The 230,686-nt window shown below is 60.5% G+C and carries 185 protein-coding genes and 4 pseudogenes (2 of these 189 cut by a window edge); 103 read left to right on the top strand and 86 right to left on the bottom strand.

Annotation, left to right across the window (positions count from 1 at the left end; genetic code table 11):
* From AB4136_RS03735 to AB4136_RS03760, 6 genes are all read right to left on the bottom strand, one after another.
* Window positions 1-322, bottom strand: partial view of an amidase gene (locus AB4136_RS03735; protein WP_024924985.1) — the beginning only. The gene continues 1,130 nt to the left of window position 1, outside the view; the window shows 322 of its 1,452 coding nt (coding positions 1-322); it begins with the start codon at window positions 320-322; the stop codon falls past the left edge of the window.
* 283 nt (window positions 323-605) lie between these two features.
* Complete coding sequence (locus tag AB4136_RS03740; protein WP_024924987.1) at window positions 606-1,916, bottom strand: branched-chain amino acid ABC transporter permease; 1,311 nt, start codon at window positions 1,914-1,916, stop codon at window positions 606-608.
* Window positions 1,913-2,923 carry a branched-chain amino acid ABC transporter permease gene (locus AB4136_RS03745; RefSeq protein WP_024924988.1) on the bottom strand — a complete coding sequence of 337 codons (1,011 nt, stop codon included), beginning with the start codon at window positions 2,921-2,923 and terminating at the stop codon, window positions 1,913-1,915. The genes AB4136_RS03740 and AB4136_RS03745 overlap by 4 nt, the downstream gene beginning before the upstream one ends.
* A gap of 5 nt (window positions 2,924-2,928) precedes the next feature.
* On the bottom strand, window positions 2,929-3,609 hold the full coding sequence (locus AB4136_RS03750; RefSeq protein ID WP_036254119.1) for an ABC transporter ATP-binding protein: 681 nt from the start codon (window positions 3,607-3,609) through the stop codon (window positions 2,929-2,931).
* 223 nt (window positions 3,610-3,832) lie between these two features.
* Entirely contained in the window at window positions 3,833-4,615 is a 783-nt protein-coding gene (locus AB4136_RS03755) for an ABC transporter ATP-binding protein (protein ID WP_024924990.1), read from the bottom strand.
* Window positions 4,616-4,727: 112 nt separating this feature from the next.
* On the bottom strand, window positions 4,728-5,921 hold the full coding sequence (locus AB4136_RS03760) for an ABC transporter substrate-binding protein (protein WP_024924991.1): 1,194 nt from the start codon (window positions 5,919-5,921) through the stop codon (window positions 4,728-4,730).
* A 268-nt stretch (window positions 5,922-6,189) separates the two neighbouring features.
* Between AB4136_RS03760 and AB4136_RS03765 the strand changes: the two genes are divergently transcribed.
* Complete coding sequence (locus AB4136_RS03765; protein ID WP_024924992.1) at window positions 6,190-7,125, top strand: LysR family transcriptional regulator; 936 nt, start codon at window positions 6,190-6,192, stop codon at window positions 7,123-7,125.
* A 174-nt stretch (window positions 7,126-7,299) separates the two neighbouring features.
* On the opposite strand, the gene AB4136_RS03770 is transcribed toward AB4136_RS03765, so the two are convergent.
* Window positions 7,300-10,263 carry an autotransporter domain-containing protein gene (locus AB4136_RS03770; protein ID WP_171020975.1) on the bottom strand — a complete coding sequence of 988 codons (2,964 nt, stop codon included), beginning with the start codon at window positions 10,261-10,263 and terminating at the stop codon, window positions 7,300-7,302.
* 213 nt (window positions 10,264-10,476) lie between these two features.
* Complete coding sequence (locus AB4136_RS03775) at window positions 10,477-10,983, bottom strand: MarR family transcriptional regulator (RefSeq protein ID WP_137901089.1); 507 nt, start codon at window positions 10,981-10,983, stop codon at window positions 10,477-10,479.
* A gap of 199 nt (window positions 10,984-11,182) precedes the next feature.
* Here AB4136_RS03775 and AB4136_RS03780 point away from each other — a divergent pair, with 199 nt between their 5' ends.
* Window positions 11,183-12,181: an AraC family transcriptional regulator gene (locus AB4136_RS03780; RefSeq protein WP_441930300.1), complete on the top strand. Its 999-nt coding sequence runs from the start codon at window positions 11,183-11,185 to the stop codon at window positions 12,179-12,181.
* Here the strand turns inward: AB4136_RS03780 and AB4136_RS03785 are convergent.
* Together AB4136_RS03785 and AB4136_RS03790 are read right to left on the bottom strand one after the other, a co-directional pair.
* On the bottom strand, window positions 12,156-13,109 hold the full coding sequence (locus AB4136_RS03785; RefSeq protein WP_137901090.1) for a hypothetical protein: 954 nt from the start codon (window positions 13,107-13,109) through the stop codon (window positions 12,156-12,158). The two genes, AB4136_RS03780 and AB4136_RS03785, sit on opposite strands and share 26 nt — an antisense overlap.
* Before the next feature lie 745 nt (window positions 13,110-13,854).
* Window positions 13,855-16,695 carry a type VI secretion system ATPase TssH gene (locus tag AB4136_RS03790; RefSeq protein WP_024924998.1) on the bottom strand — a complete coding sequence of 947 codons (2,841 nt, stop codon included), beginning with the start codon at window positions 16,693-16,695 and terminating at the stop codon, window positions 13,855-13,857.
* Between the two features lie 323 nt (window positions 16,696-17,018).
* Here AB4136_RS03790 and tssA point away from each other — a divergent pair, with 323 nt between their 5' ends.
* The 17 genes from tssA (at window position 17,019) to AB4136_RS03875 (ending at window position 37,184) form a co-directional block, all read left to right on the top strand.
* The gene (tssA, locus tag AB4136_RS03795) at window positions 17,019-18,191 is read left to right on the top strand and encodes a type VI secretion system protein TssA (protein ID WP_024924999.1); all 1,173 of its coding nucleotides are present in this window, start codon (window positions 17,019-17,021) and stop codon (window positions 18,189-18,191) included.
* A 5-nt stretch (window positions 18,192-18,196) separates the two neighbouring features.
* The gene (gene tssB / locus AB4136_RS03800; RefSeq protein WP_024925000.1) at window positions 18,197-18,733 is read left to right on the top strand and encodes a type VI secretion system contractile sheath small subunit; all 537 of its coding nucleotides are present in this window, start codon (window positions 18,197-18,199) and stop codon (window positions 18,731-18,733) included.
* A 3-nt stretch (window positions 18,734-18,736) separates the two neighbouring features.
* Window positions 18,737-20,242, top strand: coding sequence for a type VI secretion system contractile sheath large subunit (tssC, locus tag AB4136_RS03805; RefSeq protein ID WP_024925001.1), 1,506 nt, complete (start codon window positions 18,737-18,739; stop codon window positions 20,240-20,242).
* Window positions 20,243-20,319: 77 nt separating this feature from the next.
* Window positions 20,320-20,769, top strand: coding sequence for an Hcp family type VI secretion system effector (locus AB4136_RS03810; RefSeq protein WP_024925002.1), 450 nt, complete (start codon window positions 20,320-20,322; stop codon window positions 20,767-20,769).
* Complete coding sequence (gene tssE / locus AB4136_RS03815) at window positions 20,756-21,508, top strand: type VI secretion system baseplate subunit TssE (RefSeq protein ID WP_024925003.1); 753 nt, start codon at window positions 20,756-20,758, stop codon at window positions 21,506-21,508. Before AB4136_RS03810 ends, tssE begins: the two co-directional genes overlap by 14 nt.
* Window position 21,509: 1 nt before the next feature.
* The gene (tssF, locus tag AB4136_RS03820; RefSeq protein ID WP_024925004.1) at window positions 21,510-23,384 is read left to right on the top strand and encodes a type VI secretion system baseplate subunit TssF; all 1,875 of its coding nucleotides are present in this window, start codon (window positions 21,510-21,512) and stop codon (window positions 23,382-23,384) included.
* Window positions 23,348-24,415, top strand: a complete 1,068-nt coding sequence (gene tssG / locus AB4136_RS03825) for a type VI secretion system baseplate subunit TssG (RefSeq protein ID WP_024925005.1) — start codon at window positions 23,348-23,350, stop codon at window positions 24,413-24,415. The genes tssF and tssG overlap by 37 nt, the downstream gene beginning before the upstream one ends.
* Window positions 24,412-25,872, top strand: coding sequence for a type VI secretion system-associated FHA domain protein TagH (gene tagH / locus AB4136_RS03830; protein WP_024925006.1), 1,461 nt, complete (start codon window positions 24,412-24,414; stop codon window positions 25,870-25,872). Before tssG ends, tagH (AB4136_RS03830) begins: the two co-directional genes overlap by 4 nt.
* 3 nt (window positions 25,873-25,875) lie before the next feature.
* Complete coding sequence (tssJ, locus tag AB4136_RS03835; RefSeq protein WP_024925007.1) at window positions 25,876-26,328, top strand: type VI secretion system lipoprotein TssJ; 453 nt, start codon at window positions 25,876-25,878, stop codon at window positions 26,326-26,328.
* Window positions 26,329-26,367: 39 nt separating this feature from the next.
* Window positions 26,368-27,702 carry a type VI secretion system baseplate subunit TssK gene (gene tssK / locus AB4136_RS03840; protein ID WP_024925008.1) on the top strand — a complete coding sequence of 445 codons (1,335 nt, stop codon included), beginning with the start codon at window positions 26,368-26,370 and terminating at the stop codon, window positions 27,700-27,702.
* A 4-nt stretch (window positions 27,703-27,706) separates the two neighbouring features.
* Window positions 27,707-29,026, top strand: a complete 1,320-nt coding sequence (gene tssL / locus AB4136_RS03845; protein ID WP_024925009.1) for a type VI secretion system protein TssL, long form — start codon at window positions 27,707-27,709, stop codon at window positions 29,024-29,026.
* 1 nt (window position 29,027) lies between these two features.
* Window positions 29,028-32,567 (top strand): type VI secretion system membrane subunit TssM, encoded by a 3,540-nt coding sequence (tssM, locus tag AB4136_RS03850; protein ID WP_024925010.1) that lies wholly within the window; start codon window positions 29,028-29,030, stop codon window positions 32,565-32,567.
* Window positions 32,549-33,091, top strand: coding sequence for a type VI secretion system-associated protein TagF (tagF, locus tag AB4136_RS03855; protein ID WP_024925011.1), 543 nt, complete (start codon window positions 32,549-32,551; stop codon window positions 33,089-33,091). Before tssM (AB4136_RS03850) ends, tagF begins: the two co-directional genes overlap by 19 nt.
* A complete protein-coding gene (locus AB4136_RS03860) occupies window positions 33,091-34,194 on the top strand; it encodes a DUF2169 family type VI secretion system accessory protein (protein ID WP_024925012.1) in 1,104 nt (367 codons plus the stop codon). Before tagF ends, AB4136_RS03860 begins: the two co-directional genes overlap by 1 nt.
* On the top strand, window positions 34,191-35,204 hold the full coding sequence (locus AB4136_RS03865) for a beta-ketoacyl synthase N-terminal-like domain-containing protein (RefSeq protein WP_024925013.1): 1,014 nt from the start codon (window positions 34,191-34,193) through the stop codon (window positions 35,202-35,204). Before AB4136_RS03860 ends, AB4136_RS03865 begins: the two co-directional genes overlap by 4 nt.
* A 3-nt stretch (window positions 35,205-35,207) precedes the next feature.
* Complete coding sequence (locus AB4136_RS03870; protein ID WP_024925014.1) at window positions 35,208-36,161, top strand: DUF4150 domain-containing protein; 954 nt, start codon at window positions 35,208-35,210, stop codon at window positions 36,159-36,161.
* 6 nt (window positions 36,162-36,167) lie between these two features.
* Window positions 36,168-37,184, top strand: a complete 1,017-nt coding sequence (locus tag AB4136_RS03875) for a hypothetical protein (protein WP_024925015.1) — start codon at window positions 36,168-36,170, stop codon at window positions 37,182-37,184.
* Window positions 37,185-37,202: 18 nt separating this feature from the next.
* Here the strand turns inward: AB4136_RS03875 and AB4136_RS03880 are convergent, their stop codons facing one another.
* The 3 genes from AB4136_RS03880 to tssI are packed head-to-tail and all read right to left on the bottom strand — an operon-like array spanning window position 37,203 to window position 40,321.
* Window positions 37,203-37,559, bottom strand: a complete 357-nt coding sequence (locus AB4136_RS03880) for a hypothetical protein (protein WP_024925016.1) — start codon at window positions 37,557-37,559, stop codon at window positions 37,203-37,205.
* The gene (locus AB4136_RS03885; protein ID WP_024925017.1) at window positions 37,556-37,981 is read right to left on the bottom strand and encodes a DUF6484 domain-containing protein; all 426 of its coding nucleotides are present in this window, start codon (window positions 37,979-37,981) and stop codon (window positions 37,556-37,558) included. The genes AB4136_RS03880 and AB4136_RS03885 overlap by 4 nt, the downstream gene beginning before the upstream one ends.
* Before the next feature lie 12 nt (window positions 37,982-37,993).
* On the bottom strand, window positions 37,994-40,321 hold the full coding sequence (gene tssI / locus AB4136_RS03890; RefSeq protein WP_024925018.1) for a type VI secretion system Vgr family protein: 2,328 nt from the start codon (window positions 40,319-40,321) through the stop codon (window positions 37,994-37,996).
* Window positions 40,322-40,567: 246 nt separating this feature from the next.
* On the opposite strand from tssI, the gene tagH (AB4136_RS03895) reads away from it, so the two are divergent.
* The 8 genes from tagH (AB4136_RS03895) to AB4136_RS03930 all read left to right on the top strand — a co-directional run bounded on the left by tagH (AB4136_RS03895) (window position 40,568) and on the right by AB4136_RS03930 (window position 55,033).
* Window positions 40,568-41,647, top strand: a complete 1,080-nt coding sequence (gene tagH / locus AB4136_RS03895; protein ID WP_024925019.1) for a type VI secretion system-associated FHA domain protein TagH — start codon at window positions 40,568-40,570, stop codon at window positions 41,645-41,647.
* A 269-nt stretch (window positions 41,648-41,916) separates the two neighbouring features.
* The gene (gene tssL / locus AB4136_RS03900; protein ID WP_307418931.1) at window positions 41,917-43,473 is read left to right on the top strand and encodes a type VI secretion system protein TssL, long form; all 1,557 of its coding nucleotides are present in this window, start codon (window positions 41,917-41,919) and stop codon (window positions 43,471-43,473) included.
* On the top strand, window positions 43,473-47,003 hold the full coding sequence (gene tssM / locus AB4136_RS03905; RefSeq protein ID WP_171020976.1) for a type VI secretion system membrane subunit TssM: 3,531 nt from the start codon (window positions 43,473-43,475) through the stop codon (window positions 47,001-47,003). The genes tssL (AB4136_RS03900) and tssM (AB4136_RS03905) overlap by 1 nt, the downstream gene beginning before the upstream one ends.
* A 134-nt stretch (window positions 47,004-47,137) precedes the next feature.
* Window positions 47,138-47,914 (top strand): PP2C family protein-serine/threonine phosphatase, encoded by a 777-nt coding sequence (locus AB4136_RS03910; RefSeq protein WP_024925022.1) that lies wholly within the window; start codon window positions 47,138-47,140, stop codon window positions 47,912-47,914.
* Window positions 47,904-50,255 (top strand): serine/threonine-protein kinase, encoded by a 2,352-nt coding sequence (locus AB4136_RS03915; RefSeq protein ID WP_024925023.1) that lies wholly within the window; start codon window positions 47,904-47,906, stop codon window positions 50,253-50,255. Before AB4136_RS03910 ends, AB4136_RS03915 begins: the two co-directional genes overlap by 11 nt.
* Before the next feature lie 12 nt (window positions 50,256-50,267).
* Entirely contained in the window at window positions 50,268-50,765 is a 498-nt protein-coding gene (locus tag AB4136_RS03920; protein WP_024925024.1) for a DUF1036 domain-containing protein, read from the top strand.
* Window positions 50,762-53,185 carry a M23 family metallopeptidase gene (locus tag AB4136_RS03925; protein WP_137901091.1) on the top strand — a complete coding sequence of 808 codons (2,424 nt, stop codon included), beginning with the start codon at window positions 50,762-50,764 and terminating at the stop codon, window positions 53,183-53,185. The genes AB4136_RS03920 and AB4136_RS03925 overlap by 4 nt, the downstream gene beginning before the upstream one ends.
* Before the next feature lie 228 nt (window positions 53,186-53,413).
* Window positions 53,414-55,033 (top strand): caspase family protein, encoded by a 1,620-nt coding sequence (locus AB4136_RS03930; protein WP_024925026.1) that lies wholly within the window; start codon window positions 53,414-53,416, stop codon window positions 55,031-55,033.
* Window positions 55,034-55,122: 89 nt separating this feature from the next.
* Here AB4136_RS03930 and AB4136_RS03935 read toward each other — a convergent pair whose 3' ends face one another.
* The gene (locus AB4136_RS03935) at window positions 55,123-55,659 is read right to left on the bottom strand and encodes an OmpA family protein (protein ID WP_024925027.1); all 537 of its coding nucleotides are present in this window, start codon (window positions 55,657-55,659) and stop codon (window positions 55,123-55,125) included.
* A gap of 175 nt (window positions 55,660-55,834) precedes the next feature.
* On the opposite strand from AB4136_RS03935, the gene AB4136_RS03940 reads away from it, so the two are divergent.
* Window positions 55,835-56,395, top strand: coding sequence for a DUF6931 family protein (locus AB4136_RS03940; RefSeq protein ID WP_210271003.1), 561 nt, complete (start codon window positions 55,835-55,837; stop codon window positions 56,393-56,395).
* 147 nt (window positions 56,396-56,542) lie between these two features.
* Here the strand turns inward: AB4136_RS03940 and AB4136_RS03945 are convergent, their stop codons facing one another.
* The 3 genes from AB4136_RS03945 to AB4136_RS03955 form a co-directional block, all read right to left on the bottom strand.
* Complete coding sequence (locus AB4136_RS03945; RefSeq protein ID WP_024925029.1) at window positions 56,543-57,781, bottom strand: caspase family protein; 1,239 nt, start codon at window positions 57,779-57,781, stop codon at window positions 56,543-56,545.
* A 7-nt stretch (window positions 57,782-57,788) separates the two neighbouring features.
* The gene (locus AB4136_RS03950) at window positions 57,789-58,883 is read right to left on the bottom strand and encodes an OmpA family protein (protein WP_024925030.1); all 1,095 of its coding nucleotides are present in this window, start codon (window positions 58,881-58,883) and stop codon (window positions 57,789-57,791) included.
* Between the two features lie 469 nt (window positions 58,884-59,352).
* Window positions 59,353-60,561 carry an MFS transporter gene (locus AB4136_RS03955; protein WP_024925031.1) on the bottom strand — a complete coding sequence of 403 codons (1,209 nt, stop codon included), beginning with the start codon at window positions 60,559-60,561 and terminating at the stop codon, window positions 59,353-59,355.
* Between the two features lie 105 nt (window positions 60,562-60,666).
* Here AB4136_RS03955 and pdxR point away from each other — a divergent pair, with 105 nt between their 5' ends.
* The 6 genes and pseudogenes from pdxR (at window position 60,667) to AB4136_RS03985 (ending at window position 64,666) form a co-directional block, all read left to right on the top strand.
* Window positions 60,667-62,154: a MocR-like pyridoxine biosynthesis transcription factor PdxR gene (pdxR, locus tag AB4136_RS03960; RefSeq protein ID WP_171020977.1), complete on the top strand. Its 1,488-nt coding sequence runs from the start codon at window positions 60,667-60,669 to the stop codon at window positions 62,152-62,154.
* A 69-nt stretch (window positions 62,155-62,223) separates the two neighbouring features.
* On the top strand, window positions 62,224-62,466 hold the full coding sequence (locus AB4136_RS03965; protein WP_024925033.1) for a type II toxin-antitoxin system Phd/YefM family antitoxin: 243 nt from the start codon (window positions 62,224-62,226) through the stop codon (window positions 62,464-62,466).
* The gene (locus AB4136_RS03970) at window positions 62,466-62,891 is read left to right on the top strand and encodes a type II toxin-antitoxin system VapC family toxin (RefSeq protein ID WP_024925034.1); all 426 of its coding nucleotides are present in this window, start codon (window positions 62,466-62,468) and stop codon (window positions 62,889-62,891) included. Before AB4136_RS03965 ends, AB4136_RS03970 begins: the two co-directional genes overlap by 1 nt.
* Window positions 62,892-62,933: 42 nt before the next feature.
* Window positions 62,934-63,056: a hypothetical protein gene (locus tag AB4136_RS03975; RefSeq protein WP_262368500.1), complete on the top strand. Its 123-nt coding sequence runs from the start codon at window positions 62,934-62,936 to the stop codon at window positions 63,054-63,056.
* Window positions 63,038-63,400 (top strand): annotated as a pseudogene (locus AB4136_RS03980) (efflux RND transporter permease subunit); the annotation flags it as partial. The gene AB4136_RS03975 and the pseudogene AB4136_RS03980, both read left to right, overlap by 19 nt.
* A 271-nt stretch (window positions 63,401-63,671) precedes the next feature.
* A pseudogene (locus tag AB4136_RS03985) lies at window positions 63,672-64,666 on the top strand (IS630 family transposase).
* Between the two features lie 337 nt (window positions 64,667-65,003).
* Here AB4136_RS03985 and AB4136_RS03990 read toward each other — a convergent pair.
* The 7 genes from AB4136_RS03990 to AB4136_RS04020 all read right to left on the bottom strand — a co-directional run bounded on the left by AB4136_RS03990 (window position 65,004) and on the right by AB4136_RS04020 (window position 74,026).
* A complete protein-coding gene (locus AB4136_RS03990) occupies window positions 65,004-66,530 on the bottom strand; it encodes a hypothetical protein (protein WP_024925037.1) in 1,527 nt (508 codons plus the stop codon).
* An 82-nt stretch (window positions 66,531-66,612) separates the two neighbouring features.
* Window positions 66,613-67,674, bottom strand: a complete 1,062-nt coding sequence (locus AB4136_RS03995) for a Gfo/Idh/MocA family protein (RefSeq protein WP_275040864.1) — start codon at window positions 67,672-67,674, stop codon at window positions 66,613-66,615.
* Window positions 67,675-67,710: 36 nt separating this feature from the next.
* Window positions 67,711-69,156, bottom strand: a complete 1,446-nt coding sequence (locus AB4136_RS04000) for a hypothetical protein (RefSeq protein WP_024927301.1) — start codon at window positions 69,154-69,156, stop codon at window positions 67,711-67,713.
* Window positions 69,157-70,434, bottom strand: coding sequence for an oligosaccharide flippase family protein (locus tag AB4136_RS04005; RefSeq protein WP_244431339.1), 1,278 nt, complete (start codon window positions 70,432-70,434; stop codon window positions 69,157-69,159). It lies immediately after the preceding gene.
* A 97-nt stretch (window positions 70,435-70,531) separates the two neighbouring features.
* Window positions 70,532-72,508, bottom strand: a complete 1,977-nt coding sequence (locus AB4136_RS04010) for an acyltransferase family protein (RefSeq protein ID WP_171020978.1) — start codon at window positions 72,506-72,508, stop codon at window positions 70,532-70,534.
* Between the two features lie 4 nt (window positions 72,509-72,512).
* Window positions 72,513-73,595, bottom strand: coding sequence for an N-acetyl sugar amidotransferase (locus AB4136_RS04015; protein ID WP_137901095.1), 1,083 nt, complete (start codon window positions 73,593-73,595; stop codon window positions 72,513-72,515).
* A 272-nt stretch (window positions 73,596-73,867) separates the two neighbouring features.
* Complete coding sequence (locus AB4136_RS04020) at window positions 73,868-74,026, bottom strand: HisA/HisF-related TIM barrel protein (RefSeq protein WP_081766918.1); 159 nt, start codon at window positions 74,024-74,026, stop codon at window positions 73,868-73,870.
* Window positions 74,027-74,146: 120 nt separating this feature from the next.
* Between AB4136_RS04020 and AB4136_RS04025 the strand changes: the two genes are divergently transcribed.
* Window positions 74,147-74,569 (top strand): DUF3883 domain-containing protein, encoded by a 423-nt coding sequence (locus AB4136_RS04025; protein ID WP_024925043.1) that lies wholly within the window; start codon window positions 74,147-74,149, stop codon window positions 74,567-74,569.
* A gap of 99 nt (window positions 74,570-74,668) precedes the next feature.
* Here AB4136_RS04025 and AB4136_RS04030 read toward each other — a convergent pair whose 3' ends face one another.
* Window positions 74,669-75,310, bottom strand: coding sequence for a dihydrofolate reductase family protein (locus AB4136_RS04030; RefSeq protein WP_024925044.1), 642 nt, complete (start codon window positions 75,308-75,310; stop codon window positions 74,669-74,671).
* A gap of 132 nt (window positions 75,311-75,442) precedes the next feature.
* On the opposite strand from AB4136_RS04030, the gene AB4136_RS04035 reads away from it, so the two are divergent.
* From AB4136_RS04035 to AB4136_RS04055, 5 genes are all read left to right on the top strand, one after another.
* A complete protein-coding gene (locus AB4136_RS04035) occupies window positions 75,443-75,775 on the top strand; it encodes an ArsR/SmtB family transcription factor (RefSeq protein WP_024925045.1) in 333 nt (110 codons plus the stop codon).
* Window positions 75,776-76,264 carry an SRPBCC family protein gene (locus AB4136_RS04040; RefSeq protein WP_024925046.1) on the top strand — a complete coding sequence of 163 codons (489 nt, stop codon included), beginning with the start codon at window positions 75,776-75,778 and terminating at the stop codon, window positions 76,262-76,264.
* Between the two features lie 522 nt (window positions 76,265-76,786).
* Entirely contained in the window at window positions 76,787-77,308 is a 522-nt protein-coding gene (locus AB4136_RS04045; protein WP_441930318.1) for a TetR/AcrR family transcriptional regulator, read from the top strand.
* Window positions 77,309-77,338: 30 nt separating this feature from the next.
* Window positions 77,339-78,658, top strand: a complete 1,320-nt coding sequence (locus AB4136_RS04050) for a nucleotide disphospho-sugar-binding domain-containing protein (RefSeq protein WP_137901097.1) — start codon at window positions 77,339-77,341, stop codon at window positions 78,656-78,658.
* A 206-nt stretch (window positions 78,659-78,864) separates the two neighbouring features.
* Window positions 78,865-79,680, top strand: a complete 816-nt coding sequence (locus AB4136_RS04055; protein ID WP_244431153.1) for an arylamine N-acetyltransferase family protein — start codon at window positions 78,865-78,867, stop codon at window positions 79,678-79,680.
* A gap of 780 nt (window positions 79,681-80,460) precedes the next feature.
* Here the strand turns inward: AB4136_RS04055 and AB4136_RS04060 are convergent.
* From AB4136_RS04060 to AB4136_RS04080, 5 genes are read right to left on the bottom strand one after another with little or no spacing between them, the layout of a single operon-like run.
* A complete protein-coding gene (locus AB4136_RS04060) occupies window positions 80,461-80,850 on the bottom strand; it encodes a hypothetical protein (protein WP_287499012.1) in 390 nt (129 codons plus the stop codon).
* 48 nt (window positions 80,851-80,898) lie between these two features.
* Window positions 80,899-82,098: a HEPN domain-containing protein gene (locus AB4136_RS04065; RefSeq protein ID WP_065997435.1), complete on the bottom strand. Its 1,200-nt coding sequence runs from the start codon at window positions 82,096-82,098 to the stop codon at window positions 80,899-80,901.
* Window positions 82,095-82,928, bottom strand: coding sequence for a hypothetical protein (locus AB4136_RS04070; RefSeq protein ID WP_065997437.1), 834 nt, complete (start codon window positions 82,926-82,928; stop codon window positions 82,095-82,097). The genes AB4136_RS04065 and AB4136_RS04070 overlap by 4 nt, the downstream gene beginning before the upstream one ends.
* Window positions 82,925-83,803 (bottom strand): nucleotidyl transferase AbiEii/AbiGii toxin family protein, encoded by an 879-nt coding sequence (locus AB4136_RS04075; RefSeq protein ID WP_065997438.1) that lies wholly within the window; start codon window positions 83,801-83,803, stop codon window positions 82,925-82,927. Before AB4136_RS04075 ends, AB4136_RS04070 begins: the two co-directional genes overlap by 4 nt.
* Window positions 83,796-84,416: a type IV toxin-antitoxin system AbiEi family antitoxin domain-containing protein gene (locus AB4136_RS04080; RefSeq protein ID WP_065997439.1), complete on the bottom strand. Its 621-nt coding sequence runs from the start codon at window positions 84,414-84,416 to the stop codon at window positions 83,796-83,798. The genes AB4136_RS04075 and AB4136_RS04080 overlap by 8 nt, the downstream gene beginning before the upstream one ends.
* A 990-nt stretch (window positions 84,417-85,406) precedes the next feature.
* On the opposite strand from AB4136_RS04080, the gene AB4136_RS04085 reads away from it, so the two are divergent.
* From AB4136_RS04085 to AB4136_RS04105, 5 genes and pseudogenes are all read left to right on the top strand, one after another.
* A complete protein-coding gene (locus AB4136_RS04085) occupies window positions 85,407-93,197 on the top strand; it encodes a SpvB/TcaC N-terminal domain-containing protein (protein ID WP_065997441.1) in 7,791 nt (2,596 codons plus the stop codon).
* A 195-nt stretch (window positions 93,198-93,392) separates the two neighbouring features.
* A complete protein-coding gene (locus tag AB4136_RS04090) occupies window positions 93,393-95,384 on the top strand; it encodes a hypothetical protein (protein WP_441930323.1) in 1,992 nt (663 codons plus the stop codon).
* Window positions 95,381-95,650, top strand: a pseudogene (locus AB4136_RS04095) (hypothetical protein); the annotation flags it as partial. The gene AB4136_RS04090 and the pseudogene AB4136_RS04095, both read left to right, overlap by 4 nt.
* Window positions 95,651-95,671: 21 nt before the next feature.
* The gene (locus AB4136_RS04100) at window positions 95,672-104,074 is read left to right on the top strand and encodes a neuraminidase-like domain-containing protein (RefSeq protein WP_441930409.1); all 8,403 of its coding nucleotides are present in this window, start codon (window positions 95,672-95,674) and stop codon (window positions 104,072-104,074) included.
* Window positions 104,075-104,322: 248 nt separating this feature from the next.
* The gene (locus AB4136_RS04105; protein WP_353844570.1) at window positions 104,323-104,451 is read left to right on the top strand and encodes a dihydrofolate reductase family protein; all 129 of its coding nucleotides are present in this window, start codon (window positions 104,323-104,325) and stop codon (window positions 104,449-104,451) included.
* Window positions 104,452-104,799: 348 nt separating this feature from the next.
* Here the strand turns inward: AB4136_RS04105 and AB4136_RS04110 are convergent, their stop codons facing one another.
* From AB4136_RS04110 to AB4136_RS04155, 10 genes are all read right to left on the bottom strand, one after another.
* Window positions 104,800-105,267 (bottom strand): GNAT family N-acetyltransferase, encoded by a 468-nt coding sequence (locus AB4136_RS04110; RefSeq protein WP_065997447.1) that lies wholly within the window; start codon window positions 105,265-105,267, stop codon window positions 104,800-104,802.
* Between the two features lie 421 nt (window positions 105,268-105,688).
* Complete coding sequence (locus tag AB4136_RS04115) at window positions 105,689-106,756, bottom strand: ABC transporter ATP-binding protein (protein ID WP_065997448.1); 1,068 nt, start codon at window positions 106,754-106,756, stop codon at window positions 105,689-105,691.
* A 67-nt stretch (window positions 106,757-106,823) separates the two neighbouring features.
* The gene (locus AB4136_RS04120) at window positions 106,824-108,137 is read right to left on the bottom strand and encodes a D-tagatose-bisphosphate aldolase, class II, non-catalytic subunit (protein ID WP_137902117.1); all 1,314 of its coding nucleotides are present in this window, start codon (window positions 108,135-108,137) and stop codon (window positions 106,824-106,826) included.
* Window positions 108,134-109,087, bottom strand: a complete 954-nt coding sequence (locus tag AB4136_RS04125) for an SIS domain-containing protein (RefSeq protein ID WP_065997452.1) — start codon at window positions 109,085-109,087, stop codon at window positions 108,134-108,136. The genes AB4136_RS04120 and AB4136_RS04125 overlap by 4 nt, the downstream gene beginning before the upstream one ends.
* Window positions 109,088-109,101: 14 nt before the next feature.
* Window positions 109,102-109,959 carry a carbohydrate ABC transporter permease gene (locus AB4136_RS04130; RefSeq protein ID WP_065997453.1) on the bottom strand — a complete coding sequence of 286 codons (858 nt, stop codon included), beginning with the start codon at window positions 109,957-109,959 and terminating at the stop codon, window positions 109,102-109,104.
* The gene (locus AB4136_RS04135; RefSeq protein ID WP_065997454.1) at window positions 109,959-110,879 is read right to left on the bottom strand and encodes a carbohydrate ABC transporter permease; all 921 of its coding nucleotides are present in this window, start codon (window positions 110,877-110,879) and stop codon (window positions 109,959-109,961) included. Before AB4136_RS04135 ends, AB4136_RS04130 begins: the two co-directional genes overlap by 1 nt.
* Window positions 110,876-112,135: an ABC transporter substrate-binding protein gene (locus AB4136_RS04140; protein ID WP_065997456.1), complete on the bottom strand. Its 1,260-nt coding sequence runs from the start codon at window positions 112,133-112,135 to the stop codon at window positions 110,876-110,878. Before AB4136_RS04140 ends, AB4136_RS04135 begins: the two co-directional genes overlap by 4 nt.
* Entirely contained in the window at window positions 112,128-113,135 is a 1,008-nt protein-coding gene (locus AB4136_RS04145) for an N-acetylglucosamine kinase (RefSeq protein ID WP_065997457.1), read from the bottom strand. Before AB4136_RS04145 ends, AB4136_RS04140 begins: the two co-directional genes overlap by 8 nt.
* The gene (locus AB4136_RS04150; RefSeq protein ID WP_065997458.1) at window positions 113,132-113,926 is read right to left on the bottom strand and encodes a DeoR/GlpR family DNA-binding transcription regulator; all 795 of its coding nucleotides are present in this window, start codon (window positions 113,924-113,926) and stop codon (window positions 113,132-113,134) included. Before AB4136_RS04150 ends, AB4136_RS04145 begins: the two co-directional genes overlap by 4 nt.
* Before the next feature lie 195 nt (window positions 113,927-114,121).
* Window positions 114,122-115,438 carry an alpha-glucosidase/alpha-galactosidase gene (locus AB4136_RS04155; protein WP_065997462.1) on the bottom strand — a complete coding sequence of 439 codons (1,317 nt, stop codon included), beginning with the start codon at window positions 115,436-115,438 and terminating at the stop codon, window positions 114,122-114,124.
* Window positions 115,439-115,554: 116 nt separating this feature from the next.
* Here AB4136_RS04155 and AB4136_RS04160 point away from each other — a divergent pair, with 116 nt between their 5' ends.
* Window positions 115,555-116,439, top strand: coding sequence for a helix-turn-helix domain-containing protein (locus AB4136_RS04160; protein ID WP_065997463.1), 885 nt, complete (start codon window positions 115,555-115,557; stop codon window positions 116,437-116,439).
* A 110-nt stretch (window positions 116,440-116,549) separates the two neighbouring features.
* Here the strand turns inward: AB4136_RS04160 and AB4136_RS04165 are convergent, their stop codons facing one another.
* Window positions 116,550-117,503 carry a hypothetical protein gene (locus AB4136_RS04165; protein ID WP_065997464.1) on the bottom strand — a complete coding sequence of 318 codons (954 nt, stop codon included), beginning with the start codon at window positions 117,501-117,503 and terminating at the stop codon, window positions 116,550-116,552.
* Between the two features lie 34 nt (window positions 117,504-117,537).
* Window positions 117,538-118,638, bottom strand: coding sequence for a glycoside hydrolase family 5 protein (locus AB4136_RS04170; protein WP_137902116.1), 1,101 nt, complete (start codon window positions 118,636-118,638; stop codon window positions 117,538-117,540).
* A 213-nt stretch (window positions 118,639-118,851) separates the two neighbouring features.
* Between AB4136_RS04170 and AB4136_RS04175 the strand changes: the two genes are divergently transcribed.
* Together AB4136_RS04175 and AB4136_RS04180 are read left to right on the top strand one after the other, a co-directional pair.
* Complete coding sequence (locus AB4136_RS04175) at window positions 118,852-119,553, top strand: response regulator (RefSeq protein WP_065997465.1); 702 nt, start codon at window positions 118,852-118,854, stop codon at window positions 119,551-119,553.
* A gap of 37 nt (window positions 119,554-119,590) precedes the next feature.
* On the top strand, window positions 119,591-119,776 hold the full coding sequence (locus AB4136_RS04180; protein ID WP_065997466.1) for a hypothetical protein: 186 nt from the start codon (window positions 119,591-119,593) through the stop codon (window positions 119,774-119,776).
* Window positions 119,777-120,491: 715 nt separating this feature from the next.
* Here AB4136_RS04180 and AB4136_RS04185 read toward each other — a convergent pair.
* The 3 genes from AB4136_RS04185 to AB4136_RS04195 form a co-directional block, all read right to left on the bottom strand.
* On the bottom strand, window positions 120,492-121,577 hold the full coding sequence (locus AB4136_RS04185) for an ATP-binding protein (RefSeq protein ID WP_065997467.1): 1,086 nt from the start codon (window positions 121,575-121,577) through the stop codon (window positions 120,492-120,494).
* 778 nt (window positions 121,578-122,355) lie between these two features.
* On the bottom strand, window positions 122,356-123,495 hold the full coding sequence (locus AB4136_RS04190) for a glycosyltransferase family 4 protein (protein ID WP_137901745.1): 1,140 nt from the start codon (window positions 123,493-123,495) through the stop codon (window positions 122,356-122,358).
* An 18-nt stretch (window positions 123,496-123,513) separates the two neighbouring features.
* A complete protein-coding gene (locus AB4136_RS04195) occupies window positions 123,514-124,224 on the bottom strand; it encodes a polysaccharide deacetylase family protein (protein ID WP_065997469.1) in 711 nt (236 codons plus the stop codon).
* A 319-nt stretch (window positions 124,225-124,543) separates the two neighbouring features.
* Between AB4136_RS04195 and AB4136_RS04200 the strand changes: the two genes are divergently transcribed.
* Window positions 124,544-124,990, top strand: a complete 447-nt coding sequence (locus AB4136_RS04200) for a transposase (RefSeq protein ID WP_083237684.1) — start codon at window positions 124,544-124,546, stop codon at window positions 124,988-124,990.
* Entirely contained in the window at window positions 124,968-125,063 is a 96-nt protein-coding gene (locus AB4136_RS04205; RefSeq protein ID WP_353844568.1) for a hypothetical protein, read from the top strand. Before AB4136_RS04200 ends, AB4136_RS04205 begins: the two co-directional genes overlap by 23 nt.
* On the opposite strand, the gene AB4136_RS04210 is transcribed toward AB4136_RS04205, so the two are convergent.
* The 8 genes from AB4136_RS04210 to AB4136_RS04245 all read right to left on the bottom strand — a co-directional run bounded on the left by AB4136_RS04210 (window position 125,060) and on the right by AB4136_RS04245 (window position 132,828).
* Window positions 125,060-125,185 carry a hypothetical protein gene (locus tag AB4136_RS04210; protein WP_373426389.1) on the bottom strand — a complete coding sequence of 42 codons (126 nt, stop codon included), beginning with the start codon at window positions 125,183-125,185 and terminating at the stop codon, window positions 125,060-125,062. The two genes, AB4136_RS04205 and AB4136_RS04210, sit on opposite strands and share 4 nt — an antisense overlap.
* Before the next feature lie 244 nt (window positions 125,186-125,429).
* A complete protein-coding gene (locus AB4136_RS04215; RefSeq protein WP_065997471.1) occupies window positions 125,430-125,651 on the bottom strand; it encodes a hypothetical protein in 222 nt (73 codons plus the stop codon).
* A gap of 467 nt (window positions 125,652-126,118) precedes the next feature.
* Complete coding sequence (locus tag AB4136_RS04220) at window positions 126,119-127,975, bottom strand: NAD(P)/FAD-dependent oxidoreductase (protein ID WP_065997474.1); 1,857 nt, start codon at window positions 127,973-127,975, stop codon at window positions 126,119-126,121.
* Window positions 127,976-128,009: 34 nt separating this feature from the next.
* Window positions 128,010-128,771: an SDR family NAD(P)-dependent oxidoreductase gene (locus tag AB4136_RS04225; protein WP_065997476.1), complete on the bottom strand. Its 762-nt coding sequence runs from the start codon at window positions 128,769-128,771 to the stop codon at window positions 128,010-128,012.
* A 10-nt stretch (window positions 128,772-128,781) separates the two neighbouring features.
* The gene (locus AB4136_RS04230) at window positions 128,782-129,597 is read right to left on the bottom strand and encodes an ABC transporter permease (protein WP_065997479.1); all 816 of its coding nucleotides are present in this window, start codon (window positions 129,595-129,597) and stop codon (window positions 128,782-128,784) included.
* Window positions 129,597-130,460 carry an ABC transporter permease gene (locus AB4136_RS04235; protein WP_065997481.1) on the bottom strand — a complete coding sequence of 288 codons (864 nt, stop codon included), beginning with the start codon at window positions 130,458-130,460 and terminating at the stop codon, window positions 129,597-129,599. Before AB4136_RS04235 ends, AB4136_RS04230 begins: the two co-directional genes overlap by 1 nt.
* A 69-nt stretch (window positions 130,461-130,529) precedes the next feature.
* Entirely contained in the window at window positions 130,530-131,690 is a 1,161-nt protein-coding gene (locus tag AB4136_RS04240; protein WP_065997482.1) for an ABC transporter substrate-binding protein, read from the bottom strand.
* Window positions 131,656-132,828, bottom strand: coding sequence for an ABC transporter ATP-binding protein (locus AB4136_RS04245; protein WP_065997483.1), 1,173 nt, complete (start codon window positions 132,826-132,828; stop codon window positions 131,656-131,658). The genes AB4136_RS04240 and AB4136_RS04245 overlap by 35 nt, the downstream gene beginning before the upstream one ends.
* A gap of 93 nt (window positions 132,829-132,921) precedes the next feature.
* On the opposite strand from AB4136_RS04245, the gene AB4136_RS04250 reads away from it, so the two are divergent.
* Window positions 132,922-133,743 carry a helix-turn-helix transcriptional regulator gene (locus tag AB4136_RS04250; RefSeq protein ID WP_083237685.1) on the top strand — a complete coding sequence of 274 codons (822 nt, stop codon included), beginning with the start codon at window positions 132,922-132,924 and terminating at the stop codon, window positions 133,741-133,743.
* Window positions 133,744-133,906: 163 nt separating this feature from the next.
* Here AB4136_RS04250 and AB4136_RS04255 read toward each other — a convergent pair whose 3' ends face one another.
* Window positions 133,907-134,602, bottom strand: a complete 696-nt coding sequence (locus AB4136_RS04255) for a response regulator (RefSeq protein WP_137901746.1) — start codon at window positions 134,600-134,602, stop codon at window positions 133,907-133,909.
* 732 nt (window positions 134,603-135,334) lie between these two features.
* Here AB4136_RS04255 and AB4136_RS04260 point away from each other — a divergent pair.
* On the top strand, window positions 135,335-136,393 hold the full coding sequence (locus AB4136_RS04260) for an ATP-binding protein (protein WP_373426388.1): 1,059 nt from the start codon (window positions 135,335-135,337) through the stop codon (window positions 136,391-136,393).
* A gap of 370 nt (window positions 136,394-136,763) precedes the next feature.
* On the opposite strand, the gene AB4136_RS04265 is transcribed toward AB4136_RS04260, so the two are convergent.
* The 12 genes from AB4136_RS04265 to AB4136_RS04320 all read right to left on the bottom strand — a co-directional run bounded on the left by AB4136_RS04265 (window position 136,764) and on the right by AB4136_RS04320 (window position 145,943).
* The gene (locus AB4136_RS04265; RefSeq protein ID WP_441930334.1) at window positions 136,764-137,660 is read right to left on the bottom strand and encodes a D-glutamate cyclase family protein; all 897 of its coding nucleotides are present in this window, start codon (window positions 137,658-137,660) and stop codon (window positions 136,764-136,766) included.
* A 58-nt stretch (window positions 137,661-137,718) separates the two neighbouring features.
* Window positions 137,719-138,534, bottom strand: a complete 816-nt coding sequence (gene sctT / locus AB4136_RS04270; RefSeq protein ID WP_065997492.1) for a type III secretion system export apparatus subunit SctT — start codon at window positions 138,532-138,534, stop codon at window positions 137,719-137,721.
* 9 nt (window positions 138,535-138,543) lie between these two features.
* Window positions 138,544-138,813, bottom strand: coding sequence for a flagellar biosynthetic protein FliQ (locus AB4136_RS04275; RefSeq protein ID WP_137901747.1), 270 nt, complete (start codon window positions 138,811-138,813; stop codon window positions 138,544-138,546).
* A 14-nt stretch (window positions 138,814-138,827) separates the two neighbouring features.
* A complete protein-coding gene (sctR, locus tag AB4136_RS04280; protein ID WP_065997494.1) occupies window positions 138,828-139,481 on the bottom strand; it encodes a type III secretion system export apparatus subunit SctR in 654 nt (217 codons plus the stop codon).
* The gene (gene sctQ, locus AB4136_RS04285; RefSeq protein ID WP_167523842.1) at window positions 139,474-140,565 is read right to left on the bottom strand and encodes a type III secretion system cytoplasmic ring protein SctQ; all 1,092 of its coding nucleotides are present in this window, start codon (window positions 140,563-140,565) and stop codon (window positions 139,474-139,476) included. The genes sctR and sctQ overlap by 8 nt, the downstream gene beginning before the upstream one ends.
* 19 nt (window positions 140,566-140,584) lie before the next feature.
* Window positions 140,585-141,070 (bottom strand): hypothetical protein, encoded by a 486-nt coding sequence (locus tag AB4136_RS04290; protein WP_150978922.1) that lies wholly within the window; start codon window positions 141,068-141,070, stop codon window positions 140,585-140,587.
* The gene (locus AB4136_RS04295) at window positions 141,063-142,361 is read right to left on the bottom strand and encodes a FliI/YscN family ATPase (protein ID WP_065997500.1); all 1,299 of its coding nucleotides are present in this window, start codon (window positions 142,359-142,361) and stop codon (window positions 141,063-141,065) included. The genes AB4136_RS04290 and AB4136_RS04295 overlap by 8 nt, the downstream gene beginning before the upstream one ends.
* Window positions 142,362-142,402: 41 nt before the next feature.
* Window positions 142,403-143,020, bottom strand: coding sequence for a type III secretion system stator protein SctL (sctL, locus tag AB4136_RS04300; protein ID WP_065997502.1), 618 nt, complete (start codon window positions 143,018-143,020; stop codon window positions 142,403-142,405).
* Between the two features lie 6 nt (window positions 143,021-143,026).
* Entirely contained in the window at window positions 143,027-143,650 is a 624-nt protein-coding gene (locus AB4136_RS04305) for a SctK family type III secretion system sorting platform protein (protein ID WP_065997504.1), read from the bottom strand.
* On the bottom strand, window positions 143,647-144,411 hold the full coding sequence (sctJ, locus tag AB4136_RS04310) for a type III secretion system inner membrane ring lipoprotein SctJ (protein WP_065997731.1): 765 nt from the start codon (window positions 144,409-144,411) through the stop codon (window positions 143,647-143,649). Before sctJ ends, AB4136_RS04305 begins: the two co-directional genes overlap by 4 nt.
* 81 nt (window positions 144,412-144,492) lie before the next feature.
* Window positions 144,493-145,113: a hypothetical protein gene (locus AB4136_RS04315; RefSeq protein ID WP_065997506.1), complete on the bottom strand. Its 621-nt coding sequence runs from the start codon at window positions 145,111-145,113 to the stop codon at window positions 144,493-144,495.
* Window positions 145,113-145,943 carry a hypothetical protein gene (locus tag AB4136_RS04320; protein ID WP_245317472.1) on the bottom strand — a complete coding sequence of 277 codons (831 nt, stop codon included), beginning with the start codon at window positions 145,941-145,943 and terminating at the stop codon, window positions 145,113-145,115. Before AB4136_RS04320 ends, AB4136_RS04315 begins: the two co-directional genes overlap by 1 nt.
* Window positions 145,944-146,082: 139 nt before the next feature.
* Between AB4136_RS04320 and AB4136_RS04325 the strand changes: the two genes are divergently transcribed.
* Window positions 146,083-146,709 (top strand): L,D-transpeptidase, encoded by a 627-nt coding sequence (locus AB4136_RS04325; RefSeq protein ID WP_373426387.1) that lies wholly within the window; start codon window positions 146,083-146,085, stop codon window positions 146,707-146,709.
* A gap of 52 nt (window positions 146,710-146,761) precedes the next feature.
* Window positions 146,762-147,685, top strand: a complete 924-nt coding sequence (locus AB4136_RS04330; protein WP_065997508.1) for a LysR family transcriptional regulator — start codon at window positions 146,762-146,764, stop codon at window positions 147,683-147,685.
* 13 nt (window positions 147,686-147,698) lie between these two features.
* Here the strand turns inward: AB4136_RS04330 and AB4136_RS04335 are convergent, their stop codons facing one another.
* Together AB4136_RS04335 and AB4136_RS04340 are read right to left on the bottom strand one after the other, a co-directional pair.
* Window positions 147,699-157,613: a LysM peptidoglycan-binding domain-containing protein gene (locus AB4136_RS04335; protein ID WP_137901748.1), complete on the bottom strand. Its 9,915-nt coding sequence runs from the start codon at window positions 157,611-157,613 to the stop codon at window positions 147,699-147,701.
* A 91-nt stretch (window positions 157,614-157,704) separates the two neighbouring features.
* Entirely contained in the window at window positions 157,705-158,535 is an 831-nt protein-coding gene (locus AB4136_RS04340) for a MurR/RpiR family transcriptional regulator (RefSeq protein WP_307418909.1), read from the bottom strand.
* 229 nt (window positions 158,536-158,764) lie between these two features.
* On the opposite strand from AB4136_RS04340, the gene AB4136_RS04345 reads away from it, so the two are divergent.
* The 9 genes from AB4136_RS04345 to AB4136_RS04385 all read left to right on the top strand — a co-directional run bounded on the left by AB4136_RS04345 (window position 158,765) and on the right by AB4136_RS04385 (window position 166,746).
* Entirely contained in the window at window positions 158,765-158,938 is a 174-nt protein-coding gene (locus AB4136_RS04345; RefSeq protein ID WP_167523843.1) for a hypothetical protein, read from the top strand.
* Between the two features lie 119 nt (window positions 158,939-159,057).
* Window positions 159,058-160,032 (top strand): SctD/MshK family protein, encoded by a 975-nt coding sequence (locus tag AB4136_RS04350; RefSeq protein ID WP_065997513.1) that lies wholly within the window; start codon window positions 159,058-159,060, stop codon window positions 160,030-160,032.
* Window positions 160,029-160,454 (top strand): hypothetical protein, encoded by a 426-nt coding sequence (locus tag AB4136_RS04355; protein ID WP_065997515.1) that lies wholly within the window; start codon window positions 160,029-160,031, stop codon window positions 160,452-160,454. The genes AB4136_RS04350 and AB4136_RS04355 overlap by 4 nt, the downstream gene beginning before the upstream one ends.
* Window positions 160,455-160,543: 89 nt before the next feature.
* Window positions 160,544-160,783 (top strand): hypothetical protein, encoded by a 240-nt coding sequence (locus tag AB4136_RS04360; protein ID WP_245317474.1) that lies wholly within the window; start codon window positions 160,544-160,546, stop codon window positions 160,781-160,783.
* Complete coding sequence (gene sctV / locus AB4136_RS04365) at window positions 160,780-162,933, top strand: type III secretion system export apparatus subunit SctV (RefSeq protein ID WP_137901749.1); 2,154 nt, start codon at window positions 160,780-160,782, stop codon at window positions 162,931-162,933. Before AB4136_RS04360 ends, sctV begins: the two co-directional genes overlap by 4 nt.
* Before the next feature lie 65 nt (window positions 162,934-162,998).
* Window positions 162,999-164,357 carry a type II and III secretion system protein family protein gene (locus tag AB4136_RS04370; protein ID WP_441930343.1) on the top strand — a complete coding sequence of 453 codons (1,359 nt, stop codon included), beginning with the start codon at window positions 162,999-163,001 and terminating at the stop codon, window positions 164,355-164,357.
* Window positions 164,358-164,367: 10 nt separating this feature from the next.
* Window positions 164,368-164,802, top strand: coding sequence for a hypothetical protein (locus AB4136_RS04375; protein WP_065997525.1), 435 nt, complete (start codon window positions 164,368-164,370; stop codon window positions 164,800-164,802).
* A gap of 80 nt (window positions 164,803-164,882) precedes the next feature.
* On the top strand, window positions 164,883-165,680 hold the full coding sequence (locus tag AB4136_RS04380) for a tetratricopeptide repeat protein (RefSeq protein WP_083237690.1): 798 nt from the start codon (window positions 164,883-164,885) through the stop codon (window positions 165,678-165,680).
* Window positions 165,681-165,705: 25 nt separating this feature from the next.
* Window positions 165,706-166,746 carry an EscU/YscU/HrcU family type III secretion system export apparatus switch protein gene (locus AB4136_RS04385; protein WP_065997527.1) on the top strand — a complete coding sequence of 347 codons (1,041 nt, stop codon included), beginning with the start codon at window positions 165,706-165,708 and terminating at the stop codon, window positions 166,744-166,746.
* Window positions 166,747-166,854: 108 nt separating this feature from the next.
* Here AB4136_RS04385 and AB4136_RS04390 read toward each other — a convergent pair whose 3' ends face one another.
* Window positions 166,855-167,556, bottom strand: a complete 702-nt coding sequence (locus AB4136_RS04390) for a GntR family transcriptional regulator (RefSeq protein ID WP_065997531.1) — start codon at window positions 167,554-167,556, stop codon at window positions 166,855-166,857.
* Window positions 167,557-167,781: 225 nt separating this feature from the next.
* Between AB4136_RS04390 and AB4136_RS04395 the strand changes: the two genes are divergently transcribed.
* From AB4136_RS04395 to AB4136_RS04425, 7 genes are all read left to right on the top strand, one after another.
* Window positions 167,782-168,822, top strand: coding sequence for an ABC transporter substrate-binding protein (locus tag AB4136_RS04395; protein WP_065997532.1), 1,041 nt, complete (start codon window positions 167,782-167,784; stop codon window positions 168,820-168,822).
* A gap of 73 nt (window positions 168,823-168,895) precedes the next feature.
* Window positions 168,896-169,978, top strand: coding sequence for an ABC transporter ATP-binding protein (locus AB4136_RS04400; protein ID WP_065997735.1), 1,083 nt, complete (start codon window positions 168,896-168,898; stop codon window positions 169,976-169,978).
* Complete coding sequence (locus tag AB4136_RS04405) at window positions 169,975-170,898, top strand: ABC transporter permease (protein WP_065997534.1); 924 nt, start codon at window positions 169,975-169,977, stop codon at window positions 170,896-170,898. The genes AB4136_RS04400 and AB4136_RS04405 overlap by 4 nt, the downstream gene beginning before the upstream one ends.
* Window positions 170,895-171,695, top strand: coding sequence for an ABC transporter permease (locus AB4136_RS04410; RefSeq protein ID WP_065997535.1), 801 nt, complete (start codon window positions 170,895-170,897; stop codon window positions 171,693-171,695). The genes AB4136_RS04405 and AB4136_RS04410 overlap by 4 nt, the downstream gene beginning before the upstream one ends.
* Window positions 171,696-171,714: 19 nt before the next feature.
* Window positions 171,715-173,301, top strand: a complete 1,587-nt coding sequence (gene ggt / locus AB4136_RS04415; protein ID WP_065997539.1) for a gamma-glutamyltransferase — start codon at window positions 171,715-171,717, stop codon at window positions 173,299-173,301.
* A gap of 42 nt (window positions 173,302-173,343) precedes the next feature.
* Window positions 173,344-174,873 (top strand): acyl--CoA ligase, encoded by a 1,530-nt coding sequence (locus tag AB4136_RS04420; protein ID WP_065997541.1) that lies wholly within the window; start codon window positions 173,344-173,346, stop codon window positions 174,871-174,873.
* A complete protein-coding gene (locus AB4136_RS04425) occupies window positions 174,873-175,853 on the top strand; it encodes a 2-dehydropantoate 2-reductase (RefSeq protein ID WP_065997543.1) in 981 nt (326 codons plus the stop codon). The genes AB4136_RS04420 and AB4136_RS04425 overlap by 1 nt, the downstream gene beginning before the upstream one ends.
* A gap of 479 nt (window positions 175,854-176,332) precedes the next feature.
* Here AB4136_RS04425 and AB4136_RS04430 read toward each other — a convergent pair whose 3' ends face one another.
* Window positions 176,333-177,247: a LysR family transcriptional regulator gene (locus AB4136_RS04430; protein ID WP_065997545.1), complete on the bottom strand. Its 915-nt coding sequence runs from the start codon at window positions 177,245-177,247 to the stop codon at window positions 176,333-176,335.
* A 154-nt stretch (window positions 177,248-177,401) separates the two neighbouring features.
* Here AB4136_RS04430 and AB4136_RS04435 point away from each other — a divergent pair, with 154 nt between their 5' ends.
* The 5 genes from AB4136_RS04435 to AB4136_RS04455 all read left to right on the top strand — a co-directional run bounded on the left by AB4136_RS04435 (window position 177,402) and on the right by AB4136_RS04455 (window position 181,589).
* Window positions 177,402-177,620, top strand: coding sequence for a helix-turn-helix domain-containing protein (locus AB4136_RS04435; RefSeq protein WP_065997547.1), 219 nt, complete (start codon window positions 177,402-177,404; stop codon window positions 177,618-177,620).
* Between the two features lie 336 nt (window positions 177,621-177,956).
* A complete protein-coding gene (locus AB4136_RS04440) occupies window positions 177,957-178,616 on the top strand; it encodes an ABC transporter permease (protein WP_065997548.1) in 660 nt (219 codons plus the stop codon).
* Between the two features lie 12 nt (window positions 178,617-178,628).
* Complete coding sequence (locus AB4136_RS04445) at window positions 178,629-179,372, top strand: ABC transporter permease (protein WP_065997549.1); 744 nt, start codon at window positions 178,629-178,631, stop codon at window positions 179,370-179,372.
* Between the two features lie 44 nt (window positions 179,373-179,416).
* Window positions 179,417-180,265 carry a transporter substrate-binding domain-containing protein gene (locus AB4136_RS04450; RefSeq protein WP_137901750.1) on the top strand — a complete coding sequence of 283 codons (849 nt, stop codon included), beginning with the start codon at window positions 179,417-179,419 and terminating at the stop codon, window positions 180,263-180,265.
* Window positions 180,266-180,344: 79 nt separating this feature from the next.
* Window positions 180,345-181,589: a CapA family protein gene (locus AB4136_RS04455; RefSeq protein ID WP_065997550.1), complete on the top strand. Its 1,245-nt coding sequence runs from the start codon at window positions 180,345-180,347 to the stop codon at window positions 181,587-181,589.
* A gap of 48 nt (window positions 181,590-181,637) precedes the next feature.
* Here AB4136_RS04455 and AB4136_RS04460 read toward each other — a convergent pair whose 3' ends face one another.
* Complete coding sequence (locus AB4136_RS04460) at window positions 181,638-182,120, bottom strand: helix-turn-helix domain-containing protein (RefSeq protein ID WP_245317478.1); 483 nt, start codon at window positions 182,118-182,120, stop codon at window positions 181,638-181,640.
* Window positions 182,121-182,244: 124 nt separating this feature from the next.
* On the opposite strand from AB4136_RS04460, the gene AB4136_RS04465 reads away from it, so the two are divergent.
* A complete protein-coding gene (locus AB4136_RS04465; RefSeq protein ID WP_065997551.1) occupies window positions 182,245-182,481 on the top strand; it encodes a helix-turn-helix domain-containing protein in 237 nt (78 codons plus the stop codon).
* A 22-nt stretch (window positions 182,482-182,503) separates the two neighbouring features.
* On the opposite strand, the gene AB4136_RS04470 is transcribed toward AB4136_RS04465, so the two are convergent.
* Window positions 182,504-183,010, bottom strand: a complete 507-nt coding sequence (locus AB4136_RS04470; protein WP_065997552.1) for a hypothetical protein — start codon at window positions 183,008-183,010, stop codon at window positions 182,504-182,506.
* Between the two features lie 1,091 nt (window positions 183,011-184,101).
* Window positions 184,102-184,995 carry a restriction endonuclease gene (locus AB4136_RS04475; RefSeq protein WP_245317479.1) on the bottom strand — a complete coding sequence of 298 codons (894 nt, stop codon included), beginning with the start codon at window positions 184,993-184,995 and terminating at the stop codon, window positions 184,102-184,104.
* A gap of 68 nt (window positions 184,996-185,063) precedes the next feature.
* On the opposite strand from AB4136_RS04475, the gene AB4136_RS04480 reads away from it, so the two are divergent.
* The 6 genes from AB4136_RS04480 to AB4136_RS04505 all read left to right on the top strand — a co-directional run bounded on the left by AB4136_RS04480 (window position 185,064) and on the right by AB4136_RS04505 (window position 193,840).
* Complete coding sequence (locus AB4136_RS04480) at window positions 185,064-186,014, top strand: Hachiman antiphage defense system protein HamA (RefSeq protein ID WP_441930351.1); 951 nt, start codon at window positions 185,064-185,066, stop codon at window positions 186,012-186,014.
* On the top strand, window positions 185,998-189,516 hold the full coding sequence (locus AB4136_RS04485) for a DEAD/DEAH box helicase (RefSeq protein WP_065997554.1): 3,519 nt from the start codon (window positions 185,998-186,000) through the stop codon (window positions 189,514-189,516). Before AB4136_RS04480 ends, AB4136_RS04485 begins: the two co-directional genes overlap by 17 nt.
* A 496-nt stretch (window positions 189,517-190,012) precedes the next feature.
* Window positions 190,013-190,978, top strand: a complete 966-nt coding sequence (locus AB4136_RS04490) for an ABC transporter substrate-binding protein (RefSeq protein WP_065997556.1) — start codon at window positions 190,013-190,015, stop codon at window positions 190,976-190,978.
* A gap of 19 nt (window positions 190,979-190,997) precedes the next feature.
* Window positions 190,998-192,002, top strand: coding sequence for a FecCD family ABC transporter permease (locus tag AB4136_RS04495; RefSeq protein WP_065997559.1), 1,005 nt, complete (start codon window positions 190,998-191,000; stop codon window positions 192,000-192,002).
* Entirely contained in the window at window positions 191,999-193,033 is a 1,035-nt protein-coding gene (locus AB4136_RS04500; RefSeq protein ID WP_065997561.1) for a FecCD family ABC transporter permease, read from the top strand. Before AB4136_RS04495 ends, AB4136_RS04500 begins: the two co-directional genes overlap by 4 nt.
* A 9-nt stretch (window positions 193,034-193,042) precedes the next feature.
* Window positions 193,043-193,840 (top strand): ABC transporter ATP-binding protein, encoded by a 798-nt coding sequence (locus AB4136_RS04505; RefSeq protein ID WP_065997563.1) that lies wholly within the window; start codon window positions 193,043-193,045, stop codon window positions 193,838-193,840.
* Here AB4136_RS04505 and AB4136_RS04510 read toward each other — a convergent pair.
* Window positions 193,824-194,513 (bottom strand): class I SAM-dependent methyltransferase, encoded by a 690-nt coding sequence (locus tag AB4136_RS04510; protein ID WP_065997565.1) that lies wholly within the window; start codon window positions 194,511-194,513, stop codon window positions 193,824-193,826. The two genes, AB4136_RS04505 and AB4136_RS04510, sit on opposite strands and share 17 nt — an antisense overlap.
* Window positions 194,514-194,911: 398 nt before the next feature.
* On the opposite strand from AB4136_RS04510, the gene AB4136_RS04515 reads away from it, so the two are divergent.
* The 9 genes from AB4136_RS04515 to AB4136_RS04555 all read left to right on the top strand — a co-directional run bounded on the left by AB4136_RS04515 (window position 194,912) and on the right by AB4136_RS04555 (window position 201,259).
* Complete coding sequence (locus tag AB4136_RS04515; protein ID WP_167523844.1) at window positions 194,912-195,961, top strand: methyltransferase; 1,050 nt, start codon at window positions 194,912-194,914, stop codon at window positions 195,959-195,961.
* Between the two features lie 366 nt (window positions 195,962-196,327).
* Window positions 196,328-197,053 carry a GntR family transcriptional regulator gene (locus tag AB4136_RS04520; RefSeq protein WP_083237692.1) on the top strand — a complete coding sequence of 242 codons (726 nt, stop codon included), beginning with the start codon at window positions 196,328-196,330 and terminating at the stop codon, window positions 197,051-197,053.
* An 85-nt stretch (window positions 197,054-197,138) separates the two neighbouring features.
* Complete coding sequence (locus tag AB4136_RS04525; protein ID WP_065997570.1) at window positions 197,139-197,675, top strand: flavin reductase family protein; 537 nt, start codon at window positions 197,139-197,141, stop codon at window positions 197,673-197,675.
* Between the two features lie 31 nt (window positions 197,676-197,706).
* The gene (locus AB4136_RS04530) at window positions 197,707-198,174 is read left to right on the top strand and encodes a 4-hydroxyphenylacetate 3-hydroxylase N-terminal domain-containing protein (RefSeq protein ID WP_065997572.1); all 468 of its coding nucleotides are present in this window, start codon (window positions 197,707-197,709) and stop codon (window positions 198,172-198,174) included.
* Window positions 198,175-198,498: 324 nt separating this feature from the next.
* Entirely contained in the window at window positions 198,499-199,077 is a 579-nt protein-coding gene (locus AB4136_RS04535; protein WP_137901763.1) for a transglutaminase-like cysteine peptidase, read from the top strand.
* A gap of 620 nt (window positions 199,078-199,697) precedes the next feature.
* Window positions 199,698-200,144: a hypothetical protein gene (locus AB4136_RS04540; RefSeq protein ID WP_137901762.1), complete on the top strand. Its 447-nt coding sequence runs from the start codon at window positions 199,698-199,700 to the stop codon at window positions 200,142-200,144.
* Window positions 200,145-200,224: 80 nt separating this feature from the next.
* Window positions 200,225-200,569, top strand: coding sequence for a hypothetical protein (locus AB4136_RS04545; RefSeq protein ID WP_083237693.1), 345 nt, complete (start codon window positions 200,225-200,227; stop codon window positions 200,567-200,569).
* A gap of 38 nt (window positions 200,570-200,607) precedes the next feature.
* Window positions 200,608-200,937, top strand: coding sequence for a metalloregulator ArsR/SmtB family transcription factor (locus AB4136_RS04550; protein ID WP_353844571.1), 330 nt, complete (start codon window positions 200,608-200,610; stop codon window positions 200,935-200,937).
* Window positions 200,930-201,259: a hypothetical protein gene (locus AB4136_RS04555; protein WP_137901761.1), complete on the top strand. Its 330-nt coding sequence runs from the start codon at window positions 200,930-200,932 to the stop codon at window positions 201,257-201,259. Before AB4136_RS04550 ends, AB4136_RS04555 begins: the two co-directional genes overlap by 8 nt.
* 226 nt (window positions 201,260-201,485) lie before the next feature.
* On the opposite strand, the gene AB4136_RS04560 is transcribed toward AB4136_RS04555, so the two are convergent.
* The 5 genes from AB4136_RS04560 to AB4136_RS04580 all read right to left on the bottom strand — a co-directional run bounded on the left by AB4136_RS04560 (window position 201,486) and on the right by AB4136_RS04580 (window position 207,272).
* Window positions 201,486-203,123, bottom strand: coding sequence for an ABC transporter substrate-binding protein (locus tag AB4136_RS04560; RefSeq protein ID WP_065997755.1), 1,638 nt, complete (start codon window positions 203,121-203,123; stop codon window positions 201,486-201,488).
* 179 nt (window positions 203,124-203,302) lie between these two features.
* The gene (locus AB4136_RS04565) at window positions 203,303-204,250 is read right to left on the bottom strand and encodes an alpha/beta hydrolase (RefSeq protein ID WP_065997577.1); all 948 of its coding nucleotides are present in this window, start codon (window positions 204,248-204,250) and stop codon (window positions 203,303-203,305) included.
* Window positions 204,251-204,302: 52 nt separating this feature from the next.
* Window positions 204,303-204,983, bottom strand: a complete 681-nt coding sequence (locus AB4136_RS04570) for an isochorismatase family protein (RefSeq protein WP_065997760.1) — start codon at window positions 204,981-204,983, stop codon at window positions 204,303-204,305.
* Window positions 204,983-206,287, bottom strand: coding sequence for a M24 family metallopeptidase (locus tag AB4136_RS04575; RefSeq protein WP_065997578.1), 1,305 nt, complete (start codon window positions 206,285-206,287; stop codon window positions 204,983-204,985). The genes AB4136_RS04570 and AB4136_RS04575 overlap by 1 nt, the downstream gene beginning before the upstream one ends.
* Window positions 206,288-206,375: 88 nt before the next feature.
* Window positions 206,376-207,272, bottom strand: a complete 897-nt coding sequence (locus AB4136_RS04580; protein WP_245317492.1) for a GlxA family transcriptional regulator — start codon at window positions 207,270-207,272, stop codon at window positions 206,376-206,378.
* A gap of 913 nt (window positions 207,273-208,185) precedes the next feature.
* Here AB4136_RS04580 and AB4136_RS04585 point away from each other — a divergent pair.
* The 5 genes and pseudogenes from AB4136_RS04585 to AB4136_RS04605 all read left to right on the top strand — a co-directional run bounded on the left by AB4136_RS04585 (window position 208,186) and on the right by AB4136_RS04605 (window position 217,674).
* Window positions 208,186-209,811 (top strand): autotransporter outer membrane beta-barrel domain-containing protein, encoded by a 1,626-nt coding sequence (locus tag AB4136_RS04585; RefSeq protein ID WP_065997579.1) that lies wholly within the window; start codon window positions 208,186-208,188, stop codon window positions 209,809-209,811.
* Window positions 209,812-210,266: 455 nt separating this feature from the next.
* Window positions 210,267-210,971, top strand: coding sequence for a LuxR family transcriptional regulator (locus AB4136_RS04590; RefSeq protein WP_083237697.1), 705 nt, complete (start codon window positions 210,267-210,269; stop codon window positions 210,969-210,971).
* Window positions 210,972-211,120: 149 nt separating this feature from the next.
* Window positions 211,121-211,444, top strand: a pseudogene (locus AB4136_RS04595) (hypothetical protein); the annotation flags it as partial.
* A 30-nt stretch (window positions 211,445-211,474) separates the two neighbouring features.
* On the top strand, window positions 211,475-213,220 hold the full coding sequence (locus AB4136_RS04600; RefSeq protein WP_245317482.1) for a hypothetical protein: 1,746 nt from the start codon (window positions 211,475-211,477) through the stop codon (window positions 213,218-213,220).
* 266 nt (window positions 213,221-213,486) lie between these two features.
* Window positions 213,487-217,674, top strand: coding sequence for an autotransporter domain-containing protein (locus AB4136_RS04605; protein ID WP_179654217.1), 4,188 nt, complete (start codon window positions 213,487-213,489; stop codon window positions 217,672-217,674).
* A gap of 294 nt (window positions 217,675-217,968) precedes the next feature.
* Here the strand turns inward: AB4136_RS04605 and AB4136_RS04610 are convergent, their stop codons facing one another.
* Window positions 217,969-218,223, bottom strand: coding sequence for a LysE family transporter (locus tag AB4136_RS04610; protein ID WP_065997585.1), 255 nt, complete (start codon window positions 218,221-218,223; stop codon window positions 217,969-217,971).
* The gene (locus AB4136_RS04615) at window positions 218,112-218,429 is read right to left on the bottom strand and encodes a hypothetical protein (protein ID WP_171021029.1); all 318 of its coding nucleotides are present in this window, start codon (window positions 218,427-218,429) and stop codon (window positions 218,112-218,114) included. Before AB4136_RS04615 ends, AB4136_RS04610 begins: the two co-directional genes overlap by 112 nt.
* A gap of 297 nt (window positions 218,430-218,726) precedes the next feature.
* On the opposite strand from AB4136_RS04615, the gene AB4136_RS04620 reads away from it, so the two are divergent.
* The 7 genes from AB4136_RS04620 (at window position 218,727) to AB4136_RS04650 (ending at window position 226,060) form a co-directional block, all read left to right on the top strand.
* Window positions 218,727-219,515 carry a COG4705 family protein gene (locus AB4136_RS04620; protein ID WP_065997586.1) on the top strand — a complete coding sequence of 263 codons (789 nt, stop codon included), beginning with the start codon at window positions 218,727-218,729 and terminating at the stop codon, window positions 219,513-219,515.
* A 164-nt stretch (window positions 219,516-219,679) separates the two neighbouring features.
* Entirely contained in the window at window positions 219,680-220,423 is a 744-nt protein-coding gene (locus tag AB4136_RS04625; protein WP_065997587.1) for a tyrosine-protein phosphatase, read from the top strand.
* A 49-nt stretch (window positions 220,424-220,472) separates the two neighbouring features.
* Window positions 220,473-220,733 carry a hypothetical protein gene (locus tag AB4136_RS04630; protein ID WP_065997589.1) on the top strand — a complete coding sequence of 87 codons (261 nt, stop codon included), beginning with the start codon at window positions 220,473-220,475 and terminating at the stop codon, window positions 220,731-220,733.
* A 336-nt stretch (window positions 220,734-221,069) separates the two neighbouring features.
* A complete protein-coding gene (locus AB4136_RS04635) occupies window positions 221,070-221,612 on the top strand; it encodes a hypothetical protein (protein ID WP_245317483.1) in 543 nt (180 codons plus the stop codon).
* A 1-nt stretch (window position 221,613) separates the two neighbouring features.
* Complete coding sequence (locus tag AB4136_RS04640) at window positions 221,614-223,017, top strand: ABC transporter ATP-binding protein (RefSeq protein ID WP_137901759.1); 1,404 nt, start codon at window positions 221,614-221,616, stop codon at window positions 223,015-223,017.
* Window positions 223,014-225,662 (top strand): ABC transporter permease, encoded by a 2,649-nt coding sequence (locus AB4136_RS04645; RefSeq protein WP_065997591.1) that lies wholly within the window; start codon window positions 223,014-223,016, stop codon window positions 225,660-225,662. Before AB4136_RS04640 ends, AB4136_RS04645 begins: the two co-directional genes overlap by 4 nt.
* A 191-nt stretch (window positions 225,663-225,853) precedes the next feature.
* Window positions 225,854-226,060, top strand: coding sequence for a LysR substrate-binding domain-containing protein (locus AB4136_RS04650; protein ID WP_083237701.1), 207 nt, complete (start codon window positions 225,854-225,856; stop codon window positions 226,058-226,060).
* Window positions 226,061-226,568: 508 nt separating this feature from the next.
* On the opposite strand, the gene AB4136_RS04655 is transcribed toward AB4136_RS04650, so the two are convergent.
* The 5 genes from AB4136_RS04655 to AB4136_RS04675 form a co-directional block, all read right to left on the bottom strand.
* On the bottom strand, window positions 226,569-227,438 hold the full coding sequence (locus AB4136_RS04655; RefSeq protein ID WP_065997593.1) for an ABC transporter permease: 870 nt from the start codon (window positions 227,436-227,438) through the stop codon (window positions 226,569-226,571).
* 2 nt (window positions 227,439-227,440) lie between these two features.
* On the bottom strand, window positions 227,441-228,310 hold the full coding sequence (locus tag AB4136_RS04660) for an ABC transporter permease (protein WP_065997594.1): 870 nt from the start codon (window positions 228,308-228,310) through the stop codon (window positions 227,441-227,443).
* Between the two features lie 3 nt (window positions 228,311-228,313).
* The gene (locus tag AB4136_RS04665; RefSeq protein WP_065997596.1) at window positions 228,314-229,390 is read right to left on the bottom strand and encodes an ABC transporter ATP-binding protein; all 1,077 of its coding nucleotides are present in this window, start codon (window positions 229,388-229,390) and stop codon (window positions 228,314-228,316) included.
* 70 nt (window positions 229,391-229,460) lie between these two features.
* A complete protein-coding gene (locus AB4136_RS04670) occupies window positions 229,461-230,540 on the bottom strand; it encodes an extracellular solute-binding protein (protein WP_065997597.1) in 1,080 nt (359 codons plus the stop codon).
* 133 nt (window positions 230,541-230,673) lie between these two features.
* On the bottom strand, window positions 230,674-230,686 hold the end of the coding sequence (locus AB4136_RS04675) for an aldehyde dehydrogenase family protein (protein WP_065997599.1). The gene runs 1,466 nt beyond the window's last position; the window shows 13 of its 1,479 coding nt (coding positions 1,467-1,479); its start codon lies beyond the right edge, outside the window; its stop codon occupies window positions 230,674-230,676.

Raw genomic sequence — 230,686 nt, forward strand, 5'->3', positions numbered from 1 at the left:
CTTCAAGGCGATCAACTACGGTCGCCGCGGTTTTGGCCGGGACCTCTTGTGGTATGCGAGATCCATAAGAGGAACGATGCCCCGGATAGTCGAACATGTCTTTGTGAGCGAGAGGCACCCCGCAAAGAGGCTTTGTCGCTTTCTCCTCGCTGGCATTGTCGATCTGCCTGGCGAGCAGGGCCGCGGACTCAGGGTAAGTCGCACGGAAAGCATTCAAACGAGGCTGCCATTTATCAGCGGCGCCGAGTGCACGGCCGACGGCTTCTTCCGAAGAAATCCTGCGTGTCTTGATGGCGTATGAAAGTTCCGCGAGCGTCTTCATTGACCGACCTTGGAAGCGTAAAACGTCATTGCGCGCAGAAAGGACGAAGGTTCGGCATGAGGGGGAAGCGGCGTTCTCGATACTGCTGCCGAGAGCTCCGATGCCTCCCTGCTCATAGCCTCGATCCGGTTCGGTGACAGACGTGACAGGATTTCCCCGTCGACGGCGACACCCGCAATGTTGTTGTCGTGCTGCTCTGACATTTGGCTTTCGCTCGCCTGCTGCTGTTCCAGGACCGGGGTTGTCTAAATGCGGTATCGGATTGTTGATCTGGTTTTGGCGTTTAGCCCTTCGCGGGCACCAGCCCCGCTGGCCGGAATCGCATCACCAGGAGAAGTACCAGGCCCACGATCGGCAATCGCGTCTGCACCGCCGCGTCGAGCAGATGCTGCTTCAGCGGTCCATCATCCAGCAACGCGGTTGCGGTTCTGAATAGTGCGGGACCAAGACTTTCCGCCTCGTCCCAAACGAGCATGACAATCAGTGCTCCCAGCACGGAACCCCAGTTGTTCCCAGAACCGCCCAGGATCACCATGGCCCAGATCAGGAAGGTGTAACGAAGGGGATCGTTGTAGCTCGTGGGGGAAAGCAACCCGTGCAGCGTCACATACAGCGCACCCGCAACGCCGATCACCGCCGAGCCCAGTATGAAAACCTGCAAGTGTCGGCGCTTAACGTCTTTGCCCATCGCCTCAGCCGCGACCTCATTGTCCCGGATCGCCCGCATCATGCGACCCCAGGGCGACTTCAGTGAAAGCTCGGCGAACGTAAGTACGATGATGAGCACAGCCGTGAAAAGTCCCGCGAAACACAGTCCGACAAAGACCGTGGAACCGGCGCGGACATCCATGCCCACCGATTGAGCGAGTGAGGCGAACCACGGCTGTTGTTGCAAAGCGACTTCTTCGGGCACTGGCCATCGGCCAATATTGGTGACGTTCTTCACGCCGCGATCTAGCCAGTCCTCATTCATCATGATCGCGATGACGATCTGGCTGATGCCGAGCGTCACGATGGCGAGATAATCGGAGCGTAGCCCCAATGCGATTTTTCCGACTGCGAAAGCGGCGGCTGCCGCAAGCACTCCTGCAAAGAGCCAGGACATAGGGATCGGAAGACCCATACCGCCGATATTGCCGGTAGATGCAGGCGTGATCGCTTCGACCGAAATTACCGCCGGATCGAAGATGGTGCGAAACGCGACCAAGCCGACAAGCAACACTGCAATCATCGCACCAATGCGCTTAGGGCCTCGGGCCATCCGGCTGCGGATTTGGGTGGCGATGAAGATGCCGACAGCCCCGAGAACCAGCGCAAGCAGAATGGCAGGCGTGCCTGCTGACCAGGCGGCGGCATCAAACGGCTTCGAGACCAGTATGACCGCAAGTCCGCCCAAAGCAAAAAAGCCTGCTACGCCGACGTTGAAGAGGCCAGCATATCCCCACTGCATGTTCACGCCGAGCGCCATGATTGCAACGATCAGACTATCGTTGAGGATGGTTATGGCCAAAGACCAGCTCTGGAAAATACCCGCAAGCAAGTAGAGCGCGGCGACAGCCAGGAAAAAGAGGGTCGAACGAAACGTCGAACTCATAGCGATTTCCCCCTAAATAGCCCCGTCGGTCGAAGCAGAAGCACAATCACCAAGATCGCGAAGGAGACCGCGAACTTGTATTCGGTGGCCAGAAGCTGGACGAGCCCGTGCGGGGCCAGGTCCGCCGGCAGCATGTAGCCGAGTACCTTGCGCCATGCGTAGGTGAGCGTGACTTCGGAGAACGCGACGACGAAACCGCCGGCGATCGCACCAACCGGATTGCCGAGCCCTCCGACGACCGCAGAGGCAAATATCGGCAGTAGAAGCTGGAAGTAGGTAAAGGGCGCAAACGACTTGTCGAGTCCGTAGAGCACGCCGGCAACGGTGGCGAGTGCCGCGACGATCAGCCAGGTAACCATCACCACGCGTTCGGGATTGATGCCTGACAGGAGGGCGAGGTCTTCATTGTCGGAGAACGCACGCATCGACTTGCCGGTACGAGTGCGGTTCAAGAACCAAAACAGGAGCGCGACCACGACGACAGCCGTGACAAAGGTAATCACGCTGGTCGTGCGCAGCGCCAATCCCTCCTTGAGGCCGGTCATCTCGCGGAACTGGATCGTGTCGATGATAAATCGCTGCCCATCGGCGAAATTGCGGTCCTGCACGCCAATAATGAAGCGGGTCACCCCGTTCATAATGAACATGACCCCCATGGACACGATGACCAGCACCACCGGAGCGGTCTTCTTCTCACGGTAGAAACGATAGACAGCGCGGTCGGTGAACAGGAGAAGCGTCGCCGTGATGAGAATTCCAAAGGGAAGTGCCAGCAGTGCCGTCGGCAGTGGGCCTAAGCCAATTCCCTTCGACTGAAGCCACCACGTTATCAGGACTGTAATCGCAGTCCCGAAAGCCATGGTGTCGCCATGCGCGAAATTCGAGAAGCGCAGTATTCCGTAGATCAGCGTCACACCGAGCGCACCCAGAGCCAGTTGCGATCCGTAGGACGTCGCCGGGATGACTACGAAATTTAACAACGCAACCAGAGAGTTGAGGAAATTCATGTCGCTCAGCCCCCCAGGAAGGTCTTGCGGACATCCGGATCGGCGAGCAGCGCTTCTCCGGTGTCGGTGTAGCGATTGGCTCCCTGGACGAGCACATAACCCTTGTCGGCGATGTTGAGCGCTTGGCGCGCGTTTTGCTCTACCATCAGAATAGAAATGCCCGTACGGGACACTTCGATGATGCGATCGAAGAGTTCGTCCATAACGATAGGCGATACGCCCGCCGTCGGCTCATCGAGCATCAACACCTTGGGTTGTGTCATCAACGCGCGGCCAACCGCAACCTGCTGGCGCTGTCCCCCTGAGAGTTCTCCAGCCGGCTGGTGACGCTTGTTCTTGAGTGCCGGGAACAGCTCGTAGATCTGGTCCATCGTCGACTGGATTGCATCGCGACGCAGGAAGGCACCCATTTCAAGGTTCTCTTCGACCGTCATCGACGTAAAAATGTTTGACGTCTGCGGAACAAAAGCCATGCCCTTGGCAACCCGATCCTGTGGCGACAGGCCGGAGATGTCCTCGCCATTGAGCTTCACCTGGCCGGCGCGAAGCTTGAGCATGCCGAAGAGAGCTTTCATGGCGGTCGACTTGCCGGCACCGTTCGGTCCCACGATCACCGCCACCTGGCCCTTATTCACCGAAATGCTGCAGCCTTGGAGAATGTCGACTGTGCCGTAACCGCCTGTCATCGCAGAGCCAACGAGGAATGGCGCACTGGCACCACCTCCACTCTCGGCCGCACCCGTCGGTTGACCGAGACCGGGGGTAGAGTGTTGATCAGCGCGCAACTGCGAAGATCCGCTATCAGATGTCATGGCCTTCGTTCGGTCAGAAATTGACATCAGACGCCAAAACATTCCGGAAACGAGCGAGCGCTGCTTTACCTCGCCGGGCTTCGAAAGGACGGTCGCGTCAAGCATGGGCTTTGACCTTGTTCTTCAGGCCCCGGCCGAGATAAGCCTCAATGACTGCGTCATTCTCCATGATGTGCGCGGCAGATCCTTTGGCGAGCACCTTACCTTCGGCCATGACGATGACGGGGTCGCAGAGCCGGGCGATAAAATCCATGTCGTGCTCGATGATGCAGAATGTGTAACCGCGCTCCTTGTTGAGCCGCACGATCGCATCGGCGATGGTGTTCAGAAGACTGCGATTGACGCCTGCGCCGACCTCGTCGAGAAAGACGACCTTGGCGTCGACCATCATGGTGCGTCCGAGTTCGAGCAGCTTTTTCTGCCCGCCCGAGATGTTCGCGGCCTTTTGATGCGCCAGGTGCGAGATAGTCAGGAAGTCGAGCACCGCATCGGCCTTCTCCGCAAGCGCGCGTTCCTCTTTGGCGATCTCGCGTCGGCGGAACCAGGTGTTCCACAGTGTCTCGCCCTTCTGGTTGCTCGGGACCATCATCAGGTTTTCGCGCACTGTCATCGCGCCGAACTCATGCGCGATCTGAAAGGTCCGCAGCAAACCGCTGTGGAAGAGCTCGTGAGGCGACAACCCGGTGATGTCCTCACCGTCCATGAAGACGCGGCCGGAGGACGGAGGCAGCCTTCCAGCGATAACGTTGAAAAGCGTGGTCTTGCCCGCGCCATTCGGCCCGATCAGACCGGTGATCGAGCCTTTGGCGATCTCCAGCGAGGCCCCACGCACGGCTTGGAACCCGCCAAAGTTTTTGTGCAAGTCTTCGACGATAATCATGCGGACTACTTTCCTTCCGGTCCCTCGCTTCTCGCCGGCAAGGCGGCAAGCGGGGCCAATTGGCAGGTGAACGGCCGACATGCGGCCGTTCAAACGACACCAGGTTAAGCACCTATTGCGCGTAGTAGTCCGTGACTTGCTTGCCGTCTTTGATCGAATAGACGCGGTAGCTTCCCGCGGATTCGCCAGGCTCGACGAGCTTGACGCCCGTCGCGCCTTCGTAGTCGATTGGCTTTCCCTCGGACAGAAGCTTCAGCCCTTTTGCGATTTCACCGGGGTAGATTTTCTCGCCGGGGCCGTTCGCGACCGACATCACCTTGTCCTTGAAGTCGGCAGACTTCGGCGATTTTGCCGCCTGCATGGCAAGAAGAATGAGTGCCATCGCATCATAAGTCTCGCCGGTATATGACGAGGTACCGTCGAAACCCGCAGCCTTGGTCATCTCCAGGAACTTTGCATGACCAGGGCTGTCGATACCCGGCACATCCCCAAAGGAGCCGTTCATCGGCTTGCCGATCGCCTTCAGAAGGCTATCGCCATACATGCCATCGGGCAGATAGAATTTGTCGAAGGCTCCCGCGTCGAGAGCGCCCTGGATCACACCCTTGCCGCCCTTGTCGACATAGCCTGCGACTACCAGCATGTCGCCTCCGGCGGATGCAAGCGTGCCAACCTCGGCCGAATAGTCGGCCTTGCTGTCCTCGTGAGGCACGGTGATCGTTACCTTGCCACCTGCTTTTTCATAAGCAGCCTTGAAGCTGTCGGCGAGACCCTTGCCGTAGTCGTTGTTGGTGTAGGTCAGTGCAACCGACTTGACGCCGCGCTTGAGAATTACGCTGGCCATGACTTCGCCCTGCCGCGCATCGGACGGCGCGGTGCGGAAGAACAAGCCGTCGTCCGGAGCGGTGGTCAGGGCGGGGGAAGTGGCATCGGGCGAGATCATGACGATGCCGTTGGGACGAGCAACCGATTGCAGAACGGCTCCCGTCACCCCCGAGCAGTCCGGGCCAACGATCGCGGCCACGCGCTCCGACGTTATCAGCCGCTGAGCGGCCGCGATTGCCGCGGCGCTATCGATGCAGGTTGAATCGCCAGTGACGATTTTGACAGGTGTCCCGGCGAGAAACGTCTTCGAGTTATTCGCCTCCACAACCGCCATCTGTGCCGATTTCTCCATCGAAGGCACGATCGATTCCAGCGGGCCCGTGAAGCCCAGTTCGACACCAATTTTAACCTCCTCGGCGCTCGCAATCGTAGCTGTTGCGAGCGTGCCGACGGCAACAAGACTGATAAGTGCTTCTTTCATTTAGTCCTCCCACGGTTATTGATTTTGTTCCGCTGGCCTTGCAACCAGCGTCGCTATCGCCCGAACTGAGCGCGCGTTAAGGCTCGACCCCACCAAAACACCCGCATGCGCCTTGGCTCGGGTAAATTCACGTTCTTGTCGTCGTGTTTCGCGATACCTAATATTGATGCATCTACAGACGCAAATAGCGTTTCGCGTAGGCGCCCATCTTGAATCGATATGGCAAATGTGGTTGCTCGGCGCACTGAGTGCTGCTGCGAGGTTAGGGATGGACATTCGCCAGTTGCGGTATTTTGTCGGGGTGGCGGAGGCGGCGAGTTTCTCGCGAGCAGCGCTAAGGATGAATGTGGCCCAGAGCGCGCTCAGCCTTCACATTCGGCGCATCGAGGAGGATCTCGGTGTCGACCTTTTCATTCGAGAACCGAAGGGGGTCAGGCTGACGTCGGCTGGCGTGAAGCTGCTCGATCACGCCAATATCATCCTGCGCCAGCTCGCTTTGGCGCAGGACGAGCTAAAAGCGGACAGGGGAATGCCAGCCGGAACGGTCGCCATCGGCGTTCCCTCGGGCGCAAGCCGCATTCTCGTCAATCCGCTCCTCGAGGCGGTTCACAGCAACCTGCCCCGCGTCACGATTCGTATCGTGGAGGCAATGACGGGCTACCTGCGTGATTGGCTGAGCATGGGCCGGCTGCACATGGCGGTCACCTACGCCAGGTCCGATGCCGAGGGTGCCGAACCGATCCTGGCCCAGGAGGATCTGCATCTTGTTACGCCGACAAACTTCGAGCATCCGGCCGCCACGATCACGCTGGACGAGATCGCGAAACTGCCGCTACTGCTTCCCACTGGCAGTCATAGTCCGGCAAGCATCATAGGCGAAGTGGCGCACAGTCTCGGTGTGACGATCAAGATCGAACTCGAAATCGATTCGCTCTGGAGCATCCTCGACCAGGTCGCAAACGGTCACGGGTTTTCCATTCTTGCACCTTCGGCGTTTCTGCCGGAATGGTCTGCCGGACGCGTACGCGGACTGCCAATTGTCCAGCCGATCATTTCCCGCACGGCAAGACTAACTGTCGCGCACAAATTTGCCGACGACGCGGCGACGCAAGCCGTCGCCCGCCAGATTGCCCAGACGTGTAGTCAACTTGTGCAGTCCGGAGATTGGCCAAGGCGTCTGCCGAACAATGACCGTCGTGGTTAATTTACCTCCTAACAAATCCAGATTGTTTCAATCTAGGAACAATATTTGTAGCGGCGACAAGCCTATGTGGGCCTCATCTCCCAGACCCGTTGAGTGTTGATATCCTGCGTGGCATTCGCAAGAGCGCTTCGATTAAGTAGCCAAACTGAAAGAAGCCCGCCCTCGATCGGCTCGCTAGAAACTGACATTCAAATCGGCTCTGACGCCATGGTCGCGAGCGTTGGCGGCGAGCTGGCCCTGGTATGAGATGCCGAGGGTGGCTGTCGGTGTCAGCGCGACGTCGAGACCTGCCTCCAGTGCGGTGCTGTCACGGGCGATCGGCACGCCGGCGATGGTGAAGGCGCTTGAGCCGGCGAAGGCCTGCGTGATCGTCGGCGTGACATCGCCGAAACCATGGCGCCAGCCGAACATGCCGCGTGCTGTCGTCTTGACGGCGCCGAGGTCGAAGTCGGTCGAGGCGCGAATGCCGAAGGTGGTGAAGGTGACGGCGTTGGAGCCGCCACGGACGGCGAGTGCCGCGGCACCGCCCTTCTCGGTGAAGCCGCTGGTATGGACATTGACATAGGCAAGGTTGGCGAAGGGCTCGAAGGCGACGTTGCCTGCCTTCATGCCATAGCCGAGTTCGCCGAAGATCTGCGTGGTGCCGGCGCGATGGCTGGAGGAGAGGCTGTCGGTGAAACCGGGCAAGGATACCTGGCGGCCGCTGTCGATATTGCTCCACGTATAAGCAAGGCCGGAGCGCAAGGAGAGCGCACCCCATTGCGTGCCGCCGTAGGCGCCGAGATGGTAGTTGTCGCTGGAGGCAGATGACCGTCTGTCATCGACTTTGAACGAAGAATGGCTGTAGCCGGCGAGGAAACCCAGCCGCCAATCGTCGGTGACGAGACCGTCGATGCCGGTGACGAAGCCGCCGGTCGAGCGCGACAGTTTGGCGGCATTGCCGTCGCTGTCGCTCGAACCCCATGAACCGAAGGCCGAACTCCAGGCGCCGTAGCGTTCACCGGAACTAGCAGACGCCGTCGCCGAACCCGCTGGCGCGATCGAAGCCGTTGCCTCCAGCGCGGCATTGCCCTCTGCCGCCTCGCCATAACCCATCAAAGGCAGCGGTGCGGCACCAACCGTCTCGAACGCCGAACGGAGCCGATCGTTGATCGCATCGCGTATCAGGCGGCTGTCTTCGATCAGCCCAGTCACCGTCGAGGCATGCACCTCACCCGACAGGCCATCGAAGGCGGAACGGGCTTCATTGGCCGACAGCGGAAGCAGTTTGTTGTAGAGCGCCAAGGACGGCCCGCTCTGCTCCAGGCTGTCCAGCGCGCCTGCCGCCTGCTTGCGATTGAAGGTGTCGGCCACAGTGCCGAACACCAACTTACCACCTGGATCGCCCCCAGGATTACCACCTGGATCACCGCCAGGGCTGCCGCCCGGGTCGCCACCTGGATTGCCGCCGGGGTCGCCACCTGGATCACCGCCAGGGCTCCCACCTGGGTTGCCATCGGGATTTGAACCCTTGAGGGCGATCTTCAGATCGGCCGTATTCGGCTTTTCCACGACGGTGGCATCGAGGAAGGCTGAATGCGACAAAACCGTCGGATCGAACTTGCCGGTGACACCACCGGCAGCGGTCAGGATCGTATAGGTCTGGCCGTTCTTGTAGCTGGTCTCGGGATCGAGCGCGGTGACTTCGACCTTGGCGCCGTCGACAGAGGCCAGTCCGCTCGTCACGATGCGGTCGCTGGCGCCGTTGCCGGCGATCTCGACCAGATAGGTCGACCCGGGCGCAAGCGAAAGGTCGCCGGCGACGGTGAGTGTGCCGATCGAATTGCCGGGCGAAATTGTCGCCCCGGAATCGAGATAGGTCGAGCTGACGGAACCGGTACCCGCGAGCGTCGCGCCGGCGTTGACCGTGACACGGCTGGACGAGGCGATGGAGCCGTTGACCGATAGTGTGCCGGCGCTGACGACGGTGCTTGCCGTGTAGGCGGCAACGTCGCTGAAGATGAGCTTCCCTGCGCCAGTTTTGTGAATGCCGAACGCACCGCCGTCTTCGACGATCATGCCCGCATGTTCGGCCGATCCCGACGCGACCAGGAATTTCGCGACGCCGGTCAGATTGACGGTGTTGCGCAGTTCGATCCCAGAGGCGAAGTCGAGCGTCGTGGCGTCCGCCATGGTTACTGTGCCGGTGCCCAGCGCATTTGCGTTCTCGATGCGGATGACGCCCCCTCGGAAATCGGTGCCGCCGCTATAGGTGCTGGCGCCCGACAGGGTCAGCGTGCCGACGCCCTGTTTGATCAACTCGACCCGGCCCGCGCTGTCTTCGATATGACCTGTGAAATCTCCACGGCTGCGTACCACCACTTGCGACGTCGTTTCCGCCGCGCTGTTGGTGATTGTTCCGGCCCCATCAAGGACCAGCGCCGTGACGCCATCGTTCCCATTCAGGTCGTAACGCCCGGAGTCATAGAGATACAACCGACCACGCGACGTCGACGTTCCAAAACCGCTGTTGCGTCCAAGCCGGAGCGTCGAGTTGTATATCGCCGTGAGGGAGTTTTCGCCGACGAACGCAGCGGCGTCGATTTCGATGGTACCTCCGCCGCTGAATCTCAACGAGCTGTCGTGACCGGCGCCGACGCGGCCCATGAACCCGCCACTATCGGCAATGAGATGCAATGTCTCGTTCGGCATCACCGAGACGATGGAAGTGCCCGCATTGTCGGCCTGCGTCAGGCTCTGAAGATGAAGTTCGCCGCCCTTGAGGAACAGGATACCTCCTCCATCGGCGAAAGAGAGGCTGCCGGAGCCCAGCGCCTGAGGCGTTGCCAGCTGAAGCTGCCCCCACCCGCGGACGCGCGTCTCCCCGGTATAGGTATTGATGCCCGATAGAAGCAGTTGCCCGAAGCCGATTTTCTCGATTCCGTTCGAACCTGTGATGGGGCCGGACTGGACAGCAATTGTGCTGTTGGAAGCATCGAGCACGACATTGCCCGCATTGGTATCGATGGGGGCCGATCGGACCTCTCCCGACGAATAGGTGATGGTTTCGGCATACGCCTGCAGGCACATGCCCATACTCGCTGCCGCCAGCGCCGTTGAAGCCAGAAGATATCCGGCGATCTTGTTTGGTCCGATCAATGCAATCCCCGCGCTGTGCTTTCCACGAGGCGCAACACGGCTCATCCGCTCGCGCACAAGCGCGAGCAGGGGTCGGGTTGAACCTTGCGGCGGTGAGCCTCTTGAAGAGGTCCGAATTCCCTAGCGAAAACAGGGCGCGGGGTGCAGCCGCGATTAGTTGCAATTTTTCGGTTATCTCGCCTGCACGGTGGCTGGCCGGCTAAACTGCCGGTGTCAGACCTTGGCGGGTGGAGCAAAGACGAAGCCGTGCTGGCGCGCTATGTCCGCGCGGGCCTGCAGGAATGTGCGGCCGATTTCTGCCAGCCGCTCGGTCGGCACCAGCAGCAAGCGGCGGCGGTCGTTCTCGTCGGGCAGCCGGCACAAGGTGCCGGAGGCTTCCATGTCGTCGATATGGCGACTCACCGTTGCCTCCGTGGTGAACAGCTGGAAATGCGTCGCCAGTTCCTTCAGCGTGATGGGGTCGCCTTGCAGCCAGCGAATGGCCACCATGGAGAAGATCATGTCGGCCTCGAACACGCTGCGCCAGGGATGTTTCAGCATGCCTTCCTTGATCATGCGCCGGCGAAACTCGCTGCGCCACGCCAGCCAAGCGACATCGACGGCAAGCGCTGCGCGCTGTTCTTCGGTCAGCACGCGCGAGGGTTCTTCGGTCAGAGCCGCGTCCAGCAGTTGAGCAGCCCCTTCCGACGAAGATTTGGACGCCGTAGCGATCGATGCCATTTGGGACTGGTCTTTGTTGCGGGTGTTCATGAAGACTTACTAACGCTGCAAGGACCCGGTTTCTTTGCCCACAGGGACACGCAATCTTGCGCAGAGTGACATCGGGATGTTTCTTGCCTGAGCGACGTTCCGCGCAAAACCTTCCGGTCAACCGAAGAATGCTCGCATGGTGAAACCTGACGATACCGGGCCGGTTCGGTTGCGCACCGACGACTTGCCGGAGCGGGATCGTTTCGCCACATGGCGCGAGGTCTATGGTCGCGTCATCCATCAGGTGGAGATCGAGCCACTGGGTGGATCGGTGTTCCAGGCAGATCTGACGCTGCGGTCGATGCACGGGGTCGCAGTCGCAAGCGGTGTCTCGTCAGCGGCGCGGTATCAATCGACACCACCCTTGATCGCCCAAAGCACCGACAGCATCGGCCTGCCCATTGTGCTTTCCGGGTCGGGGCTCATCGATCAATTCGGGAAGGAGACGCAAGTCGGCCCGGGCGAAACGGTCGTGAGCTCGACCGTCGATCCGGGATCATGGTCCTTGCCGCAGGGCGGCGCGTTTACGGTGCTGCGCGTCGCCAGGGAGTTGCTGGCGCCCCTGGTGCCCAATTTGGGCTCGGCTCTAGGACGGCGGCTTCCTGCCGATACCGCTGCACTGAGGCTCCTTGTCGACTATGTGAAGATGTTCCGCACATCCGAGCTGATTGACGATCCGGTGCTGCGCCACATCGTGACCACACATATTGTGGACCTGGCGGCCCTGGCGATTGGCGCCGGCCAAGATGCGTCCGAAATTGCCGAGCAGCGCGGTGCAAGAGCCGCAAGATTGCTGACCGTCAAGGCCGATATCGTGGAAAATACCGGACGGTTCGACATGTCGATTGCCGCGCTTGCCGTCCGACACAAGCTCAGCCCACGCCATCTGCACAGGCTCTTTGAGCATGAAGCCGTCAGCTTGTCGGAGTTCGTGACCGACCAACGGCTTTCGCTGACACATCGGATGCTCAGCGACCCACGGTTGGCGCATCTACGCATCAGCGACATCGCCTTCGATGCTGGCTTCGAAGATCTATCCGCCTTCAACAGGCTGTTCAGGAAGCGATTTGACGGCACGCCCTCCGAAGTCAGGAATAGACGTCGGGCAGCGGCAACCTCTTCCGGAACGCCCCCCTTCGAAGTCAATCCTGAACGAATTGCCACGTGACAGCTGCGGAGACAGGCGCAGTCGTCGAACCCGAATTGTGAGAAACGCTTCCGGCATTTGCGATGCGGCCTGCGCCCTGCCACGATTTTTTGCCGGGTTCGATTTTCTGGTCGCGGAGTTCGAGTTCCTTTTGCCCCTCTCGGAACGGAACCGAGGTCTCATTCGTGAAGGCTTGCCCGCTCAATCGTACGGCAACAGGTATGGCTCCGGCGGGGATTCTCAAGCTCGCAAGACCGGACTGACGATCGACGGTCACAATCGCCCTGCAAACCTGTTCCATGATGGCAGCGTCTGCTGGCAACGACAATTTTCCAGCGCGATGGAAGCGATACGGTGCGGCAGGCGAAGGCGGTGCAATGTTAACGCCAGCCCCTTCATCGGAAACTGAAATCGTTCCGGCTGCGCAGTCCTCGCCCTGCTTTGCGGTCCAGTTTGCAAATCGGGTTTCATCGAGTTTCAGGGCACCGAGCGAAGCTGGATCACCCTTCAGTTGAAGGCCGATAGCGAGCATGGCCTTTGCCTGGCAAGCCTCGTCTTCTCCACAGGCCTCCATGGCTTCGGCAATCGTCTGAATGCCTTTCGGCGCGCGGATATGGTTGTTGGACGTGCCCCCGACTTCCACCACCGGGGCCGTGTTGATCGCCGATAGTTCCATGGCGAAGGTCACGTTCAGTTTGCGCTCCACATCCAGCCGAGACCATTCGACCTTGTTCGGAAGAACATGGCGGCCCGAGCCCTTCAACATGAGCGAGATCGTAAGACGACCTGTTCGTGAGAATTCGCGAGCTGATTGTGCATTCGCGTGCGTCATTGGGAAATCTACTCCCAGCAACATCAGGCTCACCACAGCAAGAACCGAAGCCCGAAATCTGCTCGCCCGCAGAAAGCCGAAACGCACGTCTGGTCGAATCCAGGAAATAATATTCATGGGAGCGTCCTCGAATTGATGTTTCGAAGATCTCTTTTGAACATCATCGCATCGATGAGCGAGCCAAATCGATTGCAATTTTGTGGCTGTTTTTGGTTCTGTAGTTGACCCGCTGTTTTTCCTTCGATATCTCGACTCTGCCCCCAACATCGGAGAGCTGAGTTTCGCTTCTACGGCTAGAGTTTCCGTCTGGTCGATATTCGGAGTTGAAACCTCATACCCAGGACAGCCAAAGCGGTCTTGCGGTTTTCTCGGATGGCCGAGTGGGCTCTCGTATAAACGCTAGACTGCTCACTCCAAGCTCGGAGTTAGTCCCAAGCGAGCACATGTCATTTCAACCCACTCAGCGGAGTGGTCGTCGAGAAAGGCAGTGGAATGGCGGCGAAGATCGCCGTCGAAGTCACACTTTTCACCGCCCTCCTCCTACTCCCACCCGATTGCTTTGAATTACACCAACGCATTGAACTTACTAACAAAAATTGCTCTCAAATGCTACTGACCTGACAGCCAACAGACAACCGCACTTTTGATTTTACCAAATAGTTTTTTGCAACGCAGCGAATGACTTTATCGGCTACTATCGCTCGTCGAGATGCACGTCCAAACCTGACAGGGAGGTCGGCAATGCTTTCAAAACTATCGTCGGCGTCCCATCGTCAGCATCCAACCTACGCAGCGGACCAACCGGTGATCGTACTTGGCGGCAGGCCGTTGGCGAGGCCGAGCGGCAAATTCCAGGAGAACTCTATTCGAAAGAGTAGGTAAATCCCTTCGCCGAGGCACCGACGATGACTTTTGTCATCTTCTCGCCCTCGAGCGAGCGATTGAGCACGCCGCGGCTCAACTCCGGCAACAGCGTGTTGGTGAGGATGGCGTCGATCATGCGCCCGCCGGATTCGATCTCGGTGCAACGCGCCTTGATAAGATCCATGACGCCGTCGCCGATCACCAGCTCGGCATCGTTGGTTGCCTTGAGACGGCGCGCGATCTTGCCGAATTGATGCCTGGTGATCGCCTCGATCATCGCATCCGAGAGCGGATAGTAGGGAATGGTCACCACACGGCCGAGGAAGGCGGCGGGAAACACTTTCAGCAGTGGTGGGCGCAAGGCGATGTCCAGGTCGTCGATGCCGGTGCGCACGGCGCCGTTCCTCGTCCGATCCATGATGACCTCCGAGCCGACATTCGAGGTGAGCAGGATCAGCGTGTTCTTGAAATCGATCCGACGGCCTTCGCTGTCGTCCATCATGCCTTTGTCGAAGACCTGGAAAAAGATCTCATGTACGTCTGGATGCGCCTTCTCGACCTCGTCGAGCAGGATCACCGAATAGGGTTTGCGCCGTACGGCCTCCGTCAGAATGCCGCCCTTGCCGTAACCGACATAGCCGGGCGGTGCGCCTTTCAGCGTCGAGACGGTATGCGCCTCCTGGAATTCGGACATGTTGATCGAGATCAGGTTCTGCTCGCCGCCGTAAAGCGTCTCGGCCAACGCCAGCGCGGTCTCGGTCTTACCGACACCCGAAGGCCCGCAAAGCAGGAACACGCCGACCGGCTTCTCCGGCGCGCCCAAGCCGGCGCGACTGGTCTGCACGCGTTTGGCGATCATCTCCATCGCGTGGTCCTGACCGACGACGCGCTCTGACAGCGTGGCGGCGAGTTTCAGCGCCTTCTCGGTCTGGCTGGAGAGCATCCTTCCGGTCGGGATGCCTGTCCAGTCCTGCACCACGGCCGCGACCGCGTTGCGGTCGACCGAGGGCAGGATCAGCGGCGTCTCGCCCTGCGCCTCGGCAAGTTCGGCCATCAATTCGCGCAACCGCGACAAGTCCGCCGCGGAATCTTGCGCCAGCGCGACATCTCCGGTAGCGGCTGCCTCCGCCTTGGCCGCTTTAACCTTCGCGACCTTGGTCTTGGGGACCTTAGTTTCTGCCGTTTTGGCTTCAGGCGCCTTGGTTTCGGGCGTCTTCGTCTCGGACGCTTCGTTACCTGCCGCTACGCCTGTCCCTTCACCGGCAACGGCTTCCTCGCCCTCCACCGCGTCGAGCGGCATGCCCTCGCCACGCAGTTTGGCGCGCAGGTCGAGAATCTCGGTCACAAGCGCCTTTTCCCGATCCCAGCGTGCTTGCGCTGCCGCAAGCGTGGTCTCGGTTTCCGCCAACCCGGCTTCCACGCGGACCTGCCGGTCGGCTACGTCGATGCCGATCGCCGCCTCGCGGCCGATGATGCCTTGCTCGACTTCCAACGCCTGGCGGCGGCGCAATATGTCCTCGACCTCCGCCGGCGTGGCATGTTGCGAAACCGCGACGCGGGCGCAGGCGGTGTCGAGGAGGCTGACTGCCTTGTCCGGCAGTTGCCTGGCCGGGATGTAGCGGTGCGAAAGGGAAACCGCGGCCTCGATCGCTTCGTCCAGTATCTGCACCTTGTGGTGCTGTTCCAGCACGCCGGCGACACCGCGCAGCATCAGCACGGCTACCGCCTCCGACGGCTCGTCGATCTTGACCACCTGGAAACGGCGGGTCAGCGCCGGATCCTTCTCGATGTGCTGCTTGTATTCGGCCCAGGTGGTGGCGGCGATGGTGCGCAGTTCGCCACGCGCCAACGCCGGCTTGAGCAGATTGGCGGCATCGCCAGTGCCCGCCGCACCGCCTGCGCCGATCAGCGTATGCGCCTCGTCGATGAACAGGATGATCGGCACCTCCGAAGCCTGGACCTCGTCGATGACCGCCTTCAGTCGCTTCTCGAACTCGCCCTTGACGCTGGCCCCCGCCTGCATCAACCCGACATCGAGCATGCGCACACTGACGTTCTGGAGCGTCGGCGGCACGTCACCCTGAGCGATGCGCAATGCAAAGCCCTCGACCGCCGCCGTCTTGCCGACACCGGCCTCGCCGGTCAGGATCGGATTGTTCTGCCGGCGCCGCATTAGGATGTCGACGATCTGGCGGATCTCCGGATCGCGACCGACGACCGGATCGATCTTGCCATCGCGGGCGCGCTGGGTGAGGTCGGTGGCGTATCTGGCCAGCGCCGAATCCCCGCCAGGGCCGCGTTTTATCGGTGTCTCGGCGGCAGCCGCGGCGGAGGGCGAGCCTTGCTCGAGCGACCCTTCGGTGACATTGGCGAAGCGGGAAATGACCCCGTCCGCATCGATCTTGTCGAATTCGGCGCTGATCTTCGCAACAAGGCCTTCCAGCACCGGCGTCTTCAGGCAGGCGAGAAGAATATGAGCGCTGCGCACTTCCTCGACACCGAACTCCAAGGTGGCCAGGTTCCAGCCTTCCTGGATGGCGTGGAAGATGTGGTCCGAGAATTCCTCAACTGAAGTGGCGCCGTAGGGCAGCTTGTCGATGGCGCGGGTCATGTCCGCCGTCAGCCGGCTGGCATCGATGCCGGCGTCGGCGAGGATCATCTGCACGTCCGAGCGTTCGGACAGAACCAACTGCTGAATGAAATGGACGAGCTCAACATAGGGGTTGCCGCGCAGCTTGGCGGTGTCGGCAGCGGCCTTGAAGGCGCGCACGCCCGTGGGATTGAGCTTTGCAACGAGTTCCTTACGCTTGAAGCTCTGCGACAACCGGCGCTGTTCCATGCGAACCTGCCCCCGAAATCTGCTGACCGTACCCTGCCACATAAGCGGCTGCCTGACAAAGCCGCATGACGGGAAGGGCCTCCGGACCCCGCTCGAACGACAGCTCGCGGTTACACAAGCCTTGCAAACTCATGCAACAAACCCGGAATGCGGTCCGAACTATGCGAGCCATTTCACATACCCGGTCCGCCAATCGCGCAATGGATTTCGCCAAAAGATAACTGAGGCGTTTAGCTGCTGTTGGTTTTTGAGCATGTGCTCAATTGTCGCGGCATTGGGCCAGTGATAACGTAACGTCACATAGCCGGTTGCTGGGGGTAAGTGTGATTGATCTCGCACTCTGGCAGAATCCTCTGGACGGTGCGAATCCGTCGGGAGAGGATTTGCGCAATGACCCGGCTTTTCACGAGTTGGAGCGGCTGACGGAGGCCCAGCTCAAGGTTATCCACGACGGCGGCAACAAGACTTCGCAATCCACCATTCCTGTCGACTGGCCCGCGGTTTTGGAAAAGGCGGAGGAATTGCGGCTGCGGGGCCGGGACCTGCGGTTGTTGGTCATCGTCACCCGCGCGCTTGCCAATGAAGACGGGCTGGCCGGCCTCACCCAGGGGCTGACGCTGATTGCGCAGACCTTCGAGCAATACTGGGACACCATGCACCCGTCACTGCGGACGGGCGCGCCGCGTGAAGCCGCCTTGCGCCGCATCAATGCGCTGCTCGATCTGCAGAACGGCCAGGAAGGCTTGCTGGCGAACCTCAGGCAGACCGTCTTCTTCTCACCGCGCCCCATCGGGCCGATCAGCGGACGTGACTTGGAACAGGCAGCGCTCGATGAGCGTGTCATGCTCCAGGAAGCGGCCTCCGGCCTCGGCACTGCAGAGAAGGCTGCGCTGACGAGCGCCCACAGCCAGTTGCTAAACCGGGTGCGTGCAGGATGCACCGCGCAGGTCGATCAGGCGGCGGACGCGATGACGACGCTGTTGACGGATGCGCGCACCTCGATTTCAGCGCTGGAGACGTTGGATACCGCGCTCAATGCCCGCATCGACGGCAATGGCGCCGCCGTGCCGGAATTGAAGAAATTCCTGCAGCGCTTGCTGACGACGCTGGAACGGAATTCCAGTGCCGGCGCCGCTGCCAACGATGCGGCAAAGCCTGCCCCGCAGGCGGCGGAACCGGCAGCGACGCCCGTCCGGAACGGTCATGGAGGCGAGACGATGGCAAGTATGGCGAGCCATTCGGAAGCGAGCGACGGCCTGCCTGACCGGATCAACTCGCGCGACGAGGTCGTCAAATGCCTCGATCTGGTGGTCGCCTTCTACGACCGCACCGAACCCTCAAGTCCGATCCCGCATCTGGCACGCCGCGTGCGCCGGATGGTGCACATGGATTTCGTGGAACTGATGGAAGATCTCGCCCCGTCAGGGCTGAAGGAATTCCGGCTGCTTGCCGGGGTCCCCGATCCCAAGAAGCCGGTCCAGAAGGATGAAAGGTAACAAGCATGCCAGCAGAGAGCAAAGCGAAGGTCATCGAAAGAAACCGCGCCCCGCGCGTGCAGATCGCCTATGACGTCGAGACCTATGGCAGCCCGACGACGATCGAACTGCCGTTTGTCATGGCCGTGATGGCCGACCTTTCGGGCGATTCACAGACCAAGGAAGCCTCGAAGTCGGTCCTTGACCGTAACTTCGTTGAAACCGACGCCAACCGCTTCCCCAAATTCATGGAGGCGATGGGGCCACGCGTAAAGGCTCGGGTGAAAAACACGTTGCCGCAAGCCGAGGGCCAGGAGCGGGACGAAGAACTCGCGGTCGATCTCACCTTCTCGAAAATGGGCGATTTCGCGCCGGACAAAGTTGCCGAGCAGGTCCCGCAGCTGGCCGAAATCCTGAAGATGCGCCGCCAGCTCGAGGAGCTGCTGGGCTTCATGGACGGCCGCGTCGATGCCGAAAAGCGCATCGCGCAGCTTCTGAACAACGAGCCGCTGCTGAGCAAGATCGCCGGCCAGGCGATGGATGACGGCAAGGGCGAGGAGTAAGTCATGGCTGAACAGCAAAAGACCGCGCCCGCCCCCGCCGAGGCTCAAGCCATCGATCTCGGTGAATTCAGCGGACTCCTTGAAAAGGATTTCAAGGTCAAGAAGGACGACAGCGAAAAGCTGCAGCAACTGGTGCGCAACCTGGCGCTTGCAGCACAATCTCGCTCCGAGACCACGACAATCTCGTCCAACGCGATCAAGTCGATCAAGTCGCTGATCGCCGGCATCGACAAGATGCTGACGACGCAGGTTAACGAGATCCTGCACGCCCCCGAAGTCCGCGAGATGGAAGGCACCTGGCGCGGCCTGTGGTATCTGATCAACAACACCGAGACGGATACCAAGCTCAAGATCCGGGTGATGAACATCTCCAAGGAGCAGCTGGCCGACACCCTCGAAGACTATGAAGGCCAGATGTGGGACCAGAGCCCGATCTTCAAGAAGGTGTACACGGACGAGTATTCTATGCTGGGCGGCGAGCCGGTCGGCTGCATCGTCGGCGCCTATGAATTCTCGAACCATCCGCGCGACGTCGGCCTGCTGCGCAACATTTCGGGCGTCTGCGCTTCGGCGCACACACCATTCATCGCGGCCGCGTCGCCGCGGCTGTTCCGCATGGATAGCTGGCAGGAACTGCCGAACCCACAAGACCTGCAGATGATCGTGAACAACCCGGCTTATGCCTCGTGGCAGTCGCTGCGCGAAAGCGAGGACGCCCGCTACATCGGGCTTACCATGCCGCGTGTTCTCGCACGCCTGCCATACGGGTCGGAAACCGTTCCGGTGAAGGGCTTCACCTTCGAGGAAGAGGTGGGAGGCGACCACAACAAATATGTCTGGATGAACGCCGCTTTCCCGATGGGCGTGAACATCAACCGCAGCCACAAGCTCTATGGCTGGGGAACCCAGATCCGCGGCGTCGAGAACGGTGGCACGGTGCTTAATCTACCGGTCCATGCCTTCCCGACCGACGACGGGTCGATCGCAATGAAGTGCCCCACCGAGGTCGCCATCGACGATCGGCGCGAGGCGGAGCTGGCCAAGCTCGGCCTGATGCCGATCCTGCATCGCAAGAACACCGACCTGGCGGCCTTCATCGGCGCGCATTCGCTGCAGGATGACGAGACGCGCGCCGGGCGGCTGGTCGATCCCGACGCGCAGGCCAATGAACGGCTCTCGGCGAACCTGCCCTACCTGTTCCCTGTGTCGCGCTTCGCGCATTACCTGAAGGCGATCGCGCGCGACAAGATCGGTTCGTTCAAGGAACGCACTGACATGGAGATCTGGTTGACCGAATGGATCAACCGGTACGTGCTGGCCAATCCGGCCTTTGCCGACGACAAGGCGCGCGCCAAGCGCCCGCTTGCCGCGGCCGAAGTCCARGTCGACAGCGTCGAAGGCCGGCCCGGTTACTACAATGCCCGTTTCTATCTGCGTCCGCATTACCAGCTGGAAGGCATCAACGCCTCGCTTCGGCTGGTGTCGGAATTGCCGTCAGTCAAGGGCTGAAATGAAAAGCAAAGTCATCTTGTTTCGTTTGAAAGCGGTGGAGAAGGACAATGCCAGACAGAACCGATGCGCCTTCGATGAAGATCGACGGCTTCTTGAAAGTTCCGGATATCAAAGGCCCGAGCAAGCGCGACGGCCATGAAGACGAAATCGAGGTGCATGGCGTCGATTACAAGATGATCGCGCCCTACGACCCCAATTCGCTGTCGCGGCGCGGTCGTGTGTCGATGGGAATGATCAAATTTTCCAAGCACTACGACAAGTCGTCGCCCTACCTGAAGAAAGCGTTGTTCGAAAACAAGGCGCTTGACGAAGTGGTGTTTTCGGCACGTCGCACCATTGACGGCGAGACCAGCGACTATCTGGTCGTGACGCTCACCGACGCATCGGTCATGGAATACGATATGCGGCAAGCCGCCGACGAGGCGGACCTGATCCAGGAAGAAGTCAGCTTCGCCTACAAGAAGATCAAGTTCGTCTACAACAAGGACGACGAGATCGAAATGGACGTCTATGTCGGCAAGTGAGGCCAAGCGGCCTGGCGCAAAAGCGCAGCTTGCCGGCAGCTCCCAGGCAAAGCGCGAAGCGGTCCAACCCTCCCTCTGGGACCGCCTCGTCAACGATCTGCCCGGGCTGACGTCGGAGATCGATGGGCTGCGCCGCCTGCTGGAAGAAGAACTCGGCGCCGAGCGCGTCGAGGCACTTCTTGCCGGCAGCGCGCGTGCCATCGATGCCGACGCCGAACTGACGCCCGAGCAGAAACGGCGACTGCACAGGCTGGTCTTCCAGACTGAGCATCGCGCCGAGATCGAAAGCCGTGGCGTGGTCGTGTCGGCGCGGGTGCTGAGGGAAGCCGTCCGGCGCGACATAGAGGCATTGTTCAACACAGAGCGTTTCGAGTCCGTGCCGATGCTCACCGACGCCGAACATGAACAGCCCTTGGACGAGTTGCCGCCGCTCGCCGACTTTCCGGAAGTGCGGCGCAGCGTCGTCAATTATGGCGTGCCGTCCTTTTCGGGCCGCTCGTCGCGGGATTTCGACCGCGATACCTTGGCCCGCGAGATCCGTGCGGTGCTCGCCACCTTCGAGCCGCGCCTCAAGGAAAGCGCCACGACTGTCAATGTCACGCTCGGCGACAAAAACGTCGGCCTCAAAATCGAGATAGACGCCGTACTGATCATGACGCCGACGCCGGAACGCATGCGGCTTCGCACCACGATCAATCTCGACAACGGCCTGGCGCGAACCGAATTGCGGGAGACCTGAGATGGATCGGGTCTTCGTAGAGTATTACGAAGAGGAACTTACCCATATCCGCGCGCTGGCCGCGGAATTCGCCGACATGCATCCGGCGGTCGCCCGCAATCTTTCCCTCGACACGGTCCCTTGCCCCGACCCTTATGTCGAACGGCTGCTCGACGGCGTGGCCTTTCTTGCCGCGCGCACGCGGCTGAAGGTCGACGCGGAGCGCTCGCGCTTTTCGCGCGCCGTGCTGGATGTGCTTTATCCGGATCTGGTGACGCCGGCGCCGGCGACGGCGATGGCTGCGCTGAAACCCGGCCAGCAGGTGCACTCGATGATCGCCGGCCACGCCGTCGCGCGCGGCACGCGACTGGTCTCCGGCCTGCATCCAGGGCTTTCGACGCGCTCCACCTTCACCACGGCGCAGGAGGTGACGTTGTGGCCGATCGCGATCACCTCGGTCAGCTATTTCCAGGATCGCAGCGCGCTGGCCGCCGCCGGAATCGCGCCGATCGGCGGCGTGCGCGGCGAGGCGGCATTCCGCATTGCGTTTGCCCGGACGGGAAAAGGCAAGCTCAACGAATTGTCGCTTGACCGTCTCGACCTCTATTTCGCCGGACGCGCGAAAGCGCCGTTGCTGTTCGATGCGATCTTCGGCGCCAGCTCAGCCGTCGGCGCGCGGGCGGAAGGCAAGACCAATCCGCTTACGACACTACCCGAGCCCGAAATGATCGGCATCCGCGACGACGAGGCGCTGATGCCGCGCACCCGCCCGACCTTCGAGGGATATAGGCTGCTGCGCGAGTATTTCATGATCCCCGAACGCTTCCATTTTGTGCGCGTCGCCGGCCTGCAGCCCGTGGTGCGCAAATGCGATGTCGGCATGGAGATCATCTTCCTGTTCCAGCGTCCGGTACCCGAGCTCGCCGATGTCACCGTTACCGATTTCGAGCTTTTTGTTACACCGGTCATCAATCTGTTCGAACGCGAATGCAACGTCATCGAGATCGATCAGCGCAAAACGCGCCAGGTGCTGCACGCCGATCGCACACGGGCACGGGACTTCGAGATTTTCAGGGTCACCCGGGTCGAGGATGCCGACGTGGAGGGCAACGAGGCCGAAATCCCGGAACTGTTCAGCCTGGGGCAGAACCGTGGCAGCGGGTGGGTCTATTCGACGGAGCGTCGTCCGCGCCGGGCCACCGAGGATGAACGGCGCGACGGCCTGACCCGCACCTCCTATACGGGTGACGATGTCTTTCTTGCAGTCTCACGCCCGGCGGGAAGCCCGGTCGCCCGGCCGCTCAAGCGCCTCGACATCATGGCGCTCTGCACGAACCGAGACCTGCCCATCTTGGACGACACGCCGACGCTGACGCTGGAGACCGCCGATCCGGTCGAAGCGGTGCGTTTGCTCGGGGCGCTGCGGCCGCCGCAGCCAGCGATTCCGGCGTCACTGCCGGCCGGCGCCGAGGGCGAATCCCGTGCCGACAATCTCGCCTGGCGGCTGGTGGCGCAGCTTTCGCTGAATTTCCTCAGCCTGGCCAAGGAAGGCCGCGGCGTCGATCCGCTGCATGCTTTGCTCGACCTCTATGCCGACCGCGGCGACCCGAGCCTTGCCCGCAACGTGCATTCGATCGTGCGCATCGATTCACGCCCGGTGATCGAGCGGCTTCGGATCGACGGGCCAATGTGTTTCGGACGCGGTACCGAGGTGACGCTGCATGTCGACCAGTCCGTTCTGGCGGGTCAAAGCTCGCTGCTGCTTTCGGCCCTGCTTTCGCGGCTGTTCGCCCGCCATGCAGGAATAAACGGATTTGTGCGGACGCGTACGCGATTGCTGCAGAAGCAGGAGGATGTGCCATGGCCGATGACGCCCGGCAATCGCTACCTGATCTAGCAGAGCGCGCAACGGACAAAGCCGAAGCTCTGTGGGAAGGTTTCGACTTTTTCGAGCTGCTGCGGCGCCTGGAGCAGCGCCGTGGATTGTTCGGTCATTCCGGCCAGGCCGACCGTGAGCCGGCAAGGATCGGCCAGCACGTGCGCCTGAGCTTCTCGGCCAGGGACGTGGTCAAATTCCAGGACGCCAAGGACAAGGCTCCGGCGCGGGTGACGGTCGCTAATCTTGGACTGCTCGGACCGGAAGGGCCGATGCCGTTGCATCTGACGCGCTGGGTGCTCGACCGGCTGTCGCAGCGCTGGTTCACTGGCGCCGATGCCGAGCAGACCAGCGACACGACCTTCGTCGATTTCGTCAACATCCTGCAGCATCGCATGATCGCGCTCTATTACCGTGCCTGGGCCGACGCGCATCCGGCGGTGCAGGTCGAACGTTCCGTCGGCGGGCGCGTTCGCGCCATGCTGGAGGCAATGTCCGGGATCGGCCTTCCCGGAACGCAGGATGCGGAACTCGACACGGTGCGGTTGCGCCAGGCTGGATCGCTCGCAAGCCAGGTCGACGGTGCCGAGCGGCTGACGCTGTTTCTCGCCACGGCCTTCAAGGTGCCGGTGCGGCTCAAGGAATTCGTCGCCGCCTGGATTACCATCCCAACGCCGCTGCAAACCCGTATCGGCAAGGCCTATGCGGCGCTCGGCAGCGGGGCAACGATTGGCCCGCGCGTCTTCAGCCGCCAAAGCAGGATCGAACTGCGCGTCGGTCCGCTCAACCTCGACGACTTCAAGTCGTTCCTGCCCGGCGAACGGCGTCTCGCTTTGTTCAAGAAGGCGGTGCGCGACATGATCGGCGAGGCGCTCGATGTCGATTTGCGCGTCGTGCTGGCGCGCGACGCCGTGCCGCCGCCACGGATGGGAGCCATCCAGCTCGGCCGAACCTCGTGGCTCTCACGTCCCGCAGAAAAGGGCGACGCCGACGATCTCAGGTTGCGCACCATCGTCGGCTGGCGGCCGGAAATGGCGGAGGCAGCCGCATGAGCCTGCTTCTGACGCTGGAACAAGGTCCGCGCTCGCAGGTGGTCAGGCAGACCCGGCTGGACGAGGGCGATTTGGTGATCGGCCGCAGCGCGGATGCCGGCTGGCAGATCGACGATCCGGACATGTTCGTCTCACGCGCGCATTGCAAGATCAGCGGCGGCCGGGATGGCTATTTCGTCACCGACACGTCGAGCAGCGGATTGTTCATCGACGATTCCGACAGTCCGCTCGGCCCGGGAAAGTCGGCACGCCTGCAGAGCGGCATGCGTCTTCGACTGGGTGACTATGTGCTCTATGTCGAAGTCCAGCCAAGCGCCGGCCACACCTCGATCGGTCAGGCGCCGATCGCCAACCATTCCGCACCCGCGAGGCCGTCGCCACAACCGCGGACGCCCCCTAGCATCGGCGGTGACGACTTCTTTTCGGCCAAGGTCGAGGAAGAACCGCGGCCCCCGCGCCCATCCGATCTGCCGAACCCGTTCGAGCAACCCATTCCCGGAGCCTATGATCGCGCCTCGGGTCAACGCAGCTCTGCTGCCTTCGATGACCCGTTCAGCCTGGACCCGGTGGCGACGCCGGATTCCAGCAGCGCCGCGGTGCCCCATCGGCCGGACGCATTCGGATTCGGCGAAATGCCATCTCGTGCGGGCTCGGCGGAGACGTCGGCGAAACCATCCAGCTTCGATGACGATTTCGGCTTCGGGCCGGCCGGAGCGCCAGCCTCGACCAACAGCGCCGAGGCAATTGGCCATGCTGCGCGCCCGGCCGAAAAGCCGCAGGCCGCCCGGCCATGGGAAATACCGGTGCAGGCGACCGAGCCCCCTGCACCACCGCCGCGCCCTGTTCCCTCGCCCAAAGCATCGCGTCCGACGCTATCGGCGCCCAGCGACATGGCGCTGCGCGCCGCGTTCCTGCGCGGCATGGGCGTCGAGGAGGCCGATTTTCCCGGCCGCGACGCGATCGGCGAAATGGAAAAATTCGGGCGTGAATACCGGCAGATGCTGGAAGGCCTGATGCAGCTTCTGCGCAAACGCGCTGAAGAAAAGGGAAGCGCGCGCGTCGCCCAGACGATGGTCGGCGCCTCCGAGGTCAACCCGCTCAAATTCCTGCCGACGGTCGAGGATGTCATCGTCACCATCATCGCGGAACGCAGTCCGGGCTTTCTCTCCGGCGAGGCGGCGATCGGCGACGCGGTGAAAGATCTCGCGCAGCATCACGTACGCGCCTGGCGCGGCGTGCAGGCGGCGCTGCGGCGCATGATCGACCGCTTCGATCCGGCCGCGATCGAGGAAGAGCTCAAATCGAATTCCGCGATCGGCAATCTGCTCGCCGGCGGGCGCAACGCCAAATTGTGGGAGCTTTACCAGAAACGCCATCGCGACATCGCCCAGAGCGCGGAATCGAGCTTCCTGGGCGAGATCGGCGCAGACTTCAGAGACGCATATGAAGAGGAGTAGGGCATGATCGACAGACGCGAATTCATCGTTGCCATCGGCGCGACAGGACTGCTTGCGGCTTGCCAGAGTGGCCCGCCGAAACCATCGGTCATCTCGGTCAATGTGACTGGCGGCGCCGGCATGAATCCGGGACCGGGTGGAGGCGACCGGCCGGTGACCGTGCTGGTGATGCGGCTCGCCAGCACCGGCAAATTCAATTCGGCCGACTATTTCGCGCTGCAGGGCGATGCGAGTTCGGCGCTCGGTGCCGACCTCATCGGCTCGGACGCGATCTCGGTCGCACCTGGCAAGACGGCGACCAAGACCATCACCGTCGAGCCGAACGCGACGGCGCTCGGCTTCGTGGCGCTGATCCGCGAGCCTGGCGGGCGCAACTGGCGCACGACCAAGTCGGTTTCGGCGGGTTCGAATTTCACTGTCAACGTCAGCCTCGGCAAAGGTGGCATCTCCGCCTAGCGACCGAGCAGCAGATGGTTCCGTGCAGAGAGTAGTGGCATGAGCGACGCAAACAGGGTGCTGTGGTCGGAGGGCCTGTTTCTCAGGACCCAGCACTTCCAGCAGCAGGATCGGTTCTTCGAGGGTATGGTGCGCGGCGCGTTGCAGGCCGGTCAGCTCCATACCTTCGGCTTCCAGCAGTTGACGCTCGACCAGTCGCTGCTCGATGCCGGCCAAGTCTCGATCGTGTCCGCCCGGGGTATCTTTCCGGACGGCACGCCCTTCTCCATCCCGGAACTGATGGATGCGCCGAAACCCCTGCCGGTCACGGCCGACACCGGCGCCGGGCCGGTGCTGGTCGCGCTGCCGCTCGAGCCGCCCGGTGGCGTCGGGTTCGATCCGGCGCATGGGGCATCGACCGGCGCGCGCTACCATGGCAAGGTCGTTTCAGTGCGCGATGCGGTGCAGAGCAGCGCCGATCCGGAAGAGATCGAAATCGCCCGCCCGCAGGCGGTCCTCCTTGCCCCCGGCAAATCGGTCGGCGGTTATACCGCCTTGCCCGTCGCCGACATCAAGGGTGTACGCGCCGACAACGGCATCTCGCTAGACGAGACGTTCCTGCCGCCGACACTGATCACCGGTGCTGTCCACTGGTACCGGCAATTGCTGCAGGAGGTCGTCACCGGCCTCGACCAGATCGCCGAAGCGCATGGCAAGATGGTGATGGGTGGGGCTGGCCGCAGCGTCGAAGACCTTTTGATGCTGCACCTTGCCAATGCCGCGCGGCCACGGCTCGCCCATATGCTTGCGCAGGATGTCTTTCATCCGGCCGAGCTCTATCTCGAACTTGCCGGTCTCGCCGGCGAGATGGCCACCTATGGCTCGAGCTCGCGGCGGCTTGGCGAATTGCCGGCCTACGACCATATGGCGCCCGGCCCCGCCTATATGGCGCTGGCCGATGCCTTGCGCTCGCTCATCCTCAGCCTCCGCTACATCGAGCCGAAATCGCGCGCGCTGCCGGTCATGCGGCACTCGACCAATGTCTGGAAAGTGCGCATCGACAACCCGAAGCTTTTGGTCGCCAGCCGCATTGTCGTCCGCGTCGGATCGGAACTGTCGGAAGACGCGCTGCGCAAGATCTTCGTCAACCAGGCAACCGTCGGCGCCGCCGACCAGTTCGAAGGGCTTTGGAAGTCGCGCTTGCCAGGCATTCCACTGAAACCGCTTCATTCGCAGCCGCGCGAGATCCCCTATGACGGCGACCGGCTGTGCCTGGAGCTCGACCAGAAGAGCGAGCATTGGGCCTCGCTGCTCGACGCCCCCGGCTTCGTCATTGGCGTTTCCGGTGTGCTGCCGAGCGAGCCGCAGGTCGACTGCTATTCGGTGAACAGGTGAGGCCATGAGCCGAGATGATCCTTTCGGACTGTCGGAGGATCGCGAGCGCACACGCATCAGGCTGACGGGCGCTACGCCCCGACCGCTGGCGCCGGGCGCGCCGGTCAAGAGGGCGCGCGCCCACCCCAATCGGCTCATCAATATCTTCGCACCGCTGCTCGAATTCGCGCCCGAGCTCGAAAGCGCGCTGGCGCCGGAGAACCCGGAGGTGATGCGCACGCGCCTGCTGGACGAGCTGGTGCGGGCACGCGATGCCGAGGTGGCGGCGGGCTCCTCGCTGGAGCGCGCCGACCAGGCAGCCTGGGCGGTGGCAGCGACGCTCGACGACCTCGCCCTCAACACGCCGTGGGGCGGTGCCAGCGCCTGGCCGCGCCAGCCGCTGGTGGTCATGCTGCGCGGCGATGTCGATGCCGGCACGCAGTTCTTCACGCGCCTTGACGAGCTGGAGCGCCATCCGAACCGCGACCGCGAAATGCTGGAGCTGCAGTATTACTGTCTGGCGCTCGGCTTCCGTGGCAAGTATCGGGTGCCCGGCCGCGCGGGCGACCGTTCGCTCAACGCGGTGCGCGTGTCGGCGGCGCGCTTCCTGCGCAATGCGGACGCCGAGGACGCGCCACTGTCGCCGAACTGGAAAGGCGTGATCGCCTCCGACGAACCGCAGCGCTTCATCGTCCCGATCTGGGTGATGGCGCTGGCTGCGGTCGCCGTCGCCGCCGCCGCTTATGTCGGCCTGTCGATGGGGCTGAGCAGCCAGGCCGTCGAACTCTCGGCGCTCGTGCGCACGCTGCCGCCCGCTTCGCGCGGCGAAGTTACCCGCGCAGCGCCGAAGCAAGATGCTCCCGCACCCGAACCGCCGCAGCCGGTCGATTTCGCGCTGCTGCCCGAGTTCAAGGCCGAAGCGCCGGCGAGCCTGAAGAGCGTGCTGAGCGGCAGCGAGAGCGTCTCGCTGGCCAAGCTGATCATCCAGTCCTCCAGCCCCGAGCTGTTCCAGTCTTCACGGGCGACACTAACGCAAGGCTACGAGCCGCTGGTGGAGTCGATCGCCAAGGTGATCCTCGCCAATCAGGAGCTGATCGGAAACATCACGGTCGTCGGCCACACCGACAATGTGCGCCTGCAGAAGTCCAACCCGCTTGCGAGCAACCAGCGCCTTTCGGAAGCGCGCGCCGAGACAATCGCCAAGCTTCTGGTGCAAGCCGGCGTGCCGCAGGAGCGCATCCATTCCGAAGGCCGCGCCGAGACCGATCCGGTGGCCGACAACTCGACCCGGGAAGGCCGCGCGCTCAACCGGCGCGTCGAGGTGCTGGTTGAGAAGAGGCTCTGAGATGTTCATCCTGCGCTTCCTCTGGGCCGTCATCACCTCGCGTTTTCTGTGGACGCTGATCGGCATCGCGCTGCTTTCGCTGTTGATCTGGGTGTTCGGCCCGATCGTCCAAGTCGGCCCTTACGCACCGTTCGAATCCGACAATGTGCGCATCGCCATCATCGCGGGACTGATCATCCTGTGGCTGATCTGGCTGATCATCGCGCAGCGCCGCGCGATCCGCGCCAACCGCATGTTCGTCGCCGAGATCGCGACACCAGTGGCCGAAAAGCAGCTTACCCCCGGCGAGGAGAGCGTCGCCGCGGTCGGCGCCAAGTTCGGCGAGGTGATGGCGGAGCTAAAGCGGCGCAAGCTCGGTGGCCGCAAGTTCCTGCGCGAGATGCCGTGGTATGTCATCGTCGGACCGCCGGCCACCGGCAAGACCACGGCATTGCGCCAGTCGGGTCTCAATTTCCCGATCGACCTCACCGATGACCTGCAGGGCGTCGGCGGCACGCGTAACTGCGATTGGTTCTTCTCCGAGAACGCGGTGCTGATCGACACTGCGGGCCGCTACGTCCAGCAGGAAAGCCAGCCGGATGTCGACGCAGCGGAATGGCTTGGCTTCCTCGACCTCTTGAAGAAGCACCGGGGCCGCCGTGCGCTCAACGGCGTCATCGTCGCACTGTCGATCGACGCGCTCTCCGAGGGCGACGAAGCGATCAAAGCCCATGGCCGCAAGATCCGCCGCCGACTGGCGGAGCTGAACGACCGGCTCGAGATCCGCCTGCCTGTCTACCTCATGCTGACCAAGGCAGACCTGATCAAAGGGTTCGAAGCCTTCTTCGGCGGCTTGTCGACCACGGCGCGCGAGCAGGTGTGGGGAACCACTTTTCCGCTCGATGCCCGCGTCAACGCCGGTACGATCCAGACCGAACTCACCCGGCTTGCCAGCGAGCTGGAGCGGCGGCTGGTGCCGCGCCTAGAAGACGAAGACAAACTCGGCTCGCGTGCCGAGATCTTCCGCTTCCCGGCCCAGCTGGCCAGCCTTTCCGAACCGATCCAGGTGCTGATCGAGGCAATGTTCGGCGAAAGCCGCTACGAGGAGGCCGCCTGGCTGCGCGGTCTCTATCTGACGTCGGCGACGCAGGAAGGCGCGCCCATCGACCGGCTGACGGCGGCGTTGTCGTCCTCCTTCGGGCTGCCGCCACGCCGCGCCATACCGGTGGCGCGTGTCGAGAAGCGCAGCTTCTTCCTCAGGAACCTTCTCACCGAAGTGATCTTCAAGGAGGCCGGCCTCGGCACCTTCGATCCGCTGGCACAGCGGCGCCGCGCCTGGATCTGGCGTGGTGCCGCTGCCGCCTGCGCGCTCGCAGCTTTGCTGGCCGGCGGACTGTTCACCTGGTCCTATCTCGACAACCGCAATGCCATCGCCGAACAGGCCAACCAATTCGAAGCGCTTCAGGCGCCACTCACGACTGTCGCCGCCATGCCGGCCGCGGTCGAGCAGCCGACCATGGATCGTGCGCTGGCGGCGATGGATGCGGTGGCGACCGCGCGCACCGCGCCACCGGATGCCGTCCACAATCTGCTCGGCCCGACGGCTTCGGCGGAACTGGTGCGCGCCCAGACCGACACTTACGACCATGCACTGCGCAATGTGCTGGAGCCGCATATGGTCGCCCTGCTGGAGGCGACGATGTGGCGGCAGATCCGCGATCCGGACTTCATGCTCGGCGCGCTGAAGACCTACCGGATGATGACCGGCCTGTCGCAGATGGACACCGATTTCGTCCAGAACTGGTGGATGAACAGCCTGCCGCAATTCGCGCCGGCGGCGCCCTTCCCGACCGCCGATGCGGAAGCACATCAGCTTGCCGCAATCCGCCGCATGGCGGTCGACGACAGCTACATCGCGCCGGACAAAGAGCTGGTCGCCGAGGCGCTGAAGACGGTGTGTACGATCTCGCTGCCGGAGCGGGCCTACAAGCAGCTTCTGGCCGACCCGGAAGTGGCGGCTGTCAAGGAATGGCTGCCTGCCAATTTCGCCGGGCCGAACGGCGCCAAGGTGTTCGCGCGGCGCTCCGACAAGACGCTGCGCGTCGGCGTGCCCGGCCCTTATACCTATGCCGGCTTCCATGACGCGATCCTCGACCGGCTCGAGGACGTCGCCGGCCAGGCCGCGCTCGACCGCGCCGTGTTCGCCGGCGGCTGCTCGGAAAATTCCGAGACCTCGGTGTCGGCGCTGTCGGAAGACATATTGAAGCTCTACTATGACGACTATATCGCGCAGTGGGACAGTTTCCTGCGCGACATGCGGCTGGCGCCGCTGACCGACCTCAATGTCGCCAGCGAGAACCTGAAAGACCTTTCCAGCGCCGACTCCGCGCTGAAGCGGCTGTTGACGGCGGTGGTGCAGGAAACGGATCTGACCCGTTCCGACGAAGCGCCGGCCGACGACAAGAGCGGCGCTGCCAAGACCGGCTCGCAATTGCTGAGCAAGCTCGGCAAGCTGGGCAAGGTGGTGAAGACGGGCGCAAAGCTTCTGCCACGCGCCGGTTCGGCCGATCAGGTCGACATGACCGGCAGCCTGGTTGCCGATCACTTCAAGCCGCTCAAGGGCACGATCGCCCAGGTCGACGGCCAGCCGCCGGCGCTCGACGCCGCCGTTGTGGCGTTGACGGCGCTGTCCAACGTGCTGCAGACGGTGACCGCAAATCCCGACCCGCAGGACGCGATCAAGAAGCAGGGCGGCCTGGCCGAACTGACAGGCGCGGTCGCCAGGCAGGCGCAGATCCTGCCTTCGCCGATCAACGACTGGCTGGGCGGTATTGCAGGCGACACCAGCGGCCTGTCGCAGAAGGCCGTGACCAACGAGCTCAACGCCATCTGGCGCGCCGACATCCTGCCCTTCTGCCAAGCGGCGCTCAACAACCGCTACCCGTTCAGCCCCGACAGCGCTGTCGACGTCAATGTGCGCGACTTCCAGCGTCTGTTCGGACCGACCGGCCTGATCAACGCCTTCACCAACGACCATCTGATCAACTATGTCGACACTGCCAGCGAACCGTGGAAATGGCGTGCCGATTTCGGCCTTGACCCGGCAGCGCTCGCCGCGTTCGAGCAGGCAAGGCATATCCGCGACGATCTCTTTCCCGGCGGCACCGGCCCGGTGATGAACTTCACGCTGGAACCCAAGGACCTTTCGCCCAACGTGGCGCGAGTGACGCTCAACCTCGATGGCCAGAACCTCGTCTACTACAACAATGCGACCAGGCCGCAGCCGATGACATGGCCGGGCAAGGACGGCACCGGGGTGATTTCGCTCGCCTTCCAGCCGGTCGACGGCTCGCCTGAGGTGATGCTCAACGAGACCGGCAGCTGGGCATGGCTGAGAATGCTGCGCGGCGGCAAGTTTGTCGCGACCAAACTCACCGACGTCTACAGCCTGCGGCTGGGTACGAAGGGCATGTGGGCCGATTTCGAACTCAAGGCCGCCAGCGTCGAGAACCCCTACACACTCGAAATGTTCAAGAAATTCACATGTCCGCCGCAGATCTGAACGTGCCCGGCTTCTACGGCAAAATGCCCGCCACCGGCGATTTCGTGACGCGGCGGCTGCCGGGGGATTTTGTGCGTGTCTGGGACCGGTGGCTCGCGCAGCACATCGTGCCGCTGTTAGGCACGGAAGCTTGGCCGGAGAGCACGGCACTGCGTTTCCTCGCCGGCCCCACTTCCTTCGGCACCTCGGCGGGCATCGTGCTGCAAAGCGCCGACAGGATTGGCCGGCGATTTCCTTTGAGTGTCGTAGCGCGCCTCTCGGAGGCGCGCCTCAAGCTGGCTTATGCGGATGCCTGGTTCGACAACATCGAGAATGCCGCCTTCGCTGCGCAACGGGGCGAACTAGCGCCTGACGACCTGGATGCGGCCTTGACTGCCCTTCCCGTGCCGCCAGTCGAACCGGTTGGCGATACGATCGACGACCTCGTCATGTGGACCGCGCGGACGGATATTTTCGACGTCGATCCGCAGGCGCCGCAACCAATGCTGGAGCAGATCTTCGCCGCGAGTTGGGAGACCAGCTGATGCAGATCTGGAACCAAATGGGCTATCTCCACCAGTTCACCATGGGCATGGACAAGGCTGGCCATGAGTGGATCGTCGTCGTGGTGAAGGGCACATTCGATTTTCCGGAGAAGCCCGGCGGGCTGGCGCAGAAATCGGCAGAGCAGGTGCCGTTTGTCATGGCCGACACACAAACCGGCGCGCCCGGCTATTCGGCGACGTTGTGGGAAACCGACTTCGCCTTCCGCAAGCCGAGCTGCGATATCATCGCCAATGGCTGCGCCTACGCGCCCGGAGGACGCCCGGCTGAGCGCGTACCCGTCGGCATCAAGGTCGGCAACTGGTCGAAACTGTTCGAAGTCGTCGGCCATCGTGAATGGCGCGCCATCGGACCGGTGTTCATAGCGACTGCACCGCGGCCTTTCTTGAAGCTGCCGATCTCCTATGACGTCGCCTGGGGCGGCGTCGACAGGCTCGACCCGGAGGATAAACTTCCCGCTTGCTACAAATACAACCCCGTCGGCACTGGGTGGTCGCGAACGAAGAACCAGCGTCTCATTCCAGGCCTGCGGCTTCCGAACACACAAGCGGTTGGGGAAGAAATCCTCTCGCCATTCGGCGATTACAAGCCGATGAGTTTCGGACCGACGGGCCGCGGTTGGCCCGGCCGCATAGAATTTGGCGGCACCTACGACCAGAACTGGGTCGACAATATTGCGCCCTTCTTGCCGGCTGATTTCGACGAGCGCTATTTCCAGATGGCGCCGCCCGACCAGCAGATCGATCATCCAGGGGGCGGCGAGGATGTGCAGTTGATCAACCTCACGCCGGCCGGAAGGGAAAGCTTCCGTCTGCCGCCAGCGCTGTTACCGCTAACGCTTTTTATCGGCCGCGAAAAAGTATTCGAGAAGAAGGTCGCGCCCGATACGGTGCTATTGGATACCGAAAACAGACGCTTCAGCCTGGTGTGGCGGATCCAGCAGCGCATCCGCCGAACTATACTCGATTTCACTGAGTGCTGGATCGGCCCGCCGACCCAATCCATGCTCAGGGCCCGCGAAACCGGTCGCCGCTATATTCGTGCAAACGGGATAGCTCCTGAAGAAGAGAGCGAGGATGCATGAGTGCCTCGCTCGACATCGTCGCCGTCGGAATGGTGACTGCCGTCGGTCTCGACGCGCCGTCCTCGTGCGCCGCGATGCGGGCGGGGATCGACGGTTTCGGGGAAACGCGCTTCACCATCCCCGGCGGCGGCTGGCTGATCGGGGCGCCGGTTCCACTGCCGCGCGCCTGGGTGGGCGAGAAGCGCATGGCCCATCTCGCGGGTGGAGCGATTTGCGAGGTATTCGATGCGCTGCCCAAGGCGCGCGGTCGGACTGTGCTGATGCTGTGCGTACCGGAGGAAGGGCGGCCGGGCAGACCAATGCGCGACTATGCGTTGTTGTTGCGCCGCATCGCCGAGATCGTTGAAGTCGAGGCCCATTCCCGCTCGCGCGTGATCGCTCATGGCCGGCCATCGGGTATTGTGGCGCTGGATCATGCAAGACGGCTACTCGCGGCAGACGAGGCCGAATACGTCATGCTTGTCGGGGTCGATAGCTACCTGACGCCGCATACGGTAACACACTACCTCAACGAGAGGCGGCTGCTCACGAGCGACAATCCCAATGGCTTCATTGCGGGGGAAGCGGCGGCAGCGGTGCTGTTAGCGAAGCCAAGCCGCGGCGGCTTTGGGCTGCATGGCATCGGCCTCGCCCGGGAGACTGCTTTCATCTACAACCCGCAGGATCTGCCCCTGCGGGGCGAAGGCATGATCTCCGCCTATCGGGCAGCGCTCAAGGAAGCGGGTGCACAGATGCACCAGGTCGGATATCGTATCGCCGACCTGATCGGTGAACACTACTGGTTCAAGCAAAGTACGCTTGCGGTGAGCCGTGTGACACGCACCGTGCGGGAATTTATGGACATCTGGTCGCCGACGGAATCCGTCGGCAATGTCGGTGCGGCAGTCGTGCCGCTGATGCTGGGTATGGCCTATACAGCGGCGCATAAGGGCTATGCCGGCGGAAACAGTGTGCTCATCGAAGCCTCCAGCGATGCCGGCGCCTGCGGCACGGCGATCTTCGGGGGGTAGGCGATGGCAGTCTACGCCAACGGCCTGGAGATCTCCTGCAAAGCCCAATCCGACAAGGTGATCGCTGCCTTCCCCGATGTCTGTTTCACGCCGCCGGAAAATCCGGCGACGCCACCGGGCGTGCCGATCCCCTACCCGACATTTGGCTTCGATTCCGACACGGACAAGGGGACTGGCACGGTCAAGATCGGCGATGAGACCGTCAATCAGAAGAACAAATCCTATTATACCAAGACAACTGGCACCGAGGCCGGCTGCGCTGCGAAGAAGGGCATTATCAACTCCAAGAATACCGGCAAGAAATATTGCCGTGCCTGGTCCTCCAATGTGAAAGCCGACAAGGAGCCGGTTACCCGTTTCTCCGATATCACGACCAACAACCATGCTTCGACCGATCCGCCGAATGCGCCAACACCGCAGCCACAAGTCGGCGGAGTTGGCCCCGGCGGCGAGGCCGACACGAAATGCATCGTCGGGAAATACGACGACATCGTCGAGAAATGCCGCGCGTCGGGCCTCGACAAGCCGGAAAAGCATCATATCGTCCCGGACCGCGTCTATCGTATCGGCGGCGGCGACAGAATTCCCGGAGCGCCGCGCTATGGCGACGGTATCAATATCTGCTTGTCGCGGAGCAACCACCGGGGAAGTCTCGCGGACAATCCGAAATCAGTGCACGGCAACCTCGACAACGCCCTTGAGCAGTTCGGCGCGACAGCGAATCCCGGCAGAACGCCAAACGCTCCCACCGACTGCGAGGCGATCGAGAAAATTCGCTTCGGATGCCTAGCGGCGCTCTTCAAGCTGGTGCCTGACCCCGTTTCGCAGGACTGCTTCGATCTCGCCGTCAAGATGGTGACCGAGCAGACCGATCCTATTAAGGACAAGCTCGGCCGGACCAAGAAGATGCCGATAACCGACACGTCCACGCAGAACGTACTACGAAATCAAGGATGACTGGCCATGGACCTGTTGATGGGGACGACTGCGACGGGCGGGAAACTTTGCCTTCTGCTGAGGCAGCCCGAGGGGGTTGAGGGGCGATCCACCGTCGTCACTTACCTGCCCGACGCACGGCCTCAATGGCTTCAACAGACTTTCGACGGAGAATTTGTTGCCTTGTGCCCAGCTCCCGCGAATTCCCGTGGCGCGGATTTCCTCGCACTGACTGGTGAGGGGCTGGTTTACTTTCTCAGGAGCGGTACAAGTGTGCAAATACCGGGAGCAGGCTTCAACCGGCCGGGATCGCGCAATCTCGGTCGCATGGACAACCTCATGCTCCTCGGCACCGAATTAGTCGCTACCGGTTATGGCGGCCAGGCTTATCGAGCCACCGACGGGGAGAATTGGGCGCCGGCCGCTCCGACATTTCCGATTCCACCCGTTTCCCAGGATACGATTCGGTTCGGCTGGGCAGCTTTGCAGTCGGCGCGATTCCGTTATGTCTTCGGCGGGGAGGTGGTTACCGGCCTGTCAATCCCGACAGACTTCGGCGGCCTGGGTGGCGCAACCAACATCGCTGCCATGATCAGGGCGCAGGCACGTCGCGACTACGGAACACTCTGGCTGCTGCAGGACGGCAGGTGGCAGGATGTCGAACTGCCTACCAACAGCACGCTGGATCAGATCGTCACCGCCGATGGCAAGATCGTCTATCTGCGGTTTCGCCCCGGTGTGGTGTACTCGACCACAGACTTCGCGGATATGACCGAGGTTGCAGTCAACGATGCAGGACTTTCGGCGCTGGGCGTTCACCAGGGCAGTGCGCTGCTGGCCGACGAAGCCTCGCTTTTTACACTAGCGCCAGACGGAACCGCTCCATTCGAACCGCCCTTGCCGCCAATGACGGACCGGATGCTTGAACTGTCCAGTTCCGACGGCATTCTTCATGTCATCCGCGAGTCGAGCGTATGGCGCCTGGTCGCAGGGACCTGGGAAGAGATTGCCATCCCCCCAGACGTAGTCGCGCTGCCGCGATAATGGGCCGGGCCACGATAGCTATGGATTCCCGGCGATCGTCTTGAGCGTCACCTTGATAAAGCGGCGGACCTGATCGAGATCCAGTTCGGTGATGGCAACGGGTTTCTTCGCCGTCATCATGCGCAGCACGAACAGTTCCCCGGCTTCGGGAAACTCATCGTAGAGCCGCTTCGCGATCTCAAGACCCTCCCTGCCGGCGATGCGCAATCCGTCGAGATGCGCCTCCAGCCGCTCGACCAGGCGGGCCAGGCGCTCCGCGTCCATGTCCGGATTCTCGCCGGGATTGAGCAAGTGACGGTCGTAGATATTCCACAGATGCGCCGCCATCTCGGCATGCTGGCGTACGATCTCGGGAAGGATCGGGGCTGACATCAGTTCAGGTTCACCGAGCCGCCCCGCACCCGGTTCGTGGCACTGGCGTGGCTTGTCACATAAGTGCCGCGAATCAGGATGCGGCCGTCCTTCTCCATGACGATCCGCGCTTTGCCGCAGCGAAGCTCGATGCGCTCGTTGCCGACGATGAGTACGTTTTCGCCGTCTCGGACCACCTGCGGCGGCGCGTTCTTGCGGGTCGGCTCGACAATGCGCCCCACGATCAATGGCCGAGCTGGGTCGCCTTCTTGAAACAGCAGCGCTACCTCCGCTCCCACCATCGCCGATGTCAGTTCGGTAAGACTGCGCGCTGCAATCGCTTCTTCCCGGGGGTTGCCTGGGAAGATCACCAGCGGAGCGGTGTCGTCGAAGCCGAGAAAGACGCCGATCACCACACCTTCTATGCGCTCCAGTGTATCCGCCATCGCCTTACACCTTCAGTTCTGGGTAATCTTGCTGCCCTTGAGCGACATGTCGCCCGATGCCTTCGCATTGATCTTGCCGGAGGCATTGATCGACACATCCTTGCCCTTGATGACGATCTCGCCGTTCTTTTTCATGGTGATGACGGCATCGCCGCATTTTAGCTGGATCTCATCTTTCGCCTCAAGCGTCAGGGTCTTACCTACAGAAATGCCGGAATCCTCACCGACCTGGATGAGGCTCTTCTTGCCGATCTTGAGTTCATGAGCGCCGCTGATTTGGGTCGAGTTGTCCTCGCCCACCTTAACAATCCACGTCTTAGCGATCTCCGAATTCTGCGCGCCGCCGATCTTGATGCCCTGATCGGCAGCGATTTGGACACTCTGGCTGGCGCCGATGTCCCAGCTATCCGCAGCGCCAATGCTGTGGCTTTGGCTGATGCCAACGCTCACCGTCCGTGTCGCTCCGATGGTATTCACTTGCGCTGCGCCCACGGTCCGCGCTTCAGCGGCACCAACCGTATCCACACGCGCCGCACCCACTGTGACCGTCTGAACCAACCCAACCGTCTGCGAATGGTTGGCGTCGATATTTTCCGTAGAATTGGCGACGACGTGGATCGTCTCGTTGGCCTGGACCGTCAGCGAGCGGTTTGCGCCTACCGTCTCGGTGTCGTTGCTGCCGATGTTGGTGGTCTGGTTGACGCCGACCTTGACGGTCTTGTTGTTGCCGACGTCCTCGTCGAGGTTGTGACCGACAGAGTGCTTGGCATCGTGGTCGATGCGGTCGGACTGGTCGTGCTGCACCGTCTTGTTACGGTCATGCTTGATCAGCAGGTGGTGGTCCTTCTGGGCCTGGAAATTGACCAGTTCGGAACCCGCCTTGTCCTCGAACATAAGCTCGTTGTAACCACCGCCGCCTTTCGAGGAATTGGACTTCCAGCCCGATTGCGTGGCATTGGCAGGCAAGCCGTAGGGCGGCATCTCAGCGGCGTTGTAGACCCGGCCGGTGATGATCGGCAGGTCCGGGTCGCCCTCGATGAAGTCGACGATGACCTCCTGGCCGATGCGCGGGATCTGGATGAAGCCCCAGCCGCTGCCGGCCCAGGTCTGCGACACGCGCACGAAGCAGGAAGAGTTTTGGTCCTTCTTGCCGAGGCGATCCCAATGAAATTGCACCTTCACCCGTGCGTATTTGTCGGTGAAGATTTCTTCGCCCGAAGGCCCTACCACCGTCGCCGTCTGTGGCCCGCGCATGACCGGCCGCGGCGTGATGCGCGGCGGGCGGTAAGGCAATTTGGTCGGCGCAACGCCGAGCACCACTTTGAAGTTTTCGTTATGGGCCTCGTTCTGTGTCCGGTAACCCGGATCGAACAGCCGGTATTCGGCGCTGACCACCAGATAGTCCTGGTTCTGGTCGTCGCGCGGAAAACTTTCGAGCTTGAATTTGCAACCGGAAAAGAGACCGCGCACGGTACCCACCGCCGTGCTGTGCCGATGCACCGCCTGTAACTCCTCGCGGCGAATTCCAGCAATCGTGTCGCCCCGGCCGACATCGAGATGCGCTCCGGGTTGGCGATAGTTTTCGCCCGAGGCCTCCTTATGGCCGAACGGTTGGGCGGACTTCGCCATCAGATCCGCGCCGGGCTTTTCGAAATCATAGTCCGTATGGGCATATGCACCCGGCCGCACCGCACTGCCTGGAATCCATTCGGTGATGTATTCAACGTCGCGCCGCGAGCCCTGACCCTCGAAGTTATAGAGCACTTTGTCGTAGCCTGGCGCTGGCTTCAGCTTGCTCATCGCATCGCACAGCACCAGCGTGTGTTTGCCTTCGTCGTGCTCGAAGAAATAGAAAATGCCTTCGTGCTCGAGCAACCGTTGGACGAAATCGAGATCGCTCTCGTCATATTGGACGCAATATTCTCGCGAGGGGTAGGAACCCTGCAGCCGCTTCTCGAATTTGGCTATGCCATATTTCGAGAAGATCTTTTCGACGATCTCCACCGCCGTCATGTTCTGGAAGATACGGCAATCGGTGGTGTTGCCGAGGAACCAGAGCCACGGTCTGATCACCGCTTCGTAAAAGGCCAGCCTGTCTTCAATACGGGTAAGCCTGAACTCCGACACGAGACCGCTGAACCAGCGCTTCGGGTCGGATTCACCCTCGACCGAAACGACACCGCCCAGCATCTTCAACGGGTCGACGTCACGGCTCTTGCTGACGAACCCAACGGTATAGGAAAAACAACGGCTGACCTCATCGCGGCCGATGAGATGGGTGAAGGTCAGCAGGTCAGCGCCCACCGGCGTTTGCACAACCGTGGCGCGTTCATTCGGCATGGTTCGTGCCTCTCCTGGACGCGGCCGCCAGTGTGATGAATCGAAGCCCTCGTTCTATTAACTGCGTCACGTTCGGGAACTTCATAGCCACCGCACCGAAGCCCGATAAGCCTAGCACATGTTTGATGGAGGCTAAATAACGGTGTGGCTGAACTGCTCCCGGCGCCTTCATGTGAAACGCGCCTCGCCCGCTGCCCCTGCAAGCTGCTAGAATAGCCTGGATATTGGGCGTGCCGGCGGTTGCGGATGTTCATCTCGCTACAGATCAGCAATCTTGACAGGCTGCCGGCAGGCATCGCGACGAGCTATGCCGCCCGCGACCGCAGCTTCGAAATCGGGCGCGAAAATTGCGACTGGACACTGGCCGACCCCGACAAGTTCATTTCCGGCCGACATTGCGAAATCCGCTATCAGGCGGGTTCGTTCTGGCTCTATGACGTCTCGCGCAACGGTACTTTCGTCAACGGTTCAGGCCAGCGCATTGGCGCGCCGCATCGGCTGGCCCAAGGCGACCGACTGCTGATCGGCTGTTACGTCGTCGCCGTTTCGATCGACGAAGAGCGTGTTGCTACCGGTCATCCGCAAGAAAGGACCGGTTCGACGCAACGCGAACTGCCGTCGTCAACGGGAAGGCCGCAGGAATTCGGTAATGCGCCATCCCTCAATCCGGCGCAGCAGCGCCCTGGCGAGACGGCACAGGTATCGACGTCTTCGGCACTGCGGCCCAGCCCAGCTGTCCCTGCCAATCGGCCGGCGGAAGCGGACGCGATGTTGCGGGAGATCGCCAAAGCAGCCGGCATTGCACCGGAGTTGCTGCAATCGCGCGACCCGCATGACGTGGCTGCCGAGATCGGCGCGGTGCTGAGAACCACGGTCGAGCAATTGTCCTTGCTGCTCAAGGCACGCGCCGCAGCCAAAGTACTCGCCAAGAGCGCGGATCGCACGATGATCGGCGCGGAGGACAACAACCCGCTGAAATTCGTGCCGGGCACCGACGACATAATGGAGATCATGTTCGCCAAACGCAGGGCCGGCTATCTTGATGCCAAGCATAGCGTTGAGGACGCGTTCCGCGACCTGAAGGCCCACGAAATCGCCACCTACGCTGCCATGCAGGTCGCGCTTTCGAGGCTGCTAGACGACCTGTCGCCGGAGGCTATCGCCAAAAGAATTCCACCTGCTTCCTTTTCGTCCAGGAAAAGCCAGGCCTGGGATGCGCTTGTTGCGACGTGGCGGATGATGGAGGACAAGCACGAAAACGGTATGCTGGATGTCTTCCTCGCCTATTTCGCCGAAGCCTACACCAAGGCGGCTAAGCAAAAATAGCCGGGCAGGTAGCAGGCCTCAGCGGCGCTGATGCGCTCTGTGTGACGGGCCTCATAGAAGAAGTCGTCTCTTTGATCATCCTGCTTTCCGATTTCCATCGGCTTCCCGTGCGATTAGGATAACGCATGGGAGCTTGCCCGGCGGGCAATGCGGCCGTGGCTTGGGGCGTGTGCAGGAATGTCATGTTTCCGCAAGATCAGCCTTTTCATCCGGTCCGCAGCGAAGATTGAGCCCGGCCCAGGCCTCCCTTCCCGCCCTAGAAATGCTCGTTGCAACTCGACACGGGTGCGCCGATGAGCTCGAAGGACGACCCCTCCGAACCACCGGAAAAAACCATCATCCGCGCGTCACGGCCAGGAAAAAAGCCGCTTGGCGCTCCCGATGGCTCCGGTCCGCAAAGCGTGCAACGTGCTCCGACACCCGCCAGAGAAACGACGATCTTCGACCCCGGCGTCGGCCGGCAGATGCCGCTCGGCTGGTCGTCCGGAACCGTGGTCGTTCAGGAAGCCACGCCAGGAGCAGCCCCTGCCCCGATACTCGCGTTGCAGCAGGACGTTCTGCTCAACGCCACCGCCGGCGTGAAGTATGCAGCGGCAAATCCTATCCTTGCCGCCGCGGCCCCTTTGCTGATGCTCTTCGGACAGTTGCGGCTCATACCGGTCGAACGACAAGCGGCGGCCTTGGCGGAGCATATCGCCGACGCCGTCGAGACTTTCGACCGCACAATCGCCAAGGCCGCTATTGGCGAAGAGGATGCCCGCATCGCGAAATTCGCCCTTTGCGAAACCGCTGACGACCTTGTCGGCAACCTGCCCTGGCCGAGCAAGGAAACCTGGCTTCAGCACAGCCTGGTGGCGCAGTTCTTCCACACGAAGCCAACAGGCGTCGGCTTTTACGACGCGCTGAACAGTATCCTCGCCAAGCCCGAAGCGCATTACGACCTGCTCGAACTGATGCATGCCTGCCTGTCGCTGGGTTTCGAAGGCCAGTACCGAGGCCTGCCGGGCGAACGGAATACACTCGAACGTGTCCGGCGCGACGTCTACGACACGTTGCGTTACTTCAGGCCACGCGCCGCCGGCGACATCTCACCCCGGTGGCAAGGCATAGCGGCGCCGATGTCCAAGCCACGCGGACGGCTACCGCTCTGGGCGGTCGCAGCCGCCGCGGCGACCCTGGTGACAGCGGCCTTCTTCGGGCTGCGGATATTGATCACCGACGAAGGCGACGCGACCGCCGGCGCGTTGCTGGCACTCAATCCTTCGACCCCAATTATCATCGAACGTGCCAGCGTGGCGGCACCCGGCGAACCGGCGGAAGCCAGCCCGCCGCCACCGACGGTCCCCGATACCACTCAGGTCGACCGCATCCGCACCGCACTCGCCAAGGAGATCACCGGCGGCGGACTGAGTGTCGGCACGAAGGGTGATTTCATCGTTGTCGAGATCAGCAACCAGCTTTCGTTCGCTTCCGGCCAGGCAGAGACGAAGGCGCAGTTCCAGCCGATCGCAGCCGACATCGCCACGGCGCTCGATGCCGAGCCAGGACCGATCAGGATCGTCGGGCACACCGACAATGTGAAGCCGAAGAACACGAGCACATTCAAATCGAATTTCGACCTTTCCGTCGCCCGCGCCAAAGCAGTGGAGGCGATGCTTACCAAGCAGTTGAAGGACCCGTCGCGGCTCAGCACAGACGGCAAGGGCGAGGACGAACCGATCGCCGACAATCAAACGGCGGACGGTCGCGCCAAGAACCGCCGCGTTGACATCATGATCCCCAAACAGGAAACTTTACAAGCCGGCTCAGCGGAGAACGGCAACTGATGCGCTGGTTGCCGCGGATATTCAACATGATCGCCCTGGCGGGCTTCTCGGCCGCCGTCTGGTATGCCGGACCGCTGATCCGCTTCGCCGATACCCGCCCGCTTGGCCCCATGTGGCTCAGGGCGACAATCATCGGCGTCACCGTTGCGGTGCTTGCGCTGTTCTACGGCATCCGCTTCTGGCAGCAACGCAAGGCGCAAAAAGCGCTCGAAACGGCCATTGTGCGCAGCGACGAGCCAAACGACGATTCGCAGGCGCTCGAAGCGCGCATGGGCGAAGCCATCGCCACGCTGAAGCGGACGAGCGGCAAGCGCAATTTCCTCTATGACATCCCCTGGTACGTCATCATCGGCCCGCCCGGGGCCGGCAAGACGACGGCGCTGGTCAATTCCGGGCTGAAGTTTCCGCTTGCCAGTTCCGGCAGCGCACAGCCGGTGGCCGGCGTCGGCGGCACGCGCTTATGCGACTGGTGGTTCACGGACGAGGCAGTGCTGATCGACACGGCCGGCCGCTACACGACCCAGGGGTCGGACCGTGAGCGCGACAAGGCGAGTTGGCTCGCTTTCCTGCGATTGCTCAAGAAATACCGCACCAGGCAACCGATCAACGGTGTGATCCTCGCCATCAGCCTTGCCGATCTGATCGGCTTCGACGACCAGCAGCTAGACGCGCATGTCACCGAAATCAGAAGCCGCCTGCGCGAACTGCACGAGACGTTGAAAATCCAGTTCCCGGTCTATCTGCTCTTCACCAAGGCCGATCTCGTCGCTGGCTTCATGGACTATTTCGGCGATTTCGACGAGGCGCGCAGGCGCAAGGTGTGGGGCGCGACCTTTCAGACCGCCGACCGCACCAAAAATATGGCTGGCGAGGCGCCGGCGGAATTCGACGGACTTGCGAGGCGGCTCGCCGAGGAAATTGCCGACCGTCTGCAGGACGAGACCGATCCGGTGGCGCGGATCGCACTCTTCGGTTTTCCGGCTCAGTTCGGCGCGCTCAGGAACCGGATAACGCAGTTCATCGGCAGCCTGTTCGATGCATCTCGATCACAGGTGAATGTCAGCCTGCGTGGGCTCTATTTCTCGTCCGGCACCCAGGAGGGGACACCCTTCGACCAGGTGCTGGGCGCGATCGGCCGCAGCTTCGGCAGCACCCCGCAAGCGTATCTTTCCGGCACCGGCAAGAGCTTCTTCCTGCACGACCTCCTGACCAAGGTGATCTTCCCGGAATCGGGCTGGGTATCTTTCGACCGGGTGGCTGAACGGCGCGCCAGCTTGACCAGGTTTGGCGGCTTGGCGGCGATCGGGCTGGGGGCTTTGGCGGCACTTGGGGTGCTTGGCCTCAGCTTCTTCGCCAACAAATCGTTGATCGCCTCCACCCGGCAAGCGATGGCGCAGTATCGCGACAGCGCGGATTCGCTGCTCAAAAGCACGGCTGTGACCGACGTCGATCTGGAGAACGTCATCGGCCCGCTCGATCAGTTGCGCAGCCTGCCGGCCGGTTTCGAAAGCGGAGCCCAAGGCAAGCCAATTGAGGAAGCCTTCGGATTGAGCCAGCGGGAGAGGCTGCAGTCCGCCTCCAAGACGGCCTATCGACAGGCGCTTGAACGAACCTTCCGCTCCCGGCTCCTGGTTCAGGCAGAGCGGACGATCCAGGCCAGGATGGCCGATCCGGCTGCGCTCTACCAGCCGCTGAAGATCTACCTGATGCTGGGCGGCAAGGCGCCGAAGGTCGATGACGAGTTGATCGTCTCATGGATGAAGCAGGACTGGGAAGAAAACCGTTATCCAGGTGAGAACAACCGCGAAGGCCGCGTCCAGATCGAAAAACATCTGCGCGCCATGCTTGCCCTCGATGACGCTTATGATCCAGTCTTCGAACTCAACCAACCCCTGATCGAGGCCGCGCAACGCTCGCTCGGGCGCATGAGCTTGGCTGACCGCGCATCGGCGCTGATCAAGTCAGCGGTCTACGCCGCAACGCTGAGCGACTTCTCCGTCGCAACCAAAGCCGGCCCCGAGGCGCAGCTTTTGTTCGAACGCATGGATGGCGGCGACCTCGCCGATCTTCATGTTCCCGGTCTTTACACCCGCGCCGGATTCAACAGCTTCTTCCTGCCGCAGCTTTCACGCATCGCGCAGATGCTTGTCGACGAGCGATGGGTGCTCGGCGGTGGCGGCGAACAAGGCGGCATCGATCAAGATCTGCCCAAACTCGGCCCCGAACTCGTCGACCGCTACGGCAAGGAATTCGCCGCCGCGTGGAAAGGCACGCTCGATCAGCTGAAGTTCAAGGCGATGCTGAAGGACAAACCGCAATATATCGCGCTCTCGGCGGCCGCTTCGCCGGACTCACCGCTCGACCAGCTGTTTACGGCGATCGCCGATGAGACCGCGCTGACGAAAGACAACACCGCCTCAGAGGGCGAGACCGGAATTGCGCTGAAGGACCCGGCTGGGATGGCCAAAGGCCTGGCCCGCATCGGCTTGCAAATCGCCGGGGGCAAATCGCAAAGCCGCGCGGGCACAAGCTCAGCTCTGGCGCAAAATGCCGGCGCCAGCGTCGAGGCGCAGTTCCGGTCTTTCCAGACGCTGGTCAGCGGCACTGCCGGGCACAGGCCGCTCGATGCGCTGACGCAGAACTTTCGCGATATCTTCCAGAGCTTGAAGCTCTCGGCCGATGTCCCCTCGCAGACCGAACGTGTCAACGCGAACCTGCGGCTACAGATATCGACACTACGCGCCAATGTCTCGCGCCTGCCCAAGCCGCTCGCGCGCATGGTGACGGCCACGGCGGACGAGTTTGAAGGCAATGTCGCCGAGACTTCCGTGGCCAACCTCAACCAGAACCTCGATCAGTCCGTCACGCGCGCCTGCGAGGCGGTGGTCAATGGCCACTATCCTTTCGCTGGAGACGGCACGGAAGACATCTCGATCGCGGATTTCGCCAAGCTGTTCGCGCCTGGCGGCCTGATGGATCGCTTCTTTGCACAGAACCTTGCGCCGCTGATCGACATGACGGGCCAGGAATGGACCTGGAAACAGGATGCCCGTTCCGGCCGCGGCCTCGCCAAATCGACCTTGAAGGCATTCCAGTCCGCCGCGGAGATCCGCAGCGCCTTTTTTCCTTCCGGCGGCTCGGTGCCGTCGGTCAACATTACATTCACGCCTTTTTCGCTCAACGGCGATGCCGACAGCGCGGTCCTGAACATCGACGGCCAGATCGTCCAAAGCAGTCAAGCAGGGAACACGCCGAGCACAGTGACATGGCCGAACAGCGCGGCTTCCGCCTCTGCCAGCCTCAGCCTTGCGCCGGAAATGCCGGGCCGCGAGTCCGCACTCAAATTCGAAGGGCCGTGGGCGTTGAAGCGGCTGCTAGACAAGGCGACGCTGACCAGCAATGGCGGCAACACCGAAGCGCGTTTCGTCATCGGTGGACGCGACGTTGCCTACACGATCCAGACAGACCCGGGAGCCAACCCCTTTCTGTTGCCGGCTTTGTCCAGTTTCAGTTGTCCGAAGGCTTTCTGAGATGGTTCCCGACAGATCAGCGCCAACTTCGACCGTCATTTCGATACTCTAATGTACGTGCTTGTGGCAAAATGGTCTGGGTACGCAGCCCATCGTTCGTCACAGAGGACGCTCGCAAAGCGCTTGGTGGCAATTTGAGCACTGTCGCCCTTCCCGTCGAAAGCTTCGGCGTGAGCCACAAGGGCTGCGTGCGCGACCACAACGAGGACAATTACCTCGTCGAACCGCAGACCGGCCTATGGGTGGTAGCCGACGGGATGGGCGGGCATGAAGCCGGTGAACTCGCCTCCGCCAGCATCGTTGATCATCTGGCGACGATCGGTATCGCCAGCTCGGCGCCGGATCTTCGCGCCCGTTTCGAGGATCGGCTGAGCCGCGCCAACGCTGAAATCCGCGACATATCACGATCGCGCGGCATCACGATCGGTTCCACTTTCGCGGCCTTGCTTGCCATGGACGGCCGCTTTGCCTGTCTGTGGGCCGGAGACAGCCGCATCTACCTGGTTCGCAACAGCTTGATCAACCAGGTCTCGAAAGATCACTCGGAGGTCCAGGAACTCCTCGACCGCGGCGCGATCAGTGCGGAAGAAGCACTCACCTGGCCGCGCCGTAACGTGATCACGCACGCAGTCGGCGTCAGCGACCAGCTCAAGATCGATTTCCGGCAAGGTGAGTTGATGCCAGGCGACGTTTTTGTTCTGAACACCGACGGGCTGACCGCGCATGTCAGCGACGCCGAGATCGAGGCAGCGGTCAAGTCCGCCACGCCGCAGGCTGCGTGCCGGAATCTGCTGGAGACCGTTCTGGCGCGTGGCGGAACCGACAATGTCACCATTGTCCTCGTGAAGATGGGCGACGAGCGCGACGGGAGGTTCGATCCGGAGCAGAGGGCCTCGCAAAATGAGCGATGACGACAAGACACGGATATCGACGAACATCACCTATGCGGGTGTGGGCACGCAACTTAGCGCCATTTACGAGCTCGATGAGAGGATCGCATCCGGCGGCATGGGGGAGGTCTATCGCGGTCACAACATCCAGACCGGCGACCAAGTCGCGATCAAGATCGTGCTGCCAGAATTCGCGCGCGATCAGACCATCTTGTCCCTGTTTCGCAAGGAAGCGTCGATCCTCAATCACCTGTCGCATGACGCCGTCGTACGCTACCACGTCTTCACCATCGATCCGGGGATCGGCCGTCCCTACCTCGCGATGGAATTCGTGGACGGCCCTTCGCTGTTCGACATCTTCCGGCTCGGCGCCATGCCACCGCAAGATGTGCGCCGGCTCTGCCATCGCCTCGCTTCGGGACTGAGTGCCGTGCATCAGGCTGGCGCTATCCACCGCGACCTGTCGCCTGACAACATCATCCTGCCAGGTAGCCGGGTCGAGCGCGCCAAGATCATCGATTTTGGCATAGCGCGCTCGGCGACCGTCGGGGGAGAGACGCTGATCGGCGGAAAATTCGCCGGAAAATACAACTATGTTTCGCCGGAACAGCTCGGCCTCTATGGCGGCGAAGTCAGCGAGCAATCCGATATTTACAGCCTTGGACTGGTGCTGGCCGCAGCGCTTCGCGGAAAGCCGCTGGATATGAGCGGTTCGCAATATGAGGTTATCGAAAAGCGCCGTACGGTGCCGGACCTGTCGGACATTGACCCCGATTTCCGCGATCTCATCGAAGCGATGCTTCAGCCGGATCCACGCGACCGCCCGGCCAGCATGGCAGAAATCGCCAGGGCGACCCGCGACGACGACGCCGATGCGACATCGCCACCGGCATCGTTTGGCGCACGCGAGCGCTCCGGACTGCCGCACGCCGGCTGGACTGCACCTCCCGGCGCCCGACCGCCCTCGCTGCCACCCTTAGGCGAGCAGCGCTTCGTTCAGCATGTGCGGCCGGCGCATCTGTCGGAACCGGCGCCGGCAGCCGCTGCGGCCAGCCCCCCCACACCGACCACGCCACCAAAGCCCACGCGGATGCCGGTGATCGCAAGTGGCGCCATAACCTTGGCTGTTCTGGCCACTGCGGGTCTCTATGTCAGCGGCGTCCTGGCCCCCTCGCCTCCTGTGGAGAAGGCAGCGCCACTCACGCCGAAACCCGCTGTGGAAGCGCCGCCCGCTGTTCAACCTGAGAAGGTTGCCAACAACAACCAGACGCAAGGCCCACAGCCAGCCGAAGCCCAGCCTACGCAACCTTCGACCGAGAATTCGCCGACGACCGCACCCGTGCCGAAGACGGCCGAAAGCCAGAAGCCGGCGCTGCCGGCCAGCGAACCGCCCGCAGCCGACGCACCCCAACCGAACCGCGCGGAAACTGAAAGCAAGCCGTCGCCGGATACAAAGCCGATAGAAACCAAGCCCGGCGTACCGAACCCTGTCGACGTGCTGCCCAAGGCCAATGCCTCATCCTCTCCTTCTGCGAAAAGCCAGGAACCAGCGCAGTCGACACCCCCACCGAAAGAGCCAGAAGCGGCAGGCCCGACAGCCCAGCAACTGGAAACAGCGAACACGCCGACACAGTCACCGCCGCAGCCGCCAGCCGCCAAGCAGCCCGGAAATACCGATGTCGCAATCAATCTACCCAAGCCGGAAGTTCCATCGGCGAAGAAAGCCGACGAAACGGCGCAGCGCGCGTCGTGGGTGCGTGACTTCAGCGGCGGGGATTGTTTCTACGCGTCACTGACGTCGGCAACGGACAATGCGGCAGCCATCGAAGGTTTCGGAACGGCCGTGCGGCCATTCGAGCAGATGCTCGGCGATTTCCGGTCGAGGTTCCATATCGAGCCGGACATCGGCGTTCGGCTTATCTCTCAACCGCAATGCGAGGTGACCAGTTTCCTGCACTTCTTCGATCGCAGCAGCGCTGAACGGCCGCAACTGGTCCTCGACCGGACATCGGTGCCGGATGACACGCCGATCGGCGGCACGCTGGTTACGCGTGGTGGGCTTGTGTCGAATGTGATGCTGATCGACCACAAGGGCATTGCCTTCAATCTCGACGACCGCATGGTCGCGCAGACCGACAAGGCGGCGTTCAGCATCCCGATCGGTCTTGGCGCCGCCGACAAGGCAGCCGGCAAGGCCGTTCCGCAGATCATGCTGGTGATCACCGGACCCCGCGACATCCGGGCGGCGGTTTTTTCGAGACCGACACCAGCCTCCGAGCTTCTGCCCAAGATTCTCGAGGAGATCGGAGCCGACGGTTCGCAGTTTTCCGCCACCGCCAAGTATTTTCAACTTGGCGGATAAATATGGATGCCGATGGACCTCCGCTACTCGCGTTTGTTCCAGCCGTCATCGCCCAGGCGGTATGGCTGGTTTCGAATATGGCCTGAGTTCTCCGGCCGCATGACGGCCGCCGCTGTGGTCGGCGCAACGCTGCTCTCGATCCTGTCGATTGACCAGGCCCATGCAGAATTCACGGTGTGCAACCAGACGCTCGACGTCGTTAATCTCGCCGTCGGACAGAAGGTCGACAATGCCGACCAGACTGACGGCTGGTGGACCATCGGCGCCAACCAGTGCGTGAACGTCATCCGTGAGGAGTTGGCCAACCGCTACATCTATCTCTACGCAACGGATGTCTTCGGCCACGCGATCCTCAACGGATCGGTCGAAATGTGCATCGACCGACGCCGCTTCTTGATACGCGGTATTGAAAAGTGTTGGCAGCACGGCCACATCGCGGCGCGTTTCGTCGAGGTCGACACGCTAGAGCAGGTGCGCTGGACCTATTTCCTGACCGGAAATAGCCCGTGACGCACAGCATCGACACGAGCTTCAAACGCAAGAAGCAGGCGCGACTGACTGAGCGCCGGCGCAAACTTTGGCGCAGAGCCTTTGCCGGCCTCGCAACGCTCGCCATCGTTGCGGTCGCCACCGGCTTCTATCTTACCAGGGACTACTGGTCGTTCGGTGACGAGGACGAGGAACTGCATCCTGTCGAGGGCATGGAAGACGTACCACCCGATGCGTCGGTCTACGTGCCTGCGATCATCGGTCTCGCCGGGGACCCGATGTGGATCACGCTTGCGCCCGACGCCGACACCGAAACGAAAGGCCGCGCAATCGCGCGCCCGGCCGAGCTCGACAGTTCCGGCGCGTCGCCACAGATCGAGATCCTCTCCGACGTGATGCTGAGCGCCAGCGAAAAATTCATGACGACGATCCCGTCGACGCAGGAGGATTTCGCATTCTTCCAGGCACAGCGGCAGACCGCTCCAAAGCCTTCGGCAACGGCGCCGAACGCCCAGCAACCGGCTTCGTCGGCTGTGGTCGCGCCGCCCGCCGATCAACAGGGCGATCTGGAAAACGATCTCCAGCCTGCGCCTGACAATGGCGACGCGGCTTCCAGTTCGGTTCCCAAGGCCGACGCAGACGATCCTGAAGCCGGCTGGGGCGAAACGATCGACCAAGGCGAGGCAGCCCTGCCCGCGTTCAAGAAAACCGCGATCGAAAACACCACCACCGTCACGACAGTCACGAACGAATATCAACGCTTCGAGGCGACCAAAGACACTTTCGTAAAGATCTTCAATGATCGTAGCCTGGATAGCGTGGTGCTCGATGCTCATTTCTCCGCCGATGACGCAAAGGCATCAGGCGAGGCGTTGAAGACGTTGTTCAACCGCGACGGATTAGAGGCAGGGTTTGTCGTCGCGATGCGCGGGTTCCGTCCGGCCCGCGAGACGACGACCATGTCGCTCATGCAGATTTCGGTCTACGCCAAGAATATCTATGTCGGCACTTTGACGCGCAATACGGCGGGAGCCTTCGTTTCGGGCGTCGATCCGTGGGTCAGCGAGGATCTCTTCAACTATTCCGGAGCCTCCGATCAGGGTGGGCCCAAACGACAGTATCGTCTGCTCGACGCGATCTATTCGACGGCAGCACGCAACAAGGTCCCGACAAGCGTTATCGGCGAGGCGATCATGTATCTGTCGCGGGGACAGGACCTGGATGCCTTCGCAAGCGAAGACCAGCGTCTGGTGCTGATCTACTCGCAGGCGCCGCGCGGCCAGGACGAGACCTCCGGAAGGGTTCTCTATGTTGGCGTATCGGGTACCGAGAAGAGCCTCGACTGTTTCGTCTTCCAGCAGAGTGACGGCCAGTATGCATGCGTCACGGGCAACGATGAGGTTCGTTCGCTGACCGTGACGAACGGCATGGTCACGCCAGTCAGTGGGGTGATGACCTCGACCTTCGGTCCGCGCAAGCATCCGATCCTCGGCACGGTTCGAATCCACAAAGGTGTCGACTGGGCCGCTCCGATCGGCACACCGATCGTGGCCGCCTTCGACGGCGAGATCACCTTCCAGGGCGATGGCGGCAGCTACGGCAACCTGGTGAAGATAGCGCATGCCAACGGGCGCGAGACCCGCTATGCCCACATGCAGAAATTCGCCATCGCAAGCGGCAGCGGCACCAAGGTGAAGGCTGGCGACGTCATCGGGTATGTCGGGACCACAGGGCTTTCGACCGGCCCGCATCTCCATTTCGAGCTCTATCAGAACGGCGAGGCCATCGATTCCTTGGGGACAGTCACCACGGTTGCCACCGGCAATTCCGGTGGCTCATCCGATACGGCTGTCGAGACCCTGACCGAGCGGATCGTTCATGTCGAAAGCGGAGGCAGCGCTCGCGCCAAGAATCCAAACTCGTCTGCAACCGGCGCCGGCCAGTTCATCACTAAGACCTGGATCCGGATGATGAACGCCTATCGCCCCGATCTTGCCAGAACGCTATCGACCGCCGACCTGCTCGCGCTTCGTTATGACGCCACGCTCTCGCGTGAGATGGTGCGCAACCTGGCGCGCGAAGGCGAAGCGTATCTGCGCGGACGCGGCCACCAGATCACAGCTGGGCGCCTTTATCTGTGCCATTTTCTCGGCATGGAAGGCGCGCATCAGGTGCTGGCCGCACAGGGCTCGTCACAGCTGAGCGCAGTGCTGGGATCAGCCGTTATTCAGGCCAACCCGTTTCTCACAGGCAAGACCGCCGGCTACGTGATCGACTGGGCCGAGCGAAAGATGGGGCAGAAAGTGACGCGTGTAGCCGCCGATCAGACCCAGCCGACGGCGACAACGCAAATTCGGCAGACATCGCCGGAGTTCGAAAAATACAAGCAGGCAATAACGGCGCTGCTCGACTCGATCCAAAACCCGCTTAAGCCAGGCTAGTCAAAGCCGCCGACAACATCGGAACAGTCGCCAGGTTGATTGGTTTTCAGGCGGACGGGTGGTATATTAGAGCACATTTGCAGAGGCTTTTTGGCGCCCTGTGAACCTAAAATGTGACAGGGGTCACATACGCCCAGAGCCCTTTCTGGCAGAAGCGACTTTGTCGCTGACGAAATTGCGAATGCGTGGACATCGATAACGCGCCCCAACGGGGTGGAGGGCTGATCCATGAAAGCGTTCACCGTCCTCTTGACTGGATTCATTCTCGTGATCCTGGCCGCGTTCTGCGTCCAGGCTGCCACGCCCGGCAGCAAGCGCGTCGCGCTGGTCATCGGCAACAGCAAATATGTTAATGCCGTCGCCTTGCCCAATCCAGCGAACGATGCCCGCCTTATTGCGTCCACGCTGCGCAATGCCGGCTTCGAGGTTGTCGAAGGCATTGACCAGGACAATGCCGGCATGCACGCCCTGATCGGTAAGTTCACCGAAGAGTCCTACAACGCGGACCTTGCCGTCATTTTTTACGCCGGGCACGGCATGCAGGTCGACGGCAAGAATTATCTCATCCCGGTGGATGCCGAACTGTCATCTCCCGCCTATCTCAAGACCCGCACCGTGCAGATCGATGAGTTCATGGCGGCACTGCCGGCCGATCCCGCTGTCGGCATCATCATCCTCGATGCATGCCGCGACAATCCGCTGGCACGCACGCTGGCTGCGTCCTTGCCGAAGAGCCGCTCGTTGGGCGCCGGCCTTGCTCCGGTGGATGCAAAAGCCGACGGCATCGGCACCGGCGGCGTGCTGATCGCCTATGCGACGGACCCCGGCGCCATCGCTTTCGACGGCAACGGTGTGGACAGTCCCTATTCGCTGGCGCTCGCCAAGCACCTGACCGAACCCGGCGTCGAAATCCAGAGCGCGCTGACACGCGTCCGCGGCGAGGTAACGGAGGCCACGCAAGGCCGGCAGCGGCCATGGCATAATGCTTCGCTGGGGCGCGAGGTTTTCCTGGGCAAGCCTGTGGCGCAGGCAGCCGCGCCAGTCGCGGCCCCAGTAGCCGACGCAGCCAAGACGACGGACGCACCCGCGCCGGCGGTCGGCACGCCACCATCCTGGGAGGTCGAGCAGCGCCTCTGGGATGAAGCATCAAAGAAGAATGCTGTTCCCTTCTATGAGGCCTATCTCGAACAGTTCCCGACCGGCCGTTTCGCCACGGTGGCAAAGCTCAACATCGATCAATTGAACGACCTGAAGGCCGACAGCAAGCAGGTCGCGTCGCTCAATGCGAACGAAGCAAAAGCCAATTCGGGCTCGGCCGTGCGCACCACAGTCGGTATCACCGATGAGATGAAGCGGACGCCGGGCACCGAGCTGACTGAAAACGCCATCGGGCTCGACCGCAACGGACGCATCGATCTGCAATTGCGCATGGAAGCGTTGGGCAATGAGCTTGGCCAGGCCGACGGCAATCTTGGTCCGAGGACACGCCAGGCAATCGGTGTCTGGCAGGGTAAAAACGGGCTGCCGCAGACCAGTTATCTGACACGCGAGCAACTGGCGTTCCTGGCGATCCAGACCGACCCGATAATGGATACGATACGCGCCAAGAAGGCCGTCAATAAGGTCGGCAAGGCGCCGGCCAAGAAACAGGTCGTACAGAAAACCCGCACGCTCAAGCAGGTGGCGGAACAAAAGCCGCGCAAGAAGCAGCAAGTTGTCCAGCGGAGGCACAACAGCGGGACCGACGTCCGCGACGAGCCGCCGCCCCGGAGAGACGACGGCGATTTCCTGACCAAGGCGCTGATCTTCGGTACCGGTATTGCCGTGGGTGGCGCGCTCAAGAACTGATCAGAGACGATTGAAGAGGACCCGTGCCAGTTACGCAGGGTCCATTGGATTGTTGTCACTATGGATGGGGTCAGCGGAGCGCGGTCGCCTCACTCGGTCTTGATCCGCATTTCCACCCGGCGGTTGATCGGATCGTAGGGATTGGCAACGCGCGGGTGTGACTTGCCCAGGCCCACCGCTTCGAGCCGGGCGGGCTGAACGCCGTTCGCGGTCAGGAACGCCGCCACCGATTGCGCCCTTCGCTGCGAAAGGTCCTGATTGTAGAGATCAGAGCCTGTCGCATCGGTATGACCTTCGACGACAAAACTGAATCTGCTCAGCCGGTTGTCCTCCAGCGCCTTGGCGAATTCGTCGAGCTCGCTACGGGCAGTCTGGTCGAGTTGAGCCGAATCCAGGGCGAAATTGATCATCATATCGAGGCCGGTCTTTTGCGTTGGCGCCCCAGCCTTATCGGCCTTGCTCTTACACTCTTCCTCGGTCCCGACGCAGATTCCGCGCGACGCACCAAGGCTGCCCGGACCGGTGAAGAACTTCACGATGTCTTCCGATTTCTGAAGCGGATCGGCGGAAACGTGCGTTGAAAAAAGAATGGCCGCCAATACCGAGGCTAAGCTGCCCCACCGCATAATCATCACTCCTGTTTGAGCGGATTTCGCTGGTGCAGACTATATCAAATCGCACAGCAACTGTCTGTGAACAAAGCCACGCTGCCACCCACCGCCGCCTGCTAAAGCTGAGGCTTGACCTGCGCTCAGCCGCAGGCTTGAGTGCTATGCTGCTCCTGCTCGGGGTGTGACGGCCATGGCCAATGAACTCGGATACAGATCGGCAAGAGATCTTTTCCTCGCCTGTCCCGCCATCGCCAGGGACATGAAATCGCCTGCCGCCGATCGACCCCCGCTCGAGTTTTGCCGTACCTTGCTCGCTGGGCGCGTGCCGGAAGAGGCAGTCACGTTCTGTGCCTATCTCCTTCCCGACCAGGCCGCGGTCTGGTGGGGCCATGAATGCCTGAGCCATCTCGCCGAACTCCTTGCCGAGCGGGATCTGCGGTTGCTGGCCATTGTTCACGATTGGGTCCGCGAGCCGGACAATCCTCATCACCGAGCGGCCTTAAGCGACGTGACGGATGTTTCGCCAGCAACCCCGGCTGCCTGGATTGTGCTTGCGGCGGCATGGCGCGACCCCACCTTCAACATGGCGTCGACAGGATTTCCTGCCGCCCATGCCGTCAACGCGGGAATCCTGACGGGGCTGGCGAGCGTCTCGCTGGCGGACCGCTTTGCCGTGCTCTCGGCCTTCGTCGAAATGGGCATCCAGATCGTGGAAATGGAAGCGCAGCGGCTATCGGCCGCCGCCTATTAGAGCGCCGCGTGTCCAATTGGACGCGCAAAGGACGCTCTAACACTTTGTATCTGCTGCATCGTGTCTACCGAAAATCGATTCCGATTTTCTGGCCGATGCAGCAGGCTTTCCAATTTCAGGCCGAGTCCCGTCGGCCCAAATCCGATATCATTGGCAGCCGCCTTGTGCCCATCTGGCCAGCGCCACCTTGAAACGCGTGCCTAGCGGATGCTGCAGGCGCATGACGGAGACGTCGTTGGCGGCGAAATTCTTTGCCTGCTCGCAAAGACGGGCTTCGTTCCACTCATGGCAGCCGTCGCAGTGTTTTCCCTGCCACATGGACTTATCGAGGCCTTCGACCGGGCTGAAGAGCGGCTGACTCTTGATCAATTGGGCAATGCTCTTGCCGTCGATTGCCGGATCACCGAATTTGATCGGCCGATCGAAGAAGATCGGCCCTTCCGTTGCCAGTTTCGGGATTTTCTGACGCAGCACATCAAGCGCAAGCTGGTCGTCGGTCTGGCCGGTCGACGTGCCGGTATTGCGCGTCCCGGAGCCGGCTTCGTCTTGCGGCGGGCGCGCCTCCCCGACAATCAGCGGCGCGTTGAGGTCGACCTTGTGTAGCATGACTTCGGTGGTCAGCGAGACGTTGGTCCAGGGCCGCTGCTTGCCGTTGGTCGCCTTGAAGACGTCGCTGGTCACCCTGTTCACGGCTTCGGTGATGGAGATGTTGGTTTCGCCGATATGTTGCAGCAGTGCTTTGGTGAAGGGCGAGTGTTCGCCCGATCCATCATAGGCCAGTTGGTTCGGACTGGCGGCGAAGGCAACCAGCGTGCCGGCGCCGCCGTTTTCGATCGGTATCTCGGCAAGACCGCTGCTTACACCCTTGACGCCAGCGGTCTTTGCCAGAACTTCAGCAAGCGGATTGTCTCGACAGGCGTCCAGAAACACCAGCCTTATGCTGGTTTCGCGCGACATCTGGCGCAGAACGAAATCGATCGACACAGCCTCGAAATCGAGCGAGGTCTCGTCGTCGAGCGCGGCATCAACCGGAAGCAGGTAGTTCTTGCCCGATACCTGCAGACCATGGCCGGCGTAGAAGAAAAGCGCGACATCAGCGCCGCGAACCTGCTTGGCAAACTGGGCGACTGTGGCCTGCGTCTGCTGCTTTGTGAGGTCGAAGCCGGAAACCACTTCGAAGCCGAGGCCCCGCAGTCGCTCGGCCATGGCTTGGGCATCGCGCACCGGGTTGGGGAGCGCCGCAGCGTGTCGATACTGCGAATTGCCGAGCACCAGCGCGACGCGACGTTCGGCACTGGCAGCCGCAACGGTCAAAAGCAGGGCAAGCGCCACAAGTCCGGCGACACGAAGCATGCCACCGCAAAAGGCGATCCCAGCGGAACCCACGACGACCTCAGTTGCCGAGCTTGCTGGTGGAGAATTCGATCCGCCGGTTGAGCGCCTTGTTCTTGGGCGTATCATTGGCGGCAACAGGCCGCTCCTCTCCATAGCCGGCAGCGCTGATCTGGTTACGTGGCACGCCGTCGACAACCAACGCGTCTGCGACTGCCTGAGCCCGCCGCTCCGACAGCAGCTTGTTTGCTTCTGGCGATCCGTCGGAATCAGTGTACCCGGACACCTCGACCTTGAGGCTCGGACACTTGCCGACGACGCCTACGACCTCCGTCAGCAGGGGACGGCTCTTGGCATCAAGCCTGGCGCTCGCGGAGCGAAAATAGATGGCGCCGGTGCGCGACAGCACAGCAAACCTGTTGAGACATTCCTCGTCGCTGAAGTTGGCCTTCGCGGCATCGGTAGCAACGGGACCAACCGCGCCTGCCGCGACAGTCTGAACCGCGACCGGCTTGCTGCCTTCGGCGGCAAAGACGAAATCAAAGGATACCGACGCGGTGGGCACGATGTTCGTCACGTTGGCCGCCTGTTGCAGCTTGTCGATGTTCGGCAGCAGGCCAAAATCCTCGACATGGACCGCGACCGGCGCCTCGGAGGCGACGGAGACCTGGGTATCGCCGATCATGGTGACGACAACGCTCGCCTCCAAATCCTTGCCAAGGCCATGCAGGTTCAGGCGGAACGGCAAGGTGGTCTTCACCCTGCGCTTGGTTGCGAGATCGGCGAATGCGGCGGGGTTCACCTTCGCTGTCACCTCCGCCGTCGGGTAATTGAACGTCTCGAAGAACAGGAAGCGCATGCGGACGTTGCGAAGATCGACGCCCGTATCGACGGAATTAAGGTCGAAGCTGATCTTGGCGTCGCCGGCGGAACTCAGCGTGCCGGTGATGTTCCTGATCTTGTTGGTCTCGACGATCGTATTCTTCTTGACCGACTGATAGGTGAGCACCGAAGCGGATGGATCAAGCGTCCAGTTCGGCGCGGCGCTCGCCGTTTGCAATCCGCAGATCAGCAAGCCCGGCAGCGCGGCAACGATCAAGCTAAATGCTGCGGCCTTCGCTGGCGCTTTTCGCCAGAACGCAACGACTTCGAACATGGAACGCCCCCACCAGGACAACCCGATCTCGATACCGGCACGATGCGGGAGCATAGAGCACTTGCTCTTGCTTGGCGAGCGGTTCCAGCAGGCTGCGGAAACGATGGCAGCCGCGTACCGGAAGAACCGCGCGTCGCGGCCTTGTCATCGTCCGCCGCCGGCACCATCGCCTCCCAGTGGCTTTGTCCTGGCAGAGACCTGAACGGCTTGAATCGCGGCTATTCCCGTGGACGGAGCCAGCCTTGGTCAGTGCCAAGCAGACGATCGGCCATGTCACGTTCCCAACGATCCGACCATCTGCCACTCACATCCAACGGGCATCGGACCAGGTGACTTGCGCCCCGTCGCAACAAGGCGTCGATGACATGAAACCTTTGGCGCAGGCCTGTGCGCAATCGCTCGAGCTTCGTCGTCGTTGGACGGTTGCAAGGCGGCGCACCTTCTGCTCGGCCTTTAGCCCCTGATTGGTTCACCGCGAATCCGCCGTTTGGCGCGGTTCGTTGAATGATGCTTCCAGCGGCCGTGGCACACGCAGGCGCAGCAATGCCAGGCCCATCTCGGCGATCGCGAAGGCCAGCACGGCGCCGAGAAAACCGGCGGTACCGACAGTGACGATCAGCCAGCCGCCAAGAAGCGGAAACCCGAAGACACCCAGAAAATAGGCGATCGCAAACCAGGTCAGTGCGGCGTTGCGCTGTTCTGCGGGACCGTCATTGACGGCCTGTGTCTGGATGACCGCATAGACCAGGCCGTAGCCGAGGCCAAGCAATATGGCGCTCGCGATCTGGATCAGCACGCCATAGCGAAGAGCGAAGGCGACCACCACGCCAAGGATCATCACCGACAGGAGCACAATGGTGGCGCGATCGCCGTTGGCCCGGCTGACAAGCGGAGCAAGCACGAAACGGGACACCACCACTGTAATGGCATAAGCGGCGAAGAAGGTGCTCGCCTGCAGGCCCGTGCCGCGAACCAGAGATGTCTGGAACGTCAAGACGCCGCTGAACACGCAGGCGCCGAGACCCACCATCAGAATGGGGTAAATGGCTTTCGTACGGGCGATGTCCGGCAGCTTGCGCACCCAGCCGTCGCTGGACGGTCGCGGGGTCGTGGCAGCCGGCCTCGGCGACAGGTTTTCGAACATCCACAAGAGCAGCGCTGCCAGAACGCAGGCCGCCGCGACGACGCAGAAGGCCATCGCCGTGGAAAGGCCTAGGCTTCCCGTGAGCGCGCCTGCTGCAACTGGGCTGGCGCCGATGCCGGCCATCAGGAACGCGCCGAAGCGCGTAAACCAGAAACCGCGCTCGCGATCGGTCACACGTTCCGACAACGACATCGGCGCGGCGAGATAGAAGATTCCCCATCCGAGCCCGATGAGGAAGCCGGCCCCGCCAATCACGGGAGAAAGCGTGTGCAGCGAGGCGAGAGCAAGATAGCCGGCACACACCGACAGCGCCCCGAGCGCGGCCATCCGCGCCGCGCCGAAGCGGCCGGCGAACCAACCGACCAGTGGCACGCCAATTACCGTGCCAAGCATGGCACCGCCAAGCGTGATGCCGGTCTCGATCTCGCTGCCGCCGAGGGCGCGGAAATGCTCGGTCAGAAGGAAGGTGGCGCCGTAACCGGCTGCTGTCAGAAAGCTTCCGACAAACAGGCAATAGGCATGTGATGCGCGCATGATGTTTTGACTCTCGGTATAATTGGCCCAAATATTTGGCCGACAGGATCAAAATCACAGGTCCACTTGGATTTGCTTCCGGGGACCACTCTTGCGGAGGCTAAGGTGACAGTCGAGATTTCTCGAAGGCGCGAAGGCACGGCGCATCTGGTCGACATCGAGGTCGACAGGGCATCGCCCGTACCGCTTGCCCGGCAGCTTTATCTTGCGTTGCGCCAAGGGATCGTCGGTGGCCGTATGCCGCCGGGGGCGCGACTTCCATCCACCCGCGCGGCGTCACGCCTGTGGGGCGTGTCTCGTGGCCTCGTTACCGAGGCCTACGAAACGCTGTTGAGCGAAGGCTATGCGATCGGCCGCACCGGCTCCGGCACCTATGTCTCGAAGGATGTGCCGGAGCGCGCCGGGCGCCCTGGTGGGACGGGATGGGAGCGGCCTGAACCCGGCCGCCTGCTCTCGCGCGCCGCGCGCGCCGTCAGCGCGCCCTCGCCCCAGGTGTCCGAGCCCCCCTTGCAGATACCCTTCGTCATGGGTCGGACACCGCCGGACGCAAGAACACGCGCCGTTCTGACCCGCATCGCCCATCGCCATCTCGGTGCCATGTCGAACCACTACCGAGATCCCCAGGGGGAGGAGGTGCTGCGCGAAGCAGTGGCCGCCTATCTCCTGGCGGCGCGCGGCGTGCGCTGTATGCCCGGCCGCATCTTCATCACGGCGGGCGCGCAGCAGGCGATCGATCTGGCGATCCGCACGCTGATCGATCCCGGCGATTTCGTCGCCGTCGAAGAGCCCTGCTATCCACCGGCCCGACTTGCCTTGACGGTCCATGGCGCAATACTGGCGCCCGTGCCGGTCGACGACGATGGCCTGAATGTCAACGCGCTCGGAGCACTCGCCGCCAAGCCGCGGGCTGTCTATGTGACGCCCTCGCATCAATACCCCACCGGAGCGGTTCTCTCGATGGCGCGGCGCCTGGCGCTCCTCGACTGGGCTGCCGCCACGGGAGCCTGGGTCATCGAAGACGATTACGACAGCGAATTCCGCTATGACGGCCGGCCGCTGGCGGCTTTGCAGGACGTTGATGAGCATCATTGCGTCATCTATGTCGGCACCTTCAGCAAGGCCCTCCTGCCGGGCCTGCGCCTCGGCTATCTGGTGGTGCCGGAGGATCTGGTGCCGGCGTTTCGGGTGATGCGGACACTGCTCGATCGTTTCCCCGCGCCGTTCCAGCAATTGGTGGTCGCCGACTTTCTGGCCGAGGGGCATTTCTCCAGCCATCTGCGACGGCTGCGCGAGGCCTATCGCGCGTCGCGCGACGTACTGGTGTCATTGTTGCGCGCGCGTTTGTCCGATCATCTTGAGGTGAACTCCCCACACCAGGGCGTCCATCTTCTGGCTCGGCCCGGCGCGCAACACAACGACGTCGCGTTGGCGCAAGCGGCGCATCGGCACGGCGTCGCGGTTCTGCCAATTTCGCCAATGCATGTGGCGCCCATGCCTCGTCACGGCCTCCTGTTTGGCTTCTCGGGCTTGACGCATGCCGAGGCCGATCTCGGCACGAAGCGCCTAGCGGCCATGTTCGCGGCTCTCAAATGAGCGCGCCGAACAGCGCGATGGCTCCTCAACAACGATGGCCGCCGATCTCTCACTGGTCAGGAACATGACATGGATGCGATCAATCTGGCGGACGCCAAAGCCCGTCTGAGCGAGTTGGTCGACCGGGTCGAGGCGGGCGATTCGATCGACATCACCCGTCGCGGCAAGACGGTCGCACGGCTTACCGCCGTGGCCAGGCCGCGCAAGCCGATCGATGCCGCGCTGCTCCAATCGCTGACGGCAGCGACGCCGCCCCAGTCCCAGAGCGCCGCTGATCTCGTGCGGTCGATGCGGGACGGCGATCGCTACTGATGCTCTATCTCGATACGTCGCTGATCGTCGCGGCGCTCTCCAACGAAGCAATGACGCCGCGTGTTCAGGCCTGGCTGGCGGAGCAGGATCCGGCGCAGCTTCTGATCAGCGATTGGACCGTCACCGAAATGTCGTCCGCCATGGCGATCAAGCTACGGACCGGGCAGACCGGCCTGGAGCAGCGCGCGGCCGCACTTGCCATGTTCAACAAGCTGATCGCCGAAAGCTTCACCGTGCTGCCAGTGACCGGCGGGCAGTTTCGGGCGGCCGCAAGGTTCGCCGATCAGCATGCCCTCGGGCTTCGTGCGGGCGATGCACTGCGCCTCGCTATCGCGTCGGAGCATGGCGCCACGGTACATGCGCTCGACTGGCGGCTGGCCGACGCCGGGCCGGCAATCGGTGTGCCGGCACAGTTACTGGCATGATCCGGGCCTTCTCCAGATTGGTTGATCAACTTCGGAGCCGTCATGTCTGGTGACTGGTCCGACGAGCAGAACGATGCAATCGTGGCGGACTATTTCGCGATGCTCGCGGACGACATCGCGGGGCAGCCCTATAGCAAGGCTGAGCATACCTGGAACAGGCCGTGACCGAGCTGAAGCAGAAATGCGTCGAAGAAAAGCGGCCGTTCACACGCGCCGATCTTCACCAGGCAATCATGCTGGGCGCGGTGGAGCGCGTGAGGCCCAAGATCATGACGGTCGTCGCGATTATGGTCGGGCTGGTTCCCATCCTGTGGAGCACGGGGGCCGGTTCCGAGGTGATGCAGCGCATCGCCGTGCCGATGATCGGCGGCATGATATCGTCAACCGTCCTGACGCTGATCGTCATTCCGGCCATCTACGGTTTGGTGAAAGCTCGGTGTCTGGTTTCATTACTTCGGATGACCAAACATGCGTCGCGATCCGAACCAGTTCGACTAAATGCTGGCTAAGGCAAACGGCGACAGGTCGATCCTGGCAGTGACACCTCCCACAGCGGCGGCACGACGATCGAGACGCGAAGTCGTTCATCGGACGATCACCAGTTCAAAGTTCTCACGTTCACCTTCTCCAGCTATCTAGCGATTTCAATAGCTTATAGTATCTCAAATTCTGCATCCTTTTTGGCTATAGCTGTTCACGATTTGACAGGATCGAGGGAGATTCCGGATTTCTGTCAGCTTTATGATTCGAGACACAGGCTGGAGTGGGATCCAGCGTCTGATCACCCGATCTCTTTCCAATGCTCTTCGCGAACGGATTGTAGCGACGGTTTTGAGTGGCGAGTCGTCGATCAGCCGCCAAACAGTTCGGTATTGCGATTTCGACGGTAGTAAAGTTGTTGCAGCGCCATCGGATGGCCGGGTCGGTTGCGCCGGGCAAGGTGAGCGGACATCGTAAGAGAGCGCTGGAGCCGCACCGTGCTTTCATCAAGGCCCGTATGCGTGAGACGCCGCATCTGACGCTGTACAGTCCGAAGGATGAGTTGGCCGGTCGCTGAGTCAAGGCCTAGCACAACGCGTCCGCGGCTGTTCCTGCGCAGCGAAGACCTGAGCTTCAAAATACTCTGTTCGCCCTTGAGCCGGCGCGTGCCGATATTGCCCGCAGGGCCAACGATGGCGATCCCAGTAGGTCGATCCAGATCCGCAGCGACTGGTCTTCGTCGATGAGAACTGGGTCAAGGCCAACGTGGCTCGTCTGCGCGATTGGGGCCCGAGGGGCAAGTGGCAGCACACCTTTGCTGCACATGGCCACTGGCGCACGCTGACCTTCCTCGGTGCGCAGTGCTGGGATCAACTCACAGCACCTTGCGTCTTCGACGGACCAATCAACGACTAATGCTTTCGCGCTCATGGCGAGCAGCAGCTCATCACCGAGCTGAAGCCCAGCGACATCGTTGTCATGGACGATCTTGGAGGTCATAAACAGCGGCCATCAGGCGGTTGATCAAGGTTGCTGGCGCCAGACTTTGGTACCTGCCTCCCTACTCGTCAGACCTCAATCCAATCGAGCAGGCCTTCGCCAAGATCAACCACTGGATGCGCCAAACTCAGAAACGGACCGTCGAGGATACTTGGCGCCATATCGTTCAACTTGACGAAGCGATCGAGGCAACACAATGCGACAACTACTCCACAAGCGTAGGATATGAATCCGCCAAAACGCGAAAAGCTCGAGCCGGATCAAGCCGTCAAAATAGTGAAGTCGGCTCCAACTAGCCTAGCGAAACCAAGATGCCCTCAATTCGGCAGTAGCGTCTTGTCGTCAGCAGTTAGCGGCCGGACGCATGCCACCGGAGCACAAAGCCCCTTCCGGCCTGCGCCAAGCGATGCTTTCGCTGCCATCATAACCAGTCGGCTTCTTGGATTTTGCCGCATTTCCGACTATCGGCACTCGTCGCTTCAGCGGGACTGCTTGCCGGCAATCAACTTATTGAGCCAGATTTCGAGATTGCCGACGATGGCGGCAACAAGTGCATTTTTAGTGTCGAGGACATTGGTCTTGACCGCTTCGATCGGATGGAATTCGCACTATGAACCTACTTCAGCGCAGATATCACGAATTGCGGTTTTGGCGGCTCGTGATCGAAATCGTGTGGCCTTCCCGACCAATAGAGGTTAGCTGAACAACCCGGTTCTTCACCATGCCTGTCTGCACTCCCGAGACGAAACCGGAACTACCTCGTCCCAAAATCAGGATCGAGAGGGCAAATATGGCGTTGGTGGGATGGAAGACGCTGCCCCATGTCATCATAAGCCAGACGATTGCCGAGGTTGCCGAGACGGCCCAGATGTCATTCGCCTTGATGTGGCTGTAGCACCTTTCGACGATGAACCAGAAAAACGCCAGCGCCGGCAGACCATAGGTGGCAAGCAGGCGCGTGGGCAGGGAAACAGAGTCTGATCGTGCCTGCCCCACATTGAGTATGGAAGACGCCGCGTCTCTCGCCAGATTGCTACCCTGCCCCATCCAGAAAACACTCTTCAGGAACAGTTGCATATGTTGCTGCCAGATCCATGGACGGTAGAGTTGCCTGTAGATGTCGTCGACCGTGAGATGAGTCTGCCCGCGCAATAGAAGGCGCGATATCGGGCCAATATCCTGAAGGAAGTAAAGCGCGTAAGGCGCCAATACCGTTATGACGACGGCGCCGCCGACCAACAGCGCGGCAAATATCATGCGGAATCTGCTCCGACTCGGAAGTGCGCGAAGGTTAACTTGTGCGAGGCAAAAAAGGCAAAAGCCGATCAACGCCGAGCGTACGAAGGACAGGAAAAGAAAATAGCCACTGACCACGATGGAAACGAGCTTCAGGCCTCTCCAAGCCAGTGGGCTCAATGCCAGCATCATTGCAAACAGCGAGATCGTCCCCGATGCAGCAATGTTGGGGGTAACTGAAATGCGCCATGGGCCGTAGGTTGGCGCGGTTTCACCGGGCAGGATGCCCCAGCCATTCAGATTCAGCCCGTCACGGACTTGGTCTGGCTCGAATACTGGTGGCGGCTTGCGCGCGGGCTCATTCTCGGCGACTGGTGACGGCGCGGGGATGGTGTCCGGTGGCGCGTCAGCTGTATTCTGCGCGCTGTTGGGCGGGGCCTTGAATGCTTGAGCCTCACCTGCGAATTTAGTGTTGAGCCAGGTAACTTCGTTGATCGGCGGTTGGGTGTAAAATCGGACAACGCCGGCTGTGTAGAATGTCAGAAACACTGCCAGCAGTAGATTCAAGTTGACCTTTGCCTCCGAACGGAGAACCCACCCTGAAACCCATACGATGATGACAAGCGGAGGGATGACCGAATAGTCGCCGCCAATAATGGACCAGGCACACCCCAAAAAACCGAGTACCGCAAAGGGCCTGGCCAGGCCAAATACTAGGCTATCGAGAGTTTGCCGCAGACGAAGAAGAGGAAATACGATGGCGGGAGTCACGAGCAGCCAATAGGTCAGACCACTCCGGTTAACGATCTGATCTTGTCCAATGAACAGCGAGAAAAATAGCGAAAGTGCTATAAATATCGCGGTGTCGCCGCCGCCTTTAAACCATCTGGCAGCCGCCAAAATTCGAGTTTCTAGCGTATTCATCGCCCCACATGCTTCTGAATTGAATTCTAGATATCGCACGGCGGTCAGATATCACAAAATTGAGACGGTTACGTAATGCTATTCATGCCAATGGCAGAATTAGATCACGCGGCAACGTGTCTTTCTCAAGATCAATCGTTGCCCCATTGCGGCTATTGGACAGATGGGCGGCGATGAGTGTCCGCATTGTCTGCAAACCGTTCTCGCCAGTGGGGTAATTCACACCGGCTAACAGCGCTTTGACAACAGCTAGCGTAGGAGCCACTGCATCCGCCGGAGTGATGGACTGCACCACCTTGGTGCTCGGCATGCCGTAGCGTGTGGTGGGGAGATCGCGATATTCAGCCTCTCGGGCCACGTATTCGAGACTGCCATCAAGTTCATCGACGCTGATCCGCCCATAACGGCAATTATAGGTCACGTGCAGTCCGAGGCCTTGGTCTCCTGAACAGTCCATGAAGAACCTTTTGCCGGACGGGGTCTGCAGGCGAACGGAGCCCGAGGCATCCTTGAACTGCGCTCCGCGGGGGTTGGGCACGTCGACATCGCCAAACCACGCATTCACAAACGCCGGATTTTCGTCCGTCATCAGACGGAACATCTCGAAATAGTGGGTCCCGTTCATGGCGACGCCAAAATTTCCGGCGCTCACAACAACGCTACCCAGTCCGCCAAGCTCAGGGGAGGCCGCCATCCGCATGGGGATCGTATATTGTTCCATGAAGCGCATCTGGTGATTGATCGCCAGATCGACACCGGCTGCCTTGCAGACGCTGATCATGTTCTCGCATTCGGCGAGACTGGTCGCCATCGGCTTCTCGCATAGAATTTTGCGCGCGCCATTGGCCGCGGCAGTGACGACGAGGTCATGGTGACTAGGGGCCGTCGTGGCGATGACGACCAGTTCAGGCCGCACCTGCTTCAGCATGTCGATGGCCGACAAGTAGCGATGTTTTTCCTCGACGCCGTATTCCTGGCCGACCTTGTTGCAAGTCTCGCGATTGATATCGCTGATCGCTCCCAGAGGCAGTTCGACCTCCCTGAGAACCGACGCGTGTCGCACGCCCATACGTCCAAGTCCAATCAGAGCTGTTCTCAAGGTGTGCAATCCATTGTCAGTGTTCGATGGGTGTTCAGGAGGCACCGGCTGACGACTAAGCCAGTCCCACCTAGTGGTCGATCAGCTTGGCGCTTCCCCAGATCTCGCAGAACTCGGAACGGGGAGATTTTTCAGAAGTCTGGAAAATTGACCGCCAAAATCCGGTTCGAAGAAATAGCGCGACGTGGTTTGCGGCACTACCCCAAACTCGCGCCGAGCGACGATTCGCGCAAGGTCGGATGGCGTCTCGATCAACATGGCGCCCTCCGCCTTCGACACTTCAACCACTGATTCGTAGGTCTCAAGCTGCAATATCCCTGTCGGCGTTCCTAGGCCAAGCGCATCGAAGTGACAGGCCGAAGAAATGCTAACATGGAAATCCGCGCTGGCGATCAGGCTATGGGTGCTGACCGACGATGTTCCGGACTGGATATGGACTCGGTTATCCGCGCAAAAGGCGCTCTCATAGAACATCGTGTCGGCATCGTAAGCGGGGTGCAATCTTACGATCAACTCGAAGTCGGCTGGGCATTCGCGCAGAAATTGGGCGATGAAATCTCGCAGTGCCTGACGCCCGATCCCCTGAGTAGTCAGTGCGATACGCGGAACTTTGTTAGGGAATTTGTTCACTGCGAGCGCGCGAAAGCCCGAAAGCAATGGCGCCCCAACCAGTTCGATACGCCCGTTGACCGCGAGCCAGGTGTCCTTCAGCTGCTCCGCCGCAAAGGCGCCATAGACTGCGAGTTTCGACGGCAATAGCAGTCCCCTGACTTCCTCCGGGGATAGGTCGGAGGGCAGAGCGTTCGGATGAGCTCCACTGAAAACCCCATGCTGCATTTCGACGAAGGAAATTCCCCTGAGCTCGGCAGCGCGGATCAAAGCGAACTGTCCGTTATCTGGACACATTACCGCGCGTGCACCAAACCTTGCCAGAACGATGCGGTAGAGCGTGACCCGCCAAACGAAGACATTGTACAGCCGCGAGAGCACGTGCGGGGAGTAGTGTTCCAGCCCGAGCTCGTTCCGGATCGCTTCGGACAGCTGGTCGAAAGCGGCGTGGCTGCGAACTCTGGGCAGGATGCGCCCGAGTATGGCGCTCAGGGCGATGACGCTGGTATCGTCAAAAGCCGGAGGTGTCGCTGCGTTGTCGACATTGGCCTCGTAACCGGGCGCATCGCAGGACGACATCGTCGAAAAGCGCGAAACAGCGGATCTTAGCTCTTCAAAGTAGACGTCTTCGAAACCGTTTTTCCCCTGCCTGCGGAAGGCGGAATCAAATGTCTTCCCGACATACTCGGCCTTCGGTAGCCATAGGAACTGCCACAAGCCCTTCAATATCCCCGCAACGAGGCGCTGACGTCCGATGCCCGCCCGCTCTAGATTGAGGGCCTGCAATCGCATCGAAACCTCGAACCGAACCAGTTGCCAGAGCGGGATACCGTGAACGCGCTTTTCAAAGGCCTGCGTTCGCTTTTCGAATGCCCTTATGGAGGCGGCGACCTGCATCTCTGTTGGATTGGCTGACATTTAGTCGGTCGTCCTGACCCTTGTGGGAAACAGGGCAGCGAACCAGGGCAAGGGCCGCAGATGCTGCGCGAAGAGAAGGGCTCCAGTAAACATCGTCGCCTGCGCGATCAACTGCGCCACGGCAGCACCGACCAGGCCAAATATGTGCAGGAACAGATAAGACAGGACAGCGCCCAATATTCCGCAACTGATCGTTATGACCGATAGGAATGCTGTCTTTTCTTGATAGAAAATGACATTGGCGACAATCAGGTACATGCCGGCAAAGGCTTGGGCGATCGCGGTTATCCAGATCAATTTGGCGGCCCCACCAAACGCCGGACCAACCACAAGCGGCAATGCCCAGATGGAACCGATGCCGACCGCTATCGCCGAGCACATCAGAAACAGGAAATAGAGCAATGTGTAGCGGGTGATACGGATGTCCTTGGCGGGATCAGCCATCTTGAGGGTTTCGATGAGCCAGGGCGAAATGGCGCGATTGCAGGCATCGGCAATCAGGTAAATTCCCAGACTGATCTGCACCGCGACCAAATAGACGCCTGTCTGGGATATACCGATCACATTGGCGATGAAAATACGATCCACTGACGTCAGCAGCATACCGCCGACGACATGGGGTACCAGTGGCACGCCAAACTTGAGCAGCCCGGCAATGTATTTCCGATCCGGTTCAAGTTTGACCCAGCCGCCGACCGCGAGGGAAACGCTAGCCACGATTCCCAACAGCACAATGGCGGCCGACTGGCCAATCAGTCTGCCTTCCCACGCCAAGGCCAAACCGAGCACCAGAACGATCGACAATCCGGCATCAACCAGGGCTTGGGAAATACGAAAGGTGGCGAAGGAGCCCGCTTGTTTCGCCGACTGATACACCGACAAGCGAATAAGTAGGACGAATTGGAGGGCGGAAACTCCTACACCGATCAACAGCCATTTGCGGGGTAATTGAGTGAGCTCTTCAAGTGGACCCGCCGCCAACAGGACGATGGCGAACACACATGTACTCGTCACGAACAGCAAGATCATCGCATTCCCGATATATCGAGGATAGTCGATCTCCGTACGGTCGAAATATCGCATCCCGACCGCACCATGAGCCGACAGGCCCGTCAGGGCACCGAAAGCGGTGATAACGAGGGCATACATGGCCACCAGGCCGTAGTCGGCGGCCGTCAATACGCGCGTCAGGATCGGTAGCAGCAGCAGGGGAATAGCCGCCGCAAGGATGTTTGTTCCCGAGAACAAGGCGACGGATTTGACCACTTGATGGCGCACGGTTTTCAACGAACTCTATAATTGACCAAGGGTGGCGACTGACACCCGATACCACGACAATCACAGCACACGTAGCCCAAGACGTTCAATTGGCTTCCTACTTGCTCAACAGTCCCAGCGATGTCAGTTGCCTGCCCATCGCCTCGACCAGAAATCGGCCACCCTTGCGGCTTAGGTGGTCCGTATCGGTGTATAACAATTCGCCGTCTGATGCGGTGCGGCAACGGTTGTTCTTGGGGTCGCAAAACGTCTGGTCCGGATAGACAACTGTCAGTCCCGGGCGCCCCGAAAGCGTATCCAATGCCTTGAACAGTCCCCGATGGCGCTCGAAGTATCGTGTGCGACTTGTGGTTATGGGTATGGAACCACGGGCGGCCAAGCGCGCCGCGACACGCGGCACATGCCAGCCAACTTCGGGAACCGGTGCGATGTATATTACCCGTATTCCACGATCGAGAAGGCCGGTGATGGTGCCTGTGAACAACGCCTCGACCTCTGCGATGCGTGTCGGTTCACCTAGGTCTTTCTGGCCCACCGGACGCACTGGGAAAGGCTTGCCGGGCTCGACACCTCCTTCGCCGTTGTCGAATCTCGTCCCTTGGATATAGGCAGTTGTCCGATCCTGTATAATCACGGTCTCAATGTGATCTTTCAGGAGGGTTTCCATGACGTCTTTGGCGAAGCTGGCACATGCTTCATTGGTGTACACTGGCTCTATTCCGACGATGAACGGGCACCCTGGATAGGTCAGCACTTCTCCGGCCAAACCGTTGCGTGCCAACAGTTCCGACACTGAGTCGGACAAGGTCTCGGCATGACTGTCACCCAGCAAGGCCCAGGTGATCGGCGCCGCGGGATCGCCGATGCGGCAGGGTTTGGATACGGTGCTCGTCTTGCAATTCTGTCCTTCGAGCACGGTCGTGCCACGTTGTGCGGAGGCCGCCAGGAGTTTCAACTGTTCCGAATTATACCGTTGCGGCACGCCATGCAGTGCCATTAGGCACAGCGACGTCACGATCAGCGCCACGCTGACCGGCAGCGATAGACGCCACGTCTGCCCAAGCGACATGCCCTGGCGGATGGGGCGTTCGACAAAAAACCATGTCGCGGCGGCGAGAATTATGCACAGCACGACGAGGGACAGACGCGATGCGAGATCAAGATCGGAGAGGAAATAACTACCGGCGAAAGCCAGGACGGGCTGGTGCCAGAGATATAGCGGATACGAAATGAGCCCGAGAAAAACCGCCGGTGGCCATGCCAGCACTCGCGTAGGCCAAGCCTGCTGCCGGGCCGTGCCGAGGACGAGCATGGCACCCAGAACACTGGCCAGGTTGGCCGTATAGTTGCCGCCGAGAATAAATGCCAGGCCGATCAGGACGAGTCCGATCGGGGGCAGAATATCAGTCCATCTCGGCAGATCGAGGCCGTCCCGCCGCCGCTCGTGCCAGAGGCCGACCAGCGCACCAGCCAGCAGTTCCCAGGCGCGAAAGACCGACAGGTAAAACACCTCGGGGCTGGCCGCTGGCAACCTCAAAGCCGCGGCCAGTGACGCTATCATCAGGACGGGGACGGCAAGTGCGAACCATTTTGGCCGCCCGGCCAGAAGGAGCAGCAAGGCAGGATAGAAGAGATAGAACTGCTCCTCGACCGACAGCGACCAGAGATGGATCAGCGGCGTGAGCGACGCGGCTTCCGACCAATAATCCGTGGTGAGGTAGAAGTAGATGTTTGAGACGAAGGCGATACCGGCAATCGCGGATCGGGCAAGCTTGATGAGAGCTTCGGGCGGCAGGACATAGAGGCCGAGTGCCAGTGAACTGGCACAGACCAGATAGAGCGCTGGAAGCAAGCGGCGGACGCGCCGGAAATAGAAGTCCGGCAGGGCGCCGAGGCTGAGGTCCTTGAGCAATATCCGCGTGATCAGATAGCCAGATATGACGAAGAAGACGTCGACGCCGAGATATCCTCCACGCAACCAGATTTTTCCAGCGGTGGCGAGTTCAAAGTGAAATGCCACGACTCCCAATACAGAAATAGCGCGCAGGCCGTCGATTTCAGGACGATAGCGCACGCAGTTAGCCGATCCGAGGACGAATCGTGTTCGCCAGCCGCCTGGCCGGCTCGGATAGACTATGGTTGGTCTTGTAACCCCCGAAGGTCTTGTTAGGGGAGGCAATGATACCTTCCATCTCCTCGGGTTTCAGTCCCGGCTTCTTGGTCACATAGTCGTAGTCTTCCTCGATGAGGTTTTTCGGATGGGCCGCCCCCTGCATCGCGCTCAGCGCCTCGTCATCCGTCATCTGCCCCCAAAGCACGAGATTAGAGTAATATTCCTTGCGCTTGTCGAGTTTGAACTTATTTTGCAAATAGAGTGACTGATAGAATCGTGTATAGATCGGATAGTAGTTCTTGATTCTATAATAGACTCGGGTCGGTCCATTCCGGAGTATATCCATCGTTGCCTTCTTATTGCAGTCTATGAGGTTCAAAATGGATGGGATCTTTATCTTTCGGTCTAAAATGCAGTAAGTTAGACCGATCGGTGAGAAATGCGGATAGCTCTTGGAGCCCAAACAGCCGAAGCGCTTGTACACATTCCTGATGTAAATCCAGCCAAAATAGCCGTAGCCCCATTTCTCCAGCAGGATTGCCTCGGTCACCGAGTTCGTGTCCGTGATGTCATGCCGCAAGCCGTGCTTGGCCGCCTGCGTATAGAGCAACGCGAAAATCGCAAGGTCGGTCGGAATTTCCCCATCGGGCGTGGCGGCTTTGAGGCAAGATAGCTGAAGATCACGAAATTCAATCCAGTCGATGACGTGGGTGCGCAAATCTATGCTCAGCTTCTCCAGCGTCTTCTGGATATTAGCCACCGTGAGTTCGAAATTCCACCCATTGTCGAGATGGATCGCAAAGGGGCGCAGGCCGAGTTTATTGACGATATGGGCGACATGGGTGGTGTCGATGCCACCACTGACGCCGATCACACAATCAAAGGGCTTCCCTTCGCCGACGGCCTTGATCTCGGTCACCAGCGACGCGAACTTCCTGCTCCGCCCTTCAAGCGGCGCGAGGCGCTGTCCGGCTACCCGGTTGTAACGATGGCGGTGGCTGCACACTCCATCGACATCGAAAACGATGTCGGGATCGGTCGTGTCCATGATGCAGCGCGTGCAGGTCCGATATGGCATAGAATTCACAGTGCCCGTTCCCCAGCGCCGCCCCTTTTTGACGATCTTTCACGGTCCCGGGCTCGTAGCGAACGCGATCCAGCTCGAAAGTTGCAGCAGCTGTCCTGATAGCGCGCGCCGTCCTTCAAGCATAGAGTCACCGACGTGTTCGCATCAGATTACCACTTTGAGGTCCGCTTATGACGAATGGGTGATCAAAACGGCACGATGTTGGTCATGGAACATGAACATCGCTCCCGCGTCTACGGCATCAGCACATGGACAACGGCGGAGCCGAAATCGGTCAGCTTGCCTGCCCCACGATTAGCGATCAATGGAATGCTGACGCTGCGCCCGATGTCCTGGATCAGGTTCAGATCGTAACCCTTCATAGTTCCTCCGCACTCGATCAAAGTCGACATGATCTCGCCGCACCCCTGTCCAGCGCATTGCTCGCCTCGGTGGCCGGATTGTGCCTGGTGCCATTGGTGCCCGAATGGCTGCGCGCCTCATATATGCCGAACAGGGTCTCCTTGACGTCGATGGGCCCCACCACCGCGCGACGAGATCGAGCAGATGACTGCTATCGCGCGCTGGGTCGCGCCAGCGAGGAGCGCAACCTCACCCACGAGCGTGCCAGTCTGCCCACCGCCGGCCAGACCGATCTCGCCGAGCGCATCCACTGGGTGTCGCATGTCGATGGTAATGGCGCCTGCTATGACATTCTGAACTTCGATACGGATGGCAGCGATCGGCTGGTCGAGGTGAAGACGACCAATGGATGGGAGCGCGCACCGTTTCACGTCACGCACAGTGAACTGGCGGTTGCCGAGGACCGACGCAGCGATTCGCGATTAGTGCGATTATGGAATTTCGCAAGGGAGCCGCGAGTATTGGAACTGCGGCTACCGTTGGAGGCACATGTTTCGCTGACGGCCGCCAGCTATCAAGCGAGTCTCCTATAGGGGCCGGAACCAGATTGCCGGCACCTGTGCCGACTATTCGAAATAGCCGACATCGGGTCCCTCCGGGCAGTCCATGATCGCGCTGTTCATGTGCTAGGGTTAACGTCGGAATGTCAGGTGGATGACACCGCTCTCCGCTGTTTCCGACGCCACCGTGTAGCCGGATTCCAGCCCACGCAGGTTGTCCCAGAGGCGGATGCCGCGTCCGAGCAGGATCGGGACGATGGCGACATGGAGGCGGTCGACGAGCCCCGCCTTGAGGAAATCGCGGACGGTGCTGGCGCCGCCGCCGACCCGCACATCCTTGCCGCCCGCGACGGCGACGGCCTGCCGCAGCGCTTCGGCCGGCGTGGTCTCGATGAAATGGAATGTCGTGCCGCCAGCCATTTCGATCGAGGGCCGCTTTCTGTGGGTCAGCACGAAGACCGGGCAGTGGAATGGTGGCTCGTCGCCCCACCAGCCCTTCCAGGTCGGATCGTTGGGGAAATTGTGCAGCCCGAACATGCCGGCGCCCATGATCTCCGCACCGATATTGTCGAAATACGCGCGGGCATACTGGTCGTCGATGCCGGTTGTGCCTTGACCGCTGGTGTCCTTGAACAGGCGCTCGCGGAAAGTCCTTGTCGCGATATAGGCGCCGACGAGGCGCATCCAGTCCTCGCCCATCGGCTGCTCGGGCGTCTGGTCCGTCGTTGTCGCGAAACCGTCGAGCGAGATGTTGAGATCGACACGAACTGCCACGGGGGCCTCCTTGCGTGTACTTGCCCGGTGCGGGCTTGATACTAAGGTATGTACCTTTATGTCGAAACGCAAACACTAAGGCAAGTACCTTTTTGTCGTTGACCGATGGCTCCGACCATCTTACGCATACACATGCCTTACCATTCGACCCCTCTCGACCTTGCCTTTCACGCGCTCAGCGACCCGACCCGCCGCGCGGTGGTGTCGCGGCTGGCCGAGGGCGAGGTGCCGGTCAGCATTCTGGCCGAACCGTTCGACATGGCGCTGCCCTCCTTCGCCCAGCATCTCAGGGTGCTGGAGGAGTGCGGGCTGATCGCCAGCGAGAAGCGCGGGCGCAGCCGCTGGTGCCGGCTGGTGAAGGCGCGCTTCGACGAGGCGGCGAACTGGATGGAAGCGGAGCGCCGGAACTGGGCCATGCGGCTGGAGCGGCTGGAAGTCTACCTGGACACGACGGACGAGGGATGAATGAAAGACGTGGCAAGCCCGTTCGAGAGCTGGTCGCTCGATCGCGAGATCGTACTGGTCAAGCTGCTGAACCACCCGCGCAGCAAAGTGTTTGCCGCCTGGATGAGGCCTGAGGCGCTCGCCCAATGGTTTGGCCCGACCGCCGTCAAGATCGAGAGCCACGAAGCCGATATCCGCGAAGGCGGGATCTGGCGTTTCGACATGGTGGGCACATTCGAGGGCAAGCAGCAGCGCTTCCCCAATCTCATGCGCTTTCTGGAAATCGTGCCGAACGAGCGGATCGTGATGGATCATGGCACGCCCGACCCCGACGACCCCAACCGGTTCCGCGTCACGGTGACCTTCGACGAACAGGCCGACGGCAAGACGGTGCTGACCATGCGCCAGCTCCACCCCAGCCGCGAACGGCGTCAGGTGGTCATCGGCTTCGGCGCGGTGGAATACGGGCTGCAGACGCTGGACGGCCTCGCAGCCTGGCTGGATGGGTGAGCCATTGGCGACCCCGATGGTCGGCACTCATTGAGGGCGCACATCCAGCGAAGAGGTTAACCCGTCTGGATCTCTGGCCAATGCAGCCTAAGTGGTAGCTGCAAACACCGATTCCGAGACGATCTCGCGCCCAATATCACCGCCACGCATGTGGCTTTGTCGCTGATCAGCGCGGTCAGATTGCAATCTACGATCCCACACGCACCGCTTGTTCCGAACAGCCCCACACCTGTCCGTCCCGTTGTCCTGCAAATACCGAGCAAGCCCTTTCCGCCTCGATGCTCCCGCCCGCGATGCCATCAACGGGCCACGCAACGTTGCAGGAGCGGTCTTTCCAGCAAGCACGCCGACTACTACCTAACAGTGCAACGCCGCGAGCGGCCAACCCGTATTGACGTCTCCTTAATTTCGCGTTACACAACGTAACATCAAATAAGGGGCGACTTGATGTCTCCGCGAGCCTATCGTCAATCAGCGCGCGCCGAAGCGGTCCAGGATACCGAGCAGCAGATTGTCGAGGCCTTGACCGCGCTCCTCGCAGAGCGCTGGTTCGACGAGATCACTCTCGACGACATCGCCGCAACGGCCGGCACCACTCGCCAAACCGTGATACGGCGTTTCGGCAGCAAGACCGGCGTGCTCAGCGCCATGGCGGCACAGATGGACGTCTCGATCCAAGACCAACGCTGGAGCACTCCGGCCCAAGGCGTGGCGGATATCGTCACACTCCTGATGGACGATTACGAGCGCACCGGCGACATCATCGTGCGAACGCTGAGCCAGGAAGTGCGCATTCCCGAATTCGCTGCCGTCCTCGATCGTGGACGCAGGGGTCATCGCGAATGGATCGAGGACATGTTCAAGGCCTGGCTCGATAAACTCGACGCCCAGGCTCGCGGAGATAGGCTCGCGCAGTTGCTGGTCCAGACCGATGTTTGGGTCTGGCATCTGCTGCGCCGGGCGCAAGGACATTCGGCCGCAGAGACACACCGCCTCATGACGCAGGCGATTGAGCGTCTGCTGCGTGAGGACAAGACAAACTGATCCGGTCTCTTTCGAGAAAGGACCAAGGCAATGATGAACGCGACAGATGCGAGGTCCAACCTGCGCATCTTGGCGGTCTGCTGGGAAGGCGGCGGCAACGTGCCGCCGACACTCGGAGCTGTACGCGCGCTCGCCGGCCGGGGGCACAACGTCCGTCTGATTGCCGACGACACGATGCGAGCGGAGGTGATCGACGCAGGCGCCCGGTTCCTGCCATGGAAGCGCGCGCCGAACCGTTCTGATCGCTCACCCGAAAGCTGTTATGTGCGTGATTGGGAAACCTCCGATCCGTTGGCCGGCTTCCAAAGAGCATGCGAAAGGGTATTCGTCGGACCGGCGCAATTCCACGCCGAGGATATTCTCGAAGCATTGGCAACAGAGCCGGCCGATATCCTTCTCGGCGCGGATATGCTGTTCGGCAGCATGCTCGCGGGTGAAATCGCGAAAGTTCCGACGGCTCTGCTCGCGAGCAACATCTCGCTCTGGCCTCTTCCGGGACATCCGCCGTTCGGTCCAGGCTTTCAGCCTGCCCGGTCGGTTGCGGACAGAACACGCGATGCCGAGGTTTCAGCGACGGCCGAGCGGCAATGGGACGGCTTCCTGCCTTGCCTCAACGCGACGCGTGCTCATTTCGGGCTTGCGCCGCTGTTCCATGTCCGCGAACAGCCCTTGAGCGCTGGTCGCCATCTTCTTGCTACCAGCAGAAGCTTCGATTTTCCCACCGAACACCTGCCGGACCATGTACGCTATGTGGGGCCGCTGCTGGAGATGCCGAGCTGGGCCCACGAACGCTGGACGAGCCTGCCTGCGCGCGAGATGCGGCCCCTCGTGCTCGTTTCGTTCAGCACCACCAATCAGGGGCAGGCGGACGTACTCCAGCGGGCGATATCCGGTTTGGCCGGAGAGCCGGTCGACGTGGTCGTCACCCTCGGCAAGGCCCTCGAGGGGCTTCGTCTTCAATCGTCGGCGAACGCTACTATTCTTCCCAATGCAGCGCATGACGAAATCCTGACCAAAGCCAGCGTCGTCGTTACTCACGGCGGGCACGGCACGGTCTTGCGATCACTGAGCCACGGCGTTCCCCTCGTTGTTCTCCCGATGGGACGTGATCAGAACGACAATGCCGCGCGTGTGGACTATCACGGTGTGGGCCTGCGCCTCGATCCTTCGGCATCCCCGCAAATGCTTGGCGAGGCCGTGCGGCGCATCCTTTCAGAATCGAGCTTTTCCGAGCGGGCGTCGGCCCTTAGGCGCGCTATCGCCGAGGAAGGCCCGGGGCCTGCACGGCTTGTCGCGGAAATCGAGGACTTCGTCTTGAGATATTCACAAGGAGCCCTGTCGGCCGCGTGATCGGCCTCAGCATTTGCAAGCAGGAACACCGACCGGACTAACTCAAAACCCGTTTTCCCTACCGACGCCGTTGCCTTCCGCACTGGCGAACGGGGAGCTGTTGTCAATTCGCCCGACGGAGCCCCGAAAAACGGCATCGGAATCTCGAAAACGGTTCGATCAAAGGAACCCGAAGGATGACGTACGTCTCTCCAAGCGAAAATGGAATGATCCTGACATCCAGCCAATTGGATACCTATCTCGCCAAGATCGGGGTTGACCGGCCGGCGTCTCTCGACATCGAAAGTCTGTCGAGACTTCACCGCGCCCATCTGATGGCCTTCACCTGGGAGGCAATGGATGCCTTCATGGGATGGCCGTGCACGATCGCACCGGCTGCCGCCTTCGCCAAAATGGTTGAGGGCAAGCGCGGTGGCTGGTGCTACGAGATGAACGGTTTGTTCGGCGCGGCACTCGCCGCGCTCGGTTTCACTGTCACCCGTCTTTGCAGCGGCGTCGATCGCGAAATCATGGGCGACCTCGTCATCGGCAATCATCTGGCCCTGCGCGTCGATCTCGACCGGCCGTATATTGCGGACGTCGGCCTGGGCGACGCCATAGTCGAACCTGTGCCGCTTGCCGTTGGACCGATCAGCCAACGCGGTTTCGAATTTTCGATCGCGCCGGCGAACGACGGCTGGCTGCGCTTCAAGAACCATGCGCGCGGCATGGCGCACAGCTTCGATTTCCGGCCCGATTACAGCGACGAGGCCGCCATGGCCGCGACGCTTGGCTGGCTGACGCAAGATCCCGGCTCGCCGTTCACAAACGCGCTGGCGCTCATTCTGCATACTGCGGATGGCTATGTCGCCCTGAAGAACGATTGCCTGCGCAGCGTGACGGCAGACAGCGTCAGCGAACAGTCCATCACGAGCGCGGATCATCTCGCCGATACGTTCAAGACGGTTTTCAACATCGAGGTTCCCGAGTCTGGACGCGTCTGGGAAAAAATCCAGGCCGTCGGCCGCGAGATGGCGATCTGAACTCAAAATAATCGTCCGTGCGAACTTCAACTGGAAGTTTTGACGTCTTCCAGCAGGAGAAGCTCCAACAAAGCTGGCTCCGGTACAAGAAGCCGCTTTGCTTCGCTCGGCGGGCCCACAAATCGAAGGAGCGAGTTTCAAGAGGGAAGCCAAGCCGCTCAACGAGAGTGAGGAACAGACGAAATGACAGCGGCGCAGCAGCGCAAATCGCCGCCGAACCTACGCTGTTGCCGCTGTTATGCCCGTCATTCCCATTCGATTATTTAGATATCCTATAAGGCACTGAAATCATTGTCAAATATTTCTCGATATGCTTCCAATTCCGACATAAAAGCCGTCAAAAAATCACGCTATTGATTTTAAAGAGAAAATTGTCACAAAAAAATTTTTGAGGTTTCAGCAACTATCGGTGCCAATCGGCTGATTTTCGCTCTGACGGTGTTCGGTCGCACAATCGACTCGATCGCAAAAAGTACCGTCAGTTCAATCTATCACGCCCCGCTGGAGCGATCCATCCATCGCAAACCAAAAGAGCTGGCCTGCTCCATTGGCACTTGGTCACGCCATCATTCATGCAAGCCCCAGTTTCGATCAGGGTCGTTGCGTCGATTGTCGGCCTCCGGCGGGACCGTCTCGGAGTGCTGGGGCTGACCATCCGATCCTGTCCAGTCAAACCGAACGCGCCAACCGGTGCTCTTCCCGCTATTGCTTTGGTAGCCGATGACTTGCTTGGGCACCGTGATGCCCGCTAATACCATCGAACCTGATCCGGTGCCAATGTTAGCAATAAACACGCTGTCGATCAGGCGATGATCCGTGAGATCGCGCTCTAGAATGAGCGATGGGCTTTTTGATCGCTTGCTCCCTCCTCCTTCTCTCCGCGAGTTGCTCCCTAAGTTTGTCCCCTTCGGCAAGATAAGCCTCTGCTTCCGGTGCATTCGTTGGCGTACAGCCTCTCTTCATCGGAAGGCGTCCCTTCTGGTAGGCTGAGAGGATCGCCGCCGCCGCATCAGGACCAACCTCAAGAACAAGATCGAGCCAATTCCTTTCGCGTGTGTAGATGTCGGCGCGCTCAGCTTTCGACAGAACCCCTCCTTCAAGGACGAGCCTTCTCGTCTTAATGGGCATGATGCCAGGCAGGCCAGCAAGGAAGTCCGTAAGAGAGCGCATCGCCGATTCCTATTGAGTCATTCCTGGGCCACTAGAGCAGCCGATGTCTTACTGCTGTCGATCGTACAAGATCGCGTCAGCCTTCGCCCCCAGTGTCAGGCTCGTCCAATCCGGAAAACTGCCACGCTGAAGGATGGCCTGCATGACACGGACAACAAGCTGATCGGCGAGATCGAGATCGACCTTGGACTTTGGCGGAAGCACACCCGAGTGGACCGCGTCTGACCGAGCCTTGTATAGATGCTTCATCTCATCGAAGATCTTGGTCCGCTCGACGGCACCCTCACCCAAGAGCCAGGCGGCGCGACTGCCAATCTTATAGGTGATTTCGGTATTCGACGTTCCGAGATCGTGCATCAGCACGATTTCCGCCGCCATGCCCAAATCGAGAGCGCGATCGACAGGATGAATTGCCAGCCGCGAGCGCCCGAGCCGGTCGATTGCACGGGGAAGGCTGTCTCCCTCGGTTAATGCCGCTAGCTGCCCGAAGGCGGTCTTGATCGTCGCCAAATCCGCTGGGAAAGCCACGAGCGGGTGAGCCGCAAACGGGCGGCCTGACATCGTGCCATCAGCCGACAGCAAAGCGCGGCGATCCGACAGAATTACCGACATCGGCAACTCGACCCCGCCACTGGAGCCAAGCAAACAGGCGAGCCGAAAACGACGGCGGATTGCATCACGCGCCGATGAGGCGGGCTGTGTTATGCTGGTCCCGGCTGGCCCATTTGCTTCAGACGGGTGTTGTTCGAAGGCTGGCGTTACCTTGTAGGACTGGACGAGGAAGCCGGTTCCGGTGGGCATGCTCGGCCACGAATATCGCCAGGGGTAGTCGAACGCGCTGAAGATGTCGGCCGCCGGCGGCACAAGGCGAACACCATCGCCCAATTCACAGGGCTCGTTGATTTCGATGCCAAGCACCGGCGAAACTTCCTCGTAGACTGCGGCATTCCGCGACACTTCGTTCGTGAAGAGTGCAACGATATCTTCCGGCGCTATTTTTTCGACGAGCCGGTCAATCGCCCATTCACCGAAGCGGCCTCCGACGAGAGAGCCGCCGCCGTCGCCACTGAACACCCAACACGTCGCGAAATCGGAGAACGGCTCTGCGCGGGAGAGATATTGATCGACACGATGCTTCGCCTCGTCGCGCCAGAGTGAATAGTCGCTGCCGCGGTGAATCTCGGCGAGTTCTCCAGCTATCCCACGCAGGAAGGCTACCGCGTCGGATGCAGTGTCCGCTCTGCTCATTCCTTGTCCCACCGACCGAGGTTCACGTCGACGAAGCCGACCGGGTAGCCCCGAGCCAAGACGCCGAAGCTGGGCTCGCCTTCGCTATGAACGGCGAGGACATGCTCGGGACCGAGCGGCTGATGTGTGTAGAGGTCGAACGCATGTTTGTCCGGCCGGCAGCCGAGCAACCGGCCAAAGGTGGCAACCACTGCCTCAGCCGCCGAATAACCATGGCGGGAATGGACGAGCGGCATGGCAATCTCCAGAACGCGCGGCCGACCGATCTGCTTCAGCATGTCCTGAAGTACCGCGTCTCGCTGCCAGAAATAGGCCGACTCGCCGCCCCAGCTCTCGAGGAGCAATTCAACGCCGCTGTCTTCGACGTTGACGGGATGCGAGACCATCCAGAACTTGTTGGAGCGGGCGTCGAGTTGATCGCTTTGGTACGGGCTGTCGGCGAACAAGCGATCTGCGACCTCTTGGCTGAAGGCGCCAGCAGCGACTTGCGCCGCGAAGCGTGATCGGATGGTGTCGAGGCTGGATGGATAAATGCCGCCTTGCCGGAGAATGTCGACTTCTGCGTCGGTCAAGCGGGTATAGTGCCAGGCGCGGATCGTGCGAACTTCCATCAGCCGCATGATATGCTCCTTCACCCAAATGAACTCGCCCGCGTAAGGATTTTCGGGATGGGGCATGGTGTGATCGGAGGTCTCACGCTCCAGCCATTGGCGGCGCGAGGTGAGCATGTAGTTGCGGATGACATCGGCGTGGGCGTCGAGGTCGCCGCGCAACTCGCGGTCGAAGGTTTCGACGTCCCAGACGTCAATGATGGCGACGCCGTCAGTCATGCCTCATTCCCGTTTCTTGCTACGATCCGCGCGCATGACGGGCCGACCAACTCCCAAACCCCTTCGATGATCGATTCCAGCGAAACAGCGTCGAGTTCGAGCGACGCGGCGTAAGCACGCCATTGCCGTTGCTTCCCTTCGTCGCCAAACATGTCGACCGAGAGTCCTGGTGGACGCTCTGTCGGGATCGGCGTTCGACGGCGTTCGAACGTCGCGCGAATGGCCGCGTCTAGATCATCAGCGGAAATGTCGATCGCGCGCGGTATCGCCCATAGGTCGTAATAATCCTTCATGCGTCCGTTTAGGACGCCAAGCGCCACCATCGCCTGGAATTTCTCGGCAATCACTGTGGCGGGCGGATAGGAACGAACCTGCGGAGCGGGAAAATCCAGCAAGGCCGGATAGTCGAGCCGCTGCGTCGCATCGGCCATGGCGTCCCCGACGCCGATGTCGATTGTGACGGGGATGCGCGTTCTTTCGAGATAGGCAGCGGTCTTGAGGCGAATGCCGCCGTATTCCATCTCCTCTCGAATGACGGTCGCAGCGAGCGCATCGACGTCGAAGACGAGTCCATCGTCGCTCTTAGCCGCCATGATCTCCCCGAAGTCGGCGATCAGGCGGCCCGGATCGGCGTCCCCGAGCCCGAGAAAGTCCGCATCCCGCGTCACCCGGTTGTCGTCCGTCACCCAGACCGTGACCAGCATGCCGCCTTTTAGGACAAAACGGTCCTGATGCGCCGAGATCGACAGGCGGTAGAGCAGCCGTTCGAGTGCGAACCGCACCAGCAGGATATCGAATACGCGGCCTTCCTTGCGGGCGATATTCAGCAGCCGGTCCTTGACCGACTTCGCCATATTCGTCGGTGCTTTAGCCATTGGAGGTGAGCGCCTCGATATAGGGTTGCATCACCTTCCAGGCGCCGCCGGCCTTCGCGGCCTGGGCGATTGCGCTCGGAGTTGCCTTGCGTTGCTGAAGAGCAGCGCGCAGGCCCTCTACAGCGACTGATCGATCGACCAGTTTGGGGTTTCGGAACAGGTCGGCAAGGGTCTTCGGGATCGAATAGACCGGGACATCGAGTCCGGCGATAGCATGATGCTCGATGCCCTGTCGCAGATAAGGCGCCGTGAAGCGGACCATACGCAGCGGCGGATAGGACTGCACGGGCGCCCAATCGCTCGTCCCGATCGCCACCCAAACGCGCCGTGGCATCTGGTCGGTCAGTTCATGGAAGGCGAGCGCCGACACCAGTGCAATCACGCCTTTGGGGACGCGCATGATGGCTTCAGCGAGGATCTGGTTCTCTTCGACTTCCGCACCACGCTTCTGATAAACTCCGCGCGAGATACGCTCGACTTCCCCGCTCTCGACGGCGCGCGCTATCGTTTGCGCGCTGATGCCAGCCTCACGCAGTTCATGCGCATGCATCATGCTGCGCGCATCGAGCATGCTTCTGAGCTTCGCCTTTTGTGAATCTTGCGCCGAGGGCATGTTACAAATCCTCCAATCGACCGCAATCTTATCAGAGGTTTTGTCACGCGCCATCCCTGAGACGCCGATCGCCCACCGACGCACAACATGAATTTCTCAGCCGCGAGCCGCTTTGCCTGATGCTTCGGGCAAGCCAGACCCGACAGGTTCAATGCGAGCAACATAAACGAGGGCGAAAGCCTTCCTCTGCGCCCGAGCCAAAGTCTCTGCCACCCCCTTCTGCGAGGAGACCCCGCAACGCCAAGAGAGTGAGAGTGCAGGCCGGGTTTGCCGTGACGGTTTCACCCCCGCCGATTTCCTGGACGTCGCCGCGCACCGCCGTCGATCAACTGCAGCCAATGGCTCCGAATTATGTTTCATTTCTGGTTCGTCGTCAGTGGTGGAAAAGTGCTGGATGGCATCTAAAAAAGCGAACCACCTATCATTCGATCACTTGTGGAAATAGACCGGCGCGCACCTGCTACGGACTGGCGAAGCGAAGCAATAGCCTTCCGAGTTGACGTGATGGACAATGATGTGGTCCGCAACCGGCCCGCCTGTTCGTCCGGCTGGTTCCGAAGTTTGGAAATGGATACGGTACTGAGTTCACCCAACTCATCGGGAACCTAGTCGGTGACTTTCGCATCAGGGTTCGTGCCAATCACCACGGAATCGAGACCCTGGTTTTTGCGCAAAGGGGACTTGGTTGAAAGTGTTGCAGGGCACGTCGGGTGGTGGGCCTTCTTGGTCTAACTGATTTCAAGAAATTCTTGTTGATAGTTTGTCGAACGTCTCCGATACTGGCGTGACACGAACATTAGGGTGCCATCAATTGACCATATCGGCTGAACGGGCCGGTTGCTGGCGTTGAATTGAATTCCGGTACCGGCAGGAAGTGTATCGTCGCCCGCGACAGCTCTCTCACCAGCACCTGATCTGTTTCAAAAAAAGCGCATCCACTCACATAGACTTTATGCCGACGTATTGTGACTTCTCGATTGAGAGGGTCGAATGTCTGGAGAAAAGTCCCCCGCGGCGACGCCATTTGAAGCCGTCGTACCACCGGCCATTACCTTACCGAAGGGTGGCGGTGCCGTTCGCGGCATCGGCGAGAAATTTGCCGCCAACCCGGTAACCGGTATCGGTGCGATGTCGGTGCCGATCGCGACGAGCCCGGGACGCACGGGATTTGGCCCCTCGTTGTCGCTTTCCTACGATTCCAGCTCGGGCAACGGTCCGTTTGGCTTCGGCTGGAGTCTTTCTCTTCCGTCGATCACCCGCAAGACCGACAAAGGGCTGCCGCGGTATCTGGACGGCCACGACAACACGAAGGATTCCGACATATTCCTTCTGTCGGGTGCTGAGGACCTCGTCGCTGCCTATCAGCAGGATATGGCGGGCCGCTGGTCACGCGATCAGCAGGGCCATATTCTCCTTGATGACCAGGAGATCGACGGCTACCGCGTGCGCCGCTACCGCCCGCGCATCGAAGGGCAATTTGCCCGCATCGAGCGCTGGACGCTGCTTTCCGATCAGCAGGACGTCCACTGGCGGTCCATCACCCGCGACAACATTCTCACTCTCTACGGTCGCGATGCCAACTCCCGCATCTTCGATCCGGAGAATGGCGCTCGCATCTTTTCCTGGCTGATCTGCGAGACTCGTGACGACAAGGGCAATGCGGTTCTCTATCGCTACAAGGCCGAGGACGGCGAAAGGGTCGATTACGGCAGGACCTGCGAACGCAACCGCGGCAGACCCAACGACCGGCGCCGCACTGCCAACCGCTATCTGAAGCACATCTATTACGGCAACCGCGTGCCGCTGCTGGAGGAGGAAGGGCGTCGCCCCCGCTTTCTCGACAAGGCCAAGATCGATGACCTGATTGCCCAGGGCGGCTTCCTGTTCGAAATGGTCTTCGACTACGGCGAACACGACGGTGACGCACCCAAGCCGGACGATGCGGGGACATGGGATTACCGGGCGGACGCATTTTCCAGTTACCGGCCTGGCTTCGAGTTGCGCACGACGCGCCTTTGCCGCCGCGCGCTGATGTTCCATCATTTTCCGGAAGACGATGAGGTCGGCAGAAACTGCCTGGTTCGCTCCACAGATCTTGGCCATGACGGTCAGCATGGCCCTGATGTTATTTCCGGCCCGGTCTACGCCTTTCTCACCTCTGTCAGGCAGATGTCCTATCGGCGCAACGCCACCGGTTACGACCGCCGAGGTACACCGCCGGTCACATTCGAATACACGCAACCTGTCGTGGAAGAAACCGTCCACGACATTGATGCCAAGAGCCTGGAAAACCTGCCGAACGGGCTCGACACCGCCTCTTACCGATGGCTGGACCTGCATGGCGAGGGCATTCCCGGCATCTTGACTGAACAGGCCGCTGGCTGGTTCTACAAGCGCAATCTCAGTCCTCTGGGCTGGCGGCAGCCCGCATTTGCACCGTCCGAGCTCGTCGCGCAGAAGCCCAACCTTTCGCTCGTCGGCGACGCGGCCGAATTCATGGATCTCGCAGGCGACGGCCAGCCGGATCTTGTGGTTCTCGACGGCCCCGTTCCCGGCTTCTACGAGCATGATGAGGACGAAAGTTGGCTGCCCTTCCGCCCCTTCTCCTCCTCTGTAAGACGCACCGTGCACGACCCCAATACCCGGCTTATCGATCTTGACGGTGACGGACACGCCGACATCCTGATCACCGAAGATGATACCTTCGTCTGGCACCTCTCCTTGGGAGAGGACGGCTTCGGTGCGGCGGAACGATCTTGGCAGGGGCGGGACGAGGAGTTGGGGCCACAACTGGTTTTCTCGGACGCCTCCCAGTCCATCTATCTTGCCGATATGAGTGGCGATGGCCTGACCGATCTGGTGCGCATCCGCAGTGGCGAGGTCTGCTACTGGCCTAATCTGGGCTATAGCCGTTTCGGCGCCAAGGTCACGATGGAGAGGTCGCCGGACTTCGATAGTCTCGACCAGTTCCGCCAGAGCCGCGTGCGTCTGGCCGATATCGACGGCAGCGGCACGACGGACATCATCTATCTGCACCGCGAAGGTGTCCGCCTCTATTTCAATCTCTCCGGCAACGGCTGGAGTCTGCCTCAGACGGTCGCCGCCTTTCCACGCATCGACGACCTGGTGTCGGTCGTGCCGATCGATCTCTTCGGCAACGGCACGGCTTGCCTCGTCTGGTCGTCGCCGCATCTCGGCGACGGTGGTGGGGTGCAGATGCGCTATGTCGACCTGATGGGCGGAAGGAAGCCGCATCTGCTTGTCAGGGTCGCCAACAATCTTGGTGCGGAGACGCGGATAGATTACGCTTCCTCCACCAAATTCTATTTGCAGGACCGGCTCAACGGCACGCCCTGGGTTACCCGTCTGTCCTTTCCCGTGCATGTGGTCGAGAAAGTCACCATCACAGACAAATGGCGCAACACCAGTTTTGCCTCGGCCTACTCGTATCATCACGGCTATTTCGACGGCGACGAGCGGGAATTTCGCGGCTTCGGCCGAGTGGAGCAGGTCGACACCGAATCCTATGGCGAGTTCACCGCCGGCAACGCCACCAGTCCGTATATCACAGAGGATCGAGCGCTCCACCAGCCGCCTGTCAAGACCGTCACCTGGTATCATACTGGCGCTTTCCTGGATCGCGAACGCATCCTTACGCAGTTTGCGCACGAATATTTTCCAAACTGGCTGAGGGCTCCTCTGCCGGCGGGTTTCGCGGAGAAATCGTTGCCTGCACCCGATCTTGGGAACGAAGAGCTTAGCACGGTGGAATGGCGCGAAGCGCTTCGCGCTTGCAAGGGCTTTGTGCTGCGACAGGAGGTCTATGAGCTCGATCTCGACGCCCTGGAACGCCCTGGCGATCCTCGGCATATCCCTGTCAAGCTGTTCTCCACCGCCTATCACAACTGTCGCATCAGCCGGCTTCAGCCGCACGAGGCCAACGCCTATGCGGTCTTCCTCGTAACGGAGAGCGAGGCTGTTACCTATCACTACGAACTGCCCCTGATGCCCGCTGGCGTGCGCCCCGACCCGCGCGTCGCCCACACGCTGAACCTGCGCCACGACGGGTACGGCAACGTGCTTCAGACGGTTGACATCGTCTATCCGCGCGTCGGTCTGTTTGAAGAGGATGCCCTTAACGCCGGCACGCTGGCGGCGATCCGCAGTGTCCAGAAGCAACGCCACCTCGTCTACAAGGAGACGCGCTACACCAAGGACCATCTCGACATCGACGCGCAACGCTTGCGAGTGCCATGCGAGACGATGACCTATGAACTTGCCATTCCGGACGGCAGAGGTGGCGATTACCTCACCATCGGCGAACTGGCGAAATGGGCGCTGAGCACTTACTATCCTCCGACGGTGCCAGTTGCCGATGTCGTTGCAGTGGCCGACATCCCCTACCATTCAATTCCCGACGGGGTCAGCTGGCAGAAGCGCCTCATCGAGCACCAACGAACGCTCTATTTCTCGGCTGATCTCGCAAATCCGGCTCCGTTCGGCGAACCTGGACCGCTCGGCCTGGTTTTCGAACACTATCAGTTGGCGCTTACAGACAGCCTGCTGGAAGCGGTCTTCAAGAACGCCGACGGCACCGGCAAGCTCGATCAGGTCATAGACGGCCCGCGCAACGCCCGCGATCTGCTCGACAACCCCGGAACCAGCGGCTACCTCAGCGGCGCAGCCCTTGCTGTACGCTTCGCCTCGATCCCACCTGCCCAGCTGGCCGGGCAATACTGGGTCCGATCCGGCATCGCCGGCTTTGCAGGGGACGCCGCCACACACTTCTATCTTCCAGTCCGCTATGCCGATGCCTTCGGCAATGTCACGAGCGTGACCTATGATGGTTGCGATCTGTTTGTTGCGGCGAGCACCGACGCGCTCGACAACACCGCTCGCGTCGCCCGGTTCGACTACCGCGTGCTCGCTCCGCGGGAGATGCGCGACGTCAACGACAATCTCTCCGAAGTCTTCTTCGACGTGCTTGGCTTTCCAACAGCTATGGCGCTGAAGGGAAAGGGTGACGAGGCCGACGATCTCTCCGGATTTGATGCCAGTGTCGCCAATCTTGCTCGCGCGCAGCCACCGCTGATGGCGCTGCGGGCCTTCTTCGACGGTGTCAATCTCGATGAGGCGCAGGCACGTGACTGGCTCGCCAACGCGACAGTCCGCCACATCTACGATTTTGGCGAGATCGAACAGCTGCTTGCTGACGGCACGCGGACGACCCAGTGGGCGGAGCACCCGGCTTGCGCCTGCACCATCCTGCGCGAGCAGCACGTCCGTGAGCTTGCCGCAGGCGCGGCAAGTCCGTTGCAGGTAGCCTTAGAATATTCGGACGGCCTCGGAACCGCGATCGTCAGGAAAATTCAGGCCGAGCCAGAAGTGGCTGGCCAGCCTCTGCGTTGGGTAGCCACCGGCAAGGTCATCTTCAACAACAAGGGTAATCCGGTCAAACAATACGAGCCCTATTTCAGTGCTGCTGCCATCGGGCATCGTTTTGAGGAGCCTGAGGCAGCAGGAGTGGCAACGGTCGTCTACTACGATGCCATCGGCAGGATCGTGCGTCGGGAAATGCCGGACGGTAGTTTTGAGCGCGACGAGTTCTCGCCTTGGCATGTGCGCAGTTTCGATCGCAACGACACAGTGCTGGAGCCCGGCAACAGCTGGTATGCGAGGAAGACGGCCGGTGCTGCCACGGCGGAGGAGAAACGCGCGGCGCAACTGGCAACCGATCATGCTGGCACACCGACCCTAACCGTTCTTGATAGTCTCGGCCGCGCGGTGATCGCCATCGCGCACAACCGCGTAAAGACTGGGGCGGGTGCCGTCGAAGACAGGATGTACCCGACATTCACACGGCTCGATGCCGAAGGGAAGGCGCTTTGGATCCGAGACGCTCGCGGCAATCTGGCGATGCAATACATCCTGCCGGCGGCTCCAGACGGCCAGGTTGATAACCCAACGAACTTCGCGCCCGGTTACGATATTGCAGGCAATCTTCTCTTTGAGCATAACGCCGATGCTGGCGACCGCTGGACGCTGAACGACGCCGCGGGCAAGCCGATGGTGGCGTGGGACAGTCGCGGCCACATGTTCCACGTCGCCTATGATCCCCTGCACCGCCCTGCGGCATCCTATGTCAAGGGCGCCGATCCAGCCGATCAAAACAAGGTCGTCCAGTTCGAAAGAGTGCTTTACGGCGACACACCAGGCAACGGCTTGCCGGACACCCCCGCCAACGACCAGACCCGCAAGCTGAACCTGCGCGGACGGGTCTACAGGCACTACGACAAGGCCGGCCTTGGGACCAGTGCCGGGACCATTCCGGCGACTGGTGACGCGGAGGCCTTCGACTTCAAGGGCAATGCGTTGCGCAGCACGCGTCAGTTGCTGCAAGACTACAAGCAGTTTCCCGACTGGTCGCGGGCGCCTCCACTGAATGCGGAAATCTTCAGCCAGAGCACCCGTTACGACGCGCTCAACAGGCAAGTCCAGCACGTCGCCCCGTACAGCAACCGACCGGGCGCGACGCTTGACGTCATCCGCCCGGGCTACAACGCAGCCAACCTGCTCGAGCGTGTCGATGTCTGGCTGGAGCTTGCCGGCGAGCCACCCAATTTGCTGGATCCTGCCACTGCAACGCTGCACGCTGTCGCCAATATCGACTACAACGCCAAGGGCCAGCGCATCCTCGCCGAGCAGAACGAAGCGGAGCACCGCATCGTCATCCGCTATACTTATGAGCCGGACACCTTCCGGCTGAGCCGCCTTGAGAGCATGCGTCCTGGGCATCAACAGGCCGACAGGCGGATGCTGCAGGACTTACTCTACAGCTATGATCCGGTCGGTAACATCACCGCCATCCGCGACGACGCGCAGCAAACGGTCTTCTTCGACAATTCCACCATCGCGCCAAGCAACGCCTATATCTACGATCCGCTCTACAGACTGATCCGGGCCGAAGGGCGGGAGCATGCCGCGCAAAACAACGCTCAGCGCGATGCCGCGTCGTTTGCGCCCGTAGTCGGCATACCTTTTCCCAACAGCCCAGAGGCACTGCAGCGCTACAGCGAGGATTACGAATACGATCCAGTCGGCAACATCATGAGCCTGCGCCATGCCGGCGGGGCGATCCTACGCTGGACGCGCCGCTACCAATATACGCCCGCCGGCAACCGCCTTGTCGCCACCCGGCTGCCAGCCGATCCCGACAATCTGCCGGACTATCCGGCCGCGCCTGGGTACACCGCCCGGTACGGTTACGACGCGCGTGGCAATATGACTTCCATGCCGCACCTGTCGGTGATGGAGTGGGATTTCCAGGACCAGCTGAGCGCCACCCAACGGCGGCTCAACAATGGCGGAGCAGCGGAAAAGACCTGGTATGTCTATGACGCGACCGGCGAGCGCGTGCGCAAGATCACCGATGCGGCGAACGGCAAGCCGAGGGAAGAGCGCATTTACCTCGGCAACATCGAAATCTATCGCGCTTATGAGGCCGACGGCCAAACGGTCAAACTGGAGCGCGAGACGTTGCATGTCATGGACGACAAACGACGTGTCGCACTTGTCGAAACACGAACGCGCCTTGCCGGCGCGGATCCGGCACCGCGCCAGCTCATACGGTTCCAACTCGGCAATCACCTAGGCTCGGCGGTGCTCGAAGTCGATGGCGAGGCGCAGGTGATTTCCTACGAGGAATATCACCCTTACGGCACCACCGCCTACCAGTCCGCCCGCAGTCAAGCCGAAACGCCAAAGCGCTACCGTTTTACCGGCAAGGAACGGGACGAGGAGACCGCCCTCTGCTGCCACGGCGAGCGATACTACTCACCGTGGATGGGAAGATGGATTTCGTGTGATCCGATCGGAATCTCAGGAGGCTTGAATCTCTACCTGTACGCCGGGGCATGTCCGACTTGTTTCGTCGACCCATCCGGATTGGACCCACAGCACCCGGAAGACACCGATATTCACCAGATTTGGCGCGAAGGACCACCCGCTCAGAACACCAGTACCGACAAACGGGCCACGATGTCAGGGCCACCGCCGAGCCAACCTCCCGGCAGCGCCCCCCCCACAAGCAGTCAGCCCCCTAGCAGTCAGCCCCCTAGCAGCCAGCCCCCTAGCGACGAACCCGACGATTTCGACGCTGATCCTTCACGCAAAGGTGAGGGCTACAAGCGAGGTCAAGGTCAACAGCGACAGAGGAGCATCGAGGACCGGATCAAACGCCTTCAGGAAGGTCGCCCGTCAACGAAAGGTGAGGATTCCGATTGGGCGAAAAGACCAAAGCAAAGCGGAATCCAGAGCGGAAAGAAGACGCAGCAGAACGCCGACTTTGAACGCCGGCCCGGCACGCGCAGAAAGAAAGATTCGCTGCCCCAGCCAGATGCACGCACGGCACCACACAACCAGCCCAAGCCTTTGCTGCCGCGACGCCCGACACCGCTTGAGCCTCCGAAACAAGACGTACTGAAGCCCGATCCCGCGCCGTTACCTCCGTCGACCCCAGCCCATCCGACACCGGTATCGCCCCAACCTGCGTTGCCGCACCCGGCCGAGCAACGCACACCGAGCGGCTTGACCCCCGAGCAACTTCGTCGCCTCGAAGAAGCCGATAAGCCACTTGAGCAGGGTGCCATCGACTGGGTGGCGATGCTCACCCTTGGCTTCATTGTATCTCGCGCACTGGGTCCCTCATTGCGTTTGGGCACAGCTGGCGCCACCACCGGCGCTGCCACCGGTGGCGGAACGTTGATGCCCGCGTTTCCATAGGGAATAGCAAGCGCAGGTGGGGTGATGGGAGCCAGAGCACGAGCATGAGCAAGGGCAAAATAACAAGCTTCGACAATCCCGAGATCCTCGAACGAAAGGAGCAGCGCAGCCATGAAGCCGATTGCAAATCCTCCGCCGCCTGCCATCGGCCCCGGCACTGCGGCCGATGCGGTTGCCAACGTGCAAGATGCCCTGTTGCTGCTGATCGACAAGCAGCGCATTCGCCTGCCTGACGATCGGCGCGACGATCTCGAGGCGGGCCTGCGCCGTGACCGGGATGCCGGGATCTACAGTACCGGCACCGGCAATGTCATTGTCACCGTCCGGCAGCAGTTCCAGCTGTCACCAGGCGAGGTCGTCGACCAGCCGACCGCCGACGTCCTCAACCGGTTGCTGCAGGAACTGGGCGCGCTCGACGCGCCGCAGCCGGAATGGGTCGTGCGCGGCCAGATCATCGACGCCGGCGGGCCGGTCAACGGTATTGCCGTCAGCGTCTACGACCGCGACCTGTTCTTTCGCCGCGACAGCCCGCTGACAGGCCAGCTTCTTGGCAGTGACGCCACCAAAAGCCGCGGCGACGGCAAGACCGGCTGGTTCGAGCTGGCATACAAGACAGCCGATTTTGCGGCTGGTGATATTCCCGCCAGCGGGACCCTCATTCCCGATCTGATCTTCGCTCTTGGCCGTGACGGCCGCTCGGTCGACGCGCTCCGGATCGTCCGGCTTCCGGACGGCAAGGATATTACCGAGGAAATGCCAGTATCCGATGACGATCTGATCATGGGGATCGAGGCCCGCCGGGTCGAGGAGGTGCGGATCGTGATCGCCGGCGGCGTGCAAATGCCGCCGCCTTCGGAATACGAGCAACTGATCCTCGCGCTGGTACCGCTCGTACCGGAAGCCATACCGGACAATGCCGACTTTGCGCGGCAGGAGGCGCTCGTCGGCGCCATGCTTCAGCGCTTCGATGAGGACAATCATCGCGACATCTCTTTCGCCGCGCGCGAAACCGGCCTGGAACGTTCCCGCATAGCTACGCTTGTGGCCGCCTTCCGGCTTGCGCGCGACCCGTTTGAAAACAGCGTCGGCGCCGCCGTCTTCTATGGCCTCGCCCGTTCCGGGGTCGGGACCGATGTGATCGCGCTCGCTCGTGCAAGCACAGATGATCTGCGCGGCGCGCTCAAGAGAGCCAGTACCGGCATGCCTCTGATCATCGCTCCCTTCTCGCCGGAGGCACGTCTTGAGGAGAGCGTCCGAGCCATCAGCGACCGGCTTGCCCGCATCCTTCCAAACTATCATGCAGGCGAAAGAGCGCCGTCGCTCGCGGATCTGATCGGCACCGATCTGCCGGATGCCGGCGAGCAGGCAACCTTGTGGCGCACTTTCTCCGACCATGTCGGAACCACCGCCGAATTCTGGCAGAAGCTCGCGACCCTGCCCGGTTTCGGCGACCCACAAAAAATCGCCAAGGTGAAATACGGGCTTCAGCTCGGAGCCCTGACGCAGAACAACATCGCGCTGGTCGGCGCTGTTCGTGCCAGGCACCCCGACATCGGCAATATCGGCGAACTCGCCTTCGCGCTTGACACTCAGGACAAATGGAAAGCGCTGATCGACAATGAGGAAATCTCAATTCCCGATGACGTTCCGGGCAACCCGGAAGAACGAAGGGCCAATTATGCGGCAAGTCTTGCCTCCGCGGTGCAGATAGCCCATCCGACGGCAGCGCTTGCCAATCTCGTAGCCACTCTGCCGGCGACAGCGTTCGCCGATACCCAACCCGCCGTTACCCAGTTCCTGTCGGACGCCGTGCGCAAGGCACAGTTCGATCTCGTCGAGGGCCGGATCAATGATCTGCTGGCTGCGCATGGTGACGACCTTTTGAAAGACATTCAGGCTGAGCAACGGCCGCTGGTGATCGCGCAGGTCAAGCGTCTGCAGCGACTGTTCCGTCTCAGCTCCAGCCCGCTGTCGGTGAAGGCACTGGTGCAAGCGGGATTCAATTCGGCGCGCGACATCGCCGAACTGCCACCAGACGTCGCGCTCGACATTCTGACGCCTCTGACGGGCGAAACCGAAGCGCGGATGGTGATCAACCGCGCGACCAACATCAGCGCCGCCGCGGTTCATCAGTACGTGCTTTTCAACAACGCGATGAACAGCGACGTTCCAGGAGGCGCATTGTGAGCGACCAGGACAAACTCGATGACGTCATCTCGCAGAACAGGCCGGACTATTCTTCACTGTTCGGCTCAGCCGAATTCTGTGACTGTCCGCAATGCCGCTCGGTCCATAGCCCGGCCGCCTACCTCGTCGATCTGCTGCAGTTTCTCGGGCCGGACATCCCCGGCATAACACCACTCGACGTCCTGATCGGCAACGCCAAGAAGACCTGGGCAGACGGAACGCCGATCATCGGCCGCCGGCCGGACCTGGCCTATATTCAGCTCTCCTGCGAAAACACCAACACGACCATGCCCTATGTCGACCTCGTCAACGAGGTGCTGGAGAGCTACGTTGCGTTCAGGCAGTCGCTGCCGTTGAAGGCCGACGCTGATGGTAATGTCGCTGTGCCGGCCGTGCCGGCGCCGAACGAGAGCTCGCCGGGCGTGACGGCCGCCGAACTCGGCGCCAATCCTGAAAACATCCGCGACACCGCCTACGATCGGCTGGAGGGCGCCGTCTACCCCTTCACCCTCCCGTTTCATCAACCGATCACCTCCCTGCGCCTGACTTTGAAGCAGATGGGTACGAGCCGGCACGAGGTGATGTCGGTCTTCCGCAAGGACAAGAGTGCAGCCTTCGATACCGCGCTCGATGTCGAAGCGCTTTCGATGACCGAGCACGAATATACTATTCTCACTGGCGCCCGCTTCGACGGCACGCCGCCGGTTCCGCCCTTGCCACCGGTTTCCGGGTTCTACGGCTTCAACGCACCGCCGGCCCCCGCAGACATCGCCTGGGTCTCGGGCGGACTGCCAGTTGGCGCCGTCCAGCATGTTCTCGGCGACGCCTGGGCCTTCGCGCCCTTCGCGCCGCCGCCTCCGTCGGGAGCAAACACACACGCCTCCGCACTTAACCCAGGCCTCCACCAGCATTTTTTCGACAGCGTCGCCGATCCGAACGGGCTGAAGGTCGCCGCGGATGACTTTCTTTTTGCCGAGGTCTTTCTCGACCCGGCCAACCCGCCGCGGATGCTCATGCTGCAGTTCTTCGACGGGACCTGGTCGCATCGCGCCTACTGGGGCGAGAGCAAGTTCGATTGGGGCGTCGAGGCGACCGCGAGCCGCCGCTATATGGGCCCGATGCCGGCGACAGGCGCTTGGGTCAGGCTCGAGGTTCCAGCCCGTCACGTCGGACTGGGGGGCGCGAGCCTGGCGGGCATGGCTTTCACGCTTTTCAGCGGCGACGCCACCTGGGGTGCCGCAGGAGTGCGCTCGTCTTCCTGGGTCGAGCGGTTGACGCAGGTTCCCACTCTCCTGGCTCGCACCGGCGTGGCCTACCTCGATCTCATCGCCCTCATTGGCACACGCTATCTCAATCCTTCGCGGCCGCATGGAGCGGCTCTGGAGGCATTCGAGCGCATTCCGATAGGCTTCGGCACACTTGCCCGGCTGGTCGCGAACAATTTCGCCAATCCCGATCCTCCGACGCTGTCGGCACTGGCCAGCGCCGGAATGACAATCGCCGAGTTGCAGACCTGGGCCGCAGAGCAATTCGCCACAATCAGCAAGATGCTGGTGCTCGATGCGCCTGATTCGGCTTGCGACCTCAGCCTAACTCGCCTTCTGCATCTGGATGGCACGTCGCTCGACGATGTTGAACTCGCGCGGTTGCACCGATTCATCCGCCTTTGGCGAAAGACCGGCTGGACCATTGTCGATCTGGACCGCACTATGACCGCGCTTCAGGCTGCGGACATCACAGCGAAGTTTCTGCGACAGCTAGGACAGATCACACAACTGCAAGGCGAGCTAGACCTGCCGTTGCAGAAACTCTTGAGCCTCTGGGGAAACATTCCGGTCAACGGTGACGACGCCCTTTACAACTCCCTGTTCCTCAACCGGGCCGTCAGGAATGTCGATCCGGATTTTCAGCCTGTCGATGGCGGTTACCTGACGGCGGCAGGCTTGAGGCTCGTCGATCATCTGCCGGCGCTGTTGGCGGGCTTGCGCACGCGAGCAACCGACCTCACGCTGATCCGCCAGCATGCGCGCTGGACGTCGGCGCCGGGGGTGCCGGCGACAACGACCTCCTTTGCCGACGACAATACTCCGCTGACGCTGGCGACGGCGACCGTGCTCTATCGCTATGCGACGCTGGCGCGGGCACTGCATATGGCCATCAAGGATGTCATCACGCTTGAGATACTGGCAGGCAAGAGCCCATTCAGCAGGCTGTCGCAGAGCAACCAGGATTTCGACGAGGCCGACATCGATCCGGCACGAACGCTCGATTTCGTCAGACTTGCCAATAATTTGGCCAAAACGTCATTCAAGCCGGCGACACTTGACTATCTGTTCGGCGGCACGGCTGACGCCTTTCCCTCCATTGCACCAGCAGGCGAGACGATCGGGCAGCAACTGGCCATCATTCGTGATGGGCTCGTGAGTATCGCCAATGACAACATCGCTTCCGACGATCCGAACGGCGAGCTGACGCGCGCCAAGCTGGCGCAGCTCTTCGAACCGCACATCGTCGAGCAGCTCGCCGGTCTCATAGCCGGCACGGCAGTCTACAGCGCCCCGCTGGCTGTATTGCCGGCCGGCGTTGTCTTGCCGGCGGGTTCTGTCAGCTACAACGGAAAGAGCCGCTTGCTGATGTCATCTGGCTGGCTTACCGACGCCGCCAAGGCCGTGCTCCTAGGCCTGTCGGGCGTGAACGACTATCGGATGGCGGTGCAGTCGCTCTACGATCAGCCCCGCAGCCTGCTGACGCAGACGCTGGTCGCTCGGCTGGAATGGCCGACAGCGGAGAAAGACCTGCGGACCGCTGTTCTCGAGGCTCCAACTCTCAGCGCGGACGGAAGTGTCGACCCGACGCGCGTTGCCGCTAAATTCAAGGCCTTTCTTGCCGCCGCGCTGCCCAAGTTTCGCATTGCCCTCAGTCGAGCTCTGATCAAACAGACACTCGCCGGTGCCCTCGGTCTCGATCCGTCGGTGACGGCTTTGCTCCTGGAAGGGAACGGTAGCGTGCTGCCGCTTGGCACGGACGCAGACAAGACCGTGCCCGCCATCTCGGATTTTCTCGCGCTGAGCGGCGACGGCCTGACTGGCGAATATTTCGCCGACAAAACGCTGACCGCTCCTGCGGTCAGGATCGTTGTGGACCCAATCGTTTCGTTCGGGTGGGATCCGGGCGTCGCGCTCGGCGCCCGCTGGACCGGCAAACTCGTCTCCGAAAAAACGCAGACCTATCAATTCCATTTACGGGCAGGCGGTGGCGTGCGCCTGACGATCGACGGCGCGTTGTTGATCGACCGGTGGAACGACGGGCCGCCCACCGAATATACCGTCTCCAGCGACCTCGAAGCAGGTCGATCCTACGATCTGAAGCTCGAATATTTCAATCTCGCCTCGGCAGACCCGAACGAAGTCCCGGCGCTGCTCGAGCTGCGCTGGAGCAGCGCCTCGTCGCCAGCTGAAATCATTCCCACAGGCCAGCTCTATTCCGCGACACGCGGCGATGTCGAGGCATTCGCGCGCCATACCTACATACGCATGCACAAGGCCAGCCTGCTGATTGGAGGTTTCGGGCTCTCCGTGCCGGAAACCGCGCTGCTGACGGACCCGGTGCGGGCGGGATCGATGAACCTGAACCTGTTGCCGGTCGACGCACTCCGAGCCACCCCGGCGCAGCTCTTTGCCGCGTGGTCAAGCTTGAACGAATTCGTCGCGCTGCGAAACCTGGCGATTGCCGATCCGCAATCGCTGAACGAGGTCTTCGATGCGCCGAACGCGGCGCTGGCGCTGGAAAGGCTGCAGCAAGCAACCGGGTTCGAAGCGACAACGCTTGCGGGCCTCGCGGGCGCCGCGGGGTTCGATTTACGGGACGCGGACTATCGCGACGTCGCGAAACTTCTCGCTTTTGCCAAGGCGATGCGGCTGGTCGGATCGCTCGCCGCTCCCACCACGCAACTTTTTTCCTGGGCGGCCGCCGTGCCTGACATGAAGCAGGCGCGCACGGCCGCCCAGGAGGCCAAACGCGCCTACAAGGCGCGATACGATGATCAATCCTGGCTGGAGGCCGCCCATTTGGTAGCGGACCCCTTGCGCGAGGCGCAGCGCGCCGCACTCGTAGCTTACCTTCTACCTCGTCTTGGATACACGGATCCCGGCCAACTTTTCGAGCATTTCCTGATCGACGTCGAGATGAGTCCCTGCATCCGCACCTCGCGCATCAAGCAGGCGATCTCGTCCGTGCAACTGTTCATTCAGCGCTGCCGTCTCAATCTGGAAATGCCACATGTCTCTCCCCGAATGATCGACAGCGACCGCTGGACGTGGATGCAGAACTACCGGGTATGGGAAGCCAATCTCAAGATATTCCTTTTTCCCGAGAACTGGATTGAGGCCGAGCTTCGTGACGACAAGAGTCCGTTCTTCAAGGAGCTGGAATCCGATCTGTTGCAAGCGGAACTGACCGCTGATGCCGCGGAAATCGCCCTGGGCAGCTATCTCGAAAAACTCGATACCGTGTCGCAGCTCGAGATTTGCGGCCTCTACGAACAGCGGGATTTCTTAGCCGATGAGAAACGGCAAAGCGTGCTGCATGTGTTCGGCCGCAGCTTCGCGACGCCGCGGATCTTCTACTACCGGCAGTTCGTGACGGTCAATCCGACCTATACCTACTGGACTGCATGGGAAAAGGTGCCGCTCGACATTCAAGCTGACGAAGTCTCGCCGGTTATCTGGAACCGACGCCTCTATCTCTTCTGGACGGTGACCATCGAAAAGGCCAACCTCGCCACGAACAACCGATACACGGCGTATGGCCTTGCTTGGAGCGAATATCATCAAGGAAAATGGAGTTCGAAACAGACTACGCCCGCCACCGTCGCCGTTGCTATCGCCAATCCTAGCGTTCGGCTGAACATAGAAAAAGTCGGCGACAAGCTGAATTTCGTCTTCGCCCTACCAGCCGGCGGGATCGGCATGGCCTATCCCTTCGGGCCGGGGGGCTTCCTAACAGGCGGCGGGCCGGAATACGCGGCCATCTCTAAGCAACTGGGCACAATAACGCTTCAGACTTACAATGGCATTGCTTCCTCGAACGACAAGAATTCAAACATAACCTACCATTCCGGTTTCCTGGCGGCTAGCGCTGGCGACATGGAGTTCCTGCCGGTTGCGGATCCAGATGCGGCGATCCCGGTCTTCGCACGAACGCCCGACCTCATTTCCTTCTACGCCCCCGGCACAAAGCCTTATACGCTCAACGACCATTTCTTCGTGCAGGAGGGGCCGCGAACCTATCTTGTCAACCCGTCGAGTTCGGCTCCTAGCGACATCTCCCCCTACCTGGCCGACGGTATCAAGCCGTATCTCGTTGGCAGCTATGCGGCGAAGGCCGCCTCTTATGAGACGACCTCTGTGGCGCAGCTGGAGCCGCAGTTCAAACTGCTGAGCGTCAAGGCGAATCCTTGGCAGTCGGGTCCAGCTGGCATAGCCGCGGCCCAAGCGCAGTTCCTGACCTCAACGGCAGCGACGAGTGCGTCCATCAGCGCGACTGCGCTTTCTTTGGAAAGTCAGATCTTTCACTACGGCGTCATCAAGCCCTCGGACTTATTCGTCGCCAAGTACTCGGCCGATTTCACTTTCGAGACGTTCTTCCACCCCTATGCGGCGGAATATCGACGGCGGCTCAACCGCTACGGCGTCGCCGGCCTGCTAACGATCGGCAGCCAGCGTCCAGCCGACCTACCCAAGGTCCTCAGCTTTGCCGACGCCTACGGCCCCTCATGGTCGACGGTCAACACGCCCTGGCCCCAGCACATCGTGGATTTCTCTTTCACCGGTGCCTACAGCCTTTACAATTGGGAGCTGTTTTTCCACGTACCCCTGCTGATCGCCACACGGCTCAGCCAGAACCAGCGCTTCGAGGAAGCGATGACCTGGTTCCACTACATCTTCAACCCGACCGTCGGCGATGGCTCCGATCCCGTGCCACAGCGCTACTGGAACGTGCTGCCCTTGCGCGAGAACCAGCCGCAGCGACTTGATGACCTGCTGAAGGCATTGAACGCAGGAGACAAGGACGCGATCGCGCAATGGGAGGATCTCCAAGCCCATCCTTTCCAGCCGCATCGCGTCGCTCGTCTGCGCCTTGTTGCCTATCAAAAGACCGTGGTGATGAAATATATCGACAACCTGATCGCTTGGGGTGACCAGCTGTTCCGGCAGGACACGATCGAAACGATAAATCAGGCGACACAGCTCTATGTGCTGGCCGCGATTCTGCTTGGCCCGAGGGCGCAGCGGGTGCCGGCGCGCGGCCAGGGCGAGGCAAAGACCTACGCCGAGCTGCGAGCCGCCAAGCTGGATGCCTTCAACCAGACGCTCGTCGAATTTGAAAACGATCTCCCCTTCAGCAACCGTGCCACGACGAACGCCGGTGCCACGCAAAACCGGGCATTACTCGGGATCGGTCGCAGCTTCTACTTCTGCCTCCCGCAGAACGACAAGCTGCTGGCCTATTGGGACACGGTCGCCAACCGGCTGTTCAACATCCGCCATTGCATGAATATCGAAGGCGTCGTGCGGGAATTGCCGCTGTTCGAACCGCCCATCGACCCAGCGCTTTTGGTCCGGGCTGTGGCACAGGGCATCGACATCGGCAGCGTGCTGAGCGATCTGAGCGCTCCGCTACCCTATTACCGCTTCAACGTGCTGCTCGCCAAGGCGATGGAGATGGCGGCAGAATTGCGCACGCTCGGAAGCGCGCTGCTGGCGGCGCTCGAAAAGCGAGATGCTGAACATCTCTCCAACCTGCGAACCGCACATGAGGCAGAGCTGCTGTCCCTCACGAAGCAGCTCAAGCAGCAGCAGCTCGCCGAGGCGCAGGCCTCTGAGATCGCCCTTCAGAAGACGCGCGACGTGACGCAGGCGCGTTTCGACTTCTACAACCAGCTTCAGCAGCGTATCGGCGAGGAAACCAATCAACTGAACGAACTGGCCCAGGCCCAGGCCAGCCAGGAGGACGCTCAGTCGGAGGAGAGAACAACGGCCGATATCGCCTCCTACTCCACAGACATCTCTGTGGGTGCTTCGTTCGGCATGTCGCCATCCGTTAGCATTTCCGCGGCCTTTGGCCGTGGCAACGTCCTCCCGGCTCATGAGGCGAAGAGCCGCGAGAAAGGGTACAAGGCCTCACTTCATACCTACCATGCCAATCTCTCTTCCATACTCGGTGGCTGGCAGCGCCGGTCGGACGAATGGAAATTGCAGAAGGATCTGGCCTCCAAGGAACTCGTCCAGATCGACAAGCAGATTGTAGCCGCCGGTATCCGCGTCGCTTGCGCCCAGCAGGATCTCGACAATACAACGCGGCAGATCGAGCAGTGCCAGGAAGTTCAGGAATTTCTGCGCAACAAGTTCACCGGCGAGGAACTTTACAGCTGGATGGCCGGCGACATTTCGACGATCTTCTTTCAGTCCTACCAGATGGCATATGACCTGGCCAAGAAGGCGGAACGTTGTCACCGTTTCGAACTAGGCCTGACCAGTTCGAACTTCATCCAGTTCGGGGCATGGGACAGCATGCGCAAGGGCCTGATGTCCGGCGAACGACTGTATCTCCAGCTCAAGCAGATGGAACGCGCCTATTTTGATGGAAACCGGCGCGACTACGAACTAACCAAACACTTCTCACTGGTGATGAACGCTCCTCTGGAGCTGATCAAGCTCAAGGAACTGGGCTGGTGCGAGATAGAACTGCCAGAGGCGGTGTTCGACGTCGATTTCCCTGGCCATTACATGCGCCGCATCAAGAGCGTCGGCATCAGCGTCCCGGCCGTGGTCGGCCCCTATACCGGAATAAACTGCACGCTCACGCTACTGCGCGACAAGACGCGGATCAAGAATACACCGGCCGACGGCTATGCCGAGCGGGACGGGGGAGAGGATGACCGTTTCCTCACCAGTTGGACGCGGATGCAGTCAGTCGCTACCAGCAACGCGCAAAACGACAGTGGCCTGTTCGAACTCAATTTCCGCGACGAACGCTATCTGCCATTCGAAGGCGCCGGCGCGATCTCCCGTTGGCGGATCGAGCTTCCAAGGACTTTCCGTCAATTCGACTACGACACAATATCCGACGTGGTGCTGCACGTCAGATATACCGCCCGGGACGGCGGCACGCCGCTGAGAGGCGCTGCCGTCGCTAGTTTGACGCAGCAGTTGAAGGATGAGGCTGTACAGCCGCAGACTCGTCTCTTCAGCCTTCGGCACGAATTCCCGAGCGAATGGCACCGGCTTTGCAACGTCGCCGACGCCGCGGGGGATCACAGCCAGACGATTTCGCTTGCCAAGCAGCGCTTCCCGCTTTTGTTCCAGGGCGGCACGATCACTATCAACAGCGTGGAGATTTTCGGCGCCCCGAGGAACCGGTCGCCCGACGCCGCCCCGGATATGAAAATGTCACTGGCCGGCCCGCCGGGTACGCCCGACCTCCCAGCAATCGAGAACGCCGCCAATATCGGCTCGCTGGTCCACAAGATCGTCAACGACGCGGCGATAGATGTGAAAAACGCAAGCGACACCGGCAAGGAGGCTGACTGGACCATCCGTGTACTTAAGGCCGATGTCGCCACTGTGCTCGAGCGCTTGGAGGACATCATGCTACTTTGCCACTACACGGTGACGATGCCGAAGGAATAGGCGGATCAGAGAGGAACCCGATGGGAGCAGTGTGCGACCTGCCGCAACTGGAGAGGACTGCGGCCGCTTTTGCACGCATCGGGGTGACGCAAACGCGACCTTAGCCACGCACGCTTCTCCCGCACTTACGATATTGAGAATGGTCGACCAGAGCTGCGTTCAGGCAAGAACAACGATCACCTCTGTGGCCATTTGACGGCGTAAACTCCGCTTTGTGAACGCTATTCTACGCCAGAGCACTCCGATCCATCGAAGCGGCTAAGGCAGTTGCGGTTGGAAAAGATGTCTGCATCATGGGCGGCGCCAATGTTGGGCAGCAATTCATACGTGCTGGCCGTGTAGATGAGTTGTCTCTTCACATCGCCCCATCCTGCTAGGCGGAGGAACGCGGATGTTTGAGGACGTCACCGGCAAGTGCCTCGAACTCACAGTCAAATCCGTCGTCAATTCACCGAGCGCGACCCACGCTCGCTACGCGCTTTCGCGATAAAAACTACCTCCCCTCGACCCACGATCGGGTCGAAAGGTCTGCGCCGTATCATGACGTCACGGCGCGCAAAAATTCGAGCAAACCAAACCGGCGAAAATAATGGAAAACATCTATTCCTCTGTCCGTCGTCAGATGATTTGAGACCGCTTCCGGCAGCTGCTCCAAGAAAATCTCGAAGACAGCTCGCATTTTTGTCTCTCAGGACCTTGATCCTTACAGCCTGGTTTCGATCAGCTCATCGAAGCATTCCGCGATAGACGCCAAGGTCGGAATTGAGGATGGGGGTTGCGCCAACCGTGCGTTCATAGAATGCCGCTGGTCCAACATCACCGATAATGGCGTAGCCATACCCCGCAGTCTTCAAATCAAGCAGTGTCACAAGCAGCAACGCGTGTCCGATGCCCTTGCCACGCTCTGCCTCGTCCACTCCAGTTGGGCCAAAGAAGCCACGCGCAGTGGTGTCGTAGCACGCAAAGCCAATGAGTCTTTCATCGGCGGTTGCCAGGAAACAGGATGGCGGCTGGCGAGACATCGCAATCGCCGTTTCACTCGACCAGCGCGTCTGGAATTCCCGCCGCACCCAATCGGTCACCAATTCCAATTCCGGAGCCAGCGCACGTCGGATCGTTATGCCTGCTTTCTCCATGCGGGTCGCCAGCGCAGGGTCGGGATGAACCTGCGAAAGATTGACGAGGTAGTCCATGCGAACCTCCCTGGAGCTTTCATAATTTTCTGAGCGGGCGGATGATGTGGTTCGGCCTGTACGACAAACGGTTTGACATAGCTGATTGCCACATTTGAAGAGCCGCCCAGAGGCATCCCGCTAGTGATTAGACTCGTGAGGAATGCGGCCAGGAAAGAGTATATGATGCCAGCTCCACACACACGTGCTGAAAGAGCGCGCGTCAATCCAAATAGCAGAGCAGATAAGCCCATCACCACGCTAGGTCTAAGTTCGGCTTGCGCTTGCCTTGTTGCCGAGTAAGCCTGCTCGATGCCAAGAACATCTATTTTCATTTCGTCGATCCGATCTACTCGCGAATATCTTCGAATTTCCGATCAGTCGGTCGTCAGTGATCCCTATTTTGCTCGCTTCCACATGACAGGAACCGTTTCGAGCGATGTTATAGAGTTAATCTCAAACCCGTTTCAGCATCGAACAGATGCAACTTGTCGGGATCTGGCAGGAGCGCAAGCAAGTCACCGGGCGCAACGTCGATCCGCTCGCGCAGCGTACACACGACGTCGTCACTTCCCATGCGAGCGAATAGCTGTGTTTCAGACCCGGTTGGTTCGACGACCATGACTTCGGCCTGTGTCCCGTGCTCGGCAAGTTTCAGATGTTCCGGGCGAATTCCCAGCACTACCTCGGCGCCACGCGACACCTTCAGACCAGACGGTAACGATAGACGCGCTCCACCATTGCCAATGAATTCCAGTTGTTCCGACGTGCCAATCCGACCCCGAATAAGGTTCATGCCAGGAGAGCCGATGAAGCCAGCAACAAAGAGGTTCACCGGGCAATCATAGAGTTCCAGCGGAGAGCCAATCTGTTCCACAACACCGTCATGCATGACCACGATGCGGTCGGCCATGGTCATGGCCTCGATCTGATCATGGGTGACGTAGACGGTAGTCGTCTTCAGCCGCTGATGAAGTTGCTTGATCTCCGATCGCATCTGCACACGCAGCTTCGCGTCAAGGTTGGACAAGGGCTCGTCGAACAGGAAGACCTGTGGTTGCCGCACGATGGCGCGCCCCATGGCCACGCGCTGACGTTGGCCACCGGAAAGATGGCGAGGATGACGGTCCAGCAGCTTTTCGAGCCCCAGTATCTGCGCGGCGTCCCGCACGCGCCGATCAATCTGCTCCTTCGGCGCCTTGGCGAGCTGGAGCGAGAAGCCCATATTTGCTTCCACAGTCATGTGGGGATAAAGCGCATAAGACTGGAATACCATGGCGATATCACGGTTCTTTGGAGCGACGTCATTGACGATGCGTCCGCCAATGGCAATGTCGCCGCTACTTATCCCCTCCAGTCCGGCAATCATGCGCAACAGGGTCGATTTCCCGCAGCCGGAAGGACCGACGAGGATGACGAATTCGCCATCCTTGATGTCGATATCGACGCCATGCAGAACCTCGAGCTCTCCGTAGTTCTTGCGAACATTCACAATGCTTACCGATGCCATGCCATTCTCCGGTCGGGCTTATCGTTGATCGAGCCACACGTTTTGGTTTGGATTCCGTACATGACGATCATCGACTGTGCCGTCCAGAACAGGTCGCCGCTCTATAGGGCGCCAGCGCTTCCTGAATTGCGGCCAGGCAAAGTTCGCGAGGACGCGGCATCACCTTTCCCGTGACCACGCGAGAATGGAGACGACCGAGATACTGGCTTACAAGCGTTTCAGGGATGTCTCGATCGAAGCGTGCAAACAATTGCTCGACTGCTACTCGCGCGCGTGCATCCGGCCAATAGTATCGGATACGATCGCTGTAACTAAAATGCCGCAGCAAGCGCTGTTCTTTTCTGTCGCCCGGATAGTGAGACGCCCAGTGGCCGGGATTTTCCAGCATGACGGCTTCCATCGTTGTCGCCAGAGAGCCTTTTGGCGCGGTATCGCTGAGCACGTCCGCAATTATGTCGAGGCCATAGAGCGCTTCGCGCAACGCGAAGGTGAGCCCCGGCCCCACTTTGAGGATAGCGAAACCGTCATCTACTAAGGCCGAAAGCGCCTCAGTTGGTTGGTAATCAGTCGAGTGAGCTTCGAAGACCAAACCCGGCATGGATTGTAGCGCGGCGCTGAGCTGGCGCGCATGCTCAGGGCGATAAACGGCGACACCCGCATTATCGAACTCGACTCCAGGCTGAACAACAATGCCAATCATGCGCTCAACGGCAGTATCTATGCCAGCCTTGACGAAGGCAGCTTTGTGAACGGACAGCGTCTGCAGCGCCGCCTGCGGCCGGGTCACCTCAATGGAAGAGAGATCGTGGGTCGCGCCACCAGGAGGTGGTACTTCCGTTCCCACGATGTAGAGTGGTCGTCTGACACCAGCACGCGCCGCGGCCTCTTCCGCGACCGCAGCCAGCCGGGCAGCGCGTGTTGCGGTCACATCATCAGGCAGAGCCGTAGGTTCACCAGCGCAGCCCATCGATGTGTCGAGGTGGATTTTCTCGAACCCAGCGGCCACATAGGCGGCAACCATGGCTTCTGCCTTCTCCAACGCTTTCTCGGCTGGCAGTGCCTTCCAAGGGTTGGGGCCGAGATGATCGCCCCCGAAGATGATATTGCCCACTGCAAAGCCAACGCTGCCTGCGATCTTCTCGACGAATTCGCGAAAACTGGCTGGCGTCATTCCCGTGTAGCCGCCCTCATGGTTGACCTGATTACAGGTCGCCTCGATGAGAATTGGCGTGTTTTCGGCAAGGCCATTCCTCAGCACCGCTTCAATGACCAAAGGATGCGCCGAGCATACCGACGCAATCCCCCGTGGCAGCGACGTAATCCGGTCGTCGTTCAGTCGGGCCAGCGCACTTTCCCTGTTTCGCTGGATGAAAATGCTCATGCCAGCTTCACGACCTTGGTCAGATGGCGCGGCGCGACTGTGTCGATCTTCCGGGCTTGCGCGACGCGCTCACCCAGTATCTGCAAGGCAGGCAACATACAGAGCCCCGCAAGCGCCGGCGCGCAGTCGATATTGAATTCGACATCGCCCGGACCGCCAAGGCCTATCACCACGGCCCCCTTTTCTTGCAACTCCGCGACAAGTTTCGCTTCCGCGGGCTTCTGATCTGCGCTGTAAAGCATGATGGCGGCCGTGCTGCGATCGACCAGGCTGATTGGTCCATGACGATACTCCAGCGGGTGAAAGGCCTGTGTGAATGTCTGGCTCATCTCCATCAGTTTCAACGCGCCTTCCAGGGCCAGCCCGTAAAGGGGACCACCGCCTAGAAAAACGAAATGTGAGCGATCGGCGGTCAGGCGAGGCAGAACCGCATCGACATCTTCAGCCAGACGTTGCGCTGAGCCGACCAATTCGCGGGGCATTTCCTGCCCGATCATTTCCAGGCAAAGCAACAGCATGAGGCTTGCCGATACGGTCATGACGATGCCTTCGCTGGGATGAGTTGCGGCCTTGACCAATCGGTCGCAATTCTTCGCCAAGGAACTGTCTTGTTCCACCGTCACAGCCGTTACAAACGCGCCTGCCGTGCGGCTCGCCTTGATTGCCGCCACCGTCTCCGTGGTTTCGCCGCTTCTGGAGAGTGCAATCACGTGCGTGCGCTCCCAGCGCGGCCAGAATGCAGCCGGCTTGTTGAGCCATTCCCCACCCGGAACCGCGATAGCCGGGCGGCCGAAAATATTTGCTTGAGCAGCAAGCGACAGCGCGAGGTTGTAGGAGGTGCCGCAGCCCAGAAAGACGGTCAGCTCAGCCGCGTGCGGGGCAGATATCGAGCCGATCGCCTTTTCCCAGTAAGGAAACTGCTCGAATATCACTCGTTCTGTAATGCTCATAAATATCTCCGATTTCATTTGACCGAACCAGCCAGCAAGCCACTGACGAGGTAGCGATTTAGGAAAATGACAACGAGTGCGGGGATGACGATGGCGATGGACCCGCTCGCCGTGATCAACCCGTAGTCGATGAAATTCTTGGTGACGAATTCCGGGATCAGCACCGTCAGCGGTTTTGTCGCTTCAGGGGAAAAGATCAGAGGGACGAGGTACTGCCCCCATGCGCCAAGGAAAGTAAGGATGGCTGCCGCCGTCAGACCAGGCCCCGCCAGCGGCAACACGATCCTAAAAAAGATGTAGAGCTTACCTGCTCCATCAATCTGCGCAGCTTCTTCCAGGGCGATCGGCAGCGCTTCGAAAACGCTGCGGAGGAGCCACAGCGAAAGCGGCAGATAAGCCGACACATAAATCAACGCAACCCCGAGATATGTGTCCACAAGATGCAGGCGGATCATGATCTGATAGAGCGGGATCAGTACCGCATAGGCGGGAATTGCAAGAGTAGCCACGACGGCCGCGAAGAGCATGCGACGTCCGGGAAATTCCAGTCGTGTGAATGCATAAGCGCCGAGCGCCGAAATCGCGACACAAAGCAGGGTGGCGGCGACAGAAGTGACGATGCTGTTGACCAACGCCGCGCGAAACTGCGCCCATACCTCAACACCGCCGATGCGCGCGATATTGATGCCGAGCAGGCGCGAAAAATGATCCAGTGTGAAGTGCTGCGGGAAGAAGTGGATCGGCCGTGCCGAAAAATCCTCGGTAGGTGTGACGGCGCTCACCAGCGTCCAGTAGATCGGACCGAGGGACCAAACCAGTAGGGTCGCTACGCCCACCCAAACAACAATGCGGTTGCCAAATGTCTGTTTCATCAGTCGAACCGAGTGTTACGATAGACGCGCAGCACATAGACGAGCGAGATCAGCAGCGAGACGAGCGTGATCACGAGCGAAAGCGCCATGCCGTATGAGAAGCGAAGGTTTTGGAAAGTTTCGAGGTAGATCTGGACCAAAACGGGCCGCGTCTCCAAACTGGAGCCCGCCAGAACCCAAGCTTCGTCGAACAGATTGAAGGCGTTGACCGTTGCGTTGGTCATTGCGACTGCAATCGCGCTGCGCACTAACGGCAGGGTAATACGCAGAAACATTTGCGTTTGCGTGGCGCCGTCAATACGAGCGGCCTCGTAGAGATGTGCTGGAATACCTTGCATGGCCGCCAAGACGATTACGACCGTCAACGGCATCATCCGCCAGACGTGAACCACCGTAACGGCGATGATCGCACTTGCGCGATCGTTGAACCAAACGTGGTTCTCGAACGGCAAGCCGAATGCGGTGAGTATTCCGTTCAGGAGACCAGCCCCCGGCTGGAATATCCAGAGCCAGATGACGGCGTTAACAACGCCGGGCAGCGCCCACGGCAGAATAACGGCAGCGAGAAGCCATTGCCGCCCGACACGAACCTGGTTGATGAGCGCAGCGGCGAGAACACCGAAAACCGTCTCAGCCAACACCGCCAGCAAAACATAGAGAAACGTATTGATCCACGCAGATCCAAGCTGGCCGTCGGAAAACATGCGGGCGTAGTTTTCCAGGCCGACGAAAGGCGTTCCCGCTTGCATCGGATTGACCCGATGCAAGCTGTCCCACACCGTCCTGCCCATCGGGGCAAAGACCAATGCCGCCATGGTGATCAGGATCGGAGCGACCAGCAGGAAGCCGAGCATGGCGTCGCCGTTGCCGCCGACGCCATGTTTTTTGCCTCCCGAACTAAGCGAGGCTGCCAATGTCATTGAGCCTTGGCCTGCTTGGTGGCCTCGGCGATGCTCTGCACAGCCTGCTCGACGGTCATCTGGCCCTTGGCGGCGCTGTTGATCGCCGTGTTCACCGCGCTCGAGAATTGCGGATACCAGGTCGGCGTGCCCTGCGGGAACAATGCCTCGACCGTCTTTGACTGCGTAACCAGGGCGCTGCCGCTGCGCAACTTACCCGCATCATTCAGCTCGGCAAGAACGGACGTGCGAGTGGGCAATATGCCGTTGGCGGTATAGTTCTGCGTCTGGAATTTCTTGGCCGTGAACCATTTGATGAATTCGATCGCGGCTTCCTTGTTCTGCGACACGTTTGGAATGCCGATTGCTTCCGGCAAGCCAAAGCTGCGGGTATTCCCGCTTGATGTCGCAACCGGGATCGCCTCGACTTGGCCAGCGACCTTGGATTGCGCCGGGTCATTCATTTGACCGAGACGGCCAGGCTCTCCCGAAATCATGATGCTGGTCAGACCCTGTGCGAACTGGCCTTCATTGATCTGGCTGTCTTTCAGATTGGTCGAAGCTGGATCGACAAGTCCGTCTTTCAGAAGCTTCAGTTCGAACTCCAGAGCTTTGTATCCAGCCGAATCCGGCTTGGTGAACAGGGGCTCGAAATTCGCGTCGAACAAATCGCCACCGAAGGCTTTCGTCAAAAGGTACCAGCTCGTCGAAGCCCCTTCGGTAGGCGACAAGGGTAGGCCAATTGGATAGTTGACGATGCCTTTTTCCTTGATCTTCTTCGCTGCCGCGGCAAGTTCGTCCAGTGTTTTCGGCATCTCGGCGATGCCGGCATCCTTGAAATGCTTCTTGTTTACCAGCATCACACGGAAATCGTTGCTGTAGGGAATACCAAGCAACTTGCCGTCGACGGTGAAGATGCCGGAAACACCGATATCCTTTAGCGCCTCGGCGTTGATCGCGTCGTTCAATGGTGCGTACCAGCCAGCCGCACTAAACTGTCCGGTCCATGACCAATCGATCTCGGTGACATCTGCGGGGGTCGTGCCAGCAATCAGCGCCGTAACCAGCTTGGGTCGGATATCGTCCCAGGCAAGCGTCTGCATGTTCACGTGGATGCCGGTCTCCGCCTCGAAATCGGCGGCGATATTGGACGCCTGCGGCGACGGCACGAGCACCGTAATGGTCTTACCCGCGAGCGGCTTCTTGTCATCGCTGTGTGCCGGTCCAGCTACAGCCAAAGCAGCCATCACTGCCAGAGGTTGCATCAATTTACGCATGTTCCCTTCTCTCCTTATTATTGAGGCCTGCTTCACCTGTTTGTTCCGTCGCGCTGTTTGCGACAGCAGCAAGTTGCCCGATCCAGCTATCATCGATGAGCCAGCCGAGAAGTTGGGCGGCTGCCAAGAGGGCGCCGCCGATGGGAGGAAGCTTGGGAGCAGTCAAAGGGCGGTCGATGCGAGCACACAGCGCATCGAGCAACCGGCGGCTGGCAAAAGTGCCGCCGGCATAGGTCCACCCCAAGGCCGAACCGTTGTGACCAGCTGTTGCGGAGATGGCGGCAAAATGCTTCGCCAATTCATCAGCGGCTCGTTCGATCAGATCGAGGGCGCCCGCATCACCGTCCCCTGCAGCGCGATCCACCAGGGTCGATAGCGCAGCTATGCCGGATCGTGGATTGGCAAGACCCGTCACCCAGCCGCCGAGCGCGTTCATCGGGTCGGACCGATCGATCTGCAAATGTTCAAACATCATGTCCGCCAGGGCCGTAGGCCTGGCACGCCCGTCGATACTCTGGCTTACGAGGTTGAGCGCAGCGCGTCCGATCCAGTATCCACTGCCCTCGTCACCGATCGCATCACCCCACCCGCCAACGCGAAACGAGACGCCAGTCGCGTCTCGTGCCCAAGCCATGGAACCGGTTCCCGAAAGGAGGAGGATGCCAGCGCCTCCCGCGAATGCGCCAAGATGGGCCGCTTCGACATCATTCAAGATGCGCTGTGGCACATCGCCAAACGCGCAGGAAATCGCGTCGCGCTGCATTTCGGAGAGCCTCTTCACCTCGCTATAGGCGGGAAGTGCGGCTGCGACGGCACCGATACGCGGGTCGCCGACGAAGGGAGCAAGCTGCGCGTCGAGTTCCTGACGCCAACCTGGATTGTCCATCGGATTGACGCCACCACCCCGAGATAAGCGTAAGAGCCGCCCCGATCTATCGGCGAGAGCGACAAGGATCTTGCTGCCGCCACCATCTATGCCGAGGATCAGATCGCGCTTCACGCCTCTACCCCGGCGCTCACAATAGTCGCCTTGACGCCAAGCTCACCAAGCTGGTTGCGCCATTGCGCGGTCAGGTTCGCATCGGTGATGACCTGGGTCTCGGCTAAGGGCGCGACCTTATAGGTCGCCATGGTTCCGAACTTCGAAGCATCGGCCAGTAAGAAGCGGTGAGCGGATCGGCTAAGCATACATCTGTTGAGGCTCGCTTCCGCGCTGTCGACACTGTAGATCGCAGCATCAGGACTGATCGCGCTTGCGCCCAGGAAAAGCTGATCGAACCAGATGGTTTCCAACATTGCTTCAGCTTGGGGGCCAACGAGCGAAGCGTTTTCGCTACGCAATTGACCGCCCAAAAGCACAACATCCAGATTGGGAATGTTGAGGAATTCCTGGGCGACCGTGAGCCCATTGGTAAAGATGCGTAGCGGCAATGGGTTGATGCGAATGAGCCGCGCCAGTTGGAACACCGTCGTTCCAGCGTCGAGAAAAATCGCGGTGCGCGGTGAGAGCAACTCATAAGCAGTTGTCGCGATGGCGCGCTTGGCGGAAAGGTTGCGCTTCGCCCGTTCCTGAAACGCAAGCTCGACCGAGGAGCCTTCAGCAATCTGGGCCCCGCCATGGACCCGATCGATTGCCCCTTCTCGTTCAAGGATTTGCAAGTCCCGGCGAACCGTCGCCAACGAAGCGCCAATTGAGTCTGCCAGCTGCTGAATGGTGGAGAAGCCGTTCGCGTAAAGATGGCTGCGAATAGCATCGAGGCGCTCCGGCTTCATCCCTCCAGCCTGACTCACCGGCACATCCTCCCCTACACGACTTCTCTTTGTTTCAATCAGAATTCCACCACATTCAATCAGTGTCAATCATAATTCTGATTTTTTTTGATCTATTCGCGCGAATGCCCTGAACAAGAAAATAGCGCGCTTCCGAGCAAGGAAGCGCGCTATTTCAAATAGTTAGAGATTTTCGATTATATGAAGCAGAGCGAGTTAGTGGTAGTTCGGCAGGAGACTACCGTGCGCCTCGATCATCTCGTCGACGAGCTGCCAGATCTCGTCGGGCGACAATTCCGCCGATGTGTGAGGGTCGAGCAATGCGGCTTGATAGATGCGGTCGCGCTTTTTGGTCAGCGCCGCCTCGACGGTCAATTCCTGCACCGAGACACTCAGTTGCATTGTCGCGGCGAGCTGAGATGGAATCCGACCAATACGAACGGGTTGCACCCCGTTGCGGTCGACATGGCAAGGCACCTCAACGACGCATGCGTGAGGCAGATTTTCGATCAACCCGCCATTCGGCACGTTGCCGTAGATCAGCGCTGGTTGCCCCGTCACCACGGCATGGATGATGCCCGCGGCATATTCGTTGCTGCGGCATACCTCGATCGGATTGCCGCCTTCGAGGGACTTCTTCAATTCCTGCCATTCGGCGATCTGCACTTCGCAGCGCCGGATGTATTCATCAAGCGGGATGTTAAGGGTCTCAATCAGATCACTTCTGCCATTTTTGATATACCACGACGTGTATTCGGAGAAGTGCTCGCTCGATTCCGTTACAAAATGGCCGAGCCGCTTCAACACGTCGAAACGCACCTTGTCGTTCTGCGGCGCGCGCCCTTCCTGCACCAGCGCCTTGAGACGCGGGTAAAGGTCCACGCGCGCGCCGTCGGCGAGCCGCTTTTCATATTGGAGGAAGAAAGCGACGTGATTGATGCCTGCCGACACATAGTTGATATCAGCGATGTTTTCGCCAAGACAATCAGAGAGATGGGCTGCCGTGTGTTGTACGCTGTGGCACAGGCCGACTGTTTTGATGTCTGGTGCGATTTCCTTGATCGCCCAGCAGTTGATCGCCATCGGATTGACGTACTGCATCAGAAGCGCGCCCGGGCAGAGGTCTTCCATATCGCGACAGATTTCCTCTAACACAGGGATGGTCCGCAACCCGCGGAAGATGCCGCCGATACCCAGAGTGTCACCGATGGTTTGTCGCAACGCGTAACGCCTGGGAACCTCAAAATCGGTGATCGTCGCCGGCCGATAGCCCCCCACCTGCATCATCAGGATAACGAAATCGGAACCCTTGAGCGCTGCGCGCCGGTCAAGCGTAGCCTCGATGCGAACCGCCTCCAGCTTCAACGCCTCGCAGATGCGCCGGGCGACAATCTCCGATGTCCTCAATCGCTCGGGATCAATGTCGAAGAGGCTGATCACATAGTCGGCATTACCCGAATTGGAGAGTACATCCCCGAGAATGTTCTGGGCAAAGACCGTGCTGCCGGCGCCCACGAGGCAAATCTTCGTCATTACGTGCTCCAGTTGGGATTTTTCGGGAACTGGCTCCTAGTCTATCCTTTCAAACAGGATTTTCCTCCTGCTATGAACCATCACATTCCTGAATCCGCGCAAGCGAGAAACCCATCATGACGAAGAGCCTGCGCTTTCGAGGTGAAAAAGCGTTCAGCGTTCCCGGAGAGGAATTTTTGATCGAACGCCATATCGCCGACACGATGGCCATTGCGCACTGGCACAACCATGTTGAGATCAACCTCCTCATGAAAGGCAGAATGAACTACCTTTTCAACGGAAGGCAGGAGGAGGTCGAGGCTGGAAAGTTGGTCCTGTTCTGGGCGGCAATTCCGCACAGAACTATCGATGTTTCGAAAAATGCGCCGCTGATTTGCATTTATTTGCCACTGGTCGATTTCTTGGGTCTGTCAATCGATCGCCGCATTAGACAGGATATCATGCAGGGTAGATTCCTGACTGATCCGAGGCCTGCTTGGGCAGATACTGCGCAGATGTCGCGATGGGCGCAGGAATGGGAAGAGGGCAAACCGACCCGGCGTCGATTGGCGGCCGATGAAGTGCGGCTGCGGGTCAAGCGCCTCGTCCTCGACACGCTGGAAACGCCACATATCGAGCACCGACCGACGGTCGCCCCAATCAACAGCGCGGCGGTGCAACGCGCCGAAGCGTTGACCGAGTTGATCGGCGCGCGTCATGCCGGTTCACTGTCATTGACAAAATTGGCCAAACTATCCGGCATTCATCCAAGTACCGCCAACAGGACTTTCCGCGAAGTGCTGGGTGTCTCGGTCAATGAATACCTGATACGCTATCGGCTGGCCCAAGCTATCCAGCGCCTCGCCGATACCAACGATCCGGTCCTGCAGATCGCCTATGATTGTGGCTTCGGCTCAAGCAGCCGTTTCTACGATCTCTTCAAACATCGCACCGGCATGACCCCCAAAGTCTTCCGCGCCCGGGTCGGCAGGGCCGGCGCACCGGACGTTGATCACGATTGAAATATGTCTGCTTCTTCGAAAAAACCGCTATCCCTGCAACTTTGAGACGTTTTTCGGTAACGAGTTCATTCTCTCAGCAGTAAACGGCATCGATAAACACGACAGGGAACTCAAATATTTGTCGGGTGAGCAATTGCAGTTCCATCGCGTGTCACAAGGCATCTTAATCGCGCCAGCATAAGTCTGACCAGGACATCCCGATCGGGCGCATGCTCTGCGACCATGGTCTGGCGGAAATGCCAATAGAACCCGCCACCGATGAAACGCGTCATCGATGGCATTCGATAGCTGTAGAAACGTTCGAGCAGCGCTGCGCGCTTCGCCGGGTCGGATGGCACGCCTTTGCCCCAGCCAAATTCGCCGATTCCAAGCAAAGCGTTGGGAAAGCGGCTAGCCAACGCCCCGAAGACCCGATCGAATTCCGCATGTGAAAGCTGATGGCCGCCGTTCTCATCTTCGTAGTAGCTGACAAAGACATAGTCTAGGCCAGCCCGCATGCGATGGTTGAAGGGAATATTTGCGTCGACCCAACCGATCATCTCCGCGGACGACTCAGGCACAGGCTCGTAGTAGAGCGTCAATGCGGTGAGGTGCTGGGCAGCTTTGGCTGCATCGTACATGATTTCTATTTTCTGCAGCGTGTCCTCGCCTACCCAGTCGCCGTTGACTTCGTTGCCGATCTCCCAGATGCGAACAATCGCGCCGAGCTTTGCGATATAGGCTGCCATCCGCATCTCAACTTCCTTCGGCTTCAAGCTCGCCATAGTGTGAGAATCGACGGCAAGGCCCATAACATCAGCAACGGAAGCCGTCGCTTTGATACAAGGCAGATAGTCATCCGGATTGGGCCCTCCATCCTTGGGCGGATCGAAAACAGTCCGGACTGTCGAACGCCTGGGCAGATGCGCGAGCGCTTTGATCTGCTGTTCGGTCCGCTCCATGCAATTGTCGCTCGTCAGGCCCCATAGATAGGGTTGCTGAGCGATGGCCGTATCGCTGCCGCCAACGATAGAGACCGCGAACCAGAGAACGAGTTCCGAGATGACGCGCGCAGCGACCCACATAGTTGCGATCCGCCCCCTAAGCCGCTCGATATTTTCAGTCTCGATCCATCAGTGCACGCAGCAGCGGCTGACGCCATCGACCACGATCCGCGTCATAGGCACCGAACACGGAGCAGAACTCCCAGTAGGCCCAGGCAAAGCCATTGCTTTCGGCTTCCTCGGCGACCGCGCGCGTCCACCGCTGCCGTGACGGCATGTCGGCAACGCGATGACTGCCGAATTCTCCGAGGTAGATTGGCCGATTGTGCTGCATGCTCCACGCCGCCACCTTGGCAAAATCGTCGTGCAGTGCCCGCCTATCCCGAACGCTTCCAGCCCATCTCGTTCCGAGCCAAGCTGCGCTGCCTTCGACCCAATCAGCTCCCTGATGTGTGAAGTGCGCCGGCTCGTAGTAGTGAAACGTGACAATCAGATTATCGTCTTTCGCTGGAAGGTTGAGCCGATCCAATCCCTTAAGATCATATTGCTGGCCCGGCCCGACAATCACCATGCGCCGCGGGTTGCTCTGGCGTATCGTCTGAAGCAACATCGGAACCAATTTCGCCCAACGCGCATCGGTCAGCTCACCTTCAGGCTCGTTTAACAATTCGAAGCTGAGCGTCGAAGGCCATGTTTGATAATGACGTGCCACCTCGCCCCACAACGTTATAAAACGAGCCTGCTCCTCCCCGGGACGCGTACTCATCTCCTCGTAGTGATGAAAATCGACAACAACGAAGAGCCCCTGCGATAGGGCTTGTTCGATCGCCCAATCCACCCGATCGAGAAAGGCGCGATCGACGGCGTAAGGAGGATTGCCGTCAGCGTGGGCTGACCAGCGGACAGGAATACGGACGGCGTTGAATCCAGCTGCCTTGATGGTTTTGAAATAGCCAGCTTCCAACGTAACTCCCCAGAGACCTTCCTCCGGCGCATCCAGAGCATTGCCCAGGTTGATGCCTCGAGCGAGACGCAGGACATAGCGAAACGCCTCTCCTCTACCAGTCTCCGCAACAGCCTTGTCCGGTGAGATGTTCCACACAAAGAACAGAACGAGGTTGATAAACATGTACAAAGCAAATCGGCACATGACGACCTCGACGGCTCGTGACTGCGATCTATCTGTTTGCGATGCTTTGAAAAACTGCAGCATCATACGAGCCTTGGATTGATCCTGGGCGCGAATGAGGGAATGCAACCTCCGGGAAACAGGATTGGTCCGTGTCCTCGATCCTATCTCTGCATCTGAACCAACCGCTTTGATCTATTGGTTCACTATGTTGGAGAAGCGTGGATATTGGATGGATAATTCATGGAGGCAATCTCTGACGACTCGACGTCGCAAGTTCACCATGTCATCGGGTAGGCGATGACAAACAGCCCGACCAATCCCCTCGTGCTGATCGCGGAAGACGATGCGGAGATCGCTGAAATCCTCGGCGCCTATCTAACACGCGAGGGTTTTCGCGTAGTACGTGTTGCCGATGGTCGTGCGGCGCTCGACCTGCATATGGCACTAAAACCCAATCTTATACTTCTAGATGTGACTATGCCGCGTCTCGATGGCTGGGAAGTATTGGCTGAAGTGCGCCGCAGAGGCGGCACTCCTGTCATAATGATTACGGCTTTGGATACCGATATCGACCGTTTGCAAGGCCTGCGCATTGGCGCCGACGACTATGTCGTCAAGCCGTTCAATCCGATCGAGGTCGTAGCGCGCGCAAAAGCAGTGCTTCGTCGCACCGGGCAAGCGGTGGAAAGCGGTACGCTGCGCGTTGATCAGCTTGTTATTTATCTCGATAGCTATTTAGCAAAAATAGAAACTGGAACCGAGACACGTACGCTACAGCTAACACTCACGGAATTCCGGATACTCTCCCATATGGCTCGTGCGCCGACCAAAGTATTCTCACGAAGCGAACTGGTCGACGCCTGCCTTCCAGGTGGCGATGCTCTAGATCGAACTGTTGACAGTCACGTCAGCAATTTGCGTAAAAAACTCGAGCAAGCAGATGTAGCCGGGATGCTGGCGGTGGTCCGAGGAGTCGGCTACCGACTAAGGGCTGGCTAGTTATGCGCCGCAGCCCAGGCCGACGATAGTTTTGTCGATGATCGTCGTTGCGATTGTCGTCGCTCTTTCGGTGTTCGCCGGTTTCTATTTCCCGTATTCGCTCATTGCTATTTTTCTCCTCGACATCCTACGAGGACTGGCACCCCCGGGGACAGAGTTGCTCGCGCTCGCGACTTCCGCCATCGTAACGTTGCTCCTTGCAGGCACGCTGGCAAAAAACTGACCCAACGAATTCTGACACGTCTGAAATTCGTTCACTGAAAGCGTCAGGCCTATCGGCAGCGGCTATCTTCGCTTGATCGACAGATGCCAGATTAGGCCTACTTCCATGCGGCCCAGCCAATCCCGATTGCGATATGATAGAGGCGGGAATCCACGTGCCAAGTCCAGCCAGTTTGTTCACACAAACGCAGCCACCTCTGCCGCCGTCATCTTCTGGTACCGATCAATGAATCCTGAGCCTGGATAAGGAGCAACACTTGAGCGCAGAATGTAAGAGGATGCGGAGGTGCCTGGTGTTGAGCCTTGTTGTGGGGCTTGGAACCACGGCATCGGCGGAGCCGTCGACATGCGGTTCACATTTTGAGTTTGTGTCGCCTACGGCGCATGCCCGACCGGCGAGAAGCTTCTCAGGAATCTCGGCCTCTATGTCAGTAATGGAAATCGTTAAGCGTATCGGTCCCGCGATGCGAGATGTTGGTTCGGGGCTCCACGTCTTGCAATGGGATGTCACAGATGGGCGAACGTTTTTCGTCTCTGCGCCGAGCTTCTGCGGGAAACCTGTAGGCATGGGCTTCCGTAAGCGTTGGCCTTAGCTGGGCAATCGTGCCAATCTAGCCTTGATTGGGCGAACAACTTTTCCTGGCTCCGCCTAAGCGATTTTTCTCATTGAAAAATCGAGTAAAATTACTGCAAAAACCTATCCGCGCACAGGTCCTCTAGGTTCGAGCCACTTGAGCACGCGGCAAATGTATCTCGAAGATCGCACCTGTGGGATTTGCTGCGCGCGCAAGAGCGACGCCGCCATGCGCCTGCGCAATGGCCTGCACAACGGCAAGCCCCAAGCCGCTGCCGCCTTTTGCGCGTGAGCGCGATTCATCCGCGCGCCAAAATGGCTCAAACACCAGGCGTTCGGCGCCAAGAGGTAGACCGGGGCCGTCGTCGCAGAAACGCAGAATCCCTGTTTCGCGCGTTGCACGCATTTCGATGCGGAGAAGGCCAGGGGCGGCATATCTTCGGGCATTTTCAAGAATGGCAAGAATTGCCTGCCTTACCCGCGCACTATCGGCCATAACTTGAACGCTCCCCCCCAAATCGAACAAGAGGTTTATGCCGGCGTCTTGGAGCTCTGGGGTCACAAAGGACGCCACCTTGGCGACCTCCTCTGCAAGGTCGACGGGTTCGAGCTGAAGCTCGAGCCGACCACTTTGTGCAAGTGTGAAAACTTTTAGGTCCTCAACAATGCGTGTAAGGCTATCGACTTGGGCAACTAGCCCCTCAAATGATATCGTTTCCGACGCAAAGACGCCATCGACGATCCCCTGAAGGCGCCCCTTCAGAATTGTAAGCGGTGTTCTTAGTTCATGCGCGATTGCCACATTCCAAGCGCGCATTTCAACTTCTGCCTGCCTCAATTGGTCGGCCATCGCATTAAAATCGTCGACAAGTTGGCGCGTCTCGTCAAACATCGCGCCTTGTGGAGCGGCGCGGGCTGTCAGGTCACCAAGCGCGATACGCTGTGCTGCCGAGCCGACTGCTTCAAGAGGTCGGATAATACGACGCGTAAAATACGCAGCAGCAGCACTCGCACCGACCATGCCTAGTGCCCAAAAAGTGATAAAAGCCCCCCATTCGAGCGGTTGTGGCCAGTTTGAGTTCCAATCCTTCCGCCAGAACGCTGGGTCTATGTATTCAACGAGTGCGTAGAACAGAACCATGCCGGCAATCATCGCCGCGAGTGCGACGCCGGTGACAGCTGCCATCCAAATCACGAGATGACGATTAAGCCCCGTTGCCGATTTCATGGAAATTCCGTCAATCTATCTCCAACGTCGTGTACGCCCGGTAGGAAGCTCCGCGGTCAGGCGACGTAACACACTGGAAGCCGCACAATTGCCCGTGAGCTCAAAGCAGCGCTTACAAAATTGAATGGTCACTCCGGTGCATCAACGATGGAATGCTTACCCCAAAACATTCCATCGTTGATGCGAAATCTGCTTTAGCAAATGGATGGGTTAGTGCGCCTCGTCGATTGGCCTGCGAATCGTCACCTTGGCAGACTGCGGCCGTCTTGATGTGCAAATCGAGTGTGTTGCGCTGGCCAAGGACATCAAAAGATCGCCAATGCGTCGAACCGTCCCTCGCGGGAGCAGGATTTTCACCGGACCTTGCTGTGATTGACATTGTCGCCGTGACCGATCCGATGCGGATCCGGCAGGCGCGCCTGCACTTTTGAACGACGTACAACGCGCCCGGGCGCATCGAAATCGCCATACTAGAATCCGCCAGCTCTATGGCTCCCCGCGTTGAAGATTCTGATCCCAGGCTGCAACCAGAACTCCTTCCGGGGTATTTCGACCCGTTCATGCGCGTGGAGGAAACGCTTTCACCTCTCTAGAAGGGTGTGGATCTCGGACTGTTGGTTGTTCGGTCAATTGCTGAAGCTAACGGCTGACAGGCTGCTTGCCGAAGTCCTTCCTCCCGTGGCGCGATCTTCGAAAATTCTCTTCCGTTGGAGCCCACGATTGTCATGGCACAACCAGCCCTGAATTGCTCCCTGACAATGGAATAATCTCGTTAACATCAATGAATGCTTCGTCTTGCTGTTAGTCTATATATTTCTGAATATTTTTCAGCAGCCGAACTCCAACTCATTTGACTTGCTAAAATTTTTCCATTACTTGAAAGAGTTTCATACAATTCAGGATCGTTTAATAAACGCGCGATGGCACCGGCTGCTTCTTCCTCATTTGATGGATCTGCAACCACAATCGCGTTCTCTTCATTTTTGAGGAAATGAGTGAAGCCACAATAGCTGGGCGGGCTTATTATTACCGGGCAGCCGAACGCCATAGCCTCAAGCGGCACCATGCCAAACGCGTCATTGTGGGTAAGAAATACGCATATATCCGCGGCAAGATAGAAGACACTCACCTCTCGACATGCCGGCCAGTAGTGTATTCTACCGAGCACACCGGCACTTCTCGCTGCTGCAAATACTTTCTGTCGAGTCCCCGCAAATCCTCCGACAATGATAAGATGTGTTGATGGGCAAAGGAGCCGCAAAGCCCTGAGGATGGTCTCCAACCCCTTGGCCATTGGTCTATTGGCTATTAACAAAATATATCGGCGGTCCAGTGGCAAGTTAAGACTTCTGCGGACATCCTGCCGATTATGTTCTCGAGAAGGCATATTCACTCCAGGCGGAACCAGGCTGATGGGGGGACAGGATGGATAGGCTAGCTCGATCTGGCTCTGAGTAAGCGGCGACACTGCTACGACCAGCTTGCCCTTCCTGCCTCGATAGCGACCAGTCTCCATAGCGAGGTATGTTAGAAACCGAGGGCTGATGTATGTTCCTAATTGACGCCAAAATTGCCTTATGTGGTGAAACCGCATGAAGCGGATCGGCATGGAATGAACGGTATGCAAATCTCCGATCCAGATGTTTTCATGAGTATGAATGATGTCGAAATCAGAAATTAGCCTTTTGCAACAGTAAGTAAATATTACAATGTTTATCCAATTTGAAATTCCCGTGAAGCAAGGCAAAATAGTATGATCGACAGATAGTTCGCTTTCCCATTTTTGACAAAAAATATGAATATCATATTCATCTTTAAGTTCGCTAACTATATTTTCCACATAGGCCTCGCGACCACCGAATTGCTTTCCAAAACGGCAAACAACAAAGGCAATTCGCATCTTGCGACGACCAATCACACCGCAATTCTCCTGCACTCAACGGACAAACATTTTTCGCGCAAGCATCAGAAAGCTTGTGGAGCGCGCGACAGAAATTCGGGGTAAACTGTGCCTATCGCTGCTTAAGCGGACATGGCCCGGATCTGTCGTGACGGCGCTTGTGAAACCCGCTTCCCGGACCATGTCCACATGCTCCAGTCGGTAGCGTCCGTATGGGTAGCAAAAGGCAAGAACTTCATCGCCGATGATGTTCTCGAGTAACTTTCGACTGCCCCGTACCTGCGCGCGGGCGCGCTCTTGCTCAAGGCAGGTTAGATCCGCGTGGTCGATCGTATGCGCACCAATCTCATGACCGAGCGCAGTCCATTCGCGAAGCTCGGTGCCGTTCATCAGGCGGGAGGTTGGGACACCTTTTTCCTCATCCCAGAAATTCGCACCTCCGACATGGCCAGCAACAATGTAGTTCGTTGCCGTAAAGTTCAGGTCTCCGAGAATTGGAGCCGCGTTTCTGAGCACATTTTGAAATCCGTCATCAAACGTCAGACCGAAAACTTTCCCTTCTCGTTCGCCCAGAATGTATGGAGCAAGGTCTCGAATGGAGAGCCCCCGGTAGCCTAATCTGGCAAGCCAACGCATATGGCGGCTAAATATCAGAGGATGAACACGCAGGCCTCTAAATGGCGTGCCATGGCGAGAGGGGACGGCAATTTGGTGATAGGCTAGAATTGGCAACCGTAGGTCGGGCATCGCCTTTGGCGTGCTTATAATCTCCCTGCTGGGCGGCTCCAGCGATTGTAAAACCGAATTACCGCGCAACCCCTAGTCTCCACATTTCCGATCGCAGGCTCACATGCACGCGGCGCAATCTCCAACCGACGGTTGGTTAGCAGCGGACATCACGAAAACCGTGGACGGACTGTGGAGATTTGATCGAGCCTAACGACGGTTTTCAACAATGGGCTCCGCGGCGTCGAGCTCAGGCATTCCCAATGGCCTAGGGTCCGTACGCAATAGGGTTGCGTTGGTTTTGTTTGGCTGATCAAGGTCTCCATGTTTGGAGGACTTGATGAAGCGGAAGCTGACCTGGCTGAGCGATGTGGAGTGGTCCAGGATCGAGCCGCTGCTTCCACGCGGACGCAAGGGCGCGCATCGTGTTGATGATCGTCGCGTCATCTCGGGCATCGTGCACATGCTGGAGAGCGGTGCGCGTTGGCGTGATTGCCCGCTCCAGTACAGCCCCTATACGACGGTCTATAACCGCTTCAACCGCTGGAGGCGTCAGGGCATCTGGCTGGGGTTGTTCGAGGCCTTGACCGGCCATAGCGGTGTCTCGGGGACAGTCGCCATCGACGCTACCCATATCAAGGTGCGCCGCTCGGCCGGTGGCGCAAAAGGGGGCCTTCGCACAAGCCATCGGCATCTCGTGCGGCGGCCGGACCAGCAAGCTCCACGGATTGACCGATGCGCAGGGCCGACCGCGCCTGCTCATCGTGTCGGCCGGCAACATCAATGACATGACGATGGCGGCAACCCTGATCGAGGCCGCTGCCGACCGCTTCGACAGGCTCGTCGCCGATCGCGGCTAGGCGTCGCGCTTTTCATAAAGACCGACGCGCTCCAGCAACCGCAACCCATTGTCGACCGCCTGCTCGCGCTCGACACCGAGCGCATGAACGGGCGCCTCGATGACGTTCTCCAGCAGCGTCATGTGGCTCCACTGTTGATTGCCACTGAGAACTGACCCGTCGCAAATTGGGCGCGGTCAATCGCGCACAGGCCGTCGCGCGTCTTGCGTATTCCGGCCTTTTGGACGCCGGCCTGTCGTCACCTCAAAAGACCCGGGGCTAACCACCCCAGCGTATCGGCGGAGCGGGCCCGGTCCGCTGTGCGAACCGAGCCCAGCGCCATTGATCGGCGCGACGCTAAAGTGTCACGCTGCCGATCAGCGCTATCTACTTCTTCTTTTTCTTGGACGTGGTCTTCTTCTGCTTCTGCTGTGCGACTTTGGTGCTATCGGCCGGCTTAGCCACGGACGTGGCGGCACTGACCGCCTTGGGAGCCGCCGCAACAGGTGCTGCTGCGCTAGCTGCCGATGCCATGGTCGGCAGGGTTGCTGCCGAAATGACGGTGAAAGCCACGGCGGATGCGGTGAGAATGGATTTGCGGAGTTTCATATATCTAATCCCTTTCCAGGAATGAGATCGGTCAGCGTCAGTGCTGCCCGATTGGTCATCGCCCTAAAAACGATCGGCGATGGCGAGCTACCTAAGGAGCAGTCGCGCAGACTTCGTGGAGAGATCGTATGAAAAGGGATGAAACTTCGTGACGTTTCTGCGACCGGCGCTGATTGAACATACCGACGCTCGATGTCCTGACCAGTCAGCGATCGCTGGTATAGTCAGCAGCAAATGCAGATCGCATTTGCTTCCAGCGATTTGGCCATCGCGTTGGATAGCCCTTCCTTCCGCCAAATCACAACGTGCTGATAGATCGCCTCGGTGATCTCCCCCTCAGGCGAGCGAGGTCTTGCCGGGTGCGGTCGGCACGCTCTTGGTCGCGATCGTGCGCTAGTCCGCCGGCCCGGCCACCGCGCTTTTGCGGCGGCAGCAAGGCTTGACGGCCTTAATCCCGCTGCATGGGTTTAGGCTGATTTGAGTTCGTCGACGGCACGCCAACCCTGGTCGATGGCTTCGGTGAAAAAAGCAACCCATCCGGCATCGGAGTTGGCAATCGTTACTTTTCCAAAGCGGGCGCGCGCCACTTCAAAGGGTTGAGGGCCATCAACTGGCTTATCGAACAACGAATTGACCCCGCGCGCATAACCGTGCGGCCAGCGGTTTACGGTGATTGCGGCGATGTCACGCTTCGAATTGAAGCCACCTTGGCCGAGCATCCTGTCGAGTTGATCCGTCACTTTCTTTTCGAAATCCTCAAAGGTCATTTCCAGCAATTTCTGTCGGCCAACGCGATTCTGGTCGATGTTGCTTAGGCCTGGTTCGGTTGGAACGTGGACCAAGTGTAGCACCATAGGCTCATCAGGATTTCGTGGATTGGAATAGCCGCCAAGTGCGACGGGATAATCGAGCTTCGTCAGCGGAAAAAAGGCTGCAGGACTGTAGATCTGCTGAACCCCGAGTTTGACGAATGATTGCCAGTTACGAATAGCGACATTCACGTAAACCAATGGAGCCTTGACGCTTTCCGCCAGAGCTTCCTTTTGTTTCTGTGGCAAGTCAGGCATCAGGTACGGAATAATCATGTTGTAGCACGCGAGCACACAATGCTTCGACTGAACACGATGTAAGGTGTCGGCTTGAACGTAGCCGATGTCGATGAGGTCTTTGCCGTCCTTTGGATTGCGAACACCCACGGCGGCACTGCGTAGACGGATACGGACAGGTTGGTCCGGTTGGTCAAGTTTCGAATAATCGAAATCTGCCAGGACGATGTCTTCCATCGTTGATCCCGGTGCAACGCCGGGAACAAGGTTGCGTACGAGAAGCCGCGCAATTGAGGCGTTGCCATCGGGAAAATGATATATGTAAGGCTCCTTGTCGGCCCCTTGCTTGGGAAGCAGGCCCGCGAAACCCGGATATCCGGAAAACATGGCGGAGGCCGCAGGCACCGCGTCTGTTCCGAGCGCGAAATAGTCGTGGGTCATATCCTCGAAGTACTTCACCGCCTCGTCGCCAAGGCCAGCATCGATCTTGAGATAATCGCGATAGCTGGTGGTCTGCAGATGCTCCAGTTTCTCCGTGAGCGACATGTTGGCCAAATAATCCTTCGAGTCAGCGAAAAACTTGATCAATCGCTTTTTCGCGTCATCCGACATTGGGAACTCGCCGACGAATTCCGCAATGGTCTTGGCCTTGGCGGTGTTTCCGGGCGTTGGGTCAGCGCCATTGGTGACCGGATTGCCAGCCACCAGGCGGTCGACACCGAATGTCTCCCGGTCAAAGAACACGCCATGCGTCAATCCCAGGTCGCCATAGATTCCCAAATCGTATGCGGTATCGAAGCGCGCGGGTTTGACGCCCAGGCTCTCCATCAAGCGCGCGACGGTCTTACTGAAATTTGCTTTCGGTGATTCAATCGACTCGCTGCCGCCATATCCAATTAGCAGCGGGTGTCCGTCCACGCTGAATTCGTTGCGTTTGGCGTGGCCGCCGAAATCGTCGTGATTTTCGAGAATGAGGATCCTGGATTTTTCGCCGAACGCCTCGCGATAGAACCAAGCTGCGGCAAGTCCGCTGATGCCTCCGCCAATGACAACCAGATCGTAGGTTTCCTCGACGGCACCTTGGCTGAAATCGAAAGTCTCTCCTTCCCGGGCCAGCCTGTGTACAGTTTCGAAGGAGCCGGGGTGGCTGCCCCGTAGACCGGTGAGTGCTGGAGGATAGTAGCGTTGCGTTTCGGCACGAAGCTGATGCGACGGGGTTAAGCCCGCGGCAATGGCGAGAGCGGTGCCACCAAGAAAGTCACGTCGTGTGATGGCCATTGGCTTTTTTCCTGTTGTGTGAGGACAAGAAGGTTCAGGCGATGCTTTCGCCGCCATCGACGACCAGGGCCTGGCCAGTCATGAAGGACGAGCGATCGGAGACGAGGAACAGTATTGTTTCGGCGATCTCTTCCGCGGTTGCCCAACGCCCCATGGGGATCTTGTCGCGGACATAAGTCTCGATCGCATCGCGCCCCCCCTTCTGGGTGATGAAGGGCTCGTTGAATGGGGTATCGACCCAACCTGGGCAAAGTGCATTTACGCGGACATTGTGCATGGCGTAGTCGATCGCCATCTGCCGCGTCATGGCCACGACGGCGTGTTTGGAGGTTGTATAGGCGATCATCCCGCGATCATAAAACACGCCCGAATTGGAGGCCGTGTTCAGGATGACGCCACCGCCTTGCCTGATCATCGTAGGCATGGCCAATCGCGCAGCGACGAAATGCGCTCTCACATTGATATGCCAGGACGCGTCCATGCCGCCTTGTTCGACCTCGGTCAGCGCACCGCTCACCTGGATGCCGGCATGGTTGTGCAGGATATCGATACGTCCGAATTCCTTGCATGTGCCCTCGATCAACCGCTCGAGCTGAACATCGTCGCCGACATCCGTGGCGACCGCGGCGGCTTGGCCGCCGGCGTTGCGGATCTCGGCGGCTGTGACTTCGCCTTTGGCTGCCTCCCGGTCGGCGACAACGACGACGGCCCCTTCCTGTGCCATCTTGAGTGCACCTGCGCGCCCGATGCCGGAGCCGGCACCTGTGACAACGGCGATACGGTCCTTAAGGATCATGTCTTGTCCTTCAAGCGGATGGTTTTTGGCGCTGTCGCAGCAGCACTTGCGAAAGCACCACAATCAGCACCGAAGCCAAGAGCACGATCGTGGCGATGGCGTTGATTTCCGGCGTAACGCCGCGACGGATCGAAGCAAAGACGTAGATGGGCAGTGTCGTTTTCGAGCCCGCCACGAAGAAGGCGATGATGAAATCGTCAAAGGAAAAGGTGAAGGCAAGCAGGAAGCCCGCCAGCACCGCTGGCATGATTTGCGGAAGAACTATGGAGCGGAAGGTGGTCAGCGGTGTCGCGTAGAGATCCCCCGACGCTTCAACCAGGCTTCGGTCGAGGCTCGCGAGCCGGGTGCGTACGATCATGGTCACCAGGGCCATGGAAAACAGTCCATGCGCGGCAATGATCGACCCGTAACCGAGTGCGAGTTTCGGGGGTTGTTCGCCAGGCCACAGTGAGGCGACCACGGGATTGAGCACAGCGAAAAGCTGAACCAGGGCGACCAGAGTAGCGATCCCGATGACAACCCCTGGAACAACGATCGCAGCGCCCAGCAGTGCGTCGAATATCGCTCTGGTGCGCGGCGCGACGCGGGTCAGTCCAAGTGCTGCTGCCGTGCCAGAGATCGCCGCGAGCAGTGCGCTGAAGGTCGCGACAAACAGGCTGTTCTTCAGCGCTTCGGTCAAAAACGGATTGGACAGCGCTAAGCCGTACCACTGGGTTGAAAACCCGGTGAAATCGCTGGCGTGTCGGCCTGCGTTAAACGAAAACAGCACCACCAGCACGATCGGCAGGTAAAGGAAGGCAAAAACGGCGATGACGAAGGCACGCATCAGATCAAATCCACCTGGCGGGAGCCGGCAAGCCGATTGGAGACACGACCGGCGATCGCCAGTACTGCGACCGAGACAAGGACCAGGGTTACCGCAATTGCCGAACCGAACGGCCAGTTGCGCGATTGCAGGAAGAGATCGACCAACGCATTACCGATGAAAAAGACCTTGCCGCCACCGAGCAACGTCGGAATGAGGTACTCTCCCAGCAGCAGGATCATCACCAGGGAGAAGCCGGTGGTGACGCCGGGCAATGACAAGCGAAGCGTTACGCCGACAAAGGTGGAGAGGGGCGTCGCGCCCAGATCAGAGGAGGCCTCGAGCAGCCGCTTGTCGAGACGCTCCAGGCTGACATAGATCGGCAGGATCATCAGCGGCAGATAACCGTAAACAATACCGAGCAGCACTGCGCCTGGCGTGTTGATCAGCCGGACATCCTCGATCCCCACAAGTGACAGCAGCGCCGGTATCCCTCGCCCGCCCAGAATGTACATCCAGGCGTAAGTGCGCATCAAAAGGCTTGTCCAGAATGGGATGACAATCAGGGCAAGCAGCACCAGCCGCCAGCGCTGAGATGCGCGCATGGCAAGATAATAGGCGACCGGATAGGCAACCACGAGGCAGGCAAAAGCGCCGACCGGGGCAAGGATCATCGTGTTCCAGAAGGCAGTGGCGCGAGCCGGCAGGTTCGCATACTGGGCAAGCGTAAAGGCGGCTTGATACCCACCTTCCGGAGCCCGTTCGCCAAGGCTGAAGACCACGATGGCGACAAAGGGCAGAACCAGAAAGATGAATAGCCACAAGGCACTCGGCGCCAGCAGCGTCGCAGTGACAAGATTTTGGCGAGCCGTGCTTGCTTGCATCCCAACAGTTCCCTCTCCCGGCGGGGCGCACCTTTGCCGAGAGTACACCGCCTCGTTGGCGTGGCTGGACTACGCTGCCTTGAAACGCGCCATGACTTCGGCGCGGCTAGGATCTGTGAGGGTTACCGCTGCTCCGAATTCAAGCGGAGTGAGCGAGGCTTCTTCCGGATAGACAATCTTGTTGGAGGTGACATTGGTCGGCAGCAGGGCGAGCACGCGGCTGTCCGTAGCCGGCGCGCCATTGGCGGTGTGCTCCTTTGCAGCGTTGGCCGGGTCCATCAGATAGTTGAGCAGCGCATAGCCGGCAGCCTTGTTGGGCGCGTCCTTGGGAATGGCGTAGTAATCTGTCCAAATCTCGCCACCGTCCTTGCCCAGCACATAGGCCAGTTCCGGCATATCGCGGTTGAGTTGTGCACCGTCGTTTGTCCAGCACATGCTGATCCAGGCATCGGTTGCGCGCATCGCCGGCTGATAGTCGCTGTTGATCGCGAAGAGGTGCGGCTTGACCTTGATCAGCAGTTCTTCGGCCTTGGCGAGTTCGTCCGGCTTGATGGAATTGAAATCATAGCCAAGCGAAACCAGGGCGCTGCCGATCGTCGTCAGTTGATAGTCATGCACCATGCCGCGCCCGTCGGCCTCGTTCTGCAGGACGTCAAAGAAGTCCTTCCAGCTGGCCAGCGGCTTTGTGATTTTCTTGGTGTTGACCGAAAAACCTGTCGTCCCCCAATTCTTGGGCACGGCATAGGTCTTGCCGGCGATCTGCCCTTCCTTGGTGAAACGCGGGCTCTCGGACGCGGCGGAGAAATTGGGTAGCATTGACATGTCGAGTTCTTCGATCAGTCCAAGCTTGTTGTAGGTCGAAATGGTGTAGTTGGTCGGCACGAACAGGCTCCAGCCCGAGCCGCCGGCCTGCAGTTTGGCCAGCATTTCTTCATTGGAGCCGAACACGTTGACTTCGACGGCAACGCCAGTCTTGGCTTTGAAATTCTCAAAAGTGGCTGGGTCGTGATAATTCGGCCAGGTGGCGATCGACATGCGGTCGCCGAGATTTTCGGCGTGCGCATGAGATGCCAACAAACCAAGCTTTTGTCCCATGACCGCGGTCGCCAGGCCGAGGCCGGTCACGCCAAGGAAATGGCGGCGGCTGATGGAACCGCGCCTGAGGCGCATCAACTGATCAACGAATTCTTCGGCTTTAATCGGCAGGCCGTCCCGATATGATTTCGGCATGGTTGCGTTCCCTCTGTGTGATTTCGTTGTTTTTAGTGCCCGCAAACGCCATCGGCGCATTGGGATTAAAGGCGATGGAGGCGATCTGACCCGGCGCGAACAAGGCGTCGCCGCTGTGACTGGCGCTCGCAAGAAGTATGCCGATGCCTGGCACCTGGATGGCGTATTCGATCGTCGAGCCGAGGAAGATGCGATTGGCGATGGTCCCCTCGAGACCGTCCTGTCGCGGTGGTACGAGGCGCACGGCCTCGGGACGCACGCTCACAGAGACGGCTTCACCCATCGCCAGCGGCGTGTTCTTTCGCGCAGGGATCACCGTGCCGTTGGCAAGAACCACGTCGACGGCGTCGACGAAATTGCCCGCCACCTTGCCCGAAAGCAGGTTCGTCTTGCCGACAAACCCTGCGACGAACAGATCGGCGGGTTCATTGTAGATCGCGTTCGGCTGCCCCAGTTGAACGATACGCCCACCATTCATGACGCAGACGAGATCGCTCATTGAAAGTGCTTCCTCCTGGTCGTGGGTGACCAGGACAAAGGTGATGCCAAGCTCGCGCTGCAGGTTCTGCAACTCGATCTGCATGTCCGTGCGCAGTTTCTTGTCGAGCGCAGCCAATGGCTCGTCGAGCAGCAGGACTGTTGGCTTGTTGACGATTGCCCTTGCCAGCGCGACGCGTTGCTGCTGGCCGCCCGAAAGTTCATGAACCTTGCGTTGGCCATAGCCAGCGAGCCGAACCATGGCGAGTGCCTCGTCGGCCCTGAAATGGATGTCGCGTGCGGCAAGCCGCGGCCGTGCCTGGCGCAGCCCGTAGCTGATGTTTTCTTCGACATTCAAGTGGGGGAAAAGAGCGTAGTGCTGGAACACCATATTGACTGGACGCCGATAGGGCTGAACGCCTGCCATATCGGCGCCACGGATCAGCACCTGGCCCTCGCTCGGCTGCTCGAAGCCGCCGATCATCCGCAGGCAGGTCGTCTTGCCGCATCCGGATGGGCCAAGAAGGGCTACGAAAGCAGCAGGCGGCACCGCAAGGTCAATACCGCTTACTGCCGTCACGCTGCCGTAGCGTTTGGTCACATTGCGAAATTGGACATCAGAAACCGGCGTTGCAACCAATGGGCAATCTCCGGACAACATTTGCTTTTCGAAGGCTAGCAAAGCCAATCCTTGTTCGTATATACCTCGCTGGTGGTATGTACCTGCGATTTTCTCCATTCGAGGGGTATATGATTGGCAGAATCTTCTTCCCGCAGCGGGGACTTTCATTATCTCGCCCAGGTCGTGGATGCCGCCCGGCAAGCTGAAGCGCCCTGTTTCGGCCAAGCCGCCGTCAATTGGTTGGGGCGCCACGTCCGCTTTGACCATTGCGTGATTTTTGGCTACCGCGGGTCGACACGACCGCCTGCGCTGTATGAGACCTTTTCCCCCGCAGAGAGCCACATCTTCGTGACGCTCTATCAAGCGGGCCCCTACCTTCTGGATCCGTTTCACCATGCAGCGGTGGAGCGGAAGGAAGGCTTTTGGCGGATGCGAGAACTCGCCCCCGACCGGTTCTACACCAGTGAGTATTACAGGTCCTATTACAGCCAGACGAAACTGGCCGAGGAAGTCGGCTTTTTCGTTCCACTTGCTGACAAGGAGGCACTTGTTCTGTCCCTGATGCGGCTGCGTTCATCCGGACCGTTTGGCACGGCCGATACCCGTCTGCTGCGAGATATGGCCCCAGCGGTGATCAGCCTATGCCGCCTGCGATGGCCGCAACTTCCCTCCATCCGGTCCACTCATGAAAAAGCAAAGGGAGGAGCAGTCCAGCGCTCCGACGAGTTTGAGCGCGCCGATATCTGGAAGAGCCTTTCGCTCACGTCCCGCGAAAAACAGGTCGTCGATCTGGTCCTTCAAGGTTATTCCACGGAGTCGGCCGCGCGCATGATGCGTGTTGCCCCGGGAACGGTTAAGGTCCATCGACGCAACATCTACCGCAAGTTGGGCATCAAATCACAAGCTGGCCTGTTTGCGCGCTTCGCCGAAATTGTCGGTTTGAGGCCAGGATGACCTCACCGGAAAATCACTGGCCCGGCAATTCGGACTTGCTTCCGGAACGCGAAAGAGGACACCGCAACCGCCTAGCAGCTTGGTGCGACGCTACCCTTTTTATGAGAGGGTTACGGGCAAACCGCAAAGCACGCGACGGCCTCGCCTTCCAGTATTCGCGATTCTAGCCATCGCGGTCGCTCAGTCTGTATCCCACACCGCGGACACCATCCAACAACCAGTTGGCACCGGCTAGGGAAAGTTTGCGTCGAAGGTTGCTGATGTGGCTGTCAACGGTGCGTTCCAGTGCCTCTCCCTCCGGCAGACAGGCATCAACCAGTTCAGAACGCTCGAACACGCGGTTCGGAGAACCAGCCATGTGAGCGAGCAGCCTGAATTCAGTGCGCGTCAATTCCAATACTGTCGAACCCGACGAGCGTTCGATCAATGCCCGATATGCGCAGGGATCTATCGTCAAGGGGCCAACGCGGAACAGTTGGCGCGTATCGCGGCCCTTCGTTCGCCGAAGGACAGCCTTGGCGCGGGCGACAACCTCCAACGGATTGAAGGGTTTGACGACATAGTCATCGGCGCCAATCCTCAGGGCCTGCAGTTTGTCCAGGTCTTCGGCAAGCGCGGTGACCATGATGACCGGCGTGTCGCTATGCCGACGGACGGCCGCGAGAACCTCGTAGCCATCCTGACCGGGCAACTTGACGTCAAGAACAATGAGATCGGGCTTGAGGCGATGGTAGTGGGCAAGGCCGATGGTGCCGTCGCCGGCACCGATGGTACGAAAACCTTCACGAACAAAGTACGTCTCGAGTATTTCAGTGATTTCCGACTCGTCCTCGATAATGAGGATCAGCGCGTTGTCCATAACGGTTTCCCGACTCCAATCCGTTCTAGAGACGTTCAGCCATCGGGAAGGTCAAGGGCATGCTTGGCAGCTCAACGAAACCTCAACACGATCTGCACTGGCTATCAACAAAGACGCACAGAAACTCATTTGACCATTCAGCAGGGCCAGTGACCGCAAACCTTCCAGATACGAATCATAGAGCATCGCTGACCACGATCATGATCGTTTAGACTACCCGTCGGGTCTTGCGCGGAGGTCCCGCAACGAGATCGGTGTTGGCACTCGCTCCTTTCGCTTTGCAGACTCCACCAGCGCGGAAAACATGAGGGCAAAAGCACAGATGCAAAGGCAGATGATGGTAAAATGGCGGGCGAACATGTTTGTCTCTTGCTTGAGGTAAATGCCCCTCGCTGAGCTTATCGGCATCTTGCGTTCGCCAACCGCGCAGATTGCGCGCAGCTTGTATCAAGACATCCGATCTCCTGTTGACTTAAAATGAAGGAGTCTTCAGTTGAGAACCGAGGCGGGAAAGAATGCGCGGCACAATGTCTGGCCCTCACCTTCGATGACGAATAGGAAAAAGGGTCATCAGGCACCGACTTGCGCGAGAAAGCATCCCAACTGTCAGACTAAGCATTTCGATGTTTAGGCGTTCGATTACGTGGCCGATCGTGAATTCAGCCGTGCGCGGGCAAACCGGCTATTTTGATCGGCGTTGCAGGACATCGGATACAAATTTGAGGAATGGTCGTGGCCAGCAGTCTGAACCGTCAGTTGTTTCGCGCGATGAGCGCGCTGACACTCGGGGCTTTCGCTGTGATGTTTTTTGGCTGGATCGCTTACTATTGGCTATACGACTGGCTGTTTCCCGCAGAGGCCATGACCGACAAGTTGCAGATGAGCGACCTTGTCGTGCTCGGACTGATTTTGGCCGTCGGTGTCAGTTCAGCTGCGATCGTTGGATGGCTCCAAGCGCAGAGAATCGTATCGCCGCTGAAATCAGTTGCGACGACGGTTCGCTCGATCGCAAACGGTGATTTTTCCGCGCGCGCGGAAGGCACCAAGAGAGCGTTCAGTGAGGCGGAGAGCCTGATCACGGACTTCAATGCTATGGCTGAACGATTGGAAAACGCCGAGGCCGAGCTTCGATATTCAAATTCCGCGATTGCGCATGAACTGCGCACACCCTTGACCATTCTGCGAGGCCGTCTCCAAGGTCTTTCAGATGGCGCTTACGAACCGAGTCCCGAATTCTATGGTCGCTTGATTGCTCACGTCGACGACCTTGCGCGGATCGTCGAAGATTTGAGAACTCTCGGGCTTTCGAGTGCAGGCAGGCTTGAACTCAAGCTTGCCGAAATCGATCTTGCGAAGGAAGCCGATATTGCGACGACTTCGATCGAGCAAGAGTTGGCAAACGCCGGAATTACGGTCAAACGCGATCTCGGGCGCGCGATCGTCTTCGCCGATCAGGCCAGAATCCGGCAAGCTCTGCTTGCGATCCTGGATAATGCGCGCCGCTATGCCCCAGGCAGTGTCTTGGTGGTCGAGACACGCGCGACGAAGGATCGAGGGCTCATCCGGTGTAGCGACAACGGCCCGGGACTACCTGCCTCGTCAAAAAAGCGTGTCTTCGAGCGCTTCTGGCGGGGTGATGATTCAAGGGCACGATCAAGCGGGGGATCGGGACTTGGCCTTCCGATTGTGAAAGCCATTGCCAATGCACATGGCGGCGATGCCGTCGTGTCGGACGATCGCGAGATAGGTCTGTCGATCGAGATTTGGCTTCCAAAAACTCGACACGCCTAGTCTACGATCAACCCACACACGCCAAGCCCCGCGCCGTCAGTTTCGCTTCGGCATTGGGCCCCGACGCGGCCAGAACCCGCCTCAATGCGTGGACCGATTGTTTCCTATACCTTGATAGCCGGCTGAAATAAGCTGAAAAAGGTTCTTTTCTAGATTTTCAAGAGATTCGCGTTCATCCATGACATAGCGCCGGAAGCATTCGCGGCCTATGGCGTAAAATAGCGTTGCGGCGGCATGGCTGTCTGTCTCAGAGGGGACAGCCCGTTTGAGTTTGAGTTGATCGATTGCTGGAGAGGCCGTTCCCTCTCCGGGCTCATTTGCCAGCGCCCCGAGGAGAAACCGACGCGTTAATTCCGCGAGCCTTTGGCTTTCAGGCGACCTTTGCGGTTCCTTTGCGGACCATGGCGTCCACATCGGTGATCAGCAGATGGCCCGGAGATGCGGTGATGGCTATCGCCAGTTCCGCCTGCTTCAGAGCTTCCTGCGCCGTCACGCTGCTTGCCCAGAATACGGGAACTTCCTCGTCACTCAGGTCGATAGCAGCGCCCCAATCGGGCGAGTCGAGATCGGTTATGCCTAGGATGGAAGGATCCCCAATATGAAAGGGGGAACCATGAGCGTTGGGAAAGCGCGCGGTTATCGCCCGCACCTTGTCGACGTCGCAGCGCCTGATGGCGCGCATCGCGACGACCAGCTTGCCGCCAAACGGGCCGATCGCGCGGCTTCTGATCCCGGTGCGGTATTTCGGCACCGGTCCGCTGATGCCTCCGTGGCGCAGCCGCACCCCCTTCTCCACCAGCGTCGGCTCGAAATTCAGGGAGCTGCCAAGCGCGAAAGCAGAGAAATCCTGTCGCCACAGATCGACGATGTGGGTGGCATGGTGCATGAACTCGCCGTAGCAGAAGATACTGTATTGCGGGGCATCGGTGCGGATGTCGATGTTGCCGAGCGCCGGAACAAACGGGCTGCCTGCACGACCGAGCCCGACCAGCGGACACGCCTTCGGGTTGGCGAGGCAGAACTTGTGAAAATCGCCGGCGAAACGTTGCGGCACGATCACGACATTCGCCTGCAGCTTGCCGCGCGCCAGTCCACTTGTTGTGCCTCGATAGGCTCCGACCCTCACCAGTCGGCGCAACCGGTCGGGCTCGACCAGCCGTAAATCTTCAACGATTGAGCCGGTCAGACGTCCCATGCTTCGAGGCAGTCCGCGTTGCTTAAGACTTTCAGGAAGCACTAAATCATGGCCGGCAACGCCGATTGTCAAATTGCCAGAATTTTCTCCTGACAATAAATTGCGTTTATTAGCCGACGCATCGTGGCTTTCATCGGCACTCCAAACAGCTGAGCAATTTGATCTGCCGTATCGCCTCATGCAGGAAGCCGAGATCGCGGTTCATGTAGGATAAAAGAAAGGCCGCGTAGAGGACGAAGACGAAGCAGAAGACCAGCGTCTTTACGATCAGCGACAGGCTGAAGACATTGAAATGCGGCGAGGCGCGCGCCAGAAAGGCCAGCACGATATCGGACAGCAACATGCTGACGATGAGAGGAAACGCCAGCGTCAGCGCCATTTTCAGAAGTTGGTTCAACAGACCAAGGAAAATTCCGGCGGCACCCCCGCTGAACACCGGCATCAGCCGTTCGACCGGCCAGAGACCGTAACTGTCGTAGACGGCATTCAACGACAGTTCCAGCCCGCCTGCCGCTAGATAGATCGCGATCATGATGATGGCGAGCAGCGTGCCGGTGGCGCTGGTCTCGTGCGTCATCATCGGGTCGATCAAGGTTCCCATGGACGAACCGCGCTGCAGGTCGAGGATATCGCCTGCTGCTTCCGCGGCCCAGAAGGGCACGCCCATCGCCAACCCCAGTGCCATGCCAACCAGGAGCTCCTTGAGGATGTAGATTACGATCATCGCGCCGGCGATCGGTTGCCCTGCCAGCGTGTGCACGAGCATCGGCAGGATCGGGACCGCAAGCGCCAGCGCAACGCCGTTGCGCAACAGTCCCGACAGCGGTACGCGCGAGAACAACGGCATCATCAGCATGAAGCCGCCGAGGCGCGCCAACACGAAGGCTCCCGCCAGAAGATAGAGCTGCAGGTCCCTGAGCGATGCGAAGAGCGGTTCGACCTGCATGGTGCGGCATCACCGGGTCGCGGACGGAAATTCGTCAAACACCGCCGAGGCCTGTTCGGCGATCTGCTGGGCAATCAGCGGGCCGACGACGATGATGACCACGAGGATCACGACCAGCTTGATCGTCTGCGGCAGAGACTGATCCTGGATCTGCGTCAAAGCCTGGGCGAGTCCGACCAAAAGCCCGACGGCCAAGGCTGCTATGATGGCCGGACTGGAGGCGAGCAGCACCGTTATCAGCGCATTCTGGACTTTCGTGAGGATGAAATCGCTGTTCACGCGCCGCCCCTGCGTCAGCTGTAACTGAGAATGAGGCCGTGCATCAGCCGCGACCAGCCGTCTATGGCGACGAAAAGCAGTAGTTTCAGTGGGATCGAGATCAGCACCGGCGAAACCATGATCATGCCGAGCGTCATGAGGATGTTGGCAACGACGATGTCGATGATCAGGAAGGGTATGTAGAGCAGGAACCCGATCTCGAAGGCCCGGGTAAGCTCCGAAGCGACAAAGGCCGGAACCAGGATGGAAAGGTCGTCGTCCTTGACATTCTGGCGCGCCTGCTCGGGCCACAGGCGCGCGGTTCCGTCGAGAAAGAACTGGCGTTCGCGCGGTTGGGTGAATTTGATCAGGTGCTGCTGCAGAGGCTGTTTTACCAACTGCGCGGCGCGGGCAAGATCGTCCGTGGTCTGGAACTGCACTTGCCCTTCCTGCAGCCTTGTCCCCATTTCACTGATCAGCGGGGTGGTGACATAGACCGTCAGCACCAGCGCGATCCCATAAAGCACGAGATTCGGGGGCATCTGCTGCACGCCAAGGGCATTGCGGATGAGAAACAGCACCACCGAAATCTTCAGGAATCCCGTCATGGTGACGACGGCGAGCGGCAGCAGGCCGACAAAGCCGACCGCAACCAGAATTCCGAGGAGATTTGGCGAAGCTTCAAGCATTGTCGAACATGCGGGTGACCCGCACGCCAAGGCTTTCGCCTATCCTGACCATTTCGCCCTGCCCGACCCGCTTGCCATTGGCCAGGATGTCCACGCCCTGTCCGGTTGCGTCCAACTGCACGATGGCGCCGGCGCTCAGTTTTCGGATGTCGCCAAGCGGCATTGCCTTGCGGCCGACCTCGAACGCCAGCGCAACCGGCAGATCGTCGAGTGTCGCATCGTCCAGCGCCTGGCTTGCGGTTCCAGTGTCCTGACCCATCATCCACTCCCATTTCGATCCGGCAATAACGGCTGGTGCGGCAGACAGCTGTGTCCCTGACGCGCTTATGCTGACGGGCGCGATCAGCCTGTCGCCGATGACAAGCACTGCCTCCGCTTGTTCGGCAAACAACACGACATCGCCTGGCTCCAACTCCCTCACTTCGCCGAGGCTGGTGGCGAGAACATCGCACCACAGGCGAACCGGCACAGGCAGCGCGGCCGGAAACGAAGCTTCGCTGCGGTCTGTTTCGTCCAGAAGTTTGCTAAGCCTTGAAAGCAACTCGCCGTCATTCAGTCGCAGGGCGCACTTCGCCGGTTGTTCGCCGACAGACAAAACAAAGCCGAATGGCGCCGCCTCAGCCGGCGGCTCTCGCTTTTCGACTGTGGCGAGTTCTATCGGAGCCTGCAGCTTCGCTTCGAACCAGTCGAGTTGGTCGGCCATGGCAGTTTCCAGAAGGAGAGCCGCGTGTTGAGGCAAAAGGGTCCCTAGCCTTGCCGTCTTGTCCACCGTGGCCAGCAACTGCTCGGTGAGCGAGAGCGGCACGGAAAGCTCGGCGGAATGTTCTCCGATCTTGAAGCGCAGCGTGCATGATGGCTGATCATCGGATTGGGCGGCCGACCAGTCGGTTACGATCTTCGCCGGCTGTCCGGCCAGGGTGATGTCGGCCGCGCGACGGTGTTTATAGAAGGTGTTCAGGGCCACGACCTGTTCCGCCGAAACCCTTGCCAGATCCAGAGCATCGGTGATGAGAGCGCCGTTGAGATTTCGCCCAGCGGGTTTGCGCCGCGTGGCAGCCTTCGCTGTCGTCAGGGCTCGAGACATCGAACTGCCACCTGCACGATCATCGAACATCATTGTTTGCGCGCGGCATGCGGTCCTCATCGAGGAGCTCGGCTTCGGCGGCACGACGCACGGCCGCTCGCTTGTCAAGTTGATCCGCCAGTTTCTCCAGCTTCATCAGGGCTTTCCGGCTCTGCAGGTATCGGTGCCGGGCCGCGGCCAATCCCGCTTCGCGTTCGCGCTGGACGAGGGTTGCCGTCTCGCCCCGCGCTTTGATTTGGCCGGCTTTCGCGAACGATGCCTCGTAGCGGCTCTGCGCCAAATGGAGCTCGGCTGCCTTCACCACCCGATTGGCGAGCCCCGAGACGGCCGCGTTCTGCTCGTCAATTGCCCTTCGCATGTGCTCGGCGAGCATTTGCGACGCCATTTCAACATCTTGTCTGGCTTCGTCGACGCCGACCCGATGAGCGGAAACGATGTCGCGCGCATGGTCTTCCCGGCGCTGCCTGAGTTTGCGCAATTGGGCGATCATCTCACTTTTATCCACCGACGATCTCCCGCATGCGCTGGCGCGTTGCCTCCATGTTTTCGTTCTGCACCGAGGCCTGCTGCAGAAAGCCATTGATGGCGTCGATCTTGCTCATGGCTTCATCGGCCAGCGCATCGCTGCCGGCTTTGTACTCGCCAACACGCACCAGCAGCTCGATATCGGCGTAGCGTGCCATGAGCTGCCTGAGTCGCGCGGCGTCCGCCCTGTGCTGGCCAGGCGCGACCGTTTCCATCAATCGGCTGCGGCTGCGCAGCACGTCGACTGCCGGAAAATGGTTGCGCTGCGCCAGCTCGCTGGACAGGAAGATATGACCATCGAGCAAGGCCTGTACCTCCTCGGCCACGGGATCGAAGGTCCCATCGCCTTCCAGAAGAACGCTGTAGAGGCCGGTGATCGAGCCGATCTGGCCGGGACCCGACCGTTCAAGCAGGCGCGGCAAAGCTGCAAACAGCGACGACGGAAAGCCGCGGCGTGTCGGCGGCTCGCCCGACGCCAGGCCGATCTCGCGTTGCGCGCGCGCAAAACGGGTAATGTTGTCCATGGCCAGCAGCACATGCTTGCCCTGATCGCGGAAATATTCAGCAATCGTGGTGGCGACATAGGCCGCCTTGACGCGCTCGATAGCGGGCCGATCGGATGTCGCAACCACAACGACCGCGCGCGCCAATCCTTCCGCTCCGAGCTGCCGCTCGACGAATTCGCGAACCTCACGCCCGCGTTCGCCGACGAGGGCAACCACTGCGACATCGGCATCGGTGGCGGAGACGATATTCGACAGCAGGATCGATTTGCCGACGCCGGGTTCGCCGAAAATGCCGATGCGTTGCCCCCTTGCACACATCAACATGCCATCGATGGCACGGATGCCGAGCTGGATCGGCTCCGATATCAGCCCGCGCTGCAGCGGCGGTGGCGGATAGGCATGAACGGGATACGCGCCGTCCAGCGAAAGCGGCTTTCCGTCGAGCGGTTCGCCGAACGCGTTGATGACCCTGCCCAGCAAGCCGGGGCCAACCGGCACCTGTTGATCCCTTCTGGTGGGCACGACCTCGGTCAAGCCCGACAAACCGGCCAGATCACCGAGCGGAACGAGGATGGCAGCCTCTTCGAGAAGTCCGACCACCTCCGCCTTCATGGTTCGGCCGGTTCTGCGATCCACCAATTCGCAGATCTCGCCGATCCTGGCTTCCACGACAGAGGCGTGGATGACCGTGCCGATGACACGTTGCACGCGCCCCTTTTTCGGCCGGCTGGCATCCTCGACCAGCCCCGAGCGCAAGCCGGGCATGATTGAAGCCAGGCGATCTTCGACGGCTGCACGTTCCCCTGTCACGAAGCCTCCCGCGATTTGGAGGCTATCGCAGCGGAGATCGCTTCAAGCTGCGCCTCGATGCCAGCATCGATCACGGCGATGTCCGTGGAAAGAATGCATGCTCCCAATGCCAATGTGTCGTCGGCGTCGATTTCCACCGACATGGCAAGGTCACTGTCCCGCAGAACGGCATTCAACTCGTCACGCAACCGGGCGAGGTTCTGCGGGTGGACGCGAAACTTCAGGTATTTGGCGCGCCGGACTTCCGAAATTGCCTGCATCGCCGCGCGGGCGACCAGCGTGCCAACGTCGAATTCCCCAAGCACGCGGCGCACAACGTCCAGTGCGAGACCTGCGACTTCCGCCTCAAGGCCTGCCAGATAGCGATCGACCTTGGCGGAAGTGCCGGCGACCAGCCGCGTGGCGTCGACCTCGCCCTGTGCCTTGCCGTCCTTGTAGCCCTGGGCGTATTCGGCGGCATAGGCGCGCTTGGCGGCATCGCTCAGCTTTCGTGCTTCCGCCTTGGCCGTTTCGACAAACGCATGGCCGTCCTGCCAAGCGCGCACTTCCTCCGCGCGCAAAATGCGCGCGCGCGGCCGTGGCAATGTGGTCCAGGTGGCGTCCGCACTCGACATCTGGGGCTATTCCATCGCGCGGCGCAGGATGCGCGCGCCGAGTTCCGCGACTTGCCTGGCGTCACCCAGACCGGGCAGCCCGTTCGCGAGCTTCAAACGCACCCGTTTGGCGAGCTGTGGTGACACCTCCTGTAGCCATGATTCGAGGCAGCTCAAGCCGTCGGCAAAAAACCTGCCGCTTAAATCGTCCAGCGGTTCCAGTGGCCTGACCGGACCTGAGATATCGCGGTTGGCCACGGCAAGAGCGCAAAGTTCGGGGCCAAGAGCCGCCTGGATCGCGCCGGCCTGACGCCCGTCGATAACTGCGGCAAGGCTGTTCGCCCAATAAATGGCACCGGCGCGCAAGGCGAGCCTTTCGAGTTCGTCGCCCGAAGCAAGCGCGATTTGCCGATCGGTTTGCTCCGGCAGCCGAGGCAAGTCCTTCAGCGTCAAGTCGTGGCGTTCGGCCAGGAGTTTCGACAGCCTCGCCTTTAGCCGCGGTGTCTCGAGCATGCGCTCGCATGCGTCGAAACCGATCTGGCCGTCGAAACATTCGGACAACCAGCCGGCATCGGCATAGCTGGCGGGATTCGACCAGAATTCCCGCCAATCCGACCGGACGGTTTCCTCTCGCACGGTCAACGGCGTCACGCTTTCTTAGCCGGCGCCGCCGGCACTTCGAGCGCGTAAACGCCAGGCCGCCGGTACCACCGCTGATAGACCAGCCATCCCGCAAGGGCGGCAATGACAGCCATCATCCCGTAGAACAGCCACTGCGCCGCCGCCACGCTGTCGGGGTGAAGCCATAGACCCAGGAACGAGGTGAAGCCGGTTTCGCCCGTTGGTGGCTCCGGCGATGCTGCTACCGGCACCAGCGTCACCGATACATTGTCATAGGTGAGCCCAGCGACACCCTTGGCTACCAGCATCTTCACCTGCGGGATCAGTTCGTTCATCGACACGGAGGCGCGGTGACGGATGAAGACCGACGCCGATGACGGCACCATTCCTTGCTTGAGTGGATCGTTTTCGGGGAGCACCAGATGAACGCGTGCCGACAGCACGCCGTCGATTTCCGATATCGTGCGCGAAAGCTCCTGGCTCAGGCCATAGATCATCGTCGCCCGCTCTTCAGCGGGAGACGAGACGATACCGCTGCGCTTGAAGACATCGCCGAGCGTCTGGAATTCCTGTTTGGGCAGGCCGCTCTCGTCCAGGAGCGCCATCGCTTCGGCGAAACGATCCTTCTCGACGAGGACGGTCATCGTTCCGTCCTTGCCGGCCTCGCGCTGGGCAGGAATGCCGTGACGGATCAAGGTCGCGACGATCTCGTTTGCCTGCCGCTGATTGAGCCCGGAATAGAGTTCCACGGAACAGGCCTGCAGAACGAGCATGGCTGAAACAGCCAGCATCGCGCGCAGCCACTTCCCGAAACGATGCGGCGCAAACGGGTGCAAGAGCGACGATATCAACTTCCCGACCACCGCGAATGCCTATTGCTGCTTGATAAGGGTACTCGTGGACGACGTGACGGCCGTCACGCTGCTGGTCACCACTTCGAGATTGGCGGCGGCCCACATGATCGAGATCGAACGGCTCAGCAGCTGCTCGGCGCTTTTGGCGGGCGCGTCGTTTTCCTCGCCTTCCGCGGCTCCGGCCACGTCTTGATTGCCATCCGTCTTACCATCCGCGCGGACGCCGGCCTCCTTGAGAGCCGCCTGCACTCTCTGCATCGTCCCTTCCAGTGATTTCACGGCGGAGCCGAGCAGAGCGGACGTGTCGGAACCCTGCCCGCCCCCCGATTTTTCCACCTGGGTCAGATATTCGAACAGCCTGTGCTCGCTGGTCGCATCGATCGGCTCCAGATTTTGCTGCCGCGCAGCTGTCGATGCGGCGGTCAGCGGCGCATCCTGCGCCACCTGCTGGCTGATGCCTGTCGCGGTACCCGCCTGCTCGGATTTCTTTGCTTTCAGAACCTGCGATTTTGGGTCCGCGGCATTCGAGCCATTGCCCGGCCGCGTGCTCGAACCAGCCGCAACCTGCTGCTGCAGGTTGATACCCGTGGACATGTTTGAAAGCGCGACTTCCAGCGCTCCAATCGGTGCAATTTGCATCAGCGTGCCTCCTGCCCTTGTTTCGGCTTTTCAGCGGAAAAGGTCTGGGATTCCGCCTGCCTGCCTCGAAAAACCCGAACCGGGACAATTTTTTGCGCGCTTTGTTTCGCGTGGTTCGAGATGCCGAGCGTCTTCTTGACGAGGTCGATGTAGGAAGGCGGGCCAGCCACCTGAACCACATCGTCCTGCTGCGAAACCTTCAATGAAAAGCGCGGATCGATGACGCCAAGCCTGGTGAGCTTTTCTTCCGCTCCCGCAGCCGCATTGGCATCGAGCGGGATCGTCTCGTGGCGAACCTCGGCCTCGGTCGCCACGTTCAGGACAAGGCCGTCGAAATGCCAGACAAGGCCGTAGCGATTGCACAACTCATCGAGAAACGTCTTTGCGGTGCCAGTCGGCATGGTCCCACTCAGGCGCCCTTTCACCTGGTCGCTGACCCGGACAGTCACACCCATGTTGCGTCCCAGTTCGATCAGCGCATCCCGCACCGACTGGTCGACGGTGATGTATTTGTATGGACCATCCGGCCAGCGCGGTTCGGCCGCCGAGGCGGGAACAGCGGAAATGCCAAGAATGACAAGGCCAGCGACGCCTGCCGATTTCAAAACGGCGGCGGTGAAAGACAGTCGATCCGAATTGCAGGAAACGAGTCCCGTCAACATTGACCCTACCGAGAAAAGACCAGCTCTCGCCAAACTGGCCCATACAACATTCACCCGCCGCTTCACTCTATCGCGCAGGCGTCGAAATGGGAAGTCCAATTGGATTGCGAATGAATAATCAGTTCCAAATGTTGCGCGCCCTGGCAGAAACGATATGGTGCGCTCCAATCGTGGATCACGAGATGGTGATCGTGGCCACAACGGACATTCGATGACGACAAGACTCGCCCCCCCTGCCTGCTCGCGTTCCGTGGCGGTCCGGATAAAGACTGGAACGCGGTCAGCGCTTCGGATGCGAAGAAGGTTTGTGTTGTTCGCGGCTTTCGCGTTCGTCGCGGCCTCTGCCGCCGCGCAGACCCGTTCCGGTTACGATCCGCGCAGTTGGACCTACGACGAAGCTGCCAATGCGGTGATCCCACCCTCATCGCTCGGCCAGGCCGATGACACTGAGGAGGATGAAGGTCCGCCGCCATCATGGTCGCCCGTTCCGAAACAGGTCGTGCGTTACAGTGACCTGCAGCCGGCCGGATCGATCATCGTCAACACGGGCGAACGGCGGCTCTACTATGTGCTCGGCAATGGCAAGGCGCTGCGCTATGCGATTGGCGTGGGCAAGGAAGGCTTCGCGTGGGCCGGCCGCGACAAGATCTCCGACAAGAAGGAATGGCCGGACTGGCGGCCACCACGGGAGATGCGCAGCCGTGTCGCGGCAACCGGAAAATCGTTACCCGCTCACGTTGCTGGAGGCCCGAACAATCCGCTCGGGGCCAGAGCCCTTTACATCGGCAATACACTTTATCGTATCCATGGTACCAACCAGCCCTGGACCGTCGGCAATGCGAATTCCTCAGGATGCATTCGCTTGACCAATGAGGACATCATCGACCTTTACGCTCGCGCGCAGGTTGGCGCGCAAGTTATCGTGAGACAATGAGGCCCCGCCAACGAGCCACCTTTTCAGCGGCACAGAATGTTTGATCGATACAATGATCCCTTTCAATATCAAGCAATTAGAAACATTTCTTCTGGTTGCCGCTTTCGGCAGCTTCCGCAAGGCCGCCGAGCGGCTGAACACCACACAGCCCGCCGTCTCGACGCGCATCGCCAGCCTTGAAGAAGCGCTGGGCACGAGGTTGTTCGAGCGCCAGGCAAGCGCCGTGCGATTGACCGCCCAGGGCCAGCAGCTGCTTCCTTCAGCGCAGGGCGTGCTCAAGGTGGCCGAGCGGCTTCAGCTGATTGCCCAATCGCTTTCGGAAACCACCGGCGTGCTGCGGCTCGGGGTGTCTGAAACCATCGTCCACACCTGGCTGCCCGATTTCCTCAAACAGCTGCAGGCGCATTGTCCGCTCGTCGATGCGGATATCCTGGTCGATTCATCGGCAACGTTGCGCAGCGAGCTGATGTCGCACCGCATCGATCTTGCGTTGCTGGCAGGTCCGGTCACGGAGTATGCGATAGAGAACATCGATATGCCACCGTTTCCGCTCGTCTGGGTCTGTGCTCCCGACCTGGATCTGCCGAAGGGCCGGAAACTCCCCTTGAACGAGCTGACGCGTTTCCCCATCATCAGCTACGCCCGCACCACGCGGCCCTACACCGAACTCTACCGTAAGTTCAGCCGCGATCTCGAAGAGATGCCGCGCATTTTCCCAGCCAATTCGATCGCGGCCGCGCTGAAGATGGCAATGACCGGGATCGGCATCGCCTCGTTGCCGCACGATGTCGTCACCGAGCACGCGATGGCCGCGAAACTGCGCATCGTGGATTGCGACTGGCATCCGCCCGATCTGGAGTTCACGGCGTCCTATTCGTCCGAGCCGTCCAATCCGCTGGCCGAACAGGCAGCGCAACTGGCCGCCTGTACCGCCCATACCTATGCGGTTCGCGCCGGCAGGGCGCGAGCTCAGTAGCGCCTTACCCCGATCAGCCGACCGTTGCGGTCGGAAGATAGATGCGGTCGCCGGCAAAGATTATGTCCGGGCTCAGGATATGATCCATGTTAAGCACCACGGTATCGGCGACGTTCGTCGAATTGGTCGTGGCAATGAGTCGGATGCTGTCGCCGCTTTTCACGTCCACCCAGCGGTAACCGCTCTGCTCCAGTTTGGGATTGGTGCGGCCATCTGGAGTGCTGGCGCCATCGGGATGAGCCTTCACCAGATCGCCTGAAACCCAGCCGGTATGCATCTTGCCGTCAGGTCCGTAACCTTCAACGGGAAGCCACGTCGTTCCTGTACTGTCGGTCGACGGCTTTGCAGTCTGCTCGACGAAGCTGCCCGGCTGCAGCACGGTTACAACCGCGGCGCTGCCGCTTGGCTGGGCACGCAGGTTCAGACCATCATCGGCGAGAACGACAAGCTGTGGGAAGGTCTGCGGCGGTTCCTTTGTTCCAGGATCCGGCTTGTCGGTGCCATCACCGGGCTGCTTGCCGTCTACCCCTGATTTGTCGTCCGATTTTTCCGGATCGGGGATCGGAGGGGGCTTCGCGGCATTCCACGGTTCGCCAAGCAGGGCATCCAGCGAGAAGAGCAGCATGCCGACGCCGAAGGTGATGCCAAGGGTCCACCGGTCCCACGCGGCCCACTTCTTGTCGGATTTTTCCGCCGCCGCGGTTTCCGCATCGGCGCGCGGCACCGAACGGCTGTTGACCCGATCCGTCCTGATCGCCGATGCCCAGAACTCGGCGCAGCCGAATGTGAACATCGCCCCGGCTACGGTCGCGATCGGTGCCGGCCAGGAGTTGACCGTATAGACGGCGCAGCCAAGCACATATCCCGGGCCAGCCAGATATTCGGCCAGATTCCGGATCACTGGCCTGCCGGTGAAGGACTGCAGCATCGACTTGGTGCCGTAGACCATATTGCCCAGCGTGAAAGTGCTGTTGACGACAAGATCCTTACCCTGCACCAGGCCAGTCGCTGCACCTGGTGCCGCGGCAATGAATGTGGCCCCGCCCAGCGCGTTGAGGAACCGCCCGAATGGTTTGTGGGCCGCGGTCGCGTTGGGGAATATGGCTTGCGTTCCGAAAACAAGGCCGCGCACGCCGAACGAGACGGCTCCCGCCGTCGCGGTCCACGTCGGCGGCAACGTGCTCCACAAGGTGTAGGATGTGCTAGCCATGGCGCCGAAAGTCTCGAGAGCGGTCTTGTATTCCTTGGTTCGTGAATAAGCCAACGCGCTGTCGACGAGGACGCGCTGCTCCGGTGTCATCGACTTCTTGTGGGTCGCTCGGAACGTCGTCAGCTGCAGGACCGAGAGCGCATTGGTCTGGTCAACGCCCATCCACTCGAACTGCTCGAGCGTGAACTTGCGGAACTGGCCGGGGCTCATTTCCTCGAACTGCTTGGCCGTCACCGCTTCAATCTGCGGCTGTGTCAATGCTTCGGTATGATGAATGGTGAAACCGCCCCACTGATCGCGGGTCAGCGCCGGAATCTGCTTTTCGGTAAGCCACGGCACCTGTTTCGGATCGAATTTTGTCATATTCAGGAAGCCGACCATCGTCTCGGGGATAGCCTGAACCTGGCGCTCGCCGAGATTCTTCAACAATCCTGTTTCTCCCAGCCTTTCGAATTGCGGCGACGTGAATTTCGCAACCTGGCCTGGCTTGAACCACTGGATCTGGCGGTTCTCCAGCGTGGACACATCGACGAATTCGATCGTGTCCCCCTTTATCGCCTGCACCTGCGGCTTGATCAGGTGATGCGTAAGGCCAGCGACGCCTAGATCCACGAACTGCTGCCCGGTCATGTTGCTGACCTGACCTTTGGTTACCCATGGAATCTGTCTTTCGTCGAGACCTGCGATATTCAGGAAGCTTGTCTTCGCCTTCGGGATCCCCCGCAACTGGCTCTTGGTCAGGTACGGGAGCAAGCCAGCCCGATCCAGGTTGTGGAACTGCTGTTCGGTCAACGCGGCTACCTGCTCAGGCTTCAGCCAGGGAATCTGCGTTGGCTGGAACTCCGCCATGTTGAGATTCTGGACCTGCTCGAGCGGGATCGCCCGCACAGCGTCTCGGCTATGCGGTCCGCTGTTCGAAGCGGACCCGGGGGGCGGTGACTGGGTACCATCCGGCACGTGTTCTTCCGAGGCGCCGCGAATCCAGGGCAGGACAACGGGTTCGCCACTGTCGGGGTCGTAAACCAGGATATGCGTCTTGCTGAGGGTTTCGGGAGCATCGGCCGCCAGTCGCGGCCCGTCGACCGGCGGTATGTAGACCTGCTCTGGGCCTCTGGGTTCGGTCCCCAGCATGGCCGCAACGATGACTTCGCCGTCCTTGTCCTTGAGTTCGATGGTTCGAGGCGTTTCGACGGCTGCTGCTGGTTTGTTGTGCCCGAAGATGTTGCCGACGATGCCGGCTTGATCCAGCGCGCCCTGGAGTTCCGCCGAAGGCGGCGCATCGAGGAAAACCCAGCGCGGCTGGCACTTCGGGTTCTCGTTGCGCAGCGCCACGTCCTTGTTGATCTGCTCCTGCAACTTCGGTGTCAAAGGCACCTCGCGCATCTGCGCGACACCCTTGATGGTGGTCCAACGGTGGTACGTCTTGACTTCGATCGCCTCGATGACGTCCGGGTTCTTGAAAACGGGGGCATCCACATACCGGCCGCCGTCGCCGAAGACGGGGTGCGGCCCGGTTGGATTGGCCTGGACGGGGAAATGTACCTCACCGAGCGAGCCGTTCAGTTCGCGCGTGTAGACTTCGCCTGCCTTCCATTTCTCCGGCTGCCGCATATTGCGGATCTGCTGCAATGAGAAGGTGGTCGGCGGTGCGGCCTCCAGCGCCTTCCTGGCCGGCGCAGCCTCAGGCGGCATCGCCTCCCCTTCAGGCCGTCCCGTGCCGCTCGGAACATGGTCCTCCGAAGCGCCGCGCGTCCAGGGCAGGACATAGGCTTCGCCGGTTTCCGGATCGCGGAAGAAGATATGCGACTTGTGCATCAAGTCCGGCTCGTCGCCGCGCGCCTGCGGACCGTCCGCCGGTGGCACATAGACGCTCTCGGCACTCTTTGGCAGCGGCCCGAAGCGGGTCGCCGTGATAAAGTGACCGTTCTCGTCCCGGATCTGCATCGGGCCGCTGTTGCGTCGTCCGACCTGCGAGGAAAGCAGCGTCATGAGGCCGTCGGCAACATTCTGGCGCATGAAACCGCCGTCGACGATGGATCGACCGAATTCGCCACGGAATTGCGCTATCGCCGCCATTTGATCGGGGCGCGCTGTCGTTTCCAGTTGGTCGAGGAACTGATCGAGGGATTTCTTCCCGCCCTTCGGAATGCCGGTAGCAGCGCCGTCGCGCGACGGCTCGACGGCGCGAGCGATCCAGGCTGGTACGGTCAGTTCCTCGCTCTGCCCGTCGGCAGTTTTGAATGTCACCTGAGCCGTTTCGTCCTTCGCGATGGAACGCGCGGCCTTGGGCGAGCTCGACTTGTACTGGAACCTGACTTCGGCGCTGAATGCCAGTGCCCCCGCCGGCAACTGCGGTGTCGAGAGCGAAACGGTGTACCGTGTCGCCGGCGTGCCATCCGCCCCATAGAGGTTCTTGTAGATGTTTCCGGCACTCGGCATGTAGCGTGGCTGTGGTGTGCCGTCCGGCCGGACGCGAGCCGGCAGCCACGATTTGACCGTCGATTTCACCTTGTAGGTCAGCGAGGTCGCGATTTTGTCGGGATTTGTCCCGAGCACCCCGGGCAGCCCGTTTCGATCGTTGAAGATGATATCGACCAGCATCGCTTCCGGATTGAGAACCCGCACCTTCTCGCCGGTCAGAAGGACGATGTCAGCACTAGGAGTCTTGCCCGGAACGGCAGAGAGCCGCAGCCCGCTTATCGTCGGTTCGTCGGCGTATGAAACCGTGTTGGAAGGGTCGATCTGGCCGGCCTTGACAAGATCGCGGATCGCCTGAATGCCGTTGCCTTGCCCAACCGCGGTGACGAGCTCGCCGGCTTTCGCCGGATCCTTGACCACGAACTGGATCTTCAAGACCGTCGATCCGAGGGCTGACTGGATTTGGTCATAGGTCTGTTTGGAGACGATATCGCCTTTTTGTAGCGTGTCCTTGACCGGTAGTTCCGGTCGCATCTCGATGCCGACGCGTGGAAATTTATCGACCATGCCGACATGATTTGCGACGATCGGCAGCCGCAGGCCGGCTTTGGTCTCCGTCATCACGCGGCCGAAGGGCAATGCGCCCTCCAATCTGACGTGGCCGGCATTGTTTTCGGCGGGCACACCGAAGAAGTCGTGCTGGCCAGGTGCAAGCGTCACCTCTGTCCCCTTGAGCGATGGGGAGTAAGTCATTTCAATGACCGTGCCCTCGCCGTCCGGTGTCTTTCCGACGATGGCGGCATCGAACGGCTTGGCCTCATAGCCGGCCTTGTCGTTGAAAATGCCCTCGCTTGCCTTGCCCGAGAGATCGCTGGCGCGAACCGGCAGGGCCGTTTGCTTGGAGACCGGCCAGACACCGGCCTGCAGCGCGGTGATGTTCCTGTATTCGCGGGCGCGGTAGGAAACGACGCCCTGCGTGCTCAAGGCATCCTTGAGCGGCGTGAGACTACGCTGACTGAAACTGTCGACGATCGACCAGCCAATGGCGCCGAAATCCGTCTTGGTGCCAACACCAAAACCGATGGCGGCTACGGTCGGTGAACCGATACCGAACGCCTGTCCGGTATTGAGGCGTGTGCGGAACGTCACCCCGACACGCAGGTCCGGCAATACGTCCCGGATCGGAGTCCGCGGCACATAGACGCCATCCGGTCCGTAGCGGTCAGCCATTTCGCGGCTCGAATAGTAGCTTTTTTCGGTCTCGTACCGATGCAGCAGTTGCTCGTTGGTCAGGCCATCGAGATAGGCTGATGGCGTCCGCTCGTCCTTGCCGCTGGTATAGGTGTAACCGCCGGTGTCCCTTTCCGGCATGCCGCTAAAGCTGCGCGTTTCCGGATTCCATACCAGATGCACCGGACCATCCGTGGTGACCGGCTTGTTCGGCACGATGATCGGATCGCCACCGGCTGGCCCTTTCGTCGGCTTGCCGACCGGATCGACCGGGTCTTTGGCGGTAACGGTCGGCTGCGATTCGTGTGGAGTGCGGCCTGCCCCTGTCGTCGAGGCGTCTCCTCGAGTCTTCTTTGGCGGAACCACTTCCCCGGGGATCACAGGATGGCTTGGGTCGTGGAAAACCTGCTCGCCCGTCGGTCGATAGACTCCGTCCGCGCCCATTTCATGGACGTTCATCGGTTTTCCGGACGGACCTGCCTCCAGCGCGGGTGGCGATTGACGCGGCCCGCCACCACCGCCCCACGGCGGTGGCTGATTGGCACCACCGCCCCGCGGCGGTGGCTGATTGGCACCACCGTTTGTGTTGAAACCTTGATCCGTGCCGGGTCGCAGGGTGCGCAGGCCATGTAGGCCGAGGCCCGTGCCGACGACACCGGTGAAGAAACCAGTCAGCGCGTTCGCGCGCTGGAGGTCCGTCATCTGATTCCAGTTGGTGAGAAGGTCGTAGCCCGACGTTGCGAGAAGTGGCGTGCCCACGACCACCGCTCCCACATCCATGCCCCAGGCGGTCTTGTTGAGACCGGAAGAGGTTTGCATGAAGGAACGGGTTTCCGCCGAGATCGCGGAGCCTGACCGGGTTGCACCGATACTGCCGCGGAAGGCTTGCATGGCGGTCAATTCCTTCCCGGCCATGCCGACCGTGCGAAGACCACTGGAGGCCATCGGCAAAACGGTGGTCGCAACACTGGCGATGTTAATGAGCGATTCCGTATCGCCCCATTCGCCGCCATGATCCAGATGGTTCACCTGATTGATGACTGCTCTGGTGCCGAGATAGGCTGCACCCGCGTAAGCGAGAGGGGCGGCCACCGGGGCGGCGGGCGTGAATGACAAGATTGTGGCGATGCCAGTCCCGATACCGACAAGCGGATCGACTGCCTTTTCCCAGACCGAGAAGTTACGCGACTTGACGACCTCGAGCTCGAACTTGCCGTCGCTGCCGGGTTTCATTTGCAGGTTCTTCGGCGCGACGAGCTTGCCGTCTTCGCCGAACTGCGCGTTGTTGTCCTGGAAGTCGCCAAGATTGGCGAACGACTTACCCGTCACGTCGACATAACGCGTGCCCCCACCTTCTTGGACGGCAAAAAGGATGACCTGCTGTGTGCCGACCTTGTCATCGACATAGAACAGCGGCACCGCGCGTACTTTTGGGGTGTCTCCGCCGATATCGCGGATTTCTTTCGTGATCTTGCTGACAGCGTCGCGACCTTCCTTCGTGGAGCGGTCGATGCCCAAGCTATTGGCCACCGTGTCATCCAGCCCGGAACCGCGCCGTTCGTGGAATGTGTTGTCAAAACCTTTTGCGAATAATTGTTGGAATTTCGGCTGATAGTTACCGTCGAGCGCCTCCTGCTGGTGCTTGTCGAGATAGCTACGGTCGATCCCGGTGTTGCGATCCACCATCAGCGAAGGATCGCTGAGGCGCATATTGTGATAGTCGCTGAAGCCCTCAACCTGACGGCGCAGTTCCTCGGCCTGAGTCTTTTGCTGTTGCGTCGCTTCAAGGACCAATTTGGCAACGGCCAAGCTGGGATCAACCCAACGTCCGCTTGCTTCCTTGTCGCTGGTGTCGAGATCGATCCAGACCGCTTTGCCGCTTTGGGTGAGTGCGTCCAAGCCGACTTTATCGAACTGTGCGGCAACTTCCGGCGCGACCTTGATCTTACGCCCGCCGCCGAGGTCGATCTCGACAGGCTGTACGCCATCCGGCAAGGTTCCGGCGGGAACATCGACGGACCCAGGCCCGTGTTGCTTGAATAGATTGTCGAAGTTTGTCTGCAGCGTGGTCAGCTTGGTACCAAGATCCTTGATGCTGTCGCCTAACTGCTTGTTGAGAATATCGTTCAGATTTTTTGCCGCCTCGGCCTCGCTTACCTTCAGCGACTGCAACCCGTTTGCCGTGCACATCGGGACGTCGAAGTTGTTGCCGGAAAGAAGCTGCTGCCAATCCTTGTTGAGCTGCCGATTTTTGTATTTGCTGCGAACGTTCTTGTTGCCGAGCTCAAAAGTGAGCTGCTGCTCGGTCGTACCTTTTTCGAAATGGTTGACGACCCAAAGCTGACCATCTCGAACCTGTAACTCCTGTGACTGGTAAAGGCCGAGATAGTCTCCATTGATTCGGCTATGCTTTTTCCCTGGCTCAAAAAGATACTGGTTGTTGCTGCCATATTCGGCAAGCAGCCGTTGTTCGAGATCGGTCTGCCGAGCTCCCACATCCATCGCTCTCGCATGAGCGTCGAAATAACCTTGATAGGCCCCTGCCAGCTCGAACTGTTTATCGGCTGTTCCCTGTAATGTTTTGAGATCTTTGTATTGTTGCGAATCTTTCGGCATACCGTTCAGATCCGCTTGACCGACCAGGAAGTCGATCGTCAGCTTGTCGCCCTTGCTTAGATGCAGTCCGGCCTCTCCGAACAATTTATCGACAGCCGCGTGAGCGGCAATGCCTTCGGCATATTCGGTCTGGCGGTTGGGGCTTGGCTGACCCAGAGCGGACGCGGCGGGCGCATTCGGGTCGCTGATCGGTTTCAGCTGGCTCTGGTCATTGATTGCCTGTGTGAGAATTTGTCCGGCGCGCTCGTATTCGCCACGGGCGTCCTGCGCGTTCTTGAGCAGATTGTTGGCCTGCGTCAGCTTGTTTTGCGCATCGGCAAGCGTGCCTTCCGGCTTCTCGGGCGTCCATTCGAGACCGTAAGGAGCCAGCGCCTCGTTGATGATGCCCTGCGCACCCTTGACCGCGTCCTTGTAGGCAGGATCAAGCATGTAGACGTTGAACTGTGACATGCCCTGGCCGGCCAGGGCGCGCGTCTCCGTGATGCGGGACAGCGCGATGTTCTCCTTGATGATGGCCTGGGCAACCTGCGGGTCGACCCACGTCCACGCGCCGTCAACCTTCATCGGTACCCAATTGCCACCGGAGGGAGCCTTGCCGCGGGGCGGGTCGCCAAACGGGTCGACAACACGGTTCTGACCGTCGAGCTTTGGAGACGCGAGGATGCCAGCCCCGTACGTTTTCATCAGCGCGGCCTTGTCTAATCCGGCCTGTTTGGCGTCCTCGATGAGGCTGGGCAACGTCTGTCCAGCCAATATACCTTCGACAAAGGATTTGACGACCTGACCTTCCTTCGCCTCCGCTGGATCGCTGCTGTTCGGGTTCACGGCCAACAGGGTACGAGCCAGTGCCTCCTGTGTGGTTCCAACGTCGATCTTCAGGTCCGTTCCGGTGGTGTTGTTGTGCAGGGTCACGCTGCCGTCTGGCTTCGTGGTCAGCGTATAGCCATTGGCCGTAACCTCCACGGTCGTGCGCGTGCCATTCTCGATCCTGATCTTTTCGCCGGGACGGACGAGGTTCGGATCGCGGGACGTATCGAAAAGCTCCGGATTGGTTTTCCTCAGCTCATCCAGCGTCACGCCATGTTTCTGCGCGATAAGGGTGAGGTTGTCGTCCGGCTTGACTTCGTAGTCGATCGGCTTGCCATCATTGACCTTTTCGGTGGTCGTCTTGGTGACGCGGCCATCCTTGTCGGTAACGATCTTGATCTCTGTTCCAGCCTTCGGGTCGACGATGGTCGTTGTGGCCTCACCCGTCTTGGTGTGGCGGGTGGTATTGCTCGTCTTGCCATTGCCGTCTTCCGATACCGTGGTTTCGGTGTCGCCTTTCGTGGTGACGACAGTGCGTGCGTCGTGCTGATAGTCGTTGTAATAAACGATCTTCTCACCCGTATGCGGATCGGCAAGTTCCACCGACTGGACGTCGCCATTGTCGCTCTTTGGATCTCCGGTCTTGACCTGATAACCGGCCCCCTGCAATTCGGCGATCACCTGTTCCTTGGTCAGGCCCCGGTCTTTCGCGATCTGGTCGATGCTCTTGCCCTTGGCGAGATCGTCCTGAATGCCTTTTGTGGTGGCACCTCCGGGATCCTGGGTTGGCGCAAGAACGGTCTTCTTCCCGTCAGGTCCGGTCACGGTGGTGACAGGCAGAGCAGACCCACCCTTCGGCGTCACCGTTTCTACCGACGCGCCATTTGGAAGCGATGTCCGTTCCGTGACGACGCCGGAACCGAGATCGTCTTCGTAGCGGGTGGTCATCGCCCCCGTTTTGGGATCGTAGTCGCTGGTCTGCTTGCGGCCGAGGCCGTCCCTGACCGGCGTTTCCGCAGGCGCGGCCGACCCATCCTGCACGGCCGCGTAGTAGGTGTCGTGCTGATAGTCGTAATGGAGCGTGACTGTCTTTTGGTTCCTGGGATCGCTGGTGTCCCTGATCACCGTCGTCTGGACATCGCCATTGTTGCTGGTCGGATCGGTGACAGTGACTTCCAGGTTGTTACCCGCCCTTATCGCGGCAAGCACCTGCTCGTTCGTCATCCCTCGTTCTGACGCGATCTTGTTGATGCTTTTGCCCTTTTTCACATCGTCGATGATGCTGTGGGCCGTCATATCCGCGGCGGGATCCTTTTCGGGCGTGCCGGTGTTCAACTTGACGGGAGCAAAGGCCAAAGTCGTCGGCTGAGTGTAGAGCGCAGGCTGAGCGCCTGCGCCATTGCTCGGTGTTCCAGCATTGGCGGGAACGTTTCCGTTGGCAGGCGTCGCATCGGGTTGCTGCAAGGCATCGAGCTTGCCGGTGACCTGATCAAGCTCCTGGCGCGCGCTGGCCGCCCATTCACGCTCGCCCATCTTGTTGGCAAGCCTGATCTGTTCTCTGAGCTGGGCGGCCTGGGCTTCCAACTGCGCGATCTGCGCTGCATTGGCTTTAGGATCGACCCTTGGCGCGGGGTTCAGCTTCGGCATTATCGGACGAACCACGTGAACGACCTCCGCAATGTGCTTCGCCCTTTGGGGGCTGGCCGAAGGTCCGTCCGATAAGCACCCAGGAAGAATGCTAGCGAGCGGCCTTCCAATAGACGCCGAAGGCAGCGAGCTGCTCTTGCGACTGTTTGAATTTCTCGACGGCGTCGACATCGGTCAGCGGGGTGGCCAGAGCGACCAGGATTTCAACCGCGGCGAATGCCGGCACCATGCTTGGGAAAAACGAACTTGAATTCGATGTCACCACGATTGTCTCGCGCGCCATGCGCGCCAGCGGAGAGACGCTGCTGTCGGTAATGGCCAGTACCGCCGCGCCCTGGCTTGCGGACTGACGGGCAAAATCGATGGTAGCGCGTTCGTAGGGCGCGGACCCGACGACGAGCACGACATCGCCAACCTTGGCATCCAGCAGTGCCTCGGCGCCAGCCACGAGCACGGCCTTGCGGTCCTCGCCGAGGAGCGGCGAAATCGTCTGCACGAAATGGCTGGCGACCGAACGCGAGGGTCCGAAGCCCAAACCAAAAATGGTCGTCGACCCGGCAATCAGCTTGGCGGCTGCCAGAAACTGCATGGCACTGCCATATTCGCCGAGACTGGCGATCTGAGCGGCGAGCGTATCCGCCGCGATACCAGCCGCCGGGTAATCCGGATCCTGTTGCGGCAACGGGTTGGCGCGCGCGCCCTCGCCTGCACCGCGCTCACGCAGGGCGCGAGCGTACAGGCTGCGTATATCCTCGTAGCCGTCGAGGCCAAGCCAGCGCGCCAGCCGCATCATGGTGCTGTGCGATACACCCGCCTGACTGGCCTGCTTGCGCATGGACATCAAGGCGACGCCCTGAGGGTCGTCAAGCACAAAACGTGCCGCAACCTGCAGCTGCGGCGGCATCGTTTCGAATCGCTCCACGAGCAGTTCCGACAAAGGACCTTTTTCCATTTCCTAAACCCCAATTTGCCCGGTTCGAATTTTACCTGCAGCCCGCCGACAATGCAACAGTTGGAATTTTCGTGATTTACGCATTCCAAATGGACTTTCTATTTCCGCGGCGCTGCACTAAGTTTGAGCGGCAATCTAAAGAGAGTCCATTACGCCGGGCTGTCACGATTGCGTGGAATGGTTCCTCAAGGAGACAGTCATGACCACTACCCCTCCCGTCAACGGCGGAAGTCCGGAGCAGAACCTGGACAAGATGATCAAGCAGCAGGAGCGGATGTTCGGCCTGGAGATCAACAAAGAGATCGCCAAGTCCCAGCACGACATGTTGATGAGCACCGCCAGGACGCTTGGCCAGTCGGCCGAAAAGGCCTGAGGCGCAAGGTTTATCGCCTATTCCGCGCCGCCGGAGGTTGCCGGCGGCGTGCTGTTTCCCGGCGCGTGACTATCGTGCCGGCCGAAATGTGAAATCGTTTTGGCAGGAGGTTGAAAAGCATGAGCGCTCACTCGACCCGAAAGCTTGAAGGTGGCGCAGGCAAGCTTGCGTTGCGTGCCGTTGCGAGCGGTGCCACAAGCCTGGTCCCTGACAAACCCGCGACGCTGGCCGTCACCCGCGGTTTCCACAATGGGGCCAGCCTGGAATTGACCGAACCATCCTATGTGATCGGCTCGGACGGCGCTTCGGATATCGTCCTCAGGGATCCAGGAATCGCAGCGCTCCACGCCAGGCTTCACCGCAAGGGTAACCTGGTTGAAATCGAAGCCATCGGCGGCGACCTGGAACTTGCCGGCGGCGAAACCATCTGGAAGGGTCAGGGTTGCCGGCGCCGCCTGCCGCTCGGCATTTCGCTGGGCGACGCACAGTTACGCCTCACGGGACCTGCTCCCACAAAGAGCCGATGGTCGCTGCCGCGACGCCCGTTGCTAGCAGGGGGTGTTCTCATCGCCGCGGTTTTTGCGATTTCCATCGCAGCCAATGGCCTGTCCATCGCAAAGACCGATGACAAGCCAGCCAGCCTCGCGCTCGCCGACGGCGAAGTAACGGGCAGCGTTCCCGGAAACGGCGCCGACGCGGAACATCTGGCGGCAGCGCAGGCTGAATTGACAGCGCGCCTCGCACAATCTGGTCTGGAGACCGTTGCCGTCGGACGCTCGTCTGAACGTCTTGTCGTATCGGGCACGATACCCAATGCGCAATCAGGTACCTGGACCGAAGTCCGTTTGTGGTTCGACCAGAAATTCGGTCAAGTGCCGCTTGTTTCGAACATCGCCGTTGGCGATGCCGCGCAACCGCCGCGCCTCACCTTGCAGGCAATCTGGTACGGCGAACGGCCCTATGTAATCGCCGGGGATGGAACACGGTATCACGAAGGCGCTTTCACGAATGACGGCTGGACGATCAAGGAGATCGGCCAGACCGCGCTTGTGCTGACCAAGGGCGGCGCCACGGTCGCGCTGAAATACCAGTGAGCCGCCGCGTTGATGGGCCACGTTTCGACGCAAGACCGGAATCGATCGGCCGGGATGCGGACGCGTCGCCCGCACAACCGATCGAACGCCGGCGTCTGAATGGCATCAACCGGCGCAAGGCGAAGGGCGCAAACTCCACCTCCGGTGCCGAAGGGCTTGAAACAGAGGCTTTCAACGGACCATCGGCAGGTACCGGCGGCAAATCGCTCGATGAAATTCTCGCCGAGTTCGTCATGCCGGAAATCCCCGAGCCGGCGATCCTGCGGCGTTCGGTTCCCATACTGCACCATTTCATCACGGAGATTGTACCCGATCTTGAGGGCGGAGAGCCGCTGAGAGCGCTCGCCAGGACGTTGATGGAAGACGAGATCGAGCGGCATCGGGAACTGCTCGGACGTCTGCAAGGAGGGACTGGAATCTGACCGGGCCGCATGAGGCTGCACATCTGCTGCATGTCCTTGGCCATCTCTACGGATGTCACGGCCAGGCCAGGCGGGGTGCGGTCTATCTGTTGATTGCGGCACAGCTTTCGCCGGAAGACTCCGGCGTACTGAGAACATTGGCACACCTGCTCATATTGGACGGAGAAGCCGACAAGGCGCTCGCCACGATCGCCAGGTTGGAGACATTGGAAGGAATGCAACACCCCACCCTTCACCTCCTAAAGAGCCGCGCTCTGCTTGTGGCCGGGCGCAAGACGGAAGCGCGCGAAGCCTTCCAGCGCTTTCTGGCAAAAAGGCAGGTGCAATGACCTTTTCGCAACGGCTGCTGCAACTGCTCGGCAAAGCCTCCCAACGCGGCGATCTGGTCATTGCCGTGCTGATGCTGGTGGCCGTGGTGATGATGTTGATCCCGCTGCCGACCTTCCTGGTCGACACGCTGATCACCGCCAACATCGCGCTCAGCGTCCTCATCCTGCTGGTCGCCTTTTATGTCTCGCATCCGCTTGAATTTTCGTCGCTGCCTTCCGTCATCCTGATCGCGACGCTGTTTCGCCTGGCAATCACCATCACGACGACCCGCCTGATTCTGCTGCAGGCCGATGCCGGCGAGATCATCTCGGCCTTCGGCAATTTCGTCGTCGGCGGCAGCATCGCGGTGGGGCTGGTGGTTTTCCTCATCATCACCGTGGCGCAGTTCATCGTCATCGCGCGCGGTGCCGAGCGTGTTGCCGAAGTGGCCGCGCGCTTTACGCTCGACGCGTTACCCGGCAAGCAGATGAGCATCGACGCCGAGCTCAGGAACGGCGACATCGACCAGGTCGAAGCCAGACACCTGCGCCGGCAGCTCGAGCGCGAAAGCCAGCTTTTCGGTGCGATGGACGGCGCCATGAAATTCGTCAAGGGCGACGTCATCGCCGGCATCGTCATCATCCTTGTGAACCTCATCGGCGGTTTTACCGTTGGCACGTTGCAGCACGGCATGTCGATCGGCAAGGCGGCGTCGACCTATTCGCTGCTCACGGTCGGCGACGGCCTTGTGGCGCAGATCCCTGCCCTGCTCGTCGCGATCGCGGCCGGCACGATGGTGACGCGTGTCGGCGGCGCCGACGGTACGGAGGATCTCGGCAGGCAGATCAGCTTCCAGTTGCTGCGCGATCCGCGCGCCCTCGGCCTTGCCGCGCTGATCATGATGGGACTGGCGCTGGTGCCGGGTTTTCCCAGCCTTGTCTTCGTCGCGCTCGGCATCGCCTTCGGTGCAGGCGCCTTCATGATCCATCGTAATACACGTCGCGAAGACGAACCGGCGGAAACCCTGCCCGCAACGACACGGCAAGAGCCCGAAAATGCGACCGCGCTCGCGGAGAACGCCAGGCCGCTGCTCGGCTCCAGCCGCATCGTGGTCAGGCTTGGAAAGGCGCTGGCTACCGAAGTGGCAGAGCCGCAATTTCGCCAGCGGACCGAAGCGATGGGTCGAAAGATATTCGAGGATCTCGGTGTCGAGATTCCACCCATCGGGGTTGACGTCAACGAGACGATCGCGCCGCGCAACATCCGCATCGACCTCGAAGGTGTGCCGATCGTGGAAGCCGAGATTCCGGCCGACCAGGTGCTCGTCGAAACCGAGGCAAGCCATCTCGAACTGCTCAGCCTCAGTTATGAGGAAGGTGCTGCGCTCGTCGGCCAGCGCAAATTCTCCTGGGTCGATCAGGACGGCGTTTCCGCGCTCGAAGAGGCACAATTGCCTTATTTGGAACCGCTCGACATCGCTTCCAAATGGACCGCGCATGCGCTCCAGCTCTATTGCGGCCATTTCGTCGGCATCCAGGAAACGCGCAAGCTGCTCTCCGAAATGGAGACGGATTATGCCGACCTGGTGCGGCAGGCCGTCGAGATCGTACCGTTGCAGAAGATCGCCGACGTGCTGAGGCGGCTGGTGGCTGAAAACGTGCCGATCCGCAATCTGCGGCTCGTGCTGGAAGCACTGGTCGAGGCGGGACAGCGCGACCAGGATGTTGTCCAGCTTACCGAGCATGTGCGAACGGCGTTGCGGCGGCAGATCAGTTTCCGCGTTGCCGACCGCAACAACATCATCTCCGCCTATGTGTTGCAACGCTCTGCCGAGGATATCCTGCGCGAAGCGGTACAGACGACATCGACCGGAGCCTTTCTCAACACAGCCGACGCCGCCGTGCAGGCGCTGGCCGCGGAGATCGAGCGTCACCTTTCGCGGGCAGCCGCCAGTGTTTCGCCCGTGATCGTGACGGCGGCCGATATACGCCGCCACTTGCGCGCGCTTCTGGTGCAGAACGGCATCGAACTGCCGGTTCTTTCCTTTCCGGAACTCGCGCCTGAATTCAACGTCCAGCCGCTGGCAACGATCTCGGGAAATTCGGGGCGATCCAGAACCCCATCGCTGCCTTCGGCCGGCGCGTTGGGTGGGCAAAACACCGCCGGATGAACAGGGACGAAAAGCAACGGCATCGGGGACCAACGAATGCCGGCCATGATCGAGAGAGGGACTGCATGCCTAGCCGCCATACCACGAGAGCCGAACGACGATACAGCTGTTCGGCCCTGATGAAAATGTCGCGGCTGGCGCTCGCCCTTACGGTTTTCCTGATGGGTCTTATTTCAACACTGACGAACCTCGGAGCGCAGGAGATTTCGGGTTTGCCAGCGCAGCCGACGGTGGACCTGCCCGTTGGGCAGGGACGTCTGTTGCGCTTCAGCGAACCGGTCGAATCCGTGCTGATCGCCGATACGACGATCGCCGACCTGCAGATCGTCTCACCGGGGCTGGTCTATGTCTTCGGCCTGAAGCCCGGCCTGACCAATCTCATCGCGATTACCGCCGACGAACGCATCAAGGCGACGGCCCAGTTTCGTGTGACCGCCGATATCTCTTCAGCCAATCAGGCCAAAAAGGCGATGCGCCCGAATTCGGCGACCAATCTCGCCATTTTCGGCAACCGCATCGTCACGACCGGGGAAGCCCGTGGCGTCGAGGAGGCGACCGACATGGACAACATTGCCCGCACCTTCTCCCCGCCAGAACAGCCGCCGATCAACAACATGACGGTGGGCGGCTCGCAGCAGGTCAACATCCGGGTGCGTTTCGCCGAGGTTTCGCGCACGGAACTGCAATCCTACGGCGTGGATTGGAACGTCGGCTACAAGAGCGCCGGCTTCGAATTCAACATGTTTCAGAACAATGGCGTACCGAGCGGCAACAATGGAAACTTCGGCCTCAACCTGAGCCAGGACCACGGCATAAACTTCGATATTCTCATCGAGGCGCTCCAGCGCAACGGTATCGTCAAGATCCTGGCTGAGCCGAACCTGACGGCCGTGACCGGCCAGACGGCGAAATTCCTGGCTGGCGGCGAAATCCCTATACCCATTCCTCAAGGCAACAACGTCGTCACGGTGCAATACAAGCAATTCGGCGTGTCGCTGGGGTTTACGCCGACGCTGATCGGTCGCAACCGGATCGCTCTCAACGTGCAGCCGGAGGTCAGCTCATTGTCCGACAGTGGCGCCACCGTTGGTGCCAACGGCTTCCAGTTGCCGAGCTTCGTCGTGCGCCGTGCCGACACCACCGTCGAGGTGGCAAGTGGTCAGACCTTCGCCATCGCTGGCCTGTTCCAGCAACGCACCGCGCGCAATGTCGAGAAATTCCCGGTGCTTGGCGACGTGCCGGTGCTTGGACCACTGTTTCAGTCGCAGCGTTTCCAACGTGAGGAAACCGAACTCGTCATCCTGATCACACCCTATCTGGTCGAGCCGGTGCGCGACGGCCTCGCTACCCCTCAGGACCGTCCGGCGAAACGCGCAAAGCGCAAGGCCAAGGGTGGCTCGTCCGTTGGCCTGATCGTCAAATAGGAGAAGCGCGATGAACGTGTCGAGCACCTTTTATGCTGTCATCCCGGCTATCCTCTTGTGCGGCTGTGTCGGCAACACCAGACCCGAGCAGGACTATTCGCCGGGTTACAGCTACGTGGCGACCGGCACCGGCGGCTCTGACAAGAGCGTGTCCGGCTCGGTTCTGGCGCCTGACGCCTGCCTGAACGAACCGGCCGACGACGACAATCCACCGGCCGCCTCATCGGCCAGCCTGACGCGGGTTTCCGGCGTCGGCTCGCACCTGCCGCCGGGCTGCTCCAATGCCTACAACCTGCAGCGCATGGTCGAGAGTCAACGCGACCTGGTCGAAGGTCGCCGCATGGGGCCCGCCGCAGCAGGTCCGACGGCGCGCGCCGCGCGTCGTTATCTCGACGGCGAGAAGCCGGAGCCGTCTGCCGAGACCCCTAACATGACGACCAATTAGCCAATGGCGCCGTCTCCAGGACGGCGCGGCCGTGATGAGTTCGCAAACCGACGATAGAAGGTGAACGGGGAGAGATGGATATGCGTGTCGTTTTCCTGCCGGCTTTGGCGATCCTGACGCTGGCGGCCTGCCAGACAGGGACCCAAAGCGCCGTCAATCAAAAGAGTGCTGCCCCGGCCTCGCCGTCGGAGCGCCTGATCAAGCTCGCCGACGACATTGCAAAGCGCGGCGACAGCGATACGGCGATCGCACTCTACCAGAAGGCCGCGGCCTTGCCCGATGCGCGTCCAAGCGCTTATGTCAAAACCGGTGACGCCTACATGCGTGCCGGCGAACCGGACCAGGCCGCCAAGGCCTATCAAGCGGCACTGGCCAAGGCGCCGAACAATGGCGAAGCGATGCTTGGCCTCGGTTCAGCGATGATGGATGCCGGCGACTACAATGCGGGTATGCGGGCGCTTGCCCAGGCGGCACCGCTGGTCAACACAAGCAGTTCCTATAACCGGCTCGGCGTGGCGCAGACGCTTTCAGGCCACACGCAGGAAGCACAGGTCACCTTTGGCCAGGCACTCAAGATGGCGCCTGGCGACCTCGATATCGAGACCAACATGGCTCTGGCGGCCGGGCTTGAAGGCAATGCCGGCGTGGCGCTGCCATTGGCGCAAAAGCTCGTCAGCGCCTCCAATGCACAATTGCATCACAAGCGCGACGCCGTCATCGTCTACGGCCTGCTGGGTCAGGGCGATCAGCTTCGCGCCGCCCCGCCGGTCGGCCTGCCAACGCAGGAGATCAACAAGCTGTTGTCTCAGGCGCAGTCCATCCGCGCCAAGGGCAGCACGCAGGCCAGGGCCCAGGCGCTAGGCTCCGTCCTAGGTTAGCAACAGGACCCGGCAGGCTGGCGACATGGCCGAAGAAGCTGAGGAAAAAAGACTACCGGCATCCGACAAGAAGCTGCGCGATGCCAAACGCAAGGGCCAGGCCTCGCAAAGCCGCGACTTTGTTTCAGGCTTCGGCCTGTGCGCTGCCCTTGCCTATATCTATCTCGTCTGGCCGAGCGCCTTGGCGCATTTTTCCGAACTGGTCGACACGATAACCGACTACAACGTCCCGTTCGGCGAAATTTTGCTACGCAGCGGCCGTCACGCCTTTTTCCTGCTTATGTTCGTCACCGTCCCGTTGGCTGGGATCGTGGTCGTGACCACGATCGTCTTCGGCATGCTGGCGACGTTCGGCCCGGTCTTTTCCTTCGAAACCGTCAAACCGCAATTCGACCACATCAATCCGGCGAAGGGCCTGCAGAAGATCATGTCTGTGCGCAATGTCGTCGAGTTCGCGAAGGGCTTGGCCAAGCTGACATTCCTGTCCGCCCTGTTCGTCGTGATCCTGGTGCAGTGGCTGCAACCGCTTTTCGACGCGCCGGGATGCGGCATGTCCTGCATGACGCCAATGCTGTGGGGCGTGATGGTTCCAGTCGGCGTTTCGGCAGCCCTTGCCTTCCTCGCCATCGGCATTCTCGACGTGCCGCTGCAGCGTTGGCTGTTCCTGCGCGACATGCGCATGACCACGACCGAGTACAAGCGCGAACAGAAGGACATGGAAGGCGATCCGCTCATACGCCAGGAACAGCGACGCCAGCGGCGGGAAGCCGTGCAGCGGCCGGCACGACTGGGTGTCCAGAACGCCGTCATCGTGTTCGCCGGAGACGAACTGGCGGTGGGGTTGCGCTACATAAAAGGCGAAACGCCGGTTCCGACAATCGTGGCCAAGGGACAGGGCCGCGCGGCGCTTGATATGATTTCCCAGTCTCGGGCAGCCGGCATCCCCGTCGTGCAAGACGCCGCCCTAGCCCAGGATCTTTTTGAAAAGACCAATATCGGGAATTACGTCGGCCAGGCCATGTTCTCGCCGATCGTGCGTCATCTCGTCCGTCACAGGCTAACCTGATCCTCGCCACAACAGGGCGAATTATTGGGCACGCCACTTGCATATCAAGCAGTTCCATTATCATTGGCCATTAGACGATCGCGATCACAATCCCCCGACATCCCTCTTTCAAGACGCCTTGATCCGAAAATTCTGGTAGTCGGATTTCGCTTGCAATAACCGCAGAATACTCTCACGCGAACCGCGGACATGGGCGCGTGCCAAAGCACCGGCCCGCTCAGAATTGCCGGCGCAAATCGCTTCGACAATCTCAGCATGTTCATCGCGAGCGATCTTCCATTCATCCAACCACAGCAGTTCGGTCCAGATATAGTGCTGGCATTTGTCCAGAATACCGCACAGCATCTCATGCAGCATGACATTGCCGCTGATCTCGGCGATGACACGATGGAGGTCTATACCAACCTCGAGTTCCTGGAATTTTTCCTGTGTGGTGCGATCGGGAATGGCTGCCAGTTGCTCGGCTTCCGCAAGCATGGCGCGCAGCCGGGCTTTGTCCTGAACAGTCGCGGCAACGGCAGCCAGTTCGGTCGCGTGGCCGTCGAGCAATTCGCGGATGTCAAACGCTTCGCGAAACATGTTGATGTCGAATTCGGTGACGGCGTAGCCCTGGCGCGGCCGACCGGTGACCAAGCCGTCGCGCTCCAGGCGATTGAACGCTTCACGCACCGGCGTGCGGCTGACTTTGAGTTTCGCTGCGATGTCACTCTCGGTGACGCGCGATCCGGGTGGAACCTGACCGGTTACAATCATTGCTTTGAGGGCGGAGTAGACGGAATCGCGTAAGGTATTTTTGGTTTTTTTGGCCAAGGCTGGTTCCAGTTCTCCGGCCGTTTCGCCGGCGGTCTTAACGCTTCTCGCATAGCTGTATGCAAATTCGGCCCTGTTTGTCACGACCGATACGCCGTGGTGCGGCTCTGGAATTGGGCTAGTCCTCAGCCGCTGTTGACATTGCAAACCCTCCAGGTACATTTAATTGTATACAAAATCGCATGCGAATGCAAAGCGATGGGAACACTGGCTGGAGCGTTGAAAATGAACAGAACCAAAGGCGTTACGGTTTTTGCAGCGGCAGGCTTGATGGCGGCGGTCGCGGCGCCAGCCGTGGCGGGCGATACTATCACCGTCGCCTCCTGGGGCGGCACGTATCAAGAGGCGCAGACAAAGGCCTTCTTCAGGCCGACGGCTGAAGCGCTAGGCATCACAATCAAGGAAGACACCACCAACGGCCTGGATGATGTGCGCCTTCAGGTCACCGGCAACGCGGTCAAATGGGACATTACAGAGTTGGGCGCAGATGAATGCGCGCGGGGATCCAAGGAGGGCCTGTTCGAGAAGCTCGACTACGATGTCATCGACAAGAGCGGCATCAATCCAAAGCTCGTCCATGACGACTGGATCGGCATTTCCTACACCTCGGTCGTGCTGATCTACCGAACGGATGTTTTTGGCGACAAGGGACCGAAGACCTGGGCGGATTTCTGGGATGTCAAGAAATTCCCAGGCCGCCGTGCGCTTTCGGGCAGCCAGCAGACTGAAACGCTGAGTGTCGCGGCACTGGCCAAGGGCATTCCAATCGACAAGGTCTATCCGGTCGATATCGACGGCGCGCTGCAGTCTGTAGACAAGATCCGCAACCATGTCGACGCATGGTGGACCTCCGGCGCGCAGGCCATGCAACTGGTCAAGGACGGCGAAGTTGACATGGCCAGCATCTGGAATGGCCGCGCAGGCACCTTGAGGAAAGAGGGTGCGCCCGTCAGCTTCTCCTTCGACCAGGGGGTGCTTACTGCCGATTGCATGGTCATCCCGAAGGGATCAAAGAACAAGGACCTCGCCATGAAGGCGCTGGCCAAGTTCGTCAGCCCCGACCTCCAGGCCAACCTGCCGCTCTATGTCGACAATGGACCAGCAAACGAAAAGGCCTTCGAGACCGGCAAGATACCGCCGGAGCGCATCAAGGATATCAACTCCGCGCCCGAGAACGTCAAGAAGCAGGTCCTGCAGGATCCGCAGTTCTGGCGCGACAATCTGGTCGAAGCGACCGAGAAATTCAACAACCTGATCCAGCAATAGCTGCTGTCGGAGTGGCGCACGGCCACTCCGTTCCGCTTCGCCGACAAAAGACCCGGAGTTGAAGGAGATGCTCTTGTCCCTCGCGCCGTCCGCGCTCCCCATCGGCATACATCATATCGAGAAGCGCTTTGGTGCTTTGTCCATTCTCAGCGATCTCAGCCTTGATGTCGCGGCGGGCGAATTCCTCACGCTGCTTGGTCCGTCCGGCTCAGGCAAGACGACGCTGCTGATGATCCTGGCTGGCTTCGTGCGAGCCAATGCCGGCAGCATCAAGGTGGGCAATGAAGAGATCATCACCATGGCGCCCCACAAGCGCGACATCGGCATGGTGTTCCAGAACTACGCGCTGTTTCCGCACATGAACGTGTTCCACAACGTCGCCTTCCCGTTGAAACAGCGGCGCGTCTCGGCGGCCGACACCAAGCAACGCGTGGATCGCGCGCTCGAACTCGTGCGCTTGCAGGGGCTGGGCGAGCGACGCGTCGACCAGCTCTCCGGGGGGCAGCGCCAGCGCGTCGCCCTCGCCCGCGCCATCGTCTTCGAGCCTCGCATTGTTTTGATGGATGAGCCGCTGTCGGCGCTCGACAAGGGACTGCGCGAGCACATGCAGATTGAATTGCGGAACCTTCACCGCAGGCTTGGCATGACGACCGTCTACGTTACTCATGATCAGCGCGAGGCAATCACCATGTCGGACCGCATTGCGGTCATGAATGCCGGGCGGATCGAGCAGATCGACCAACCCGAGACCATCTACGCCAGGCCGAAGACGAAGTTCGTTGCCGAGTTCATTGGCGAATCCAACTTCATTCCGGTGGAAAGCCGCAATGGCAGTATCTGGTACGAAGACAGAAGGCTGCGCCTCGACGGTCCTGCACCATCGGCAGGTCGGCATCTGATGGTGGTACGCCCGGAAAAGCTGCGGCTTCTGATCAGCACGGAAAAGGCAGAAGACCTCAACGTGCTGACAGCCACCGTAGGCGACGTTATCTATCAGGGCGACAGTTTCAGCTGCTACGCAACGCTGAAGGATGGTCGCCAGGTCACGTTGCGCGAGTTTTGCCGTTCCGACGTGTTGGCGAGATTGCCAGCGCCTGGCGAGCCCATCGCGCTCGGCATCGATGCGTCGGACATCGTACTCGTGGCAGATCAATGAGCGCCGTATCCGCAAGTCATGAGCACGCGGCACGGCCAGACGACGCGTTGAACGTTGCGGCGCTGCGCGCCGACACGCGGCGCCAGGCGCTGGGTTTTCTGGCGTTGCTGTCGCCGGGTCTGTTCCTGGTCTTCGCTGTCATCATCGTGCCAGTTGGCTGGTTGTTCTGGCTTTCGCTCTTCGATGAGACCGGTGCGCCAAGCGTTGCCAATTATGCACGCTTCTTCGAACAGGCATCCTATATCAGAACTTTCACGACCACTTTCAAAGTCGCCTTTGCGGTCACCGGGGCCTGTGTGCTGCTCGGCTATCCGCTTGCCTACCTGTTGTCGCAATTGCCGCGCCGCGCAGCCTCGATCTGCCTCGTATTCGTCATCTTGCCGTTCTGGACTTCGGTCCTGGTTCGCACCTACGCGTGGCTGGTGATCCTTCAGCGCAAGGGTCTGGTCAACAGTTGGCTGATCGACCACGGCTTGATCAGCCAACCCCTGCAACTGGCCAACAACTTCACCGGTGTCGTCATCGGCATGATCCACATCATGCTGCCATTCCTGGTTCTGCCGCTCTACGCCTCGATGAAATCCATCGATATCGACTGTCTGCGCGCGGGCATGAATCTCGGAGCCAGCCCGGCTGCCACTTTCCGGCAGATCTTCTTGCCGCTTTCGCTGCCGGGCCTCGCTTCCGGTGTTGTCATCGTCTTTGTGCTGTGCCTCGGCTTCTTCGTCACCCCAGCCCTGATGGGCGGCGGCAAGGTCATCATGTGGGCAATGCGCATGGAGCAGGCCGCCAGCCTCTATTCCAACTGGGGCGCCGGCGCGGCACTTGGTGTCGTATTGCTTGCCGTCACCTTAGCGCTGCTCGGTCTCTTCCGCTGGTTGCTCGGCGCGCGCGCGACGGGCGCCTGGAGTGCGCGATGAACGCGGAAAGCAACCTTCCAATCTCGCACTGGCAACGCCTTTGGCTCTACCTGCTCGGCGGACTTGTCATGCTGTTCCTGATCGCCCCGTCGGTGATCATCGTCATCATGTCGTTCTCCGGTTCGACGCTGCTTGAGTTTCCACCTCAGCAATGGTCGCTGCGCTGGTATCAAAGCTATTTCGGATCGGTGGAATGGCGCGATGCCACCATCGTCTCGGTCAAGGTTGCGATAATGACGGCGATCGTGGCAACGCCGCTTGGCACGGCCGCCGCCTACGCCGTCAACGCGGGTACGCTGAGACTGACAGGCACAATCAATGCGGTGCTCACGGCATCGCTGATCATTCCGGTCATCCTGATCGGCATCGGCACCTTCTTCCTCTATGCCCGCATCGGCCTCAACAACACATTGACCGGCCTCGTCATCGCTCACACCGTGCAGGCTCTGCCGCTGGTCGTGTTGACCGTGCTTTCCGGCCTGAGATCCTATGACATGAACCAGGAGATGGTGGCGCGCAGCCTCGGAGCTGGGCGTTTCGCGGCCTTCTTCCAGGTGACCATGCCACAACTGCGCTTCTCGATCGTGTCGGGTGCGCTGTTTGCCTTCATCACCTCCTTCGACGAGGTGGTCGTCTCGCTCTTCATCTCGGGCGGCGAGACGACGACGCTGACGCGGCGCATGTTCAATGCGCTGCGCGACCAGATCGACCCAACGATTGCCGCCATTTCGACATGCCTGATCGTGCTGTCGATCATCTTGTTGTCCGCTGCCCAGCTCCTTGGCCGCGGGCGCTGAATGCAGGGACCAGAACAACATGCGTGATTTCCAGCTTCCGGGCCGCTCCCCTGCCCGCGCCACCGAAGCGATGGCCGCGACGTCGCATCCGTTTTCGACACTGGCCGCGCTCGACATGTTGCGTTCCGGCGGCAACGCCATGGATGCGGCCGTTTGCGCAGCGGCCGTGCAAGCGGTGGTAGAACCGCAATCCACTGGTATCGGTGGCGATTGCTTTGTTCTCTATTGCCCCAAAGGCGAAGGCAACGTGCTCGCTTTCAACGGTTCTGGCCGCGCACCCCAGGCAGCGACAGTCGACTGGTACCTCGACCGCGGGTTTAGCGAATTGCCCATAGAAGGCGCACACGCCGTCACCGTACCTGGTGCAATCGATGCCTGGTGTCGGCTTCTGGACGACCATGGTCGCAAGGGCATCGCCGACGCACTCGCACCAGCCATCCACTACGCGGAAAACGGCTACGTCGTGCATGATCGCGTTGCCTTCGACTGGAAGGATCCAGAAATCGATCTTTCGGCCGATGAGGTTGCAGCCCGCTTGTTCCTGCCCGGCGGCAAGCCACCCAGAGCTGGAGACGTGCATTTTCAGCCAGAGCTGGCTCAGGCGTTGCGCCTCATCGCAAAACATGGCCGCTCCGGCTTCTACGAGGGATACGTCGCGGAGGACTTGGTCGGGCGGCTTCGCCACCTCGGCGGCCTCCATACGCTCGACGATTTCGCTGCAACGAGGGGCGACTACGAGTCAGCGGTCTCCACGTCTTACAAAGGCTATGACGTTCACCAGATGCCGCCCAACAATCAGGGTCTGACCGCACTCTTGATGCTGAACGTGCTCTCTGGCTTCGATCTGAGCGCTCTCGACCCCAACGGCGCCGCGCGATTGCATCTGGAGATCGAAGCCGGGCGGCTGGCCTACCGCGATCGCGACAACCTGTTTGCCGACCCGGACCATGTCGCGGTTCCTGTGAAGGAGTTGCTTTCAACTTCCCATGCCGACCGGTTGCGTGCCGCGATCGATCGCGAACATGCCATGACCGATCTGCCGCGCATCGATCTGCCAGGGAGCGATACGGTCTATATTTCCGTGGTCGACCGCGATCGCAATGCCGTCAGTTTCATCAACTCGACCTACTACTCTTTCGGCAGCGGTGTCGTTGGTGCGAAAACGGGCATCGTGCTGCAAAATCGCGGCACCAGCTTCCGCCTTGACCCCAATCATCCCAATTGTATCGCGCCCCGCAAACGACCGATGCACACGATCATGCCGGGCATGATGACGAGGGATGGCCGCGCGGTGATGCCATTTGGTGTGATGGGTGGCGGCTACCAGCCCTTCGGCCATGTCCATCTGCTGACCAACATGATCGATTTCGACATGGACCCACAGGAAGCGCTCGACGCCGCCCGTGTATTTTACAACCACGATGTCGTCGAAGCCGAGCGAGGCGTTCAGCCCCAAGCAATCCAAGGCCTGCGTCGGCGCGGACACAGGGTGGCGGAGGCCGATCATCCGCTCGGTGGTGGACAAGCCGTGCTGATCGATTGGAGGAAAGGCACGCTGACGGGGGCGTCCGACCCGCGCAAGGACGGGCTGGCGCTTGGGTATTGATCTCCTGTTGACCTTTAACGACCGTCCGCCTGGTGAGATGACATGACCACAAACGGAAACTTAGCCGATCTCACCCTCCGTCTTGTTGCTGGAGCCGAAGATGCTCCCGCGATCATGGCTCCGGGCCGACAGGCTCTCTCGCATGGCGAATTGCGTCGGCTGATCCTAAACACGGCGGTTCGACTCAACGCGCTGGGTCTTGGCCGCAACGACCGGATCGCCATCGTGCTGTCCAACGGTCCGGAAATGGCTGCCGCTTTCATCGCGTTGGCTGCAAGTGCGTCAACAGCACCACTCAATCCAGCCTACCGAGCTGACGAGTTCGAGTTCTATCTCAGCGATATAGAAGCCAAGGCCATTCTTGTCGCGGAGAATGAGGATGGTCCAGCAGTCGCCGTGGCTGGACGGCTCGGCATCGGCGTGCTGAGGCTCGTCGCACAGCCCGATGCGCCTGCCGGTCGCTTTGCGATTTCCGGCGAACCAGTCGGTTCGCCAGCCAGTCCGGGTCTGGCAGAGCAAGACGATATCGCGCTGCTCTTGCATACTTCGGGCACAACATCACGCCCCAAACTGGTGCCGCTCAGCCATGCCAACCTCGCCGCTTCGGCCGCGCATATCGGCGCCACCCTCGGTCTGTCCGCGAACGATCGCTGCCTCAACATCATGCCGCTCTTCCATATCCATGGACTGATCGCCGCGGTACTTTCCTCGCTCGCGGCAGGCGGTGGCGTCTTCTGCACGCCGGGCTTCAACGCGTTGCGCTTTTTCCAGTGGCTGAACGAGGCGCACCCAAGCTGGTACACGGCAGTACCGACGATGCATCAAGCGATCTTGCTCAGAGCGGCACGCAACGCCGATGGGCTTGCAGCGGCGAAATTGCGCTTCATCCGTTCGTGCTCCGCGTCCCTCCCGCCGCAAGTCATGGCGGAATTGGAAACGACCTTCGGTTGCCCTGTCATCGAATCCTACGGCATGACGGAGGCCACACACCAGATGGCATCCAACCCACTGCCGCCCAGCAAGCGTAAGCCAGGCAGCGTCGGTATCGCTGCAGGTCCAGAAATAGCCATCATGGCCTTGGACGGACAATTGCTGCCGCAAGGTGAAGTAGGAGAGATTGTCATTCGTGGCCCGAACGTAACCCTAGGCTACGAAAAGAACCAGGATGCCAATGCCAGCGCTTTCGCTCATGGGTGGTTTCACACTGGCGATCAGGGTGTGCTGGACGGTGAGAATTATCTGCGCGTCACCGGGCGTCTCAAGGAAATCATCAACCGCGGCGGGGAAAAAATCTCCCCGCTGGAGGTGGACAGCGTGCTGATGGACCATCCTGCGGTAGCTCAAGTCGTGACTTTCGCCGTGCCACACGAGAGGCTCGGCGAGGAGGTCGCGGCGGCGATAGTCTTACGCGAGGGGCAGAACGCAAACGAGGCTGATATTCGGGCTTTCGCCATGACGCGACTTGCCGACTTCAAGGTGCCGAGCAAGGTCATTATCCTGGAGGAAATCCCGAAGGGAGCGACCGGCAAGCTGCAGCGCATCGGTCTCGCCAGTAAGCTCGGTCTCGACTGATGCGTGTCACCGTGTTCGGCGCTGGCGCGATAGGCGGCTATGTTGCCGCCAAGCTCGGGATTACAGGCGCGGTCGACCTTTCGATCGTGGCGCGCGGAGCGCATCTTGACGCGATCAGGGACAGCGGTCTTCGCTTAATCGAGGCCGGCAAGGAAACGAGCACGCAGGTTAGGGCGGCGGCACAGGCAGAAGAACTCGGCGTTCAGGACTACGTCGTACTGGCGCTGAAGGCTCATTCCCTGGCGCCGGCTCTTGACCAGATCGCGCCACTGCTCGGACCCAACACCGCCGTCGTCACCATGCAGAACGGCGTGCCTTGGTGGTATTTTTACAAGTGCGGTGAAACGCTCGAAGGTACAAGGATCGATGCCGTCGACCCAGGTGGCATGATCTGGCGCGGTATCGGTCCGGAACGTGTGATCGGCTCAGTCGTCTATCCCGCTGTCGAGGTGGAGGCGCCGGGCCTGATCCGCCATGTCGAAGGCACCCGCTTCTCACTTGGCGAGCCTTCAGGTGAGAAGAGCGATCGCGTCATCCGCCTCGCCGCTGAATTGGTGAAAGCCGGGCTGCAGTCACCAGTCCGCGACGACATACGCAGCGAGATCTGGGTCAAGCTCTGGGGCAATCTCTCCTTCAATCCGATCTCGGCACTCACCGGCAGTACACTTGCAACCATCGTCGGCGACGACGCAACACGCGCCCTTGCCCGTACCATGATGTTGGAAGCGCGGGCGATCGGGGAAAGCCTGGGAGTTCGTTTTCCCGTGTCGGTCGATCGGCGCATCAAAGGCGCTGGTGATGTTGGCGAGCACAAGACCTCGATGCTGCAGGACCTGGAGCGCGGCCGACCGTTGGAAATCGATGCCCTGGTAACGGCGGTGCAAGAGCTTGGCCGTCTGACTGGCCATTCAACGCCGACCATCGATATCGTTCTGGCTCTTGTGCGACGCCTTGCCCGCGAACGCGGATGTTATTCCTGATCAAGGTGGCGATGCCGCACTCGTAGCACCAGCGACGTTCCGACACGACCTGGCGTCGCAAAACAAGATCTTGGTGGCACCCAAAAAGTTGCACCGCGTCCGCTCGCGGGCGCTGATGGCGTTCCGCCGGGCATTTCACCTAAGATGGCCAGGCTCGCTTGTCGTTTCTGACCGCACGCTCGCGAGCACGGAGTTATCGGTCTTCCCACTCGACCAGGTATCTTGCAACCGGCGATCGGCATCGAGCCCGCAATCAAGCTGCCGGTCGTAAATCCTCAAATTGCTTTCATGACCGTCGCCCCAGGTGTTGGACCGTACGACGCTTTCCTCGTAGCCAGCAGCCTTGTTCGGCCTAGCGAGCCATAATATCCTAGTCGAAGGGTTGCGGCATCCTGTTCGTTCAGTCGCTTCTGCGCGGGGAACGGGACGAAAATATCCGATCGAGGCGGCGGGTGATCGATGCCTGAGAACTGGCGTCTTCAATCGCCACACGCCGAAGCGGCGAAGGTTGACAGGATCGCCTCCAGAGAAATCTTCAGAGCATCCGGGAACACCCGGCCTTTCTGCCAGATCGCGACGTAGTGATAGAGCGCCGAGGGTTCCACGGGCCGTGCCTGCAGGCCGAATGCCGCATATTCGCGCGCCAGGATTTCGTTGCTGATCGAAACCCCAAGTCCTGCCGAAACGAAACCCGCTTCGTGGCCGCTGGAATCGTATTCGACCAGTATGTCCGGCTCGATGCCTTCGAAGCGCAGCGCGTTCATGTTCATCTGATGCGATGCGAAGCGTGGATCGATGTCCACGATCGTTTCGCCCGCCAGGTCGTTTGTCTCGACGCGCTCCTGTCTCGAGAAACGATGGCCCGGATGAAACACGCAGACATTACGCGCCGATCCGAGCGGCGCCCAATCGAACAGCCGCGGGTCGACGGGGAGCCGCGATATTCCGAGATCGGCGCGACCGGCGAGGATGTGCTCGCCGATCTGGTCGTAGGTCCCTGAGATCGTCCGGACATTCGAGCTGGTTTTCGCGCGGATGATCGCAACCACCTTGGGGAGGGTGACAAAACCGAAAACGGCGGGGGTGGCGATGGCGATGCGCTGGCGGCCGTCATTCTTCATCGCGAAGATCGACGCTTCCAGCCGTTCGAGGGAGTTCAGCGCCAGCTCGACGTTGCGCAGCAATTCCCATGCTGTGGGCAAAGGCTGGATGCGATTGGTCGAGCGTTCGAACAGGGCAATGCCAAGCGTGGCCTCCAGCTGCTTGACGTGCTGGCTGATCGCCGGCTGACTGACGCCAAGCGCGGCTGCGGCGCGTCTGGTCGAGCCGGCACGCAGCACTTCGCGAAAGACCTGCAGCTGCCGCAGCTTCAATCCGTTGTGCAACAACTCCATTTCGCGCGTTCCTGAGAAACCGGCCCGGTCGGGCGTCGATCCGCCGACGACCCAGCATGGAAGCTGTAACCTGCTGGAAACAATCTCGAATCCCTCACACTATAGTCATTATAGTGACTGGTAAAGTCCACCGTTTGCTTATCGCTATGCGCGCATGCGGCTGGTGGAGATATTCGGAGCAAATGTGCGCAGGGTCCGTCTGCAGCGCAAAATGACTCTCGAAGCGCTCGCCGCCGAAGCCGACCTCGCCTACAGCTATATGGGCGGGATCGAGCGAGGGCAGCGCAACCCCAGCCTGAGCGTTGTCGAGCGGATCGCCCAGGTGCTGGAAACCGACCCACAGACACTGATGCTCGAGCGTTCCAGGGATTGAACCGGCCCTCGGCAACACAAGTGGGGGCCTAACGGCACACAGCCGGCATCGCCCAGAGACTGGCCTGCGCCTCGCAGGCATCCGCGCCAAAGCCGGGCCGGCCGCGAAGACATCTCCAAATATCCATAGATACTCTCCAATTATATAATCGCTCGTTATAGTGCAAATAGTTGAATTTATAGATTGAATTGCGATCTCCAGGCGATATCGTGACCTGATGAGGCAAAGTTAATCTTAAGGTAATACAATTAAGAACTGCAACCTCAGATTGGCGATCAAGCAATCCAGACCGTGATCTGGGTTCATTCGAAAAAAGAACAGCAACAGAGGCAGGTAATGAGCGGCTTCGCGAGCCAGTTCTTTGGCGCGTTCGCGATCACGGTTGGGCTGGCTCTGGTCAGCGGGGTCGTGGGGACTACGCTTGGACTGGCGCTGGCCATTGCGAAGACCAGCGCCGACTCCCGGGTGGCCGCCCCGATCACGGTCTACACGACCGTCGTCCGTGGCGTCCCGGAACTCGTCATCATCCTGCTTATCTTCTTCGGCGGGACGGCGCTCGCCAGCGCGGTCACCGGCCAGTATGTCGAGGTCAATGCATTCAGTGCCGGCATTGTCGCACTCTCGGTCGTCTTCAGCGGCTACGTCACCGAAGTGTTCCGAGGCGCCATTGCGGCGATCCCCGCCGGCCAGGCCGAGGCGGCGAAGTCTCTCGGGCTCAGCGCCTGGCAGCGATGGCTTCTGGTGATCACGCCACAGATGTGGCGGCTCGCCCTGCCCGCCTACGGCAATCTCTGGATCTCGCTGTTCAAGGACACCGCCCTGGTTTCGGTCATCGGACTGACGGACGTCATGCGCGTCGCCTTTGTCGGCGCGGGCTCGATGCGGGCTCCCCTCGCCTTCTATCTCGCGGCATCGGCGCTCTATCTCAGCCTGACGACGGCAACGCTGCTGTCGGTCCGCCTGGCCGAGCGGCGCTACCCAGCCCTTGATCGATAGGGAGGAGCCATCATGGACCTCAGTATGATGATCGAGGCCGTCGTGGTTCTGTCTTCCGGCCTGAGGCTCACGCTCACCCTGACGATCCTGGCGCTGGCGACGGGCTTTGTAATCTCTGTGCCGCTCGCCTTCGTGCGTGCTTTCGCCCGCCCTGCCCTGTCGCTCAGCGTGCTCGCCTACACCTACGTCTTCCGTGGCACGCCGATGCTGGTGCAGCTGTTCCTCGTCTATTACGGCCTCGGCCAGATCGAGGCGGTGCGGACAAGCATCTTCTGGGTCGTCCTGCGAGACCCGTTCTGGTGCGCGCTGCTGACCTTTTCGTTGAACAGCGCGGCGCACACCACCGAGATCCTGTGCCGCGGTCTCCAGTCGGTGCCCAAGGGGATGACGGAAGCGGCTGCGACGCTCGGCCTGAAACGCTTCCAGATCGCCCGTCTCGTCACCTTTCCAATTGCGTTGCGGATCTCGCTGCCGGCCTACGGCAACGAGGTGGTGAGCATGATCAAGGGCTCGTCGCTTGCCAGCACCGTAACGCTGCTGGAAGTCACCGGCATGGCGCGGCAGATGGTGTCCACGACCTTCGCGCCCTACGAGATCTTCATCGTCGCCGGCGCCATCTACCTTTTGCTGACATCGGTTGTCGTGAAGGCAATCCGGTTCCTCGAACGCCATCTCGCCACTGACGGCAGTCGCCGACAAAGACGCGGCTCGCGCCTGGCGCCCGCCCTGCCCGATGCCGGGGTCACGACGCCGTGATCCCAAGCTTTCCTGATTTCCAACGAAACGAAGAGGGGTGCCCTATGCGCATGGTTTTGGCCGGTACGGTGTTTGTCGCTTGCATGATGCCGGCATTGACCGCCCGAGCGGAGGATCCACGGGTGATCACGATTGCCACCGAGGGCGCGTCGCCGCCCTGGGACGGAACCAATGAGAAAGGTGAGCTCTACGGCTACGACATCGATGTCGGCCGCGAACTGTGCCGCCGCATCAAGGCCGAATGCAGGTTCGTTGCCCAGGACTGGGACGGCATCATCCCTGCCCTGCTCGTGGGCAAATACGATGTGATCATGTCCGGCATGGCGATCACGGAAAAACGCAAGAAGTCGATCGCATTCTCCAACCCCTACGCCGCCGGCTACAACCAGCTGGTCATCCGCAAGGAACTGCAACTCGATCCGGGCGACATCAAACAGAGGCTCAACCTGTCCGCCGTCGACGATAAGGGAAAGGCCACCATCGAACGGCTGCACGCAACGCTGAGCGGAAAGACGATGGGCGTGCTGCGCTCTTCGAATTCGGAGGCGGTGCTGAAGGAGCTCTTCGGCGATGTCGTCACACTCCGCAGCTATGACAGCCTGGACAACCTCAAGCTCGATCTGGCGGCCGGCAGGGTCGACGGCGGCCTGGCCGACTATTTCACATGGCGTGATTTCCTGGAGACGCCCGAGGGTGCCGGTGTGACCTTCTTCGGTCCGCAGGTGAATGGCGGCCTGTGGGGTCCAGGCGTCGGTGCCGGCATACGCAAAGACGACGGCAAACTGCTCGCCAGGTTCAACACGGCGATCGACGGTGCGGTCAGGGATGGAACGATCAAGGCGTTGAGCCAGAAATGGTTCAAGACCGATATCGCACCGGCCATATCGCAATAGCCCGCCATCGACCGCCGCATCGGCACGCGCCGCTGAACATCGCGGCGTCCCTCACCTCATCCATGACAAGGCTGGTTCAATGAAGGATTCCTTCTGCGTGGCTGTGACAGGCCAATCGCTGATCAAGACGGACGTGTCTGATATCCGGGACGGGCGGTTCCTGGAGGTCCTGGACTTCCTTGAGCAAGGCGATGTCGTCTTCACCAATTTTGAATCGACCATCCTCGGGCAATATGGCGGGTGGCCGACCAAGGGGAGGTATTTCGACTATTCCAGGCCGCAGGTTCTGGACGCGTTGCAAACGATGGGTTTCAACACGCTCGCCCTGGCGAACAACCACGCCTTCGATCTCGGACCGGCCGGCGTTCTTTCCACATTGGGGGATGTCTGGGCGCGCGGCTTCCTCCATGCCGGAATCGGAACCGACGAAACGGACGCCATGAAGCCGGGGCGCCAGCGTCTGGGCGGCCGGGACGTGACGCTTTTTGCGATCGATGCCGGACCTGGACCAGCCAATATGTATGCGGGAAACCGGACGGCCGCGCGTCCCGCGCGCCCAGGCGTGAACCGGCTCAAGGCCTCGCGCAAGATCGGGGTGACGGACGACGAGTTCGACTGGCTGGCGATGCTGGGCAGGCAGCTCCAGATGTCCGCGCTGGAACTGGCCAATTACGCGCAGCCAGACGATCCGATGGTGGCCGATGACAGCGAGCTCAATTTCTACGGCACGATCTTCAAGCGAGCCACGAGCCGCGGCCGGGTCATCGAGATCGACCGGGAGAGTGCCGACAGCCATCTCGCCGCGATCCGGCTCGCGGCAGCGCGTGGCGACTTCGTCATGGCCTATCTGCATCACCACCATTGGGAACCGGGTTGGCAGGAGGTTCCGCACTGGGTGCAGGGTTTTGCGCGCCTCTGCATAGACGCCGGCGCCAGCCTGTTTGTCAGCCACGGGGCGCCGGTGCTTCAGGCCGTGGAACTCTATAACGGCGCACCGCTCTTCTACGGTCTTGGAAATTTCCTGTTCCACGTGCCGCCTGAGGAAACGGAGTGGAGCGCGCCGGAAGTCTGGCAAAGCCTTGTCGCGGCCTGCCATTACGACAGCAACGGAAATCTCGACAGTATCGACCTGCTGCCCGTCGTGATCGGCGATGATAACGCGCCGCGCACATCGAGCCGCCTGGTTCCACTGACTGCTACGGGCGATACCGCGAGAGAGATTCTGCAGGGCTTTGCGGCGCGCTCGCGTGCCTTCGGCACGGAGATTGCGATCTCGGGAACATCAGCCCGGATCGCGCTCGCCGCAGCGCGAAAGTTCGGCTGATCAAGACCGAAGAGCCCTTACTGACATGACACGCCAAGGGTGGGTGCGCTAGCTTTCCCGCAGCCCCGCAGCGATCTCTTCGCCCAACGCGGCAATCAATGACGACACGCGGCCGCGCACGCGCGGCGGCAGTTGCATGAGCCCCTCGATCAGGCGCCGCCCCTCCGCGCTGGCGATGAACTCCAGCCGCTCGTCGACCGGCAGAGGCGCAGCCGCGGCAGTGGCCTCGCCATTGCCAGGCAGGCCCTGGAAGAAGCGGCCGGCGGGAACATCCAGCGACCTGCCGATCTCGTAGAGCATGGAAGCGCTGACCCGGTTGCGCGCATTCTCGTATTTCTGAAGCTGCTGGAAGCTGATGCCGATGGAGCGGGCGAGCTGCGCCTGCGAGATATCCGACTGAACGCGGACCGTCGCGATCTGCCTGCCGACATGCTGGTCGGCAGGATGCGGCCCGCTTCCAGCGTTGATCTGCGCTCCAGCCTGGAAACGGCCAAGGCGTTTGGGTTTCGGCAAGGCCCGTCTTTGCTCCAACAGTCCCTCCCCGACCAAGGCCTTAATCGTTAGCCACTCATCCCAAGCGCCAGTTATTACACCTTAAGAGGATGAAAATAACCCTATATGTGGCGAAGACTCTCGGCCTGTCGATTGTGGCGACATGGTCAGTCCACGACAGATTCGAGCCGCGCGGGCTTTGCTTGGTTGGTCGCAGCAGGAGCTCGCAGACAAGGCGATCGTTTCGGTCAACGCCCTCGCCCGGCTGGAGAACGGCAAGGTCGATTCACGCATCAGCACCTTGCAATCGATCGAGTCGGCTCTGATGAAAGCCGGCGTCGAATTCCTGTCCGTCGGTCAAAAAGGCGAAGGTGTCCGGCTCCTGGACCCGAGGGCCTGACCCTCCTGCCAAGCGGGCCATGTCATGCCGAACTGCCTATTCCTGCCTGCCGCGCCGCTCCGTCCGAAAACTGCGGCTCACCCAGCCGGCCGATGCGAATGAGGTCTTCAAGGGCCGATCGTAACTGCGGCCAGGGAAACTCGGCATCGCCCCCACAGGGCTCTCCTTCGCTAAGCACCGCATCCAGTTTGGCCGCGACACCGGCAAGCGACGCAGCCGGCGTCTCGGACAACGCTCCGAGCAGGTCCATCGCATGCTCACCAGCCTCGCTCTCGGCCCGTAACGCTGCCGCGTAGTCACTATCGTCCCCTGCCCCGGAATTCCGATCAGCCTCGAGGCGCTGCTGATGCCGGCAGAGCCGACCAGCCTCCGTGTGAGCCGCGCGCCATTTCCTCCACACGACAGCAGCGGGATCGGACGATTGCTCAACCGCCAAATTGTTGCACAAGAGCGCCGTAGCCGCCCATCCCGCGCTTGCCTTCCTGCGGGTGACGAGAGACAAAGTCGTGGTATTGTCGGAATCGGCCATGATCCGAGCTCCAGACGGCTTGGGGTGGTTAGGCTGAGCGGCGTGATGCAAGCACGTCGTTCGGCTGTAACTGCGAACCATAAATTACGTACATACCGTACATTACGGACAAACTGTTGTCAAACGTGCCAAATTCAAGTGAGTCCAAAACGGAGCGTTTTGAGCTGCGGTTGTCGACCGAACTGCTCGTGCGCATAGACGAGTGGCGTCGGATGCAACCTGATCTTCCCAGTAGATCGGAAGCATTCCGTCGATTGGTCGAAGCAGGTCTTATGACGGATGATCGGAAGTGAACCTAGGATAGTTATCTGAATTGGGCCGTCCCCCTATGAGGCCCGCGTTGCAGAAATGCGGATGGACTCGGCATGTAGATCGCTTCGCGTGTCCCACGAGGTACGCGGGCAATGGCTAGTCCATACTGATCAGCCCATAAATCAGCATTTGTATTCGCCAGAGCAGTAGAGACGAGTGCCGCCGGAAGGGCGGCAATAGAGAATGCAGCGCATAAAGCGTAGAAGTCCCGACATCCGCGGCTGCAATTCAGCTGGCGGGGCTTCGAAGCAAATTCGCGTCCGCGAGATCGGTTCAACAAGGCGGTCTAAGGAGCGTCAGTACGCGACTACGAAGCCGGGACGCGGGGCTGTCCGCCTCCGACGAGCGGTCATTATCGCCTTCCAATTCCTCTCATTCGCTCAGAAAACTTCCCGAACTCAAGCTCGCGATCTTGTCCATCTTGCCAGACCACCCGTCTCAAGTGTGCATAGGAATCCGCGCAACGACCGAGCTGTTGTCCGCAACGGGGCCGCCAGCGGACCGTCGGGTATTGGCCGACGTTGGCGACAAGCTGCCGTTCTGCAGCCAACTTTATTGGCGGAAATTGCCGGCTATCGCTCGCTAAGGGGAGTAGGAACGTTGACCTGCGTTACATCATCTCCCGTCTTCGGTATTCCCCGCGCCGCCCAAATGAACCACATGATAGGTCGGTGAAAGCGTGGCCGTCAGTGTTTCTGCGGGCATCGTGCGGCAACGTGATCAGATGCTCTTCCCATTCCGACTACATGTTTTCTGCGATCGCCATACGGGCTCCGTCCCTATCGCAGCAACGTGTCGATCAGATCGCTGACTCGTCGAAATATGGTGCCGTTTGAGGCCGCTTGTCTGGCTTTCTCGGCGATCACGCGGTCCAGTGGAATCGCATGTTGCAGCGCTTCATAAATGTCGCGGCCATCCATACAGACGATCTTCTTTCCGCGACCGAAAGCAAAGAGTCCGTTTTCCGTAAATCCGCTGTAGCTGATCATAAGGCCTCGACCCCAGGCCGCCTTCTCCTCAACCTTTCCGTGAAACGCTCGCAGTGCGGCAGCATCGGCACACTCGTTCTGCCATTTAGCCTCGAGGAGATAGGTTGACCCTTCAAGCTGGAAACTACCGTCGATCTGTTCGCCCCGGATGCGGAACGGATCCCTGGCCTCCATGCCGTAGGTGTTGAAGAGATCGCGCAGGAACGTTTCGAATGCATATCCCCTTCGCTGGACGTCAGTCATAGCCATGAGCGCCGTAAACCTGGATATCAGACCTGAAATAATCTCAGAAGGAACCGCCACAGCCGCAGAAAACTTCGACGATGAACTGGGTTTACCGTGTTTCCACGTAGATCCGATCGACTGCATGAGAGCAGCCATTTTGGTATGGACGTCGGAGATCGATTCCTTCACGCCGTCACGCTCCATCGCTGCTATGCGATAGTCCCATAGCGTATTGAGAGCCTGGGCAACCTGAGACCTCGGCGCCGTCTGCAGGAAGCACCGCATCCTCTTTCCTTTGGAGCCGCCCTGGACCGACCACAAGGGATCGTCGATGTCGAGTTCGAGCTCCTCCCGGAAGAATTCCGCAAAAGTTCGGTCCGAGAACTTCAGGACATAGCCTCCTCCCATCCAGAGCAGGTCGTCGAGGAGTTGCATCTGCAGTGATTTGAAGTTTGCCATCCGTGCGTAATACCGCGCCGAGCAAAGTTTAGAATTAATGAGGCCGCTACTTCAAGAGGTTGGCAAGAATGGCTGAAGCGCCGAAATCCAGCAACATCGGAATGAAGCGCGGCCGTGTCATTGCGAACCTGTCCGGCGAGGGGCAAGTCGATTTCATAGCCGAAGGAATACCGATCCGGATCCGCCTTTTGTTGACCTCCACAGCCTCTTCCGAAAATATCTCCGAGAGGGGGATGCAGATGGTGCAATTCAACGATTGGTGCGCTTCAGCCGACGGACAGGTCGGCAATCATTTTCGACGAGTGATGACCGGGCAGGTGCCCCAGCTTGTAACCGGCATTCAGGCAACAGCGGCGGTTGTCCCAAGCCACTACGCTTCCGAAGAGCATGTGGCGCGTGCGCTTCGACGACTTGGGAAGCCTGCAGCGGCCTCGTTGATCGAGGGCAAACTCCCAACGACGAAAGCCATACGTTCGGGCGATCTTGGCGAGATTTATGCCACCGAATGGATCGATGCCCATAGCGGCGGCTATCACGCACCTATCAAGCGGCTGCGCTGGAAGGATCATCGCAACATGGCGATGCGTGGCGAAGATGTGATTGGCATCCTGCAAGATCCGCAAACACAGCTATTGCGCTTCCTGAAAACCGAGGCCAAGAGCCGGGCAACCCTCACCGCCCAGGTCGTGGCTGAAGCTCGAGCCAATTTGGAGAAGGATGGCGGACTACCTTCTGGGCACGCGCTGTCATACATCTCCGCGCGCTTGCTTGAACTCGGCAATCTCCCGTTGGCAGACGCAATTGACGATGCGTTGCTCAAACACGGAATCCCGACGGCGAGCGTGAGGCACCTGCTTTTCACGTTCTCCGGGAATTCTCCGGAAGCGATGCTCACGGCCTCACTTCAAGCTTATCCGGGCGCCGTCAACCAATGGGGAGTCGGCCTTCGCGTCGACGGCCATGCCGCATTCATCGGTGCCGTGTACGATCAGGTGATCGCCAATGCCAACCACGCCTGATGCTATTGTCGCAGACATCAATTTAGCCGCGTCCGCAGGCTTCCGTGGGCGCCTCATCGCGCGCGGACAAGCGCGGGCGATCATTTGGCGCGATGGTGTCTTGCCACCGGACGCGCCTCCCTTCGCACCCCAGCTCAGCCACGACCTCCATTCTTATGGCTACGCGCTCCTTGGGCTCGGGCTTCGCCTCCGTGAACTCGGAGGTGACGCCGCCCAGGCGCGAACCGCTTTCGAGCAGGCCGCCACGGCACTGGAAGCGGTCATCGCCAAGGGCAACCGTGATGAAGTCGATCGCGACTTCCACTTCGTAATGGCAGCAGCGAGTTATCACCTGGCTCACCTCTCCGCTCGCGCCTACTCGCTGCTTGCGATTGTCGAAGCTGATGAAAACTTCTCGCCGATCGAGCGGGTGCTCGCACAGTTAATGCGGCGGAATTTCGCGGCTCTCAATGCCAGCATCCTCGACTACCGGGTTTCCGGCCAAGGAAGCGATGCCCGGATCGCTGCAGCAATCCAGGCCAACCTCGATGAGATCGAAGCAGCGGCCGATCCAAATGACGAAGGCAATGACTTCGTCTTTGCCGGGCTGGACACGGCGCTTACCGATGCCTTTCTGGCGTCGATGTCCCTGTTCGTTCTGGCCCTAGAACGGGGTGAGCGGGGCCTTGTCGATCAGGCATTGGAGCGACTTCAAGTGAGTCTCTCCATCTGCAGCGAGCTGAATTTGCTGCCGCAATGGTGGGCACATCGCATTGCGATCCACCTTCTTTCGGATCTTTGGTCGAGCACCTTCCATGAGAAGGTCCCACTCCAGTCCGCCGGCGGCGAGGCGGCCGATTGGCCCCGGCTTCGCGAACTGTTCATTGCGCTGTTGCAAAGGCGTCCAAAAGCGGAGGTCGATCTTTGGCCGTCGCAGGTCGAGGCCGCAGCCCGCGCCGTCGATCAATCCGACGATCTAGTGGTCTCGCTGCCGACAAGCGCAGGCAAGACCCGCGTTGCGGAATTGTGCATCCTGCGCTGCCTGGCCGGCGGCCGGCGCGTCGTGTTCGTCACGCCGCTCCGCGCCCTCTCCGCCCAGACGGAAACCACGCTGCAGCGGACCTTCGGCCCGCTCGGGAAGACGATCTCGGCGCTGTACGGCAGCATTGGTGTCAGTGGCTTCGACGAAGACGCAATCCGAGAGCGAGACATAGTGGTGGCGACGCCGGAGAAACTCGACTTCGCTCTGCGCAACGATCCGTCCCTTCTCGACGACGTCGGGCTGCTCGTTTTCGACGAAGGCCACATGATCGGCCTGAATGAGCGCGAGGTGCGCTACGAAGTACAGATCCAACGGCTGCTTCGCCGCCCCGATGCGCACGAGCGGCGGATTGTATGCCTCTCGGCGATCCTACCTGACGGTGATCAGCTCGACGATTTCGCGGCATGGCTGCGCCGCGATCATCCCGGCGGATTGATCAAGAATGACTGGCGTCCGACACGGTTGCGGTTTGGGGAGGTTGTGTGGACATCGCCCACTGCGCGGTTAAACCTTCGCGTTGGCGACGAACGCCCCTGGGTACAGCGCTTCCTCACTGGCGAAGCGCCGCCGAACTGGATTCCGCCGAAGCGTCGCCGAACACGCCTCTTTCCCGACAACCAACGCGAACTCTGCCTGGCGACGGCGTGGCGGCTGAACGAGGACGGGCAGACGGTCTTGATCTTTTGTCCCGAGCGGCGAAGCGTTGAGCCGTTCGCCGACGTGATCGTTGATCTTCATGAACGCGGGGCGTTGCGCTCGCTGCTCGAAGCCGATCCTGCCGTTCTCAACACCGCAATCGCACTGGGCGAGGAATGGTTAGGGCCGAACAGCGCGATCCTCAAATGCCTTCGCCTTGGCGTTGCACTGCATCACGGCGCGTTGCCGACCGCGTACCGCAAGGAGGTGGAACGTCTGCTACGCGATAATGTGCTCAAGGTAACGATCTCCTCGCCGACCCTGGCGCAGGGTCTGAACCTCTCGGCCACGGCCGTCGTGATGCACTCCCTCCATCGCAATGGCCAGAAGATTGAAATCTCTGAATTCAAGAATGTCATCGGCCGGGCGGGCCGTGCCTATGTCGATGTCGAAGGTATTGTGCTTTTTCCGATGTTTGACGACATCGCGAAGAAGCGGCGCAACTGGGAAGAGCTCATCAATGATCTCGGCGCACGGAACATGGAAAGCGGGCTGGCGCTTCTGGTTTGGACGCTTTTGTCCCGCATGCACGCTCGGATCGGAGGCGATCTCAATCAACTCATCGACTACGTCGTCAACAACGCCGCGGCCTGGACTTTCCCTGAGGTTGCGAACGAGGAGCCTGAAGATCGCGAGCGCGCTCTTGCCGATTGGGAGAGGCATGTGGCAACGCTCGACACTGCTATCCTCAGCTTAATCGGCGAAAATGACATCCCTGACGAGGGGATTGAGGCCGCGCTGGACGACATCCTTCAGTCTTCCCTCTGGCAACGGCGCCTACTCCGTCAGAACGAGCAGGTGAGACAGGCCCTCACGGCGGGACTTGTATCCCGCAGCCGGCTTATCTGGGGCCAGTCAACGGCAGCGCGTCGGCGGGGGTATTTTCTGGCTGGAGTCGGGCTCACGACTGGACATGCGCTCGACGCGATCGCCGCAGAGGCAAACCTTCTCCTGATTCAGGCAAACGGGGCTATTTCTGAGGGTAACGCCGAGCCTGCGATCGTCGCAATCACGGCGCTGGCTGAGCGGGTCTTCACCTTCTACCCTTTCACGCCGGACCCCATGCCCGCAAATTGGCGAGACATCTTGCGCGCATGGCTCCTTGGTCAACCGCTTGCCGGCATCGCTGCCGGTCAAGAATCGGAGACGCTGCAGTTCATCGAGGGAGGTCTGGTTTATCGCCTTCCCTGGGCCATGGAGGCGATCCGCGTCCGCGCATCCGCAAATGCCGACACAGTCGGTGTTTTCGATCTTCCCCTCGAGGACCATGAGCTTGGTCTCGCCGTTCCGGCCGTCGAAACCGGCACGCTAAACCGTTCCGCGTCGATCCTCATTCAAGCTGGCTTCAATTCCAGGCTCGCCGCAATCAAGGCTGTCACCGACACAGGCGCTGCTTTCCAGACTGGGCAGGAGCTTCGACTGTGGCTCAATTCGGAAGCCGTAACGGCGCGGAGCGCGCAGCCGGATTGGCCGACCGCGGAGACCAAAGCCATGTGGACGGATTTCGTGCAGAGCTTCACGCCTCCCGAGAATCGTACCTGGGCAGATCGTCGATACTGGGCAAACGTCACATGGCTCGTTGCGCCGCCGCCTTCGGGCACATTGGTGCAGGTTCATCATTGGGGTGGTCAGCCGCGAGTGCTCGCTGCGGACGGCGCACTGCTAGGCACTGTGCAAGCCGCGCTCAACCCGGGAAGGATTGGGCTGTTGCGCGCCCAGGTGGCTCAGGACGTAGGAAGGATCGACATCACCTATCTGGGGCCGGCGGACTTATCCGGCGCATGAAGCGCTACCATTTTTCCGTCGACTGTTCGCAGTGCAAAAGAGGACAAAGATCTTGGAGCGCAGAAGGCGCTCTGCGGGCGGTTTAACAGCCCAACCTGCCGCCACTGGCACCCCACGATACTAAGAGGTAAATCTTCCGGTCGTTTTCGGAGCGCTCGCGGTTCTTTACGCGTGGCGTTAAGGCCATGGCCGCTTTTGGGAATTTGCCAAGCTGCTCCGAATGGCTGGAATGAGGGCGCAAAGCAGACGCGCCTTTGTGTACGCTGCTCTACGCTATAGCCCCCTTTCCCTTGAGACGCCTTTACTTCACCGAACGTGATCGCAAATCAGACTCGCCAGATTGGAGATGGAGGATGCCAGTTCGGTGGAAAGTGAGTTTGCAGCGCGCCCCAGCGGACGCGCGTCCTCGATTTAACGACGAAGACACCAAAAGTGGATTGCGATACTCCTCTTTAATGACTAAAGCGATGCCAGTATTCATGCGGAGGGCATTGCGATGGCGAACGCACCAAGGATGGCACCTCTTTTCGGCCTGCTGGCCGTGGTACTGGCTGGCCCCGCCGGTGCGCAGGACGCCAAGACCCTGACCGTAACCGACGATCGCGGAGTCACTGTGCAGGTTCCGGCTCAGCCGAAGCGCATCGCCTCCATTTCCTATTTCGCGGATGACGTAGCGCTCGCTCTCGGCATCAAGCCTGTGGCGAGCACCTATATGACGGCCGGACGTGAGCCCGATTTCCTGCTCGGCCTGACCAAGGACATGAAGCAGATCGGCCAACGCGCCAAACCGAACCTCGAACTCCTCTCGGAGGCAAAGCCCGATCTGATCGTTGCCATCCGCCGCTACACCGTCGGCAATGCACCCCAGCTCGGAAAGATCGCGCCGTACGTTGCCTATAATATGGAGCTCTTGGACGGCAGCGACCGCGAGATCGCCGAACTGTCGAAAATCCTCGGCAATCCTGAGCGCGGCATTCAGTTGAACAAGGAATTTCGCGCTCACCTGGCGGACTTCACCGCCAAAGCGCCGAAGGACACGCATCCGCGCTTCGCGATCATGTGGGGCGGCCAGACACCCTTCGCCTTCCACACCGAAAATACCGCTGCATCCATCGTCGCAGCGATCGGCGGCGACAACATTGCCGGGAAGATGACGCCCGGCCGCGAGTTCGGCATCGATCTGAGCCTCGAGACCATGCTCGAAAAGGACCCGCAAGTCCTCTTCATCTACGATTCCGGTCCCGACCGGCCACACGAGAACAATCCGATCTGGCAGGAGCTCTCCGCGGTCAAGAACAAGCGGGTCTTCTACGTCGGCGATCAATGGGTGGAGACGAACGGTCCGATCGCTCGTGAGATCGTGCTGCGCGAAGCTGCCCACTATCTCTATCCAGATGTGTTCCCGGCGGTCGACGTGAAGGCGGAAGCCGCCAGGATCATCCCGGCCGAGGCTCAGAAGTAACGCGCCGAACCCAACGACGATGGACGCACGGAAATCCTCCATAGCCATCGGCTTCATCGTCGTCGTGACCCTGTCGATCATCCTTCTCGGCCTGATGCCTGGCGCTAGGATGTTGTCGTTCGACGATGTCGTGCGCGTACTCTGGGCACCCGATGGCAAGATCGAATCCATCCTCGTTTGGACCTTGAGGCTGCCCCGAAGCCTCGCCGCCGCGGTTGCAGGTGCGGGTCTGGCCGTCTCGGGCTATCTCCTACAGGCGCTGACCCGCAATCCGCTCGCCGATCCTGGAATCACGGGCGTAACCGCGGGAGCCATCGCCCCGATCGTGGCGTGCTTTGTTTTCCTGCCCTGGTTTTCGTCCGCCTGGTACCCCTTCGTTGGCCTGGTTGGCGGCCTTACCGCCGCGGCGGTAACCTTCTGGGTGGCGCGCGGCGGCAACGGACGCCCGCTGCATCTTGCACTCGGCGGCATCAGCGTTTCGCTGTTCCTCGGTGCCATCACGATCTACGTCCTGCTGCTGGCTGGGCCGCAATCCACAGCCCTTCTGTTCTGGTTGTCGGGCGGCTTTCAAGGGCGGACCTGGGCACATCTCCTCCATATGGTGCCATGGGTGACGCTTGGCGTGGCAGGCGCTCTGTCGCTGCACAGGGTGATCGCCATGTTTGCGCTGAGCGACCATGCCGCCGCGGGCATGGGGCTCCAGCTCAACATTTGGAAACCCGTGCTGCTCATCCTCGCGATCCTGCCTGTGGCCGGCGTTGCCCCGATCGCAGGTCCTGTTGCCTTTGTCGGCCTTGCGGCCCCGCACATGACCCGGCTGCTCGCCCCAAAAGGAACGGCTTGGGAAATCGCGCTCGCGGCAGCCATCGGAGCGCTGGTCGTCACCTGCGCCGACCTGGTCGGCCGCACCGTCGTCATTCCAAAGGAACTGCCCGTCGGCATCATAACGGCACTGCTGGGCGGACCGATCTTCATCTACCTCATCCAGCGCGGCCGGCTCGACTTCAAGGCGCAGCACCCATGACGGGCGTCTCCAGGCTGCCGACCAGATCAAATCTCTGGCTGCTACCGGCCGCCGTCGCATCGGTTCTGTTGTCGCTGGTGGCCGCGGTGTTGCTCGGCGTAGTAGACATTCCCGCCGCGGACGTCATCTCGGTGCTGACGGGCAGCGGTTCGTCGGAGGCACATTCCATCATCTTTGAAATCAGGCTGCCGCGCATCTTCACGGGCATGCTTGCCGGAATCCAGCTGGCGGTTGCCGGCCTGATCCTGCAGACGATCACGCGCAACCCGCTCGCGGACCCTTCGCTGATCGGGGTTTCGCAGGGTGCAACGCTGACGGTGACCCTGTTCCTGCTTTTCACCGTCTATATCTTCAGTCCGGGCTCGAACACTGTGGCCGAACTACCCGTAGCTTGGCTGCCGCTGGCCGGAATGGTGGGCGGCATGGTGGCCGGAGGCATCATCTACCTGCTTGCCTTCCGGCTCGAACTCAGCCCACTACGGATCACGCTGTGCGGCATCGCCATCGGCGCGGTGCTTCACGCCATCGCCATCGGATTGATAGCAGGTTGGGGATCGGCGCGCATCGAGATCATCCTCGAATGGATCTCGGGCAGCCTCTATGCACGCACGTGGGATCATGCGCTTTTCCTGCTGCCTTTCACAGTCGCAGGCCTGGCTGTCCTGCCCTTGATCTATCGCCCGCTGGTGCTGCTGCAATTCGATGCTCCTGTCGCCCGCTCGTTCGGCCTTGCATATCGCCGGCAGTTTTCCGTTCTGCTCCTAGTGTCATGCGCGCTTGCGGCAAGCGCCGTCGGCGTCGTCGGGCCCATCGTCTTCGTGGGGCTGGTCGTGCCGCATCTGGCGCGGTTCCTGGCCGGACGGCATTTCCCGCTGGTTCTTCCCATGACGGTCGCTCTTGGCGCCGTTGTCGTCACGCTGGGCGACCTCGTCGGCCGCCTGCTTGGTGGTGCCGAGGAAGTGCCGATCGGCGTCGTCACGGCACTGGTCGGCGTGCCGGTGCTGCTCGCCCTGCTCCGCAAAGCTCCGTGAGAAAAGCGCATGCCTTTGACCTGCTCGCAATTGTCGGTTCGGTATGGCCAGCGCCAGGCGCTGAGCAGTTTCGAGCTGTCCTTGCAGAAAGGCGAAATCCGGGCGCTGATCGGCCCGAACGGTTCAGGCAAAAGCACGGCCCTGCAAGCGCTTGCCGGCCTCATAACGCCTGCCGACGGACACGCGGCGATCAAGGGTATGCCGGTGGCGTCGATGTCGCGTCGTGCCATAGCCAGGAAGCTCGCCTTCTTGCCGCAGCAACCTTCCGCTCCCGGCGAGATGACGATCGCGCAACTCGTGCGGCAGGGCCGCTTTTCCCATGTTGGGCTCTTCCGGTCCTACGTGCGTCGTGATGAGGAGGCCATCGAATGGGCTCTGGAAAGCACCGGCCTGACCAGTCTGGCGGACCGAACGCTCCAGGAGCTCTCCGGCGGCGAAAGGCAGCGCGCCTGGATATCCGCAGCCCTCGCGCAGGAGGCAGGCATTCTGCTGCTCGACGAACCGACGTCGTTCCTGGATATCGGATATCAGGTGGAGGTCCTGGATCTTGTTCACCGCCTCAGCCGGGAGAAGGGTGTGACGGTCGTCATGGCGATCCACGACATCAACCAGGCGATTGCCGTCAGCGACCGCATCTCCCTGCTCGAGAAAGGAGAACTACGCTTCGACGGCAAGCCAAGGGCGCTGGCCGAGAGCGGCCTGATCGAAAAGACATTCAGGGTGAAAGGGCAGTTCGTCGAGGTCGGCCCCGACAAGCCGCCGCATTTCGACGTCGAACTTGCCCGAGCGCTCAGCCCAGGCGTTTGACGAGACGAAAGATAATCTTTGTCTGGGTGTAGTAGTCGAGGGCGTCGGCGAAATCCGGCGTCCAGCCATCCTCGACGAAGGGGATGAACCCATCATATTCCAGCTTCCGGCCGGAAACCTCGAAACCCGCCTTGGCGAACGTTCGGCCGTAGTCGGAAATCGACCGATCCTGCACGACGGTATTCGTCCGCTTTGCCACCAGTTCGCGCCATTTCGGCCAGAGCGGATTGTCGGTGTGGCAGCCGGTGACAGCGTAGTAGACGCCGCCGGGCTTCAGGGCTTTGAAGATATCCGCGGCATGGGTGTCGATATCCTCGACGAGGTAGATAACCTCGTGGCTTATCGCGAGATCGAATTCCTCGACCCAGCCCTCGACCGTTCCCCCGACGGCGTACTGGATAGGAAGATTCCCTTTGAGGGCCTCGGCCCTGGCTATCGACTGTTCCGCGATGTCGACACCAAGCGCCTTGCGGAACGGCCTGATGGCATGGAGATGGCGCAGCAGACCGCCCTGATTGCAGCCGAAATCGAGGACGCTCTTTTCTGACAGATCGCGTTCGACCATCACGTCGATGAGATGGCGCCAGATCGGCGCATGGCCGTCCGACATGCGGTTTTCCGCGTCGGGGTCAACGTACCAGGTGGTTATGGTTTTCTGGACGCTATCACCCATCTCCGGTCACTCCGATGCGATTCACCAAGTCCATTCTCTTAGGGTGGCCGGAACGATGTGGATAGGTGAAATCAAAGCGATGCCGCCAGCGGAAGCTCCCTTCGGCACTCTGACTTCGAATGTCGTCGTCTGACGCTGCCTCTAGCTCCTTACCGGGAAGGTTCCGTCCGGCAGAGGCCTCGCTGGCGGACATCCGACGCAGGACTGCTCGCTGTTCTGGAGCCAGAAGCGGAACGGCGGCAAAGAGCCTGGAAGCGGACTGGCTTGCCGGCTGCCCGCTGACATATTCGCCAGGTCTGGCCCGAGCACGGCAGCGCTCGTCCCCTCTGCGGACTGTTAATCGTGGTCGCCGCTGGCTATTCTCGCCCGAAAGCCTCGCACCGCAAGCGGAGGAAGACATGTCGCGTGGAAAGGTACCACGACAAGACGGCAATACCTCCGCGACCATGACGCTGCTTTATATGGCGGCCGGAGGTTGGATCGGCCAAGCGGTGCATGTCGCGGCCAAGCTTGGTATTGCGGACGTCCTGGAAGGCGGGCCGAAAACCCCATCCGAGATCGCGACGGTCACGGGGGCCCATCCCGAGGCTCTTCATAGGCTGTTGCGGATGCTGGCAGGCCTGGGCGTCTTCGCGGAGGATACAGAGGGCCGTTTCGGCCTCACGCCGCTCGCCGATGGATTGCGCTCAACGGCACCCGTCTCCCTGCGCGCCTTCGCGGTCATGCTCGGCGACGAGATGCTCTGGCGCCCATGGGGAGAGCTTCTCCACGCGGTGCAAACCGGTGAAGCGGCCTTCCCTTATGTTTTTGGCGCAGGACTCTACGACTACTTAAGCACGCACCCTGAAGCCGCCGCGATCTTCGATGCCGCAATCACCGATCGTGCCCGGCAGGAGAACAAGGTAGTCGTCGATGCCTACGATTGGTGGCCGGACACGATCGTCGATGTCGGCGGCGGGCAGGGTTCGCTGCTCACCGCGATCCTGGCTCACGCCCCGAATGCCCGTGGCGTGCTCTTCGAGACGCCTCACGTCGCCGAAAGCGCGAAGACGATGATCGAGCGCGCCGGCCTAGCGACGAGGTGTTCTGTTGTCGGCGGCGACTTCTTCCGGAGCGTGCCTGCGCGGGGCGATCTTTACCTAATGCGGCGCGTCATGCACGGCTGGGGCGATCAAGACGCAATCGCCATCCTGCGAAACTGCAGGAAAGCCATCGGGCAAAATGGCCGGCTTCTGATCATCGAGCATATTCTTGCCCCGGGAAATGCGCCGTCGTGGGGCAAGATGCTGGACGTGCAGCAACTCGTGCTGACCAACGGGGGACGCGAGCGGTCCGAAGAGGAATATGCCAGCCTGCTTACCGCGGCGGGGTTCAAGCTGAGACGCGTGATCCTAACGTCCTCAACGGCAAGCCTCATCGAGGCGTTCCCTGTCGCAGAATCCAGTTGATCCCGTCGCTGCCATTAGTGTCCAAGCTCCACCTCGTGCAGTTGATGAAGTCCTCGTTGGGCCGAACGGCGGTGGCAGCGAGGTGGAACTCGTCGCGCGGCTGTTGGGGCCTCGTCGTCGGAACAGATCCAGCTTGAGGTGCGCAAACAGCGGTTCTACTTTCTTGCGCTACCACTGAGACGGTCGCTCTTTGTTGGATTTAGCGATGTCGCGTAACACCTCGCGTGGCAAGCGAGGAACCTTCCGGGGTCGACTTGTTGAACACGGTCACATGCGGCGCGACGCAATGCTCTCAGCCTGGTCCGCAGTCGAAGCATCCAACTTGCAACTTGAAACGCTGATCAACAACATGTATACATCTTGCCTATGAGTGATCGGCGTCAATCAGAACGCTCTTCCGCCGGGCAACGCGGTGATGCTGCGCAGGACGTGGTCTACCGTTGGCTAAAGCAGCATGTGCTCACCTTGCCCAGCCGCGAGGGCACGTTCCTTACCGAGGCGGAGGTCTGCCGCGAAACGGGAACGTCGCGGACCCCGGTGCGCGAAGCACTCTTGCGGCTTGAGGCCGACGGCCTCGTGCAGATCGTGCCAAAGAAGGGCGCCTACGTGCCGCCGATTGCTGAGGCCGAGATTGAAGCGGTCATGCAGGCTCGCGGCCTGGTGGAAGAGTGGTGCGCGCGGCAGGCGGCAGGCTTTGGCGAGCTGCTGGCCGGAGAGCTCGACAGGCTGATCGCCCAGCAACTCGAAGTGCAGCATGACCCGGTTGCCTTTTTCGGATGCGATCGAGATTTTCATCGCACCATCGTGCGCGCGGCAGGCAATCCGGTACTTGCCAACTTCTACGAGAGCTTGCGGGACCGACAGTTGCGAATGGGCGTGCATGCCATCTCGATGTCTGGCGGACGCGCCGAAAGCGTGCTCGCCGAGCATGCCGCGATCGTCGAGGGCATACGCAGCGGGCAGCCCGAACAAGCCGCCGCCGCCGTTGCCGAACATCTGGCGCAGACCCTCGTCGCCTTGCGGCTGCCGATGGCGGTGGGCTGGGGCGCCGCGTTCGACAGCCGTACGCAGGCCCGCGGCCACAGGCCATAGAAACGAGGCGGCAAGTGCGCGGCGTGGAACGGACTTTGGTGAGTTGATTCGGTGACTTAACAGATCGGTGCGGAAGGTGCCGGACATGATCATCGAACAGGAAGCGGCTTTCGACGGGCGTGCCTTCAGGCAGGCACTGGGGCAGTTTCCGACCGGCGTCTGCGTCGTCACCTGTCTGGCAGACGGCGAGCAACTCGGCATGACGATGAGTTCGTTCAACTCGCTGTCTCTGGATCCGCCCCTCGTCCTGTTCAGCATCGATCGCCGTTCGGCAAGCCTATCGCTATGGGAGATAGCGGCCAGCTACGCGATCAATGTTATTGCCGAAAACCAGAAGGACATCTCCAACCGTTTCGCGCGACCGCTTTCCAACAAATGGGAGGGCGTGCGGTTCGAGCACGGCCGCTCGGGCGCCCCGGTGCTGCCCGGCGCGGCGGCATTGTTTGACTGCGAGCCATGGGCCAGGCACGCCGCTGGCGACCATGTCCTGTTCATTGCCAGGGTGACGCATTTCCGTCGCTTCGCCGACCGGCAGCCGTTGGTTTTCAGCAAGGGGCGCTACGCATCGCTGCAGCCAACCGAGTTCACGGCGCCGCTTTGGCCACTGGACATTCACTACTGATTATTGAGCACCACCTATCGCGGAGGGTAAGATGATCAAGACCGGGGCACAGCATATCGAGATGCTGAGAGACGGCAGGCAGGTCTACATCAACGGCCAACCGGCCGGCGACGTCAGCGTGCACCCCGCCTTTCGGCGCACGATCCAGTCGATCGGCGCGCTCTATGATTTCCAGGCACGATCTGACAACCGGGACCTGATGACATTCGAGATACCCGAAAAGGCCATTTATCGAACCCGCTTCGAAGCGACGCAACAAGCCAATCGCTCAAACGCCTCCGCCATCAGAAGGGCCACTGGCGCGGATGGCCGCAACACACGAGATCCGAGACCAAGCGGACCGCCCCGTCCTATCGTAGCGAGGTACAAGAAGGGGGCGTCACGCCTCTGGCACGGCTTCTCGGCAATGACCGAAGAGACCACGCCGATCACGATGTCGCCGCACGTGCCATGCGTCTTGAGAGCGCCGCCTGATTATTCGAACAGAGCGGACAGGTAATTAGATTTACAATTTGATATTTCAAATTTTATGCTTATTGACCACGAATTTTACTAAGATAATACTTGGCCATTTTCCCTCAAATAAACGCGCTTCTGGCACAGTCCTCCGTGCGGTGAAGGCGCGGCAACAAAGTGACGCTGGGCAGCATCGCTCGCATTAACTCTTGATGTGGCGGTACCGGTGATGTTGCGCTCGCTTGCTATTCTGGCCGCCTCGTTTCTCGTCGGCTTTGTATCGCTGACATATGCCGGTTCTCTCGAACGAACGGCAGCCACCGAGGCGCGGTACCCCTCGCTCAGGCCATCGGCGACCCTCCTGAGGATGGCGCCAACGAACAGACCAGTCGTTGACGCCAGCTTTGCCCCTGTCGGAGGGGCTACCAGCATTCCCTATGGCTGGGTCGATTTCTGCGGCCGCCGGCCGGAAGAATGCAAGGTGCCAGCCCTGCCGGCCGTGGCCCTCAAGCTGACCGCGCAGAACCTGCGCACCCTTGAGCGGATAAACCGCAAGGCCAACAACTACATCGTGCCCATCAGCAATTTCGAGCATTGGGGCACGATGATGGACCATTGGGATTATCCGGTGGACGGCAAGGGCGACTGCAAGATCTATGCGCTCTACAAGCGCAAGCTTCTCATGGAAGCAGGTTTCCCCCGGCAGGCGCTGCTGATGACGATCGTGCGCGACCTGAACAACGAGGGCCACACGATCCTGACGGTCAAGACCGACAAGGGCGACCTCATCCTCGACAATCTGGTCAATGCGATCAGGCCCTGGAACGCGACCGGTTACTATTTTCTGAAACGCCAGTCGCAGCAGGACCCGAACACTTGGCTGTCGATCAGCCGACGCGGAGGTGTACCAACAACCTCCGTGGACATCGCCGGGCTGATAAACTGAGCCCCTTCGTCTGCCTCACGAAGTTTGAACGATCCTCTTCATTCTCAATTGGGTCCATTAGTCGGCTAGATTTTATGGTTGGCGCACGTCGTGGCACGGAGCCAACGCCGCGAGCGTTGCCAGGCACGTGCAAAGGCCTTGAACGTTTGGCGGCGGCATTAGCCTACTGTAACGTCTATTCCCCTCTTTGGCCGGCGGTAACAGCCTCATCCGTCATTTTTGTGCTTTCAGGACCAAGGCTGCCGCGGCTAACGCCGCCAATCCCGCGGCGCAGACACCCGGAATTACGCCACGAAATAGCGCCGAGCTCTGCTCGGTCACCAACTCGGTTTGCCAAGAGGCCGATTTTGCTTCGTTCATCTGGCGCGAGAAATTCCCACGAACGCCCGAATTGACTACGCCTCAAACCATGAGGCTACAATTTTAAGGAAGCACGTCACGGGATAGAAATCCAAAATATTGGCTCGCGCCGTCATCAAATCTCAGCGCGAAGTTCCATGAGCACCTCGCCCGCTTGATTAAGCCACTACCATTGTGCCCGATTCCCCAAAACGGTTCACGGGCGAATCCTCTACAAACGTGGCATCTTCCGCTCCACGAAGCGCTCCCAGCAGCCAGGGGTGCTGATTGAATTTTGCACGATCGGCTCGTCGCATAAAATCCAGTTTGATGAGCGACCAGGAACTGAATTTGGCGCCAGCATAGCCCCTTCACTCGTCAATATGTGCCAGCGCACGCCAAAAGGACGTCGCGGCGTTGCGCAATATGGACGATCTCGACGCCGGGCTGCCAGTGATGCGCGCGGCGGACTTAACAAGGTCGGGGAACTCGGACTCCAAAAATCGCCCCTGAACGATGTCATTGACCAATTGACACCGGGAGGCTGCCCCACGCTGACGGATGTCGAAGACCCCTTCCTGGGCCTCCTCGACCAGCTCGTCGAGACGCTCAAGATCTCCATCGCAGCGCTTGAGAATCTCTTCCTGGACGCGTTGCGTGTAGCCGGAGATCTCGTTGTACGCATCAAACTCTGGCTGCGGACGGCGACCCCACCACGTGGTATCTAGCGTGCCAGCAAACTAACATCTGGACATTCTATTAGCCTAGGTGCTAATTGTTGATGTCCATTTTTGAAGGAGGCTGTGGTATGACCGAGCATGAGCATCGCGCTAGGCTGCGGGAAAATCCCGATGCGCCTGTAATCAACATAGTCACTTACGTTCCGCGCAAAGGCAAAGAAGCTGAGCTTCTGGAGTTGGTGAAGCGACATGAAAGCGCTCTCCGTAAGTCGGGCTTAGTTACTTCGGAACCATTCAAGGTGTGGAAGGCGTATGACATACGCAAGGAGCGAGAGCAGTACATCGAGTATTTCGTCTGGATTAACGGCGGTGCTAGCGATGTCGCTCATCAAACCCCGGAAGTTATGTCTGTGTGGGAACCGATGGGGCCAGTTCTAGAGGATATGACGATTTGTGAGGTTGAGCTGCTTTGACATTTGATGCAGCGGCAAGGCTAGCGGCTCTCGATGTCGTGGTCACGGCACTTGCGCATCCTGCACGTCGGCAAATTCTGATGACCATACATTTTCGCGATCAAGCAACGGCTGGCGAGATTGCCGGCCGCTTCGCACACACCTGGCCCACCACTACAAGACACCTTCGCGTGCTAGAGGACGCTGGCCTGATTCAGCATAACCGCAGCGGCAGAACGCGAGTGTATTCTGTTAATAGGGAACGACTTGCAATGGTTAGCGAGTGGCTCTCGTGGTTTAACCTCCCCAAAGTGGCCTCTACCTATACGTCTGAATCCCAAGATGAGGCTGAATTGAAATATGAACTGACGAAATCTGGAAATGCTTGACGCCATTGAATCCGGCGTGGACGATCTGAACAACGAGGCCCTGAAAGAGCGCATAGCGGCCCTCAAGGCAATTCGCGATCAGGCGAAGGCCGACGCCGAGCGCGCCCAGGCCGCGCTTGATAGTATCGGTAATCAGGCTGTCAGCCTCGATATGGTCGAAACCTTCGCCCGTGCGGCGCGCCAGCCGTATGCGGTTGGAAAACGGCGGCTACCGCCGCGATCACCTACACGCACTGGCTCAGCGTGCCGAAGTTGCCGACGACGAGGTGCGTATCATGGGATCGAAGTCGGAACTGCTGCGAACTCTTGTTGCCGCTTCTAGCGTACAATCGGCGGTTTTCGGCGTTTATACTTCTACAGTGAAATGGCGCACCACGAGAGATTCGAATAGTGCGACTATTCACACCGGAGATGTCCGGTTTTGGGAAACAATTTGGACCGTACAAATGACCGAAATGAGAACGCAACACTGCCAGTGCATTGTGCGCGTTCCGAGATTTGAAACGCATTAGGCCCTGTTGGGTTCGCACTTCGCCCCCGCCAAGCCCTCACCCCTCCACCCATACCTTCTCGAAGTGTTGTTCCAACGCCTGGTGCTGCTCGCAATTGTGCACGCCGTTGCGGAAGCTGCGATAGACAGAGCGCCAGTAGGGCTGGATGATGATGCCGGCATCGCGCAAGTTTTGTTCGATCTTGCCCATGATCCCCTGCCGCTCCTTGGCGTCCGGCATGGCCAGTGCCTTGTCGAGCAGTTCGTCGAACGCCTTGTTTGAATAGGCGCTTTCGTTCCAGGCGGCCCCGGTCTTGTAAGCGAGCGCCAGCACCTGAACGCCAAGCGGCCGTCCGAGCCATTCCGTGCAGGAGAACGGATATTTGCTCCAGTCGTTCCAGAAGGTGGCGGCCGGCAGTACAGTGCGTTTCACCTTCAACCCCGCCTCGCGCATCTGGGCTGCAATCGCGTCGCCGGTCGATTTCTGCCACTCGACATCGACCGAGATCAGGTCGAACTCATGGTCGGTCTTGCTGGCCTCCTTGAGCAGCGTCTGGGATTCGGCCACCTTGCGCTCGGCCGGACCGACATCGGCATACTCAGGATGGATCGGCGCGACATGGTGGTTCTCGCCCGGTTTGCCGCGGTCGTCGAGCGCGATCTTCAGAACAGCGCCATTGTCGACGGCAAGCTGCGCCGCGCGCCTTACCTTGACGTCGTCATAGGGTGCGTTGTTGACGTTGAAACGCGCCACGATGGTCGAGCCGGTGGCGATTTCCGACTGGCCGAGCCTGATCGCCTCGGTCTGAGAGAGAATGTCAGCAGAGGTCTCGTGGTTGGTGTCAATCTCGCCGGATTCGAAGGCCGACAGCATCGCGTTCGGGTCCGAGCCGTAGTCCACCCATTTGATGCCGTCGAGATAGACCTCGCCCTTCCACCATTTATCCTTGCGCTTGACCTCGGCGCCGGTTTCAGCGTCCCAGTTCATCAGTTCGAACGGACCCGTTGTGATGGCCAACGCCTTTTTCGGATCACCATCCCCCTGATAGGAGCGATGCATGATCAACGCCGGATAATCGGCCATGCTGGCGATCAGCGAAATGTCCGGTTTCGGCAAGTTGAGGCGAATGGTGTGGTCGTCCACCCGCTCTATTCCGCCAGCAACCGCTTTCTTGGAATTGGCATCAACCAGCGCGCCCATGCGCGTGGCTAGCGAATTGCCGGCGACATCGGCCTCGCACCAGCGGTTCAGATTGTGAATGACGTCGTCAGCATTGAAAGCATCGCCGTTCGACCATGAGATGCCCTTGCGCACCTTCAGCGTCAGCGTCTTGGCATCGTTGCTCATCTCCCAGGCTTCCAATAGCCAGGGCTCGAAGCTGAAGTCGCGGTTCCAGCGTACGAGATATTCGTTACAATGGCGCGCAACGTTCGACATTTCGACACCGTCGAAGGTACGCGGGTCCTTGAACCCCTTGACGTTCATGGCAACTCTGAGCACGCCGCCCTTTTTTGGTTCTTCGGCGCGGGCAGGTGTCGGTGCGATACCGCCTATTGCAAAGGCGCCGGCCGCACTCACGCCAAGTGCAGCCATAGTGGCGAGATATTCGCGCCGATTCATCAGGCCTGTCTTGAAGTCACGCGCTGTCGGTTTTGCGAGTGGGTGCAGCGGCCTTTCGGTCAACATTAGCTTGATCATGGCTTTCCCCTGCCTGACCCCGGCTTGTTGATGGCTTTGGTGGCTGCCGGGCGTTCTTGGTAGGAGCGAAGCATAAGTCCGGAGCCCGATCGGGAATGTTCCGATTTCCGTAAATCTTGTGCGCTGTTCCGTAGTTCATCAGATCGCACTCTCAGCCACGCGCAACCGCGAGGAGATCAGTACGGCCAGCGGCCCTCCCCCAGTGCCACAAGAGCCGCAACGATATCAGCCATCGCCTCGCCTGCGCGCAAAGTGCTTTTGCGAGCGCGCAAGAAGCTGTGCGTGAGGCGCCTTTCGTTGAGCCAGGCCGCTGTGCCGCCAGCGGCAAGAATGCGGTTCCGATAAATTTCGCCATCCAACGACAGCGGATCGCATTCGGCGGCAACGATCACTGTTGTCGGCAATCCTGTGAAGTCACTGTCCCACAGCGGTTCCAGTGTCGCGTCATCCCCTCGTGGCGTATGCGCTGTGCGCACCTGCTTGTAAAAGGCGAGGTCGGCGGTCGACAACAACGGCGCCTCGGCATGTTCGATATAGGACCCAGCCGAAGGGTCGCCGCCAAGGCTCGGATAGATCAAGACCTGGCCAACGGCCGGTCTCGCTCTGCCGCGTGTGGCGTGTGCCACCGCGGCGGCCAGATTGCCGCCCGCGCTCTCGCCGCACAGCACGATCGGAAGTTCGGTCTCCGCCACAAGCCAGTCGAAAGCAGCCACAGCATCTTCGAAAGCTGCGGGATGCAAATATTCCGGTGCCAGGCGATAATCTATGGAGATCACCGCAAAGCCGGTCTCGCCACAGAGGTCGGCGCAGATGTCATCATGACTATCCAGTCCGCCAAACACAAAACCACCGCCATGAAAATAGAGGATGGCCGCCCGCGGCGAGCGGCCATCCAGCCGATAACGGCGAAACGGGATTGCGCGATCCGCCAACGTGATCGCACCGTCCTCGGTCTCGACGCCGGCAGGGCGGCCGGTATGAAAGGCGGCCGCCATTTCGTCATAGAGGGCACGTTCCTGTTCCACGGGCATGCCAGCGTTCGCGGAGAAATGCCGTGCATTCACCGCGTCGATGTAGGCCCAGTACTCCGGATCGAGCAGCTGCGCGTATTTCCCGCGATCCATCGTCCCTCAAGATCCAGTCGGAATTTCCGGCGGTTCCGCTCCCGTCGGCATTTCAAAGCGATTGGTAGAGTTCCGCAGCATTTTCGTAGGTAAAGCGCATCGGCACCGAACCCTCGATCTGCCATGTGGCCACCACTTCGCCAGCCATCAGCCGGCAGGCAGTACCGGTATCGGTCACCGCGCCGCCATAAAGGCGGTTGGCAAGATTCAGGATCGCTGTTTGGTGCATGGCAGCGCTTCCGCTGCCGCAGGCATCCTTGACGAGAAGTACGCGAAAACCGGCGGTCACCGCGTCGCGCACCGTGGCGTCGACGCAGGCCTCGGTCCAGACCCCGGCAACGATCAGCCACTCGATGCCGCGCGCCCTGAGAAGTTCGACAGCCTCCGGTGCGCGGAAAGCGCTGGCGTGCGCCTTGACCAGCAATGTTTCGCCTTCGATTGGTGCCACTTCGGCGCAGATCGCCGTCAGCGGATCGTCCTTGCTGGAAAATGCCGATTTGCCGTTGCCATCGAGCGGATGGAATGGGCGCTCCTGCGTATCGAGATCAACGACATAGGCCCAATGAAAGAGCGGCACGCCGTTCGCCCGTGCCGCCGCCTGCAGCCGCTGCACATTGGCGAGCAAGTCGGAAAACCCCTCGACCAGATAGCGGCTGTCCTTGCGGTGTTCTTCCTGCAGGTCGATGAAAATGGCGGCCGCCGCACCACGGGGGATAGAAACAGGCGCCTTCATCATGCATGCCCTTCTAGGAATTCATCCTCATAGGGAAAGCGCGAAAGCAATTCCGTCCCCGTTTCGGTGATCAAAACCTCGTCCTCCAGCTTAACGCCCTCGCGCCCGCCCTTCTCGCCGATATAGCTTTCCACGGAAACCACCATGCCAGGCTGCATGATGCCGTCGCGACCATAGGTTTCGTAGTCCATGGAATGGGCAATGAAAGGCGTTTCGCCGTGCATGCCCACCCCGTGCATGACGGAAGTGTAGCGTTGGTCGACAAAACGGTCGGGAATTTTCCATGCCTTTTCCGCGATCTCACGGAACGCCATGCCTGGCTTCACAATCGAAATGTTGTGCTGCACCTGGTCGTAGGCCATGCCGTAAAGCATCTTCTGATAGTCGCTCGGCTTGCCTGGACCGCAGCGGAAGGTGCGGGAGAAATCCGAATAATAGCCATAACAGCCGATCGTATCGGTATCGAGCGCCACCAGTTCGCCAGGCCGCACCTTGCGACCGCTCGCTTCGTTGAACCATGGATTGGTGCGCTGGCCAGAAGTCAAAAGCCGCGTCTCGATGAACTCGCCGCCTTGCCGGATCACCTCGTGATACATGATGGCGAAGAGTTCGTTCTCGGCGACGCCTGGCTTGATTGCTTCTCGCACCGCCGCCACCGCGGACTCTGCGCCAGCCATCGAAGCGACGAGACATTTCACTTCCTGCGGCGTCTTTATCGCGCGCACGGCCAGTATCTCGCCCTGGCAATCCTTCACGTCGCAGCCGCGTTTTTGCAGCGCCAGCGCTTGCAGGTGGCTGCAGCGGTCCAGCCCAAGCTTCATCGAGCCGCCGCCATGGGTCTTCAAGAGATCAGCGATTTCGTCGGCGAAAGGCCCGGCCGTCTCGTCGTCTCGGCCGGAGACCGAAGACCACACCAGTTTCGAAGGCCTGGCCTCGTCGACTGTGTCGAGCACCATGGAGACATGGTAGCTCTGTGGATACTCGAACAGCACGATCGGCCCTTCGGTGGGGATGAAGAAGTAGCGTGTCGAATTGCGCAGGAAATAGCCGAACATGTTGCGTGAGCCGGTGGCGTAGCGCTGGTTGTAGGGATCGAACAAAACTACGGCGCCATAGCCTGTCTCGCGCATCCAACTGCGCAGCCGCTCAAGCCGTTCTTTTCTCAGCGCAACTGCGTCAATGAAGGAAGGCTCAGTGTCGGAAAGCCACATGCCGCCGGCAGGATCTGCTGTCGCCGGGTGGCGCATACGATCCCTGAAATCGACGTCTTCGGTGCTGTCGGGGTTAAAAACCACAATGCTCATGTCCGCCTCCTGAGGCTTTGGACAATGGGGCAAACCGTCCGTTTCAATTGTGCAGAATACCGCAGGGATCGCTCAACAATCCGCCACACTAACTTCGTCGTGCCGCCTTCGGCGTACGGCCATATTGTTCACGAAATGCCCGCGCGAAGCTCGACATGGAAGCGAAGCCGCAAGCCAACGAAACGTCGCGCACGGCAAGTGTCGAATGCGCCAGCAGATCGGCGGCACGCTTCAGGCGCAGCCGGCGATAGTAGCTGTTGGGTGGAATGGAAAGTTCAGCACGAAAGCTGCGCTCCAGTCGATCCGGTGAGACGCCGAGGCGCGCCGCCAGATCGGACATGGCGAGCCGTTCCTCCACTGCATCCTCCATGATGGCGATGGCCGACAGCACCAGCTCGTTCTGCACGCCTGTGCGTAGCCGGAGCGGCATCAGCTTGCGGTCGACGCTGGAGCGCAGTGGGCTGTGCACGAACCATTCCGCCACGCCGGCCGCCAGTTCCGAACCGTAGTCCTCCGTGATGATCTCCAGCATCATGTCGAGCCCGCCGACGCCGCCGGCGGAGGTGAAGCGTCGCCGGTCGATAACATAGAGGTCGCGCCGCAGCTCAATCTCCGGAAACGCTTCGGTGAAGGCGGCCTGGCTGGTCCAGTGCAGGGTGCAGGCGTACCCGTCGAGCAGGCCTGCGCGGGCCAGGAAGAAAGCAGCGTCAGCCACCGCGCCGAGATGCGTGCCACCGCGCAAGCTCTTGCGGATCCAGGCGACGGCATCGTCGGCGACCAGGTGGTCGGCATTACCGCCAGAACACACGACGATGCGGTCGGCGTTCGGATTGGCGGCGGCGGCGAAGCCCGGCTGGATGACGACGCCGTTGGAGGCTGCGACCGGGCCGCCATCCGGCCCGACGATGAGCCAGCGGTAACACTCTTTCTTCGCCAATGCGTTGGCGGCGCGCAGCGGCTCGATGATCGAGGAAAACGCCATCATTGGAAACTGCGGAAAAATCAGGACGGCGAAAGTGATGGGCGCGTTTCTTGGCGCGCCAAGGCGGCTTTCGGGTTTCGATGCCACGGCGCGCCCGCTCCCGGAGCCTATGGTGAATCTATGGTCGCTCACGATATCCCAGCCATTCATTCCCAGAAGCCGGCTTTGCGCTGTGCGGCACCAGGAATGCGACGTCTCCATTCACTCCAAACCCATCCCCTCGGTCACCGCCCGAACATTTTCGAATGTCGGTTAAGGCGATCTCGAGCAAGAATAGTCCAACGCCTTCGTTGCTAGCCATTGAGGCCAGAACACGCGCGCAGGCGATCCCCCCGCCTTGTGTTGTGCGGATTGTCCTAGTCTTCCGGCGCGAAATAGAAGCGAAGAGGCTTTTTTGTCATTTCTCCTCTTTTCCGAGGAGAGACAATTCGACCTCAAGACCGCATGTTTTTCCACAATTCTTGGGAGAGTCGGTCGGGGGCGAATGGCGATCTGTTATTTTTGCAACGGCTCTGGACGGTGCGCCGGTTGCGGCGGGACCGGAGTGCAGGCCGATGGTCGCACCTGTGCGCTCTGCGGCGGCGACGGACGCTGCCAGCACTGCACCGGCGGCGTGATGCGTGCTGGGGTGGGCGACCAATTGCATTGGGGGTATCAGCGGACTTCGGAGCAGCACCGGAGATCAGCGCGTAGAGCGGGGCGGAGCGAACGGAAGCGGTCGGCTTCCGTCGCCCGCGTGCTTGCGGCAACGCTGGGCACTGCCCTGCCGGGATTGGTCGCGGGTGGCGCGGCCCATGCGCAGAGTTTGCCAACTTACACGCCGATTAACCAACGAGTTTGCTCCGTCTTCGATCCTCAGTGTCCAGGTGGTGCCGGTGGCAATAGTGCCCAGAGCACCTCGAGCGAGGAAAAGGTCGTGTTCAACACGCCCACCACGCGGACGACCAACACGACAATTTACGCGACCGAGATCATTGGCAGGCTCAATGGCGGTACGCCGCTCTACGATCACACCTTCTCGGTGCCGTACAGCGATGCTGCCGCACAGGGCGGGGTGGTGGCTGCGCGCGCGGCGATCACCACGGCGGGCGGGCCGGGAGTCATCATCGGTGCGCCAGTTCTCACTGCATCGAGCACGACCACCGCAACCAGTTCGACAACGCTCTACAGTCTTGCCGGTACGTCGACATCGACTGCAGCCGTGGTCACCGTCGGTCCCAGCCAGTCGCCCATCCAGATCGGTACGCGCAGCACCTGCACGGGCATTTCGGGTCTGCCGGGCACGACGGCCCCGAGCTGCACCGCCGTCGCGCCAGTTGCACAATACACGGCGTCCCTGCCGGGTTTTAACATCAACTTTCGCCAATCGGGCAACCTGGCACCAAATGGGGCGCTGATCCTAAACGGCAACAACCAGATCGTCTTTCAGGATCCGACTGCGGTAAAGCTGACTGTCTCGGGCGGTGTAATTCTGACCAACTTCGACATTGTGACCACCTACACGATCGACCAAGCCACGACGACGACCAGCACCACGACGCAGTTCGAGCAATACACATTGTTTGGCGTCGTGCGCGCGATCGGCACGGCGCATCCGGCGATGCAGGTGGTGGCGCTCGACGCCAGCGACATCTTCCTGTCGCGGCTGCTCGGACCGGGCAAGGCCGCCATCGGCGCGCCGGTGATGGTGGACGGCAAGCCTTCGCGGTGGTCCGTCTTTCTGGAAGGGACAGGCTATTGGGGCCGGATCGGCGCGACGGCCTCGCTGCCCGGATCGACCTACAGCTTCGGCGGCGTGCGCGGCGGCTTGGGCTATACCGTCACACCGGACCTCTCAGTCGGCTTCGCCGCTGAAGGCGGCCGCACGACCTGGTCGATGAGTGACGCCACTTCGCGCGACAGCGCCTCTGGCGATGGATTCCGCGCCGGCGCGTTCGCGCTTTACTCACCCGGCGCCTGGCGCTTCTCGGCCGCCGCCTTCGCCGGCCGCCAGCATTTCGATACGAACAGCTCATGGGTTGGCATTTCCGACGCGACGACCGCGAGCTTCGATGCCACGACCTATGGCGCCGGCGTCACCGCCGGCTATGCCTTCAACCTCGGCGGGGTGACGCTCACGCCGCGCGCCGGTCTGTCCTGGCTTGGCTGGAATTCGCCATCTTACGCCGAGAGCGGCGGCTTGCTGCCGCTGTCGGTGGAATCGGCGACGCGCAATCAGGTCCGGCCAAGTCTCGGCCTCACGGCCGAGCACAGCTTCGCCATCGACAACGGCCAGGCGCTGAGCCTCGGCGCGAGCGTCAAGGGGTTCGCCGTGCTGGGCGACCACGACGGATCGGTCCGGGCGACGGCCGCCGGCTTCTCCTCGCCGGGCTCCTTCGGGATCGAGGCGCCAGGCCTTGGCCGCTATGGCGTCGAGCTGGGCGGCTACGGCGCGCTGGCGCTCAGCGCCACGACCGCGCTCACCGCGTCCTATAGCGGCCGCATCATGGGGCACGGCGGCATTACCCACGGCGGACAGATCGGCCTCAAGGTCGCCTTCTGACATGCGCGGACCGGTGCGCCAGTCGGCCTGCAACTCGATGTTGAGCGTGTTGGCGATCTGGCGCGGATGCGGCAAAGGTCATCGACGACGGCAAAACCAGGCAATTCGTTTACGTCATACCACTCCCTTAAGCATCGGTCGCGGGCGGCTGCGGATTGGCGCTTTCGGATTTGACGCCCAGTCGCCGCGTCATGCCTTCACGGCATCGCGCCTGAAGCTGCAAGAGCCGAGTTCAGGATGGCATGACCAATGAAGTCGTTGAGCGTTTCTTGCATCATCTTCCCCTGCCGCCGAAGTGTGGCGACCCGCGATTGGCGACGAACCGAGCTGGTTTGCCCCTTCCGGTTGAACTGCCGGTCCGGCATGATGCGGTAGGATGAGAGAACGGTATGCCCGCCAGCACATCTTCGAATTCTGACTAATTGCGCAATTCATATGAACGTACGGGGGGGGTGATGATTGGAGAATTCTCTGCCGTGCTTGAGGAGTGCACGACGATCGAGGCTGTCAGGACCCTGTTCAAGGAGCGTATTGCATCCTTCGGCTACACGGCCAGCGCCTGCGGCGCGTTTCTGCCGACCGACAAGGGACCGGAAACGCATTTCTTCTTTCAGGACTGGCCGCCGGATTGGATAGAACTCTATGCTCGGCGCAATTTCGTCGCCGCCGACTATGTCGTCGCCGAGGCCAGACGGCGCATCGCGCCCTTCACCTGGCTTGAAGCGAAGGCCGAGCGCATCTTGTCGCGCGCCGAACAGGACATTTGGGATACCGCCGCCGAATGGGGTTGGACGGATGGGTTCTCGGTGCCGATCCATGGGCCCGGCGGCTACTTCGGACTTGTCGCAATGGCGGGCAAGGAACGGCCGGTGCCATCCGCGCTGCGCCGCGAATTGCACCAGCTTTCATTTCTGACACATGAACGCTGCCGCACTTTGACCGGCGTTGCGCCGGTTGCCGACCCGCAGGCGACCCTCACACATCGCGAGCTTGAATGCGCGCGCTGGGTGGCGGCCGGCAAGACCGATGCGGCCATCGCCACGTTGCTCGGCGTATCGCAAACCACGGTACGAAGTCACATCGATCAGGCTCGCCGCAAGCTCGGGGCCAGAACACGCGCGCAGGCGATCGCCCGCCTTGTGTTTAGCGGGTTGTCCTAGTCTTTTAGAGACTTTTTTGTCATCTCTCCTCTTTTCCGAGGAGAGACAATTCGACCTCAAGACCGCATGTTTTTCCCCAATTCTTGGGAGAATCGGTCGGGGGCGAATAGCGCATGGAGAAGAACAAGTTTGTTTTCAGATGCCGAGCAATGGCGGGCATCTCAACCTTGGCATTGGTGGCATCGGGTGTGCTGGTGCCAGCACAGGCGCAAACAGCGACGACGCCCCTCAATTTGGGCACGCTCGGCGGCAGTTTTTCCGGCGCATTTGCGCTCAGTTCCGATGGCTCGGTGGTTGTCGGCGACTCCTCTCCATCGTCGTCTCCATCATCGACCCACGCCTTTCGCTGGACACAGGCCGGCGGCATGATCGACCTTGGCACATTCGGAGGCGTGGAATCATACGCGCGCGGGGTGAGCGCCGACGGATCAGTCGTCGTCGGGGACTCAAGCAACAGCGCGGGCGTTTTCCATGCATTCCGCTGGACACAGGCAGCGGGACTGGTGGACATCGGATCGTTGGGCGGCAATCAGCTCTACACCTATGGCACGAGTTCCGATGGTTCGGTCATTGTCGGTCGCGCCAACCCCACCGGCAGCAGTTTCTATCGCGCATTTCGATGGACTCAGGTCGATGGCATGACCAATCTTGGTACGCTTGGGGGAAATTCTTCTGTCGCATACGCCGTCAGTTCGAACGGCCTCGTCATCGTCGGAAACTCGGCCACGACTGGAAATACTGCCCAGCACGCATTCCGCTGGACCCAAGGCAGCGGAATGACAGACATAGGCACGCTCGGCGGCACAATTGCCACAGCATACGGAACGAATGCCGACGGCTTGGTGGCGGTAGGCAATTCAACGACGACCGGAGACGCGACCTTCCATGCCTTCCGCTGGGCGCAGGGCAGTGGCATGGCCGATCTTGGCACGCTTGGAGGAAATACTTCTGTCGCCTATGGCGTGAGCGCCAACGGTTCCATCGTCGTTGGCTATTCCGCTCTAGCTGGCAGTGGCGTGCATGCCTTTCGCTGGACGCAAGCGACCGGCATGGCCGACCTCAATACGCTCCTTGCAAATGCGGGGGTCAACATGACCGGTATCACGCTGGCGAATGCGCAAGCGATATCCGGCGACGGACAATTCATTGTCGGCAACGGGACGTTCAGCCCCTCGTTAAATTCGCACGCCTATGTAGTGCGTTATGTCGAGCAGACGACCCCGCCGGTGACGCCGCCTGTAACCCCACCGGTCAATCCACCTGTAACTCCGCCAGTCAATCCGCCTGTCACGCCTCCAGTCAGTCCGCCCGTCACGCCGCCTGTGGTGATCTCGCCGATCGCGGGCATAACCACCCGCGCCGCCGTGCAGGGCTCGATCGACGATCTCGCCCTCTCCCGCGCCCGTCTCGCCATCCACCAGCATGGCCTGGTTGCGCCTCTGCTCGGTGCCAACCTGCCGATCGGCGCGCCCTCGGAGATCGGCCTCTATGCCGCCGCCGGTTCGGCCGCTGGCGGCGCCTTCAGCCGCATCGCCTTCGGCAACGGCCTGACCCTGCTCGGTGGCATCGCCTATCAGAAAGAGAACTATCGCAACGCCAGCCTAAAGAGCGCTGTCACTGTGGCCGCTGCGGTGCGCTACGTCGCCCCGCCGATTTCCGGTTGGGTCAGCCCCTATGTCGAGGCCGGCGGCTGGATCGCTCCCGACGCCAGTCTGCGCTTTAGCCGCAGCTACGCTAACGGCGCGGGGATCGCCACCGGCGAAGGCGGCGGCAGTGGCGCGCTCGGCTATGTCTATGGCCGGCTCGGCGCCGTGGTTTTCGCCACGCCGGCCGATGAGGTCGCGATCTCCGGCGAACTCGGCCGGCAATGGCTGAAGGTGAACGCGTACGGGGAACCGCTCTCCAGCGGCAATCCGTTCGAAGCGACAGTGTTCAAGGGCACTGACAGCGCCGATGTCGTCAAGCTACGCGGTCAGGTGACGCATGCCTTCACCGCCGACGTCGACGCCACCTTATGGCTGGCCGGCGCCCATGGTTTCGGCGCCAAGTCCAGCTTGAAGGCTGGGGTGCCCGGTATCGGTGTGCTCGCCGGCGGGGCTGTCAACGCCAATTGGCTCGAATATGGCGCACGGCTTGGCTACCGCTTCACCAAGCAGGCCTCCGTCGACGTGTTCGCCAACGGCATCTCAGGCGACAAGGCCATCGGCAACAGCGTGCATGTCGGCCTCGACCTGCGCTACCGCTTCTGAAGCGAGAGGACCGCCTCATGGATCTCTCGTTTCTGCACGACAATGCAGCACGAACCAGAACCAGTCTCTCTTGTAATCTATCGGTAGTGTCGACCGTCAAGAGCGATATCAAAACTGGTTCGATCACTCGCGGGAGTACGCTGTCTGACTGGAATGAGACGTGCGCGCCTATTTTATCGCATGGTCGGTCACAGGCCCTCAAAACGGAGGCGCGACCTCAGACTACCGCACTGACAGCTTTTGGGACTGCTGTTGCGATCATCTCATTGATAGCATTCCCGAGCGCCAGCCACGCCGACGATGTCAACATAACGACAAACACCAACAACGGTATCAATCTCGATGGATACGTTGGTACGACGGTTGGAGTTTCGCCGGGCGTTGCCGTCACCAACACCACGGCCACCTTAACCTGCAGTTCATTTGCTTCGCTTTGCGCCACCACTCACGCCTGGACCTTGACCAATCAAGGCACGATCGGACCCGGCAATTCCGGAGATGGAGTCAAATTCAAGGCTGGTGGTAGCGTCATCAACATGGGCGCCATCGACGGCGGCAACCTCGGCAATGGCATCTGGGTCGAGGGAGCGCCGGGCACCGTGGACAACCGGGCTGGCGCGACGATCCACGGTACAAACGGCGGTGTCGTGTTCAAGATCGGCGGCCCTGCCGGCACGGTAACCAATGCTGGGACGATCACGGCCGAGAGCCTTGGCGCGGCCGTGAGCTTGGGCGGCGGTGGTATCTTCACCAATCTTGCCGGAGGTGTTGTCCAAAGCCACGGCGGTTCCAACGCCGTCTCGATCATCCTCGGGACCAGCCGTACGGTGATCAACAGCGGCCTGATCAAAAGCAACGACAGCGGCTTTGCCACCGGCGTCGCGATTCAGAACGGCGTGCTCACCAACAATGCCGGCGGACAGATCCTCGGTGCCTATAATGGCGTCTGGGCCAACGGCTCGAGCGCCACCTCGATCACCAATGCCGGCCTGATTGAAGCTTCGAAAGCTCAGGGCGGCGGTTCGGCGATCGAGGTCGATGGCGGCGGAACCGTCGTCAACTCAGGCACCATCAGGTCCCTGACGAGCAATGGCGCCACGACGGATGCTGGCATAAGCTTCACCGGCGCGGGAACGATCACCAACAGCGGCACGATCGCGAGTGCCACCGGCGGCCTCGCGATCCGGTTCAAGGGCAGCGCCACGCACAACTTGACCTTGGACACGGGCTCGATCCTCGGGGGCAATGTCCAGGGCGGCACCGGTACGGACAGTCTCACCTTGCAAGGCACCAGCACTGAATCGGTCGCCAAGTTCCTCAGCTTCGAGAACCTGTCCATGCAAGGCTCCGACTGGACATTGACAGGAAACGGTACCTTCGCGACTGCGACGACCGTGCAAGCCGGCATCTTGCGCGTCAACGGCCAGCTGACCAGTCCGTCGGTTGCGGTCGCCTCGGGCGGGACGCTTACGGGCGCGGGTACCATCGTCGGTGCGGTGACGGTCGCTGACGGTGGAACGCTGTCGGGGCGCAATGGGCAGACGCTGACCATGAGTTCGCTTGCGCTGGACCGTGGCTCAATCGTGGCTGCGGCGCTGGGCGCGCCGGGGACGACAGGGTTGTTTAACATCACCGGCAACTTGACGCTCGCCGGCACACTCAACGTTACCAATGCGGGCGGCTATAGCTCCGGCGTCTATCGCCTGTTCGACTATGGCGGCACGCTGACCGACTACGGCCTTGCGGTCGGCTTCATTCCTGGCGGTACGAGGGGCATGGTGCAGACGGCCGTCGCCAACCAGGTCAATCTGGTGGTCAACCCAGGTGCGGTTCAGTTTTGGAACGGTACAACCACCGCGCCGACCGGCGCGATCGTCGGTGGCCCAGGCACATGGACGGCAGGGCCCCTGACTAACTGGACCGACGCCAACGGCTCTTACTCGGATCGCTGGGGCGGGCAGTTCGCTGTGTTTCAGGGAGCGCGTGGGGGCACGAACGGCCCGGTGCAAGTCGATGCCGGCGCTGGTGCTGTATCCGCGACGGGCATGCAGTTCATCGGTACGGGCTGGAGCGTGAGGGGCGACCCGATCACGTTGGCGGGCACGGGTGGTGCGACCGTGATCCGGGTGGGCGACGGATCGCCAGCGAGCGCAAGCGACGTGGCCAATATCGGCTCCGTGCTTACGGGCAGCAGCCGTTTGGTCAAGGACGATCTCGGCACGCTGATCCTGCAGGGCGCCAACGCCTATACCGGCGGCACCGTCATCAACGCCGGCACGCTGCAACTCGGCAGTGGCACCAGCGGCTCGATCGCTGGCAATGTCGCGAACAACGGCACGCTGGCATTCAACCGCTCGGATGCCGTCACCTTTGGTGGCGCCATCTCCGGAAACGGCTCCGTGCAGCAGAATGGTTCCGGCACCACCACGCTGACCGCCACCAACACCTATGCCGGCGGCACCGCCATCAACGCCGGCACGCTGCAACTCGGCAGTGGTGGCACCAGCGGCTCGATCGCTGGCAATGTCGCGAACAACGGCACGCTGGCATTCAACCGCTCGGATGCCGTCACCTTTGGTGGCGCCATCTCCGGAAGCGGCTCCGTGCAGGAGAATGGTTCCGGCACCACCACGCTGACTGCCACCAACACCTATGCCGGCGGCACCGTCATCAACGCCGGCACGCTGCAACTCGGCAGTGGTGGCACCAGCGGCTCGATCGCTGGCAATGTCGCGAACAACGGCACGCTGGCATTTAACCGCTCGGATGCCGTCACCTTTGGTGGCACCATCTCCGGAAACGGCTCCGTGCAGCAGAATGGTTCCGGCACCGCCATACTGACGGCCACCAACACCTATATCGGCGACACCGTCATCAACGCCGGCAGTTTGATCGTGAACGGCTCGATCGCGAATTCGAGCATGACGATCGTAAACGCTGGAGCGACGCTTGGCGGCGCCGGTACGGTCGGCGAAACAATGGTGAACGGCGGCGGCACGATCGCGCCAGGAAATTCGATCGGTACGCTCAACATCAGCGGCAACATCGCGTTCGCGAGGGGCTCGATCTATCAGGTCGAAGCCAACGCAGCGAGCCAGGCCGACAAGGTGGTCGCCACGGGAACGGCGACGATCAATGGCGGCACCGTCCAGGTGCTCGCGGGAGCCGGCAACTATGCGCCGGCTACGACATATACCATCCTGACCGCCAATGGCGGCCGGTCCGGTTCGTTCAGCAGCGTGACCTCGAACTTCGCCTTCCTCAATCCGTCGCTCACCTATGATCCTAACAACGTCTATCTGACGCTGACGCGCAACAGCATTGACTTCGCTGCAATCGGAGGCACGCGCAACCAGCGCGCGGCAGGCGGCGGGGTCGAGACGCTCGGCTGGGGCCATCCAATCTATAACGCGGTGCTGCAGCTTGACGCGTCGCCCGCGCGCGCTGCCTTCGATGCGGTGTCGGGTGAGATCCATGCTTCGGCCAAGACGGCGCTGATCGAGGATAGCCGCTTCGTGCGCAATGCCGCTATCGACCGGATACGCACCGCCTTCGACGCAGTAGGCGCAGTATCGACGCCGGTGATGGCCTATGCCGACGACAAATCCGTCCCGGCGCTCGCAACCGCTGATCGCCTTGCGGTCTGGGGCCAAGGCTTCGGCTCCTGGGGGCAGACTGACAGCGACGGCAACGCCGCCCGGGTATCACGCTCCACCGGGGGCTTCCTGATCGGTGGTGATGCTCTCGTCTTTGACAACTGGCGGCTCGGTCTTCTCGGCGGCTACAGCCGCACCGATTTCGACGTCAACGATCGCCGCTCGTCTGGCGTCAGCGACGATTATCATCTCGGCCTCTATGGCGGCACGCAGTGGGGGGCTCTCGCCTTCCGGACCGGTCTGGCCCATACGTGGCACGACATCTCGATCAATCGTAATGTCGCTTTCCCTGGTTTTGCAGACAGCGTGAGGAGCGACTACAAAGCCGGAACAACGCAGGTCTTCGGTGAACTCGGCTACGGGATCAAGGCCGGCCGGTTTGGCTTCGAGCCCTTCGCCAACCTTGCCTATGTCAACCTCCATACCGATGGCTTCCGGGAGAAGGGCGGCGCAGCGACGCTGTCGAGCGCTGGCACGACGACCGACACCACCTTCTCGACACTGGGTCTGCGGGCCTCGACCGATTTTGAGCTTGGCGGCATGATCGCAACGGCGAAAGGCACGCTCGGCTGGCGTCACGCCTTTGGCGACACCACGCCACTTGCGGCATTCGAATTCGCCGGTGGCAATGCCTTCACCATCGCCGGCGCGCCAATCGCCAGGGATGCAGCCGTGGTTGAGGCCGGGCTCGATCTTGCCATCGGCCCGGCCGCGGCTCTTGGCGTCTTCTACAGTGGTCAGTTCGCTTCTCGCGCCTCCGACCAGAGCATTCACGCTAACTTCAGTGTCAAGTTTTGATGGGGTTTTGAGCAGCACTAGATGGTGGGTGGATGCGCTCGACGAGCTACGCTCCGACCAACTGGCCAGCACATCGTGTTGGTGCAGGACGCGTCCGAAGGCCGGAAGCCCGCAGAAACGCACGCCTGAGGCACCGAGGAAGCCGAGTGCGGACCAGAGACGCAGGCTGTTGTCGTAGCTTGAGGAAAACACCCCGACGAGCAGCATGATCTTGATATAGACCAGTGGGTTCAGCCGGGTTGCGACCAGCATCGATACGACGGCCTGTCCGCGGGTTTCGCCACCATTTCGTGCTCATTTCGGCCGGCTCGCACTACCGGCGGACCTCAGTGCCTTGACCGCGCACCATAGGACGAAGGCGATACCTGCCGCCTGCATGACAGTCCGGATCGAAGGCATTATCTGCAAGAAAGCACCGACACCGGAGACACCGGCGATCACGATGAGGATCTCGGAAAGGTATCCGTCGCCGCCACCACGGCAGGATTCTTGTCCAATGCCGAGAGCGGCAATCGAGGAGGTGCAAAGAGAAGCTTTCTGGGTCGCCATAGGGGAACCTCGCCGCGTCGAGCTTCAATCCGTCGCGGGTCCGCGACGGATCTGCTTTCGGAAATCGCGCGGCAGCCTCCCTCAGACTTGACGTTGAAGTTTGCCTTGACGGAACGGTCGGAGACACCGGATTCGAACCGACCACCATAGGTGACGCCGAGCGTGGCGGCGGACGTCAGCGCGAAGTCGAGGCCAGCCTCGATCACGGCTGCATCCCTGGCGATTGGCGCGCCGCCGACGGTGAAGGCACGCTGCCGGTGGAGCCAGCAGAATAGCCGACCCATGTCGACGACCTGGTCTCGATCGAACCGCCAGGAGACTGACTGCGCTTTTTTGGCGGGACACGGCGGTAAGCGCCATCGGCCTACGCGATGGTAACATAGCCAGAAAGGGAAAGCTCATTCCTTCCTAATTGTCGCGCGTTACCGCTTGCTTGATCCGTTCGACCGCCAGCGCAAGCACTCCGGTGCGGAGAATACCGGAGCCGACACCAGAGGAAAGACATGCCCAACAACCACGACACTAAGGAAGCGACACTCCTCAATAAGGTCCCCGAGGTCACGATCTATTTCTGGATCATCAAGATCCTTGCAACGACCGTCGGCGAAACAGCGGCCGACCTTCTGGCTGTTCGACTTGACTGGGGTCTCACGATGACGTCCTGGATCATGAGCGGGGCATTCATCATCGCGCTGATCGCCCAGTTGCGAGCGAAGCGTTATATTCCAGTACCGTATTGGCTCACCGTTGTGCTCATCAGCGTTGTTGGCACTTTGATTTCGGACAACCTCGTCGATGGCATGGGGGTCAGTCTGGTGACGACCACGGTTGCATTTGCTGCTGCTCTCATTGCAGCATTCGCGCTTTGGTATCGCAGCGAGCGAACGCTTTCCATTCACACGATCATCACCCGCCGGCGGGAACTTTATTACTGGGCTGCGATCCTCTTCACCTTCGCGCTCGGCACCTCCGCAGGGGATCTCATGGCCGAGAAGTTCGACCTTGGCTATGGCCTGTCGGCGATCGTGTTCGCTGCGATGATCGCGGTCACTTACGCCACCTATCTGTTTGCCAACATCAGCCCGATTCTGGCGTTCTGGATCGCCTATATCCTGACCCGCCCGGTTGGCGCTTCGATCGGCGATTTCCTTGCCAAACCGGTCATCGCGGGTGGCTTGGGCTGGGGAACGATCAACACGAGTCTTCTCTTTCTCGGCGGCATCTTCGCGCTCGTTGCCTTCCTGACGGTTAGCAAAGTTGACCGCATCGAGAGCGCCCCGAGCGAGGCCTGACCCCTTAATCAGGGCCTGGAGACCGGAGCCGCTCCGATCCTATCTCTCGTCCGAGATGGCATTCGTTGGATCGACAAAGAGGAGAAGTCCATGGCGAGTGGCTGCGGCACCATGGGAGCGGCGAGAGCATGAGGCCGCTCCTTACATGGCCTCTTTGGCGGAAAATGCTCACGGTCTTTCTTGCCACTATCGGGATGATCGCTGCAGGAGCGGGCAGTTGGGCCGGCTATCTCCGCGTCACTGGTAACATTCACGAGGTCGAAGCCGGCAAGGTTTACAGATCCGGCCAATTATCGCCGTCGCAACTTGCTTCCCTTCTAAGGGAAAAGCGTATCCGGACCGTCCTCAATCTTCGCGGCGAGAAGCCAGGCCACTCCTGGTACGACGAAGAAATCCAAGTGACGCGGAAGGCGGGCGCTCGACACATCAGTCTGCCAATGTCTGCCAACGTCGAACCGAACGAGGCTCTACTGACCTCGCTCATCGAAGCGCTCGCCTCGTCCGAACAACCGATACTGATCCACTGCGAGGGGGGAGCTGATCGATCGGGCCTTGCATCCGCGCTCTATGCGTTTCTAAAGGGCGGAAAATCCGCCGACGAGGCCAACGGGCACCTTTCGTTCCGCTATGGGCATTTTCCGTGGCTGACCAGTCGAACCGAAGCAATGGATCGGACATTCTGGCGTGTTGTGAGTGACTGGGGCCGTAGACCAGCCGCGGCTCTGAAAACGCCGTTGAGTTCAGGGCCAAAAAGCAACAACGAGGGCGACGCCCTCTCGTCGTTCGGCGGCATCATCGCGCTCGTTCTCTTCCCGCCAGCCAACAAAGTCAACCGGATCGAGAACGCCTCGCCCCCGGGTCTAATCACGCCAATCGGGGCTGGGAGACCGGCGCCACTCCAGCCCTGAAGCTCATACGAGCATCACACTCCATTGGCCCAGAAACAGGAGAAACTCCATGACTTATCCGATGTTCAAGGCTTTGCTGCTGACCGCCGCGATCGGAATTGCCGCTACCACTGCGGCGCGGGCTGACTGCGAAGCCGACCTCATTCAACTCGAAAAGGCGTTTGCGACGCCGAACCTGACAGCGCCCGCCAAGACCGCTCTGGAAGAAGCGAAGGTCAAAGCCCTGGCCGCACTCAAGAAGGACGACGATAAAACCTGCAACACCGCAATCACCGATGGTCTGAGCAAGGCAGGCATCAAGACGAAATAAACCTGAACGCCTCGAAGGCAGTTCGTGGACCGAGATCGCGCGGCGCAGGACTTTTCCATCCTTAGCGCAAGCGGTCTCGGTTTGGCTAGCGATGGCCTACGCAGTCAAGCAACCGATCCCCAATCCGTCTGCGCGACCTTGCTACGGACCTGACCGAAAGGGTCTACAGCTTTCCTTTTTGACGTCCTCAGGCAAACGCAAGAGCCGAGAGGCGACCTCATTCCGTACTCATTTTCGCGGGTTAGCGCTTCTGCATCGCACAAATCGTTCCGCGACGAACGGGAGATAACCATGACATCTCTACCACTGACCAGGCGGAGCCTGCACGCGATTGGGTTGGCGCTGATCATCGCACCGGTTCTGGGAATGGCCCTTCCGGCCGCGGCGCAGGAAAAAGCTGTGGCGCCGGAAATCAATCCACCTGGCGACATCCCGGACAATCAACAATTCATTACTTTCGAGGCAGCGCAGGGCGTCGCCATGAAGGTGCCGGAGGGCTGGGCCCGCACCGACACGAAAGACGGTGCGACCTTCGCGGACAAATACGGCCGCATCGAACTCAGCATCCAACAATCGGCCTCGGCGATCACGGTTGACACTCTACGTGCGCAGCAGGTTGCCGATCTGGAAAGAAACGGCCGGGCGGTCAAGGTTCTCAAGATCGAGCAGGTGAAGCTGCCTGCGGGCCCAGCGGTCAAAGTGGTCTTCACATCGAATTCGAACCCGAACCCGGTGACGAACAAGCAGATTCGCCTTGAGAGCGAGCGCTTCTACATGCAGCGCAACGGCAAGCTCGCCGAACTTACCTTTTCGGCGCCGGCGGGCGCCGACAATGTCGATCAGTGGGTTTTGATGAGCAAATCGTTCCGGTGGAAGTGACATGACGCTGCTCGTAGCGGATGATCTCTACCGCTTCTTTCATGTGGATGGAGCTGAAGTTCGGGCTCTGCGCGGCGCTAGCCTTCTCGTCGGCCGCGGCGAGACAGTTGCTCTGGTTGGCGCATCCGGAAGCGGTAAGTCGACTCTGATGGCCTGCATCGCCGGTCTCGACGATCCCGACGGCGGTCTGGTCACGATCGACGGCGTGCGGATGACGCGCCGCCCCGAAGACGAACGGGCCGCGCTGCGGGCGCACTCAATCGGCTATCTGGCTCAGTCGCGCAACCTGTTCAGTCATCTGAGCGTCTCCGAGAATATCCGCCTGCAACTGAAACTCGGAGGCGCCAGTCATGTTGAAGAGCGGATCGACGAACTTCTGGCTCTTGTAGGTTTGTCAAATCACCGCGATGCGCCGCCACAAACGCTGTCGGGCGGCGAGGCCGCGCGCGCCGGGCTTGCCGTCGCTCTCGCCAACGATCCGATTCTGTTGCTGGCGGACGAGCCGACGGCGGAAGTCGATGAGGAAACGGAACGCATGATTCTCGATGCGCTCGAACAGCGCCGTCGCGATGGCGCCGCCGCCTTGATCGCCACACACAGCCGAACGATCGCAGCCCGCGCGAGCCGGATCGTCGGAATTGTGGATGGGCGAATTGTCGCGAAGGAGCCATCCGTGAGTACGAAGGGGTCTCGTCAGACCGAGCCGACGAGCGAGAAACAACGCGACGGCCGGATCATACTTTCAGCGCACGACCTCTCGCGCAAGTTCACGTCGGGGAGACGAAGCGTTGCGGCGGTCACCTCCATCGATTTCAACATTCGAGGGGGGCAACGCATAGCGCTGGTGGGGCGATCTGGCAGCGGCAAGTCAACATTGCTGAGCCTCATGGCAGGTCTAATCGACCCGGACCGTTCCGGATCGATCGAATGGTCCGGATTCGACGAAACGCGCCCTTTGCAGCCACATCAGATCGGCATGGTCTTTCAATCTCCGTCGCTCCTGCCGACGTTGAACGTAATCGAGAATGTTCGCCTCCCGATCGAGTTGATCGGTGGCGATGCGTCTGATTGTTTCGATCCGATGCAGGCCTTGCGGTGTCTGTCGATCGCCGAACTCGCCGAAAAGCTGCCAGACCAGCTTTCGGGCGGGCAGATGCAACGAGTCGCCATCGCCCGTGCGCTTGTCACACGCCCCAAATTGCTGTTGGCCGACGAACCGACCGGCCAGCTTGATCAGGCGACCGCGCATGACGTGGTTGTCGCTTTGCTGACTGCGGTCGCCTCAACCGGAGCGGCACTCGTTGTAGCGACGCATGATTGGATCGTCGCCGAGAAGATGGACGAACAGTGGGCGATTGATCGCGGCCGCCTCGTGGCGCGCGCCAACGACCGAGGTGCGATATGATGGCGCTTTGGCTGAAGGGCATTGTCGCCACGCGCTGGCGCCATTTGATGGCTGTCGGGGCTGGAATCATGTGCGCCACCGCGCTCATTGGCCTGATCGGCGTGTTTGGCCTGTCCAGTGCAGGGACGATGACCCGGCGCGCAATCTCCGCCGTTCCCGTCGACTGGCAGGTCGCCCTCGCGCCGGGAGCCACCCCTATGGAATTGACGAAGAAGCTACGCGATAGCGCGCCAGTCCGCGCGGTGGCCACGGTTGGCTATGCCGACGCCACGGCGTTGAGCCTCAACACCGGCGACACGACACAAACCACGGGATCAGGCCAGATTGTCGGTTTGTCGCCAGACTATCAGTCGCTGTTCCCCGGGCAGATTCGCCTCTTGCTGGGCGGGACCAGCGGCGCGCTACTCGCTCAGCAGACAGCGGCCAATTTGCATGCGACTGTGGGTAGTGTCGTCACTGTCACGCCGGTCGGTGCCGCTCCGTTCGACGTTACCGTAGCCGGCATCGTCGATCTTCCGAACGCCGATGCGTTGTTTCAGATCATCGGCCCGCAGCGGGGAGCGTCTCCGGTCGCTCCTCCAGACAATGTCCTCATCCTCTCCGAAGCCGACTGGCGGACGCATTTCGGCGAGGCAACCCATCGGCCGGCCGGCGGCGCCCGGTTTCAGCTTCACGTCGGCCTTGACCACAACCCGCTGCCCTCCGCGCCCGAAGTCGCGTTTTCGACGACGACCGGCATGGCGAAGAATTTTGAAGTGCGCGCGGCCGGCGAAGCCATTGTCGGCGACAACATTTCCGCGCGTTTGGATGCCGTGCGGCAGGATGCGTTGTTCGCGCGCATTCTGCTCCTGTTCCTTGGGTTGCCGGGAGCGATATTGGGGATCCTTCTGGCGATCTCGGTGGTGCGCTCCGACGCAGCCCGTCGCCGTCAGGAATTTGCACTGTTGTCATTGCGGGGCGCGAGCGCAACGCAGATCATGTCGCTGGTGATGGCAGAGGCACTGACCTTGTCGCTGTTGGCGGTGTCCTTCGGCGTCGCAGCATCCACCGTGCTGGCGCGATCCGCATTGCATGCCGATGTCACGTCATATGATGCGATGGTTTGGCTCGCCGCGACTGCACTTGGGGGCGTCATCGTATCCTGTCTTGCCGTCATCGTTCCTGTGAGGGCTGATTTTCGACAGTCGACCGTTTCGGCGCGACGGATGTGGCTCTCTCGTGAAAGAGTGGCCGGGTGGGAGCGTGGCAAAGTCGACATTGTCTTCCTGGTGCTAGCGGCGCTGACCCATTGGCGCTCGGCCTCCACGGGGTATCAGCTCGTCTTGGCGCCGGAAGGCGTCGCCTCTACGGCCGTTGACTATACCGCCTTTCTTGCGCCGCTTCTTTTCTGGCTCGGCGCGGGCCTTCTGACGATACGGCTCGGTCGCCTACTGTTGCGATCTTCAGGCTCTTTGCTGCCGCCAATGCTGTCTCCGCTGTCCGGTCGCCTGGCGACGTTGGTTGGTTCAGCCCTCATCAGGCAGCGGAGCCGGCTTGCCTCCGGTATGGCGCTGGTTGCGGTAGCCGCTTCATTTGCCGTGGCGACGACGGTCTTCAATTCGACCTATCATATGCAGCAACTTGTAGACGCGAGGTTGACGACGGGCGCCGATGTGGCTGTGACCGGATCGGCAACGATGCCCGCGGGGACGGCGTTGAACCGCATAGCGGTCGTTGAGGGCGTCCTTGCGGCGGAGCCGATGCAGCATCGTTTTGCCTACGTTGGAAAGGATCTCCAGGATCTGTTCGGCATCGATCCCGTCAGAATCACAAACGCGACCGATATCGTCGACGGATACTTCACCAATATCGGCGCGCGCGAGGCGCTGGCGCGGCTAGCGCGCCAGCCCGACGGCATCCTCGTGTCACAGGAGACGGTCAACGATTTTCAACTCGCTATCGGGGATTTGCTCAATCTGCGTATGCGTGCGGCGGACGGCTCGGAAAAAACGGTCGCGTTTCATCTCGTGGGCGTCGTCAAGGAATTTCCGACTGCGCCGCGTGACAGCTTTCTGGTCGCCAACGCCAGCTACGTCGCAGCACAAACGGGTGCAGGCCAAGCGGAAACCGTCTTGATCAGAGCCGGCGGCTCCATGGCCGCCCTGGCTCAGCGCGTTCGGGACGCGCTGGGGCCGTCCTCGCAGCTCAAGGTCACGGACGTCTCTCAGGCTGCTCATCTCATTGGGTCGAGTCTGACTGCTGTGGATTTGGCTGCTATCGGATCGGTGGAGCGTGGCTTCGCTGTGCTGTTCGTGGCGATGGCGACCGGGCTCATTCTCTGGCTCGGACAGTCCGAACGGGCGAGGTCGAACGCGATCTTGCTTTCCCTCGGCGCGTCCCGCCGAGAGGTTCGCTCCTTTATCTGGAGCGAAGCGCTGATCGTCGCCGGTATCGGCCTTCTGGCGGGCACGCTCATCGGCCTCATCGATGCCTGGATGCTCGTGAGACTGCTGAGCGGGGTCTTCGATCCACCGCCCGATTATCTGAACCTCCCGTGGATGTCCCTGAGTTTCATACTCATAGGCGCGATCGCCGCGATCATACTTTCTGTCTTGGCTCAAAGCGCCTGGACAAGAGACGAGACAGCCCAGGAATTACGAGGGTAAGCGAACATCGCTGGGAAAACCGCGCATAAAACAGAAATGCGACATTTGCGCTATTTCGGGCACTATGGAGGCGCTTTCCTTACCCAAGCTGGGAAGGAGTTCATGCGGCATGTGCGGGAGGTGTTTCGGCAAATCGGCCATCGTGCGAAGGATGTGGCCGCGATCCGTCGCTCTGAAGACGGTCCGTCCAGATCGGAATCTTCTCTTCGCTCACCTCGGGTTTCCTCGCGAACTTGCTGCGCGCTTACGACAAACATCGCGCGCAGATTCGCATCGGGCTTTTCGATGGCGACCCTACGCATCATGTCTCTGCAATTCGGCAGTCTCGCCTAGACCTCGTTATCCGGTACTTGTCCATCGAGTTTGGTGACAAGCACCACCATCTCGATCCTGTTTAGGCGACTTTAGGCGAACAAACAGCAAATATCCGCAGTCCGAAAATTCTTGCATATTTCTGACGTGGCCACGGTCGAATCCGATACCGATATTCACTCACGCGTACTCGCACGGATCAATTGCAAACCCGACGCCCGGATGCACCACATGTCCTTGCGCCACAGCTTGAGATCGTTCTCGGCCAGGCGCCGTCGCACGGTCTCGCCCGACAGTTGCTCAACCTCCGCTTTATGTTGCCGAGCTGAATGAATGTGGAAACAGCAGCTATTTCAGTTGCCACGGTTACCCGCCGTCGAACAGGTCGAGCCGGCGATGCCGGCAGTACAGGAGCGATCCACAGCCATGAATCCGGCCTAGAACTGCCCGTGGCCGGAAACGACCTACCCCGTCATTCCATCCGGCCTTGTTCGAAGCACGAGCCATCGTGAAGTGCTGGCGGCGGACCGCTCATCAGGCACGCTTCGAAGCAAGGTCCGCGGCGCCGAGAAAGAAGGCCTGCTCCGGTCCTGTTCAGGAACTGGCCGGTTCCTTACCCCGCTGGGCGACAACACTGAGCAAAGCCAGCAGGCCCGAGACAATCATCAGGAAAAGCGACACGGCATTCAGCACCGGCGTCGAACCGGCCTTCACCATGCGATCATACATGGTGATCGTCAGTGGCGAGTCGGATCCCACAAGCATGAGTGTCGTGTTGAAGTTCTCGAACGACACCAGGAACGCCACCACGAAGGCGGAGAATAGTGCCGGCAGCAGATAGGGCAGCGTCACCGTCGCCAGCACGCGCACACGCGACGCGCCAAGATTCAAGGCGGCTTCCTCCAGCGCCACGTCGAACTTGCGCAAGCGCGCCGCGATCACCAACGAGGTAATGGTCACCAGGAAGGAGAACTGCCCAAGCACGACAAGGAGAGTGCCGGGCCGCAGGAAATCCATGTCCCAGCCTGTCGAGTCTTCCACGCCGTTCGCGATCGCGCTGGCAAAGACCAGGATCGAAATGCCAAGGATGACGCCGGGAATGACCAGCGGCACGATCATCAGCACGTAGAGCAGGCTCTTACCGGGGAAATGCTTGCGCTCGAACAGGAACGCATTGCAGGTGCCGGCCGCCACGGAAAGTATCGAGACGATGATGCCGATATAGAGGGAGTTCCACAGGCCCTCCATCAAGCGCCGATCGTTGAACATGCCAAGCTTGGGTTCGGTGGTGCCGAAAAACCAATCGAGCGTGAAGCCCTTCCAGGGCAGCGCCGGAAACAGCGAATCGTTGAAGGCGAATACCCCCGCTGCCACGAGCGGTGCGGCAAGGTAGAGGAAGAAGGCAAGCATATAGCAGCCGTAAACCATGCGAAGGAAGGTCGACTGCGGAGCGGCGACGTTCATGGCTAGTCCTTCGCCACGGTGGAGGCCAGACTCTGGCCGGTGAGACGCAGACCGAGCCAAACCACGAGCGAGGTGAAGGCCAGCAGCAGCACGCCGAAGGTGGCGCCCGACTCCCAATTGTAGCGGGTGACGAACTGTTCATAGATCTGCTCGGTGAACCACATGCTGTTCTTGCCGCCGAGCAGGATCGGCGTCAGGTAGCTGCCAGCGGTGAGCATGAAGACGATGATGCAGCCGGCAACGATGCCGGGCATTGCATAGGGAACGACGATGCGCCGGAACACCGTGAAACGACTGCCACCCAGATTGTAGCCCGCCTCGATCATCGCATCGTCCATGCCGTCGAGCGTCGAGACAAGCGGCACGATCATGAACAGCACGACGGTGTAGACGAGGCCGATCACCACTGTCAGGTCACTGTACAAGAGTTCGACAGGGCCATTGATCAGCCCGATCCACTGCAGAAAACCCGAGATCAAGCCGGTTTCGCGCAGCAGCACGATCCAGCCGAAGGCGCGGACGAGATCGCTGACCCAGAGCGGGATGAGACACATCAGGAACAGCGCGGCGCGCGAACGCTGGCGGGCGATCTTGGCGATGTAGTAGGCGACCGGAAAGCCAACGAAGAGCGCAAGGATCGTCACCAGGATCGACATCCACGCCGTGCGCAGCAGCGTGTTCCAGTAGATGGGTTCGCGGATGAAATCGACGTAGTTGGCAAAACCGAACGTGTACTCGCCAGGCCCCAGTTTCTCGCGCAGCGACAGATAGCCGATGCCGATCTGCGGCAGCAGGATCAGCAAGACCAGCCATAAGGCAAAGGGCGTGAACAGCAGGATCAGCGACAGTTTGCCGGCGTCGGAGCGGGCCATGATCTATCCCGCCACGACAAAGCACAGGGCATGCTTGCGCGCCCAGGAGATCTCGGTGCTGTCGCCGGGCTTGATGGCGGATGCCCCCTCCGTCGCGACGTGGCCGACCTCTACCAGATTGCCGCCGCCGATCCGCACCAGGACGCGGCTGCTGGCGCCGTTGAACAGCAAGCTGTCGACCGTACCGGTCATGACGTTGGCGTCCTTGGTCGCGCCGAGCGAAATCACTTCTGGCCGCACGAAGACCTCGACATTGGCCCCCGCCCTCACATTGCCATCCCCGACCGCGGCGATGACTACCCCGCCACTTTGGAGTTCCACGCGCGCCTCGCCCCTCTCGACGGCGGTCACACGACCCTGCCATCGGTTGCTGTCGCCGACGAAGCCGGCAACGAAACCGGTCCTGGGATTGTTGTAGAGCTCCTGCGGTGAACCGATCTGCTCGAAACGGCCGGCATTCATGACGGCGACGTTGTCGGACATGACCAGCGCTTCGGACTGGTCGTGCGTGATGTAGAGGAAAGTGGTGCCGAACTGATGCTGCAGGAGCTTCAGCTCGATCTTCATGCGTTCGCGCAACTTCAGATCAAGAGCGCCGAGGGGTTCGTCGAGCAGCAGGACGTCCGGCTCGAGCACCATGCAGCGCGCGATGGCGATGCGTTGCTTCTGGCCCCCGGACAATTGCGACACCTGTTTTCCGGCGACACCTGGCAGGCCGACGCGATCAAGAACGGCGGCCACCTTGCGGCCGATATCGGCCTTGCTTTCACCCCGGCAGCGCAGGCCATAGGCGATGTTCTCGCCGACATTCATCATCGGGAACAGGGCCAGGTGCTGGAACACCATCTTGACGCTGCGCTTGTTGGGCGGTGTCGAGACGACCGAGGCGCCCTTGATGCGGATGTCGCCGCTGGAAGGCGACTCGAAGCCGGCTATCATGCGCATCAAGGTCGTCTTGCCGCAGCCCGACGGGCCGAGGATCGAGAAGAATGAACCGCGCGGCACGTCGAAGGAAACGCCGTTGACCGCAACAAAGGGACCAAACCGCTTGATAAGGTCCTGGCACTGAAGATCATGCATAAGGGGTTCGCCAAGAAAGCCGATGCTGCCGGTCCGCAGGGATAACATCGCGGACCGGCAGTTGATTGGATCAGTTCGAAGTCGCGGCCTTGATACGCTCCAGCGCCTTGCCTTCCATATCTTCCAGGCCCGGCGGGATATTGGCGAAGAATTTCAGATTGGCCATGGCCTTGTCGTCGAACGCGACTTTGACCGCCGCCTTCTTGTCGTCCGGCAGCAGATCGACGCCGCCCTTGACCGCCGAGATGGCGCCGGTGGAGTCCGACATCAGCTTGACGATGTCGGGACGCAGCACAAAGTTGATCCATTTATAGGCGGCATCGTCAGCCTTACCCTTGCGCGGAATGGCAAACGTGTCGATCCAGGCCAATGCGCCGGTAGCCGGCGGGACGTAGACCAAGTTCTTGTTCTGCCCGTACAGCTTGAAGGCCGTCGAATCCCAGGTTTCGGACGCGATCACCTCGCCCGAGAGCAACAGAGTGGAGAGATCATCGCCGCCGTTCCAGTAGGTCTTCACATTGCTCTTGCAGGCGATCAGCTTGTCGGTCACCTCATCGAGCATCTTCTGGTAGCCTGCCTTGTCGGCATAGAGCGCGAACGGGTCCTTGCCCAGGGAGAAGGCGGTGCCGAGCAGGATGGTGCGCTTCAGGCGCATCGAGGTGCGGCCCTTGTATTGCGGATCGCACAGATCGCCCCAGCCCTTGACGTTCGGCGCCTTGCTGATGTCGGCAATCAGGCCGGACGTGCCCCACTGATGCGGCACGGCGTAGACCTTGCCGTCGATGGTGGTATTGGCCTTGACCGCTTCGAGAAGGTTGTCCTGCATCGTCGCCGTATTGATCTTCGTCAGATCCATCGGCTTGTAGATGTCGTATTCCTTCTGCGCGGCGAGGATGCGGTCGTGGCTCGGCTGCGCGAGGTCGAAACCAGCACCGCCGGTGGCGCGCAGCTTGGCGATGATTTCTTCATTGTTGGAGAGTGTCACCTCGACGTTGATATCGGGGTTTTCCTTCTCGAAAAGCTGCACGACATTGTCAGGTGCATAGCCACCCCAGGTCAAAAGCCGCAGCTTCTCGGCATGGGCCGCGCCCGAGATCGTCATCAGCGCCGCGGCGCCGATCAACCCTGCCGCCAGTTTCCTCAAAATCATTGATTTCTCCCATTGTTGGCCCGCTTCTGATTTCGATCAGGCTCATTATTTCCAGACAACCATGCGAGGGGCGGTCCTGGTGAAAAAGGTCCACTTTCGATGAAAGATCATACCGCTTGGGCAAGAGCTTTCATCAGAGGCGGATC

It is taken from the genome of Mesorhizobium sp. 2RAF21 (assembly GCF_052115345.1).
Taxonomy (GTDB): domain Bacteria; phylum Pseudomonadota; class Alphaproteobacteria; order Rhizobiales; family Rhizobiaceae; genus Mesorhizobium; species Mesorhizobium terrae.

What these genes read in the sequence shown, in the direction of transcription:
- AB4136_RS03740 (WP_024924987.1), bottom strand. Translation starts at nt 1,916, where the DNA reads ATGAGTTCGACGTTTCGTTCGACCCTCTTTTTCCTGGCTGTCGCCGCG.
- AB4136_RS03745 (WP_024924988.1), bottom strand. Translation starts at nt 2,923, where the DNA reads ATGAATTTCCTCAACTCTCTGGTTGCGTTGTTAAATTTCGTAGTCATC.
- AB4136_RS03750 (WP_036254119.1), bottom strand. Translation starts at nt 3,609, where the DNA reads ATGACAGGCGGTTACGGCACAGTCGACATTCTCCAAGGCTGCAGCATT.
- AB4136_RS03755 (WP_024924990.1), bottom strand. Translation starts at nt 4,615, where the DNA reads ATGATTATCGTCGAAGACTTGCACAAAAACTTTGGCGGGTTCCAAGCC.
- AB4136_RS03760 (WP_024924991.1), bottom strand. Translation starts at nt 5,921, where the DNA reads ATGAAAGAAGCACTTATCAGTCTTGTTGCCGTCGGCACGCTCGCAACA.
- AB4136_RS03765 (WP_024924992.1), top strand. Translation starts at nt 6,190, where the DNA reads ATGGACATTCGCCAGTTGCGGTATTTTGTCGGGGTGGCGGAGGCGGCG.
- AB4136_RS03775 (WP_137901089.1), bottom strand. Translation starts at nt 10,983, where the DNA reads ATGGCATCGATCGCTACGGCGTCCAAATCTTCGTCGGAAGGGGCTGCT.
- AB4136_RS03785 (WP_137901090.1), bottom strand. Translation starts at nt 13,109, where the DNA reads ATGAATATTATTTCCTGGATTCGACCAGACGTGCGTTTCGGCTTTCTG.
- AB4136_RS03790 (WP_024924998.1), bottom strand. Translation starts at nt 16,695, where the DNA reads ATGGAACAGCGCCGGTTGTCGCAGAGCTTCAAGCGTAAGGAACTCGTT.
- tssB (WP_024925000.1), top strand. Translation starts at nt 18,197, where the DNA reads ATGCCAGCAGAGAGCAAAGCGAAGGTCATCGAAAGAAACCGCGCCCCG.
- AB4136_RS03810 (WP_024925002.1), top strand. Translation starts at nt 20,320, where the DNA reads ATGAAGATCGACGGCTTCTTGAAAGTTCCGGATATCAAAGGCCCGAGC.
- tssE (WP_024925003.1), top strand. Translation starts at nt 20,756, where the DNA reads ATGTCGGCAAGTGAGGCCAAGCGGCCTGGCGCAAAAGCGCAGCTTGCC.
- tssF (WP_024925004.1), top strand. Translation starts at nt 21,510, where the DNA reads ATGGATCGGGTCTTCGTAGAGTATTACGAAGAGGAACTTACCCATATC.
- tssG (WP_024925005.1), top strand. Translation starts at nt 23,348, where the DNA reads ATGGCCGATGACGCCCGGCAATCGCTACCTGATCTAGCAGAGCGCGCA.
- tagH (WP_024925006.1), top strand. Translation starts at nt 24,412, where the DNA reads ATGAGCCTGCTTCTGACGCTGGAACAAGGTCCGCGCTCGCAGGTGGTC.
- tssJ (WP_024925007.1), top strand. Translation starts at nt 25,876, where the DNA reads ATGATCGACAGACGCGAATTCATCGTTGCCATCGGCGCGACAGGACTG.
- tssK (WP_024925008.1), top strand. Translation starts at nt 26,368, where the DNA reads ATGAGCGACGCAAACAGGGTGCTGTGGTCGGAGGGCCTGTTTCTCAGG.
- tssL (WP_024925009.1), top strand. Translation starts at nt 27,707, where the DNA reads ATGAGCCGAGATGATCCTTTCGGACTGTCGGAGGATCGCGAGCGCACA.
- tssM (WP_024925010.1), top strand. Translation starts at nt 29,028, where the DNA reads ATGTTCATCCTGCGCTTCCTCTGGGCCGTCATCACCTCGCGTTTTCTG.
- tagF (WP_024925011.1), top strand. Translation starts at nt 32,549, where the DNA reads ATGTCCGCCGCAGATCTGAACGTGCCCGGCTTCTACGGCAAAATGCCC.
- AB4136_RS03860 (WP_024925012.1), top strand. Translation starts at nt 33,091, where the DNA reads ATGCAGATCTGGAACCAAATGGGCTATCTCCACCAGTTCACCATGGGC.
- AB4136_RS03865 (WP_024925013.1), top strand. Translation starts at nt 34,191, where the DNA reads ATGAGTGCCTCGCTCGACATCGTCGCCGTCGGAATGGTGACTGCCGTC.
- AB4136_RS03870 (WP_024925014.1), top strand. Translation starts at nt 35,208, where the DNA reads ATGGCAGTCTACGCCAACGGCCTGGAGATCTCCTGCAAAGCCCAATCC.
- AB4136_RS03875 (WP_024925015.1), top strand. Translation starts at nt 36,168, where the DNA reads ATGGACCTGTTGATGGGGACGACTGCGACGGGCGGGAAACTTTGCCTT.
- AB4136_RS03885 (WP_024925017.1), bottom strand. Translation starts at nt 37,981, where the DNA reads ATGGCGGATACACTGGAGCGCATAGAAGGTGTGGTGATCGGCGTCTTT.
- tssI (WP_024925018.1), bottom strand. Translation starts at nt 40,321, where the DNA reads ATGCCGAATGAACGCGCCACGGTTGTGCAAACGCCGGTGGGCGCTGAC.
- tagH (WP_024925019.1), top strand. Translation starts at nt 40,568, where the DNA reads ATGTTCATCTCGCTACAGATCAGCAATCTTGACAGGCTGCCGGCAGGC.
- tssM (WP_171020976.1), top strand. Translation starts at nt 43,473, where the DNA reads ATGCGCTGGTTGCCGCGGATATTCAACATGATCGCCCTGGCGGGCTTC.
- AB4136_RS03915 (WP_024925023.1), top strand. Translation starts at nt 47,904, where the DNA reads ATGAGCGATGACGACAAGACACGGATATCGACGAACATCACCTATGCG.
- AB4136_RS03920 (WP_024925024.1), top strand. Translation starts at nt 50,268, where the DNA reads ATGGACCTCCGCTACTCGCGTTTGTTCCAGCCGTCATCGCCCAGGCGG.
- AB4136_RS03930 (WP_024925026.1), top strand. Translation starts at nt 53,414, where the DNA reads ATGAAAGCGTTCACCGTCCTCTTGACTGGATTCATTCTCGTGATCCTG.
- AB4136_RS03935 (WP_024925027.1), bottom strand. Translation starts at nt 55,659, where the DNA reads ATGCGGTGGGGCAGCTTAGCCTCGGTATTGGCGGCCATTCTTTTTTCA.
- AB4136_RS03940 (WP_210271003.1), top strand. Translation starts at nt 55,835, where the DNA reads ATGGCCAATGAACTCGGATACAGATCGGCAAGAGATCTTTTCCTCGCC.
- AB4136_RS03950 (WP_024925030.1), bottom strand. Translation starts at nt 58,883, where the DNA reads ATGTTCGAAGTCGTTGCGTTCTGGCGAAAAGCGCCAGCGAAGGCCGCA.
- AB4136_RS03955 (WP_024925031.1), bottom strand. Translation starts at nt 60,561, where the DNA reads ATGCGCGCATCACATGCCTATTGCCTGTTTGTCGGAAGCTTTCTGACA.
- AB4136_RS03965 (WP_024925033.1), top strand. Translation starts at nt 62,224, where the DNA reads ATGGATGCGATCAATCTGGCGGACGCCAAAGCCCGTCTGAGCGAGTTG.
- AB4136_RS03970 (WP_024925034.1), top strand. Translation starts at nt 62,466, where the DNA reads ATGCTCTATCTCGATACGTCGCTGATCGTCGCGGCGCTCTCCAACGAA.
- AB4136_RS03975 (WP_262368500.1), top strand. Translation starts at nt 62,934, where the DNA reads ATGTCTGGTGACTGGTCCGACGAGCAGAACGATGCAATCGTGGCGGAC.
- AB4136_RS03990 (WP_024925037.1), bottom strand. Translation starts at nt 66,530, where the DNA reads ATGAATACGCTAGAAACTCGAATTTTGGCGGCTGCCAGATGGTTTAAA.
- AB4136_RS04000 (WP_024927301.1), bottom strand. Translation starts at nt 69,156, where the DNA reads ATGTCAGCCAATCCAACAGAGATGCAGGTCGCCGCCTCCATAAGGGCA.
- AB4136_RS04015 (WP_137901095.1), bottom strand. Translation starts at nt 73,595, where the DNA reads ATGGACACGACCGATCCCGACATCGTTTTCGATGTCGATGGAGTGTGC.
- AB4136_RS04020 (WP_081766918.1), bottom strand. Translation starts at nt 74,026, where the DNA reads ATGTCGACTTTGATCGAGTGCGGAGGAACTATGAAGGGTTACGATCTG.
- AB4136_RS04025 (WP_024925043.1), top strand. Translation starts at nt 74,147, where the DNA reads ATGGGCCCCACCACCGCGCGACGAGATCGAGCAGATGACTGCTATCGC.
- AB4136_RS04035 (WP_024925045.1), top strand. Translation starts at nt 75,443, where the DNA reads ATGCCTTACCATTCGACCCCTCTCGACCTTGCCTTTCACGCGCTCAGC.
- AB4136_RS04040 (WP_024925046.1), top strand. Translation starts at nt 75,776, where the DNA reads ATGAAAGACGTGGCAAGCCCGTTCGAGAGCTGGTCGCTCGATCGCGAG.
- AB4136_RS04050 (WP_137901097.1), top strand. Translation starts at nt 77,339, where the DNA reads ATGATGAACGCGACAGATGCGAGGTCCAACCTGCGCATCTTGGCGGTC.
- AB4136_RS04055 (WP_244431153.1), top strand. Translation starts at nt 78,865, where the DNA reads ATGATCCTGACATCCAGCCAATTGGATACCTATCTCGCCAAGATCGGG.
- AB4136_RS04060 (WP_287499012.1), bottom strand. Translation starts at nt 80,850, where the DNA reads ATGCGCTCTCTTACGGACTTCCTTGCTGGCCTGCCTGGCATCATGCCC.
- AB4136_RS04065 (WP_065997435.1), bottom strand. Translation starts at nt 82,098, where the DNA reads ATGAGCAGAGCGGACACTGCATCCGACGCGGTAGCCTTCCTGCGTGGG.
- AB4136_RS04070 (WP_065997437.1), bottom strand. Translation starts at nt 82,928, where the DNA reads ATGACTGACGGCGTCGCCATCATTGACGTCTGGGACGTCGAAACCTTC.
- AB4136_RS04075 (WP_065997438.1), bottom strand. Translation starts at nt 83,803, where the DNA reads ATGGCTAAAGCACCGACGAATATGGCGAAGTCGGTCAAGGACCGGCTG.
- AB4136_RS04080 (WP_065997439.1), bottom strand. Translation starts at nt 84,416, where the DNA reads ATGCCCTCGGCGCAAGATTCACAAAAGGCGAAGCTCAGAAGCATGCTC.
- AB4136_RS04085 (WP_065997441.1), top strand. Translation starts at nt 85,407, where the DNA reads ATGTCTGGAGAAAAGTCCCCCGCGGCGACGCCATTTGAAGCCGTCGTA.
- AB4136_RS04100 (WP_441930409.1), top strand. Translation starts at nt 95,672, where the DNA reads ATGCCCTATGTCGACCTCGTCAACGAGGTGCTGGAGAGCTACGTTGCG.
- AB4136_RS04110 (WP_065997447.1), bottom strand. Translation starts at nt 105,267, where the DNA reads ATGGACTACCTCGTCAATCTTTCGCAGGTTCATCCCGACCCTGCGCTG.
- AB4136_RS04115 (WP_065997448.1), bottom strand. Translation starts at nt 106,756, where the DNA reads ATGGCATCGGTAAGCATTGTGAATGTTCGCAAGAACTACGGAGAGCTC.
- AB4136_RS04120 (WP_137902117.1), bottom strand. Translation starts at nt 108,137, where the DNA reads ATGAGCATTTTCATCCAGCGAAACAGGGAAAGTGCGCTGGCCCGACTG.
- AB4136_RS04125 (WP_065997452.1), bottom strand. Translation starts at nt 109,087, where the DNA reads ATGAGCATTACAGAACGAGTGATATTCGAGCAGTTTCCTTACTGGGAA.
- AB4136_RS04130 (WP_065997453.1), bottom strand. Translation starts at nt 109,959, where the DNA reads ATGAAACAGACATTTGGCAACCGCATTGTTGTTTGGGTGGGCGTAGCG.
- AB4136_RS04135 (WP_065997454.1), bottom strand. Translation starts at nt 110,879, where the DNA reads ATGACATTGGCAGCCTCGCTTAGTTCGGGAGGCAAAAAACATGGCGTC.
- AB4136_RS04140 (WP_065997456.1), bottom strand. Translation starts at nt 112,135, where the DNA reads ATGCGTAAATTGATGCAACCTCTGGCAGTGATGGCTGCTTTGGCTGTA.
- AB4136_RS04155 (WP_065997462.1), bottom strand. Translation starts at nt 115,438, where the DNA reads ATGACGAAGATTTGCCTCGTGGGCGCCGGCAGCACGGTCTTTGCCCAG.
- AB4136_RS04160 (WP_065997463.1), top strand. Translation starts at nt 115,555, where the DNA reads ATGACGAAGAGCCTGCGCTTTCGAGGTGAAAAAGCGTTCAGCGTTCCC.
- AB4136_RS04165 (WP_065997464.1), bottom strand. Translation starts at nt 117,503, where the DNA reads ATGTGGGTCGCTGCGCGCGTCATCTCGGAACTCGTTCTCTGGTTCGCG.
- AB4136_RS04170 (WP_137902116.1), bottom strand. Translation starts at nt 118,638, where the DNA reads ATGATGCTGCAGTTTTTCAAAGCATCGCAAACAGATAGATCGCAGTCA.
- AB4136_RS04175 (WP_065997465.1), top strand. Translation starts at nt 118,852, where the DNA reads ATGACAAACAGCCCGACCAATCCCCTCGTGCTGATCGCGGAAGACGAT.
- AB4136_RS04180 (WP_065997466.1), top strand. Translation starts at nt 119,591, where the DNA reads ATGATCGTCGTTGCGATTGTCGTCGCTCTTTCGGTGTTCGCCGGTTTC.
- AB4136_RS04185 (WP_065997467.1), bottom strand. Translation starts at nt 121,577, where the DNA reads ATGAAATCGGCAACGGGGCTTAATCGTCATCTCGTGATTTGGATGGCA.
- AB4136_RS04195 (WP_065997469.1), bottom strand. Translation starts at nt 124,224, where the DNA reads ATGCCCGACCTACGGTTGCCAATTCTAGCCTATCACCAAATTGCCGTC.
- AB4136_RS04200 (WP_083237684.1), top strand. Translation starts at nt 124,544, where the DNA reads ATGAAGCGGAAGCTGACCTGGCTGAGCGATGTGGAGTGGTCCAGGATC.
- AB4136_RS04210 (WP_373426389.1), bottom strand. Translation starts at nt 125,185, where the DNA reads ATGACGCTGCTGGAGAACGTCATCGAGGCGCCCGTTCATGCGCTCGGT.
- AB4136_RS04215 (WP_065997471.1), bottom strand. Translation starts at nt 125,651, where the DNA reads ATGAAACTCCGCAAATCCATTCTCACCGCATCCGCCGTGGCTTTCACC.
- AB4136_RS04220 (WP_065997474.1), bottom strand. Translation starts at nt 127,975, where the DNA reads ATGGCCATCACACGACGTGACTTTCTTGGTGGCACCGCTCTCGCCATT.
- AB4136_RS04225 (WP_065997476.1), bottom strand. Translation starts at nt 128,771, where the DNA reads ATGATCCTTAAGGACCGTATCGCCGTTGTCACAGGTGCCGGCTCCGGC.
- AB4136_RS04230 (WP_065997479.1), bottom strand. Translation starts at nt 129,597, where the DNA reads ATGCGTGCCTTCGTCATCGCCGTTTTTGCCTTCCTTTACCTGCCGATC.
- AB4136_RS04235 (WP_065997481.1), bottom strand. Translation starts at nt 130,460, where the DNA reads ATGCAAGCAAGCACGGCTCGCCAAAATCTTGTCACTGCGACGCTGCTG.
- AB4136_RS04240 (WP_065997482.1), bottom strand. Translation starts at nt 131,690, where the DNA reads ATGCCGAAATCATATCGGGACGGCCTGCCGATTAAAGCCGAAGAATTC.
- AB4136_RS04245 (WP_065997483.1), bottom strand. Translation starts at nt 132,828, where the DNA reads ATGTTGTCCGGAGATTGCCCATTGGTTGCAACGCCGGTTTCTGATGTC.
- AB4136_RS04255 (WP_137901746.1), bottom strand. Translation starts at nt 134,602, where the DNA reads ATGGACAACGCGCTGATCCTCATTATCGAGGACGAGTCGGAAATCACT.
- sctT (WP_065997492.1), bottom strand. Translation starts at nt 138,534, where the DNA reads ATGCAGGTCGAACCGCTCTTCGCATCGCTCAGGGACCTGCAGCTCTAT.
- sctR (WP_065997494.1), bottom strand. Translation starts at nt 139,481, where the DNA reads ATGCTTGAAGCTTCGCCAAATCTCCTCGGAATTCTGGTTGCGGTCGGC.
- sctQ (WP_167523842.1), bottom strand. Translation starts at nt 140,565, where the DNA reads ATGTCTCGAGCCCTGACGACAGCGAAGGCTGCCACGCGGCGCAAACCC.
- AB4136_RS04295 (WP_065997500.1), bottom strand. Translation starts at nt 142,361, where the DNA reads ATGCCCGGCTTGCGCTCGGGGCTGGTCGAGGATGCCAGCCGGCCGAAA.
- sctL (WP_065997502.1), bottom strand. Translation starts at nt 143,020, where the DNA reads ATGTCGAGTGCGGACGCCACCTGGACCACATTGCCACGGCCGCGCGCG.
- sctJ (WP_065997731.1), bottom strand. Translation starts at nt 144,411, where the DNA reads ATGCTGGCTGTTTCAGCCATGCTCGTTCTGCAGGCCTGTTCCGTGGAA.
- AB4136_RS04315 (WP_065997506.1), bottom strand. Translation starts at nt 145,113, where the DNA reads ATGCAAATTGCACCGATTGGAGCGCTGGAAGTCGCGCTTTCAAACATG.
- AB4136_RS04330 (WP_065997508.1), top strand. Translation starts at nt 146,762, where the DNA reads ATGATCCCTTTCAATATCAAGCAATTAGAAACATTTCTTCTGGTTGCC.
- AB4136_RS04335 (WP_137901748.1), bottom strand. Translation starts at nt 157,613, where the DNA reads ATGCCGAAGCTGAACCCCGCGCCAAGGGTCGATCCTAAAGCCAATGCA.
- AB4136_RS04345 (WP_167523843.1), top strand. Translation starts at nt 158,765, where the DNA reads ATGACCACTACCCCTCCCGTCAACGGCGGAAGTCCGGAGCAGAACCTG.
- AB4136_RS04350 (WP_065997513.1), top strand. Translation starts at nt 159,058, where the DNA reads ATGAGCGCTCACTCGACCCGAAAGCTTGAAGGTGGCGCAGGCAAGCTT.
- sctV (WP_137901749.1), top strand. Translation starts at nt 160,780, where the DNA reads ATGACCTTTTCGCAACGGCTGCTGCAACTGCTCGGCAAAGCCTCCCAA.
- AB4136_RS04370 (WP_441930343.1), top strand. Translation starts at nt 162,999, where the DNA reads ATGCCTAGCCGCCATACCACGAGAGCCGAACGACGATACAGCTGTTCG.
- AB4136_RS04375 (WP_065997525.1), top strand. Translation starts at nt 164,368, where the DNA reads ATGAACGTGTCGAGCACCTTTTATGCTGTCATCCCGGCTATCCTCTTG.
- AB4136_RS04380 (WP_083237690.1), top strand. Translation starts at nt 164,883, where the DNA reads ATGCGTGTCGTTTTCCTGCCGGCTTTGGCGATCCTGACGCTGGCGGCC.
- AB4136_RS04385 (WP_065997527.1), top strand. Translation starts at nt 165,706, where the DNA reads ATGGCCGAAGAAGCTGAGGAAAAAAGACTACCGGCATCCGACAAGAAG.
- AB4136_RS04395 (WP_065997532.1), top strand. Translation starts at nt 167,782, where the DNA reads ATGAACAGAACCAAAGGCGTTACGGTTTTTGCAGCGGCAGGCTTGATG.
- AB4136_RS04405 (WP_065997534.1), top strand. Translation starts at nt 169,975, where the DNA reads ATGAGCGCCGTATCCGCAAGTCATGAGCACGCGGCACGGCCAGACGAC.
- AB4136_RS04410 (WP_065997535.1), top strand. Translation starts at nt 170,895, where the DNA reads ATGAACGCGGAAAGCAACCTTCCAATCTCGCACTGGCAACGCCTTTGG.
- ggt (WP_065997539.1), top strand. Translation starts at nt 171,715, where the DNA reads ATGCGTGATTTCCAGCTTCCGGGCCGCTCCCCTGCCCGCGCCACCGAA.
- AB4136_RS04420 (WP_065997541.1), top strand. Translation starts at nt 173,344, where the DNA reads ATGACCACAAACGGAAACTTAGCCGATCTCACCCTCCGTCTTGTTGCT.
- AB4136_RS04425 (WP_065997543.1), top strand. Translation starts at nt 174,873, where the DNA reads ATGCGTGTCACCGTGTTCGGCGCTGGCGCGATAGGCGGCTATGTTGCC.
- AB4136_RS04430 (WP_065997545.1), bottom strand. Translation starts at nt 177,247, where the DNA reads ATGGAGTTGTTGCACAACGGATTGAAGCTGCGGCAGCTGCAGGTCTTT.
- AB4136_RS04435 (WP_065997547.1), top strand. Translation starts at nt 177,402, where the DNA reads ATGCGGCTGGTGGAGATATTCGGAGCAAATGTGCGCAGGGTCCGTCTG.
- AB4136_RS04440 (WP_065997548.1), top strand. Translation starts at nt 177,957, where the DNA reads ATGAGCGGCTTCGCGAGCCAGTTCTTTGGCGCGTTCGCGATCACGGTT.
- AB4136_RS04445 (WP_065997549.1), top strand. Translation starts at nt 178,629, where the DNA reads ATGGACCTCAGTATGATGATCGAGGCCGTCGTGGTTCTGTCTTCCGGC.
- AB4136_RS04450 (WP_137901750.1), top strand. Translation starts at nt 179,417, where the DNA reads ATGCGCATGGTTTTGGCCGGTACGGTGTTTGTCGCTTGCATGATGCCG.
- AB4136_RS04455 (WP_065997550.1), top strand. Translation starts at nt 180,345, where the DNA reads ATGAAGGATTCCTTCTGCGTGGCTGTGACAGGCCAATCGCTGATCAAG.
- AB4136_RS04465 (WP_065997551.1), top strand. Translation starts at nt 182,245, where the DNA reads ATGGTCAGTCCACGACAGATTCGAGCCGCGCGGGCTTTGCTTGGTTGG.
- AB4136_RS04470 (WP_065997552.1), bottom strand. Translation starts at nt 183,010, where the DNA reads ATGGCCGATTCCGACAATACCACGACTTTGTCTCTCGTCACCCGCAGG.
- AB4136_RS04475 (WP_245317479.1), bottom strand. Translation starts at nt 184,995, where the DNA reads ATGGCAAACTTCAAATCACTGCAGATGCAACTCCTCGACGACCTGCTC.
- AB4136_RS04480 (WP_441930351.1), top strand. Translation starts at nt 185,064, where the DNA reads ATGGCTGAAGCGCCGAAATCCAGCAACATCGGAATGAAGCGCGGCCGT.
- AB4136_RS04485 (WP_065997554.1), top strand. Translation starts at nt 185,998, where the DNA reads ATGCCAACCACGCCTGATGCTATTGTCGCAGACATCAATTTAGCCGCG.
- AB4136_RS04490 (WP_065997556.1), top strand. Translation starts at nt 190,013, where the DNA reads ATGGCGAACGCACCAAGGATGGCACCTCTTTTCGGCCTGCTGGCCGTG.
- AB4136_RS04495 (WP_065997559.1), top strand. Translation starts at nt 190,998, where the DNA reads ATGGACGCACGGAAATCCTCCATAGCCATCGGCTTCATCGTCGTCGTG.
- AB4136_RS04500 (WP_065997561.1), top strand. Translation starts at nt 191,999, where the DNA reads ATGACGGGCGTCTCCAGGCTGCCGACCAGATCAAATCTCTGGCTGCTA.
- AB4136_RS04505 (WP_065997563.1), top strand. Translation starts at nt 193,043, where the DNA reads ATGCCTTTGACCTGCTCGCAATTGTCGGTTCGGTATGGCCAGCGCCAG.
- AB4136_RS04510 (WP_065997565.1), bottom strand. Translation starts at nt 194,513, where the DNA reads ATGGGTGATAGCGTCCAGAAAACCATAACCACCTGGTACGTTGACCCC.
- AB4136_RS04515 (WP_167523844.1), top strand. Translation starts at nt 194,912, where the DNA reads ATGTCGCGTGGAAAGGTACCACGACAAGACGGCAATACCTCCGCGACC.
- AB4136_RS04520 (WP_083237692.1), top strand. Translation starts at nt 196,328, where the DNA reads ATGAGTGATCGGCGTCAATCAGAACGCTCTTCCGCCGGGCAACGCGGT.
- AB4136_RS04525 (WP_065997570.1), top strand. Translation starts at nt 197,139, where the DNA reads ATGATCATCGAACAGGAAGCGGCTTTCGACGGGCGTGCCTTCAGGCAG.
- AB4136_RS04530 (WP_065997572.1), top strand. Translation starts at nt 197,707, where the DNA reads ATGATCAAGACCGGGGCACAGCATATCGAGATGCTGAGAGACGGCAGG.
- AB4136_RS04535 (WP_137901763.1), top strand. Translation starts at nt 198,499, where the DNA reads ATGGCGCCAACGAACAGACCAGTCGTTGACGCCAGCTTTGCCCCTGTC.
- AB4136_RS04545 (WP_083237693.1), top strand. Translation starts at nt 200,225, where the DNA reads ATGACCGAGCATGAGCATCGCGCTAGGCTGCGGGAAAATCCCGATGCG.
- AB4136_RS04555 (WP_137901761.1), top strand. Translation starts at nt 200,930, where the DNA reads ATGCTTGACGCCATTGAATCCGGCGTGGACGATCTGAACAACGAGGCC.
- AB4136_RS04565 (WP_065997577.1), bottom strand. Translation starts at nt 204,250, where the DNA reads ATGGATCGCGGGAAATACGCGCAGCTGCTCGATCCGGAGTACTGGGCC.
- AB4136_RS04570 (WP_065997760.1), bottom strand. Translation starts at nt 204,983, where the DNA reads ATGAAGGCGCCTGTTTCTATCCCCCGTGGTGCGGCGGCCGCCATTTTC.
- AB4136_RS04575 (WP_065997578.1), bottom strand. Translation starts at nt 206,287, where the DNA reads ATGAGCATTGTGGTTTTTAACCCCGACAGCACCGAAGACGTCGATTTC.
- AB4136_RS04580 (WP_245317492.1), bottom strand. Translation starts at nt 207,272, where the DNA reads ATGATGGCGTTTTCCTCGATCATCGAGCCGCTGCGCGCCGCCAACGCA.
- AB4136_RS04590 (WP_083237697.1), top strand. Translation starts at nt 210,267, where the DNA reads ATGATTGGAGAATTCTCTGCCGTGCTTGAGGAGTGCACGACGATCGAG.
- AB4136_RS04610 (WP_065997585.1), bottom strand. Translation starts at nt 218,223, where the DNA reads ATGGCGACCCAGAAAGCTTCTCTTTGCACCTCCTCGATTGCCGCTCTC.
- AB4136_RS04620 (WP_065997586.1), top strand. Translation starts at nt 218,727, where the DNA reads ATGCCCAACAACCACGACACTAAGGAAGCGACACTCCTCAATAAGGTC.
- AB4136_RS04625 (WP_065997587.1), top strand. Translation starts at nt 219,680, where the DNA reads ATGCTCACGGTCTTTCTTGCCACTATCGGGATGATCGCTGCAGGAGCG.
- AB4136_RS04630 (WP_065997589.1), top strand. Translation starts at nt 220,473, where the DNA reads ATGACTTATCCGATGTTCAAGGCTTTGCTGCTGACCGCCGCGATCGGA.
- AB4136_RS04640 (WP_137901759.1), top strand. Translation starts at nt 221,614, where the DNA reads ATGACGCTGCTCGTAGCGGATGATCTCTACCGCTTCTTTCATGTGGAT.
- AB4136_RS04645 (WP_065997591.1), top strand. Translation starts at nt 223,014, where the DNA reads ATGATGGCGCTTTGGCTGAAGGGCATTGTCGCCACGCGCTGGCGCCAT.
- AB4136_RS04655 (WP_065997593.1), bottom strand. Translation starts at nt 227,438, where the DNA reads ATGAACGTCGCCGCTCCGCAGTCGACCTTCCTTCGCATGGTTTACGGC.
- AB4136_RS04660 (WP_065997594.1), bottom strand. Translation starts at nt 228,310, where the DNA reads ATGGCCCGCTCCGACGCCGGCAAACTGTCGCTGATCCTGCTGTTCACG.
- AB4136_RS04665 (WP_065997596.1), bottom strand. Translation starts at nt 229,390, where the DNA reads ATGCATGATCTTCAGTGCCAGGACCTTATCAAGCGGTTTGGTCCCTTT.
- AB4136_RS04670 (WP_065997597.1), bottom strand. Translation starts at nt 230,540, where the DNA reads ATGATTTTGAGGAAACTGGCGGCAGGGTTGATCGGCGCCGCGGCGCTG.